Origin of the sequence: Paracoccus liaowanqingii, from assembly GCF_004683865.2 — a bacterium.
GTDB classification, from domain to species: Bacteria; Pseudomonadota; Alphaproteobacteria; order Rhodobacterales; family Rhodobacteraceae; genus Paracoccus; species Paracoccus liaowanqingii.
On the sequence record NZ_CP040765.1, the window covers coordinates 1 to 226,998 of the forward strand.

The following is a 226,998-nucleotide window of genomic DNA, read 5'->3' on the forward strand; positions in this document are numbered from 1 at the left end:
CTTCGAGCTGATGGTAGAACGTGATCTGTATGAAGCAGCCACAAGCATCAGGAAAGGAAGCGCAGCATGAAGCACTATGCCGGATTGGATGTATCGGTGAAAGACACTTCGATCTGCATCGAGGATGAGGATGGCCGGATTTGTCGGGAGTTCAAGGTTACCAGCCACCCGGAGGACATCTCTTGCGCATTGAATGGCCTGGGCGTCCGGCTTGAGCGGATTGGGCTGGAAGCTGGTCCACTCTCCCAGTGGCTGTTCGAGGGCCTGGCTAAGGCCAGGCTTCCGGCGATCTGCATCGAAACGCGCCATGCCAAGGCTTCCCTCAAGGCGCAAGTGAACAAGACAGACCGCAATGACGCGCGCGGGATCGCACAGATGATGCGTGTCAATCTGTATCGCCCAGTGCATGTGAAGACCTTAGCCAGCCAAAAGCACCGCGCCCTGCTGCGCAGCCGCAAGCTCCTGCAGGAAAAGGCTCTTGCAATCGAGAGCGACATCCGCGGCCTGTTGCGCAATTTCGGGCTTAAGGTGGGGATTGTTGGAGCGGGAAGGTTCGAAGCCCGGGTCAGCGATCTCATTGAGGCCTTGCCGGATCTAGGAGAGGTGTTCCGTGTGTTGCTCGCCGCAAGACAAAAGCTCAGGGAGGCCTTTTCCCAGCTGCACCGCAAGGTGCTGGGCATTGTCAGGGACGACGCCGTCTGCATGCGCCTGATGACGATCCCTGGTGTTGGGCCTGTGACCTCGCTTGCTTTCATCAGCACGATTGACATCCCGACACGCTTTCGAAGTTCCCGGGCGGTCGGCCCAGTCCTGGGACTGACACCGATGCTCAAGCAATCGGGCGAAAGCCATCGGATCGGACGGGTGTCCTTGTGTGGTGATGGCATGATGCGAGGGTTGCTCTATGAGGCGGCGCAGGCAATGCTGACCCGGGTGAAGAAATGGTCATGGCTGAAAGCTTGGGCCATGAACCTGGCGAAGCGAGGCGGCTTCAAAAAGGCGGTTGTGGCCTTGGCCCGGCGCCTTGCCGTGATCATGCACAGAATGTGGGTTGATGGCAGCGATTTCCGCTGGTCACGGGAGGAAGCCACGGCAGCATGACCGTGTAGGAAAGAAGCAGGAGTTCCACCGCCGGTGGGAAGGTGTCCTTCGCGGGACGACGGGCGAGGCGAGTTCGCAATGGGTCTAGTTCCAACAGCACATGCTGTCAGGCCGCGCTCCAGATTGAACCACCTCGCTCTTCTGATCCCATGATGGGAGAGCCACTGTGCTGATCCCGAAGAGAAGCGAGAGCCCGCGAACGACCAAGACCCCACAACGGTTCATTGCTCGATGGCGCTTGACCTGACAACGCCGAATAGAGAAGACCCATTGATTTTACGGTCTCTGCATGATTCAGGCTCCGCAAGGAGACCTGATCGATGAGCAACCTGTTTTGGCTGACCGAGGCGCAGATGGCCCGCCTTCGTCCTTTCTTTCCCAAGAGTCATGGCCGCCCGCGGGTCGATGATCTGCGCGTTCTCAGTGGCATTATCTTCATCAATCGCAATGGCTTGCGGTGGTGCGATGCTCCGAGGGAATACGGGCCGGCCAAGACCCTCTACAATCGCTGGAAGCGTTGGAGCGATAACGGGGTCTTCGCCCGGATCATGGTCGGCCTGGCCGCCGAAGGCGCCGATCCGAAGACGATCATGATCGATGCCACGTATCTGAAGGCGCATCGCACGGCTTGCAGCCTGCGCGCGAAAAAGGGGGGCGGGGTCGCCAGATCGGCCGAACAAAAGGCGGCATGAACACGAAGCTGCATGCTGTCACCGATGCGAAGGGCCGTCCCATCCGGTTCTTCATATCGGCAGGGCAGGTCAGCGATTACATCGGTGCGGCAGCACTGTTGGGCAGCCTGCCGAAGGCGGACTGGTTTCTGGCTGACAGGGGATATGACGCCGACTGGCTGCGAGAAGCGTTAGAAGCCAAAGGGATAAGCGCCTGCATCCCCGGCCGGAAGTCCCGCAAGAAGACCGTGAAATACGACAAGCGGCGCTACTAAAGGCGCAACCGCATCGAGATCATGTTCGGTCGTCTGAAGGACTGGAGACGTGTCGCCACGCGTTACGACAGGTGCCCGGAAACCTACCTCTCCGCAATCGCGTTGGCCGCAACCCTCCTGTTCTGGCTGTGAAACTCAATGAGTCTGGAACCTGAATATCTGGATTTGCTTGCTTATCCTCCCAAAACGGTAGCGGGGAATTGCAGGGCTTCGTATGCTGGTACTCGGAACCTTGCGAATTTCCGGAGCTGTGATGAAGCCTCGTCCGCGCGCTGAAGAGCAGGATGATCTCCTGCGTCCCCGCCTGACCGACATGATCGATCTGCGCCATGAACTGGCGAAACTGGCCGCGCTGATTGACTGGGAGTTCTTCGAGACCGAATGGGCAGGCTTCTTTCCTTCCACCACAGGGCGGCCGGCAACCTCGCCGCGGCTGGTGGCGGGCCTGCTGTATCTTCAGCACGCCTATCGGCTCTCTGACGAGGCCGTCGTCGCTCGTTGGGTTGAGAACCCCTACTACCAGCATTTTACCGGTGAGACGTTCTTCCAGCACAGCCCACCGATCGACCCATCCTCTCTGACTCGGTGGCGCAAGCGGATCGGCGAAGAAGGTGCGGAGTGGCTGCTGACCAAGACGATCGAGGCCGGGCGGAGATCAGGCGCGGTGGAGGATCGCAGCCTGTCGCGTGTCGCCGTGGATACGACGGTGATGGAAAAGAACATCGCCCACCCGACCGATGCCCGCCTGTATGAGACAGCACGCGGCAAGCTTGTCGCCCTCGCCGACGAAGGCGGGATCACGTTGCGGCAGAACTACAATCGTCTCGCGCCGCGCCTGGCGGTGCGGATCGGGCGCTACGCCCATGCCCGGCAGTTCAAACGCATGGGCAGGGCTCTGAAACAGCTGAGGGGATACACCGGTCGTGTCCTGCGGGATATTCGCCGGCAGTTGGACGGGATTGCGGAGGGGTCCTTCCGCGAACGGGTTCTGGACACTCTCGTGCTCGTCGGTCGTCTGCTCCATCAGACCCCCAAAAGCCGCGGCAAGATCTACGCCCTGCATGAGCCCGAGGTCGATTGCATCTCCAAGGGCAAGGCCCGCAAACGCTACGAGTTCGGCACCAAGGTCAGTCTGGCCACCACCATCGACGAGGGCTTCGTCGTGGGAATGCGTGCCTTGCCGGGAAATCCTTACGATGGCCACACTTTGCCCGAAGCCCTGGAGCAGGTGGCCATCCTGACTGGCAGGACCCCGGATCTGGCGGTCGTGGACCGCGGGTATCGCGGCCATGGGATGTTGGAAACGAAGGTCCTGATCAGCGGCACCCGCCGCGGCCTGTCGCCGAGGCTGAAAGCGCTGCTGAGGCGACGCAGCGCCATCGAGCCCGAGATCGGACACATGAAGACAGACGGACGTTTATCGCGCTGCCCACTGAAAGGCACGTCCGGGGACGCCATCTTCGCCGTGCTCTGCGGCTGCGGCCATAACATCCGCAAGATCCTGGCCCACCTCAGGGCTTTGTTGGCCCTCATTCTGACCGCCATCTTCCGAGTGATCAGGACAGCTAATGGCTATCTCGCCCACGGGCAGCGTTGTTCAGCCTGAACTAATTAATAGATGTTATTTACTTATTGTAAATTATCATATATTGTGTCTTGAATATTTTATCAGAAAAGTTTGGCAACAGTAAAAGTTGGTTTGCAACGTTGCATGGTTTGCACGTTTGGGATCCTAATTTATATTGCACAGATCCAGCGACGGTAAGAGAAACGACATGACATATTCATCAATCGTAGGCCCCGCCTTACCTGAAGAACACGAGCGCTATGCAAAATTGTACCTTGCTGAAGATCAGGCGCCGCGAGATAAATAAGTTGAGAAGGATATGGAAGATATAAGAAGGCAGTTGCATGCTTTTGCTCTGAAAAGGCCCGGAACCTACGCATTAAAGATAAGCTGGGACAGATCCTTGAAATTTAAAAAAATCCTAATCTGCGAAATTATATTAAATGCTATTATTTATTAGAAGATTTTAAGACGAAAATATTAAGAAGGGTTTGATGTCACTCAAAAGGGGGGAGCCGCTTTTATCGATGCAAGCGCTAGCGCAACAATTGCTGACTTTGGAAAGGCGGCATCAAAACGCGTTCGATGACCCGGCCGATGAAGCGGCACGGGTATTTGAGCGTTTACGGGACGCGCTGGCGCGGTTCGCCGGATTGAGCGGCTTCACCTCACTCATGCGACGAGCGCTTGCGCTTGCGCGCGCCGACGATCCTTCGCTGCGACAGCTTTCAGTCAGAGCGGATGGTTCGCTTGAAGGGCTGGAGCAGCTCTCAAGCGACGCGGTGCTTGCGATCATCGCGCAGTTTCTGGGGCTTCTGGTCACCTTCGTAGGGGAACCGCTTATGCTGCGTTTCGTTCGCGAGGCGTGGCCCGACGCATCATTAGACGACCAACATGGGACACGAGATTAATCGCATGAGCAGTGAGAGCAAAAACCACGAGCGGGGCCGGGTGCCTATCCGACGCCTGCCAACTGGTGTCCCCGGCCTCGACGAAATCCTAGCCGGCGGGCTACCGGAATATTCGTTCAACATCGTCGCCGGCAATCCCGGTGGCGGCAAGACCACGCTGGCGCATCAGATCATGTTCGCCAATGCCACGCCTGAACGCCCGGCCCTCTATTTTACCGTGCTTGGCGAGCCAGCCATCAAAATGCTGCGCTATCAGCAGCAATTCTCATTCTTCGACATGACCAAGCTAGATGGTGCCATTCGCTTCATCAATCTCAGCCATGTCGTCATGGAGAAAGACCTCGGCGCGGTGCTTGATGTTATTGTCAAAGAGGTCGAAAATTCCAACGCTGGTATGGTTTTTGTTGACTCGTTCCGTACGATGCTGCGAAGCGCCCAAAGCGATGGCAGTGGGATGGAGCTACCGGACTTCATTCAGCGATTGGCGCTGCACCTCACCAGCTGGCAGGTCACCTCGTTCCTCATCGGCGAATATTCAGAGGTGGAGTTTCGAGACAACCCCGTATTCACTGTCGCCGACGGATTGTTGTGGCTCAACCAAAGCGCCGAACGTAACTCGATCGTGCGAAAGATGCAGGTCATCAAGATGCGCGGTCAGAATACCGTGCCTGGGATGCACACATTCCGCATCACGGACGATGGCGTGCAGACCTTCCCGCGGACGCTCGGGCTTACCGCGTCGTCGAGTGTCATCAAGGGCGGGCGGCGGCTTGCGACGGGTGTCCCTGGCTTCGATGCGCTGTTGAACGGCGGTGTTCCCGAGGGCGACAGTATGCTGCTGGCGGGGCCGTCCGGGTCAGGCAAGTCGATGCTGGCGTCACAATTCGCCGCCGAAGGCCTTTGTCACGGGGAGCCGGCAGTCATCGTCATCTTCGAAGAACTTCCAAAGGACTATGTTCGGAGGGCCGGTAAGCTTGGTCTCGACTTTGTAACCCCGCAAGAAGCGGGCACGCTCAAGATCATCTACATCCGTCCGTTGGACCTTTCCGTTGATGAAACTGTCCATGAAGTGATCGCTGCAGTGAACGACCTTGGCGCAAAACGCGTCGTGCTAGATTCACTTGTCGGCTTCGAAATGGCGCTGGCCCCGGAATTTCGGCACGAGTTCCGCGAATCGCTTTATCGGATGATCGCGGCGCTCACGCGGACGGGCGTGACGGTCGTGAGCACTGTGGAGGTTCAGGAAAACTTCACCTCGATGGGTCTGAGCAACTACGCGATATCGTTCCTGACGGATGACATCGTGCGACTGCGCTACGTCTCGATCGACGGACAGATGCGCAAGATGCTGATCGTGGTGAAAATGCGTGGCGGCCCTCACAGCATCGATATGCACGAATACACGATCACAGACCGGGGCGTGGTGATCGGCAAGCCGCTCAGGGGCTATCGCGGCCTCACCAGCGGCATCCCCGAGACTTGGTCCTGGGAAGCCCGCGATCAGCGAGCCGAGCATTCGACTGCCCGAGCGCGTGACCAGTCTGACGAAGAGCCGCCCCAAGGGAAAGCGGAATGACCGATTCTGCGCAGGATAGCGAGCACGATCAGCTCCTGCGCGACATGAATGCTGCGCTGTTGGAATCTTCAATTCGTCAACACGAGATGGCCGAACAGGCTCAACGTGCCGAGGCGAGGATGGAGGTGATGGTTGCGGAGCTCCAGCACCGCACCCGCAATCTCATCGCCGTGGTGAGCGCGATCGCGAACCGGACGATGGAGCGGACGGGTCCGACTGAGGCCTTCCGCACAAAATTCAACGAGCGCTTGCAGGCACTCGGGCGCGTGCAAGGTCTGCTGTCCCGCACCCAGATCGAGCCGATCACCATCGGCGCGCTGATCCGCATGGAGCTAGACGCACTTGGGGCCGAAGCTTCTGACAATCGGGTCACGCTTGCTGGTCCCAGTGTCGTGCTTCGGGACACTATCGTGCAGACCATGGCGCTTGCGATACACGAGCTCGTCACCAACGCTCGCAAACACGGAGCGCTAGCAGCCGAAGGCCGAACCCTGAAGGTCACTTGGGCCGTAAAGCAGGTAGATGGCGCGACCCCCAGCCTTGTTTTGGAGTGGGTTGAGGAGGGTTTTGGTCAGGCGCTGGAAGCGGAGAGCAGCATGCGAGAGGGGTATGGCCGCGAGCTCATCGAGCGCGCGCTTCCCTACGCGCTTAATGCCACGACCAGTTTCGAACTGAACCGTGATGGCGTGCGGTGTACGATCAATCTGCCGCTCACCAATGTCTCTAGGTTGGGGGATTACTGATAATGGCCGACATCAAGACCATGCTTGCCGGCCGCAATGTGCTGTTGGTCGAAGACGACTATTTAATTGCAGAGGATATGACCTTCGAGCTGGAAGCTGGCGGGGCCAAGGTCATTGGACCAGCGGCGAGCGTGGCTGCCGCCATCGAGCTGATCGGGCAGACGGAGCTTATCGATGGAGCGATCGTAGATATCAATTTACAGGGCATAATGTCTTGGCCAGTTGCCGACGCGCTCCTCCGACGCGAAGTGAGCTTCGTGTTTACCACCGGATATGACAGCAATTTTATTCCAAATTGCTACGTTGAAATAGTTCGCTGCGAAAAACCAACCCTTTTAGATAAGGCCGCGAAGGCGTTGTTTGGCTATCGCGACAAAGCATAAGCCCTCCTTGATTTCTGATTGCCGGCAACATCAGAGATTGTCCCGCGATCGCCAAGCATGCCGTAGACGCAGCGTCGAGCGGAAGTACGCGATCTCGAGTGCGCCGAGCGCTTTGACATCGCCGTCAAGGGTGAGGCAGACGAGAAGCGTCTCGCTTCCTGCATAGCCATGCGCTGGTGGAGACGGTACTAGGGTCTAGACTCATTGAGTTTCAGAGCCAGAACAGGACGGTTGCGCATTCCGAGGTGATCCGGTCGGGGATTCCGATTTGATCCGGTCACCCATTCCAATCTGATCCGGTCACCGATTCCGGGGCATCCGGTCACCCTGACGAGGGGAGGTTCTGACGCTGCTTGGCAGTCCTGCGGCGGGCTACGCTTGCTCTTTTGAAGAGAGCGGGCGGCCCCATGAAGAGACTGACGATGAGGAAGATCAGAGAAGCACTGCGGCTGCATGCTGGCGGGTTGTCGACGCGGAAGATTGCCGAAAGCCTCGGCGTCGGGCAGAGCACGGCGTGCGATTATCTCAAGCGGGTCGAGCGCGCCGGTCTGAGCTGGCCGCTTGCGGCGCAGATGACGGACGCGGCGCTGGAAGCGCTGCTGTTTCACCCGACCGGCGGCCCCAACCGTCTCGTCGAGGCCCGGCCGGACTGGCCAGCGATCCATCGTGAACTGAGGCGGCCGGGCGTGACCCTGTCGCTGCTCTGGGAGGAATACCGCGCGGTTCATCCCGAAGGTTATGGCTATAGCCGCTTCTGCGATCTCTACAGGCGCTGGAGCGGCCGGCTGACGCCGGTGATGCGCCAGCACCATGTCGCCGGCGAGCGGTTGTTCGTTGACTACGCCGGCACCACACTGGAGGTCATGGACGGAGCGACCGGCGAAGTTCGCCGGGCGCAGCTGTTCGTCGCCGCACTCGGCGCCTCGAACCTGACCTATGCCGAAGCAACCTGGAGCCAGGGGCTGTCCGACTGGATCGGCGCCCATTGCCGGGCATTCAGCTATCTCGGTGGGGTGCCGGCGCAGGTGGTGTCGGACAACCTGAGGTCCGGCGTCACCAAGGCCTGCTTCTATGAGCCCGCGGTGAACCGGACCTATGCCGACATGGCCGCGCATTACGGCACCGCGGTGGTGCCGGCCCGGCCGCGCAAACCGCGCGACAAGGCCAAGGTCGAGGTGGCGGTCCAGATCGCCCAACGCTGGATCGCGGCGCGCCTGCGCAATCAGCGCTTCTTTTCGTTGCCAGAACTGAACGCCGCGATCCGCGTCCTCCTCGATCAGCTGAACGACCGAGTGACCCGGCATCTCGGCGCCAGCCGGCGGGATCTGTTCGAAGAGATCGAGCGCTCGGCGCTCCGCTCCTTGCCAGCCGAGCCTTATGTCTTCTCCGAATGGAAGCAATGTACGGTCGGGCTCGACTACCATGTCGAGGTCGACAAGCATTACTACTCGGCGCCACACAGCCTGTTGCGCGAGAAGGTCTGGGTCCGTTTCACTGCCCGGACGATCGAGATCTTCCACCTTGGCAAGCGTGTCGCGGCCCACGCGAGGACCTCGTCCAACCGCAAGCATACCACCGTCGCCGATCACATGCCGGCCAGTCATTGTGAGTGCTGGACGTAATCTCCCCAAAACGGCTGGATGAAAATTCCCCAGTTTAGCGCTGATGCCGATGGTCAGGGGGCATGCCCCCTGACCATCGGCGGCGCAGGATTACCTCTGCTGATGCCAAAGGAAGGGCGGGCAGGTGGTAGGATTGAGGGAGATTGTGATGATCCTGGATTTGAAACGGCAGGGCTTGGGCATCAGCGCGATTGCGCGCCTGACCGGGCTCGACCGCAAGACGGTTCGGAAATACCTGGAACGGGGCCTTGAGGCCCCGGTGTATGGTCCCAGAGAGCCGGGTGATCGGCTGGCAGATCGGTTCCAATCCTATCTGGCAGAGCGGCTTGAAGCCTTTCCCGGGCTGTCTGCCCGCAGGCTGCATCGCGAGATCAAGGCGATGGGGTATGTAGGTGCCTATTCCACGCTGACGGAGTATCTCCGGCTGGTTCGGCCCGTAGCGCCGCGGCAGTTCGAGCGTCGCTTCGAAACGCCAGCCGGCAAGCAGGCACAGGTGGATTTTGCCGAGTTCCAGGTAGAGTTCACGTCCGAACCCGGCGTGCTGCGCAAGGTCTGGCTGTTCAGCATGGTGCTGGGGCACAGTCGTTGGCTCTGGGGGCGGTTCTGTCCGAACCAGACGCTGGAGACGGTGATGCGCTGCCACATCGCAGCGTTTCAAACGATGGGCGGGGCCTGCACCGAAGTCTTGTATGACCGGATGAAGACTGCGGTCATCGGCGAGGATGCTTCCGGCGTCGTGACCTACAACGTCTCCCTGCTGGCGCTGCTGGCCCATTACGGGTCGGCACCACGAGCCTGTCAGCCGTATCGGGCCAAGACGAAAGGCAAGGTCGAGCGGCCGTTCCGTTATGTCCGGCAGGACTTCTTCCTCGGGCGCAGCTTCCGCGATCTGGACGACCTGAACGCCCAGTTCGAAGAGTGGCGCACGACCATTGCCAATCCGAGGGTGCATGCCACAACAAATCGGGTCGTGGATGAGCATTTTGCCGAGGAGAAGCCGCATCTTCTGGCCCTGCCTGGCCGCCCCTACGACGCTGTGCTGACGGTCGAACGGCGTATCAGCCAGGAAGGCATGGTCGCGGTGGGCGGCAACCAATACGAGCCGTTCCCGACACCACGCGGCGGCGGATCGTCGAGGTCCAGAACCATCCGGCCGAGGTCCGGATCTTCGAGGATGGCCAGCTGATCGCCAGACATCCGGTACTGGAGGGCAAGAACCAGCGCAGGGTCGATCCCGGCCATCGCAAGCCCGTTCCGACCACGCGGCGGGCAGAGCTTATCCCGTCATCTTCGGTCGACGCCCCTGTGGCCCGGCGTCCTCTGGCTTTCTATGAAGCTGTCGGGCGGCGGCTGGCGAATGCACAGGAGGGCCGCCCATGATCCCCGTCACCGAACGCATCCGCCAGAGCATGGTCAGCCTGCACATGGCTCGCGCCCTCGAGACACTGGATCAGACCCTCAGCCGATTGGAAAAGGGGGAGATCAGCGCGATCGAGGCAATCGACGAGCTACTGGCAGAGGAATTGAACCTGCGCGAAGGCCGGCGCATCGGCGTCGCATTGCGAACCGCGCGGCTGATGCCGATCAAGACGCTGGAAAGCTTCGACTTCTCCTTCCAGCCTTCACTGGACCGCCACCGCATCATGGCCCTGGCCGAGCTGGAGTTCATCAAGCGGGCCGAGGTGCTGCACTTCCTCGGCCCTCCAGGAACCGGAAAGAGCCATCTCGCCACGGCCATCGGTGTCGCGGCAGTAAGGGCCGGGCGCAGTGTGTATCGATGCTCCCTTGCCGATATGATCGAAGCCCTGACCAAGGCGGAGCGTGAAGGACGTCTGACCGAGAAGATCCGCTTCTATGCCCGTGCCTCCCTGCTGATTGTCGACGAGATCGGCTACCTGCCCATCACCAGCGGGGGCGCCAATCTGTTCTTCCAGCTCGTCAACGCGCGCTATGAGAAAGGCGCAATGATCCTGACCTCCAACCGGGGCTTCGCAGAATGGGGCGAGATCTTTGGTGATCCTGTCGTCGCGACGGCGCTTCTGGACCGCTTGCTTCATCATGCCGTCGTGGTCCAGATCGAGGGCGCCAGCTACCGGCTCAGACATCATACCGACCTGATCCCGGAACACACGCGCGCCCACGCCAGCATTACCCCGCCACCGCCGCCCAAACGCCGCGGTCGGCCGTTGAAAAACGGAGGCGCCCATCAACTGAACGGCTGATCGCCGAACTCGAAGGGTGGGGAAATTTGCGCCAGCACTTCTGGGGAAATTCGATCCAGCATTTACAGTCATCGGCGCTATTCCGACTGGTCGCCCGCGCGGCTGAAGTCCTGGGCGGCAAAAATCGGTCCGAACACCGCCACCCTGGTCGCGGTGATCCTGCGCGATCGCAGCCACCCCGAGCAGGGCTTCCGCTCCTGCCTCGGTATCATGCGCCTGGCCAAACCCTATGGCCCCGAGGCGCTGGAAGCGGCCTGCGAGCGGGCGCTCACGATCGGGGCGCGGTCCTACTCTTCGGTGAACTCGATCCTGAAGAACAACCTGCATCGCAGCAGCCGGCCCGAACCCGCCGCGGACGGGCCCGCGATCCAGCACGGCAATATCCGTGGCCCCGGTTACTTCCATTGAAAGGACAGAAGATGCTCACCCACCCGACCCTGGACCAGCTCCGCAACTTGCGGCTCGACGGCATGGCCGAGGCGTTTGTCGAATTGCAGACGCAGGACGCCACCGCAGAACTGAGCCATCCCGAATGGCTCGGCCTGCTGGTCGACCGCGAGATCGCCAGCCGCAATACCCGCCGTTTCCAAACGCGCATGCGTGCAGCGAAGCTACGTCACATCGGCGCCGCAATCGAAGATGTCGACTTCCGCACTCCGCGTAGACTGGACCGAATGCTGTTCCAGCAGCTTGCCACCGGGCGCTGGATCGCAGACGCCCGCAATCTGATGATCACCGGGCCATGTGGCGTTGGAAAGACTTGGCTCGCTTGCGCCCTCGGCCAACGCGCCTGCCGCGACAACCTCACCGTCATCTATCAGCGGATGCCGCGCCTCTTCGTCGATCTCGAACTTGCCCACGGTGACGGGCGCTTTCCGCGCCTGTTCCGGTCCCTGGTGAAGGCTGACCTGCTCATCCTCGACGATTGGGGCCCGGATCGCCTGACCGCCGGCCAGCGGCGCGATCTGATGGAAATCGTCGAGGACCGGCATGACCGCGGCTCGATCCTGATCACCAGCCAGTTGCCGGTCTCGGCCTGGCACGACGTGATCGGCGAACCGACATTTGCCGATGCCATCCTCGACCGCTTGGTCCACAACGCCCATCGCCTCAACCTCGACGGGCCGTCAATGCGCCGCTCGGGTAATCCCACCGAAAATCTTGACGAAGGTCACAGCGCCTGACATCAAAACTATGCCTATGCGGCAAAGATCCTCAGCTGACCGGATACCCCGGAATGACTGACCGGATGTTGTCGGAACAGCCGACCGGATGCGTCGGAATGCGCAGGACGGTTGCAGCCAAAGCGATAGCGGAGAGGTATGTCTCCGGGCACCTGTCGTAACGCGTGGCCACCCGCCTCCAGTCTTTCAGCCGACCGAACATGATCTCGATGCGATTGCGCCTTTTGTAGCGGCGTTTATCGTATTTCACGGTCTTTTTGCGGGACTTCCGGCCGGGGATGCAGGCTTTTATGCCCTTGTCTTCCAACATTTCTCTCAGCCAGTCCGCGTCGTAGCCCCTGTCTGCCAAGAGCCAGTCGGCCTTCGGTAGGCTGCCCAGCAGCGCCGCCGCCCCCGTGTAGTCGCTGACCTGCCCTGCCGTCATGAAGAACCGGATCGGTCGGCCTTTCGCATCAGTGACGGCGTGCAGCTTTGTGTTCATGCCGCCCTTCGTTCGACCGATCTGGCGACCGCGCCCCCCTTTTTGGCCCGCAGGCTGCAAGCCGTGCGATGCGCTTTCAGATAAGTCGCGTCAATCATGATCGTCTTCGGATCCGTGCCTTCAGCGGCCAGGCCCACCATGATCCGGGCGAAGACCCCGTTGTCGCTCCAACGCTTCCAGCGATTGTAGAGGGTCTTGGCCGGTCCGTATTCCCTCGGTGCATCGCACCATCTCAAGCCATTGCGATTGATGAAAATAATGCCGCTCAGGACGCGCAGATCATCGACACGTGGCGAGCTATGGCCGATTTTGGGTGATGGGGTCTGAGAAGGCGGCGTATCGTGGTGGGTGTCAAAGCCTGCCAGAACCTCCCGAAGGAGCGATACGCCTTGGAAGATGATATCACGATCACCCCGCTTCACCAGCCCGGATCTGTCGTTGATCCACTCACCGAGATTGCACGCGACGGCGCCCGGCAGATGCTGGCAGCGGCACTCAGGGCTGAGGCCGCGAGTTTTGTCGCGCAGTTTGCTGAGGAGCGCCTGCCCGATGGCAGGCAGCGCGTTGTCCACCACGGCACCGGCCCTGAGCGGAACATCCAGACCGGGATCGGCCCTATCCCGGTGCAGAGACAGAAGGTGCGCGACCGGGCAGCTGATGCGCCGCCGGAGGACAAGATCCGGTTCAATTCGCGCATTCTTCCGAAGTGGGCGCGCCGTTCGCCTAGCCTTGATGCTCTGCTTCCGGTCCTCTACTTGCGCGGCGTCTCGACTGGAGACTTCCAGGAGGCTCTGAGCGCGCTGGTCGGTCCGGATGCGCCCAACCTGTCGCCAGGAGCGATCTCGCGGCTCACGGGCGAGTGGCAAGCAGAACATGACCGCTGGCAACGCCGAAACCTCTCGGCCCGGCGCTACGTCTATGTCTGGGCCGACGGCGTGTATCTGCAGGCCCGGATGGAGCCGCAGGCCGAGTGCATGCTGGTGATCATCGGGGCGACGCCGGAAGGGAAGAAGGAGCTGCTGGGGTTCCAGGTTGGGGTCCGCGAGAGCGCGCAGAGCTGGCATGAACTGCTGGTCGACCTCAGGGCCCGCGGCCTCTCGGCGCCACCGGACCTCGCGGTCGGAGATGGTGCCCTTGGCTTCTGGAAGGCGCTGGATGAGATCTTCCCCGACACGCGCCACCAACGCTGTTGGACCCACAAGGTGTCCAACGTCCTGAACAAGCTTCCGAAGTCGATGCACCCGGCGGTGAAGACTGACCTGCGGGAGATCTGGCAAGCCGCGACCCGCGCGGCGGCAGAGACCGCCGTCAATACCTTCGTCGAGAAGTATGGCGTGAAATACGAGAAAGCCGTCGCCTGCCTGACCAAGGATCGAGAGGCACTGCTGGCCTTCTACGACTTCCCGGCCGCTCACTGGGACCACCTGCGCACGTCCAACCCGATCGAGAGCGTCTTCGCGACCGTCCGCCATCGCACCGTCCGAACCAAAGGCGCGTTGTCTCAGAAGACAGCGAAGCTGATGGTGTTCAAGCTGGTTCAGGCCGCAGCGAAGAAATGGCGACGACTGAAGGGCGCAAACCAGTTGCCTCTCGTCGTCGAAGGCGTCAAGTTCACTGACGGTGTCGCCGAGCAGGACGCCAACGAAAGCCGCGCCGCTTGATCAGGCCGCGTCACCCAAAATCCCGCATAGCTCACACGTGGCCGGCCATGGCTTTTGGGAAAGAAAGGGCGAAGCCGCGCCATCTGTGCTTCGGTCAGCCAGAACAAGTTGCTCATTCATCAGGTCTCCTTGCAGAGCCTGAATCATGTCAAACGTCTGAAATCAATGGGTCTAGAACCTAGGTGTACACCCGGAAATAATCGGTGCGCATATGGGTAAGCTTGTGCGTCTCCAGCAACGGATCGGGGAATGCGTAGTCCGATCGCAACGCCAGTGTGATAAGCGGCCAGAAGACGTCGTCTGCCGCCTCCATCTCGGCCGATCGGCTCAGTGTCCATACCAGCACCTCGTCAGTTGCGGGATCGCGGATGGGGCGACGGTTGAAATAGACCACGCATTGATCGCTGACCAGCAAGACGCCGTAGCGGTTATAGCTTGTGGTCATGTCGGGCTCGGTCGTCACGCCGCTGCTTTCATGTCGTTCGCCGGGTTCGCCCCATTCATGAAGATAGGCGCCGTAGACATGGGGCTCGAACCCCTTGTGTTCGACGACGTCGATCTCGATGCTGGTGGCAGGAGCAAGAATGCTGCGGGCGTTCAGAAACCAGAAGGCAGGCCATGTCAGCGGATGCTCGGGGAACAGCATGCGCGCTTCGAAGTAACCGTGCCGCCAGCCCCGCATGATCGTGCCATCCGAACGCGCCGACTGGATATTGCCGCTGATCCACTGAAACTCGGGTTCCTCGTTGCCGTAGTAATGCGGCACATTCATCCTTTCGCCGACGTATTTCGCCGAGATCTGAAGGGCCGTCCCGTGCGAGGCCTCGGCGTCGCTGACAATGGCATAGGGGTCAAAACCCTCTTCCCCGCCCCATCGGGCAAAGGCGGCCCGACCATAGAACCCCGGATCGGCCGTACCGGCCTTGGGTCCGGCGGCCCATATCTCGCGGTCAAGCGTCAGGAAGGGATCCTCGAAGATGATCGTGCGCCCAGCAGTCGGATCCTGTTCCGGATCGAAATCGAGATCCGCGGCCAAGGCGGGCCTCCACCCCGCCAGACCAAGCCCCGACGCAAGAGCGGCGCCCGGGCCCATTGCCAGCACGCCGCGGCGTGACAGGTCCTTAGGTCGGTTGTCCCGGTTCATTGTTCCTGCCCCGCAACTGCCGCAACGCGGGCCTTGCTTTCAAGGCCTTTGGCATAGACTGCCAGGGTCTCCTTGGCCACGCGGTCAATTCTCAGACGATCAATGCCAATCTGACTGTTTGCCCGCCAGTCGGCAAGGGTATCGGGATCCTCAAGAAGCTTGCAAAGTGCCGCGCAAATCGCGGCAGGGTCTGACTTTGGCACCAGGATACCTGCCTTTCCGTCTTCGAGAAGTTCGGGAATGCCGTCGACCCGCGTGGCGATCACCGCGCACCCCGCCTCACGCGCCTCCGGCAGCACAAGCGGAGCAGGATCGGCCAGCGACGGAAGCACGAAGATGTCGGCCCCCAGCATCCAGCGATAAGGATCAACCTGACTGCCGGCAAATGTCACCGCGTCGGCGCATGCAAGATCCGCGGCCATCTGCCTGTACAGCTTGCCGTGCGGACCCTCCCCGACCACGCAAAGCCGCGAATTGGGGAAGCGGGCATGGGCCATGGCAAAGCCGTGCATCAGGTCCGGCAAGCCCTTTCTGGGATGCAGGCCCCCGACGAACACGATCGTGGGCGAAGTCAGGGCGGCCTTGCGGTTGTCACGGTTGCGGAACCGGGCAGAGCCGATGGTGCCGTTCAGCACGACATCCAGCTTTCGGGCCGGCACGCCGCGCGCGCGCATCGACACGCCGACCGCGGCGCTGACCGCGATGACACGTGTGCCCAGCCCCATCAGGATCGCGCTTTTCTCGAACCCGTTATGGACCGTGGTGATCAGCGGAATTTCGGCATGGCGGCAAACCGGCCAGGCCAGGACAGCGCTGGTCATCATGTGGGCGTGAACGACATCGGGTCGCCATGTGCGGACCACACGTCGCAGCGCACGGACGGCGTCGAACAGGACCCGCGGCTTTCGGGTGTGATCGATCAGCGCGGTCTCGACGCCTGTCGTCGTGAGCAGATCGTCAAAATCGCCACCGGCACTTGCGATCATCACATCATGCCCGGTCCGGCGTTGCTCGCAGGCCAGATCGACCGCAGCATGGACATGACCGTTCGATCGCCGGGTGTGATTCAGCAGATGCAGGATCCGGAGCGTCATTCTGCGATGTCCTTCCGTGACGGGATCTGGGAACCTTGCGGCCCATTCAGCGCTCGCTCTTGCCGCGCCGCCCGGACATGCGCTGCCAGAACCGCCTCCATCCGGCTGTGAAACCTGTCGGGCGAGAACTGCATGGCATGGTCGACAATCGCCGCGCTGTCGAAGATGCCCGTCGCCAGGGCCGCTTCCATGCGGGCGACACCGTCGATAATGGCCTCGACCGACTGGTCGTCGAAGAACAGGCCCGTCACACCATCGACCACGGTTTCCAGGGCGCCGCCGCGACGATAGGCCAGCACCGGGCGCCCGCTGGCCATCGCTTCGATCGGGACGATGCCGAAGTCCTCGTCGCCCGGAAAGACCAGCGAGCGGCATCGCGCATAATGATGACGCAACACATTGAACGGCTGCGGTCCCAGAATGGTGACACTGGAGCCTGCCATTTTCCGGACCGTCTCCAGCATCTCGCCGCCACCGATCACCACCAGCTTCTGCCCCGTCCGGTTGAAGGCCTCGACCGTCAGGTCGGGGCGCTTGTAGGCGACCAGCTCGCCCACCATCAGATGATAGTCGCCCAGCTCATCGGGCGGGACCGGGCCAAAATCCGCGACGGCGACCGGAGGATAGACGACCGATGCGCCCCGGTTGTAATAGCGGCGGATGCGGTGGCGGACATTGTCGGAATTTGCGACGAACCCGTCGACCCTCTGCGCCGAGACCGCATCCCAGTTGCGGATGTAATGGGTCAGGGGCTTCATCAGAAACCGTTTCAGGCGGCCGCTGCGCGCGCTGTAATCGTGATACATGTTCCAGACATAGCGCATCGGCGAATGGCAATAGCAGACATGGACCGCGTTCCCCATGGGCACGATGCCCTTGGCAGGGCCTGATTCACTGCTGATGATCAGGTCGTATTTCCGCAGGTCCAGTTCCTCCAGCGCCAGAGGCATCAGAGGAAGATAGGACTTGTAGTAACGGGCCGCGCGGGGCAGGCGGCCCACGAACGTGGTCGTCACATTGTGCCTGCGGATCGTGGCCGAGACCGCGCCGGGGTCATAGACATGGGTGAAGATGTCGGCATCGGGAAACATCTCGCACAGAGCCTCGAGCACCTTCTCGCCGCCGCGCATCGTCACCAGCCAATAGTGAATGATCGCGACCCGCAGCCCCTGCAAGGCCGGGTCGCTGACGACCTTGGCCCCGACCTCCGCCTGCGGTGAGGGGGAGATCAGTTCCAGATGATCGAAGGTCCTCATGGCCTGCGCCTTTGTCTGCCGCGGATCGAGGCATCGCGATGGCCGCAGGTGTTCCGGAGGTGGCACGAACTAGGAGCGTTCATGCCCTAACCCTTTCCCTTGTCTTGGCGTCGACCTCCCGTCTTGGCGAGGGGCGCTGCGGCTCTTGCCAGATATGCGAGGAAAAGCCGGACCGTCCCGGATTGTTGATCACGACCCCAAAAAGCATCGCGCCGCTCTGCTCGATCTGCCGCGCGGCTTCGACGATCTCGTCGATGATGCAATTGGGGGTCGCGATCAGGATGACGGCATCCGCGTGACGAGCCAGCGCCCGGGCATCGGACGATTCCGACAGCGGGGACAGATCGAGCAGGACGTCGCCCAGGGACCGCATCCGCCGGAAGACGTCAGCGACGCCCGGATCGCGCGTATCGGCAAGTTTTTCCGAATAATCGGCCAGCTCCGAACTGGGAAGCAGCCGACTGCCGGCGACATTCAACAGCTTCAGCCCGTCCGGATCCTCGACCGGGGACGAGTGCCTGAAATGCCACGTCAGCCCGCGCTTGCCCCCCCGCATGTCGGCATCGACAACAACGGTCTCGCGACCTGCCTTGCGCATCACCTCGGCAAGGCTGGTCGCGATCGTGCTGCAGCCGGTTCCCACACTCCAGGAGACCAAGGCGATACTGCGGCTTCGGTCCTGGGATTCGGTCCCGAAGCTCAGGTTGATCGCGGTGCGCAAGTCGCGCACGGCCATCGCAAAGGCCTTGCCCCGATCTCCTCGGGCAGAGGTCTTTGCCTTGGGGATCACGGCCAGTATCCCCAGATCATAGTCGGTGCCCAGTTTCCGGCCGTCCCCGACCTTGCGGTTCAGCGCGGACCTCATCGCGATGACGAAGATCCCGGTGAGCAGACCCAGCATCCCGCCAAGGGCCGCGATCAACTTGACGCGGGGGGCCGAAGGCTCCAGCGGAACCAATGCCGCGCCGATGATCCGGGCATCGGCATTTGAGATCAGGATCTCGGGCAGCGTTCCCTGCCGGACGGCTGCTGCGGCGGCGGCGACCTCTCTTTCCAGAGCGTCGACACGGCTTTGAACGAACTCCGCCCCTCCCGATGCGGCCGCCGCCGTGAAGCTGACCGATTGCAGCAGATAGGCCGAGGCGCCGGCATTGGCGATCCGGGCCGCAAGCTCGGGGTAGGCGGATGAGTAGGAGATTTCGATCACGTAGGACTGCCCGATCCTGTGGGCACTGAAACGGTCGCGAAAGCGGGCAAAAGCCTCTGCACGTTCTCGCTGTTCCATGGCATTTTCGGGCTGCGCCGAGTCCTCTGGCAGTGCCGGAACGTCCAGCGCTGTGCCGATGTCGGGAAGGGCAGGGGCAGGGTTGATCGCGGTCGGCATTTCAGCCGGGGCTTCGACCCCGGGCTCGGGTTGAACCTCCGGGTGCGTGGCCAGCCCCAGGTTCTCGAACACGATGCGCTGCAGCCGTTCCGACCGGATCACCTGCAACTGGCTGTCGACGCGGTTCAGGTCAAGCGGTCTGTTGACGACCGTTTCGCCTGGCCCGCCGCGCGACGAACTCGGTGCCTCGAAGATCAGCGTCGCCGTCGCCGTATAGACCGGGGGCAGCGACTGCGCGTAGAGGAACGCGGCGGCGAGGCAGACGAGAACCCAGATGCCGAGCGGCAAGAACGTGCGGCGGATGACCGCGCTTATCGCTTTGACCAGGGCAGAGGGGCCGTCCTCTGTGAGGGCGGTTCGTCTGGCCGGCTGACGTTCGGGGGGCATGGCCTTGCCGATTCCGCCCTTGTCCTGGATCATGAAACTTTCCTTGCCGTGGTTATCTTGGCTGCCCGTTCAGGCTCTAGGTGGCCCCGGATCAGGTCGCCTAAAGCCATGAGATTGCCGCGCAACCTGCCCCTGCGGTCGATGAAGGGCTCGGGCACGGGTGCACGCAGGACGTTGCTGCACAAGTTGCGAAAGATCTGACCCGCGACCTGACCCGTCGACATGGTCCTTTTGCCCAGCATATAGACGGGGTTGACGATTTGCGAATAGCCAAGGCGCTCTCCGGCCACACGCCCCCGTTTCACGCCCATGTGCACGCCGCGCAGATCGGACGACCGGGCCATCCGCCCCCCGTCATGGGCAAGCTTTGCCGCGAAGTCGCGATCTTCCAGCCAGCCGTACAGGACCAGCCGTTCGTCGAACGCATGCCCCTGGATCGCGTCCGCGCGGAATGCCATGTTGCAGCCATAGGGGCTGAAAGGTTCAGTCCATGCGGGAATGCCGCCGGCGAGCGCGTTCGTCACGATCTGGACCGCGGTCGGGAAGGCGATTCCCTTGCCCTTGATCCCATCGGCCAGCACATGCCCCGTCAGCGCCGAGACCGAGGATTCATCGCGGAATATCTGGACGGCGGCGGCCAGCCAACCCGGGTCGGCGACGAAATCATCATCAAAGAACACCACCGTCCGGATCCCCTGCGGCAGGGCTGCCAACCCGGTGTTGCGCTGCGCGGGCAGGCCGGGTGGGCCGGTTACGACGGTGACGCCCGGCATCTGCACAAGGTCCCCCGCATCCCCCGCCTCTGCGCAGGAAACGATCATGGCAGCGGGAGAAATTGTCTGGGTCGCCAGCAGATGACGCACCGTCGCCGTGACGACATCGGGACGTCCCCGTGTGGCGACGATGACCGCCACATCTGTCGGTGGGGACATTGGCGTGGCGGATGTGGTCATTGCGGCCGGGATCGGGCGCCCTTCCGGCGCACTCAGCAGGTCCAGATAGCCTGCGGCCGTGCTTGCCCAGCTAAACAGTTGCACCTGTTCGCGCCCACGCCCGGCCAGCTCGGTCCGCAGCGCCGGAGTCCGGGCCAGGTGGGTGACATGCCCGACCCAAGCCGCTGGATCGGCGGGCGAAGCCATCAGGGCGGCAGTGCCGCAAACCTCGGGGAGGCTTGCGCGATCCGAGGAGATGACCGCACAGTTGCGTGCCATCGCCTCGACCACGGGCAGGCCGAAGCCCTCGGTCCAGGACGGGAAGCACAGGCACAGGGCACGGTCCATCAGCCAGGCAAGATCATGGTCCGACACACGCCCGATATGAATCAGGTTGGACGCCGGGACCGAAGCCGTGTTCTGATCTGGGACAAAGATCGCCCCATCGCCTCCGGCAATGACGATGTCGATGTCCTGTTCGGCAAGCGCGGGGGCAATCTGCGCCAGCAGTTGCAGGTTCTTGTGTCGCGCTCGTGATCCCAAGGCCAGGACAAAGGGCCGATCCCGGGTGACGACGCCGGGCGCATGGCGCGCCAGGGCCGGATCCCAGGCCAAGGCATGTTCATGCCCGTTCGGCAGCACGGCGATATCGCTGACGCGCACCGGCAAATGCCGCGCAAGCTGACGAGCCGACGCTTGCGACACCGTCGTCATTCGTGCCGCACGTCGCGCGATCATGGGTTGAAGGCGTTTATAGAGGTGACGAAAGGCAGAGCCATAGCTGTCCGGGGCAACAAAGACATTGGCATCGTGAATGCACACGATCTGGTCCGCCTTGCCGGCCGGCGCGGTGTTGCATAGGTTCAATAGGCGTCCCCGGCACAGCCAGGGAAGCTCGATCTGCTCCCAAAGATGTCCCGACAGGTTTCCGCAGGCGACCAGCGCCAGCCCGCCAAGGCCCGGATCGCTGACGCCGGTGGGCGCCAGGATGCGCGCGGACATCGTTTCCGCCGTCATCACCGCGTCGACAGCTCTGATCACATTGTGAGCGTATCGCTGGACCCCCGTCATTCCCTGACCGAGGAAACGACCATTGATCGTGAATTCTGTGGTCATGCCGCCACCCTTGCCAATGACAGGTCGCTTGTCAGGGATCGGGCCGAACCGGGTGACCGCTCGGGGCGGGCAGAAGCAATGGCCGCCAAGGTGAAGAAGAACAGCCCCTGGTCGACCGTCGATCCAACCAGCATGTCGGCGGCAATCAAGCCCATGCAGCCATTGCGCGCAGCCATGCGGACATCCCTTTCAAGGGACCCTTTCGGACCGGGGTTGCGCAGAAGGGCCAGCCCGAGAAAAATCAGATAGAGCAAGGTTCCCACAAGACCGACACCCCCCAGCAGAGCTGTGCTGTAACTTGATGTCCGGATCGTCCCAAGTCCCACGCCGAGGCCGCCACTGTCGCGAAAGTTCTGAAAGCCGACCGCGTTCCAGGACCCGCGCTCGACGCCCGAATCGGTCCCCGCCTTTGAAAGCACGACCAGATCCAGATAGTCGTATACCGCCGCCGAGAGCGCGACATTCGCAACGACGGCAAGCACAAGGACTGCCGCCAACAATGGTGCCGTCAGAACGACGGCCGAACTGATCCGGGCGCGCTTGGCGGTGCCGCACCTCGTCAGTGCGGTCATGTACAGCACGATGACCATGACCGGCAGCATGGCGATTGCCGTGGAAGAGGTGGACATCAGCCCCAGTACGAAAGTCCCGGCCGTCAGCGGGCCCGTGAGCCAGGGCCTGTGCCCACACAGCCACAAGGTCCCGATAAATCCAAATGCCCCCAATGAGGCCCTCGCAAAGGTAGACGCTTCGGCAAATGCGCCGGCAATGCGCTTCATGCCCTCGACAGCAGTTTCCGTGTGCATCGCGTAATTGGCGTTGCGCATGAAATCCATCAGACCCTGCGTCCCTGAAAGATAGGTCAGCACGTCCAGAATTCCGAAGGCGACGTTGGCGGTGACATAGCCGGTCGCCGCGATTGCCGCGGTCCGGAAACCCTCGGATGTCGCCGCCAGACTGGCGATGATCAGGAAGACCATGAGACTTGAGATCATATAGATGCTCTGGGTGAAATTGCTCGATACCGGGCCGAGGGGAACGGTAAAGCCGGAATCTTCGTATTGAGAGGTGCCCAAGGGAATGATCTGGGTCAGTCCCGACATCACCTTGGGATAAAAGAATGCCGTTATCAGCCCATAGGCCACAAAGCAGAAGATCCAGAAACCCGGTCGGGTCGGGTGCAATGCCGTGAGAATTGCGGCGCACTGATCGCGTCGAACCAGGGTCGCCAACGCGACCGCCGCGATAAACAGATGCGCCGGCGGAATATTGGCACCTCCAAGAAAAACCGCAGCAGCAGCGCCGAAAATCGAGGTCGTCACCAGCGCAATGATCATGACGCTGTAGTCGAGGCACAGGCATGCAACCATCAAGACCAGCGTGAAAAGACCAATCGGCTCGATGCTCATGACGATATGTTCTTAACGCCCGGAATACCGAAAGCCGAACGAGACGACCTGTCTGACGGCATCAGATTGTCAGTTCGCCATCGGCAAGGCTGTCGGGCCAAAGTCGGCGTGCGCGCATCAAGCGGCACGACCTGAAAACTTTCTGAATAGGCGGGGCAATTATCGGGCTTTACGAACAAGATTACAGCCTTTCACTCGAAAAATTCAGACGGAAAATGCCCTTTTTTCTGAAGTCATCAAGCTCCAGAATCCGTTAATCTGATTATACCAAGAAATCCAAGTGACTCAATCTTCGTCGTATTCGACGACCGCGATCAGCCTAAATAAATGGCATCTTCCGAGGCATGGGGCCGAAGTTCATTCCTGAGTTGCAAATTACAATGGCGGACGAATCAAGGTCACAAATCGACCATCCAGAGAGATAAACGTGTGCGTCAAAGTTTTAAATCATGTTTAGGTTGCAATATGTCATATGCATCTTTACCCGATACTTCATCCGGTCTGGCGCGACATCTCGCATGGGCCATCGAAGCAAGTTCGCGGTCCCTGGTCGGCGCCGGTATTTTCGGCTCAGAGACCAATCGACAATATGATCAGCAAGGCGGGCGGCTTGGGATCTCGAGCAGCTGTTTCCACGTCAACAAGGGTTCAGCACCCTGCAGATTTGCTCACCTAATACCATAAATATGAAGGAACTTTGTTTTAATGGCAGATACTTGCACCACATGATAAACCGCCAGAGCGATTAAAGCCCCGTCCGCTTGAGTACGGCACCTGCCGTCCTGAGAAGGATGCCCATATCCTTCATCAAGCGGACGTCCTGCACGTAACTCATGTCGAGACTGACGCGCTCGCTATACTCCAGGACGTTTCGGCCCGATACCTGCCACAAGCCCGTCATCCCCGGCCTGACCGCAAAGCACGGACCTGCGGCCTCGCCATAATGATCAAGCTCAGGTCTTATGACCGGGCGAGGCCCGACAAAACTCATGTCTCCGCGAACTACGTTCCAGAACTGAGGAAGCTCATCCAAGCTGGTTCTTCGAAGAAAGTTTCCGATGCGCGTTACGCGGGGATCGTGTTTCAACTTGAAGTTTCGTTGCCACTCTTCCTTCAGCTCGGGATGATCCTTGAGGTACTGGTCTAATTTTGCCTCAGCATCCACAACCATGGTGCGGACCTTCCAGCAATAGAAATCTTTGCCGTTCCTCCCCACCCGGCGATGACCGAAAAATGCAGGCCCCCCATCGAGCCGAACAAGGCCACAGATAATCAAGATCGCCGTCAAAACTATCGGAGCGGCAATTGCAACCATTGCAAGATCTAGGATTCTCTTGCCGTTGTTTCTGTATGAAAAGCGACCTCGATGCAGTGTTGCTTCTGCTACATTGTATGAATCTTCAGTGAAATTTGACAACCCAAACCTCCATACACGATGTGAATCGCTGACTGGTGAATATCTTGGATGTTCAGAAAGACGGCCCGCGGGCGGCTTGCTCTCGAAATATAACTGCATTCTTGATTCTGGTGAACTGAATCGCCCAGGAATCTATAAATTAACTTGGAACGGTTTAAAAAACGCGCAGTTATCACCGGATATTATTATGTCTGCTCTTTCGCTATCGCATGGATTGTTTCAGATGGTGGCTGTTAAACCATTTCCGACGTCACAACATAATGGATGCCCGGCTTGATCGTAAAAATATTGGATGATTGTCCTGCAAACGCTGTTATAGGTTTGCCAGGCTAGCCGCATTCAGGGCCTGTCCGATAAGGACATTCCTTGCAAAAACATTGAAGACGCGATCAGCCATTAGGAACTTGACCGGGTTATTCACTCCACGGTGCTAGTTTGCGGAATGTTTCCTTTCACGGCTTGCAGCCGACAGTCAGATAAGCGCCCTGCCGTGCGGTGATCGGTTGTCCGACGGCTTCACGCTTGTCGCGGCTTGGAAAGCGCGCGCAGGACATGAGCAGAATCAAGGGCAGGCAGAAGCACATGTCGGAACAGAGGAAACTCGCGCGTGATCGCGCCTTCCCTCCAAAGCTGCTGTTTGATCAACCTCAGCTTTTCCAAGACAGGAACATCCTGGCCGATCCCGTCCGAAACGGTGTCCGATCGTCCGAAATCGGTCGAGCGTGGGCCCAGACCGATGCACTTCAGATCCGCCTGATCGGGATATACGATGGCACGTTTCAACTGCCGCCAGGCATAGTCTGCGTCCTCTAGAACGCGTGCCCCGCCCCCTGATCCGGCAGGGCGTCGATATAGGCAAGCGCCCCGGCAAGGAGTGCATTATCCCGTTCGGGTTCGATCGCCCCGAATGACAGATTCCCGCTGTTTGCGGCGACGGTTCCCTGTTCGGTTTCGTGAAACAACCGCACCGAGGGTGCGGCGGGTTCGAACAGGCTTTCGATCAGGTGCCAATAGCGCAGGATGCAGGTCTGGGGCTTCAGCGGGTTGTACAGGTTCTGTTCGACCATCAGCCCGGACACCTTTGAAAAATGCTCCTCGCTGTGGCCCTTGTAGTTCGCCCTGGCAAACTGCACGGTCTCGAAGGAAACATCGGGAAAGCCTGCCGCCAGAAGCCGTTGCGTGCTGCCGTAGAGCCCGGTGTCGCATAGGATGATCCGCGTCGCTCCGCGCGACACCTGCATCAGATGGCGATGGAACAGGTGGTTCTGCCGGGCAATGGCTGCGATGACCGGGGCGCCCGAAGGGCTGTCGAGCATGTCAAACAGGTGCGCGGGATCAAAGGGACCTTGCCAGCCGGGGCCGGGTTCGGCTTCGCCGCCAATCGCCTTGGCCACATCGGCAAAGGTGGACCCCTTGAACTCGCGCCCGATTTCTTCCAGCGCTGCCGGGCTGCGCGTCATGATTGCCGCCCGTGCGGCTACAAGACGCGAGACGAGAATGGTGTCGCAGCGTGCGATGGGCGGCAGACGAAGGCGATCCGACAGGCGCTCGAAGACCTCGCGGATCCCGACACCCCCCCGGGCGCAGAACAGCAGGGCCGTGTCGCCCGAGGTCTGAGCCTCGGCCATGTACAGCCAGAGGCGGAGGGCGAAGGCTGCTGCCAAAGGCCCAAGCACCGACCTTCCGAAGGCCTCCGGTCCGGTGACGGGCGCGGCGCTCGGACCTGCGCCCCGTGCCAACCGCGCAAGGCGGACCTGGCGCCCCACTTCTGCAAAGCCGCCATGTGCCCGGGTCGACCGGCGATGCAATCCGCTGCGTGGCCCGTAATGGGTGCGAAGACCAAGCCCGCGCGGGACAAGATCGTCAGCCGTCCTGTCATCGCCAAGATGCAGCATGCGCGCGGTCGGCACGCCTTCGATTGTTGCGATGCGGGTGAACAGCGTACCCTCGCGCTTGGTTGCACCCTCGTCCGCGCTTGAATACACACTATCCAGCAGCCCCTTACCGCAGCAATGATCGATCAGCGCTGTAATCTGAACACCTGACAACGTGGTATCGCTGATGGCGACGACCCGGCGGCCCATGGTTTTCTGACGGCGCAGGAATGCCACCAAGGGCAGGTTGGGGCGAAGGTGCATCTTTTCCTGCGCGACCTCGAGGCTTGTCCGGAGCGCGACAAGGGCGCCGATCTGGCTGGCAGGCAGGCCGAGAATCGTCAATTGGCGGGCAACGATGTCGGCCAGCCGTACCTCACCGCGGCCATTGCCCGTTTCCAGCGCGCGGAACGCCTGACGTTTCGCCTGAAGTCGCGCCTCGGCAAGCGTATCGGGCCGCAGGCTGAACCCTCGCGCGGCCAGAATTTCGGCAAGCCGACGCTCGGCGGCGAAGATGCGCGCCCGCTCGGATACGCCATCCCGCAGAAGCAAAGTATCGAACACGTCGGTCGATACCAGAGCTGCGCCGTCGATCAGATGATGGTCCGGAGCCCTCCACCTCATTGGCCCACCGCCGATCTGAGCGCGGCGGCATGGGCATGCACGACCCGCCCGGCGCTGTAATCGTCCATCGCCTTGCGTCGAAGATCGGCATGGGCCTGCTCGGCCTGGATGTTGTCGCGGTAATAGCGCATGGCATCCGCCAGTGCGTCTTCATCGCCGGGGGGGACCAGCATGCCGAACCGCCGGTCGGTCAAGATATCACTGGGACCGAAGTCGCAATCGGTCGAGACGACGGGCAGGCCAAAGCGCAAGGCCTCGCAAATCGCCAGCGACCATCCCTCCCACCGCGAGGCCGAGACGAAGACGTCGCTTGATCGGAGCGGTATTTCGGGGCTGGTCGGGTAATGCTCGATGCGGACCGCGTGGCCGAGGCCCAGTTCGCGGATCAAGTCGCGCAGGTTCGCCTCGTCATTCCCAAATCCGACCAAGCGCAGCAGTACATCGGGCCGGTCCCTCAGCACCTGGGAAAAAGCCCGGATCAGGATGTCCTGCCCCTTTTGATGGGCAAAGCGCCCAACATTGACAAAGGTGACGGGCCGGGCGACCGGTTCCACCACATCGTCGATACCTGTGAATTGGCGCACGGGATTTGGCACCCAGAAGTCGGAAACATTGGTCGGGTACATCGCCTTGAATGCTCGCAATTGTCGGGGGGAGGTGCCGAAAACCCCTCCCAGTCTATCCAGGACCAGATGGCGCATCAGGAAAAAGACGATCTGCGACCTTAGATTCATCCGTTCCAGTGCGGGGTTCCCGTGCAGATGCATCGCAAACCTTTGCCTGCGCCCCAGACAGGCGAACCAGCATCTGACAGTCGGCTCGACCTGCGGCACGATGACAAGATCATAGCGCCGACGCCCGATCACCCTGCGGTAGATCCGCAGAAGGTCGGCGCGGCTTCTGGCTACGCGATGGATCGCGTTGTATTTTCGGGGTCCGGACGGAAAGCTGCTGTGTACCGAAGTGTACAACACATCCACATCGAACTCGGCCCCGTATTCCTCGGCCAACCCGGTGCAGACCGTGTCGACGACGCGCTCTATCCCGGCGAAAGTCGAGGTGCCGGGCTGAATATAGAGAAACCGCAATTTTCGTGACGGCAGGCCCGGGTCATTCGAGGCAGCGCCCGTCATTCCGTGTCTCCTGTTTCGCGCTGTCGCTCATGGCGCAGGTTTTCCAGCGCCCGGGCCTGGGCATGCGCCATTCCGAACTGCAGCCGATAGCCCGCCGCCCGCAGGCGGTCGCTTGGAAAGCGCATCCGCCACAGCGGATTGCGCAGGGGCAAGGTCCGAAAGCGAAGGAAATCATGCAGCCAGTCGCCGACCCAGGGCATCGGCACGACCCTGAATCGCGTGTCACCACTGGCGGCATAGGCCTTGCGCATGAAATCGGCATGGGTCGGTTCGGGAAAGTCATCCTCTGACAGATTATAGGTTTCCACCTGTCCGGCATCAGCGCCTCCGGACAGCATCCGTTCCATCGACCAGATGATGGCATCCGAGACGTCATGGACGAAGATATGGTGCGCATGGCGATGTGCGGCCAGCATGCGTTTGGTCCAATGCCATTTGCGGATCCCGATCAGGGCATCGACATCGACGACGACGGCAGGCCGCAGGATGATGCAGGGCACCAGCGCCGCGTTGCACCGCACGGCCAATTCCCCGGCCAGCTTGGTGCGGCCATAGGTCCGCACATAACGAAGCGCCCAATATTCCGACGGGATGTCGCGCTCGACGGTCAGGACGGGCGCTTCTTCCGCTATGACGCGGCGCCGCCCGCTGCCGTAGACCGACACGGTGCTGACATAGCAAAAGGCGCGTGGCCCGGCGCCACCGGCGCGCAAGCGTTCCGCCGCGCGGGACAAGCGGTCCGTCGCCTCGGCATTGACGCGCGCCATCCGATCGGCGTCGCCAATCTCGGCGGCCAGATGCAGAACCGCATCGCAGCCTGCCAGAAGCGTCTCGAAATCTTCATCCTTCAGAAAGTCGAACTGCCGCCATTCCACCCCATGACCTGCCACGGTCCCGGCCACCCCAAGCGGGCGAGAGGTCGTGGCCCGCACCCGGTAGCCGCGCGCCAGAAGGTCTGCCGTCAGAACCCTGCCGATGCGGCCGGTTGCTCCGGTGACGAGGACGGTCGTTCTGGTCGGGTCCTGTGGAACGGCAGTCGCACCGGACATGGCAGGACCGGATACGGATGCGGGCACCATCCTCTGCTGCTGCATCCTGAGCCGGTCGGCCAACCGGATCGCCAGCGCCACGATCATCTGCGTGGGGTTGCAATGCCCTGCGGTGGGGAAGGTCGAGCTGCCGGACACATAAAGCCCCTCGATCCCGTGAACCATCCCGGTGGGGTCGACGACGCCCGTGGAAGGGCTGTCGGACATGCGGGTCGTCCCGGTCGGGTGGGCGACATCGACGAAGCTGTCCGGCATCAGAGCGCCGTCGCGCACCCATTCCACCAAGGCGGGCGCGGCAAAGCCCATGCGCGGCAGTTCGGCAGCAACCAGCTGCGCCATGCGACACATCGTGCGGGATTCATCGGGATTGCTGCGCCAGTCGATGCGCGCCACCGGCATGCCGAACCTGTCGCGCCGATCCGACAGCGTCACACGGCTGTCGGGGTCCGGTCGCTGTTCGACCATTCCAAGAAGGTCCAGCCCGGACAGCCTGCGGCGAATGCCGTTGCCTTCCAGAAAATAATCTCGGGCGCTGCCCGCGAACAGCCCGGCATTGGCCATGAGCTGCCTGGCATCCAGCCCCCGAAGCCGCCCGCGCAGCAGGCCCCGCATCTGGTCCCAGGGGTCGTCGGCCGAGAGAATCTCCCCCAGCCAAGCGGCGCAATTCAGCAGACCCTCGTCCCGCTGGACCTGTGGCGCCAACCGAAACCCTGCACGGAAGAACCGGCCGTTCACATTGTAGCGGCCGAACCGCTTCTGCAGGGCGATCGTCCCGTCCGGATCGAAGGCACCCAAGGGCCCGCGCAGGTGATCCATCAGATAGCGCCCGACCAGATCGTGTCGGTTCCCAAGCCCTCCGGGCCCGGCTCCGTCAGAGACAAGAAGCATCCGTGCATTTTCTATCCCACCGGCGCACAGGACGACCATCGAGGCGGTCAGCGTCCGGACGGTCCCGTCGGGTCCGGCGAAATCGACCCCGGTCACGGCGGTCCCCGATTCAGTGGTGCGGATCTTCAGGACCGTCGCACCCGATACCAGCGCCGTGTTCTGCCCCATCCGGGCGCCGATGCCGCGGCCGAAGCGCATATATTCGTAGGGATAGCTTTCCTGCGGATCGCGGCTGTGTTGCCAGAAGAACGACCTCAGCCGCGCGGGGTCGGGATCCGCACCGGGGCGGCGGCCCGCCATCTGCCAAAACCCCTCGTCACTGAAGCCGCTGCCTGGCGACAGGCCCAGATGCGCGGCCGAGCGGTCCAGAAAGGGTGTAAGCTCTTCGGCGGGAAAGGGCCAGCCCGAGGCTGGAACCCACGGGCGCGCCTCAAAGTCGATCTCGTCGAACGGGGCGCAACGTCCGCCCCAGGTATGAGAGCTTCCTCCGACGATGCGGTTGCGCACGGACCATTGTTCGGCCCGGGCGCGCCCGACGCTTTCGATCGCATCCAGATCGTCGCAATCGTTTCGCCGCTCCGGCCCGCCGCTCTCGAGAACGATCACCCGCGCGGTACTGCCCGACAGTTCGGCGGCAAGGGTGGCGCCAGCCGGTCCCGACCCGACGATGCAGATGTCGCACCCCAGGTCGGGAAAGGAAGTCGCATCCGAAAAGAGGTCAATTACTGGCATATTCGTTCAGACCATTTAAAAAAAACGGATACTACGAACGCAGTCCGATACATGGTTCCGGGCTGCAACCTGTTGTACCGTATAGTCCAGAATCTCTTTGCAATATTCATCTAAATTGGCTGACGCGCGTGTTTGCGTCCCCGGAAACAGAAATAAGATGCGGCCAGCCGATGCAGTAGGCACTCAGGCACAGTTTTTAGACGGCGCTGTAATTCATCAACTTGAAGTATATCAAGAATCCCGCGCTTCACCGGAATGAGATGTGGAAACTGCTTCTCGCGGTTGTTCATATGGCGCGTCGCTCGCGGTTATCGTGTGCGAATGCGATTTAAGCGTCGGTATTATCTGCTTGATGGAGCCCCACTCCGGAAAATAGGGCAAACAACGTCATCGCGGGCTCTGGCCACACGCCGCCGCCCAAGAATGACCTCTTTTATAGCAAGCAATTGCCAATCCCGTCCGGGTGGATCGTCGATCGAATCCTTTGGTGCACCGATGAGGTGCTCATCGCCAAAGGTATTGCCCCGTCAAGGTAGTATAAGCTATCCTGAACGAGAGCTCTGGCCGTAATTGCGAAGGGCTCCCCTCATGTGGCTTTTCGATACAGAATGAAGATCGATTCCATTTCACGGGCCAATCGAGCGAGCATGACATTGCATGCACCGGCGCTTTCTTTCTCAAGCGACAGGACTTTCACAATGCACGATGTGATCGAGGAAGTTCGCCTACCTGCACCCGTCGCCCGTCCCAGATTGGCCGTCGTGATCAGTTGCTACAATTATGAACGGTTCATCGGCGCTGCCATCGACAGCGTCCTTGCGCAGCGCCGCGGCGATTGCGAAATCGTCGTCGTCGATGATGGATCGACCGATGGGTCTTGGCAGGTCATCGCGCAGACACGCGTCAATGCGTTGCGGATAAGCAATCGGGGTCAGGTCGGCGCCTGTCTTGCGGGATTCGAACGGACTACGGCGCCATTCGTTCTGTTTCTTGACGCTGACGACATCCTCAAACCCGGCTCACTGGCCCATATCATCGACCGTCTGGACGACAAGGTGGCCAAGCTGCAATTTCCGCTGACCCGGATCGACAGCATGGGTCGCGTGTTGGGCGCCGGTTTGCCGGCGCTTGAAGATTTTCGCGACAGTATCGGACTGATGGAGCAGGTCCTCCGATCAGGCGCCTATGTTTCGCCGCCGACCTCTGGAAACGTCTTTCGCCGTGACATCTGCGCACTTTTGCCCGAGATGAGCTACGATACCGGACTTGATGGGGTGACCCTGTTCGCAGCCCCGTTCTTTGGCGATGTCGTAAGTCTTTCGAAAGAGCTTGGCTGTTACCGCGTACATGCCAACAACATGTCCGGCCAAGGCAAAGGGCCCAACGCGGACGGGATCAGAAAGGACCTCAGGTATTTTTCCCTGCGGATGAAGCATCTGCGCCGTATCCTTGACCGCATCGGTCATGGCCGGCAGCTTGCGCGCACCGAAGACATGTATTTCTACATCGAGCGTCAGCTGTGTGCGGAAATCGCCTCGGGCCGACGCCCTGGCCTTCGCAACGTCATCCGCCTCGTCGGCAGGATGCGGCATCAACACATGCCCCTGAAATCACGAAGCGCGATGACGATGTTCTTTCTCCTGGCGACGATCCTTCCGCCGAAAAAGGCCCAAAGCCTTCTGGCCTACAGATTCAGGTTCGGGCCTCGTTCGATGTTCGGGTTCGTGACGGCCCTGATTCAAAGATCATAGATGTGAAAAATGCCGTCGATACGGTCTCTGGAGGAAGATGCATGAAATGGTGGTTGGCTGTCCTTGCAACCGTTGTCTCGGGTCTGCCCGTCGCGGGCCTGTCCGACACCGCGTCGGGCAATGCCCCCTATGTCCTTGGGCCGCAGGATGGCTTGGCGATCAGGGTCAATACGCTGCGTCGCGACACCGGCGAAATCTATACCTGGGGACCGCTCAGCGACGATTTCTCGGTCGGCGCGGACGGAATGATTTTCCTGCCGATCATCGGGCAACTGACGGCCGCAGGACGGACCCCCGAAGCACTGGCCGTTCTGATCAGCGAAGAGATGAGAATGGTCGCGAACCTTGTCGAACTGCCCTCGACCACCGTCGAGGTCATCAGCTATCGCCCCGTCTTCATCATGGGCGCGGTCCAGCAGCCCGGACGCTATGCGTTTCAACCCGGCATGACCGTGCTGCAGGCCCTTGGCACTGCGGAAGGCTTTGCAAGGTCGCCGGACATGGCCACGACCCAACGCGATGCGATCACGGCAAGCGGCAGGATCCGGGAACTGATGGCCGAACACATTGCCCTGCAGACCCGCCTCGCGAGGTTCACGTCCGAAAGCGAGGGCGGCGAGGCCGGGATCGAGTTTCCGGTCGAGCTGACATCGCGCATTAATGACGACCCCATGATCAAGGCCGCGATGATGCAGGCAACGGAACGATACCATGCCGGGCGCGAGGCGTTGCAGGCAGAGCTCTCGGCAATCGAGAATGCAAAGACGTTGCTGAACCAGGAACTGGAGACGCTTGACAGCAAGTCCGAGTCCCTGACGCAGCAGCAGAATATCTTCGATGAGGAACTGCAGCTCAGCACCGACCTGCTGCAACGCGGCCTGATCGTGTCGACCCGCCAGACCGACGCCGAGAATTCGCGGCTGGCCATTGGCAACAGTCTTCTGGATGTGCAGCTGGCAAAGCTTCGTGCCCAGCAGGCGCTTCAGGCGGCGGATCGAGGTGCGATTGATCTGCGCGCGCGCTATCGTACGGAGGCGTTGGATAATCTGGTCGCCACGCGGGAGCAGATCGAACAGAACCGGGATGAATTGCAGACGGCACAGGCCCTGCTGACCGTCGCGATGTCGCAGACGATGGAGACGTTCGATACGTTCAGACCGGGCAGCTTCACCCCCGAATACCGGATCGTGCGAAGCGGCCTTGCGGGCAACGACGAAATGGTCGTCACCGAAGATTTCCTCTTGCAGCCCGGCGATGTGCTTCAGGTGCAGATCGCGACGGCACCGGGACTGTGATCAGGCTTCGCGCAAGCCGAACCCATTGGTCATCGAGAACCTTATGCCCACAACCCGCAGCGTGACCACATAGATCGCTGCGCCCGCTGCGGCCAGAATTGCCAGCTGGGCGATGGGCCCAAGCGCAAGCAGGCTCAGTTCAGGGCGCAAAAGCAGGACCGCCGCCGCCATGGTCGCCGTCGCCAGCGCCACCCGCCACAGGTTCAGCAGCTGCGCTCTGATGCCGATCCCACCCAATCGCCGCACATAAAGCATGTAGATGACGAACATGGCGAGCCCGATCAGCAGCCTTGCGTAAAGGACGCCGTCGATCGCCAGCAGGAAGAGCCCGGCAGGAATGAACAGAAGGCGCAGGACGAATTCCACCAGGCTGATCTGGAACAGGTACGAGGGACGGTCCAGCGCCAGGCTCAACGAATAGAAGACCTGAAAATATGACGTCGGAAGGACGGCCAGCGCCAGGATCTGAAGCATCGGGGCCGCGCCCATCCATTGATCGCCAAGAACGATGAGAACCACCAGGTCGGCTGTCACCGAAAGGCCGACGCAGACCGGGGCGGACACAAGCAGGACAAAGCGCGCGACCTTCATGAACGCCTGCCGTATCCGGGCGCGATCGGTATTGATGCTCGAGAAGGCCGCCATCACTGCCTGCATTGCCGGACCGATGACGCTTTGTGACGAAAAGGCGGAGAGATCCGTGGCGATGACATACTTGCCGAAAGCCGGCATATCCACGAAGCGGCCAAGCAGGATGCGGTCCAGCTGCCAGTTCAGTGCCGCCAGAATTTGGTTGAGGCTGAACCAACCGGTAAAGCTGGCGAAGTGGGAAAAGCGCGTCAGTGACAGCGAGGGGCAATAGGGCGCGATGATGTAGGATGCGATGACGGACACCGTCACCGCCACGACCGAATTTGCGGCGATCGCCCAGTACCCCCCGCCCAGCTGCACGATCGTCACCGCAACGAAGAAGGCGGCCAGCTTTCCGCTGAACTCGACGATAAAGGTCTGCCGGAAGCTCAGATGTCGGGCAAAGCGGACCATGGCCGGACTGCTGAGACCGCGCATGAAGGGGCCCAGGGAAAGAACCAGCATCAAGGGAAACAACCGCATGTCGCCGTAGAAATGGGCAAACGGCCAGGCGGCGCACATGATGAAGACCACGAAGAGCAGGCTGCGCAGCAGGCCCAGGGTAAAGCCGGTATTCAGATCCTCGTCGTCGAAATGCTGACGACGCAGCAGGGCCTGAATAATCGGCACCTCCAGCACCATGTCGGCTGTCATGATCAATGTCATAGCAAGCGCGGTCAGCCCGAAATCCTCTGGGGTCAGAATGCGGGCCAGAATGATCAGGGTAAAAAGGTCGATGAAGCGTCCCATGAACCGCGACATGACCAACCATGCCGCACCCGTCAGCGCCTTGCCTGTCAGCATCATGGGTCCGTTCTGCGGATCACGGGTGTTCGTCCGACGCTCGCCAGCCTGTCGCGAAGCCAGCCCAAACCTGTCAGCAACCGCCTTTCGACGAGATGTGCCGCCAGGTAAGAGATCACAAGCAGCCCGACCAGCCAGACGGCAAGGGCGATCATGAAGACCGCGAAACTGGGATGGATCATCGCATACGCCTGCGCGAGCATGGTATTTATGAGCGGCACATGCAGCAGATACAAAGGGACCGACACCAGCCCCAAGAACTGCGGAACAGGCCCCATCAGGAAGCGCTGGATCCGATGCAGGGACATACTGCCATAGATGATCGCGGCCGCGGCAATCGGATAGATGGGGTCGTATCCCGCACCCCCGACCAGCAGGCCACCGAACGGCGATTGCTCGACCCCGGCCTGCGATCCCACCATCAGGCCGAAGGCCAGCACGACCCCGGGGAGGATCGGGCGCAGTCGTCCCGCCGCGCGGGCTTCTGCCAGCAGGATGCCCAGAATAAAGCATAGATACTCCGACCGGGACGCCATCATCGCCAAGACGCCGATCGCCAGGGCGGCGACCACCCGAACCTGTGCATTTCGCGGAAGGGCGATGATGAAGCAGATCGCCGAGCCCAGCAGTTCCGGCCGCATCGTCCAAAGCGCATTGTTGAAAAAAGAACCGCCGCGCAGAAAGACCGATACGAACCCGTCATACAGCGCGGCAGGCAGATCGGGCAGGTCTTGTTGATAGGTGTACCCTAACCAGCCACTACCCGTCAGGGCGCGCGCATCCGTGGCCGCGGTCGGAAAAAGCCTCAGCAGTCCCCAGGCAACAAGCACGCTGAGCGCTGCAGGAACCGCAAGGCGAATATAGCGCAACACCAGCCTTGACCAAACGGGCTGGGTCCGGCGATGCACCGCCTCGGTCAGGATCATGCCGCTCAGCGTGAAAAAGATCAGCACGGCCAAATGTCCATTCCACAGGACAGCCAAGGGCGTCCAGACGATCCATAAGGGATCGGCGGCATATTGAACCGTCAGGCCGGGCGTGAACGCACAGGCCAGATGATACGCGACGACCGACACGGCGGCCACGCCGCGCAGTCCATCAAGATAGATCATTCTGTCGGTAGAATTGACCGTACTGAACACGACGCCTGTCCTCTCGCACTATGCAAACCTGTTCATACATCCATTCGGCGATCGGGTCGCAATATCGCGAACGGTACACCTTAGTACCATGCAATAATCACCGGGCCGGGCAACAAAAATCCAGCCGAGTTCCAATTTTATATGTCCCGCCTGCGGTGCCATTTAAGCCAAGATTATATTTTGTGCACCGAAGACAGGACTGCAGAAGATCCCCGTTGATTTGACGACTGGACTCTTGCTGCGTCGTGAGATGATTCCCTCTCGCGAAACTTTTGATCTTGGTCGCGGCTTGGTGGACTAATTGACCTATCAAATCACCTCAGAATTGTGAGTCGAGGGCCTGTCAAAAAAATGTGCTCGCTTATGTAAAGCATGCGTCGAGAACTGGTGGGGCTGACATGTGCGAATTAAACGCAAAACAGCACGGCCTGATGAGATGACGAATTAAACACGGGAGGATGGCACGGTATAGGAAAAAAGCGGTACCAATCCCTCCGATCAGCTTGCCGAAGCGGGTCGCTTGTAACAATCCAAGATTATGGCTGCTCTTATACACGGGTCCACGATTAAAAAAAAAGCAGATATAAATAACCTATACTCAATGGTTCAATTTTTCTCGCCGGAATGAACGTATCATGACAGCATCGACACCAGACAAGATCCGAACCGGAAGGCGCGAATGGCGATTTCCTTCATATGCGATTAACAATGACACCAAAGGTCCGGTCAGCGATGATCACGATGAAGATTTAGCTGCCAGATTTCGTTCAAGTAAAACTTGGGGTTTTATCTAGATGAGGAAAGGACGCCCGCATGGATCATATGGGCAACTCTTTGTCGGAAAATCGTGCAGGCGCATTGGCGAGGGAAATTACCGCGAATGGCTATGCCGTCATCAGTGATTTCGTGGACCCGGTCGAACTTCACACGGCTCAGGCGTTCGTGGCCGATGCGATCGCTGCCAATGGTGGGGACTATGTCGGCTTCTCCGGGGCAGAGCAGCTGAAGGAAACTTTTCTTGCAAAGCTTGCGAACGATCCAAACTTTGCGGATCTTTGTCACGGCATCTACGAAAGTGAGGTCGGGAAAAGCGCACCCGATGTCAGCTTCTATCTGATCCTGCGTTGCCTCTCGGGACCGGGGGCCCAAAAGCACTCGATGCGGTTTCACTTCGATTCCTATGTCCTGACAGCCCTGATCCCGATCAAGATGCCGGACCATGGCAGCCCCGGTCGGCTGATTATCCATCCGAACATGCGCGGAATCCGCAAGACATATGCCCGCAACCTGATCGACAAGCTTCTGTTCGATAACCGCATCGCTCAGGCGTTATTTGCCAGGGCCTATCGCAGGGGCAGTCAGCGCCAGATCCGCCTGCCGCTCAAGCCTGGAAGTCTGTATCTGTTCTGGGGCTATCGCTCGTTGCATACGAACGAGCCGTGCGATGCTGATGCAATCCGCGCGACTGCCCTGCTGCATTATGCCGACCCGCATGCAGGCAGCCGGTTCAAGCGGTTGCTGCGTCAGCACTAGGGTATTTGCATGTCCATGTGTGGATCTCCCCGGGACGGGAAAACCGTTTTGCCCAGATCGGCACATCGACGTGACAAGGGCGGAAGGTGCGTCCTGAACCTGGCTGAACGATCTTGGGAAGTGCGCGTATGCTCAGGTCCGGAATCTTGCAGATCCGGAGCGGTGAAGAGGCCCCGCAGTCAGGATCGGGCTGTTTGGCTTCGCGCAGCACCTGCCAGGCCATGGCCCTGACTGGCTGGTCCAGGGCATGATGATCAGGCCGTTTTGGTCCCAAAGGAGACTGTAATGACCAAGATTACTCCGGTTCTGATGGCGGGCGGGTCGGGGACGCGGCTGTGGCCCGTGTCGCGCAAGAGCTTTCCCAAGCAGTTCGCCGCGCTGACGGGCGACGAGACGCTGTTCCAGGCCTCGGCCCGGCGCCTGTCGGGACCGGATTTTGCCGATCCGGTGGTGATGACGAATTCCGACTTCCGCTTCATCGTGGCCGAGCAGCTGGAACAGGCGGGCATCGCGGCCGGGCGCATCGTGATCGAGCCCGCCGGGCGCAACACCGCCCCCGCGATCCTGGCCGCCGCCCTGATGGTGGCCGAAACCGACCCCGAGGGGCTGGTGCTGGTCGCGCCCTCGGACCACGTGATCCCCGACGCCGGGGCCTTCGCCGCCGCCGTGGCCGAGGGGGCCGAGGCCGCGCGGCAGGGCCGGATCGTCACCTTCGGCATCACCCCCGACCGCCCCGAGACGGGCTACGGCTATCTGGAGCTGGCCTCGACCGGCGCGGGTCCGCAGCCCCTGGCGCGCTTCGTCGAGAAGCCCGACGCGGATCGTGCGGGCCAGATGCTGGAGGCGGGCACCTACCTGTGGAACGCGGGCATCTTCCTCTTTTCCGCCCGCGTGATGATCGCGGCGTTCCGCGCCCATGCGCCCGCCTATCTGGACCCGGTCGGGCAGGCGCTGGACGAGGCGAAGCTGGATCTGGGCTTTTTGCGACTGGCCAAGGCGCCGTGGCTGACGGTCGAGGACAACTCCATCGACTATGCGGTGATGGAAAAGGCCGACAACCTGACCGTCGTGCGGTTCTCGGGGCGCTGGTCGGATCTGGGGGGCTGGGACGCGGTCTGGCGCGAGGCGCTGGATCACGCGCCGTCCGAGCATGGCGTGGTGGCGGATGCCAATTCGACGGCCATCGACTGCCAGGACGTGCTGCTGCGCTCGGACAGCGACGATCTGAAGGTCGTGGGGATCGGGCTGCGCGACCTGATGGTCGTGGCGACCTCGGATGCGGTGCTGGTGGCCGACCGCAGCCGGGCGCAGGACGTGCGGCTGGCGGTCTCGGCGCTGAAGGCCAAGCGCGCCAAGCAGGCCGAAGCGTTCCCCCGCGACCACCGCCCCTGGGGCTGGTTCGAGACGCTGGCCTTGGCCGACCGCTTCCAGGTCAAGCGCATCGTGGTCAAGCCCGGCGCGGCGCTGTCGCTGCAGAGCCATGTGCACCGGTCCGAGCACTGGATCGTCGTGTCGGGCACCGCGCGGGTCACCGTCGACGACAGCGTGACGCTGGTGACCGAGAACCAGTCGATCTACGTCCCCCTGGGCGCCGTCCACCGGATGGAGAATCCCGGCAAAGTGCCGATGGTGCTGATCGAGGTGCAGACCGGCAGCTATCTGGGCGAGGACGACATCATCCGCTACGAGGATGTCTATTCCCGCTGTTCGGCTGACTGATCCTCGGGAACTTTACTGGAGTGGACCATTTCAAAAATGGCGTGTTAAATTCCATCCAGAAATGATGGCGTCCTAGGGTCTAGACTCATTGAGTTTCAGAGCCAGAACAGGACGGTAGAGGTGGTTCGGTTTGTCTGAACAGGTTCCGGGCGTTCTCTAAGTGGTTTTCTGCTTTGGTTACGCCGCCACCGCTTCGGGCATCGGCTGGTTGAAGTAGGCTTGGTCGGGCGTTTTCCCGTCAAGCGATGAGTGTGGGCGCCGGCTGTTGTAGAAGCCGAGATAACGACCGATCGACGCGCGTGCCTCCGAGACGCTGGCATAGGCCCGCAGGTAGACCTCTTCGTATTTGATGGTCCGCCAGAGGCATTCGATGAAGACGTTGTCGCGCCAGGCACCCTTGCCGTCCATGCTGATCTTGATCTCACGGGCAGCCAGAACCTTGATGAACTCGGCGGAGGTGAACTGGCTGCCTTGGTCGGTGTTGAAGATCTCGGGCGCATCATGACGCGCAAGCGCCTCCTCCAAAGCTTCGATGCAGAAATCCGCCTCCAGCGTGATCGACACGCGCCATGCGAGGACGCGGCGGGTGAACCAGTCCAGCACAGCGGCGAGATAGATGAAGCCGCGCGCCATCGGAATGTAGGTGATGTCCATCGCCCAGACCTGATCGGGCCGGGTGATGGGCAGTTTCCGCAGCAGATAGGGATAGATCTTGTGCCCCGGCGCCGGTTTCGAAGTGTTCGGCTTCCGATAGAGAGCTGCGATGCCCATGCGCTTCATGAGCGTGGCAACGTGCATCCGCCCGACCTTGAAACCTTCCTGCACCAGCAGGCCCTGCAACATCCGGCTGCCAGCGAAGGGGAACTCCATGTGCAGCTTGTCGATGCGATGCATCAGTTTCAAATCGGCTTCCGAGATCGATCGCGGGCGGTAATAGACGCTGCCCCGGCTGATCCCCAGAACGATGGCTTGGCGGCTGACGCTCAGCTTCGCGGTGGGATCGATCATCTTTTTGCGCTCGGCAACAGACCCGCCTTGCCGAGCGCGACGGACAAAAAATCGTTCTCCAGCGTCAGCTCTCCGATCTTCGCATGCAGGGTCTTCACGTCGATCACCGGTTCCGCCTCAGCCTTCGAGCCATCACCGAACACTCCGATCGCGCCCTCGAGCAGCTGGTCGCGCCACTGCTTGATCTGGTTCGGATGGACATCGAAATCCTGCGCCAGTTCGATCAGCGTCTTCTCGCCCTTGATCGCGGCTACCGCCACTTTCGCCTTGAATGCCGGGCTGTGGTTCCGGCGCGGTCGTCTTGTCATAGTCATCTCCTCGCCTGCAGCATCATGCTGCCGTTACGCGGAAAATCCACTTATCCCGGCTGTTCAGATTTTCGGAGCCACCTCTCTTTGCGACGGCGCATGTATTCAATCGCTGCGTCGTTGATGACGTAATCCTCGCCACCGGCCTGGAGCAAAGATAGAAAGTTCAATCGTGACTTCGAGCGGCCTGTCCGAAACACGGTAAAGCGGGCCCCGCCAATCTGCGTCGTGATCCCGTCGCGGCGGGCATGGCGGGCGCCAGTGTCATCCACGCTGATGAAAGGTGCTGTCGCCAAACCGGTCCTCAAAACCGCCCGATCTTCCGCCACGAAATCCTCGAGACGGCTGGTCAGGATCCGCACGACCTGCCGCTTGGAGATCTCCATGCCGATCCCGTTCAGGATCGAGGTCAACCGCTCCGTCGTGACTTGCCCTTGGGCATGAAGGACAAGACAGAACCGGCGCAGGTTAGCACCAAAGCCGCCGATCAATCCCGCCGGCAATGGCGCAATGATTGTGTTGCCCTCCGGCGTTAGCCACCGCTCCCGCCGATAGCGGACAAGTTCGGCAGACATGACCAGCTCGCGAACCAGAAGAGTTTCATAGCCCTTGAAGCGTGATCCTGCCGGAGCCTCGGCTCTCAGCACCTCTTCACGCGTGACACGGTCCGTGTCGCGCTTGGGTCCCCTTCGCCGAGCCGTCCCTGCTGCCTTGCCAAGGTCACGGTTCGTCGCCTTTTCCATGCCGGACGGCTTGAAAGGGGGGCGCGGTGGCAAGTTCTTCAGCCGCGCAATCTCGTCGCGCAAGACTTGGTTTTCAGCTTGGAGAGCAGCCCGGGCAAGTTCGGATTTCTCGAGCTCGCCTCTCAAGTCGGCGACTTGTGCCTCGAGCGCCCCAAACCGTTGCGACAGATCCACAGCGAGCCGACGCAGGGCGTCGGGGGACAGTGGCTCAGATCCATCATCCAAAAGCGGGTTCATACGATCTTGAATCAGACCGAGATCAAGAGCGCAACGATCATGCCCGGAAATCTGCCCCAGTTACTCCTTGGCCAATTCTCAGCCCTGGCTTGCCGCGCAGTCGGCTCAGGCCTCTGCACTGGCAGATGCGGCCCGCGATCTCGGGCGGTTGGAGGCCACGTTGCTGGCGCTGCCCGCGGCGGAGGCCGCAGGGGCCCGCGAACGCCTGGTCCATCTCGAGGTCGAGGCGATGCTGCGGGCGCAGGGGCTGATGCTGGGTCGAGACGAGATCGGCCGCGAGCTGATGGAGGCCCGTGCGGCGTCCGACCCGGAGGCGTTGCGTCTGGCACGGTGGGCGGTCCGGCGGCTGGAAGGGCAGGGGCCCCTGGCGGACCTGCCGGCCTTTCTTGGACTGCATCGCCGGGCCGCCTCCGACGGGCCATCGGCGACCAGCATGGACCTGCGCCTCCAGGGCAGGGAGTTCGATGGCGCGGCCGTTGAGTTCCTGGCGGCCGTTGATGCCTTCGCGGCGTTGCACCCGCTGGCGCGTGGGCCTGCAGCTTTGGCGCTGTGGCGCATGGCCGAGCTGTCGCCGCCGGGGCAGGTAACCGAGCCTGCCGTGTGGTCGGCGCGCCACATGGCGGCAGGGGCCGAGGGGCTGCGCTTCGTCCCCTTCGGCCGGCATGGGCGGCGGGTCTGGACCGGCTATGGTCCGCCTGTGGACCGGCTCGCCACACATCTTGCGGCGCTGCGCGCCGGTGCGCAGGAGGCGCGGGCGCTGATCCAGCGCATCGGGGCCTGGTCCGAGCAGGCCCGGGTCGCCACCACCGGCATCAAGGGCGACAACGCCGCCCGGGTCATCGCGGTGCTGGCGGCACGCCCCTTTGTCTCGGCCATGGAGATGGAGACGCGCGCCGGCATCAGCCGCCCCACGGCCGAGCGCATGCTGAAGCGCCTGAACGATCTCGGTCTGACCCGCGAGGTGACCGGCAATCGCAGGTTCCGGCTGTGGACTGTCGAAAACTGATCTTATCATGCCCTTGGGCTGCAGCACCTCGACGGCAGCTTGGGTGCAGATCCCACCACGGGATGGCGAAACACCGGAGGGCCAGATGACCCGCACGCCGGACGCGAGGACGCCCCCGGATCAGAAGCAACCTGTTCTGAAAAGCGACAGTCGTCAGACCAACTGGCGCCGAGCCAATCTGTCCAGGTAGCGCGCCCATCTCGCCGTGCAACGCGCGCTCATGTCGGGCCAGTTGCAAAAGCAGCTCTGCGAAGTCTGCGGGGCGAACTTTGTCGACGCCCATCACGACTGCTGCGACGATCCTCTCAACGTTCGCTGGCTGTGCCGGACCCATCACGTAAACCTGCACTTCTAGGGAGAGGGCATGCTCCCGATTGGCGGCATGTCTTCAAAGCAAGACTGACGGCAGGGAGGTTTCGTCATGGCTGCGGCAAAGGTCCCTTCGACCGTGTTGTTTGGGCAAGCAGGCAGCAGGTCTGGAACGCAGACCAAGGCAGCCGTGGCCGCTTCGGTCTTCGAATATCCTAAAAGCCCGTTTCCGTGCCTCGGCAGCAGGGGCACGCACAGGCTTTTCAAGCAGAGGTAGCCGCATTTTCCCGCCAAGATCAGATGGCCTTAGCGAAGTGGATGGACACGTAATCTCTTGCAGCAAAGTTTAGGTTCGCCAGATGTACCTTATCCCCCGCTTTGTAACGAATACTTCCGATAATCATGGCGACCCTTGATAGGGTCGGTGCCTTTCCCTCTCTGAGAAAGGTACTGAAAGCCTGATTTCACAAGTCCAGCCTCTAGGGGGCAGGGCAGCGATGGCGAGGTTCGGACGTCGAGACCCCTTCAACTGGCCACTGTCGCCCATTCTGCAAGCTGCCGCAAAAACAGGTCGCATGCATCGAGCTGCGATAGCTCGACATATTCGTCAGGCTTGTGGGCCTGTGCGATCGCGCCTGGTCCGCAGATCACTGTCGGCACTCCGAGGACTTGCGCAAAGCGGCCCCCTTCGGTCCCGAATGCTACCTTGGAATGGCCGTTGCTGCCCGTCAGGCGCTTGGTCAGGGTGACGACCTCGGCGTCGGGCGCAGTCTCCAGACCCGGGAACTGCGCATAGAGATCGATCTGGATCCCGGCCTCGGGGGCGATGCGCTGCATCATCGGTTCCAGCTCCAGCTGGGCATAGTCGCGGAGTTCCTGGACCAGGGCATCGGCATCCTCCTGCGGCAAGACGCGGAACTCGCAATCCAGGGTGCACAGGTTGGGTACGATGTTCAGCGCCGTGCCGCCCCGGATGATGCCGGTATGGGCCGTGCTGTGGGTGATGTCGTAATCGAGATCGCGCCCGCCTTCGGACGCGAGGCGCGCGGCAATATCCTGCATCCGCACCACCAGTCGGGCGGCGTAGTCGACCGCGTTCACCCCCTGCGGCGCCAGCGAGGAATGGCAGCCACGCCCCCGGACCGTCACCCGCATCGAGCGTTTGGCCTTGTGCCCGATCACCACCTGCATCGACGTCGGCTCGCCCACGATGCACAGGGCGGGACGGATGTTCTTGGCGTGCAGCATGTCCAGCAGGCCGATGACGCCGACGCAGCCGACCTCTTCGTCATAGGAAAACGCCAGATGCACCGGCCGTGCCAGATCGCGTGCCACCATGTCCGGCACCGCAGCCAGCGCGCAGGCCAGAAACCCCTTCATGTCGCATGATCCGCGCCCGTAAAGCCGCCCGTCGCGCGCCGTCAGCGTATAGGGATCACTGGCCCAGTCCTGACCTTCGACCGGCACGGTATCGGTGTGCCCCGACAGGATCACGCCGGGCTGGTCGGCAGGCCCGATCGTCGCCCACAGATTGGCCTTTTGCCCAGTGGCATCCATGACCAGCCGGCTGTCCACGCCACATGCGGCGAGGTGGTCGCGCACATAGTCGATCAGTGCCAGGTTCGATTTGTGACTGGTCGTGTCAAAAGCAACCAGATCGGCCAAGATCTGCTGGCTGGACAGGGTCTGCATCGGGTTTCCTTCATGTCAGGGCAGAGGAGGGGCGCGGATAGGCGGTACGGTCCAGACTGGCGGTCACGTCCTGGATGAACGCTCGAGTAAGCGCCGATGGCGCCCGGCTGGAGGGCAGCAGGAAATGGGTGCTGTAGCGGATTGCCGGCAGGAACGGGCGCATCACCACCTGATCGCCCATCTGATGGACCAGGGGGAACGGGTTCAGCAGCGAGATGCCAAGCCCCTCGCGGACGAACTGGATCACCGAAACATTGGTCGATGCCTCCAGCACGACCTTCAGCGTCACGCCGGCCCTGTCGAACATGCGGTCGATGGCGGCCCTGCTGGAATGGCGGCGCGACAGGGCAATGAAGGATTCGTCCTGCAGATCCTCGGGGCGGATCACGTCGAACGAGGCCAGGTGATGGCCCGCTGGCAAGACACAGATCGCCTGCGTTTCCAGCAGAAGCTCTGAAGTGATGCCTTCATGGGCAATGGTGCTGTCGGTCATCCCGATATCGAAACGCCCCTCGGCGATGCCGGTCAGCAGGCTGTCACTGGCCAGCACATCGAAGGTGATCTGGCAGCCGGGATTTGCGCGCTTGAAGGTCGCGATCCGGCTCGGCAGGAACCGGTGGGCAATGGTCGGGGGGGCCACGATGGACAGTGCGCCCACCTGCGCCGTGCCGGGCTGGTCGGCACGGTGGACAAGACGCGCCAGCGTCTCCAGCACCGGCGCCAGTTGCTCGCTCAGCGATAGAGCCTCGACTGTCGGGACCAGACGGCCATTGGCGCGCAGGAACAGTTTGAAGCCAAGGCGTTCTTCCAACTGAGCCAGCCTGCGACTGACAGCGGATTGCGAAATGTCCAGCTTTCGCGCCGCACTGATGGCCGTGCCGGAGGCCACCAGAGCCTGCAAAACTTCGAGTTCACGCAAGGAAATTCCGGCGCGTCGATCCCTATCGGTGGCGGCGTCATCCCGTTCCATCGGTACCCTATGAGAAAAACGCATTGATAATCGTGATTGACTTCTGATTATCGCATCATACCCTGAACGCAAGCGGGATTGCACCACCGGGGAACCAACCACGGGGCGACCGATCCGCGCGTGACCAACAGAGAGGATCTTCCAGTGAAAGCTTTCGGCTTGCCCCTTATCGCGGGCGTCATGGCGGCGGGCCTTGCCCCGGCCTCGGCGCAAAACCTGTCCATCGGCCTGAAATCCGAAGCCACCTCGATGGATCCGCAATTTCACCAGCTGTCGACCAACATCCAGGTGTCCAAGAACATCTTCGAGGCGCTGACCACGCAGGACGCATTGCAGATGGTCACCCCGGGCCTGGCCGAAAGCTGGGAGGCGGTTGACGACACGACGTGGCGGTTCAAGCTGCGTCAGGGCGTCAAATTCCACGACGGAAGCGATTTCACCGCCCGCGATGTGATCTATTCGTTCTGCCGGGTGCCGCTGGTGGAGAACTCGCCCTCGGCCTACACCATCTTCACCGGCGGCATCGCCGACATGGCGGCCGAGGATGATCACACCCTGACGATCACCACCACCGCCACCAACCCCCTGCTGCCCGTCGACCTGTGGAGCCTGGCGATCCTGTCGGCCAATGCGCTCGGCGCTGACGACCAGGTGACCTACGGCCCCGACGGGACCTGCGAGGGCATGGGCGACGTGCCGCAGGCCCCTGCCTTCAACGACCCGGCGGTCGCGGTGGGTACCGGCCCCTACATCCTCGACCGCTACAATCGCGGGTCCGAGGTGGTCGTGACCCGCTTTGACGGATATTGGGGCGGCACTCCGCAATGGGAGCAGGTCACGATGCGGCCGATCACCAGCGACGGCCCCCGCGTCGCGGCGCTGCTGGCAGGCGATGTGGACATGATCGAATCCCCGCCCATCCAGGACATCCCGCGGATCGAGCAGGACGGCTTCACCATCGTCGACGCGCTGTCCAACCGGGTGATCTATCTGCACATGCTGCAGCAAGAGGACGCGCCGGGCATCGGCGGCACCGATGGGGAAAATCCTCTGATGGACGCGCGGGTGCGGCAGGCGATTTCGATGTCGATCAACCGCGAGGCCATCACCGAACGGATCATGGGTGGCTATGCCCAGGCTGCGGGCGAGTTGCTGCCGCCGCCGATGTTCGGCACGTCCGAACGCCCGGTCGAGGCCTATGATCCCGAACGCGCCCGCGAGTTGCTGGCCGAGGCGGGCTATCCCGACGGCTTCTCGATCACGCTTGGCACGCCCAACGACCGCTACATCAATGACGAGCAGGTGGCACAGGCCGTGGCGCAGATGCTGGCCCAGATCGGCATCAGCGTCAGCGTGGATGCCAGCACCGCAAGCCAGTTCTTCTCGCGCCGCAACGCGCTGGAATTCCCGGTCTATCTGGCGGGCTGGGGCGCGTCGTCGGGTGACATGTCGTCGCCGCTGAAGTCGCTGGTGGCGACCTATGACGAAACCCTGGGCATGGGGCCGACCAATGCCGGCCGCTATTCCAACCCCGAGATGGACGAGCTGCTGATGACCGCCATGGCCACCATCGACGATGAGGCCCGCGACCAGATGCTGCAGGATGCCCAGACCATGGTGCTGGACGATTACGGCATCATCCCGCTGCATTACGAGCAGACCGTGTGGGCGATGAAGCCTGATCTGACCTATGAGCCGCGCGTGGATCAGTACACGCTGGCTGCCGAGGTCAAATCCGCGGCCGAATGATGCGCCCCTCCGGCACCCCCGATGCGGGGTGCCGGATCACAGCCCGATCACAGGGACCCCATCATGATCGTCTATCTTGTCCGCCGCGTGGGCCAAAGCCTGCTGGCCGTCATGGCCATGGCCGTGCTGGTCTTCATCGGCGTCTTCTTCATCGGCAACCCCGTCGATGTGCTGGTCAGCCCCGAGGCGTCGCAGGCCCAGATCGCCGCGACCGTCGAGCGGCTTGGCCTGGACCGGCCGCTCTACGAACAGTTCGGCATCTTCGTCTGGAATGCGCTGCAGGGCGATCTTGGGACCTCCTTCGTCTATGGCCGTCCCGCGCTGGAGATCATCCTGGACCGCCTGCCCGCCACGATGGAACTGGCGCTGGTCGCGCTGGCCCTGTCGGTGGGCATCGGCATCCCGCTTGGGGTCTGGGCCGGGCTGCGTCCCGACAGCATCGCCGGGCGCACGATCATGGGCGGCTCGATCCTGGGGTTCTCGCTGCCGAACTTCTGGCAGGGCATGCTGCTGATCCTGGTCTTCGCGGTCCTGCTGGGCTGGCTGCCGGCCGGCGGGCGTGGTGAGACGACAGAGTTTCTGGGCATGCAGGTCAGTTTCCTGACCTGGGACGGGCTGTCGCATCTGATCCTGCCCGCCATCAATCTGGCTCTGTTTAAGATGTCGCTGATCATCCGACTGGCTCGCGCCAATACACGCGAGGTCTGCATGCAGGACTATGTCAAGTTCGCCCGCGCCAAGGGTCTGTCGCCCCGCCGCGTGGTGCTGGTCCACGTGCTGAAGAACATCATGATCCCGGTGGTGACCATCATCGGGTTGGAGCTGGGTTCCATGGTGGCATTCGCCATCGTGACGGAAACGGTCTTTGCCTGGCCGGGCATGGGCAAGCTGCTGATCGACAGCATCAACCTGCTGGATCGCCCGGTGATCGTGGCCTATCTGATGCTGACGGTGCTGATCATCGTAGGCATCAACCTGCTGGTGGACGTGATCTACTCGCTGCTGGATCCCCGCATCCGCCTGTCGGAGATGAAGGGATGACCGAGATCGCAACCCCCGCCCCGGTCCGCATCGACAGCCCCGCCAAGCGCATCGCAAAGCAGTTCGTGGAGGATCGCATCGCCGTCATCGGCCTGATCCTGTTCGTGCTGATCGCGCTGATCGCCATCGCCGCGCCCTGGATCGCGCCGCAAAACCCCTATGACCTGATGCAGCTCAGCATCATGGATGGCGGCCTGCCGCCCGGAGAGACCAGCTTTGCCACTGGCCAGACCTTCTGGCTGGGCACCGACCAGCAGGGCCGCGATATGCTGTCGGGCATCATGTACGGGCTGCGCATCAGCCTGATGGTGGCGGTCGTCTCGCTGACGCTGGCGATCACCATCGGCACCATCGTCGGCGTTGCCGCCGCCTATTTCGGCGGGCGCTTCGACAGCATCGTGATGCGCATCGTCGATCTGCAGCTGTCCTTTCCGGCCATCCTGATCGCGCTGATTTTGCTGGCCCTGCTGGGACGCGGAGTGGACAAGGTGATCCTGGCGCTGGTGATCGTGCAATGGGCCTATTACGCGCGCACCGTGCGCAGTTCCGCCATGGTCGAGACGCGAAAGGATTACATCGACGCCGCCCGGTGCCTGGGCCTGTCCAACCGGCGGATCATGTTTCGCCATCTGCTGCCCAATTGCGTGCCGCCGCTGATCGTCGTGGCCACCGTGCAGATCGCGCAGGCCATCGCGTTGGAGGCGACGTTGTCCTTCCTGGGCGTCGGCGTGCCTATCACGGAGCCGTCCCTGGGGCTGCTGATCGCCAACGGGTACGACTACCTGCTGTCGGGCCGCTACTGGGTCAGCGTCTTTCCCGGCATCGCCCTGGTTGTCACCATCATCGCCATCAATGTCGTGGGCGACCGCCTGCGCGATGTCCTGAACCCGAGGTTGCAGACATGACCGCCCTACTGGACGTCCGCGACCTGCAGACGCATTTCTTCACCCGTGACGGGGTGGCCAAGGCCGTGGACGGGGTCAGCTTCGCGCTGGAAAAGGGCCAGATCCTGGGTCTGGTCGGCGAATCCGGATCGGGCAAGTCGGTCACCGGCTTTTCCATCTTGGGGCTGGTCGATCCGCCGGGCCGCGTCGCCGGCGGGCAGGTGATCTTTGACGGCACCGACCTGATCGCCGGCGGCGAGCCGGTCATGCGGTCCTTGCGCGGCAAGCGGATCGCCATGATCTTTCAGGACCCGATGATGACCCTAAACCCGGTCCTGCGCATCGATACGCAGATGGTCGAGACGGTGCGCGCGCACGAAAACGTCTCGAAAGCCGAGGCCTTGCACCGCTGTCGCGAAGCGCTGGTGCAGGTCGGCATCTCCTCGCCGGACGAGCGGTTGAAAAGCTATCCGCACCAGTTCTCGGGAGGCATGCGCCAGCGTGTGGCCATCGCCATCGCGCTGTTGCACAAGCCCGACCTGATCATCGCGGACGAACCCACCACCGCGCTGGACGTGACCATCCAGGCCCAGATCCTGTCCGAGGTGCAAAAGCTGTGCGCCCAATCGGGCACCGCGCTGATCTGGATCACCCATGATCTGGCCGTGGTGTCGGGCCTCGCCGACCGGCTGGCGGTCCTGTACGCGGGCCGCATCATCGAGGACGGCCCCACGGCTGCGATCATCGCCAATCCCCGCCATCCCTATACGCGTGGGCTGATCGACAGCGTGCCGCAGGGCAAGCGCCACGGGGCGATGCTGACCCAGATCAGGGGCATGACGCCGTCGCTTCTGAACCTGCCGCAGGGCTGCAAGTTCGCACCCCGCTGCCCGCGCGCCGATGCGGCCTGTCAGGTCGAACCCGCACTGACACCCGCCGGTCCCGACCGTCAGGTTCGCTGCCACCACCCCCATGCCGACCACGAGGCCACGCCGTGACCGAAGCCCCCATTCTGCAGATCGAGGGCCTGTCCAAGCGGTTCTCCAAGGATCTGGACATCGCCGAACGCACCGCCCGTCGCTTGGGCGCCAAGCTTGCCCCCGTGACCGTCCATGCGGTCGATGGCATCGACCTGGACATCCGCCGGGGCGAGGTTCTGGGGCTGGTCGGCGAGTCCGGCTGCGGCAAGTCCACGCTCGGGCGCATGGTGGCGGGGCTGACCAAGCCCAGCCAAGGGCGCATTCTCTATAACGGGCAGGACGTGGCGGAGCTGAAGGGCGCTGCCGCGCGGGATGCTGCCCTGAAGATCCAGATGATCTTTCAGGATCCCATGTCGTCGCTGAACCCGCGCCTTCAGGTGCGTGACATCGTGGGCGAGGCACCCCGCGTCCACGGCATCGTGCCCCGGCGCGAGATCCCCGCCTATGTCGAGCAGATGCTGGAACAGGTCGGCCTGGATCCCAGCATGGGCAAGCGGTACCCGCACCAGTTCTCGGGTGGGCAGCGGGCGCGGGTGGGCATCGCCCGCGCGCTGGCGGTGCGCCCCGATTTTCTGGTCTGCGACGAATCCGTGGCGGCACTGGACGTGTCGATCCAGGCGCAGGTGCTGAACCTGTTCGTGAAACTGCGGCAGGATTTCGATCTGACCTACCTGTTCGTCAGCCATGATCTGGGCGTGGTCGAACATATCTCGGACCGAATCGCGGTGATGTATCTGGGTCGACTGGTCGAACTGGGCGAGGCCGAGGATCTGATCGCCCGCCCCAATCACCCCTACACGCAGGCGCTGGTGAGCGAGATCCCCACCTTCGAGACCGGCAAGAAGACCTATCATGCCATCAAGGGCGAGATCCCCTCGCCCCTGAACCCGCCTTCGGGCTGCCATTTCCACCCCCGCTGCCCGCACGCCCATGACCGCTGCCGCGCCGAGGTGCCGCCGCTGAAGCAGGTGGCTCCCGGCCGCCTGTCGGCCTGTCACCTGAACGACCGCGCCTGAACGACCAAAGGAAGACCCCCATGCGAAACGACAATCCGATCTGGCCGCTGGTCGATGCCCGCGCCGCCGAGTTCACCGACCTTGCCGATCGCGTGTTCGACACACCCGAACTGGCCTATGGCGAGGTGAAATCCTGCGCCGCCCATACCCGGATGCTGCGCGACCAAGGATTTCGCGTGACCGAAAACCTGGCCGGCATCCCGACCGCCGTGATGGGCGAGGCAGGGCAGGGTGGCCCGGTCATCGCCATCCTGGGCGAATACGACGCCCTGCCGGGCCTCAGCCAAAAACCCGGCCTGGCCGAGCCCCGCCAGATCGCCGACCATGGCTTCGGCCATGGCTGCGGGCACAACCTGCTGGGTTCGGCGGCCCTGTCGGCGGCCACCGCTGTCAAGGACTGGCTGGAGGCGCAAGGCATCGCCGGTCGCGTGCGCTATTACGGCTGCCCTGCCGAGGAGGGCGGCGCGGCCAAGACCTACATGGTCCGCGACGGGCTGTTCGACGATGTGGATATCGCGATCACCTGGCACCCGGCCAGCTTCAACGCGGTCGATGACATGCGATCCCTGGCCAACACCCGGATCGACTTCACCTTCCATGGCAAGGCCGCCCATGCGGCGGGCGCGCCGGAACTGGGGCGCTCGGCGCTGGATGCGGTCGAGCTGATGAACATCGGCATCAACTACATGCGCGAGCACATGCCCGACGCGGCCCGGGTGCATTACGCCTATCTGGACGCGGGCGGCATCGCGCCCAACGTGGTGCAGGCCAAGGCGACCGTGCGCCAGCTGATCCGTAGCCCCGATCTGGCGGGCCTGTCCTCGCTGGTCGACCGGGTGCGCAGGATCGCCGATGGGGCCGCGCTGATGTCCGGGACGACCGTGACCTCGCGCGTGTTCTCTGCCGTGTCGAACCTGACCGAGAACCTGCCCCTGTCGCGCGCCATGCAGGCCCAGTTCGAGGCGTTGGGCCCGGTCCCCTTCGACGCCCAGGACGCGGCCTTCGCCACTGCCATCCGCGAAAGCCTGACGCGAGAGGACATCGCCGACACCTTCAAGCGCCTGGCGATGAAGCCCGATTACGACCTGCCCCTGTGCGATTTCATCGCGCCGCTGGACCGTCCGTTCATGGGCGGCATGGGATCGACCGATGTCGGAGATGTCAGCTGGGCGGTGCCGACCGTCCAGGCCCGTGTGGCCACCTGCGCCGTGGGCACAGCGCTTCACAGCTGGCAGCAGACCGCACAGGGCAAAGCCCCTGCGGCGCATAAAGGAATGCTGCACGCGGCCAAGGTCATGGCCGCGACGGCCCACGCGGCGCTGACCGATCCGGGCCTGATCAAGGCCGCCTTGGCCGCCCACGCCGATCATTTGGCCGATCAGCCCTACAGCTGCCCCATTCCAGCGGATACCCAGCCCCCGGTGGGAGGGCCGAACACCTGAGAAAATAGTACTGCTTTAAACCAGACTGGCACCCATCGCCGCGCCTTGGGCCGCATAAAAATCCGACCCGTCCGTTATTGCAGTTGTTAATCGACATCGGGCGGGGTCGTCGCCTGCCGGATCAGATCGGGCTTTTGGCCCTCGTGTCCACCAGACTTGCGCGGATGCGTCGGGCGTTGCGCACAGGTGCATGTGCGTCGTCTGCTCGGTTGAAGGGCTGTTCCGGCTGAGGAATGTCATGTGACCGGCCAATGCAACACGGACCGCACGAATACCCATTATTGGGCCTGGATTCGACGATGTCTTTTTCCTGGCAGTTTAAAGGATGTCAGTCGCTGGCCCAATTTCCGAATGGACGCACAAGGCGAATGGCATCTCGATGTCGGGCGAGGGCGATCATGCCGCAACCGCGACTGGATGCCCGTCGGGGCGGGTCAGGATATCCATGCGCAGGCCATAGATATCCTGCAACGTCTCAGGGCGCATCAGTTCCGCGGGGCTGCCCTGCATCGCCACGCGTCCGCTCTTCAGCGCGACGATGTGGTCGCAGAAACGGGCCGCCATGTTGACCTCGTGCAACACGATGACGGCGCTGCGACTCGCATTGATGCACATGCGTCGGACCAGGGACAGAACTTCGACTTGATGAGCGATGTCCAGCGCGCTGATCGGCTCGTCCAGCAGCAAGGTTCCAGCCGCCTGCGCGACCATCATCGCCAGCCAGACGCGCTGCCGCTCGCCGCCGGACAGGCTGTCGACCAGCCGCTCGGCAAAGGCCTCCACCCCGCATTCGGCCATGGCGCGGGCGATGGCCGTGCGGTCGGCGTCCGTGACGCGACCAAGCGCGCCGTGCCAGGGATAGCGACCAAGCGCCACCAGCTCGCGCACCAGCATCCCTTCGGCCGGGGGCAGGGTCTGGGGTAGAAAGGCCAGCCTGCGGGCATGGTCGCGCGGGCGCCAGTCGGACAAGGAGCGGCCCTCGAAGCTGACCTGCCCCGAGGCCGCACCCTGCCGGGCCAGCACCTTCAGCAGCGTCGACTTGCCCGAGCCGTTATGCCCGATCAGCGCGATCATCCGGCCCGCCGGCAGATCCAGCGAGATGTCGTCCAGCAGGCGGCGGCCCGGCACGTCCACGGTCAAGTTGCGCAGCGTGAACAGGGTCATCGGGGGGTCCTTGTCATCAGCCAGATCAGCCAAGGCGCCCCGATCAGCGTGGCGAAGAGGCCCAGGGGCAGCTCATAGGGGAAACCCGCCATGCGGGCGCCGAAGTCGGCGGCCAGCATCAGGCCCGCGCCGATCAGCGCGCTGCCGGTCAGATGGTCGCCGGGACGCGCCAGGCCGATCCGGCGGGCCAGATGCGGGGCCATCAGCCCCACGAAGCTCAGCGGCCCGGTCACCAGCGTGGCGGCGCCGGTGGCCAAGCCCGCCAGTCCGACCAGTGCCAGGCGCACCAGCGGCAGGTTCAGCCCGGCCCCCGCCGCGACTCCCGCGCCAAGTGGCAGCAGCGCCAGCCATCGCCGCGCCGCCAGCGCGGCCAGCCAGACGGCCCCCGCCAGTGCCGCCAGCGCCAGCGCGCCGGTCATTGTCACAGTGCCGGTTGATCCGCTGAGCCATGTCAGGATCGCCCAGGATTGCGCGTCCCCCACCGCCATCATCGCCGACAGCACCGCCGAGGCCAGCGCCGAGACCGCGATGCCCGCCAGCAGCACCCGCTCGGGCGGCATGTCGCGGCGGGTGGTGAAGGCGATGACGATGGCCAAGGCCAGTGCGCCGCCCGCCAAGCTGCCAAGCGTCAGGGCCACCGCGGCGGGGGCGGCCACCCCGAATGTCACGGCAGCAAAGCCCAAGGCCGCGCCACCCGAGACGCCCAGCACCTCAGGCGAGGCCAGCGGGTTGGCGGTCAGGCGCTGCAGGATCGCGCCCGCCAGGGCCAGTGCCGCCCCCGAGGCCGCTGCCGCGATCAGGCGCGGCAGGCGCATCGGCAGAAAGGCCGCCAGGCTGTCCGCGTCCAGCACCGCCCATCCGCCCGGCACCCGACCGATCCCCAGCAGGACCAGCGTCAAGGCCAGCAGCACCCCGGCCAACGCCGCCAGCAGGCGCCGGGGGCGGGGCAGGCGGGGGGCGGGCCCCTCTCCGCGCTCATGGCCCGGCGGAGTCGATCCGCGCAGGCGCGGCAGCAGCCAGATCAGCAGCGGCCCGCCGACCAGCCCGGTAAGGGCGCCGGTGGGGAAGGTCTCGCCCCCCAGACCGGCCACGGCCAGCACCAGCCCGTCGCAGAGCGACAGGATCAGTGCCCCCAGGACCGGCGACCAGACCAGCAGCGCCGGGATGCTTCGCGCGCCAAGGCTGCGGGCCAGCGCGGGCGCAGCCAGACCGACGAAAGCGATCAGGCCCAGTTCGGCCGCCACGCTGGCCGCGATCCAGACCGCCAGCACCACGGCGGCCAGCCGCATGGCGGCGACGTTCAGCCCCAGCCCCGCCGCGCCCTCGGCCCCCAGGGACAGCACCCGCAACGGGCGCGCCAGTGCCGCCGCCGCCAGCCCGGCCAAGGCCAGCACCAGCGCCAGATTGCGCACCCCGCTCCAGTCCTGCTGGACCAATGATCCGCCGTTCCAGATCACCAGCGATAGCAGATACTGCCCCTGCGCCAGCGTCACCGCCGTCGCCACCGCTGATGCAGTCAGCCCGACCAGCATCCCCGCGATCACCATCGTCACGGGCGCGAAGGCCCGCGCCGCGCCGATGGCCAGCACGAGGCCCGCCGCCGCCAGTCCGCCGGCCATGGCGATGGGCCAGCGCCCGCCCTCCAGCAGGGCAGGAGCGATGATCGTGGCCAGCACCAACGCCAGCTGCGCGCCCGACGAGATGCCGAGCGTGGTGGGATCGGCCACCGGATTGCGCAGCACCACCTGCAGGATCGCGCCCGACAGGCCAAGCGCGGCACCGGCCAGCCAGGCGATCACCCCGCGCGGCATCAGCCCGTATCCCATGCGGATCTGATCGAGGCTCATGACAGCTGGGTCCATCGGCCAGCCGGGCCATGGCAGGTTCCGCGCCGCCATCATCCACAAAGCTAGCGCGACAAGGGCCGCCAAGGGCAGCAGAGTGCGGGTGGGGCTCATCCCTGGGCCCCGTCCAGAGCCTCGGCCAGCAGTCCCGCGAAGCGCAGGGCCGAAGGCACCGCGCCGAAGGCATTGACCGGCAGCAGGTGATGGACCCGACCCGCTGCCACCTGCGGCAGCGCCTGCCACAGGACGCTGCGCCCCAGCCCGCGCCGGGCCTCGGGCGGAATGGAGCCGATGATGATCAGCCGCGCCTCGGGCATTTCGGCGAGGCGCTCGATCGGGACGGGGGCCATGAAGCTGAAGGCGGTTCGGCCCGACCAGGCATTCCTCAGCCCAAGCCGGTTCAGCGTGCTGCCGAACAGGCTGTCATGGCCGAAGGCACGCAGATGGCGGGCATCGCCGATGTCGATCAGCGCCAGCGGCCGGTCCGCACGAAGTGCCAAGCGCGCTGCAAGACAGTCCAGATCGGCCTCGGCTTGACGATGGGCCGCATCGCCCGCGCGGGGATCGCCGATGCGATCCGCCATCTCGGTCAGCGCTGCCATCGCTTTGGACAAGGGTGGCTCTCCGGGAATGTAGAAGGGCAGCGACAGGACCGGTGCGATCTGCGCCAGCCGCACCTCGTAGCGCGTGTAATAGGGGGAGCTGAGGATCAGCGTGGGTCGGACCAGCTGCAGCAGTTCGAAATTGGGGGCGCCGCGCAGGCCCAGATCGGTGACCTCGGGCGGGATGGCGGGCGTGACGGCATCGGCGCGAAAACGGATCAGCTCGGCTGCCGCGACAGGCATGTGCCCGATTGCCACGGCGGTTTCCAGCATCGCCCAGTCTATGGCCGCAAGTCTCGGGGCCGAGTGCGGGGACGCTGCAGGTGCCCCCCAAGCGGAAGGCGCCGCCAGCATCGCGCCGGCGGCGGTCAGAAAGCGGCGACGCGAGGGCCCGCAGGATGCGGCCCCGGCCCCTACCACCGGTATGCCACCTTGGCCGCCAGCGTGCGCCCCTCGCCGTAATAGCAGCCGAAGGACCCGCAATTGGCCAGATAGACCTCGTCGGTCAGATTGGCGAGATTGACGGATGCCTCGACATTGCCGCGCGCATAGCTGGCGCCCAGATCGACCAGCGTGACGCCGTCGAGTTCGAAGGTGTTTCCGAAATCGCCCTTGCGCGAGCCGATATGGCGCACGCCGCCCCCGGCGCGGATACCGTTGCCGAAATCGCGGTCGACCCACAGGCTGGCCAGATGGCGGGGGGCGTTGGGCATCTCCAGCCCGTCCTCGGGGCCGCCGACCTGCTCGGTGCGGTTATAGGCATAGCCTGCGCGGACGGCCCATCCCTCGGTCAGCTCGGCCGTGGCCTCCAGTTCCAGACCCCGGGATGTGATCTCGCCCACCTGCCGGTTCACCCCGGCCCCCAGATTGCGGACCAAATTCTCTTGCGTCAGATCATAGACCGCCGCGGTGAACAGGCCGTCGAAGGTGGTGGGCTGGTATTTCACGCCCAGCTCCCACTGCTTGCCGGTGGTGGGCTCAAGCGTCTCGCCGGTCGTGTCGTCCAGCCCGACCAAGGGGTCGAACGAGGTCGAATAGCTGGCATAGGGCATCACGCCGTTAGCCATCACATAGGACAGGCCAGCCCGCCCGGTCAGCGCGTCGTCGGACTGGTCCAGCCCGCTCTCTCCAACGAAATTGGTGAACTCAGCACCGGTCTGTTCGGTCCAGTCCTGCCGCAGAGCCAGAGAGCCGCGCCAATTGCCGACCGAGATCTCGTCCTGCAGATAGATCCCGACCTGCTTCAGTGTCACGTCGCTGATGCTGGTGTACCAGGCGGGCTGCAGGGGCAGGGCGCCATAGTCCGGCGCCCGCCAGTCCAACGGCTGACCAAAGAAGAACTCGGTCGTCGTGTCCGCGTCGTATTGGCGGATATCCAGCCCGACCAGCAGATCATGGGTCACGGCGCCGGTGGTGATCCGGTTCGACAGACGCGTGTCGAGGTTCAGCCCCGAGGTGCTTTCCTGCTGCCGGTTGGCACCGCGCGTGACCGCCAGCCCGTCATCGGTCAGCCCGCTGACGTAATGGCCGGTATAGTCCCAATCGAACCGCTCGGCGCGGAAGCCCTGCGACAGGGTCCAGCCATTGTCCAGCTCGTGGCTGATCTCGATGCCGACATTGGCCATCTCGCGGTCGCTGTCGTCGAAGGAGGGCTCGCCATAGTAATCGTCGCGCAGGTCCTTGCCGTCCGCGATCCCGGTCAGCGCGAAGGGCACGCCCGGCGGCGAGATCGGCGCGTCCTTGGTGTAGGACGCGATCAGGTCCACCGTGGTCAGCGCATTGGGCGCATAGCGCAGCGCCGCGCCCAGATAGCCGCGCTGGTTGGTCAACTGGCTGATCTGGCTCTGGCTGTCGCGGGCGATCCCGGTCAGGCGCCACGACAGCACGTCGGACGGCGCGCGGTTCACATCGAAGAACAATTGTCCGCTGTCATTGCTGTCATAACCTGTGCCAATCTCGGTGACATTGGTGGCCTGCGCGCGCTTCTGCACCTGATTGATGATCCCCGAGGGCGATCCCGCGCCGTAAAGCGACGAATTCGGGCCTTTCAGAACCTCGACCTGCTGGACGCCATAGGTCTCGAAGGCCGGGGCGCCCATGTAGCGCAGCTGGCGCAACCCGTTCACATATTGCGATCCGCGTGCCTCGAAGCCGCGCACCGTCGGACTGTCGAAGCGCGGATCGGCGCCAAAGGGCTCACCCAGCACACCGGCGGTATAGTTCAGCGCCTGTCCCAGGGTTTGGGCGTTCTGGTCTTCGATCTGCTGGCCGGTGACAACCGAGATCGACTGCTGCGTCTCCGCCAGCGGGGTGTCGGACTTGGTTGCCACCTGCCCATAGCCCGCGACATAGCCGTCCGCCTGCGCCGAGGTATCGGTTGTGGCCGTCAGGACGATCTCGTCCAGCAGAATGGGCTCCGGCGCGTCCTGCGACAGGGCGGCGGTTGCCGAAAGCGCAAGGATGCTGGCCCCTGCGAGGCATGTCGAACGGAATGAGGGGGACACGATGACCTGCTAATTGACGGCTTTCCGGTTAACTGACTAGTTTTGTCGGATTCGTCAATCTGAGAAAAGTTCAGGAAGCATCCGGCTGTGCAGGCAGCGGGAATACTGCGATTTTCGGACACCTCACTAGCAGCCACGACAGGCAGTGTTGGTGCTGAAATTATCCGGCCCACTCGATGTCGACGTCATTCAAGTCGTGACGGTTGAGCGGCTTCAGTTGCTGTGCGAGCTACTTTTTCGAACAATACGGGCGCTACAGAGTTTTTCAGCGCCTCGATCCCCCAAACGCAGGTTTGGTAAGGGTGCTAAATCTTTTAGGAACGTCTCAACTGCACAGCATCCTTGATGGACGTAGCATTGCTGCCAATCCGGCAGGCGGCGGCAGTGCAATCAGCGACTGGTCTTCGCCCGACGCCGCCGCTTCCAGGCCTTGAACCTCTTTCGCCATTCACGAACCTTGCTAGCCTTTGGGATGAGGTGGGCCCGCAGCTCTGGCCGGGCCGGAACCTGTAACGCCGCTTCGAACTCGGTGTCGAAATCCGCCAAAGACAAGATTGCCGCGTCCTTGACCAGACAGGCTTTTGCACGCCCCGCCTTAGACAGACACCGGGTCAGGGCTGCTGACAGATCCTCGTCGCTCACCAGATCTGGATCGAACACTTCGGTCCAGCCCAGCTTGCCTGCCTGACGTGTGACCTTGTCGCCACCGGAAACCGGATCGATCGCAATGGTCGGAATACCATTCTTCAGTGCCAGCACCATGCCATGAAGCCGGGTGGTCAGCATCGCATCCAGCCTGCCGAGGATCGCTTCAAACTGCGCCGCGTTGGACAGACCGAACCTATTCGTTTCGACCGGCACCGAGGTGTCCAGTTCAATGAAGGCCACACACCGGACCGCTCGATCAAGCGGCACAGTTTCGCGGCAGCCAGTTCGCCCCGGTGACGCCCCGCATATTCGCGTTGGGGTCCGGCCAGACAGATGCCCACGACCGGCACAGAGGGCGATGTCTCCCGAAAGCTCAGATCGGCACGCACCGTTCTGTCACTGTCCCGCTCGGGCGTCCAAGCCGGAAATCGAGGCATGGCTTTGGGAACAGAGTGACCAGCAAGCTAAATTTCCACCGGAACTATAGTTCGAGTACTCGCCATTAAGGCGCGTTCCTAATCAACAATTCCCTTTTGCTGACAACACCGGGGCGAACCCTTGCTTCGGGGTTTTCAGATGCATAGCGCCAGTGCGTGCCAGAACAACTATCGAAGGTCGAGCCGGGCCATTAGTCTTCTCGAAACGCTCATCGATGGTGGCGGGGACAGGGGACCACCTGCATTGCACACTAGCAGCAAATAATCAGCGATAAGGGCGCATATGAAATTTGTCATAAAATTCGCTGGCCTTGCGACGGTGGGAATGTGTTTCTGGCTGGTCGTGTCGATCGTTGCGGGCACGCCCGAGCCATGGGATGCGGAAAGCTATTGGACAGTCGCCTACCCGATCTCGGGTCTTCTGGCAGCGATCATCGGGTTCCGATCTGAGCATCGAGGCTGGCTGGTGGGAATCATCCTGACCCAGGCCCAGTTCCCTGTCATGCTAACTCTTGCAGGCCTTGGTCCGATGTCCGCTTTCGGGCTGGCGCTTCTGGCCGCACTGGCCATTCCGGTGACGATCGTGTCGGCGGCAGCCAGTTGGATCGGTCGCAGGCGACGCCAGGATCGATATCCTCCGTGAATGGTCCCAATGTGCCACACCTCAAGGCGGGACACCGAATCGGATAAAAAGCCTGGTGACCTTTGCAATATCCTGTGCTTAGAGGATTTCAGAAGCCAGCCGACGCGGTCCGACGCTCTTGCAAGCTCATTCGTTGACACGAAGGAGTGAGAGATGTCGAAATCCCCGCTTGCAGCTGTGCTGCTCGGTTCTTCCCTGTTGCCCGGCCATGCCTTGGCGCAGGCCATTCTGCTGGATCCCATCGTCCTGTCCGTGGTCGATGACCCCTCGGGCCAGATTGCCGTGAGCGAGGCCCAGATCCGGGATGCGCGCACCGGCACGCTGGAAGACCTGTTCCGCGCCGAGCCGAGCGTGACCGTGGGCGGCGGCATCGCCATTGCCGAACGGGTGTTCGTCAACGGCATCGATGAGCAGCAGCTGGCGGTCAGCGTCGACGGGGCAGCACAGAACAACCGCATGTTTCATCACACCGGCACGAACATCATTGACCCGAACCTGCTGAAGGCCGCCCGCGTCGATCCGGGTGTGGCGCCTGCCGATGCGGGCTTTGCGGCCTTGGCCGGAAGCCTGGCCTATGAGACGAAATCGGCGCCGGACCTGCTGGAGCCCGGACGCCGCTTCGGGGGGCAGGCCACCACCGGCCTTGCGGGCAATGGCGATACCGCCACGGGTGCGCTTGCGCTCTATGGGCAGCAGGGGCCCGTCGATGTCCTGGTCTATGGCAAGCGCGCGACGGGCGAGGCCTACACGGACGGCGATGGCGCGGTCGTGCCGCGCACAGGTGCCGACATGACCAGCTTTGCGCTGAAGCTGGGCACGCAGATGGGCGACTGGCGGGCCGAGCTGGGTGCGATCGGGTTCAAGGACGATGCCCTGCGGCCCTATCGCGCCAATTTGGGCGGCGTGTTCGGCGGGCGCCCCACGCCCGAGACGCGGCGCTATGCCCTGGACCAGAACAGCCAGACCCTGACCCTGCGCCGCACGGGCACCGATGGCCTGCTGAACCCCGAAATCCGCCTGTCCCGCAGCGAAAGCGCGCTCGATACGTTCGACCTGGCGACCGCCGAAACCCCCGCCCCAGATTTCAACACTGGTGTTGCCGACACGGTCAGCCTGGTCGTGCAGAACCGGTTCCAATTGGGCGGGGCCGAGGTCACCGCGGGTCTGGACACCGCTCGCAGCCGCGGCCGGTACGAGGGTCAATACGATGGCAGCGTCTTGGCCTTCCGCGAGGATCGTACCAATACCGGCCTCTTCGTGCAGGCGCGGGGCCGCCACGGCCCGATCGATTACAGCGCCGGCCTGCGCTATGACCAGAGCCGCTTCACCGGCGTGGGCGGGCAGGCGGTCGATACCGACGGGGCCAGCGTCAATGCCGCGATCACTTGGCACGTGACAGATACTCTGTCGCTGAATGCCGGCGCCTCCAGCGTGTTCGGGGGCACGCAGCTGGCCTCGGTCTACGAGCTGGACGATTTTTCGGCACCCGACGCCTATGACGCGCTCGGGGCGACGCGCGGGCAGAACCGGGTTCTGGGGGCCGAATGGACGCAGGGCGGCACCACCCTGGGGGCCGAGATCTTCCGCACCCGTCTTGGCGATGTCCGCAAGGGCCTGACCGCCCGGGACCTGGAAAGCGAAAGTTTCCGCCTGTCGGCCCGCCAAGACTGGCGGGGGGGCTTCGCGGCGCTGCGATACAGCGATACCGAGGTGACGCTGGACGGGCGCGGGGCCTCCAGTTTCGATGTCCGTGAACTGGGCACCATCCCGGGCGCCATGCTGACGCTGGAGGCGCGCCACGAGGTAGGGGCCGGGCTGACCCTGGGCGGCATCGTCCAGCATGCCATCGAGGAGGAGACCCGCGCGGCGGACACCGACAGCGACTGGCCGGGTTACACGGTCGTCGACATCTTCGCCGAATACGAGCCGGCCGTCCTCGACAATGTCACCTTCCGCGCCGAGGTCACCAACCTCTTTGACCGCAACTATGTGGACCGCGCCAGCTATGGCGGCGACTATGCCGAGGTGGTGGGCCAGCGCGAACCGGGCCGCAGCATCTCAGCCACCGCCGTGCTGCGGTTCTGATCAAAACCCGGGGCAGCAGCACAGAAGCTGATATCGATGGAGCTGCCCCATTTGCGTGCGAAACATTGTGCGAGGGTCAAGCATTCAGGTTGCAAGCGCGCCTGGATGCCGATTGTTGCCATCCCATCTTCAAACATAAAACGTTCAGTGACAGAGGAGAGCGTATTCTTGCTTCGCCAGCAGATTATCAAACACGCGCATTTGTGAAATGGGTGACGAAGAAAGAAGTTCCGACAGTGGGGTGGTCGGAGCTTTCGCCGCCTGCTTGCGCGATGCCTGACGCGAACGCACGAGGACCCTCGAGCTTACCAACCTGACATCATGGAACCGTACCTGAAACATGCGTCTCGCAGGCTTGCGGGCCAACTTCTTCGACGGTCTGTAGGTCAGGACTGCGCTCAGGAGATTGCTGAGATTGCATTCAACTGCGCGCGCAGGGCGTCAGTATCGGTGGTCAGCGTCTGCTCGATTGCGGCATGGGTGGCGATCCAGATCGGGATCGCCTGTTCCAGCAGCGCCAGACCGCTGGCCGTCAGGGTCAGGCGGCGAGATCGGCGGTCCTCGGCATCGGGCGTCACCGTCAGCAGGCCGCGCCGCTCCAGCGGCTTGAGATTGGCGGTCAGCGTCGTGCGGTCCATTGCCAGCAGACGGGCGACCGATCCGATCGTGGGCGGCTCGGGCCGGTTCAGCGAGATCAGCAGCGAAAACTGTCCGCATTTTAGACCGGCGGGGCGCAAGGCTTCGTCGAAGCGGCGGGACAGGGCGCGGGCGGCGCGTTGCGTGTGCAGGCACAGGCAGCTGTCGCGCACCAGCAAAGTCATGCCGAAACTGGCGTGATGTGAGGAATTCGTTGACACAGATGCTTTTACGTTGATATCAACGTAACTGTCAAGGGAATCGGAGGATCACCATGACCGAAACGCTGCTACCGGCTGCGGATCTGGCATTCCGCTCCACCACGCGATGGCGAAATGAAAGCGCCGACTATCGTGCAGCGCTCACTGCCCTTCTGGCCGAGGAGATCCGCCTGAGGCGCCATATCCAGCAGGTGGCCGCGCAGCGCCGCGCCTTGCCGCCCGGGGGCGAGATCGCGCAGGATTATGCGTTCGACGGCAAGGACGGACCGACTACCTTGGCCGGATTGTTCGGCCGCCATGACACGCTGATCGTCTATTCGATGATGTATGGCCCCGACCGGACGCGGGTCTGCCCGATGTGCGCGGCGCTTCTGGACACGTGGGACGGCATGGCGCGTCATGTCGCACAGCGTGCCGCGCTGGTCGTCGTCGCACGGTCCCCGATCGCCCGCATCCTGGACTGCGCGGTCGAGCGGGGCTGGACCAGCCTGACCTTCCTGTCCGATCCCTCGGGCGACTTCACCGCCGATTATGTGGGCGAACGCGATGCGGACATGCCCGCCTATACGATCTTCCGGCGCAGCGATGGCAAGGTGCGTCACTTCTACAGCGGCGAAGGCGGGATGGAGATCGCCGATCCCGGTCAGGACCCGCATTCCGCCCCGGACCTGAACCCGCTCTGGGTGATGCTGGACACCACGCCCGAGGGGCGCGGCACCGACTGGTATCCGCGTCTGGACGACTGATCCGTCCCCCAACGCCCCCTTCAAAGGAGAACCCCATGACCTATGTCAGCGGCTTCGTGGTCCCGGTCCCGAACGACCGGAAAGAGGATTACCGAAAGATGGCTGCGGATGCGGCGGCGATGTTTCGCGATTACGGCGCGCTGGAGATGATGGAGGCCTGGGGCGACGATGTGCGCGACGGCACCGTCACCGATTTCCGCCGCGCGGTGCAGGCGGGCGAGGGCGAGACCGTGGTGTTTTCTTGGATCGTCTGGCCCGACCGCGCCACCGCCGACGCCGCCGAGGCGCGCATGGAAACCGACAACCGGATGACGCCGCCCTCGGATGCGCCGTTCGACATGAAACGGATGATCTATGGCGGCTTCGCCCCGATCTTCGAGATGGGCCGGGGAGCGGAACAATGACGAACCCTGACGGAACCCCGATCTGGTACGAGCTGATGACCGACGCCCCCGACGCGGCGCAGGCCTTCTATGCCCCGGTGATGGGCTGGGTCTTCGACACCCCTCCTGGCGGGATGGAGCGCGATTACCGCATCTTCACGGCCGCCGATGGCGAGGGGGTGGGCGGCGTGATCTCCACGACCATGCCCGCGACATGGGCGGTCTATTTCGGCGTGGGCGATGTCGATGCCATGGCCGCGCGGGTCACCGATCTGGGCGGCCGGGTGCATCTGGGTCCGCAGGACATCCCCGGCGTGGGGCGCTTTGCCTTCGTGACCGACCCGCAGGGGGCCAGCTTCTATCTGATGCGGGGCGACAGTGCCGCCGACAGCACCGCATTCGCGCCCGCAAGACCCGGGCATTGCAGCTGGAACGAGTTGGTGACATCGGATCAGGACGGGTCCTTCGCCTTTTATGGGGCGCTGTTCGGCTGGACGAAGGCCGGGGCGATGCCGATGGAAGGCATGGGGGATTACAGCTTCATCGGCCATGACGGCGGCATGATCGGCGCGATGATGACCGCGCCCCAGCCCGGCACGGTGCCGTTCTGGAACTTTGCCTTTACCGTGCCCGATATTGACCGCGCCAAGGCGGCGGTTGAGGCGGCGGGCGGGACCGTCCGGCAGGGCCCGGTCGAACTGCCCGGCGACGAGGGCGACTGGATGATCCAGATCACCGACCCGCAGGGGGCCAAGGTGATGCTGACCGGCAAACGCCCGGGCGGAGCCGTCTGATGGACCAGATCAGCACCTTTCTGTGGTTCGACGGTCAGGCCCTTGAGGCCGCCGAATTCTATACCGCCCTGTTTCCCGACAGCCGGATCACTGATCGCACCCCCAGCCCGATCGATTATCCCGGCGGCGCGGCGGGACAGATCATCACCGTGGCCTTTACCCTTGACGGTCGCGGCTTCATCGCCATGAACGGCGGGCCAGGCCATCCCTTCACCGATGCCGTCTCGCTGTCCATCGATTGCGACGATCAGGCCGAGGTTGACCGGTACTGGGACGCACTGTCCGATGGCGGCATGCCGGTCGCCTGCGGATGGATCAAAGACCGCTTCGGTCTCAGCTGGCAGGTCACGCCGCGCATCCTGCCCCGGCTGCTGGCCGATCCCGACCGCGCCAAGGCCCGCCGCGTGATGGAGGCGATGACCCGGATGGTCAAACTCGACGTCGCGGCCATCGAGGCGGCGGCCAAGGGCGATGCGCCATGACCCTGCCCCTCACCGGCCAGTGCCGCTGCGGCAGGGTGCGCTTCCGCATCACCGCGCTGCCGGCCGTGACCAGCGCCTGTCACTGCACCGGCTGCCAGAGGATGACCGGCAGCGCCTTCTCGCTGTCAGCAGCCTTTGCCGGCGAAGCCTTCATGATCACGCAAGGCGATACCGTCATCGGCGGCCTGCACGGCCCCGAGGCCCACCACCATCATTGCGACCATTGCAAAAGCTGGGTGTTCACCCGGTGGGGCAACATGGTGAACCTGCGCGCGCCGATGCTAGACGATCCCGCATGGTGCGAACCCTTCATCGAGACCTGGACCCGCGAGAAGCTGCCTTGGGCCAACACCCCGGCGCAGCACAGTTTCGAGGAATTTCCGCCGATGGAGGCCTTTGCCGACCTCGTCGCCGCCTATGGCCAACATATCGGCGCGACCTGAACCCGCAAGAAGGGATGTTACCATGAAGGACAGCAAGCTGACCGTCACCGCCTTTGACTGGGTGCCCGCCTTCGCCCAAGGCCATGTCCGCGACCTGCGGGTCCGTTGGGCGCTGGAGGAGGCCGGGTTTCCCTATCAGGTCGAGGTGATGACCCAAGGCGCGCAAAAGCACCCCTCGCATCTGCGCCGGCAGCCCTTCGGTCAGATCCCGACTCTGGAGATCGACGGACGCACCCTGTTCGAAAGCGGGGCGATCCTTTGGCGCATCGCCGAAACCAGCGACACGCTGCTGCCACAGGACCCCGCCGCCTGCGACAGGGTGCTGGCTTGGGTCTTCGCCGCGCTGAACACGTTGGAGCCGCCGGTCGGCATGCTGGCCATGCTGGATCTGTTCATCAAGGACAAGGAGGCGGCCGCGCGCATCCGTCCCGAGATCGCCAGCGCCGCCCGGGACATGCTCGACAAGCTGGCCGCGGTATTGGGTCCTGAGCCGCATATCGCAGGCGGGTTCTCGGTCGCCGACATCGTGCTCACTACGGTCCTGCGCGATGTGCCCGACGACCTGATCGCCGGATACCCGACCCTGCGCGCCTATGTCGACCGGCACACGGCACGGCCCGCCTTCCGCGCGGCTCTAGAGGGGCAGATGAAACCCTTCCTCGAAAACGCCGCAAGGTACGAGGCGGCAGGCTAAGGCCTCGTCCGGCCACAGGACCGTAACTGGAACCAGCATGCGTCGCGACGCATCCATCGGCCCCCGCAGGCAATCAATTCGAGCCATGAAGGGCTCGGTGCCCTCCTGTGAGCGGCGACACTCATATCATCATACGAGGAGACCAAGATGACGGAAGCGGCGCACATGCTGGAAGGAAGGTGTTTATGCGGGTCGGTCCGCCTTGTCGTGCAGGGAACTGGCGACAGCATCGAAGTCTGCCATTGCTCCATGTGCCAAAGGTGGAGCGGTGGGCCGCTTTTCTGCCTGCATGGTCTGCCAGAGGACGCAATCACGATCACCGGCGAAGAGCATGTATCCCGCTACACGTCGTCGGAATGGGCCGAGCGCGCCTTCTGCAGTCGATGCGGCAGCAATCTGTGGTATCACTTTGTTCCTGGTGGCACCCGCGCCTTGATGGCGGGTCTGTTCACGCTACAAGACGACGTCAAGATCGGCATGCAGATCTTCGTGGACGAGCGGCAGCCCTGGGCGCGGCTGGCTGCCGAAACCCCTGAAAAGACCGGCGCGCATGTTGTTGCGGAGGCCAAGGCTGCAGGGTTTGGATTCGACTGATGCGTGTTTCTGGACCGACATCTGCCGTTTGATCCGATCGTCAGCCGCATTCGAAGAGTTTGGACAGGTTTGTTAGCGGCTAAAAGATATTGACGCTGTTACCGAGCGGCTGCAGCTTTGCAGAACGGCGTGCAAACGCATGGTCGCCGGGAAGCCTGCATCGGCCACCGGGAACGAAAGTCGGCTCCTCCGTGCAGTTTGCTTTAGGTGCCATGACGAGCCAATGCATTCGGGATGAACACTATGCCCACGATCACAGCGTTCAGGACATCGCCGGATAAAGGCGCAGGGCTGGCACGGGACATGCGCGTCCGTTGGGCGCTTGAAGAGGTCGGCAGTCCATATGACGTGCAATTGGTGACATTCGATGAGTTGAAAGAGCTTGCCCACCTCAAGCGCCAGCCGTTCGGCCAGATCCCGACCTATGAAGATGGAAACGTGGTGTTGTTCGAGCCCGGTGCCATCGTGCTTCACCTCGCGGAAAGTCATGTTGGCCTATTGCCCGAAGATCCGGCGGCTCGCGCCACAGTCCAAAGTTGGATCTTCGCTGCCTTGAACACGGTCGAGCCACCCATCATGGAGCGCGATTACGTGAAGTATTTCGAAGCCGACAAAAGCTGGCAGCCCGAACGGTTTGCCATGGTGGACGATAGGATCAAGACACGGCTGGATCAACTTGCAACAGCACTCGGGGATTCGACCTGGCTGGCCGGGACGTTCAGCGCCGCAGATATTTTGATGGTCCACGCATTCCGGAGGCTCGAAGGGTCGGGAATGCTGGAAGACTATCAAGTGCTCACAGATTACATCGCCCGCGCCGCCGAACGCCCCGCATACAAGCGGACTTTTTGCGTGTCCGGACCGGCGCTATTGCGGTGCGGCTTCGGGAAAGGACACCCCGGTCAGCTGTTCCGACCAATCCCACAGGCGGGACGCCGTCTCCGGATCCAGCGCCTGCGGGGGGACGCGGGCGGGCATGGGGTGTCCGCGTGTCTCTCCCATGCGATCGGGGCCATAATAGCCTCCGGACTCGGCATCGGGGGATGTGGCGGCGAAGAGCACTGGTAGAGCTCCCTGTGACGCCGGCTGGAAGAGAAACGGCAGGGTGACACGGACCAGCCGGCCGATGTCCCAACGGCCTGCGGAATTTGGCAGAAGGTCCGTGCGCGAAACACCGGGATGCGCCGCGATGCTGGCGATGCCCCAGTTGTTTGTGGTGCTCCTTCGCTGCAGTTCGATGGCGAACATGAGGCAGGCTAGCTTGGACTGGGCATAGACGGGCATCGGGCGATACGACCGCTCGGCCTGTAGATCATCGAAATCGATCTGCCCGCTGCGTGCGGCGACGCTTGACAGGGCAATGACACGGGCGTTCGTACCCTGTTGCAGAAGCGGCAGCAAATGCGCGGTGAGGGCGAAATGGCCGAGATAATTCGTGCCAAGCCGAAGCTCGAACCCGTCCGCGGTGCTGCGCCGCGTCGGGGGGGTCATTACGCCGGCATTGTTGACCAGCAAGTCCAACCGGTGATGATCAAAGCGAATCCTGTCGCCGAAGGCAGCGACTGAAGCGAGGCTGGCGAGATCAAGCACCTCGAAGCGCAGCGTCGCGCCAGGGACGGCGCTGCGGATGCTGTCGACCGACGCCCTGCCCTTGGCCGGATCGCGCCCGGCCAGGATGACCTCGGCGCCCGCTCGCGCAAGGGCGAGGGCTGTCTGATAGCCGATCCCACCGGTCCCGGTGACTGTCAATCGGCGCCCAATATTGACCCCCTTTCGGCGTGCAATTTTGACCCCTTAGCTGTGTGGTGATCAGGGTCTGTCCCGACGCAGCTGATCATGTTGCGGAGGCGGGACAGACCCTGATCAGGCGCGGTTCTTGAAGCGCCAGGACTCGTTGCCGGTTTCGAGGATCTCGCAGTGATGCGTGAGGCGGTCGAGCAGGGCCGTTGTCATCTTGGCATCGCCGAAGACGGCCGGCCATTCGCCGAAGGCAAGGTTCGTCGTGACGATGATGGACGTGCGCTCGTAGAGCTTGCTGATCAGGTGGAACAGCAACTGGCCGCCTGCCTGAGCGAATGGAAGATATCCCAGTTCGTCGAGTACGATGAAGTCGAGACGGGTCAGGTATTCGGCCGTGCGCCCCTGTTTACCGCTGCGGCTCTCGGTATCGAGCCTGTTCACCAGATCGACCACGTTGAAGAAGCGGCCTCGGGTGCCGTTCCGTATCAAGGCGCGAGCGATCGCGATGGCGAGATGTGACTTTCCCGTGCCAGTGCCACCGATCAGCACGACATTGCGCTGGTCGGCCACGAATGTGCCAGTCGCAAGATCGCGCACCAGGCCCTCGTTGACCGGTGTGTCGGCAAAGTCGAAGTCTTCGATATCCTTCGCGAGCGGCAGCTTTGCCACGGTGAGCTGATACTTGATCGATCGGGCCTGCTTCTCGGCGATCTCTGACTGCAACAGATCACCGACAATACGGGGCGGTTCGAACTGGCGCTTGATACTGGTGGCCATGATCTCGTCATAGGCGCTGCGCATCCCGTAGAGCTTGAGAGTGGCCATCAATTCCAGAACCTGGGTGCGTTCCATCGTAGTTTGTCCTCCTGAGGCTGTCGTAGCGTGCGCAATCAGCCACGGGCTCGTGGGTCAGCCGCAACGCGGTGGGGGTGAGAAGCAATGGAGGTGGTGCCGGGTCCCGGCTGCGCGCGAGGATGTTGATGATGACCGGCGCCGAAAAGACGCCCTGTGCGAGGGCCTCCTGGCACGCGGCTTCCACAGCAAGGAGGCCATCGGTCGCGACGCAGCCGAGGATTGCCACCATCTGTCGGTCGCCGTCATTCATGCTCTTGAGCTTGCGGCGCACCGTCGCTATCGCGGTCGGCAGCACCCAGTTCTGGAACGGGGCACCATTCCGTAAGGCGCCGGGTTTGCGTGCCAGAACAGGCACATAGTGCCAGGGATCGTAGACCGTCTCGTTCCTGCCAAAGCAGCGGGAATGTTCTGCCACGATGACCCCGTCCTGCCGGATGACGATCTTCTCGGCATAAGCGTGGACTTCGACGGGCCGTCCGACAGCCGTCGAGATCACGGAATACCTGTTGTTGTCGAACCGGACGAGGCAGGTCTTGGAGACGGAGGCCGGAACGGAATGGAAGCCGTCAAACGAGCCGACATAGGGGACGAGGGTCGCGCGCTCTGTCTCGAACATCTGCCAGATCATCTGATCGCTGCGCTCAGGGTGCTTGTGCGCCTTCGCATAGGCGATGCATTTGTCGAGCAGCCAGACGTTCAGCTCGTCCAGGCTCCTGACCCGAAGCCTTGGGGTGAAGAACCGTTCGCGCACAAGGCCAACCTGGTTCTCGACCTGGCCTTTCTCCCAGCCCGACGCAGGCGTGCAGGCAACCGGCTGAACCAGATAGTGGCTGCACATCTGCAAAAAGCGCCGATTGTAGAGCCGCTCCTTGCCGATAAAGACCGCCTCGACCGCCGTCTTCATGTTGTCGTAGATCCCGCGCGTGCAAGTGCCCTTGAAGAAGGCGAAGGCCCGGTCATGCGCGTCGAACATCGAAGCCACCGCGGCGCCATCGGTTTGAGCCCGATGGCTGAGGCTCCTGGCTCTCGCGCATATACGCCCGGGCGAACATCATGCGGCTGTGGCAGAGCCTGACATGCGCGACCTTGACCGTCGTCGTCACGCCGTTGATCAGCACGACCTCATGGCTCCAGTCGAATTGGTAGGCCTCGCCGGGCGCATAGTAGAGCGGCACGTAGGCTTCGGCAGCCGCTGATCCGCGCGCCTTCGACCAAGTCTTGGCGTAACGCCGGATTGCATCGTAACTGCCCTCGTAGCCGAGTGACCGGACCTCCTCGTAGATCCGGATCAGGGTCAGCCGTTCTCGCGACGCCTTGCCTTCATTGGCAACTAGGAACCGATCCACCTCCGACTGCCAGGGCCCAACCCGCGGCATCGGCTGATGGTCACGCTCGTAGGTGAAGTCCGTCTCGTCTGACCGCAGGATCTTGCGCACCGTGTTGCGCGACACATGCAGGTCCCGGACGATGCGCTTCATCGACCAGCCCTGCACATGAAACGCCCGACGCACCCGCGCTATCGTATCCACTCGCTTCAACTCCCCCTCCATCCGCTGCCTCGCAACGGATGGTCAGATGAAACCCGAGGGGGGTCAAAATTGGACGCCGATTACCCCGCCAAGGGGGTCAGTTTTGCACGCCGAAACACAGTTCAAGGCGCGTAGCCAGCTTTTGATATAAGCGCCGGACTGACCAAAATCCGGGGTCAGGCCAAGCTGGGCGCAGACCATGCAGTTGCCGATTTCCGCAATCAGTTCCTCGAACGCATAGGCCTTGCGGTCGGTGAAGCGCGCAAACCGGTCAAGCCGGGTGCCGTGCCCTGTCCAGTGGCAAGCCTCATGGGCAAGTGTCCCGTAATAACCCGCCGCATCGTGGAAGGTGGCAATCGGCGGCATGTGGATATGATCTGCAGCGGGGTCATAGTAGGCGCGCGGATCGTCGCTGGTGCGGATCTCGGCTCCGGTGGCGGCAAAGAAAGCGTCGAGCGCCGGGTCTGCCTCGGTCCCAAGGTCGCGGGCGGCCTCGGCAGGCGTGCCATAGTATTCCGGCGCCAACCCCTCGATCTGTTCGGCGTTAAACACGCTGTAGGATTTCAGATAGGGGATGCGGCGATCCTCGCCGGTGGCCTCGTCCTCACGCTCAAAGGTGCCGTATTTGACAACGGTGGCGCATGTCTCGCCCTTGCGCACCTGCCAGCCTGCTTCTTTGGCTTGCCGATAGGTGAACCAGAACGGGGCGCGATAGCCTTTTGCATCGGCGGCCAGCCACAGCATCAGGACATTGATGCCGGAATAGGGTTCGCCGTTGCTGCGCAGGGGGAAGGGTGCGCCGCCCTTGTCGCCGGTCCAGGGCTTGCGCCATGCCGGGGTGCCGGACTCGATGCTGGCGATGATGCTGTCGGTCACGTGCTGATATAGATCGAACGCTTTGGCCATGTGGCTTTCCTTCTCTTGCAGCGGTCCCGCCCGGTCTCTGTGCCGTGGTCGGGTGCCCAAAATGGGCGGGGTTTCTGGCGAGGAAGCGCGAAGCGCGCCCCTCTCCTGAAACCTTGCCTCCCGGCGAGGGCAGGGGGGGACCGCCGCAATGAGAAAATCAAACAGGCAAGGGGGTGGTGCGGCCCGCAGCCGAAGGCGAGGACACGGCCCCGCAGGATGTGCAGTATTTTCTTGTTGCGGTGGGGGGCTTGCGGCCCCCTAACGGACAGGCGCGAAGCGACTGGCCCAACAAAGGCAGGGGGCGTTTGGCTTGCCCAAATCCCCCTGCGTCACGATCACCGCGCCTGCGCGGGGATCTCGGTATTCTTTATAGAGAAGGGTAGTGGTCTGCTGCATCAGCTGCCCCAGGCCGCACCCGGTTGCCCACAGGCCCTTGATCCGTGCCGTCTCGCGCGGGCCTGCTCCGGTCCCGCGCCTTCACTCCCAAGGTCGTTCCGACGCACAACTGGACAACCGGGTGCCCGCCTCGCGTCAGCGGTCCCGCCCGTCAGGGACGAGATGGGCAGGGCAGGGGGCCCAGAACCGGTGTGCGAGGGGATGGCTTGGGACAAGACATTCAACCGTGCAGCGCAGCCGGGCGCTTCGCCCTGACCCGCTCGGGTGGAGGCCGGCACAGCCGGCCGGAACCGGGGGGCGCGGCCCGAAGGCGACGCCCTCTTGACAAGTGTATATTCTTTTCGTATATACATTGTACGGGCCGAAGTGCAACCTGTTTATACATTGTACGGGCCGAAGTGCAACCTGTTAGTGTAGTCCATTCCGAAGGAGCCTGAATGATCCACTTTATTTTAACTCGGAAGAGCTATGCATCGGTACGAATGGGACGAGAACAAGCGTCGTCTAACGCTTGAAAAGCACAAGATTGACTTCATTGATGCTGCTGAAGTGTTCGCGTCGGTATATCTGAAGATTGCTGGTCGCTCTGAAAGCGAACTACGCTTTATTGCGGTTGGGGAAATCAATGGGATCCATATCGCGGTAGTTTTCACTGAGCGTGAAGATGTTATCCGCATAATTACAGCCCGAAGGGCCAGATTAAATGAAAGAGAAGCTTACATCGAGCATGTCGCTGGAAGAAGTGAGGAAACTTCGCAGTGAGACCCGTTGGGATGAGGTCCGGGCAACCGGGGATCATCAGGGCGATTCAGAGATTGAGGTAGACTGGCGCCGTGTTGAGGTGGTTCTTCCTGAGAAGAAAGTGATGATCTCTGTGCGTCTTGACGCAGACGTTTTAGACTTTCTTCGATCGCAAGGGCCGGGCTACCAAAGCCGAATGAATGCAATTTTGCGATCTTATATGAAGTCTCACGAAAAAGCTTGAGCACCCTGATAAGCCCCGGCTGCGTGCAGCCGGGGCTTATCAGGGTACGTTTTAATCTCAGCTGAAATTTACTTCCACATGCGCTCTGCGGCATCTCTCAGGTACCTATACCCGCGCTTCGACGGCATTCCGTTACCGGACCTATGCGCAAAGTTTATTAAATGATAATAACAATTCCCCCGAAGTGGTCATGAAACAGTCCGTTGCAAAACCAAAGAACGGTTGCGCTAAACTGGCAGCCTCGTCGGTTGTCGGTGCCGGGGCATGAATAGCGGCATCGAGACAGGCGAAGACGGCAACAGGGTACCGCGCGGACAACAATTAACTGGATGACTGGGCGTTGTACGGGTTAAATGATCCCGAGGTCAGCCAGCTTGTAGACCGCTTAGCTCTGGGTCACGGGATGCGCGTATGCGGGAGGATACCTCAGAAAAGGACCTTGACCCGCGCAGCTCGGTCAAAAAGTCAAAACCTGTATTTTTGATACATAACATAACTTATTGGAATTTTTGAGATCGAAAGGTGGACCCCTATCTTCGCAACCATCGACGAGCGTTTTTTGCAACCCAAGATGACCCGGCGCAACATTCGATAACTGCTTCGCTCGTACTGACACTATGGACCTGACAACCCAGGAACGAGGTTTTGCTTCGGGGTCGTCAGCAAAAGGAAACTCATGTTTAGGAACGCGCCTTTAGGCGAGTGACCGATCTATAGTTCACGTGTAAATCTAGCTTGCTGGTCGCTTTGTTCCCGAAGCCATGCTTCGAACTTGGGCTTGGGCGCCCCGAAGAACATCAGATTGTCGAGTTCCTGAAGGCAGGCGGCCGCGTCCTTGACAGGCTTGAGCCGCTTTCCCGTATCGGCCCGCCAGAGCCACGCCACGCGGCTCTCCGCGTCCAGTTCAGCTAAGCTTGGGTAGCGAACCGCCAGTTATCCACAATTTCCGGGGATGCTTCTGGGGATAGGCAAGAATTTCCTAATCGAATGAATCCCTTCATGTCGAGAGGTTCAGTGTCGCAGAGCTACTGCAAAGGACAGCTCTCATCCGCGGCCCAGTCCCCAAAGCTAAGGTAATATACCCGGACATCCGCCTGCCCCGCAGTGATCGCCGCCAAGGCTGCCAAGGCAGCGCGTCCGCCCCCTTGGCAGTGGGTGATGACCGGACTACCACCGTCGAACCCTGCATCAGCCATCATCTGCGCCAGTTCGGATGCCGGTCGCAAACGCCGCCCGTCAAGCAAACTTCGATGATCGAGATGAGCCGCGCCCGGCAGATGCCCCCCGCGCGGGTTTCCCTTCTGATCTTCGCCGCCAAACTCGGCGGCCGTCCGGACGTCCAGGACTTGAACCGATGGCAAGGCCGACTTCAACTCATGCCTTCCCATCAAGCGGACCGCCCCTACACCGGGGCGAAGATTAGGGATATTCGTGCTTGGCGTCGCCTGTGCGGGAAGCGTGCCCATTTCCGGCAGGCCGCCATTCAGCACCGCGGCCGGAAGCCCGAAATACTGCAGGATGAACCAGACACGGGCGGCCTCGGTCATGCTGCCATCGTCGAGGACCACGGTCAGGACGTCCCGCGCCAGATCCAGTTGGGCGATCTGTTCCTGCCAATACGCTACATCATCGAAACCCGTCTCGCTCTGCCTGGCCGTGGCGATCCAGTCCCGGATTGGGACGACCACCATGCCGGCGGGATGTTCGTCGGCTGTTGGCACGTAAAGCAAGCGCAGCGGACCTAAGTTGGTCAGGTCGGCGGAGTTCACGATGGGAGAGGCGGTCATAGGTTAAGGTCCTTCTGTGGTTTGTCCGGCAGGGGTCTGATCGGGTTGTAAAAAACCCAAGCTGCATGAGATCGTCAGACCACCCCCGCGAGCCGCAGCGCCAACCCGGCAAAGGCGCAGATCGCCAGCACCGTGACCGCGCTCAGCTTCAACCGGAACACTGCAACGATGGCGACAGTGACCAGCGCCAACGCGGCCAGGTCCAGCGCTGTCCAGACCGGCAGGTCCAGATCCAACCCCATCGTGGTGACGGGACGCAACTGGCCGAACAGCACATGCAGCCCGAACCACAGCGCCAGGTTCAGGATCACCCCGACCACCGCCGCCGTCACCGCCGTCAGTGCAGCGCTCAGCGCGTGATTGTCACGCAGCCGCTCAATGAAGGGCGCGCCCAAGAAGATCCACAGGAAACACGGCACAAATGTGACCCAGGTGGTCAGCAGCCCGCCAAGCGTCGCCGCCAGCATCGGCGGCAGGCTGCCTGCCTCACGCAGCGCGCCCATGAAACCTACGAACTGCGTGACCATGATCAGCGGGCCGGGCGTGGTCTCGGCCATGCCAAGGCCGTCCAGCATCTCTCCCGGGGCCAGCCAGCCATAGGTCTCGACCGCCTGCTGGGCGACATAGGCCAACACCGCATAGGCGCCGCCGAAGGTCACCACCGCCATCACGCTGAAGAACCCGGCGATCTGCGAGAGCACGTTCTGCGGCCCGAGGAATAGAAACAGCGCCGCCACCGGCACCAGCCACAGGCCCAGGAACACAACCGAGATGCGCGCGGCCCACCCGGCGCTGACGCGGGTGTGGTCGGGCGTGCCCTCGCCCAGCAGGGTGTCGGCATCCTCGACCTGCATGCCCCCCATCTTGCCGTGCCCGCCGCTGCCCCGGAACGCCGTCAGACCGGCCCGCGCGCCAAGATATCCTGCGACAGCGGCGGTCAGGATGATGATCGGGAACGGCACGCCGAAGAAGAAGATTGCGATAAAGGACGCCACCGCAATGCCGATCATCGTGCCGTTTTTCAGCGCGCGCGACCCGATCCGGATCACGGCCTGAACGACGATGGCAAGGACGGCGGCCTTCAGACCGAAGAACAGCCCCTCCAGCACGCCGGTATTGCCCCAGATCGCGTAGATCCAGCTGAGACCCATGATTGCCACGACGCCGGGGAGCACGAACAGCAACCCGGCTATGATGCCGCCGAGCGTACGGTGCATCAGCCAGCCGATATAAACAGCCAGCTGCATCGCCTCGGGGCCGGGCAGCAGCATGCAGTAGTTCAGCGCGTGCAGGAAGCGCCGCTCGCCCAGCCATTTCTGTTCCTCGACCAGGATGCGGTGCATCAGGGCAATCTGGCCTGCAGGACCGCCGAAGCTGAGCAAGCCGATGCGTACCCAGATGCGCGTGGCCTCGCCCAGGGTCGGATAGGGACGGGTTGTCATGATGCAGTCCTTGGGGTGTTTGCGGGCCAATTGTGGGTCTCGGACGTCGCATCGCGCGCCCACCGATACAGCGCATCATAGACCAGCATCCCGGCTTCCAGCTGCTCCAGGTCATCGGCATACATCCGCGATAGCCCAAGCGAGATGGCCAGCAGGCCCGCCGCTTCGGGCGCCAGGTCCAGCCGCGCCGTATCGGCAGCCCGCACGATCACCGCCAGGCGATCCAGCGCCGGAACGGACAGGCCCAGTTCGGCCAGCATCACGTCGAAGCTGCACAGATCGCCCCGGTGGCTGAAGAACACGTCCTCGATGTCAAAGGGAGCAGCATTGTGGCGTTCCGCCACGCCCGCGACCTCGGACGGGGCCACGAACAGGATCACCGCGCGGGGATCGACGAACCGGCGGATCAGCCACGGGCAGGCGATCCTGTCGATCTTGGGCCGCGCGCGGGTGACCCAGACCGTGCGCCCCTGCCCGTCGCGAGGCGGCAGATATGTCGTCGTGACCAAGGGCAGTCCTGCGTCGTGCCAGCTTTCGAAGCCGCCTTCCAGGTATTCTGCCGGGCGACCCTCGGCGCGCAGCCAGGCCGCCGCGCCCTGGCTGCGGCGATGGCCCGCCTGGCACAGCATAAGGACAGGCCCGAGCGGCAGCGGCGGAAGATCTGCCAGCGCGCGGTCATCCGCACGGATGGCCCCGGGCAGCAGCCGTGGATCGGTAGCAAAGTCCTGATCCGACCGGACATCCAGAATGACCGGCGCGCGGGGCGTGCCGATGATCCGGGCAAGCTTGTCGACAGAGATCGCGTTGGGCGCAGGCATGGGCGTTCCTCCCGTGAAGGTTTTGACTGGAACGCGAACTTCGGCTGACGCCTCGTGGGGCGGTCGCAAGCCCCATATGTCGGGAATAGAGCGTGGGCGGGGCCAAGGTCAAGCAGGCGGCGCCGTCCAACATCCAGGCGGTCCCTTGCAGCCGGTGGGTACAAACGGCGCCGCAGGGTTCTTGCGATGCCCGACCGATGGGTCGCGCGCTCGCAGAGGAAGAAAAGCCGCCGTTTGCCGTGTAAAGGCGAATAGCGGCCAAACGATCAGTAGGTTTCGACGATGGCGCTGTAATCGCCGCGCACTTGGATCGTCATGTCGATCGGGGTGCTGTCGCGGTTGCGCCAGAACCAGCCATGATCACCGGCGAAGGGCGCCTCGATGCTACCCTCGCCGTCGGTCGCGCCGCTGCCGCGTTCGTAGTCGATGGCCTCGCCGCCGCTATGGGCGTGCAGGTCGAAGTTGACCCGGCCACCGGTCGCGGTCCAAGCGTATTCGACCACGCCGCCCTCCTCCATTGTCATCTTGATCTCGGCAGTGTCGCCGGGTTCCAGCGTGAAGGTGACAGTGTCCGTCCAAGCCTCGGGTGCCTCTTGGGCGTAGGCCGTACCGACGAACAGGCCGAAGATGCTGTCGAGGACGCTGGACGTCTGATCCTGCGCGGGCTGTTGCTGCCCCAGCTGTTCGTCCAGCAAGCGATCCGCCTCGGCCTCGGCGGCCAGCTGGACCTTGATCTCGCCCATCTCGGTCAGGCCGGTGACGCGACCGATCCCGGTTGGGTCGATGCCGTATTCGGCGGGCAGGTAGATGGCGACCATGATCACCGCCGCGCCAATGCCGGCCAGGATCGTGGAGCGGCGCAGCTGCGCCTTGGTCGGTAGCTCGTCGATGTTCGGTTTGGGTGCATTGTGCATGGGAGTATCCAATCTGTTTTCAGGTTGAAGCGATGTAGCCGGCGACCTGGTTGAAGGTCAGCCAGATGCCGAGGCCCATCATCACCACGTTGGCGATGGTGGCCTGGCGCAGGAAATTCGGGCTGCGGCGCCAATAGCCCATGACGATCAGGATCACCGCCAGAGCCAGCAGCTGGCCGACCTCAACACCGACGTTGAAAGCCAGCAGGTTGGCCAGTAGCCCGTCCTGCGGGATGTCATAGTCGAGGATCTTGGTGGCCAGACCCGTACCATGAAACAGGCCAAAGATCAGCGTGGCGGCCTTGGTGTTCGGCTGGACCCCGAACCATCTTTGATAGGCGCCAAGGTTGTCCAGCGCCTTGTAGACCACGGACAGACCGATGATCGCGTCGATGATGTAGGCGTTGATGCCCCAGCCATACCAGACGCCAAGAAGCATCGTGACCGAATGGCCGATAGCGAAGAGACTGACATAGATGCCGACGTCTTTCATCCGGTAGAGGAAGAACACCACGCCCAGCAGGAACAGGATGTGGTCATAGCCCGTCACCATGTGCTTGGCACCGAGGTAGATGAAGGGGATGATCTGCACCCCCCAGATTTCCTGGATGTAGCCCGCGTCGCCGGCGGTGACATTATGAGCAAGGGCTGGAGCTGCGGTCAGCATGAAGGCCGCCATGATAGCAAGGGTCAGCATGGCCGTCTGGCGTGGCGCCAGGGCAGGCAGGACCCGCAGAGTCGAGGTCATGAGAAAACTCCGGTGTGGATTTGTTTGATCGGGAAAGCCGCGCGAAGGCGGCGCCGATCAGGCCCGCGGAGGTCGTTCGATCAGATAGACCCGATGCGGCCCGTCGAGGGACGCACGTAGCCGGAAGCCGTCCCGATAGGCTGTGGGCGGGTACGAGCCGGCAGTGAGAACCAACATGGCCTGAGAGTGATCGTGATCGGCCACGTCATGGCTGTGACCGTGCAGCGCCCAGAACAGATCCTCCTCCAGCCCATGGGAATGGCCGTAATCCGCGATCATGTCCGTATGCTCGGCCACAACCTCGAAGATCGAAGGGACGTGGCTGGAGCTTGGCGCAAGGGACCAGACCACCAGCGACAGGCAGATGACTGCCACAAGTGCGCTTTGCGCAAATGTCCGCACGTGGTTCACTGGCCTGCCCGCTCACTCGCGGCACGCTGATCGTGCCGTCTTGTTCTATCCCCTCGGGGGGATAGCCTGACTGTATGACACACCCGCATGTTCACGCAAGCCACCCTGCCCTCGTCACCCGGCTGAAACGCGCCGACGGCCACTTGCGGGCAGTGATCGAGATGATCGAGGCTGGAAAACCCTGCCTTGATATCGCCCACCAGCTGCAAGCGGTCGAGAAGGCCGTCATCAATGCCAAGCGGGCCCTCATCCACGACCATATCGATCATTGTCTGGACGCCGAGCATTCAGCTGACGATCGCGCCAAAATGAAGGCCATTTCCCGATACCTTTGAGGTCACCTCATGCTGGACGTCCTCGCCGACCGCACCTACCGCCACCTCTTTGCAGCGCAGGTGGTGGCGCTTCTGGGCACTGGGCTTGCCACGGTGGCGCTTGGGCTTCTGGCCTTCGATCTGGCAGGCGACAATGCGGCCATGGTGCTGGGCACGGTCTTTACCATTAAGATGGTGGCCTATGTTGGCATTGCCCCCATCGCGGGCGCCTTCGCAAATCGCGTGCCGCGCCGGGGCTTCCTGGTGGCGCTGGACCTGGCGCGGGCCGCTGTCGCGCTGTGCCTGCCCTTCGTCACCGAGATCTGGCAGGTCTATGTGCTGATTTTCGTGCTGCAATCCGCCTCCGCGGCGTTCACGCCGACCTTCCAGGCGACTATCCCCGACGTGTTGCCCAACGAGGCGCGCTATGCCCGCGCGCTGTCGCTGTCGCGGCTGGCCTATGATCTTGAGAACATCGTCAGCCCGATGCTGGCCGGCCTGCTCCTGGCTGTGATCAGCTACAACTCCCTCTTCTTCGGAACGATGGTCGGGTTTGCGGCATCTGCGGCACTGGTCCTCTCGGTCATGCTACCCAGCCCGAAACCCACCGAGCCGCGCGGGATCTATGACCGCACGACCGGCGGCATCCGTATCTATCTGGCCACGCCCCGCCTGCGCGGATTGCTGGCGTTGAACATGGCCGCCGCAGCGGCAGGGGCGATGGTGCTGGTCAACTCGGTCGCGCTGGTGCGCGGCACGCTTGGGCTGGATGCCTCCGCACTGGCCTGGACGTTGCTGGCCTTCGGGGCAGGCTCGATGATTGCAGCCCTGCTGCTGCCGCAGGTGCTGGACAGGGTGCCGGATCGCCCGGTGATGGTGGGCGGGAGCATTCTGATGGTGCTGACCCTTCTGGGGCTGGCAGGTGGGGTCGCCGCGTTTGGCCTGGCCTGGCCGGCCCTGCTGGGTGCTTGGTTCTTCGTGGGGCTCGGATATTCCGCTGTTCTGACGCCGTCCGGGCGGCTTCTCCGGCGCTCAGCCCATGCCGAAGACCGTCCGGCGCTCTTTGCCGCGCAGTTTGCCCTGAGCCACGCCTGCTGGCTGCTCGCCTATCCCCTGTCGGGGTGGCTGATGACCCGGCTCGGCCCCGTCGCAGCGCTTGGCGGTCTGGCCGCATTGGCCATCATGGGCCTCCTGGCCGCCCTCCGGCTCTGGCCGCGCAATGACCCAGAGACCCTGGAGCATACCCACGATAACCTTCCACTTGATCATCCGCATGTGCAGGGGACACGCCGCCACGCCCACCCCTTCGTGGTGGATGAACACCATCCCCGGTGGGCGTCACAGCTGTAGAGGTAGCCATAGGACAGCGTGGCTAGCATGTGGCCGACACTGATTAAGCGCCAGCATCGACTACTTGACGTACAAATACCCGGCGGCAATGAAATTCAAACCAAGCTGGCAGGATATCCAGCTGCGGCTAATGCTGTTTGGACACTATCGGGATCAGCGCGGCTGCGTAAGTTGATGCTTCGTGACGCCATGTCGAAATCGATTTGTGCCTCAGCGTCCAAGGCATGAATGGTCTTTTCCACCTTCGCCCTGCAGTGGCCGCAGCTCGTACTAGGAATACTAAACGTCGCCATTTGCAGATCTTCTCTCATTTTTTCGGACCTTTCTATTTGCTCTTTAACGCTAAATTTTCGAACGAAAAAATTACCTATAGGAGCCAGTTCCTGTTATCGCTTATTTTTCCGAGATCAGTTGGCTTTGGTGCGGGGAGTGCCCGCAGGTGCGTCGCCATTCGCCTCGATATCGGCAATGTAACTTGTCATTTCAGCTATCTCGTTCCGCTGAGCTTCGATGATCGCGTCAGCAAGGTTCCGGACCCATGGATCTGAAAAATCAGCTCGCTCAGGTGAGACGTCGTGCTGACAACGTAGTTCGCTCTGCAGCCCCCCTATTTGAAAAGCCGCGCCATCAATGTCCCAGCATGGTGACCTTGATCAGCATCCAGATGGCCATGGCGATCATCATCAGGTTCTCGGTCAGCGACACGAAGCCCAGGGGCACGTTGCTGTCGCCACCCACGCAGGCGCATTTGATCTCGCGCTTGTCGATATAGACCGCCTTGTAGACCGATACGGCACCGATCGTGCCAATGAACAGGGCGACCGGGATCGACAGCCACATCAGCGCGCCCGCAACCATCAGGACACCTGCCAGACCTTCGGCAAAGGGATAGACGTATCCGTAGCGCACCCATCTCTGCGCCAGCAGGTCATAGTTCAGGAACATGGTGGCGAAGCTGTCCACGTCCTTCAGCTTTTGCAGGGCCAACAGACACATCGCGAAGGCCACAAACCATTCCGCCGCAGCGACGGTTATCAGTGCGCCGAACGCGGCCCAGCTGGTGGCCAGCGCCATCGCGGCAGCCATGGCGAACAGCGCTATCACCGGGCGGTAGGTTGTCGCGCTCTTGTCGCGAACGGTCTTTCCGAAATGCCGCCGCAGGTCATCATAGCCGCCGATCCGCTGGCCGCCGATGAAGGTCTGCGGAGTGGTCTGGACGTCGTGCTCCTCCTTGAAGGCATCGACCTCGGCGCGGGTGGTCAGGTGACGATCCTCGACGCTGAAGCCCTCGCGCTTGAGCAGATCCAGCGACTTGAGCCCGTAGGGGCACATGTGCTTTGTCATGACCATCCTGTGGAGGGTCGCGGTTTTAGACGCTGCGTTTGCCATTGGAAGTCCTCAATATCTAGCAAAGACGTTTGTGCCCGTGCCGGTCCAGAGAATGACCTCGAACGGCTCGCTCTGATCGCCCATCTCCATGCCGGGGGAGCCGATCGGCATGCCCGGAACCGCTAGACCGAGGGCATCGGGATTCTGATCCAGCAGGGTGCGGATGGCCTCGGCCGGAACGTGGCCCTCGATCACATAGCCCTCGACAAGAGCTGTGTGGCAGGACCTGAGAGGCTGGGGCACGGCATACTGATCCTTTAAGGCGTCGACATCATCCGAGAAGGTTTCCTCGACGGTGAACCCGCTTTCCCGCAGGTGATCGATCCACGCGCCACAGCAGCTGCAATCGGGGGAGCGGGCGACCGAGATGAGGGTTTTTTCCGGCGCGGGTGATGCGCTCAGCACCGCACCTGCCGGAGCAAGAACCGCTGCCATCGTTCCGATGAAAAGACGTCTGTTGATCATGATGTGATCCTTTCCTGGATAGCCGTGTTGCTTTTGTTGCGATGCTTTCGGCCGCCTTGCGTCGGGGCTTTCTGCGCCGCCAGATCCTTTAGGATGGGACAGTCCGGGCGCTCATTTCCGGCACAGGTTCGGGCCAGATCCTCCAGCGTGCCCGCCATGTCCTGGAGATGGGCGATTTTCTCGCGGAGATCCTGGGCCCGCGCCTGTGCCAGTGCTTTCACATCAGCGCTGCGCCGGTCCTTGTTTCGCCATAGGTCCAGCAACTCGCTGATCCCTGCGATCGAGAAGCCCAGATCCCGCGCCCGCGCAATGAACCGCAGCATGTGGACGTCTGGATCCGTGTAATCCCGATACCCTGTCCGCGTCCGCTCTGCCTTCGGGATCAGCCCTATCTGTTCGTAATAGCGGATCATCTTGGCTGTGACGCCTGACTGACTGGCGGCTTCTCCGATATTCATGATCGTCGCTCCGTCGCGTGTTCGGGACAGATATGGGGCTTCCCACCATGGTAAGGTCAAGGGCGTGGCGGGCATTTTTTACAGAGGCCGAGAGCGATCAGCGGCACACCCGACACCGAGAAGAAGACCGCGCGATCAAAGCCGCGCGGCCTGATACATCTCACTCGGCGTTTTCAGAGAGCCAAGTGGTCATTTGCTCCATCTCGCCGACTTGGGCTGCGATGATTTCACCCGCAAGCTTGATCATCTCCGCGTCTTCGCCATGTTCAAGCAAGACCTGCGCCATATCGATGGCGCCCTGATGGTGGGCAATCATTCCGCAGGCGAAAGCCACGTCAGCATTTTCGTTCATCATGCCGTCGTGCATGGCGGGCATCGTGACCATCATGCGGCGCATGTTCTCCTGAACGTGTTCGGGCATGGTTTCCATATCCATGCCGCCCATGCCCATCATGGCGCCCATGCCGCCTGTATGATTTCCATGACCGGCAGAGGTCTCGGGCATTCCCCCCATCGGCATGTCTCCGGCAGGCATTTCGCCACCGGCCGGCATGTCGCCTGCGGGTGCTGCCATGGCGCACTGCTCGGGCATCTGGAAGTCAGTGTCTTGGGCAAAAAGCGGCGTAGAAAGGCTGCTTGCCGTGACCGCCGCAATGATAAGAGCTTTGTAAGTAATCATTTTCGTTCTCCGATGTTCGTTTTTCCGGATCATTCCAGAATTTCAGTAATGGTCAGCTTTCCCTTCACCCGGTCAACGGCAAAACGAATGTTCTGTCCCTCGCTCAGGTCATCGAGCATTTCCGGCTCTGCGACCTGGAAGACCATTTTCATGGCCGGCATATCCAGGTTCTTCAGCTCCTCATGGTCGACGGTCACCTTGCTCCACTGGGTGTCGATCTTGGTGACGGTCCCATTGGTGATGTGCGTGTCAGCCAGAGCGGCCCCGGACGACACGATCAACGCCGCAGCGGTCAAATGGATCAGGTTCATGGTCAGGTCCTCGCGGTTCAGGATTTGGTGACGTTCAGGGGGCCGTGCATGCCGGACTCGTAATGGCCCAGCATCAGACAGGCGAATTCGTATTCGCCGGCGTTCTCGAAGGTCCACAGGATCTCACCAGTCTCGCCGGGCTGGAGACGGACCGCATTCGGATCGTCATGTTCCATCTCAGGGAACCGGGCCATCAGCTCCTTGTGCTCGGCATTGGCCTCCACCGTGTCCATGACGAACTCATGATCCAGTTCGCCCTCGTTGGTGATGACGAGGCGCACAGTCTCTCCGGACACAAACGACAGCTCTGCAGGCTCGAAAATCATCGTGCCCTCTTCGGTTTCCCGCATGGTGACTTCGACAGTCTTCATGTCGCCGGCAGAGGCTTCGGCAGGCGGGCCCATGGCGTAGTCGTCATGGCCGCCTTCATGGGTTCCCGCCGCAAAGGTGATGGCCGGGAAGAGGGTAATGGCAGTCACCAGCATCAACGATTTCATCACGTTTCCTTTTTGTTGCTCGATAGGGTCAGGTCAGCCCAAACGCTTGCCGCCACGCGGCGTCAGGATCGTCTTGGGGCTGTAGTTGCTGGCATGTTCGGGCAACTCGCCCGTCCATTCCCAGGCCTGCGTACCGGGGGGGTTCTCGTACCAACCCGGATCGGAGTAGTCGTCAGGGGCGATGCCTTCGCGCACTTTCACGACAGAGAACATACCGCCCATTTCCAGCGGACCATGCGGACCCCAACCGGTCATCATCGGGATGGTGTTCTCGGGGATCTCCATGGACATCTCGCCCATATCCGCCATGCCGGCGGTGCCCATCGGCATGTAGCCGGGCTGATGCCTGCGGACCATGTCAGTGACGCGGCTCTTGTCGGCGCCAATGATTGTGGGCAATTCATGCCCCATGGCATTCATGGTGTGGTGCGACTTGTGGCAGTGGATCGCCCAGTCACCCAGATGTTCGGCGTTGAACTCGTAGGCCCGCATCGCACCCACAGGGATGTCGATGCTGACCTCCGGCCAACGGGCCTCGGGCCGGACCCAACCGCCATCCGTGCAGGTCACTTCGAAATCATAGCCATGCATGTGGACGGGGTGGTTGGTCATGGTCAGGTTTCCGACCCGGACGCGGACCCGGTCGCCCCTGTTGACTACCAGAGGATCGATATCGGGGAAGATGCGGCTGTTGAACGTCCACAGGTTGAAGTTCGTCATCTCGGCGACGCGGGGGATATAGGTGCCGGGATCGATGTCATAGGCTGCCAGCAGGAAGGCGAAGTCCCGATCCACCGGCATGAAGGCCGGGTCGCGCGGATGCACGATGAACAGCCCCATCATGCCCATGGCCATCTGGACCATCTCGTCGGCGTGGGGGTGGTACATGAAGGTCCCGGACTTCACGAGGTCGAACTCGTAGACGAAGGTCTTGCCCGACGGGATGCCGGGATGGCTGAGCCCCGACACGCCGTCCATCCCGGATGGCAGGATCAGGCCGTGCCAGTGAACCGAGGTATGCTCAGGCAAACGGTTGGTCACATAGATCCGGACCCGCTCCCCCTCGATGGCCTCGATCGTGGGGCCGGTGGACTGGCCGTTATAGCCCCAGAGGCGCGCGATCATCCCGTCTGCCATGATGCGCTCGACCGGCTCGGCGACCAGGTGGAACTCCTTGACGTTGCCGTTCATACGGTAAGGCAGCGACCAGCCGTTCAGGGTCACAACCGGGTTGTATTCGATCCCGGTCGTGGGGCGCGGCGGCACCTGCGTATAGGGGCTGTCGGTACTGGCGGCTTCGGGCAGATCGCGAAACCGCGTTTCGGCCTGACCCATGTTGACGGTCAGGGCCGCAGCCCCTGCCCCGATGCCCGCACCCATCACTTGCCGACGATTCATCATTCGTCCTCTCCATTGTCACTTGCGCCACCCCAGATCGCGGCGGTGGCATCCGCCTCGGCCAGCCAATAGTCGCGCTTGGCCTCGGCAGCGCTCAGTTGGGATTCGAGACCCTCGCGGGCGTCGTTCAGCAGCTCGAAGGTTGAGGTCAGCATGCCGTTGTAGCTCAGCAGCGCCTGCTCATCGATTTCCCGGCGCAGGGGCAGGACCTGATCGCGCCAATGCAGAGCGATCTGATGCTTGCCCGTGACCGCCGTGTAGGCCGAGCGCGCCTCGGAGCGGGCATTAATTGCCGACTGCGCCAGGCTGTTGGCCGAACGCTGGTATTCCAGCTTTCCGCGCCGGGAGATCAGGCCACTGGTATCGTAAACCGGAATGCTGAACGCGACATCGACGATGGGGGAGCGCTCGTTTTCACCATCCTCGCGCTCGATCTCGACGCCGGCACCGACTTCTGCATCTGACAGCATCCTGGTCTGGCCGTTCAGCTTGTAGCGCGCCGCCACAGCCTCCATTTCCAGCCGTCCTGCCGCCAGATCCACGCGGTTTTCCAAGGCCAGACGCTCGATATTAGCCCTGTTCGGCACGCTGCCCGGAAGCGCGGGCAGACTGTCGGGAATATAGAAATCGGTATCGGTGCCCCATAGGCCCAGAAGACGGACCAGCTGTTCCTTTGCCAGTTGGGCCTCCAGCCTCGCCTCTGCCTGTTCGGCGGCCAACTCCGCGGTGAACACATGTTCCCGTGCCTGATCGGCACGGCTCAGTGCTCCCGTTTCGCCAAGCTGCGCGGCCAATTCGGATGCCGCGTCCGCGGCACCTTGGGCGCGCCCGACAAGTCCGGCGGCCTCGAACGCACCGACGGCCTCGATCCAGGTCCGGCGGGTTTCATGGGCAAGCGCCAGGGTTTCGCCCGCTGCAGCAAGTTGCGCTTGCCGGAATTCAAGATCGGCTGCCCGCGTACGGTATTTTTTTGTAACCATATCCAGAATTGAGGACGCCACCGTGCCTTCCACGGACCGGGTGACATCACCGCTGACCAGCCCCGACACAGAGATGCCGACGCTCGGTACCGGCCCGAGAGCTGTCTCCCACAGGTCTGCCGCAGACATGCCCAGATCGGCATAACTGGCCTGCAGGCCGGGGTTGTTCAGAAGCGCCACCTGCACCGCGTGTTCGGCGCTGATCGTCTTGCCCTGAACGACGGTACGAACGCGTTGCGCATGGGCCTGCCGCTCCGCCGGGGTCTGGAGCCACGCTGCCTCTGCCCCCGTCGCCTGACGCGAGATGCCAGCAACGGTCGCGAACCCTGCCCGCTCGTCGCGGGCTTTGCTCATCGTTGCCGTATCCGCGCAGGCTGTCAGCAACAGCAACGCGCCCATCGAGAGTCTCAATGCCGTCTTCATTCGACACCCGGACCTTGCGCGTTGTTCAGATCGGTCCAGTTACCCGACTCCTGAACGCTGCGGCTTCGATAGGTGACGGCGGGACCAGCCTGCAGGGTCGAGACCGGCGACGCGGTATCGGCGACGCTCACAAGCCCAGCAGACGTATCCAGAGGAGGCAGCGGCGCGCAGCCCACCGCAAGCAGCGGCATCGCAGCCGCAAACACGAATTTCATGAGAAGTTTCCGCTTTTAGATCAGAATGATGAAAGCCGCGGTCGGTCAGACCACGTCAGGCAACGTTCGGATTAGGCCCGCGGAGGGCGGCGAAGTCCTTCGGAGACGGTCAGTTCCACCAGCGGGGCCGTACGGACGGCATCCAGAACCTGGCTGATCAGAAAAGCCTGGGCGACATCGCTGGATGACAGGAACGCGGTCGCAGGGCAGGCATGGGCCTTGCAGTGCGAGCCATGTCCCTCGGAGGATGTATCTTCGTCATGCACATGGTCTTGAACCATCACCGCTGGTTCATGGACATGGTCGGAACCCCCTGCCCCGGAATGCTGGCCATGTCCGTCTGGTGCCTCGACTGATGCCGCTGTCAGCATCATCTCGCACTTCAGATCCATCGACGCGTTGCCAGCAGACACGGTGATGCCCATCGTGACCAAGGTCACGACGAAGAGCATAGCCAGCTGGCGCAGCACGTGGATCATGAGTGATGTCTATTGGGGTCAAAGTTCCACATCAATGGATTTCGAGAGGCTCACGCACGAATGTTACCCTCTCGGCAGGATGTTGCTGCTTCGCGAAATGCTGCTGCAAATACCATAGAGTGCCGGCTGCAGTTGCTGCAGATCGAACGTGATCATTCAGAGCCCTACGCATAAAGCATCACTGGTACACCCGGCTGCAGCATTGCGTAGACATCCTCGATTTCCTGATCGGTGAGGGCAAGGCACCCAGCTGTCCAATCGCGGTTGCGTGGTGCAAGGGCGTTCCCCTCCGGGCCTCGCCCGTGGAACATGATGTCGCTCCCGGCACTACGACCAAACTGTGCGGCGTAAGCCTTGTCCTGTTCGTTTGGGTAGGAGATACCGACAGACAGGTGATACCTGCTGCGCGGGTTGAAGCGGTCGATGAAATACAGCCCCTCGGGCGTCTTTCCGTCGCCTTCGAACTGCTTGTGACCGACCGGCTGGTTGCCCAGCCCAAAATCATAGGACCGCAATACAGTCTGGCCGTTCAGCAGATGCATCCGGCGTTGGCCCTTGTAGACAGCCACCTGTGTTACCGGCGGGCCGGAGTATCGCTTGAATTGCGGTGCAGGGGCCGAGCCGGGCCCTGACGATCCGCATGCAGCAAGGGATGCGAGCATAGCCAACGACGCATGTCGGCGATTAAAGGTCATCATAGAGAGAGCTCCTTGGAGATCATGCTTCAGGCCGGCGCAGCGGCGTATCGGTTGAAGATCGTATAGCTTCCATCCTTGAGCACGAGCAGGACATCATAAGCCTCACGGCGGCTTTCCGGGCCCATTCCGGGGCTGCCATAGGGCATGCCCGGAACGGCCAGGCCAAGGGCGTCAGGGCGCTCTTGAAGCAGTTTGCGGATATCGGTGGCTGGAACATGTCCTTCCACAAAATAGCCCTCGACCGACCCGGTGTGACAGGACGTCATGTCGATGGGAACGCCGAGATCGATCTTGTGCTGCATGAGAAGCGTGCCGAAACGCTCCTCACTCGTGACCTGAAAGCCGGCATTCTGAAGGTGCTTTGTCCATTGCCGACAGCATTCGCACCCCCTGCCCTCCACGACATGAATGGCGGGGGATACGACGGGCAGCTGCCCAAATGCAGGCAGTGCGGTCACGGCGGCGGCGGCACATAACACGAAGCGACGGGTGATGAGGTTCAACGCCGATCCTCCCAGCAAAGGTGGCCAGGGACCGCCGATTGGCTTGTGGATTTTGCTGCGATCATTCTTCGGGTCCCTCACGGTCGGAGACCTCGGCCTGATACTCGTATTGGCGCTTGGGCCATGTGCTTTTGATGTAGGCCAAGGTGGCGCGGATTTCTGCATCCGTCAGAACGCCATCGAAGGCCGGCATGTCGCTTTCGTAGCCAGGCACGACACCACTGACCCCCAGCTTGGTCAGCGTGAAAAGCTGACTGTCGGAGTGGTGCCATGTATGCCCTGTTTCGTCATGGGGCGGTGCCGGCATCCGCCCGCTCTCCAGCGTACGTTTCCAGTCTGGCTGTCCTTCCAGATCCGGGCCGTGGCATGACGCGCAATTTTGCGCGTATAGTTCTTTTCCTTGTGCGATCTCTTGCGCGGTTACGGGGACGCCCAGAAAAGCCACTTCAGCCCTTTCGGACCGATTGACCTGGGCGAAAGCTGCCGCGGTCGCTACACCGGCAAATGACAGGCCGGCGAGCATCATGGCACGCACTCTCATGCCGGTCCCCGCAGGTACTTGAGAAGGGCGGCTATGCCCAGGAACAGGATAGCCAGGACGAGAAGCGCAAAGAGTCCGCAGCCCAGCATCATCATGCCCGCCATGGGGCTATTCATCATTGTCATGCCATTGCCCTCCACAGAGGGTGGTCAAGCCATTCTTCGCAAGCGGCATTGACCGCAGAAATCTCAGGGGAAAACTGAGTGTGTAAAGCTGCATGCAAACTTTGCTGCATAGGACACCTGACTATCTGGATTTGAAACGGGACTGCCGATCTGAAGGGATTCAGCAGTCCTGGCGGCGAACGAGCTCAAGGGGACAAAACCTTGTGCGCAAGCGTCGCCTGCCGCGGCGGCAGTCAAATCAGATGAATGGGCGTGGGGGGCTTCGTAACGGCAGCCAATTCAGGTCACTGAACATGATATCGCTAACCTGCCGCTTCGAAAGGCGCCGAGCGTGTCTGAGATCAGAGGTCTGAAATTCAGGAACCGTGACGAAGCCCCCCGCCGCACAGATCAGATTGCAGCCCGCCGTTCCAATTTCACCCCTGTCGCTGCAATCTAGGCATTCTGACATGCCGAAATGTGCCATTGCCATCATGCCGTCATCGGGCACTGACGCGGCAGTCGCCGGCGCGGGCATCATCGATCCAACCGCAAATACGGTGAAGGCGACAAGAAACAGGGCCCGCAGATAGTTCTTCATGACTATCGAGTTAGCGGCATGCTGCAGAAAAATCCATGACAAGATGATCGCTTTGCCGTGACCGGAACAGGATGGATCTGACCGGGACACTGGCGCTGAGCCGACGCCCGCCCTCGTGTTTCGACCGATCGCTTATCAGGGCCACATCTGCGCGGCATGCAGCACGCGAAGGATCGTCACGACAGACGGCGTCTCAGCATAGATGACAATGTAGTTCGGGCGAACGACCAATTCACGTGTTCCTTGAACGCGTCCTGACCGGCAGCGCTTGGGATGCATTGGAAGTTGCGAAACCTTTCCCTGAATTTCCTCCATCAGAGAAAGAGCAGCATCAGGATTGTCATCCGAGATATAGTCGACAATTGCCATGAGGTCGGCGACCGCGAAGGCTTTCCATTCGAGTTCAGGCACCCCGTTTGCCGTCGATCAATGCCCGGGCGTCGCGAATGACCTGGTCATGTGGAACGCCAGCTCGAGTGTCTGTCAGCGCTTCCTGCACCTTCGCCCGGAACCAGCTATCATAGCTTTCAGGATTTGCAGTCAGACCGGCCGGCAGTCCCCCTTCAGCAGCCACACGGGTCAGCAGGATACGGACTGCGTCTGATAGGGTCAGGCCTACACCTGCCAGTGCGCTACTGGCCTGTGCCTTGAGATGATCGTCCACACGGACATGCAGCATCGAGGTATGCGTGGGCATTCAAGCCTCCTGTGTATCTCATATGAGATACACAATGACATAGGAGGATCAAGACTTGTTTGGCCTTAACTGGCTCAGCAGTGTGGAATGCAGCTTCAAGAATGAGACGGAAGGCATTGTAGCGTCAAAAATTATTGCTTTTATCCCCGATATTACCCCCGAAAAACGTGGATAAGTTCTCAGCGTCCGGTGGCTGCGTGATGATGGCCGAGGTTAACGTCAACCAAGGTGCGTCAGCAGAGCTGGTCAGGCCAAGAGACCGAATATTAAGTCGCTGTCAGAAAAACGAGGGTTTTTCTTGCAGCTTCCCATCGACACAAGCTGCCTGATCCCTGCCCCGTATGCTGGACACAGTGCACGAACTGCAAGGGGTGCTGATTTGGCTTCGGTTGCTGATGGACGCCATAGACCTCGAGACCTTATTAGAGATTAGAGGGCCCAGACTACGTCGTTCACGCAGCAACAAGGAGCTATGCGGGATTTTGGGTGACGCGGCCTGATCAAGCGGCGCGGCTTTCGTTGGCGTCCTGCTCGGCGACACCGTCAGTGAACTTGACGCCTTCGACGACGAGAGGCAACTGGTTTGCGCCCTTCAGTCGTCGCCATTTCTTCGCTGCGGCCTGAACCAGCTTGAACACCATCAGCTTCGCTGTCTTCTGAGACAACGCGCCTTTGGTTCGGACGGTGCGATGGCGGACGGTCGCGAAGACGCTCTCGATCGGGTTGGACGTGCGCAGGTGGTCCCAGTGAGCGGCCGGGAAGTCGTAGAAGGCCAGCAGTGCCTCTCGATCCTTGGTCAGGCAGGCGACGGCTTTCTCGTATTTCACGCCATACTTCTCGACGAAGGTATTGACGGCGGTCTCTGCCGCCGCGCGGGTCGCGGCTTGCCAGATCTCCCGCAGGTCAGTCTTCACCGCCGGGTGCATCGACTTCGGAAGCTTGTTCAGGACGTTGGACACCTTGTGGGTCCAACAGCGTTGGTGGCGCGTGTCGGGGAAGATCTCATCCAGCGCCTTCCAGAAGCCAAGGGCACCATCTCCGACCGCGAGGTCCGGTGGCGCCGAGAGGCCGCGGGCCCTGAGGTCGACCAGCAGTTCATGCCAGCTCTGCGCGCTCTCGCGGACCCCAACCTGGAACCCCAGCAGCTCCTTCTTCCCTTCCGGCGTCGCCCCGATGATCACCAGCATGCACTCGGCCTGCGGCTCCATCCGGGCCTGCAGATACACGCCGTCGGCCCAGACATAGACGTAGCGCCGGGCCGAGAGGTTTCGGCGTTGCCAGCGGTCATGTTCTGCTTGCCACTCGCCCGTGAGCCGCGAGATCGCTCCTGGCGACAGGTTGGGCGCATCCGGACCGACCAGCGCGCTCAGAGCCTCCTGGAAGTCTCCAGTCGAGACGCCGCGCAAGTAGAGGACCGGAAGCAGAGCATCAAGGCTAGGCGAACGGCGCGCCCACTTCGGAAGAATGCGCGAATTGAACCGGATCTTGTCCTCCGGCGGCGCATCAGCTGCCCGGTCGCGCACCTTCTGTCTCTGCACCGGGATAGGGCCGATCCCGGTCTGGATGTTCCGCTCAGGGCCGGTGCCGTGGTGGACAACGCGCTGCCTGCCATCGGGCAGGCGCTCCTCAGCAAACTGCGCGACAAAACTCGCGGCCTCAGCCCTGAGTGCCGCTGCCAGCATCTGCCGGGCGCCGTCGCGTGCAATCTCGGTGAGTGGATCAACGACAGATCCGGGCTGGTGAAGCGGGGTGATCGTGATATCATCTTCCAAGGCGTATCGCTCCTTCGGGAGGTTCTGGCAGGCTTTGACACCCACCACGATACGCCGCCTTCTCAGACCCCATCACCCAAAATCGGCCATAGCTCAGCAACAAGGTCAATAGGTTGGATTTATGTCATCGTCTTTTTCCATGAAACCCCAGACCTGATCGCTTCTGGCGGCATGATCATGATTGTTGGTGCAGGAGTGTTGTCCCTTCGCCGATGAGCGGCAGCTTGTCCCGCAAAGCTGCCGGTCAGCCGTTGCGTCCGTGTGAGCGCTATGCGGGACCTTCCGGCCATTCGCCGCAGGTACAGCCAGCCGATATAAACAGCCAGCTACATCGCCTCGGGGCCGGGCAGCAGCATGCAGTAGTTCAGCGCGTGCAGGAAGCGCCGCTAGCCCAGCCATTTCTGTTCTTCGACAAGGATGCGATGCATCAGGGCAATCTGGCCTGCCGGGCCGCCGAAGCTGAGCAAGCCGATACGCGTGGCCTCGCCCAGGGTCGGATAGGGACGGGTTGTCAGGATACAGTCCTCGGAGTGTTTGTTGGATCGTTAACGTCTAGGCCGATGAGCGGCCATCTTGCTAAGTCCACAAATAGGGGATACCCCTATGCCTATGGGACATACGATCAAGAACAAGGCGGCCCTGCTGGCGCGTGTGCGGCGCCTCAAGGGGCAGATAGACGCGATCGAGCGCATGCTTGATGAGGACGCGCCCTGCGCCGAGGTGGTGAACCTCGTGGCATCCGTCCGCGGTGCCATATCGGGGCTGACGGCGGAACTGATCGAGGATCACGTCCGCAACCATGTCGCCGATCCCGAGACGGATACCGATCCGAACCGAGCCAAAGCGGCAGGCGAATTGATCGCCGTCATCAGGACCTATCTCAAATGACCGATGCCAGCCGCTTTGCCGCCCCGCATGAGCATGTCTTTCTGGGGCAGGATCATCACCGCAACGAGCGGCGCACCTGGGCCGTAATTGCCATCACGACGGCGATGATGGTGATCGAAATCACCGCCGGCACGGTCTTTGGTTCGATGGCGTTGGTGGCGGACGGCTGGCACATGGCAACGCACGCCGCTGCCTTGCTGATCGCGGCGCTCGCCTATCGCTTCGCCCGGCGCAGGGCCGATGACAGGCGCTTTACGTTCGGGACGGGCAAGCTGGGCGATCTTGCCGGGTTCGGCAGCGCGGTCATTCTGGCAGTGATTGCGCTGCTGATCGGATGGGAGAGCTTTCAGCGTCTCGTCAACCCGGTGGCAATCAGCTTCGGCCAGGCCATTGCCGTGGCTGTCATCGGGCTGATCGTCAATCTGGGCTGCGCGTGGCTCTTGCGTGACGATCACGGCCATGATCACAGCCATAAGCACACTCATGAGCATGGGCACGGTCATCGGGACAATAATCTGCGCGCAGCTTACCTGCACGTCCTGGCCGATGCGCTGACGTCGGTTCTGGCAATCATTGCACTGGTGGTGGGCAGCCAGTCCGGCTGGCTGTGGATGGACCCTCTGATGGGCATTGTTGGCGGACTGGTCATCGCACGCTGGTCCTGGGGACTGATCCGCGACTCTGGTCGGGGACTCCTGGACTATGTTCCCGAGGACGAAGACCTTCCTGAGGAAATCCGCGAGGCCATCGAGATCAGCGGCGACCGGATCGTGGACCTGCATGTCTGGCAGTTGGGCCCGGGGCATCATGGTGCAACCCTGTCCATCGTCAGCGATGCGCCGCAAGACGTCAGCACCTATCGGGCCCGGTTGGCGCATATCCACGATCTGTCGCACCTGACGATCGAGGTGACCCGGCCCGGCTGATCCCTCAGCCGAGCGGTATCCAGAAGACCTGCCCGTCCCCATCGGCAGCAAACAACCAGCCACTTTCCGTAGCCACAGCCAGTGTCTCGATGGCCGGTCCCTGCCTCTGCTTGATGATCTTCGGCACGGCATCGTCCTGCGCCTGCGACACCATGATCCGGCCATCGGCAAACCCGGCAAGGACCCGTCACGAGTGTTCTTTCATGGTGACAGACCTGCAAGGGCGCCTTTCCCATCGGTCCGGTGGCCCCGTCGAATGACCATAGGATCGCACTATCCGCCCCGGTCGTAGCGAGCTAGGGTCGCGTGCCGCACCAGGCCTAGCCTTAGAACGAAGCTGACCGCTACGTCAGCGTACCAGAATCGCGGAAATCAATGGGACGGGAACGGCGCATACGAATGATCTCGACCGCCATCGAAACCTCCATCGTTTAATGGCAACGATTCAGATGATCAGGTCGAGGGAAGTCCCGTGCGAGTCGGAGCTCAGTGCCGTTGGTATAAGTACACGGCAAAATTCTATGCCATTTGGTCTAAAAGTATCCCATCTATTAAACATTCTCGCCATGAGGTTACGTTGCTAACGCAACTTCTAGATGAAAAGCCCCAACGTGAATTAATTATAGCGAAGAATTAGGTTAAAAAATGCGAAGAAACCGCGATCAGAGCGAAATTTGAGTTTTCCTAGACGCTGACGTGTTCATTCTCAAAAACAGGAGGCCAATCCCTGGTCTCTGTGAGGAGAAAAGCAAATGCGTGATCTCAAAACGGAAGAGCTCGAAAGCGTTTACGGTGCCGGGAGCCGCGGTCGTCGTCGTCGCAAGCACCGCAAAGCACGTCGTCGCGATGCCAGCAATAGCAATAGCAATAGCAATAGCCGTAGCCGGAGCAATAGCAATAGCTGACGCACGCCGACTCTGCGATTTGGCGCGTCGGCAATCCAACCTAGGTGCGTCCCGAGACACGACCATCGGGGCGCGCGCACATTATAGACAGGAGTTTGAACAATGCCCTTCGAGAGCGTAGCGGGTCTCGATGCAGAAATGAGCCGTGTTGCTTCGGCCAATGACTCCGATATCCAGCGGGAAATCTGGCTTCTGGGTCAGCCGCCTCTGACGGACTTTCTGGATTACGTGAAGAAGGGAGTGGACGGCGGCGACAAAATCGATCGCGGCGTGCTTGTTGATGCCTGGCGGGATGCGAATGATCACTACTATGACCTTGAACAGCACGAAGCCGGTATTGCTGACACGATACAATGTTTTGAATTGCCGAGCTCTTTAGATGCGCTGGCCCGGGATCTCTCGGATCACGAACACTTTCGCAATACTTTTGATCGTATGCCCACCACGTTCGGCATGGTCGAGCTCGACAAGATAGTGGTCTCACAAAGACGCGTAACATTGCCTTTTGTCGATGCTCTGGCGTCGCAGCTTGGCCCACACACCGATGCTGTCAGTCTGTTTCGCTTTTGCCAGCCTTTCGAGCGCCGCGATCCGCAGGTCGAAATTCGGCGCTTGGGCAACCAGCGGTACGTTTTCATGTCTGCCTCCAACGACTTGCGTTTTCATGATGTTGTCTTGCTAGGCCCGAGTCAGATCCTTGACCGCAAAAGTTGCGCGCCTGTTTCGGGGGCCATTGGTGCCTTCGTTGGCTATGGCTCTAATTTCTTGACCGTTATCCGGTCTGACGACCGAATGGTGCTCCACAACGGCTATCATCGCGCCGTCGCTATGCGGGCAGCGGGGATCACCCACGCGCCTTGCGTCATCCAAACTGTGACACGACGGGACGAACTGGAAGTTGCTGCCGCACAGCCTGTTGTTGATGACCCAGCCTTCTATTTCCGGTCGGCCCGTCCACCAGTTTTGAAAGATTTCTTTGACCCGAAGATCAGGACGATACTGCGCGCTCGCCGAACTCAAAAGCATGTCGAGGTTAACTTCGAAGTCAAGGAATACACCGTCTATGAGGGCGGACAATGAATGGCCGAAGAGCTTCCGAACGCCTCGAAAAGGACGCGCCACTTTTCCGCGCTGAGGCGGTGGCTGAACAGCAAGACCGATGGCTTGGAACAGTATTGCTGGTGCCGCGTATTTCGCATGTTTTGTGGACCGGCGTCGCGACTTTTCTGGTCGCCGGAGTGATTGGACTCGTTGGATTCGGGGAATACACCCGCAAGTCCCGCCTCCAAGGGTCACTTGTTCCTGAAGGTGGCTTGATCCAGGTAATGGCACCGCAACCCGGCGTGCTTACCAAGGTTTCGGTAACCGAAGGAAAAAAAGTAGTCCGCGGGGCTGCGTTGGCGGTTCTGTCGATCGAGCGTCGCAGCGAGACCATGGGCGAAACGCAGGGAGAGGTGGTGCGTGCACTGCGGGCACGCCGAGATGCCCTGGTTGCGGAGCGCGACCGCCATATCGCGCTATTTGACGGACAAGACGGGGCACGCCAACGTCGCATGCAGGGAATGAATGCAGCGCTTGAGCATCTTCAAGTTGAGTTTGACCTGCAGCATTCCCGAGTCGACCTTTCCCGGAACGCTCTGGATCGCCAGCGCGCTCTAAGGCAACGCAATCTGGTGACGGAGGAGACCCTTAGGTCGGCGGAGGAGGAGGCGCTGGATCAAGCGCTGGCGTTGCAGACGCTTGAACGCCAGCGCAGCACATTGGATCTTGAGAAACTCGATATCGAGGTTGCTCACGAAGAGGCACCGTTCCGACGCGACCTGCAGCTTTCCGAAATCGACCGTTCTGTGGCCGCGCTTGATCAGGAAATCGCTGAGGCCGAGGCCGCCCGCGAGATCGTCATTGCAGCCCCCCAGTCCGGTACGGTGACGGCATTGCAGGCGTCAGCTGGCAGCTCTGCGGGACCGGACATGCCGTTGATGACACTGGTCCCCGAGGATTCTTATTTAGAGGCCAGGCTCTACGGACCGAGCAGCGCGATCGGCTTCGTCCGGCCGGGACAGCGGGCGATGATCCGGTACGAAGCGTATCCCTACCAAAAATTTGGACTTTACGAGGGGGTGGTCGCGTCGGTATCGCGCTCTACGATTGGGCATCTCGAGCTGGCAGCGGCGGGTATTTCCACCGTGACGGACTCCGGAAGCGAGCCTGTCTATCGGGTAACAGTTCGGCTCGCTGCACAGTCGGCAACTGCATATGGCGAGGACGCACCCCTACAGCCGGGTATGACGCTGAGCGCTGATATCGTGATCGAGACCCGCCGCATCTATCAATGGATTCTCGACCCTCTCTATTCACTGACTGGGGAGGGCAAAGTGTGAGCTCCGCAGGGCTGCAGTTTGGTTGGGGCCGCCGGCTGCCGGTTAGTCTGCAGTCCGAGGCGGCAGAGTGTGGTCTCGTTTGCCTGTCAATGATCGCGAGCTACCACGGGCAACATTCAGATCCTGGAGCCTTGCGGCGACGCCACGGGTTCTCGCTCATGGGGGCAAGCCTCAAGGATGTGATCTCGGTTAGCGACCGGATCGGGCTCGCCGCACGCCCGGTACGCCTCGAGCTAGATGAGCTTCGGCTACTGCGCCTGCCCTGCATCCTGCACTGGGATTTAAACCATTTTGTAGTTCTGCAGGCGGTACGCCGAGGTGGTGTGACAATTCACGATCCGGCCGAAGGCGTGCGCCGGTTGTCTTTGGCAGAAGTCTCCCGGCATTTTTCTGGCGTAGCGCTCGAACTTACGCCGACGGGCGGCTTTGAGGCAGCCGAGGCGCCACCGCGGATCCGCATTCGTTCACTTCTAGGCCGCATCACGGGTATGCGCCGTTCGCTTGCTCACCTGCTGCTCCTTGCTTTCGCTCTCGAGATTTTCGCACTGCTCGCACCCCTGTTTCTTGGCTTGACGGTTGACCAAGCTATCGTTTCTGCCGATCGAAGCCTCCTGCTGTCGTTAGCTATCGCTTTTGCTCTTCTGCTCTTGTTGCAGACGGCGATCGGCGCGCTGCGCGGCTGGATGCTAATCACGCTTGGAGCAAGCCTAAAAGTGCAGGCCAGGACAAACTTGTTCTCGCACTTGATTGCCCTGCCCGCGAGCTATTTCGAGACACGACATGTTGCTGATGTGATGTCGCGCTTTGACAGCCAAGACACTATTTTGCAGACGCTGACGACCGACCTCGTGGTGGCAATCCTTGACGGATTGATGTGCATAATCACCCTCGTCGTCATGTTTGTTTTGGCCCCGACACTCGCGACTGTCGCACTTGTCGGCGCGGCACTTTACGCGTTGCTACGCTGGTCGTCTTACATGCCCCTGCGGCAGGCCTCGGCTGAAGCCATCATCTGGGCGGCGCGACGCGACAGTCACTTCCTCGAGACCCTGCGAGGAATTAAGACCATTAAGCTTTTCAACGGCCAGCAGGATCGGAGGGCGCACTGGTTGAGTCTCCTGGTTGAGACGACAAATCGACAGCTTATCACTCAGCGGCTAAACCTCCTCTTTCGCACCGCAAATAGCTTGCTTCTCGGTATCCTCAGCATCCTAGTAGTCTATCTTGCAGCACGGATGATCTTTGAGAATGTCTTCTCGGTGGGGCTGCTGATCGCCTTTATTGCATACAAAGATTTGTTTGTGCGCCGGGTCAGCGGGTTAATCGACACTTTTGTTGAACTCAGGATGTTGGGTTTGCATGCAGAGCGTCTGGCTGACATTGCACTAACTGCCCCGGAGCCCATTGCTGACCTGCGCCCGAAGGTGGCGCATCGAAATCCCGTCGGGATCGAAGTGCGCGATTTGTCGTTCCGCTACGGGCCCAACGATCCCCTTGTTTTACACGGGGTCAGCTTTCAGATTGCGCCGGGGTCGTCGGTAACCTTCGCCGGTCCCTCGGGATGTGGCAAGACTACCCTGCTGAAGCTGCTGGCCGGACTTCTTGTTCCGACATCAGGGACGATCATGATAGATGGTGAACCAATGGCGCGCCTCGGCCCAGAAAATTGGCGCGCGATGATCGGTGTCGTCATGCAGGATGACTTTCTATTCGCAGGCTCTATTGCAGATAATATTGCTTTCTTCACCGCAGGCGCCAATCCCGACCTGATCGAAGACTGCGCACGGCGCGCAGCTGTCCATGATGATATCATTGCTATGCCTATGGGTTACGGCACACTGATTGGCGACATGGGCACTGTTCTATCTGGCGGACAAAAGCAGCGTCTTCTTCTCGCCCGCGCGTTGTTTCGTTCACCGGGGCTGCTGCTGCTCGACGAGGCCACGAGCCATCTTGACGTAGCGCGTGAACGGGCGGTGAATAAGGCGCTGCAAAACTTGGCAGTGACCCGGATAGTCGTCGCACACCGCCCCGAGACGATATTCGCCTCCGAACGAGTCATTACGTTCGCGAAAGGCCAGATCGTGTCTGACACAGGCAGAGAGGACGAAACGGATGAGCATCCGCAACAAGATCATCGCCTTCCAGTTGATCGTTGCTCTATTGTTGCTTAGTACGGGAGGAGGAACGTACTTCGCAATCGAGCGCATCGACTATTATTTCGATCGAAGCCGCTTGGCCCGTGCGCAAATGGATACTGTCATCCGGCTGTCTGCGCACATGAACCGATACTCAGAGAATATCGCGGAGATGCTTCTCCTTGGAAGAACAGAGCTTGATGATTTCTATGTTGCGCGCGCCAGTCTTGAAGACAGCTTCGATCTTCTCACCGATATGGTCGAAGAAGAAATAAGCTTCGTACGTTCCTCCGATGAGCGCGACGAGGAGCAAGAAGAGCTCGTGCGTGTACGGGCGATGCGCGAGCTCTATGAATCAATCGATCTGACGGCCGAGCGTTTGATGGTCCTGCGCGATTCCGGCCGTCAGGCCGAGGCGGTCGAGCTATTTAGGGACGACATCGAGAATCGCATGGATGAGGAACTCGAAAGGTACATCTCAGCCGCAATTGCCGACGAAACCGAGGAGCTTGAAGTTATCCAAACGCGGACCAATCAGCTTGAGCAGCAGCTGACGATCCTCGTCATTGCGATCTGTTTTGCTGCGTTGGGAGTATCTCTGGTTGCGGGAACGATGCTTACCCGGGCCTTAACGCGACCGATCCGTGCTTTGATTTCAGGCGCACAGGCAATTGGCGACGGCAACCTTGGCTACCGGATAACTTACGACCGCAAGGACGAGTTTTCCGATTTGGCAGACCAGTTCAACACGACAGCTGCGCAACTTGAAGCGCAGCGTAACCAGCTTCTTGAGGTTCAGTCGGGACTCGAGACAGAGATTGGCCAGAGGATCAGCCAACTCGAAGAGGCAAATAGTCGTTTGAAAAAGCTCGATGAGATGCGAATGCTGTTTCTCGCCGATATTGGACACGAGTTGCGCACGCCGCTCACCGTACTGCGTGGCGAGGCCGAGATTGTGCTTCGTGGGAATAAGGTAGTCGAGGATTATCGAGAGACATTGAGCCGCATCGTTGGGTTAACTGGTCAGATGGGTCGTTTGATCGAGGACCTCCTGTTTCTTTCTCGTGCCGAAGTGGGCGCGATCCGCTTTGAAATGGAACCGCTTGTGCTTCGAGATGTCTTCGAAGTGGCGCTTGGCGAGGCGCGCGTTCTGGCAGCGGAAACAGGCGTGCTGTTGCAAGCCACCATCGACGAGCCCTTTTGCAAAGTGGAGGGCGACGCCGAGCGCCTGACCCAAGCCTTCTTAATCGTACTTGATAACGCTATTAAGTATTCCAAGCGCGGCGCCTCCGTCGACGTGACACTATGTTCCACCCGGCATGACGCCGTGGTCAGCGTGCGCAATGCAGGCGCCAGTATTCCCGCGAACGATCTGCCTTTTGTCTTCCACCGTTTCTACAGAGGACATCAGTCTGATAATCGCCCGACCGTCGGTAGCGGTCTCGGCCTTCCAATTGCCAAGTGGATTACCGACACCCATGGTGGGAACATTTTCCTGAAAAGCGCAGACTGTGAGACAGTTGTAACATTTCGCTTTCCCCTGATCGCGTGAGGTAATCCCCGTGACAAAAATTCTTCTTGTCGAAGACGATCCCCGGATTGCCAGTTTCATCTCACGGGGTCTGACAGCCGAGGGGCATGCCATAGATATTGCTTACTGCGCTCTGGAAGGCCTATCTTTGGCACGTACGACGGGATACTCGTTGATTATCCTCGATAGGATGTTGCCCGATATAGATGGTGTCGAGGTCTGTCGGCAATTGCGCAGCGATAACTACGGCGGCCGCATACTGATGTTAACTGCCAAGGATGCGATAGGGGATAAAATTAGCGGTTTGAACGCTGGCGCGGACGACTATATGACGAAACCTTTCTCGTTCGACGAATTCGTGGCGCGGGTCGAAGCTCTTTTACGTCGCAGCACGCCAGAGAGTATTGATCCGATGTTGCGAGTCCAAGACCTGACCTTGGACCTGCGCTCTCGACAGGTACGGCGCGGTGATCGGGAAATAGAGCTCACGCGCAAGGAATACGCCCTACTCCGCTACCTGATGGAGAACACGGGGACTGTCCTAACCCGTACACAGATTCTGAATAATAATTGGGGCTATGGTTTCGACCCTGGAACCAAGGTTGTCGACGTCTATGTGCGTTATCTTCGCAAGAAGGTGGACGACGGAGAAGCGAGACCACTTATTAAGACGAAGCGGGGAGCCGGCTATAGCATTGGATAGCCCGTGGCCGGTATTCACGTCACATATCGTGCTTAAAATTTCAGGAAGAACTATTAAAAAGTGAAGCTTTCTATTCAGTTGAGCCGATGAGTTAAATCAAATCTCCCGCGTGGCGATGATGGTTGCTTTCCTCTTTGTGAGGTAACGGCGCAGGCTTGAAACGGCATCTGATCCGGTCTCCGGGGCAACGAGCACCAGCTTTGGTCGCAAAAGGTGGAGCCTCACCAGACTGATGGCATCACACTCAGCATCTGTCAGGTTTCGGCCACCTTCCTGAACCCTCCCATTCAAGCCACCAAGCCTCGTCAATAAAGGCTGCAATCCCTGAGCGGTGGCCAGGCGCACAAGCCGCTGGTCATCAGGACGGGTATCGCACCCGAGCGTGAGTGCGCGTCGCAATGATCCCTGCAGGATTTGAGGTGATGGACCGACCAAGGCAACGTTGCGGCGCAAGGTGCCCCGGCTCAGGTCGCGCAGATCGATACCAGACAATAAAATCGTTCCCGTCCCCGAATCATCCAGTCCCAGAAGCAGGTTATGCAAGATGAGCGCATCGCAGGGTGCAAGCGGGATCACCTCAACGACGCCGGGTAGGATCTTCCGGGTCAGCAACCGACCTGACGAGAGCTGGACTTTGGAAAGTCCGACCGCGACCGGCCCCGATGGCAGGCTTCGCCCGGCGCGATACAGGTCACGCGGCCTTCGGTCCAGCGCCGCGGTCGCCTTGACGGCCGCAGCCCGGAACGCACTCCAATAGTCCCAAGCCGCACCGAGATCCCGCAGCGGCGTGACCAGTAGTCCGAGGACCGCCAGGGAAGCCGCAATGGTGCCCGCCTGCAATTCTAGCTGGTGACTCAAGATCATGACGGCGGCCGCTGCGACACCGGCTGCTGCGTCTGGCACGGCTTTCAGGCTTTCAACTGTCAACCGCTGGCGCAGCGCCGCAGACACCATCCGGTCCGTCAGACGATCCAGAAGCGCCAGTTCTGTCCCCCGACGGCCAAGCCGGTCAAGATGGGGGGCCATGGGCATGCGTTCGGCCATTTCCGCGGCGATACGGGCACGGCGCGCGCGCAGCCTGCGCTGCGTGGCTGGCAGCGACAGCCCGCCAGCCGTGATGGCGACCAGGGACAGGGTCACCAGTCCCCCGACGACAAGGGCCAGTGTCGGATGCAGCAGCCACAGGATGAACAGCGCTGCGGGGATCAGAACCGCTGCCGCAACGACACCGGGCAATCCAAGTGCAGGCCAGTTGCGGAACGCCGTCATGTCACCCACGAACCGCAGCGACATATATCCCGACCGACGTTGCGCCACAGCCTGTGCGGGCATCCGAGCTGCCTGGTCGAACAGGGCCGCGCGGATCTCGCGCGCGTAGTCCTGTCCAATGCGTTCCCCCGCATAGCGGGCGGCGATCCGCGTCGCGGCGAAGACAAGTCCCGCACCGACCAACACAGCCAGGCCGATAAACGGCAAGGACTGGCCCTGATGGATTGCCTCGAACAGGGACCGTGTTGCAAACGCCCCTGCCCCGGCGGCGACCCCTTGCATCACCGTCAGGGCGGCCACGCGCGCAAGCCCCCCCTTTCGGGCGGAGTTGAGAAGGGGCGGCAAATCCATCAGGCGACCTGCCGCGGCATCCCAAGGGCGCGCAAGGCAAACAGATTGGCTTCGGCCGGGTCGGCAAGGTCTGATTTGCGCAGGACCGTGACACCTGTCGCAGCCTGCGCTTCAGCCACCGCCATGGGCGAGCAGCTCAGGAGACCCGTAAGGACGTCGGGCCGCAATCCATGGCGAGCCAGTTCCGCCAAGCCTCCGGCGGCGGCAACAGCATCCCCACAGGCAAAGACCAGGCCGGACATCCGCGCCCGCAGCCACGGATCAGCCACCAATTGACCGGTTTCCCGCTGAAACAGGCCGTCGGCAATCTCCATCACGGCGATCTGGCACCCCGCCTCGGCCGCGTGGCCCAGCAGTTTGTCCAGGCCGTCCTTGATCCTCGTCAGCGGCTCCATATAGGTTGTCACCATTCCAGCATCCGTGAAATCTGCCACAAGATGCGCGCCGGTATCGGCGTATTCGTTCAGGTCTCCGAATGCTCCTGTGCCGGTCCCCTTCAACGCCGCCACCTTGTATCCCGCACGCCGCAATCCCAGGGCCAGTTGTGCGGTGGCAAGTGTCTTGCCAGAGTTCATGGCTGTCCCAAGAACGAAAATGACCGGTATTTCGTAGGCCCGGGGAGAGGATGGCAACGAGAAGCGATCTAGATTGACCGCATGTCCCTGCGCGTCACACAGGCGGCCCACAGGTAACAGCTGGGTCGCGGGTTTGATGCGTTCGTTGCGCGCGGTCATGCGTCCGATACAGCCTCCGCCGGCCAGGAGGTCGGCGCCCGCAGGATCGATCTCAGCCACACCCTCGAACTGATCAGGGGCGTAGCGCGCGCCACAAGCCAGCACGATCATGTCGCCGGGATAGATGGCCGAGGGCCGTCCCGATGTCAGTTGAACACGCTGGTGCTGACCCAGCTGCACCACCTGCGCCAGGATCAGATCGCCAGCGCGGACAGTGTCGAAAGACCCGTCGATCCCGGCGATCAGGCTGCGGTCTACCCGCCGGGTTGCAAAAGTCCACTTGGCCGGGACCAAAGACGACAGAAGGGAGATGCTCATTGGGAAGCTCCTGTGAATAACGAGACAGATCAGGATGCACGTGTCAGACGCACATTCTCTGCAGCGACGACGAGGCGGGCCAGACCAGTCTGGGTGATGGCGAGGGCAACGTCATGGGGGACACTCGGCAGCTCAGTCAGGGTGATGTCGGGTGTTCGGCCCAATGCTTCAGCGGCCCTGCGAAAGGATGTCAGGTAATGGGCCGCACGGTCTCGACGGGTGCGGCCCTGAATGCGATCCAGCGAAGCCGTCTTGCGCAAGCTATTGTCACGCCCCAGGTCCAATGCACCGACATAGAGGCGGACGGACAGACCAACATAGATCGATAGCATCTCAGTGTGCCGGCGCACCCAAGCCGTATCTGCAGATCGATGGCTTTCAGCCAGTCCGTAAGGATGGGGCATCGAGGCGTCAGGGAGGCAGTACCAGCCCGCAGCCGCCAGATGTAGCCTTCCGATCCGGTTTGGGTAAAGCATCGCAAATCTGTGGGCCAACTGGGCGCCTCCGGAGTGGCCAAACAGATCAATCGGCCCCCGCATCCCTGAATCCCCGGCCTCAATCTGTGTCAGAAGGGCCAGCAGCGCCAGATCGGGACGCGCCACACGACTTGGTCGCTGAAAGTCGGGCCAGGCTTCGGCTTCAAAATGTGGAACGATGACGACCCGGCCGCTGCATTCGGCCTCCGGGCGGAACAGGTCTACCAGCTGATCCGCGTTTCGCGAAATGCCATGCAAGACAACCAGCGGGGCAAGCCCCGAAGGGGCGGATGGGTGGATGACGCATGCGCGCAAGACGCCTGCCGTCGAAGCGCTGGTGATGCGCGTGACCATTAGTTTGGGACTTCGCCGCTGCATGACTGCCTCCTGCGGGTTTGCTGCAAGAGATACGCGCAGTCGGGACTTTTATTCCGTCACCAAGACCTTTTTATGTGCAGGTCCAGGCCGGGCATCAGGATGGCGCGACAAATTTCGCAGTCGGGCGTGTAGCCCGCCGCACCAGGCAGCGACTACCAAGGTTAAGTTATCGGCTGCAGTCTAGCGCCGAAGGGCTTCAGCCTCTGCCTCGAGCGACAGTGGCTGGCTTGCCTCGACCTCGGACATCCACGCCTCCAGAGCATCAATATCACCTGATGCCGGCTGGTAGCCGCCCGCCGTTGTCCTATCCAAGGCAAAGCGCTCGTCAAATTGTTCATTCGATGTCGTCCGGCACATGACCGACAGGCGGGTGCGCTCCTCGCGAACGGTCTCGACTTCGCGGCAAAACGCGCCCGCGGCGGTGTGAAAGCTGCCGATAACAGTCAGATCGGTGCCATCTGGCAGGACGAGACCTTCTCCCGCAGGAAGCTGGGTCAACGCCTGTTGCAGCGGTGTCAGGGTGTCACTGCCGGGGGTCAACTGCCAGCCGACGGTGATTGTTACCGCCACCACTCCAGCCGCAACAGCCGCCCGGAGCGCGCGGTTGGCGTTGGCAGCTGAGCTCACCGCACGCATGCGACCGTGCTCCGGCACAGTGATGCTTGCCGCCCTGATCCGGGCAATCAGATCAGCATCAGCAGGGCCCTGCGTTGGCAGCGCGGTTTGCAATGCCTCCAGCCGCAATCTGGTTGTCCGGAACCGCGCAAGGCGCAATCGAGCCTCGGGGTCTGCCGCGAGACGTGCTTCCAGGGCAAGGGCTTCGACAGCATTCAGTTCGTCGTCAGCCAAAGCCATCAAGGTAACATCGTCAATCTTCACGGTTGTGGTCCTTACCGAATGATCTTGTCATGATGTCGACGTCTCATCCCTCAGTTTATTCCCAAGGCTTCAGCAAGCGCGAGTCGGGCCCGGCACAGGCGGCTCATGACCGTTCCCCTTGGAACACCCAGGACTTCTGCGGCCTCGGCATAACTTAACCCCTCGATGCAAACGAGACTGAGGATGTCGGCTTGCTCAACTGGCAGTCTGGCGATCGCTGCTTGGGTTGCCGTCAGCATAAGCCTGGCCTCAATCCCGGCGGCAGAGTCCACAGACAGAATGTCGGGATTGTCCACGACGTCAATCGTGATGCCTTGGCTTCGCTGACGACGCGTCATGTCGATGAACGCATTCCGAAGGATCCGAAACAGCCATGGTTCAAGTCGCTGCGTTGGATCATGGCTTGAGTGGTGGGTGATCGCCCGCTCAATCGTAATCTGAACCAGGTCATCAGCCTGATCGCTGCGCCGGGAAAGTGATAGAGCGTATCGACGCAACTTTGGCAGCAGTCGGACCAAGGCATCGCCAAATGCCGCATCCATGTCGATCTACCTTGCTCCCATGCTCTACTTTGGCGGAATACTTGTGTGCAAGCTGAGTTGTCCAGACTGCATTCCCACCGGAGAGCCCAATGACGCGACCTGTCATCTTTCTGTTATTGTTTTTTACAGCAACGATTCTCCAGTTTCGGGCCGATGCCACAGGCATCCACCTTTTGTCATCAGCGATGGCGCAGTCAGACGATGGCGATGATGACGGGGATGACGACGGCGACGACGACGGAGGTGATGACGACGGGGGTGATGACGGCGATGGTCGCGACGACAACGATGGTGGCCGCGATCGAGATGACGACGATGATGACGATGACGACCGCAGCGGAGGCCAGGGCCGTGACAGGGGAACATCGTTCTCTGAGCGCCCAGAAGACCGCGAGGGAGACGCACCTCGTCCAGCCCAGGTCCAGGCCGCTCCTACGTCACCACGTGTCACGCCTCCGCCTGCTCCCTCGCAGGTTCGCCGAGCAACGCCAGCGCCTGCGCCATTGCCGCAACGCGCACCCGATGAAATCATCGCGCGTGGTATCTCGGCGATAGATCTTGCGGAACTGGAGACCGAGGGCTTTCTGGTGCTCGAGCAGCGAGACCTGAGCCAGGGCAGCAACCTGGTTCGTCTTCGCAAGCCCAACCAACTGGACCTCGATTCGGCCCGCCTGGTGGTTCGAGCGCGGGCAACAGCGGCCTCTGCGGATTTCAACCATTTTTACCGCAGTGAGCAAGGCCCACCACAGGACGCTGACCGTTGCCCTGGGGGGCTTTGTCTTGCCCGAGAAATTATTGCTTGGGAGACGCCCACTGCGTGTGGAACGCTGCCGCGCGTGGGAATGGTGGATACCGGCGTGAACGCCGATCATGCGGCATTTGCTTCTGCGGACCTCACAGTCCACAGCCTCGACCCGGCTCGTGAACGCGAGCGGGCAACGTCATCGGACGCCCTGCACGGGACGGCCGTTGCCGCCTTGCTGGTCGGAGGTCCCGAGACGCGCAGTCCTGGTTTGATCCCGGATGCCCCATTGTTTGCGGTCGATGCCTTTGTTCGCGACGGCGCTGATCAGCGCAGTGACGCTTTCAGTCTGATTGCCGCCCTTGACTGGCTCGCGGCGCAGGATCTTCGGCTGATCAACATGTCACTCGCAGGCCCTCCAAATGATGAACTGGCAGGTCAAATCGGATTGATGGTGGAGCAGGACATCTTGATCGTAGCAGCGGCGGGTAACGTCGGTCCCCGTGCAGATCCTGTCTACCCCGCCGCTTATGATGGCGTCATAGCGGTCACGGCAGTGGACCGAAGCAAACAAATCTATCGCCGCGCCGGACGTGGGCCCCATATCGATCTGGCTGCACCTGGAGTGGAGGTCTGGACCGCAGCCTCTATCAGCGGAGCCCGAACAAAGACCGGTACGTCGTATGCGGCACCCTTCGTGACCGCCGCTGCTGCCCTGTGGCTGCAGACTGAACCGGAACTGTCGGCCGAAGACCTCGCTCAACGCTTGATTGCTCAGGCCAACGACCTCGGAGACCCCGGCAGAGATCCGGTATTCGGTTCAGGATTGCTGACCGCGCCCAAGCCATGCAGTTCTTCAGTCGCCCCATAGTACAGACAAAGTCGATTTGTTGCCTCCTCCTTGGCGCGAAGAGCCCTTGACGTCGACGCTGTTTTGCAGCCGTGAGGCTGTTTTCGAAAGTGGCGCGGTGATCGCGGTAACTGCAATCGCCGATCCCAATGGCAGCCCGTGACTGTCAAGCAAAAACGTCATTTTGACCTTTTGTCGGACCAAAAGGTCATACTGCTTTCCTAAGGTAGGCAAACCCAGTGACATGCAGCAGTTCCAAAGCTGCAACGCGGATCAACGAATGCCCGGCTCCCCTGCCCCTATTTCAAAGTGTTCAAAAACGATCCAGACCGTGTGAAAACTTGGGGAAGTCTGATGGTGTGCAGGGGTTTCGGCTGGATCGGAGATTTTCCTTTAGAGGATCCGGATCAAACGCTTAATCGTGGGTTTTGGGATCCTGTGGGGATCTCTGAAGGCAAATATGGGCTGACACTTAAGGAAATGGGGAGCCTTCACAGCCTGACAGCCGCAATCAACGCCGGAATGCCGACAAGGCTGATCGCTCGACGCAAATTGTAGGCGATGGCCGTCAGGCTGAACTCAGCGCGCACGTTCTCCAGCCTGCGCATCAGGAATGCACCCTGGCCCATCCATTGCTTCACGGAGCCGAACGGGTGCTCGACGCTCTCGCGCCGCTCATCGAGCACCCCGGGCCGCGCGGCAAGCCGTTTCGCCATCCGGTCCAGCACGGCCTCGTTCTCATAGCGCGCAACCTTGCGGTAGGCCGCGGTGGTGCAACGTGTCTTGAGTGCGCAGGACTTGCAGGCAGCGGCATTGGCATAATCGAACACGCGGATCTCGCCACGAACCGGGCGGCTGTGCACATGGCGCAAAGCCGCGCCGCCCGGGCATGTGTAGATGTCTGCCTCGGCATCATAACGGAACTGGTCCTTGGGAAAAAATCCCTTGGCAACGGCAGATCCGCGCTGCGGTTTGGGAACGTAAGGGACGATGCCTGCCGTTTCGCAGGCCTCGATATCTTCGATCTTGAAGTAGCCCCGGTCGGCCACGGCATCGATCTGCGCAACATCGAGGGTCTCACGCGCAGCCTTGGCCGTCTCGGTCAGCAGGCCCAGGTCGCTGACCTTGTTGTGGACCTGCTGCTCCGCAATCAGTTTGTGCTTGGTATCGACCGCAATCTGGACGTTATAACCGACCCCGACGCGACTGCTGGAGTGCATCGCGCGTGCGTCCGGGTCGGTCAGCGAGATCTGGTCCGCGCCGCTGTCTGCAAGGGCTTTGCCATGATCATCAAGCCGTTCACGCCGCTTGCGGAGCGCTGCGATCTTTTCCTGCAGCCTCTCGACGGTGCCCCTCTCTGGCGCGTCCTCACCGTCCTTGTCGGCCTCATCGAGCTGCTTGAGATACCGCGCCAAGCGCTCATCGCTTTCCGCTATCGCTTTGGCCAGCTTGGCCTTGGTGAAATTCCGCTCCCGGCTGTTCACGGCCTTGATCCGGGTGCCGTCGACTGCGATCAACTCTCGTCCGAACAAGTCGAGTTCACGACACAGCAGCACGAACTCCCGGAACACCTGGCGGAACGCCGTTCTGTTGTCGCGTCGGAAGTCTGCGATTGTCTTGAAGTCGGGGGTCAGGCGGCGGAGCAGCCAGATGACTTCAAGATTGCGATGCGTCTCTACCTCCAACCGGCGGCTGGACCGCACCCGGTTCAGGTATCCGTAAATGTAGAGCTTCAAGAGATCGGCCGGATCATATCCCGGTCGACCGGTACTTTTCGCCTGGACCCGCCCAAAGCCAGCTGCCCTCAGATCGAGCCCGTCAACGAAAGCATCGATAAACCGGACAACATTGTCCGGCCCCACATAGTCGTCCACAGAGTCCGGCAAAAGCAGGAGTTGGGACCGATCACCGCCTGAAATATGTGCCATGCCCAAAAATACCACGGCCGCTCAATGCTGGGAATCCGGTTCGTGTTTTCACACGGTCTGGATCGTTGGCGCAACAGTGTGCTTCCGCATCTTGCTCGCAAAGCTTCCAAACCCCCGGAACTCGACCCTCATGCCTTGTGCAAGACTGTCGGTGATCTAACTCAGGATGGACTCCACGGCAGCTTCGACCACCAGCGGCGACAGATGCGGGTGGGCCTTTGCAAGCTTCCGGACCAGCTCGGAACGGATCATGGGCATTCATTTTTCAATATTAAGCCCGCTATAACGCCTTCGGCTGGATTTCCGATGCGAAGCCAATTACCAAAATCCTCGGTGCCCAGTCCGCTCAATACGCGGCCTGTGCTTTTCGCAAAGATGGGTGTTCCCTCGGGAGCGACGACACGCGCTCACTTTTGTTCAGAAATTAGAACAGATAATGAACAATCTGGCATATGCACAACCTAAACGTGCAGAACATCGTTGAGGCGTTATGTGCTAGGGGTGTCTTAGGTGGGTCCTTGATCTGGCTGGATGTAGGCCGCTGAATTGGTCCCGTCTGCGAGCTTCAGATCTGGAAATGCCCTGCACCATTCGATGTCAAGGCCCCCTGCCCAAACGCGGGCGGCACTTGCAGATGCGGTAACTGCGTTTTTAGGTAACCACCGCATGCAGGTTTCGATTCCGGAAAAGCAGCCTTCGCAGCACAAGGAAGGTCCGGCAATCACGATCACCGTAGGACACGCAACTTTTGATTGAGTGCACAGTTAAAGCGACGCGAGCAAAAAATGGCGGATCTAACCGTGCAGAAAAGAATGATTGTAACCACCACAACGCGGGACGATCTGACGCTGATCGTCACGGCATTGTCGGCTTACCAGCACAACGCCCGGTATCGGGCGCTTTATGAACGGCTGATGGCTCACCTGCAATAGGGCGGCGGCAAGGTCACGAGCGTTGCTGCTTTCCTCTTGAGAAACACTGCCTGCAACGATGCTCACGTAGGAAAGATAGGCATGGTTGCCCTGTAAGTGTGGCCTAGATGGCTTCCTGACAGGTAACCTTCTACGCAACTGGCGTTTGCGAGAGCGTCGATCACCTTGCTGAAGCCTTCCCGGACATGGTGCGCAGGTTACCCATTCAGTGTGAGTGGGTAATCTGTAATTTCTCAAGATCAGAGACGTTTAGTTGTCGTGGTAGGGACGTCATCGCGCTGACGTCCCTTCAAGCCGGCGAGCCCGAGCAGTCCCAAGAGGCCGAGCAAGCCCCAATCGAAACCGTCATCCCGCTCAACTCCGACCGGCGGCGCGTTCGCAGGCTCTGTCGTCGTCACCTGGGCTAAAACGGGGCTGCTGGCAGCGAGTGCGAGAGCGACCGTGCAGATGCGAAGTCCTTTAGACATGATGAATTTCTCCTGTTCTGCCATCCTACCAGCCTGGCGCGGTCCTAACAGCACGCGAGGTGAGATGTTCCTGGTGATCGAGAAGCGCCCTCTCCATTCGCCTTCCGACAAGTCCTGTCCTTCCTACCTCCTGATCAGGCTGGAGGCCGAGATGTTCCTGGCTCTCCCGTCTGTGCTAGAATGGGTTATGGAAGAACATGAGTTCCAGGGCATGTTTCTGGAGGCGGGCATGCCAGAGGATCACATTGATGCGGCGCTGACACGCTTTCACGCCTACGGGGACTCGCCCAAAATCCTGTCCCAGAACGACTACGTGACTGCAAAGGCAATCTACGCCGTGATGGATGCCCGCGTAGACCCTGATGACGCCCACAGCCCTGTCGGGCGCTACCTTATCTCTCTCGGCGCGCGCATAGCCGATTGGGAGGACAAGATTGCCCAGCTCACCCGTTGATAGGTGCTCTTTCCCGTGATGGCTGTTAAGGGGTGAATTTCATCGGCAAGGCTTTGGTACCGGTTAGAGCGACCACTGACACGCTACTTACCGCACTGGGCGCAGCTAGTTTGAACATAGCATTCACCCCTATCCACCACGGAACAATCATGGAAAAAATTAAAATGGATGCAGCCCAGGAAAAGCAGCTGTCGCAGTCTTTGTCCGATGCGCTGGATCGGAACAACCTCCGTCAGCACCTAGAAGGGTCTGGGTGTTTGATAAGCAAATTCTCGTAGTAGACTTTTCCTATAGGAACGTTCATTTTGGTTTCGACATGACCCCATTATTGGACAAAAAGCTTTCTGTTGATCTCCTAAAGAGAGACAGATCACAAACCTCATTCATAATAACTTCCGCCGCACGAGGGAAGGATAGATTAACGTCGAGCACCGTGCCGGATGAGGCAGTTAACGTGGTTGTAGATAAAGCAATCGACTTGGTTAATCGGATTGATCTCCACTACAGCGCAATTGAAGACGGATTTGCATTCCCTGTTTCCGGCGACACGCACATTCCTGGAACAGAAAGTAAAGGTCCACGCCCCGATACCAAACCTCACAAAGTTGGTATTTTTACACTGCCTCTTGGGAGGAATTATGGTGGCATCCTTCAAGCCTATGCTCTAATGAAAACAGTACGAGATCTTGGATGCGACCCCATCTTGATTAATAGGCGGTTTGCTGACAAAGAAGTTTCACTTACCCCGGAAAGAGATGAAAACGATATTATTCCAGCGATTACCAACAAGATTGATATGGAAGTAGATCTAGAAACTCGCTCATTTATCGAAAATAACATTCTTCCGATAAGTCGACCCTTTCGCACTTCAGCAGAGCTAAAGAAAAATATGGCCGATTACGACCTGCACGCAGTGATCTCTGGCAGTGACCAGGTATGGCGCGCGAAATATGCCCGCGGCCTGCTGAAAGACTTCTTTCACGGATATCTTGATCCAAAAGATCGCCGCATTAAGCGTATTAGCTATGCCGCTTCCTTTGGGGCTGATCAGTGGGAATTCACTGAAGAGCAAACAAAAATGGCGGCACGTTATGCCAAGCTCTTCGACGCTATTTCTGTCCGGGAAAAGAGTGCGACTGAACTATGCCGGGAATATTTGGGAGCCGATGCGCGGCACGTTTTGGATCCAACGCTCCTGCAGACACCAGAATGTTATCGACGCTTATTTGCAGACCGGGTGAAGGTCGCGCCGGGGCGGCGTATCACCAGCTATATTCTGGATGCTAGGGTCAGGATTCATAACCAATAGATGACGGTTGCTGCGAGGGCGATGGCCGAGAGGAATATCTTCGGACATCTGTCGTATCGCGTCGCCACGCGCCTCCAATCCTTGAGCCTGCCGAACATGATCTCGATGCGACTTCGCCGCTTGTAGCGCCGCTTGTCATACTTGATCGGCGTCTTGCGTTGCTTCCGACCGGGGATGCAGGCGCGTATCCCCTTGTCCTGCAACGCGTCTCTCAACCAGTCAGCATCATAACCGCGATCGCCAAGCAGCCATTTGACGTTCGGCAAGCCGCTGAGCAGCGCCCGTGCGCCGATATAATCGCTCACCTGCCGGCAGTGATGAACAGGTCGAGCGGTCGTCCCTGGCTGTCGCAAATGGCGTGCAGCTTAGTGTTCATGCCGCCTTTGGTGCGGCCGATCAGGCGGCCACGCCCCCCTTTTTGACGGCCATACTGGTCGCTGTGCGATGTGCCTTCAGGTATGTCGCGTCAATCATCACGGTCTTCTCTTCACCATGTTCGGCCGCGAGGCCGGCCATCATCCGAGCGAAAAATGCCCTTCCCGCTCCAACGCCTCCAACGGCTGTAAAGCGTCTTGTGAGGCCCGTAGGCGCTAGGTGCATCACGCCAGCGCAAGCCATTGCGGATAATGAAGATAATCCCACTGAGAACACGCCTGTCATCAACGCGTGGCTTGCCATGCGACTTTGGAAAAAAGGGGGCCATGCGTGCCATCTGCGCGTCAGTCAGCCAGAAAAGGTCGTTCATGTCACCGCTCCGTTTCCGGGCCGTGAATCACGCAGCGCAACGAAAATCAATGCATCCTGACCCTAGCCCAGAAAAAGCTCAATTCATGAATAAAGTTTCTGATCAGCTTGGAATGAAGATCGTTGCAGCGAATAGGCGTTTTGATAGCGCTGGCACCCTTACTCGTGACAGGACCGTCGAAGGATGGCTGGTAGATTTTTATCAAGCTGATTTTATTTTAACAGATTCTTTCCATGGCGTGGTATTTTCCATACTATTCAACAGGCCATTTATTGTGTTCTCGAATCCCATCCGGGGATTGGCGAGATTTTCGTCAATACTTGGACTCTTTGAACTGGAAGCCCGCATGGTTAAAGATGTTGGCTCTGCCGATCATGAGGCGTTATTAACTCCTATTGACTGGATAAAGGTCAATATGCGCCTGGACGAATTACGCCATCAATCAATAGAGTTCCTGCGTAACGCGCTCGAAATTCCGCCCAAAACGTAAAGCAGCATGCCTCCCTATCCCGCGAGCCGCCCACGAACTACTCGGTCCTTCCCAGTCTGCTGCCTTTGCTGCATCAGCGTCGATGATCAAGCTGCCTCACTCGATGCCTACCGTGCCCTGTTTCCTGTAACAGGGAATATCCTGCGGGCCGCGGCATGGCACAGCGTGTAGGGGTCCGCCTCCGAACCGCCCTGCCACTCGTGGGCAGGGCAGCGCTGGCCGGCCTAGAGTTCCCGTTAGAACACAGTCCATCGAAAAAATTGGAAAGTTAACATTCTGTATTTCCCAACATCTTCTTCGAGGTTGAAGTGTAAAGGCGACCAGAAACGCAGACGTCAGTTGTTTACTCTCGGAGAGAGCCAATGGACCTGAAAGACAAATTTGAGCTTGAGCTTCTACGAGTGATAACCACCCGCATCATCGCAGCTGTCGATGCGCAAGGCTACGACTGGCGTGATGATTTGAGAGCGGGCGCAGCTAGCGATCCAATCCGCTTTAAAACGCATGCTCAGCCAGGACAAAATATCGAGGAGGCCTTGGAAGCCGCGTTCAAAGACGTTGCTATTCGACTTGGCTTTGAGCCGCAGGATCATCTGACGCGTCACTAGGGAACGCACTCTGCCAATACGTCGCCAACTCCGTATCAGTGAGTCGAACAGCCCTGCTGACCGCTGACAGCGGCGTGCCGATCATCATTGGCGCATCGATGTCCGTTGTAAGCGTTCTCTGCCCCCCACCTTCCGCGCGGCATTCTGATCGGTTCATTGGACCGTGATGATTGTTGTGACGGAGTTTCTCCATGGAGTCTGCATTGGAGCTTCTCCCGGGTGGCGGCCGCGGCCGTCGGAACCGGAAGTGGCTGGATGAGGTAAAGGCGCGGATTGTGGCGGAGACGCTGATGCCGGGCGTGACCGTGAATACCGTTGCGCGGCGGCACGGGGTGCCGGCGAACCATGTCTCTTCTTGGCGGACGCTGGCGCGGAAAGGGCGACTGGTGCTGCCTGCTCCTGAAGATCCGGTGGAGTTTGCGGCGCTGTTGCTCGGCCCCGCTGAAGATGCGCCGCGGGCCGATGTCGGTGCCGTGGCCCGGCCGGAGATCGTCTCGGGCGCGGTGGTGATCCGTCTGGAAGCCGGGGCCTCGGCGGAGCGGATTGCCATGGTCGTGCGCGCCCTGGCGGCTACCCCATGATCTTCCCCTCCAACCGCGTGAGGATCATGGTTGCGACCAAACCCGTCGATTTCCGCAAGGGGCATGATGGCCTGGCTGCACTGGTGTCGTCGGTGCTGCGCAAGGATCCGTTCACCGGCACGGTGTTCGTGTTCCGCTCGCGCCGGGCGGACAGGCTGAAGCTTTTGTATTGGGACGGCACCGGTCTGGTAATGGCTTACAAGCGGCTGGAGGATACAACCTTTACTTGGCCGGCCATCAGGGACGGGATCATGGCGCTGAACCATGCCCAGTTTGAGGCGCTGTTTGCCGGGCTCGACTGGCGCAAGGTCAAAGCTCTGGAAACCCGCCCCCCTGCTGCGGCAGAGTGAATCAGTTGCCTGATTTTCCATGTTTTTGCCGGAGCTCCTTGATAAAATCAGAGCATGTTCGCAGCCTCTGTTCTCGATCTTTCCGCCATTCCCAACGCGCAGCGTGCGGCGGTTCAGGCGTTGCTGGAAGAGGTGGCGGCTCTCAAGGACATCACCAGACGCCAGGAGCATCTGATCGCCGAGCTGAACCATGCCCTGCATGGCAAGCGGTCGGAAAAGCTGACCGAGGATGAGCGGCAGCTGGCTTTCGAGGACCTGTCCATTGCGTTGGCCGAGGTCGAGGCGGAGAAGGAAACGCAGGCCACCAGGACGGACAAGGGGGCGACCAGGCCCGCGCCGAAGCGCAATATCGGCAACCTACCGGCTGCACTGCCGCGTATCGAAGAGGTCATCGAGCCCGCCAGCCTGATCTGCCCCTGCGGCTGCGGCATCATGCACAAGATCGGTGAAGACCGCAGCGAGCGGCTGGACATCGTGCCTGCCCAGCTGCGCGTCATCGTCACCGTCCGCCCGAAATATGCCTGCCGGTCCTGCACCGACGGCGTCACTCAGGCACCAGCACCTTCCCGCCTGATCACGGGCGGGCTGCCAACCGAGGCGACGCTCGCCCATGTGCTGGTCAGCAAGTATGCGGACCATCTGCCGTTGTATAGACAGAGCCAGATCCTGGCGCGGGCGGGCCTTGATCTGCACCGCGCCGTTCTGGCCGATTGGGTGGGCAAGGCCGCGTTCCATCTGACGCCGGTGGTGGACCGGCTGGCCGAGCATCTCAAACGGTCGGGCAAGCTGTTCATGGACGAAACAACGGCCCCGGTGCTGGACCCGGGGCGTGGGACCACAAAGACCGGATATCTCTGGGCACTGGCGCGCGATGACCGGCCGTGGGGCGGCGAGGACCCGCCCGGCGTGGTCTACTTTTATGCCCCCGGCCGCGCAGGCGAGAATGCCGAGACCTTCCTGACCGGCTTCGATGGCATTCTGCAAATCGATGGTTATACCAACGGCCCTAAGCACTGACCCCTTTTGCGTATTCACGCGTGGCAATCGATCGGACGCGCTCGGGGTCGTTTGCGAAGGCGTTCCATGCGCTGCAGCATCGGTCGACAATGTCTGCGTAGGTGTCAAAGACGGTGATGGCGAGGCAGTTTGCGCGCAGATAGGCCCAGATGTTCTCAACCGGATTCAGCTCTGGCGCATAGGGCGGAAGCGTCACGATGGTGATGTTGTCGGGGATGCGCAGAGCGCTGGAGTTATGCCAGCCGGCGCCGTCCATCACGAGCACGGCATGGGCGCCCGACGCGACGGTTTTCGCGATTTCAGCGAGATGAGCGTTCATGGCCGAGGTATCGGCACGTGGCATGACAAGTGCCGCGGTCGTGGCGCGCGATGGACAGACGGCGCCGAAGATATAGGCCCATTTGTAGCGGGTGTCGCGCGGCGCACGAGGCCGGGTTCCGCACTCGGCCCAGGTCCGGGTGAGCGTCCCCTGTTGACCTACGCGTGCTTCATCCTGAAACCACACCTCCAATGGCTTCCCGTGCGCCGTCTCCGGCAGGGCGGCCTTTACCGTAGCGGCAAAGTTTTTTTAAATGCCTCCTGTGCCAACGGGTCGGATCTGGGGTGCTGTGGGCGCACTGAAAGGCGGCGGAAGCCAAGGGCTGCCAGCTGCTTGCCGACCGTCCGCTCGTGCATGACCACGCCGAAGCGATCTTCGATCTTGCGCTTGAGATCGACGCAGCGCCAGCGGACCACCCCATCGGCCTCAAGGTCAGGCCCTTCACGGACCATCCGGGCAAGTTCCGCTTTCTGCTCAGAGTTCAGGAGCGGCGTCGGGCCTGCCCAATACCGGTTCGACAGACCGGTGATCCCCTCGGCGTTGTAGCGATGAACCCAATCGCGCAGGGTCTGCCGGTCCATGCCGCAGGCCTCCGCCGCCGTCTTGCGATCCGCGCCCTCCAGAACAAGAGCGATCGCCAAAATCCGCCGCACCGCTTTTGCATCCTTTGTGCGCGCCGCCGCCGCCCGAAGCTCACTTGTCGACATATCCGTTCGAGTGATCTCAATCGCCATCAGAACCTCCATCTCTTGATGGCAATGATTCAGATTTTCAGGTCGAAGGGAATCCCGTGAGTCAGAGCTTAGGGCTGTTGGTATTACACAGGCTATAACCGGCTGACCAAACCGATCCGCAAGGGCGGTGCCCCCATTCGGATCGCGCATTGCTGGGCGCATGCAAGGCGCAAACTGAAGGAAGTCTTCGACCGCGATGGCTCCGAGATCGCTGCTGAGGGGCTGCGCCGCATCGCCGAGCTCTACGCCGTCGAGGCCGACATCCGCGGTGTCTCGCCCGGCCAGCGCCTCTCGGCCCGCCAAGCCCGCACCGCACCGCTGGTGGCCGCCTTCGGCGGCTGGCTGCAGGCGCAACGCCGAAAGATCTCCACCAAATCCCGGTTGGGCGAAAAACTCACCTATATCCATAACCACTGGGAAGGGCTGCAAGCTTTCCTGAGCTATGGCCGATTTTGGGTGATGGGGTCTGAGAAGGCGGCGTATCGTGGTGGGTGTCAAAGCCTGCCAGAACCTCCCGAAGGAGCGATACGCCTTGGAAGATGATATCACGATCACCCCGCTTCACCAGCCCGGATCTGTCGTTGATCCACTCACCGAGATTGCACGCGACGGCGCCCGGCAGATGCTGGCAGCGGCACTCAGGGCTGAGGCCGCGAGTTTTGTCGCGCAGTTTGCTGAGGAGCGCCTGCCCGATGGCAGGCAGCGCGTTGTCCACCACGGCACCGGCCCTGAGCGGAACATCCAGACCGGGATCGGCCCTATCCCGGTGCAGAGACAGAAGGTGCGCGACCGGGCAGCTGATGCGCCGCCGGAGGACAAGATCCGGTTCAATTCGCGCATTCTTCCGAAGTGGGCGCGCCGTTCGCCTAGCCTTGATGCTCTGCTTCCGGTCCTCTACTTGCGCGGCGTCTCGACTGGAGACTTCCAGGAGGCTCTGAGCGCGCTGGTCGGTCCGGATGCGCCCAACCTGTCGCCAGGAGCGATCTCGCGGCTCACGGGCGAGTGGCAAGCAGAACATGACCGCTGGCAACGCCGAAACCTCTCGGCCCGGCGCTACGTCTATGTCTGGGCCGACGGCGTGTATCTGCAGGCCCGGATGGAGCCGCAGGCCGAGTGCATGCTGGTGATCATCGGGGCGACGCCGGAAGGGAAGAAGGAGCTGCTGGGGTTCCAGGTTGGGGTCCGCGAGAGCGCGCAGAGCTGGCATGAACTGCTGGTCGACCTCAGGGCCCGCGGCCTCTCGGCGCCACCGGACCTCGCGGTCGGAGATGGTGCCCTTGGCTTCTGGAAGGCGCTGGATGAGATCTTCCCCGACACGCGCCACCAACGCTGTTGGACCCACAAGGTGTCCAACGTCCTGAACAAGCTTCCGAAGTCGATGCACCCGGCGGTGAAGACTGACCTGCGGGAGATCTGGCAAGCCGCGACCCGCGCGGCGGCAGAGACCGCCGTCAATACCTTCGTCGAGAAGTATGGCGTGAAATACGAGAAAGCCGTCGCCTGCCTGACCAAGGATCGAGAGGCACTGCTGGCCTTCTACGACTTCCCGGCCGCTCACTGGGACCACCTGCGCACGTCCAACCCGATCGAGAGCGTCTTCGCGACCGTCCGCCATCGCACCGTCCGAACCAAAGGCGCGTTGTCTCAGAAGACAGCGAAGCTGATGGTGTTCAAGCTGGTTCAGGCCGCAGCGAAGAAATGGCGACGACTGAAGGGCGCAAACCAGTTGCCTCTCGTCGTCGAAGGCGTCAAGTTCACTGACGGTGTCGCCGAGCAGGACGCCAACGAAAGCCGCGCCGCTTGATCAGGCCGCGTCACCCAAAATCCCGCATAGCTCAGCTTTCCTGACCGACGGGCGCATCGAGATCGACTCCAACAGGGTCGAAAATCTGATCCGCCCCATCACCCTCAATCGCAAGAATGCGCTCTTCGCAGGTCACGACGAAGGCGGCGTTGCCTGGGGCCGCATCGCCTCGTTGATCGAGACCTGCAAGATCAACGGCATTGAGCCCTTTGCCTATCTGAAGGCCACCCTCACGGCGATCGCCACCGGCCATCCACAAAGCCGCCTCGATGACCTGCTACCGTGGAACTTCAAGCCGTCAAGCTAAGTCGACAGTGGGGGCCAGCGACCGCTTACTGTCCGTTTCAGCTCGTGCCAGATCTTCGAACCATCGCGGCCGGGCGACGACTCCTCCCAAAGTGCCGTCCGGCCTATTGTGATAATAGTCCCACCCGATGCTCTAGCGGCATATCTTTTTTGGTAAGCAGCTTGCCCTCGCCATTGTGTAGCTAGCCTTTGAACCTCTCACAGATCGCTCGAAAACTCGTCAAGAGTCCTTTTGAGTTCCGCCTCGCTAAATGGTTTGCTGATCCAGCCTATCGGCTTTGCATCAGTCGCACGCTCGCGCGTCTCTGGATTTCCGTAGGCCGATACGAAGATCGACCGAACGCCGAGCATTTGGTAGAGTTCTATCGCGGCACTTACGCCATCCCGGTCACCGTGGATATTGATGTCCATCGTCGCGCAGTCAGGCCGGTGCTGCCGGGCCAGGCGTACGGCCTCGGAGGCGCTGGTAGCCTTGCAGACAACCTCTGCGCCAAGGTCCTCGAGGGTCATCTCCAGGTCCATGGCGATGAGAGCTTCGTCCTCGACGATCATGACGCGAAGTGGGCGTCCGATACCTTGGAGAGGTCCTCCAGTTCCTGCGTAAGGGCTGGTGCTCATCATAATCGGAATGTGTGTGTGCATGGAGGATGGTTGCATACGTCTGATGTGGCGACTGTCCTGCCAGCGTCTATCGGTATGTCGCAAATTTGGGAAATGGGAATAAAGGAGTCTCATCGCTTCGTATGGTCCAAACGTGAACGAAAATGGATCGAAGCCTTCGCTCCGTCGTCATCCACCAGTCTTAGCGCGGCCCCGATCTGACGGCAAAGGGCGCGCACGAGTGTCAAGCCTGAGGACCGCGTTTCCACTTGTTCGCCAAAGCCACGCCCATCATCCTTCACCTCGAATAGGTACCCTTCTGGGGAGGACGTGAACGACACCGCAATAGTTCCGCCCGTGCCGGAGAGCCCGTATTCAAAGGCGTTCGTAATAAGCTCATTGGCAATAAGCGAGAGACAGTGAGCCTCTTCCGCGGTCATTTTTTCTTCCGCAATCGAAAGGTTAATTCGGTCGGAGCCCCCGAACCCAGAGGCGGTCCCCTGAACCACCTGTTCGAGAAAATCTCGGCTAGACAAAACCCCGGCGCTTGCCCTCTGGTAGAGTGCCTCCTGGGCCGCGCTCATTGCACGAAGACGGCGGGAGGCCGTCGCCACGACCTCCGTGACCTCGGCAGAGGAGTGTTTCGCGGCGGACATCCGGATGAGAGGCAGCATCTGCTGGATATTGTTCTTAACGCGATGCTGCAGCTCGCGGACCAGCATATGGTTCTCGGACAGCGCTTCTTTTAGAAGAATGTTCTCCCGGACACGCTCCAGCAGGACACGATCCATTTCTGCCAAGCGTCGGTTCAAAACGCTGAAGTGATCACCATTCGCCTCGATCAGCCTTAAGACGACCATGGTTTCAGGAATGTCCGCGTGTCGAACACGTGCTGCGAGAGCCCGGTAACGCTTTTCTCCCGCCTTTAGTCGAACCTCCATCGCGCCAAGATGGGAGGACGTCGACCGGCTGGCCCGAGAAAGGAAGGCAGAGACAGCCTCCGGCGCCGCTACTTTGTCAAAAAAACTCCTTTGAAGAAGATCTTTGCCCAACAGGTTAAGCGCAGCCGAGTTCGCACGGTGCACAGATCCGTCCAAGGACATCACCAAGGCAGCTTCCTGAAGAAACTCCAAATCAAGCCCGGCGACACCTGTATCTTTCGACGTCATCAGTCTTCGACCCTGAAATATTCCCTTGTGTTCGGCTCGATGTTCTCGAGCGGCTTCAGATGGACGATCACCTTGCAGCCAGGATGTCCGGTCGCGATTGCCTCCTCGATCTCGACACGGGCATAGCCGAGGTTTTGTGCAGTGATCGAGCCAAAGACATTCGATGTCATCATACAGAGCGAGGGACGCCCTTGCACGAAAGCACCAAACGGGCAGGCCCGATTTCCGAGGACGATGCGATCCTCGCGTTCTTCGATAATGAAGAAATCACCTTGAATCCGACGCTTCAGGTCGACAAGGACGTCTTGGACCTGCGCCCTGTCAAGCCGGTCGACCTTTAGCGCGGCCCGGTATGACGCATCGATCTGCTCGCCTATGGCACCACCAACAACACTGATATAGCCCGACGCCTCTGCCACTCCCACAACGCTTTCCAACGTGCCGGCCAATTCTCTCAGCAGGCTTCGTAGAAAGATATCGCGCCCGAGGTCAACAGGGGCATTCTGAACAGAGGGCTCAAGCTGGTCGTTCGCTGCCTTCATCACGCACCTTTCGGTTCAATATGGAGCGCTAACCCTCTCATTGACACACAAGGGCGCGAATTAGTGTAAACGGAAATTACGTATATATATCGTCCACGCAAGCATCTTCAGACGCTTGCCTGAGTTTGAGACTGGTCGCATTAACGACCTGAAGGCAATTCAGTCCGATTGGGTACGTGGTTTAACCGGATGTAGCTGGAACCCGGAGCCATTAAGGTGTGACCTGCCCTCCGTTGGTCCCTCGGTCATAACGAGAGTCCGCCGGTTTGTGCGCTGCTCCCCGACCTTGGACCGCCGGATGCTGGAGTTTTCCGGCTCGGTCATGGCGACGGGCTGGCTGCGCCGCCGGGATAATGCAGGGCGATCGGGACGTTATATCCGATCGCACTATGAGGTCGGTCCTCGTTGTAGTGCCTACGCCAAGTCTCCAGTTTTTCCTGCGCGTCCACAAGGCTCATGAAGTTGCCATTGTCGCGCCATTGGTCCGAGCGGCAATGGCGACGCGCGTTCAGGCATTCGGACCGGAGCTTGCTGTTGAACGCCTCGATGAAGCCATTGTCGGTGGGCTTGCCAGGGCGTGAGAAGTCCAGGGTGATATCGTTGGCGTAGTCCCACAGATCGAGGTCGCGCGAGATGAACTCGCTGCCCGTCGACCCGGATCGTCCTGGGATAGCCGACCTCGGCACAGATCCGTTCCAGTGTCCGGACCACATCCTCGCCGCGGTAGGTGAAGCGCGGGTCAGCTGCTGGACAAAAACGGGAATGCGTGTCGACGATCGTCAGGATCCGCAGCTTGTTGCCTAGGGCGAGTTGGTCATGAACAAAATCCATGGCCCAGACATCGTTCAGCCCGACAGCCTCCTGGCGATCTTCGCGCAGTTTGGTCTTCACCGGGGGAGTGTCATGAACTTTGTGTATCTGGGCAGGCCCATGGGCCGAGCAGAACGACGTCGCCTGGCACTACATTGACCCCGGCAAGCCGCAGCGGAACGCTTTTATCGAGTCGTTCAACGGCAGTTTGCGCGACGAGCTGCTGAACGAGGAGATCTTCGACACCCTGGATGACGCCCGTTGCAAGATCGCCCTCTGGCACTATAACTACAATGCCCTCAGGCGACACTCCTCGCTCGGTCCAGCCCTGAGCGCGAGACATTCGGGGCAAAAAAACTCCCGGACCACAGACAGAAGATCGTCAAGCAGAAGCAGCAACGACTTGCGCAGTGACACAGCCTCATGCCTAGGCGTGAGCATCGACTAAAACCTGTGCGGCGTGTGGCTTCGGTCATCGACGCTGTACCGGCTCCGCCACTCCTAGACGGTCTGCTTTGAGATGCCGTAGCGCTCCGCCACCCTCTAGGCCGGCTCCGTGTTTGCCTGAACGCGACCCTTATCTTCGGTGTCGCCGTTGCCTGCTTGTAAAGAGAGATTAGCATCCCCACCTCCCAACTCAAAACTTGCCCAGCATAGATCTTGCCACGAAGAGCGCGGTCCAGCGATGGTCTATGTGATCATCCGGGATGGAAAAACAAACCTGCCCAATTTGTAAATAGCGTTTGGGTCAAGTCGGGAAATTTTTCATCTTACAGCCCGTCTCAAAAAAAATTCTGAAAGCCTATTCAGATCGAAGCCTGAGAATAAGCAGGGCTCGGGAAACCTTTGCGTCGATCATGCGCTGAAGCCGGATTTTGCGTAGCCACCCGTCGCGCGCCTGCTGCTACCGATCAAGAGCGTCTTCAGTTTTATACCTCTATTTTTTTGCGGATTTTAACTTGATAGAGCTTCAAACTTCCATCAAGCCTTGGTGCATTCTACAGCTGACCGACCCAGATTTATAAATTTAGATGATAATTTCAGAGAAAATTAAAGAATAAGTACTTTCGCTAATAAAGGTCGTTTACTTGCAGGGAGGTGCGGTAACGTACCAACATATGTCATGCAATATTTCTCTGATTAGGTTAGTTGTAGCTAAGCGGCTCTCACCTCGACTGCGGGGCGTATAGAGAAGCATCGCACAAAATTTTTCCAGAAGAGGGCAGCATGCCAAAACAATTGCCCCGCTTCGAAGGGCGCAACACTCTTCTGTCCACACTTTCCCTTGAAGATCAGGCTTTGATTTCGCCTTATACCTCTAAGGTCTCGCTTCATCGGGGAATGATACTTGAAACTCCACAAAGGGCAGTTGAATGTCTTCTTTTCCCAACTTCCGGAGTCGTATCAGTTGCTGTCTCCTCAGAACACCTAATGTGCACAATTGAGACCGGACTTTTTGGATTTGAAGGTATGTCAGGTGCTTCTGTTCTACTGAATGCGAAGGTGCCATCAACTTATCTATATGTTCGAATTTCAGGAAGTGCTGCAAAAATCGATACCACGGCGTACAAAGGCTTGGTAAGAGAAAGCTGGACAATACAACGACACTTCCTAAAATTTACTCAATCTTTAATCACGCAAACGGCCTACAATGCATATGTAAGCAGATTTGATAATATCGAAAGACGGCTCGCCCGATTGCTCCTGATGTGTCACGATAGAGTGCTCTCCGACCGAATAGATATAACCCATCAACTCTTATCTAAAATACTGGCAGTTCGGCGATCCGGCGTAACGGTGGCGACCCTAGCACTGGCGGGCAAGGGCTTAATCCATGCAGAGCGAGGTGAAATTCATATCGTAGATCGCAGTGGATTAGAGAAGTTGGTGGGGAACAGTTACGGCCCGCCTGAGGGCGAGTATAATAAATTGTTTAAGCTTTGAATGGTCATCGATTTTGTACACATACTCTATATCGAAAACGATATTATAATGATTTAATAAAATTGGAATGACAGGCTGTCCCTTACTGGGTCTGCCAGCACGTTTCGGTGATTAAAGCCAAGCCTTCCAGCAGTTCAGTGATTGGCGCAACGCCGAGGTACTCAAGCCCATTTTCGGTGCTCAAACGGGCGAACCAGACCTAAGTAGTTCAGGCTGAACAACGCTGCCCGTGGGCGAGATAACCATTTCCTGTCCTGATCACTTGCAAGATAGCGGTCAGAATGAGGGCCAACAAAGCCCTGAGGTGGGCCAGGATCTTGCGGATGTTATGGCCGCAGCCGCAGAGCACGGCGAAGATGGCGTCCCCGGACGTGCCTTTCAGTGGGCAGCGCGATAAACGTCCGTCTGTCTTCATGTGTCCGATCTCGGGCTCGATGGCGCTGCGTCGCCTCAGCAGCGCTTTCAGCCTCGGCGACAGGCCGCGGCGGGTGCCGCTGATCAGGACCTTCGTTTCCAACATCCCATGGCCGCGATACCCGCGGTCCACGACCGCCAGATCCGGGATCTGACCGGTCAGGATCGCAACCTGCTCCAGCGCTTCGGGCAGGGTGTGGCCATCGTAAGGATTGCCCGGCAGGGCACGCATGCCCACGACAAAGCCCTCGTCGATGGTGGTGGCCAGACTGACTTTGGTGCCGAACTCATAGCGCTTGCGTGCCTTGCCCTTGGAGATGCAATCGACCTCGGGCTCATGCAGGGCGTAGATCTTGCCGTGGCTTTTTGGGGACTGATGCAGCAGACGACCGACGAGCACGAGAGTGTCCAGAACCCGTTCGCGGAAGGACCCCTCCGCAATCCCGTCCAACTGCCGGCGAATATCCCGCAGGACACGACCGGTGTATCCCTTCAGCTGTTTCAGAGCCTTGCCCATGCGTTTTAACTGCCTGGCATGGGCGTAGCGCCCAATCCGCACCGCCAGGCGCGGGGCCAGGCGGTTGTAGTTCTGCCGCAGCGTGATCCCGCCTTCATCGGCAAGGGCGACAAGCTGATGACGGGCCCTCTCATAAAGACGTGCATCGGTTGGGTGGGCAATGTTCTTTTCCATAACCGTGGTATCGACGGATATGCGCGACAGGCTGCGGTCATCGACTGTCCTTGACGCCCGCCCGGCCTCGATCGTCTTTGTCAGCAGCCACTCGGCCCCTTCCTCACCGATCCGCTTGCGCCAGCGGGTCAGAGAGGACGGATCGATCGGTGGGCGGTGCTGGAAGAACACCTCGCCGGTGAAGTGCTGTCGAGTAGGCCGGGGGAATTCCACCCCCAGCCCCTCACAGAACCGTACGTGAAACTCTCGCTTCATACGGCTCTTGTCACCCAACCGTTGCGTGTCCGAGACGGGTCCAGTGAACGAAGAGACCAGGCATGCGTTTCGCGATACTGTTCAGGCGACGCAGGCTACGCCCACAGTGACCTTTGTACTGCTTGTGCTTCTTGCGGAGCCATGCCCCGAGACGCTCGTCGAAGTACGTGAACAGCTTCCACATCTTTGTAGGATAGAACCGCCCATAATATCTCCACCAGCCGTCAAGGACGGGGTTGATCATTCGGGCGATGTCCACCAGTGGCAGTGGCGCGTGTTGTGGCAGCCGCCACGACCTGATCCGATCCCGCATCCGCTTCAGCGCCTGCGGGCTCACGGCGGGCAAGAAACAGGTGAATATCCTGCCCCACCGGTTCTTCGCCATCCGGGGCCGGAAGGCAAAGCCAAGGAAGGTGAACTGGATCAGCGGATGGGAGCCACGCCGATTGCTGTCCTTGCAGTAGACCACGCAGGTCTTCTCCGGGTGCAGCGTGAGATGGCAATCAGCCAACCGCTGTTCCAGCGCCGCCTTGAGCCCTTCCGCTTCCTGCCGCGAGCGACAGTGACAGATGACATCATCAGCGTAACGTTCAAAAGGAATGGCCGGGTTGTCCCGGCGCATCCACGTATCAAACGCATAATGCAAAAACAGATTGGCCAGTAACGGACTGACAACACCGCCTTGCGGGGTGCCGCGCGTCCGTTCCTCGAGCTGTCCATCGGGCAATTGCACCGGAGCCTTCAGCCATCGGTCAATATAGAGCAGAACCCAGTCCTCCTGACAGTGCTTCCGGAGGGCTCGCATCAACAGGTCATGATCGATCGTGTCGAAAAAGCCTTTGATGTCGAGATCCAGAACCCAGTCATGTGACCAGCATCGCTTGCGCGTCTGCTCCACCGCCTGATGAGCCGATTTCCCGGGGCGATACCCATATGAGTCCGGGTCAAATATTCCATCCAACCCGGGTTCGAGGTACTGTTTGATCACCATTTGAGCGACTCGGTCCGCAACTGTCGGAATACCCAAAGGTCGAACCCCTCCGCCTGATTTGGGAATTTCCACCCTGCGCACCGGAGGCGGGAAATAGCTTCCCGATGCCAGCCGGTTCTACAGCTTGTAGAGATTGTTCGCCAAATCTCCGGCGAAGGCTTCGAGGCTTTGACCATCGACGCCCGCCGCTTTCCCATTCCCTTCCACCAGCTTATAGGCCTCCCAGACCATCCGCTTGGTAATCGGCAACGGTTTGTCCGCCATCCTCATGCTCCTCCCGGGGTCACCGGTTGGCATGTGCTGACGGACTGGGCGACGTGATCCCTTCGCTCCGCCGCCATTACAGCAGCTTCAACACTACTACGGATGAGAAACGCGCGAAAGTTGGTGATGCCCTGAGGGGCGGCATATCATGGCGGTGTTCACGCGCCGTCAATTCTCTGTCGAGAAAGGGATATGCCACATGTCAGATACTACCATCACCCATCTGCCCGATCCATCGGGATTTAGCGCCGACGCGTTCACGGATGTCATCCGCGATGGCGCACGTAAGCTGATCGAACAGGCAATCCGTGCCGAGCTGGCCACGCTCATGGACGCCTTTTCCAAGGAAAGGCTTGATGACGGGCGGGCGCGTCTGGTTCGCCATGGACACCTGCCGGAGCGCGATGTGATTACCGGCATCGGCCCGGTGCCCGTGAAAGTGCCGCGCGTGCGGGATCGGGGCGTTGGCGAAGACAAGATCACCTTCACGCCCAGCATCCTGCCGCGGTATCTGCGCAAGGCGAAATCGGTCGAGGAGCTGCTGCCGTGGCTTTACCTCAAGGGCGTGTCCACGGGCGATTTCACCGAGGCGCTGGAAGCGCTGCTGGGGCCGAACGCTAAGGGCCTGTCTGCCAAGACCGTCACGCGGCTGAAGGCTGACTGGTGGCAGGACTACGAGGCCTGGCAGAAACGCGACCTCGGCTCGCGGCGGTTTCTCTACATCTGGGCGGATGGCGTGTATTTCAAGCCGCGCATGGCTGAGGAAAAGCAATGTGTTCTGGTGATCGTGGGTGCCGATGAATACGGCCGCAAGGAGCTTCTGGCGATGACCGACGGCTTTCGTGAAAGCACGCAAAGCTGGCGCGAGGTGCTGCTCGATCTCAAACGGCGTGGCCTGAAACAGGACCCCAAACTGGCCATCGGCGACGGCGCCCTGGGGTTCTGGAGCGCGTTGCGCGAGGTGTTCGCCTCGACACGGGAACAGCGCTGTTGGGTCCATAAGACCATGAATGTGCTCAACGCGCTGCCGAAGTCCATGCAGGCAAAAGCCAAGGGCCATCTGCACGACATCTGGCAGGCCGAAACAGAAGCCGAGGCCAACGTCGCCTTCTACTTCTTCATCGAAACCTATGGTGTGAAATGGGACAAGGCGGTCGCCAAGCTGGTCAAGGACCGGGACGCGCTGCTTACTTTCTACGATTTCCCGGCCGAGCACTGGAAACACATCCGGACGTCAAACCCGATCGAGAGCACCTTCGCCACCGTTCGGCATCGCACAAAACGCACCAAGGGCTGCCTGAGCCGCAAGACCGGTCTGGCCATGGCGTTCAAGCTGATGATGTCGGCACAGAAAAAATGGCGCAAACTCGACGGCCAGAACCGCCTCCCCGAGGTCATCGCAGGGGTTGAGTTCAGGGACGGCATCCGCCAACTTCAAAATGCCGCTTGATCAGGCGTCACCAACTTTTGCGTATATCTCACTACGGATCACTCCGCCCCTGTCGCGGGCATCGGTATTCTCCCTCGTGGTGTGTGCCACTTGCGGATTTCCCTTGGCATCCCACGCCAGGTTCCCTCGTTCCATGTCGACGCCTGTGATGAGATCATGCCGCCTATACACCGGCTGCCGCGTGGCCAGTAAGCAGGTCGCGTCCACGCTTGAGAACGGCGGTGCAAAAATCGGCCACGGTAGCGGCGGGATGATCCTGCTGCGGGCGGCGTAAAAGTCGTCCACCTTTACCCTTTCTGGCGACAGGGAGGGCGGGAGGATTTTCACCGTGGACTTGTATCGTAGAGTGCGATTGGCCTGTGCCGAGGGGATGAGCCAGCGCGAGGCAGCGCGTCATTTCAACATCGCGCGCGACAGCGTAGCCAAGATGATGACGTTCTCGGTTCCGCCCGGATATCGGCGGACGGCCCCTGTGAAGCGGCCGAAGCTGGATGCCTACACCGGGATCATCGACGGCTGGCTGGAGGGCGATCGGGAGGTCCATCGCAAGCAGAGGCATACGGCGAAGCGGGTGTTCGAGCGGCTTCGCGATGAGCACGGGTTCGCCGGCGGCTACACGATCGTGAAGGACTACATGCGGGAGCGCGAACGGCGCGGCCGCGAGATGTTCGTGCCGCTGGCACACCCGCCCGGACATGCCCAGGCCGACTTCGGCGAGGCGGTGGCCATCATCGACAGTGTCGAGCAGAAGGCGCATTTCTTCGTCATGGACCTTCCGCACAGCGATGCCTGTTATGTCAGGGCCTATCCAGCGGCGACCGCGGAAGCCTGGGTTGACGGTCACGTCCAGGCCTTCGCATTCTTCGGCAAGGTGCCTGCATCGGTCCTCTACGACAACGACCGCTGCCTGGTTGCGAAGATCCTGCCGGACGGGGCGCGCCAGCGAGCCACGCTCTTCAACGGGTTCCTGTCGCATTACCTGTTCCGCGACCGCTACGGCCGCCCGGGCAAGGGGAACGACAAAGGTAACGCTGAGGGCTTGGTTGGCTACTCTCGCCGCAACTTCATGGTGCCGATCCCGCAGTTTGCGACCTGGGACGCGTTCAACGCCCATCTGGAGGCGCAATGCCGCAGGCGTCAGGGGGATGTCCTGCGCGGCCAGTCCGAGACGATCGGCCAGCGCCTTGGGCGGGATCTGGCTGCGATGTCCGACCAGCCGGCCGCACCGTTTGAAGCCTGCGATCAGGCCACTGGCCGGGTCAGCTCGCAGGCGCTGGTGCGCTACAAGACCAACGATTATTCGGTGCCGGTTGCTTACGGCCACCGTGATGTCTGGATCAGGGGCTATGTCGCCGAGGTCGTGATCGGCTGCGGTGGCGAGGTCATCGCACGTCATCCCCGCTGCTACGACCGCGAGGACATGGTCTTCGATCCGGTGCACTATCTTCCGCTCATCGAGCGCAAGATCAACGCCCTGGACCAGGCGGCGCCCCTGGCCGAGTGGGATCTACCACCAGAGTTCGCGATCCTACGCCGACTGATGGAGGCGCGGATGAACAAAGTCGGACGCCGCGAGTATGTTCAGGTTTTACGCCTGCTCGAGACCTTCTGCCTCGACGACCTGCACGCCGCCGTGAAGAAGGCGCTGCAACTGGGTGCCGTCAGCTTCGATGCCGTTAAGCACCTTGTGCTCTGTCAGGTCGAAAGGCGTCCGCCGAAGCTGGACCTTGATGTCTACCCCTACCTGCCGCGCGCCAACGTCGCGACCACATCCGTGGCGAGCTACATGTCCCTGCTGTCGGGAGATGTAGCATGACTGAAGCCCCGAGGATCCTGCTCACCCACCATCTGAAAACGCTGAAGCTGCCGACGTTCCTGCGGGAGTATGAGAAGGTTGCGCGCCAATGCGCCGCTGAAGGGCTGGACCATGTCCAGTTCCTGTCGCGCCTGGTCGAACTGGAACTGATCGACCGCGAGCGGCGGATGGTCGAGCGACGCATCAAGGCCGCGAAGTTCCCGACGACCAAGAGCCTCGACAGCTTCGACTTCAAGGCGATCCCCAAGCTCAACAAGATGCAGGTGCTGGAATTGGCCCGCTGTGAATGGATCCTACGGCGCGAGAACGTCATCGCCCTCGGGCCGAGCGGCACGGGCAAGACCCATGTTGCCCTCGGACTGGGGCTGGCCGCCTGTCAGAAGGGCATGGCGGTCCGCTTCACCACCGCCGCGACGTTGGTCAACGAGCTGATGGAGGCCCGCGACGAACGCCGCCTGCTCCGCCTGCAAAAGCAGCTGGCTGGCGTCAAGTTGCTCATCATCGATGAACTAGGCTTTGTGCCGCTGTCCAAGACCGGCGCCGAGCTCTTGTTCGAGCTCATCTCTCAGCGCTATGAGCGCGGTTCCACGATGATCACCAGCAACCTGCCATTCGACGAATGGACTGAAACCTTCGGCACCGAACGCCTGACCGGCGCATTGCTCGATCGACTGACCCACCACGTCAATATCCTCGAGATGAACGGCGACAGTTATCGGCTCGGACAAAGCCGCGCCCGAAAGGCCGAAGCAACCACATAATCGCACCTTGCGAGATTGGCCCTGCGGGCCAAAGCGCCATGGCACGCGCCAGCTATTTGGGGAGCGCGCGCGCCATGGCGCTTGGCGCCTCGCCACTGGCCTGGTTTTGCGCCGCCGCGTGGCCGGTTTTTACGCCGCCGTTGACAACATCTGATACTGAGGGTGGACCCCTATCGCCGTCACCATTAATGAGCCTTTTGGCATGACAAGATGGCCCGGCTCAACCTTCGATAATTGTTCTGGCTCGCACTAGCGCTATGCATCTGACAACCCCGAAGCGAGGGTTCGCTCCGGGGTTGTCAGCAAAAGGTAACTCTTGATTAGGAACGCGCCCCAAAGGTGAGTGATCGAACTAAAGTTCCCGTGGAAATGTAGCATGCTTGTGACTCTGTTCCCGGAGCCATGCCTCGATCTCGGGCTTGGGCGCCCCGAAGAGTATCAAGCTGTCGAGTTCCTGAAGACAAGCTACCACGTTCTTAACAGGCTTGGGCCGCTTTCCCGGATCGGCCCGCCAGAGCCACGCTACGCGGCTCTCCTCGTCCAGTTCAGCTATCAGCATCGCGCGCTTGTCCATGTAGTTCACTACACCTGAATAAAGTTTCAATTGTGCAGGCATGCGCCCCTCAACGATCAAGCGCCACATGACCAAAAAGCTAAGGAAAAAAGACACCAGAATTTTGGCGCGTTTGAATACGCTCAGCTCTCCCCATTCAAGCGCGCCAAGAGTAGCTTTGAGGCTCTGAACGTCGGGACCTGCTTCGCCTCCACCTTCACAGGGTCGCCATTTCGGGGGTCCCGGCTCATCCTTTGCTTCCGGACCTTGCTCGCAAAGCTTCCGAACTCCCGAAACTCAACCCTTTTGCCCTGTGCGAGACTATCGGTGATCTGGTTCAGGATCGACTCCACGGCGGCCTCCACCACCAGCGGCGACAGATGCGGGTGGACCTTGGCGAGTTTCCTGACCAGTTCGGAACGGATCATTGGGCTTTCCTTTTTCGACGGTAAGCCGGCTGTGACGCCTTCCGCCAGATTTCCGATGCCAGGCCGATGGCCAAAGTCCTCGCTGCCTTCCCCTGCTCAGTCCCCGGCCTGTGCTATTTGTTGCCGCGCTGGCGGTATAACCGGGGTGGCTATCGAGGCCATCAGTTCATGGTGGAGTTGTGAATTTCAATTACGGACCGCGGAGACAGATAAAATTGCTGGCCGTATCAGCAATTGCAGCAATTTCCGGGCACTGGATACCCGTGAACGAGCCTTAGCTAGAGACGCGCTGACAGAGCCGCGCACAACTCCTCAATCGCAACCTGCGTCATTTGAGTGGGGTCAAAAACGCCGTTGATGAAGTAGCGCGAGACAATGTCCTGTTCTACCTGCGACACAGGGATGCAGTGCATGCTCCACTTGCTAAATGAGCGAGCTGGGGTTTCACCAGCAACCCAGACCCGAATGCATTGATGTCGATCATCCTTCATGATGCGCATGAAGCATTCCTCGATGACGGACCGCTCTCCCTCGAGGAACTGCATGAAGTCTTCGTCACTCGCAATCAGCACGCCGCTGATGCCGTCGTGTTCGTTGTTGGCTCGGGATCGCTGAAGGATGTCATCAAGAGCCCCGTCGTCTAGGCCTCCATGGTTGGAGGTATAGATAAGCTTGGCAAGTGACATGATTTCTCCTGTATGGGCGCGGGGTCGCCGAACCTAAGAAATATATCCTTTTGTGCAGGATACTAGCAACATTGTGTCATTATATTCAATCTCAATGAAATTATGTTGCTCTATCGATCCAGAGAGTGCTTTAGAGGACTGCCACAAGACGTGGCACGAGCAGGAGCCGGTATTTTCGCTCTTGGTACCACCTTGTCTCATGATGATGGCCTGCCATGTCACCTGCACTCGAGGAGCGCCCGCCAACCATTACGCGGCCAAAATGCTGCACCTGCTCGGAAGCATCCACCAGCAACGCCGACCAAAGGGACACAATACCTAGCTGACCTTCGAGGTGGCCACCACCTTTTCGACCGCCATACCGGTGAGCTCTGCATAATCGCCTTCAGCGGGGCAACAGGCGGCATTGCCCATGATGCCCATGCGCGCGCTTATCACGCTGCCCGAGGCGGCCATCGTTTCGCTTGCCCGCAAGCCTGTCGTCATCATGCCAATGGCCGGCGCATGCCAGCTGTGTCCATGCATTTAAGCCAGTCATCATCTGGTTGTCCTTGTTCGGTCGGACGACGCAAGGGCACAGTGATAGGCACCGCCACCCCTGCCCCGATGCCGTGGAGGTGCGGCGTTGCTGATGCAGTGATACTCGCTTCCACGGAAAATGGGTTGCCGAACTAGGCCAAACTAAACCGTCTGCGAACGTCGTCTGAACATTCTTTGACCTTGTAGGTCGGTGTGGTGCGTCCGTTGGTAAGTTGAACTTCAGTGGCCTTCACTCCATCCCGGATTTGCACCACCCGCCACGGCGGGCATACAAAATTATGCGGCTTTCCGTAGATGTCGATCAGGAAAACTTTTCTGGTCATGAGTTCTTCCCTGGCGTGTGGCGATCCGCATCATGAAGACTACCCAAGGCTTTACAAATCAACCTTGAAGAACAAATAGCTATATAAAAACAATCTAAGGTTACACATTCAACACATGTTGTGTCTTCGACCGTCGAAGCCGTATCGGTCGTCGTCGGCCCGGGCGGTCGGAAGGCAACATAGGCTCGCTTTCCGAATTGATTCCGACGGATGACCTTACGAGTTTGAAGATCAGATTGCGCTTGGAGATTTATGGGCGCTTCCGGACCAATTTCTTGGTTAAGAGTGTTGGCTGTTCATAACGCTGTGCTCAAACGACTGCATTGATCAAGATCAAACAGCCGACCTTCGAAGTTCGGATTGTGCCAGCCGTTGCTCGTCATTCTGCGTGTAACAATTACCCTCGGCGTGAACTTGTAAGCCCCAGACCGGACATCGCCGAAGGAAAATCCATCATTGAGCGCACATTGCCAATGCCCCATATTTTCAGCATTGGGTAGGAGGATCAGGAATAGAAGCAGATCAGTCGCACCGCGGGCGTCTGATTGACCACATCCACTTGGTCGTCAATGATCTACCAGTCTGCCTTGCTTTTTTACCGCGCGATCTTCGGCGTCATGCACAACCCTATAGGTGGCACTTCGGACGATTGTTTCTGGGCCGACGATTTGTTCATCTCGTCTAAGGACAGTGGCGCTGCACTGGGTGAGTTGACAGGTCGGCATCCCCTGGCAGTTCAGGCTGACAGCCCTGATATTGTCGTGGCCTTTTCAAAGCCGGTCTTTCGGCCGGCGGAATGGACAATGGCGCGCCGGGGGAACGACCCTACCACCCAGGATATTTTGCGTCCTTCCTGATCGACCCGGCCAGAAACAATATCAAGGCAGTCTAACATGGCCCGGCAAGCCGAAGCGCTGCGTCCGTCGAGGTGACATTCTGAGAGCGTTGTGGTCTTCTCGATCTATGATCCCCACCCCCCATCGTCCGCTGTCTTGTCGCGCTATCTCTGGGGTTTTTGCAGCAACCTCATTCCCCGCCGCATGCCGGGGCAGCTGAGCATCCGCCGGGAGCTATGCGGGATTTTGGGTGACGCGGCCTGATCAAGCGGCGCGGCTTTCGTTGGCGTCCTGCTCGGCGACACCGTCAGTGAACTTGACGCCTTCGACGACGAGAGGCAACTGGTTTGCGCCCTTCAGTCGTCGCCATTTCTTCGCTGCGGCCTGAACCAGCTTGAACACCATCAGCTTCGCTGTCTTCTGAGACAACGCGCCTTTGGTTCGGACGGTGCGATGGCGGACGGTCGCGAAGACGCTCTCGATCGGGTTGGACGTGCGCAGGTGGTCCCAGTGAGCGGCCGGGAAGTCGTAGAAGGCCAGCAGTGCCTCTCGATCCTTGGTCAGGCAGGCGACGGCTTTCTCGTATTTCACGCCATACTTCTCGACGAAGGTATTGACGGCGGTCTCTGCCGCCGCGCGGGTCGCGGCTTGCCAGATCTCCCGCAGGTCAGTCTTCACCGCCGGGTGCATCGACTTCGGAAGCTTGTTCAGGACGTTGGACACCTTGTGGGTCCAACAGCGTTGGTGGCGCGTGTCGGGGAAGATCTCATCCAGCGCCTTCCAGAAGCCAAGGGCACCATCTCCGACCGCGAGGTCCGGTGGCGCCGAGAGGCCGCGGGCCCTGAGGTCGACCAGCAGTTCATGCCAGCTCTGCGCGCTCTCGCGGACCCCAACCTGGAACCCCAGCAGCTCCTTCTTCCCTTCCGGCGTCGCCCCGATGATCACCAGCATGCACTCGGCCTGCGGCTCCATCCGGGCCTGCAGATACACGCCGTCGGCCCAGACATAGACGTAGCGCCGGGCCGAGAGGTTTCGGCGTTGCCAGCGGTCATGTTCTGCTTGCCACTCGCCCGTGAGCCGCGAGATCGCTCCTGGCGACAGGTTGGGCGCATCCGGACCGACCAGCGCGCTCAGAGCCTCCTGGAAGTCTCCAGTCGAGACGCCGCGCAAGTAGAGGACCGGAAGCAGAGCATCAAGGCTAGGCGAACGGCGCGCCCACTTCGGAAGAATGCGCGAATTGAACCGGATCTTGTCCTCCGGCGGCGCATCAGCTGCCCGGTCGCGCACCTTCTGTCTCTGCACCGGGATAGGGCCGATCCCGGTCTGGATGTTCCGCTCAGGGCCGGTGCCGTGGTGGACAACGCGCTGCCTGCCATCGGGCAGGCGCTCCTCAGCAAACTGCGCGACAAAACTCGCGGCCTCAGCCCTGAGTGCCGCTGCCAGCATCTGCCGGGCGCCGTCGCGTGCAATCTCGGTGAGTGGATCAACGACAGATCCGGGCTGGTGAAGCGGGGTGATCGTGATATCATCTTCCAAGGCGTATCGCTCCTTCGGGAGGTTCTGGCAGGCTTTGACACCCACCACGATACGCCGCCTTCTCAGACCCCATCACCCAAAATCGGCCATAGCTCATCCGCCCGGCCTTGGCGACGGACACGACGATGCGCTCGCGCTTGCGGCTTTCGGGCCAGCGCTTGAGCAGCTTGTCGACGCGCATGTCGTAAAGCGTCAGCAGGATCTTCTTGCTGCCCTGTCCGCACAGCACGACGACCTTTCGATGCGCGAACACGCGGCCCTTCAGGCCGCCCTCCTCATAGGCCTCGCGGCGTGCCGAGGCCGGGCCGGACATGCCGGGGATGCGGTGCCCCTTCGGATGGATCCATTCCTTCCGGCTCTGGCGGGTGACCAGGACGATCTGGTCCTTGCCCTTCCCGGGCAGGCGGCAGAGGACGCCGTAGCGCTTTTCGGTCATGCAAACAGCTCGCGGATCAGGGTCGCGCCGGACAGCGCCAGGGACTTGTTGCGAAAGCGGCCGTTCGCGCTGACATCGCGGCCGAACCAGGCGGGGGGCGCGAAGGCCGTGGCCTCCGTCTCGGACCCGAACTCGACCTCGACGGTCACCAACGGGGCCAGGTCGCCGTCGAAGACGTCCAGCTCGAAAGTGTGCCCGTCGTCCAGACGGCCGGTCCAGCGCGTCTTCTCGATCCGGCGCCCCTCGGTCTGGGGCCAGAGGAGGTCGAACTGCGCGGCCTCGATCGTGATCTCGCGCTCGGTCCGTACGATGCCTTCGCCGGATTTCAGGCACAGCACATGCGTGTCGTCCGACTGGCGCAGCCTTACCTCGACCGAATCCTGCGGTTGGGTCACATAGCCCTGCCGCAGGGCCGAGGGCCGGGCCGCCGACAGATCCGGCAGCGCGGGAACCAGGAACTTGCGCTCGATCTCCTGGGGCGTGGCCATCCGCGTCAGCTCTTCCACAGCCGGTCGCGGATCTCGTCGAAGATCTGCCCATAGGCCTGGGACGAGGGGCGGTCGGGGGCGAAGGCCATCACCGGCGCCCGGTTCACGCCCATCCGCTCGACGTCGGTGGAAAAGGGCAGCACGGCCTGCAGCATCTGCTTGGGATAGGCGTCCCGCATCCGCTCCATCGTCTCGCCATGCAGCAGCTTCTGGCGCTGCACCATCGAGAAGAAGGCCACGATCCGCTTCTTGCCGGAGGTGTCCTTCGACCCGTCCTGCCCCCCACGAAGTCCAGCAGCTGCTCGAAGGTCCGTTCGGACAGCGTCGTCGGAATGACCGGCACCACGATCAGGTCCGAGGCCTGCAGCACGTTCTCGGACAGCATCGAGATGTTGGGCGGGCAGTCCAGCACGATGACGTCGTAATCCCCGCCGACGGCCTTCAGCGACTTCTTGAGCCGCGACCGGCTGTTCTTCATCCGCGACAGGAAGACGTCGAAATCGCGAAAGGTCATATTGGCGGGCAGAATTTCCAGATTGTCGTAGTCGCTGCCGCGGATCGCCTTGGTGAACTGCTTGACGTCCTCGAAGAACGCCTCGTTCTCCAGCTTTTCCGAGGGCTTGACGCGGAAATAGAACCCCGAGGCCCCCTGCGGGTCCAGATCGCAGAGCAGCACGCGCTTGCCGGCCTTGGCGAAGGCGTAGGCCAGGTTGACCGAGGCGGCGGTCTTTCCGACACCGCCCTTGTTGCTGTAGCAGGCGACGATCTTCATCTCAGGCTTCCTTGCCATGGAACAGGGTGCGGAATTCGGCGCGGACCTCTGCGCTGTCGAACAGCGTGAAGCTGGACATGATCCGGGCCCGCTCTTCCTTCTGGCGCTCGTGCAGCACCGCGATCAGGGCGCCGATGCTTTGCGCCAGGACCAGGTCCTGCTTCTGCCCGATCGGCTCGTGGGCCTCCATGAAGTCGCGCAGCGCGACCTGCTGGACCGAGTAGTCGTTGAACAGGCCCAGATTGTCCTGCAGCGCCTTGAGGGGCTTCAAGAGGGGCTTGACCGCGTCGGCGGGAAACAGCGGGGCGAAGAACTCCATCAGATAGCGCAACTTCTTGCACAGGATCCGCAGCTCGTGGACCTGCGTGTCGGGGGTCTGGGCGGTGATCTCGCGGGCGATCCTGCAGACCTTGCGATAGCGTTTCCAGATCAGCCGGCGGGCATAGTCCTGGACCTGATGGTCGGCCTCGGGGCCCTTGACCGGGCGGTCGGGCGCGTCGAACAGCGCCTGCAGGTCGGAAATGGCGCGGTCATGCGCCGCGCTGCGCAAATTGGCCGCGACCGCCTTGTGCGCGCGGCGCCGTTCCTTGGCGAACATCGCGAACATCAGCTCCAGCCCCTGGTGCAGGGACGCGGGCAGCATGGCGAAATAGTCGTCGCGGGCCAGCAGGTAGACGTCCAGATCCCGCAGCCGCCCGGTGGGGGCCATCAGGTCCGAGGCCGCCTGCTTCAGCGCCGCCGTCTGGTCGTCCGAATACACGCCCTTGAACAGGCTGATGACCGACCGGACCTTGCGCAGCGCGACGCGGTAATCGTGCAGGAATTCCGTGTCGTGATCGGCGATGATCCCCGCCTCGTTGCTGCGGGCCACGCGCAGATAGGCGGTGATGATGTCATTGGCGGCGCGCCACGCGGTATCGTCGCCGGCGACCGGGACATCGGGCTTGGCGACATAGGGGACATGGGCGGGAAACAGCAGGGGCGCCACGGCGGCGACGCTATCCGCCCCGGGGGCGGCGGCGGCCTCCAGATGCCCGCGCAGGGCGTCCAGCGCGCGGTCGTAGCCGCGCAGCCCCTGCAGGGCGGCGAAGGTCACCGGCGCGCCGTCGCCCTTGGGCTGCAGCGTCGTCAGCCGGGCGCGCACCTGCGTCTTGCCCTCGTCATCGGTCAGGGACAGCTGGCGGCTGCTGATCGTCCCCGAGCCGACGCTCAGCAGGCTGCGCAGCGGAGAGACGCACTGCAGCGCCGCCCTGACCGGCCCCTCGGCCAGATCGGCCACGAAATTGCCGGGGCGCCCGGCCTTCTGGGCCATGACGCCATCCGTCTGGTGCAGGATCAGGCAGCGCCCGGTCTCGATCAGCAGCTGGCCGGCGCTGCGGACCGATCCGTTGAAATCGTCCAGCAGCTCGAACGGGGCCTCGGCCGCCAGATCGGTCACGCCAAGGTCCAGCGCGCCGACCTGCGGCCCCAAGGCGTCGTCCGCCAGCGCCCCCGCCAGGACCAGGATCGTGTCTTCGGATCGGCTCATGATGTCTTGGCTCCCGCCTTTTTGAGATAGCCTTCGACAAGCTTCTCCATGATCTTCTGGACGCTCGTATCGTCTTCGATCGCCCGCGTTTTCAGTGCCTTGAGCGTCTTTCGCTCGAGTCGCAGCGACGTGTTGACCTTCTTGGTATCGTCGGACTTAGAAGCAGCGCTTTTGCTTTTGGGCATGGTCGTCACCTGCATTAGTTGACGTCATGATGTCGTTACGAGAGTCGTAAAAGCAAGACGGCTTTTGCCATGTTGGCGAGGTTCCGCCCGCAAGATGGTGCGCCTTTCAGGGCGGGCGGGCTTGCTGCGCCACGCGGATGTCTTGAAGCAGGCTCACCGGATCAAGCGTTGCATGCTGGGCATCGAGTGCATCCTTCAGCGCCTGCAGTGTGCGTGGATTCCCGTTACGCCTGGTGCGAGATTGTGACCTCGCGAAAATTATCGACAGGTCAGCATTGGCCGCAGGATCGGGCCAAGGTCCAACGTTCAGTTTCTGAGAGCGCACGTCTGCTCTTCCGATAATCGGCAATCAAAAGGCGGCAAATTCCACTCTGATGTGCCCGAAATTCTGAAAGCGCCTTAACTGTTCTGCCTTATCATTGTCTTCCTCAGCTTCCTTCGACAAACGGTCGGTCACCATCCGATTGAAGGCACCCGCACGTGCAACGAGCTCGGCAATCTCGGCATGAAGGGCCTCTGCCTCTTCCCGTTCCTGTGAGGTATACGGCCGGGCATCCGCGTCGAGGAGCCTGCGCTCTTGATAGGCGGCCTGCTCCAACGCACTCTTGACCCGCATCCGTATGGAGCGCCCGGCAGAGGTTTCATCAATCAAACAACGTCCCCTCCCATGACCTTCGGTATTACTTCGTCGCAATTGGCGGTGCTATAGTAGCTTCGTTGTCCCGCCGAGGTTTGACACCAATGGAGGTTCATTGGAAGATGAAGTGTAAAGCCCCACTACATCAATTGGCCATCCGGCAGGCGAAAGCTGTAACGATCCACAAAGGGAGCGGTCATGTCATCGATGCCCTTTGACTAGGTCATGTTGTCAAGTCCGGACGTGGCCGTAAATGATGGATCTCTGCCGTCGGTGCGTCGTCTTGGTAAGACGCCGTAAATAGCGCCACAGCTTCCATATGCAGATCACCCGAGGACTGCATGTCAGTCCAATCCAAGCAAAAGCGTTCGCAAAATTGGAACTGTCATTAATGATAGTAAACTCGATGCGCGCCCCGGCACTCGGTTCTCGAACTGCGGGCTTAAAGATGGACATCAAGCTGGTGTGCCGAATTAAAATTACGTGAAAGTACGGAACAGTTGGTAGAGCTGTCACAAATAACTTGAAAATAATTCGCGGAACAGGGGCGGTGGTTTGCGGTTCGTGGCCTGCATCAAGTCGATGCATCACACGTACAGGAGACTTGAAATGCAGAAATTACTCGCCACCGTCGCCGCCTTGGGATTTGCCGCACCGGCATTTGCTCAGGAAGAAAGCCAAATGAGCATGGAGGAAGTTCCCCAAACCGTGATGGAAGCAGCGCAGTCCGAGGCGGAGACCAGAAACGTGACCTTGGAAAGCGTCCAAATGGATAGTGATCAAGGCACAGAAACTTATGAGCTCTCCGGCACCATGGAAAATGGGATGATGTTCGAGATCGACGTTCTGGAAGACGGCACAGTTGAAGAAATCGAGGAAGAGGTCGAAATGTCAGCGGTTCCCGAGGAGGTATCCGCGGCTCTCGAAGAGAACCTCCCCGGTTTCCAGCCGGACTTCATTGAGAAAAGCACGCGTCCCGCCGATGATGGCCGTGTCGTCTATGAATTCGAGGGATCGCATGACGGAAACGACGTCGATGTCGAGATCAATGAAGACGGCACGAACTACATGATGAACGAGGACACTGCTGGCTGAACTATACGCAAGTACGGCTTTAGACTTTAAGGCCGGTACGGCAGGCATTGATGTCCACAAGGCGGAATACCTGCCGTACAGCGGTTTTCAAGAAATCAGTTTGTGTAGCAGTAGCGCGCAGCACGCGCGTCAGTCTTCACTGCCCCCTTGCTGCGGCTCGAGCATTGACTGAAACTTATCGGATCGTGCCTGCAACCCGATCCAATATACAGACTCAGAGGTGGCCCGGCTCTCGATGGTGCGTATTCCAAAAGTATTCATCGACTCCACGGGATCGTAGGCTGCTATTCCACTCCTCGGGAAGTCTGCCTGATTGCGGCAGGGGGTCATTCCCGACCCGTCAGGGCATGCAACTTCGTTAAAACCAAGCGCTGCCGCTTGCTCTTCCCGGCCGGAGGCGTTCAATGTGCGTCATCAGCGAAGCGATCTAGATTAGCATCAGCCTGGATCGGGCCACCGATGGTGTCTTATGAATGCTCGGCCAAGGGTTGCTGGTGATAATTGCGAAACTACCGCTGGACGGTCTTCATGGACATCTCACAAGTCTCGCCTTTCCAGAGCTGGCAGCACTGCTAGGCTTTAATTGTGGGGGATCGGCAACTGGATCCGCTCGGTATCTTTCGACCTCTTGTTTTGCCGCTGCCGTGCGAGTCAAGTTAATGTGGGGGGTAACTATGACGGTTTGATACCCTCGGGTGGGACCGGCTCCAGGAAGCTGAGCGTTCGCTGCGGAAAGGGGATCTCGATACCGGCGTCGTCCAAGGCGCGCTTCACCGAACGAGCCACCTCGTCGCGAGAACGAAGTTCCTCTACCGGCGTTGACCCGGCCCACCAGCGCAACACGAAATCAATCGAGGAGTCTCCAAAACCTTGGCAGAACACCTCGATTTTTTCCGCCGCATCGACCGTATCAAGGCCTGAAAGCGCCTCGTAGAAAACCGCCCGAGCGTGCTCCAGTTCGGTACCGTATGCGACACCCACCTCCAGCGTTATCCGGCGCAGAGGCCGGTCGGTCAGCACCGTGGTCGGGTTGCTGTAGATGAACGAGTTCGGCACAAGCACAAGCTCACCTGAGCGCCGCCGCAGGTAGGTGTCGCGGATGGTGATCTGTTCCACCTGGCCCTCGATCCCCTGGCAGAGAATGTCGTCGCCGATGCGCATCGGTTTGCGCAACAAGATCAGAACCCCGGCAAGGTAGTTCTCGAAGATGTCCCGAAAGGCCAGCCCAACGACTAGCGAGCCGACCCCAAGGCCTGCGACTACGTTCGTGGCAGACATTCCGGGAAAGATCAGCGTTGCCGAGACGATCAAACCACTGAACCAGATCAAGCTTCGCGTCAGTGTCCTCGCCGCAGCAATCAGCGCCGGGCGTCGATGCCAGCGCCTGAGCAGGCGAGCTTCCCCCCGCCAGGCATAACGTGCTAGCGCCCAGGTCAGGACCAAAACGATGAGCGCGGCGATGAGATTGGGCAAGAGCGCGACAAAACTCGCTGCCAGACGGGCTAGCTCGAAACTCAGGATGCGCAAGGGTTCTATATCAGCAATCATCGGCTTCCGGCATCCTGGCCACGTTTGGGAACGACGTCGCCCGCGACGCAGTTCCGCGTGCACCACTTTGCTTAAGTTTGCAGCTGTCACTACATTGGCAAGGCGCTAAAGCAACGTCCACATTTTCCCGCCCATTCTAGGGTAGGGTAAGGCCTTCCTGAAATGGCAAGGGTGGTGCGCAATGTCATCATATGGCACACTTCAAGTGACGATTGGGGCAGACATTGTCGGCTTGCCTCGATCATGAAGCGTCCGAACCTTACTGATGGCCGCAATCCCGATACGGCGGATGCCGTGGCGCTGCCGGGCTTTTGGGGGGCCAGCATCAAATAAGATGCAGGATTATCCTGTGAAGCAGCTGCAGATGATAAGGGCCCCTCTAGGGGCCCTCTCCGGTTGTGATAACTGAGAAAAGTTATGCGTTTTCAGAACTTTCTTCGTCGTACTCCGCGGCGGCTTCGTTGATCGAGCCTTCAGCGATTTCAGACAATTTGCGGTCTGCAGCGCCTTCCTGGGCCAGAATCGTATCGAGATGGGCCTTCGCCTCATTTAAACCAAGAGCCTCTGCAAAGGCGCTCATCGAACCATAGCGCGTGATCTCATAATGTTCGACGGCCTGGCAGCTGAAGATAATGGCGGCATCTGCTGCAGCGCTGTCGCCGAAATCCTCTAGGAGGCTCTCGCTCTCCTCAAGGATGCCGTCTATCGCATCGCATTTTTCAGCCTTGGCACGCTTGTCGAGCAGCACGAAAATTGCTTCGAGACCTTCGATCTGAACGGCGGTTTCCTCGCGGTGCTGGGTTAGCGCCGCGACCAAGTCCGGGTGATTGGCCGCCTTGATCATCTTGGGGAGGGCTTTGTAGATTTTCTTTTCTGCATAATACATGTCGGCCAGCGCATGTTCGAAGAGGTCGGCAAGTCCCTTCTTGGAGGTGTTCTGCTTGGATGCCTTGGCTGATCGCGCTTTTGCGGCGATTGTTTGCGAGCGCTTCGCAAGTGCCTCGGGGCTGGCTTTTTCAGTCTTCCCACCGGTTACTTTGCTCGACTTCGCAGCTTTCGCCTTCGTGGATGTTTCATCAGCAGATTTTTTAGCTTTTGCCATGATCAAGTTCTTTCTTGGGGGTCGGTCAGATGTAGTTGAGATTGCTTACTGAAACGCCGTTATCGAAGCGGCTGTTCCCGAGATTGGTTTGCAACATTTATCAGGCGGGCAGCAGGACGTGATCTAATACCGCTTTCTCACGGCTTCAGTTCGGGCGATCTGGTCACCTATTCGCCGGTCACGGAAACCCGGGACGCGATGACGGTCGCAGAGATGTGCGAAGCACCATCACGCAAAGCGACAACACCGCCACCAACCTGCTGCTGGACCGCGTCGGGGGGCCACAGAATTTAATGAATACCTGCGCGCAATCGGGGACGACACGACGCGGCTGACCGGAAACGAGGCCGACATGCCCACTCCCAACCATGCCGTTGCCCGCATCGGCGCCGCTATTGTGAGCGAAATCACTGCCGCCAAGTGAAACAGGTTACGCACATCGCTTAACGCCGAACACTTCCGCCAGATGACGGCGGCATCGGTGCTCAGCCGAGACATATCTTCGGTGCTGGACCACCCCGTTGTTTGCGGTGCATGCATCATCCAGACGTGCGCCCGCAAGGATCATTCCTTCGCGTGCGCGTGTCGTTCAGGGCTTTCAGACAGCCCCGCCAATACGTTTCCATCGGTCGGCCTTCACCCGCGCGTCCAACAACCGTTCGTACAAGATCCGGTAGCTCGGAATGTGCTGATAGGCAGAAAGAGCTTCGATTATCAGGTCGAGATCTCCGTGTGAGAAGGTTGTCACGATCACCTCTTCCTGCATGGTTGCCTCCAGCGTATTTTGATTGAGCGCTCAAATGCCATTAACCCATGCAGGTTGCAGCTTGAAATGAGCTTTGGCGCCATCGGCAGATAGCGGCTCATGAGCCACGTTCATGCCGCGAACTTGTAGAGTCCTTGCCCGGAAATTCGGCTGAAACGCCGTTATTAATGAAATTAAGTGTACGATGTTGAAGATCACCGTCGATGACGCGGGACACCCTTCCTTTCCAGGAGTGTCGCACTACGATATTTGTAGTAGCCAGTCTATGGGGGAACCGATGACCATTCAGGGGCAAAAGGGATTGCGTGTGATCATACTGCATGGTGCGCACGGAGGTCCCGATACGAACTGGTTTCCTTGGCTTCATGACGAGCTTGAGCATGCAGGGATCGAGGTAGTGCGACCCCGGTTTCCCACACCTCAGGGTCAGTCGTTGGAAGCGTGGTTAGACGCTTATGACCACGAAGTCGCACTATTGGCTTCGGCTCCCACCATTCTCATTGGTCACAGTCTCGGGGCCACAATGGCGTTGCGGCTGGTAGAGAGGACCGCCGAGCCGTTTAGCGGGATGTTCCTAGCCGCAGGATTTATCGGTGCGCTTGGTCTGCCCGACTACGACGACATCAATGCCTCCTTTTTCGCCAAACCATTCGACTGGAAAGGCATTGGTGATCGAAAAGGAAGTGTGTGCTGCTGCTGGGCCGGGGCCGACGATCCATATGTTCCCCTTCTGCGCTCGCAGGAACTCGCAGATTATCTTGGTGCACCCCTTGAGGTGGTTCCGGACGGTGGGCATCTGAACGGCGAAACGGGTTTCACCACCTTTCCGCAGATGCGTGACGCTATCCTGGCGGCACGTGCGAACGTGGTAGGTTAGCAGCGCCCGTCACGAAGCCCCTACACCGCGTCGCCGCCAGCCTTGCGGGACCTAGCTGCCGCTCGCCTCAGTCGTAACTTTGCGATCCTTCTCCCAAGTTGAGCGAGTATGCCGCCTGACCACCCGTCTTAATCAATCGCTTTACAAAACTAGTTGTGTAGTTTTTATTTCGCTTATGACAACGATCAGCTCAAACGCCCGCGCACTTGCCGCCCTGGGGCACGATGCCCGCCTTTCCATTTTTCGCCTGCTCGTCAAGGTGGGCGATGAGGGCCTGAGGGTCAGCGAAATTGGCGAGAACCTCGGCTTTGCGCCGTCCACACTTGCCCACCATTTGTCCGCTCTGGTCGATGCGGGGTTGGTGCTGCAAGAACGACAGGGCAGAGAGGTCTTCAATCGTGTCGATTACCCTGCCATGCACCGGGTTCTGAAGTTCCTGACGTCCGAGTGCTGTTCGGGTGTGACTGGAACGACGACTATAAAATTGGGCTAACTATCACTCGTTTGTCGGATAATAAAACTACAAATCTGGTTTTACAGTCGCGACGCTTCCAGCGTCCCGTCTCGTCCTCCATCCAGCCCGCGGCGTCTCCTGCTGATGTCATCCGGCTGGTCCGCCTCGACACTCAGCATTTTATGCCGCCAATCCCAGATAGGCTTTCCGAACATGCCCCTGATCCGTCCTCGCCAAGTTCCCCTGGTCGCCGCCCTCGGGGCGACGCAGATCATCGGTTATGGATCCATCTACTATGCGTTTCCAATTCTGGCCCCTGCTGTCGCGCAGGAGTTTCAGGTCAGCGAGCCGTTCCTGTTTGGTCTGCTCTCAGCAGGTCTGCTGCTAGGTGGGTTTGCCGCACCCACTTTGGGGAGATTACTGGACCGCATCGGTGCGGGACGGGTCATGACTATGGGCAGCTTTGCGATGGCGGTCCTCCTCATCCTTCTGGCGTGGGCACCAAACATTCATGCGTTTGGTGCCCTTACGATCCTGATCGAGATCCTCAGCTTTGCTGTCCTTTATGATGCCGCGTTCGCCATGCTTGCGCAGAAGCGTCCGGGCGAAACCCGGAAAGCGATCACGCGCCTGACCCTGATCGCAGGGTTTGCGTCGACGATCTTCTGGCCCCTCAGCGGGATGCTGGTGATGGAAATTGGCTGGCGGGAAACGCAGCTGGTCTTTGCAGCGTCCCACCTGCTCTGCGCGGCACTGCATTTCAAGATGACGACCACTCCGGTCATGGACACGCTTGCTCTCCCGACTGACAACGCGGCTCCGGGCCCGGCATGGGTGCCGGCCGTTATGACCGAGGCGGTCGCGCTGCGCGCTTTTCTTCTACTGGCCTTGGGATTTGCGCTGACTGGCATGGCCATATCCGCCGTCACCGTTCATCTGGTAGAGATCCTGCGCTCGCTGCACCTGGGGGAGGCAGCCTATCTCGCTGCGATGGTCCTGGGCCCGGCACAGGTTGCCGTGCGCCTGATGGACGCAACCGTATGGCGGGACCGGCACCCTCTTTTTATCGCTATTTTGTCGGCAGCGGCGATCGTCACGGCCATCATCCTGCTGCTTTTGCCGGGTCCCGCCTCGCTGATAGCCTTCGCCTTTGCCGCAATCATGGGAGCCGGGGCCGGCCTGTCCAGCATCGTGCGCGGCGCCGTCCCGGTCGCTCTATTCGGAGCGTCTGGACTGGGGCAGCGGTTGGGGCGCCTGGCGGCGATCCGCAGCATTATGGGCGCGTCATCGCCCTTCCTCTTTGCCTGGGCCGCAGCTGCCTACTCCATGTCTTGGGCGGTGGGGGCTGCCCTCGCTTTGGCGGTAGCTGGTTTGGCAGCGATGGTGGTGCTTCAACAGAACCTCCAACGCAACGGTATTGTGCCGCCGCTTAGGTCAAAGCCTAGGGTCCGAATAACGGCTTAGGGCTCTTTACGTCGATGCCCGTGCGCTGCGTCGCTGGAAGCTATGCGGGACCAACCGGACAGTCAGCCTTCTACGGAAAATCGGTGGATCATGGCTACCCGACGAGCAGGGTTGTGCCCTCTATCTAGTTCGTCATGAATTACGGCAGAGAGAGCTGTGGGAGCTTCAGTGACAGAAATTTCAAAAAAGCCAAGCTTCTCATAGAATGGCATATTGAAGGGCGCGTACCTATCCGTAGAAAGCATTGCTCCCCAGAGGCCGCGTTCTCGGCCGATGTGCAGCGCGTGTCGTATCAACGCGCTGCCGATGCCCTTACCTTGCCATTCGCGCCATACGTCAATTTCCCCGATGTAGAGACCGCCATCGCGCTCAAGCCCTGCAAGAAAGCCCAATGGCTGGTCTAGCTCGTCAACAGCAATAAAGACCAATTTCTCAGAAATGGCCTGCTCCATTAGGTGCCGCGGGGTTGCCGATGGTGAGGTTGAAACTGACGCACCCGCTGTGATTAGAGACCAGTTCGCGTCGATCTCCACCTGTGCAAGTACCTTAAGATCACTGCTGCCACCTAGCCTAATAGTGAAAATGGGCCTCTCTGCATTTGAATCATTGACTGGCATTCCGGCTCCATCAGGTGAACGACTCCACCCGCTATTACTAAGACGCTACGACCACATGTCACCTTCAGCATTGGCCGATTAGGGCTCTTCACGTCGATGACCCTTCGCCGCGTCGCCGGAAGCTATGCGGGACAAAGCATCGGCCTCATTATTAATACAATAGTGAGGCGGCTGGACTGCAGCCGCAATCCAGCCGTGCAGCGGAGCCGCTTTACCGAGCCATGACAGTTCGTCAGATTGTGACAACCTCTCCGTCTGCCGGTATCAGCAGTTTCTGTTCGAATCCTTCCTGCACCGAGAAATCGCGCAGAACCTGACGGCTGAGGATACAGTGATTGATGGCTTCCATATGGCTCGCGATTAAGATGGCTTCGGGGGCGGCACGGTGAACGGACAGCACATCCTCGGTCCCCATGATGATCGGGTCAAACCCCATCATGACAGCGTTTCCGGCGTTTAACACGATGGCGGCGGGTTTGTGGGTGTCGATGGCAGCCTGCACATGCGTGTTCCAAATTGTATCGCCAGCAACATAGACTGTCGAAAACTCGGGGTGGCTGAACACCACACCACAGACATCGCCCATGGTCGGAAATGCCTCCAACGTCGCGTCGGTGCCGTGCTGACCGCCGGTTTTGATAAGGCTGACGCCGTTGAACTCCGTCGTCTCGGTCAGGACCCGCACGTCGGTGAAGCCATCGGCGCGGATCAGCCCCACATCATGTTCGCTCTGCGCAAAAATCGGCTTGTCGCTTGCGATCGCCGCCTTTGCAGCGTCATCCCAATGGTCGAGATGCAGATGCGTGACGATGACCGCATCCGCAGCAGCAAGGTCTTCTTGCGGAAGGGGCAAGGGAACCAGCGGATTGCTGAGATGACTGCTGGCTGAGGCCGGGAAGCCAGGCAGGGTGCCCTGCTCGGCGAACAACGGATCGATCAGGAACGTTACACCGCCGATTTCGACGAGGATGGTCGCGTTGCGGACCTGAGTAACCTTAACGGCTTTTGATGCGCTGGCAGCATTGGCAATGCCTCCTGTCGCGCTCATCAAAGAGGCCGCGGCAATCGCGCCGCCCGTCATCATAAGCGCCTGGCGCCGTGTCAGTCCGTGTTCTGTCTTGAAGTCCATGGTCCAGTTCTTTCGCTGCCTTGTCCGCTGGTGCAGGGCAAGGTCGATGAGAGGTGAGAGATAGGAGAGGCGATGACAGCAAGCCGACGAACAGGGGCATTTCCCCGCGGCGTCCAGATAACCGTCAATAATTTTGGATCGATAAAGGCAGTTGGTGTGCGGCCACCGCTTAGACCCATTGAGGGGCGGCCGACCGCACGTGCCGGACGACAGTATCAGCTGCGAACGAAATCCTCTGTGCTGATGACGTCGCCATAGAGGAACGCGAGGGCCCCCATGATTGCTGTGTGAACATGCGCGGCGGGGGCGGTCTGCCCGCCAAACTCAATATCGCGGGTCGCACAGGCATCGTGGATCGTGGTCGTGTTGAAGCCATGGTCGTTGGCGGCGCGCGTGGTCGCGTCGATGCACATATGGCTCATCGCACCGATCACGATCACATCCTTGATCCCCTTTTCGTCGAGGAGGGCTTTCAGGCCGGTGTCGCGGAACGAATTGGGAAAATTCTTGGTGATGACGGCCTCGTCGCCCTTGGGTGCCACGACCTCATTGATCTCCGCACCCTCGCTGCCGGGGACGAAGATAGGACCGCCCGGCACTTCATGGCGGATGTTCACCACCAGATCACCTTGGGAACGGGCATGCGCGATCACGCGGGCCGCGTTTTCGGCCGCGGCCTCAATGCCTTGCAAAGGCATGTTGCCGGTCGGCCAGTATTCATTCTGAAGATCGACAACGAGAATGGCACGATTGGACATGAGAGCCTCCATAGGTTCGGTTGAGTGTTGCACTGAATATCGTTCTGCGCGATAGCGCTGACCACTGGCGCAATCGACATAAACAAAGGCAATAACGACAATGAGGCAGGCGACAATCGGCATCGTTCTGTATCCGGGCGTCCAGATGTCGGCCGTCCTAGGGCTGACGGACCTTTTCGCGCTTTCCGAGCGATCTGCGGAAAACGGTAGCGGAGCCCTGCCACGCCTGCGCGTCCGCCATCTGCATTTCAGTGCAGCTGCAGAGCCCGATATCGTCTTCGACAGCGACACGGCATCCAGTGATGAGGGGTCGACCCGCTGCGAGGTCCTACTTCTGCCGCCCTCTCTGGAGCCACCAATTGTCACCGAGGCCGCCGCGCCCATCGCGCGCTGGCTATGCCAGCATCATGCGGAAGGGTCAGTGCTGGCTTCCGTCTGCGGCGGCGCCTTCTTCCTTGCTGAAACGGGACTGCTTGCCGGGCGGACCGTTACGACGCACTGGACGTATGCGCAGGCGCTCCAAGATCGTTGCCCGGATGCGCAGGTCGATGCGGACCGGCTGATCATCGATCAGGGCGACATCATCTCCGCCGGGGGCCTGATGTCCTGGATCGACCTCGGTCTGATCCTTGTGAACAGGTTCCTCGGCCCCGTCATCATGGCCCGAACCGCACGGATGATGCTCGTCGACTTGCCCGGGCGCGAGCAGAGGTTCTACAGCAGCTTTGTGCCACGGCTGTCCCATGGCGATGCTGCCATCCTCAAGGCTCAGCATTACTTGCAGGCGCAGGAGGGCAAAGAGACCCGGCTGGCTGTTCTGGCAGAGCAGGCAGGGTTGGAAAAGCGGACCTTTCTGCGGCGCTTCCAGAAGGCCACCGGATTGATGGCGACTGATTACGCTCAGCGCCTTCGGGTGGCCAAGGCGCAGGAGCTGCTGCAGTTCGGGAAACAACCTGTGGAGCGTGTGGCCTGGCAGGTTGGCTATTCCGACCCAGGGGCCTTCCGGAAGGTGTTCCACCGGATCGTCGGTCTGACGCCTGGCGAGTATCGGCAACGGTTCTATGCCTGAACTAACCTTGCCCAATGGGGCGTCAGAGGTGGTTTCTGAGGCGGTTCGGGGAACCCTGAGGGTGCCTCTGCAAATCGTTGATCTGACTTAATTGATAGCCGCGGGGGCAATGGAAGAAGCGGGCCCGTCACGCATTCCCGTTTCCTACAGGCAATGGTGATACCAAAAAGTGGTGCCTCAGGTTTTTTGTTCTACGCTATGGGTGAGCCAAAGCATGATCGCCTCGCGAGGCGCGCCGAATGTTCCGAAACTGCCGAACGCTGAAAGGCAAGCGGCAGCGTCTTTCACAGGCTTTGGGCGATGGCCGTGGTTGGCCTGCCATACACAAACGATCTCGCCCTGTTCGTTCGTTTCAGCGATCAGCATTCCGTTCGTATTCATTGTTATTCCAATGTTTTGATCCAATTTCGCCACGGGTGATAAGCTTGCTCATGACGATGGACCATATACCAAAGTGTCAGGGTTGTGTCTTTCAAAGATGGGCGTGCTGACGGCTTCACGCTGCGTGGGCCGAATGCCCTGTCGGACAAGCAAGCGATGCAGAGTTATCCACATTTTTCGGGGATCGTTTCGGGGGTAAATCCCTTATTCGCTTTCGAAATAAGGGGTTGATTCAGTGGCTTGGCTTGGTCTCCAGAGGAGCACGACAGGACCTTGAAGTACGAAGATAGGTGACAGCTCTTGTGCCTATGACCAAAGGTTGTCTCGGCTTTGAGTATGATCGGGACAAGGCATTCGAATGACCTGAGAGGCACGCATTGTTACAAGATCATGCTTTGGTTGTCTTAAGAGTACGTAAAGGCTCTTCTGCGAGACTATTAGTTCAAGGACGGGGCGGGACCATGACCTGGCTATCGGGTCTGAACCAGACGAGACGGAGGGTGCCATGGATGGTGCTATGCTGACTTTCGATGGATTTACCCGGTTAGCCGGCCGCGTAGAGGCGACCGACGATTACTTCGAGTTTCAGACGGATGCAGCCTTGAGCAACACGCAGCTGAACGAGCTTCATCGCGCCACGATTGAGATCGATGGGACAACGGAAGGTGTGCTCGTGGAGAGTACGGATCGATTGGCCCCTACCCCCGATCGAAACGGCATGCAGACTGGCCTCCGGCTAACATTACGTCGCAATATTGGGCTTTCCGTATCGACGGAAAAAGCGACGCAATAAGTCGGATTTATGGAACGCGTAGGCATAAGCGTGAAATTTCAGACGCTGCTCTGCAAGTTATCAATGCATGATAATCGCCGTTTATCGGCGCCGTCCGGTCTGTGTTGGGCGGCGCCGTTAATTTCAGGCAAGTGCATCCAGCACCGCCGTTGTCAAAAGATCGAGCGTTAGTTGCTGCGCATCAAACAAGCGCGTGGTTCTGCTGTGTTTGCAATAATCCAAACATGCAATCAGCTATTTTGCTAAGCTCTGTCGGCGCCAGCCATCCACTGCCCTGTCAAGTTCACTGGTTCCGTTCTCGTCTGACCACCGGTCCCAGAAGTCGATCGTTCCACTCAGCGGCTCATATGTTGGGGCCGCGATGCGGATACGGGTAGGTAAAAGAATGGCATCGCCAACAACAAGAGCCTCACCGGTGTCAAGGACCGGGAGGAGATCTCCGAAGCTTCCTAAGCTATCTGGTAGAAGGCGACGAACAACCGCCTGATCCTCACCGTTGGTCAGGCGCATGGCAATCAAGTTGCTGCACTGGCTGACGACAGTCCTGTTTACTTCCGACGGACGCTGGCTGATGACCACAAGCCCAACTCCGTACTTGCGGCCCTCCTTAGCGATCCGTTCGAAGATGGCGATGGCGTTCTCGGCCATTCCCGAGCCTGCTGTTTCAGGTATGTAAAGGTGTGCCTCGTCGCAGAAAATTGCAACGGGATGCCTACTGCCGGCAGCTATCCATTGTTGAACTGAGAAAACTAGACGCGCTACCATACCGATAATCAGCGGCAGTATATCGGAGGGAACTTCGGAGAAGTCGATGATTTTCACTCCTCCGGACGTTTTACCGTCATTCCCTGAAAGTAGCGCATCTACTAATATGTCTAACCAGTCGAAAGCCAAGGTTTCTTCTGAACTAGGAAAGAGAAAGCCGAGACGGCGGTCCTCTCGTTTGGCGTCGAGGCGCTGAATGAGCCGGCTCAGTTTACCGTGAAAATCGCCCTGCTTATCGGACCCTGCCCTCGCGCCGGGTACCATCTCAGTGTTTAGGCGAATTAATTCATCTATCACATTAGTAATTTTGAATGGCACCGGGCTGTCAATGGTGAAATTTGCCAGTACACTCTCATGCTCTCCGGCCTTTAGATAGTCAGTCTTAGCGCCGACAATTGCCCGAGACATTACCATGGCTTGATTGGGCGCATTTTGATCGCTGCGATCTACAAACATTGAGAGAAGAGCCTCGTAGCTCAGCAGCCAATATGGAAGGTGCAGCACGTCTTCATTTAGCCCCTTTCCTTCTTCGATGTCTTGAGGCCCCGCAACCCGAAGATGGCGACATCCCTTGACTTTTAGCGAGCCATATTCCCCATGAATGTCAAACACGATAGCATTGGCACTAGGCAGAGCCGCAACCTGTTCGAGCAGACGCGCAGTCGTCCATGACTTTCCAGACCCGGTGCTGCCAACCACAACTGCATGCCGTTGAAAGAGCTTGTTACCGTTTACGAATGCTTCCGCTGCCGTATCAAGGGTATAATTACCCAAGGATAGGCGGTGGCCATCTTCTGAAACAGCTGAGATAACTTGCATGAAGCGGGTCAAGCGATCGCCCTCAAGTGCAAAACATTTGGCGTCAATCTCCGGCACGGTTTCCAACGTACGACGGAATACGTTGGGACGAGATCCGACTAGATCGATCAGCGTGCCGATCAGCGATACCCGGACGAGGTTCACCTCAGGATGTGCTGTATCAGCTTCAATTTCGGCTGCGCCGGTTCTCTGCTCAACGGCCGTTCGAGTGATCTTCTGTATAATACCAATGAGGTGTTGGCCGGCCAGACTACTTTGTAGCGCCACTAGGCGATTGACCTGAAGTGCCCGTAGCGCGTCTACATCGTCCACTCGAACGATCACCATGGCTGTGTCAACGGAAAGGACATGACCCAAGGCCTCGCCATCTGCGTATGCGAAAATACTCATGTCGTGTCTCCAAGCATGCAATTTAGAAAGTTAGGCAGGCTCCAAATCGCCGTGCCGGGGATTTCAATCCCATTAGGATTATCGGTATTGTAGGCGCGGGTTCCGCCGGCGTATTCTTCTAGGGCGAGATATTTACCGCAGCGGCCCCTTGCCAAGAAAGATTTGGTTGTAGGCGTCAGTTCTTTTGTCAGCACCAGAAGGGGCGCAGCTGTTGTCTCGCAGCGCTCGATTAATTTGGGCTGTACGTGCTCATCATTGAAACCGTAGCCAATGCAAAGGTATGCCCTGGCGCACTGCAAAGCAGCGTCTGAGCAACCAAAAATCGTCCGAAAAGGTTCACCGTGCGTTAGCCGGTACTTGTCGATACCAGGCGTCACCATAACGGGAGCATAAGTCGGCGGCGTCTCCAAGCAAGCCCGTGCTCCAATAATTTGTCCAAAGCTATCTTGAAACCAGTCCAACGAACCGTGAACCTTCCAAACGCATACGGTTCTTGCGACATCGCGTCCGTAATGAACACGTGTTCTCGGATCTCGTGCACGTATTTGCAGATGTCCGTAGTCAAAGCCCGTAAAGTGGCTAAAGCCCCCGGCATCTGCCGCGTACTCAGCAAGACGGTCGTAGTTGGTAGTGACTACATCAACCGTACGATGCGTGCTGTTGAATAGGTGCTGATACAGTCTAGAAAGCGGAAAGGTCTTTCGGTCAGCTAGCATCTCATTAAAGGCTTGTAGATCGGCTGGCATTAGAAATGTCCGTGTAGCCTCCACAACCTTTGCTGTCTGGCGGTCACTGAGGCGAGCTCTTCCAAGCGCAGCTTCCAAGTCGACACCAACATCGATCTGGTCACTAAAGGCCGCCCACTGGGTAGTTTCTTCGCTGTCCCAAGTTGGATCGATGTCCAGATCGCGCAGATGCCGACCTAGTGGCCACATCCCCGGAACGCCATGGGCAGCAGAAAAACCGCTGCCTAGCACTATTGCTGGCGCAAGCGATAGCACGCCCTGTGAGTATTCCTGAATCTGCTCGATCATGCTTTTAGGCGCCATGGTCCCCCCGGCAATCAGCTTAGGCTTAGGCATGATGCAACACTACCTATGCGTTAGCAAAAATATTCGCCACGCCTAGAAGGCACTTCGATTGCGAGTCGTCTGGTGTCAACGATGAGACCGGACATCATACCTGGGCCGCTTTCGGGAGCTGATGCACCGTCAGAAAACCAGCGGTTTTCTTGCTGTCACGAAGTCGAGCACCGTCACATCGCGGAACAACCGGAAAACTCGTTACAAAAACCAGCGTCAGGTTGTTGGGTATCAGCAGTCGTTCTTGGCGAAGTTTGGCGGCTCAGGTGGCCAAGTCCAGGCGGAAGCAGGTCAGACGGGCAAGGGGTGGATCATCGCACGGGGGCGGCCGGCCTCTTCCCAAAGGAAGGCCAGCGTGATCGGCAGGCGGAAACGGCGGGGGCCGGCGGCGCCAGGGTTCAGCCAGAGGGTGCTGCCGGTTTCGTCAATGCTAGGCTTGTGGGAGTGGCCCGAGATCACGACATCCCACCCCTCGGCTCCCGGATCGGCCTGCAAAGCCTTGCGGTCATGGATCATGTGGATCCGTAGGCCACCGATCATGAGGCTCGCTGTTCCGGGCAGGGACTTGGCCCAGTGGCCACGGTCGATGTTACCGCGGATGGCTGTCACCGGGGCGATGCGCGCCAGGACGTCAAGATGGTTGGGGTCGCCAATGTCGCCCGCGTGCAGGATACGGTCTACACCTTCGAGAGCTTCCAGCGCCTCGGGGCGCAGCAGACCGTGGGTGTCAGCGATGACACCGATGCGTTCCCCGAGAGATGGCGGGCGAAGTGGTTGCATGAGGCAGCTCCTGTTGGCCATCGCATCCTGGTGTTTCGTCAGGCCGGTAAGATGAATTCGTTTATCCCGCCGATCAACCGGGGTAACTTAACTCTCGTCGACTGTTCTCATGGCTTGTGCCGCGTAATTTTATTCCGCCGGGCGCCTTCGACTTCGATTCACGGATAATGGGAGCAATGGACAGCACGATCATAAAGACGAAGCCGCCGATCAAGATAAGACCGGCTAGGGTGATGTTGCGTCTGCATTGAATTCGAAGCGACCAGCTTTGAAGCTCAGGTGCGCCCTGTTTGGGAATAGCCTCAGCTACGGCTGGTATTCCCAAGGATTGATGACATCGACACCCATTGCCTGAAAGGGTGCGGTGTCGCGGGTGGCAATACTGGCAACCTGCTGGGCTGCGACAATCGCCCCGATCTGTCCATCGGCGTGGCCTATAGTTTCGCCCCGCTCTCGCGCCCTTGAGACACGCATGGCATAGAAGAGCGATGCAGTTCCATCGTAGGGCAGAATACGACCGGCAAAGTCATCCTGCAGCATCGCCTCAATCGTTCCAACAAGACGAGTCTTCCGATCTCCGGCAGGCAAGATGAACGCACCGAACAACAGTTCCTCTGCCGTAATGGCGGTCACGTAAAGATTTCCCGGTTCCTGGGCGTCAAGCCAGGCCATAACGTTTGGGTCCGGCGCAGGCCGCTGGACCTCCGATAGAACATTCGTGTCCAGGATGATCATGAGAACTCGGCGGCTTCACCGACAGTCTTGTCACGCGGTTGGCTCAACTCCTCACCGATCACTCCCATGTCCTGAAACCGAGACCGCAGCTGCTGCCCAAATCCGCCCGAGTGTTTGGCAACGTAGGAACTGACCAGGATCGCACGAGCCTCTGCTTCGATGCTGCGCCGGTTGCTCGACGCTTGCTCCCGAAGGTGATTGTGAACCTCGTCAGGGAGGTTCCGGATCATCATGTTTCCCATGGTAGCCTTTCTCTTTAGATAGCGCTTAAAAAGGGATGATATCATCGTAGAGTATGATGTCAAAGTATGGGTTTTGATATCAGCCAGCTCGTATTATCCTTGTCCATCAAACGGACGTTTTCCGGACGCATCTGAAAGTTGTGCATGAACAGGTTTTGAAGTGAGTATTCGGACAACTTGATTATTGGATGAGTTTGTGGACATTTGCGGGAGTCAGGCGCTCAAAACTGCACTGTCCAAGGAAATACGATGTCACTCATAGGGTACGCGCGGGTCTCGACCTCCGAACAGGATCTCGCCCTTCAACTCGACGCGCTAAAGGCTGCAGGCGCGACGCGCATCTTTGAGGACCGTGGGGTGTCTGGAGCCAAGGCGGAACGCCCTGGATTGAATGCGGCACTCTCCTTCCTTCGGGAGGGTGACACGCTCGTCGTCTGGAAGCTCGATCGGCTTGGCCGGTCGATGACCCATCTGCTGCAGACCGTGGCAGAACTTGAAGGCAGGGGGGTGGGCTTTCGGTCCCTGACCGAGACCATCGATACCACCACCCCGACCGGGCGGCTTGTGTTCCACCTGTTCGGAGCCCTTGGTCAGTTCGAGCGTGATTTGATCCGCGAGCGAACTGGCGCAGGCTTGAAAGCTGCCGCGGCACGAGGGCGGAATGGGGGTCGTCCCATTGCCCTTACCGCTGAGAAGGTCGCACGTGCCCGTCAGCTGATCGCGTCCGGCCTCAACGTTCGCGAGGCCGCCACCCGAGTGAAGGTCAGCAAGTCTGCCCTCTATTTGGCTCTGAAAGACAGTTCGGCGCTGGTTGGATGACCGACGTTCCTCCTTGGCGCGCGGCAACCAGTCGCAAGGCGGGGACAATTGAATTGGGTGCGGCGACCTCGATCGCATAGAAAGCAGACTATCACAGGACATGAACAGATCGACGCGAGGAGCCCTAACCGGACCATTCAAAACACTGGAGACTTAAGGCGGAATATGGCTTGAACCTCTATTCGTTAACCAGGTCGTGAGGTAGTGCGTGATGGAACTTCTGCCGTTCATTTTTATTCGTCATGGCGAAACAGACTGGAACCGCGCAGGTTTCTTTCAAGGACGAAGCGATATTCCTTTGAACGAAACGGGCAGAGAGCAGGCGCGCGCAGCTGAGCGCAGATTGGCTAACTTATCTGTTTCGAAGGTCATGGTCAGTCCGCTAAAACGTGCAATGGAAACCGCGACGCTGGCGTTTCCCAACAGTTTGGCTCTCATCCAGGTTGAACAAGACCTTATTGAGTGCGACTTTGGGAGCTTGGAAGGTAAACCTATCAAAGATGCAATGAACGAATACGGCATCACTCGTAAAGAACAGCTCGCGGAAATCCTGCCGACGGATGGAGAATCTTGGTCAGCCGTGCTCAAGCGCTGCAAAGCGCTTTTAGCTAAGATCGCAGCGCTTCAACGTTTCGGGTCGACGGTTGTATTGGTCGGGCATGATGCTGTGCTTCAGGGAATATCAGAAACTTTGACAGGCCACTGGTTTCAAAGCGAACATGGCCAGCCGCACTATTTCGAAAAAGGCCCCGCCGGTTGGGAGGTTGTAAACAGCATATGCCCAAGTAACGCAGGATGACCACTCCGTCCCGCATCGCAAACGGATGAAGGCGGCGGCTGAGGGGCAGCTATGCGGGTCGATCAGGGGTACACCTGCTCGAGAGCGTCAGACGAAAGGATCATCCCCGGCGTTACGATGGCTAAATTTCTCATCCAGCCCCAGCACATCTTCTCGTCAGTGGCTTCAACACAAGGGAAATGACCTATTCGATCCTTCAATAATGCCTGCCCAAGCGGAGCGTCAGGCCCTGTGATATCTCGAAGCGGCTGAGGCATGACAAGTAGGACGCCAGCGTTTAGCGCTGCTGCAAATGGCAGTTCCGCATTATAGAACTTCCCATTTTCAAACATAATTTCAGTGTCGTATGGCATATTCATTGCCAAGATCCCGGCAAACAACGCCATTGGCCCAAGATCGTAGCTCTCAGCCCTCACACTTGCCAAGCTTGTGACGCGGAAAACGGTATAGGCTTGCTCAGCAATGAAGAGGTCTAGCGGTGTCTCTGTAACGCCCTGCTGTTCGTCGACATAGATCGCGACCGGCCCACCGCCAGATGGACGGATCACCCCGACAGATGCCCATTCACCATTTTCGTTATCTCTGACAATTTCATCAAAATCGTTAAGGCCGTTCCGGAAAACTAGATCTCCGGGAAGCCAGTCCCATGCAGCTTCTGCCGTCATCAAAGAAGAGCCCGACTGACCTAGTTCCGGCCCAGCCAAGGTGTCGTCCTCTTGCGCCCCTATCGGTGTGGCAAATGCAAAGATTGCCAAGGTGGTAGAAATCAGGTGTTTCATAAGCTTCCTTGCTGTAGATATTTGCCAGCGACAAACAAGCCCGGCTACGACTGACCGCTAATGGAATATTAACGCCGACGCACGTCCGGGCCTTGGTGGCGGCGATGCGGGACGGAGCTGCCGGTCAGGGGTAGACCTTAGCAAGTGCTCCGGATGAGATTAGGCTATCGGTCGTGACTATGGATAGGTTCTCAACCTGCCCCTCCCAACAACTGTCGAATGAAACCTCATATTCGCAGTAGCGGTGTGCTTCCAGAAGCTGCCGAAACTGTGGGTCAAGGTTCTGCGGGCTGTTCAGAAGCGTGACCAAGCGGACCGGAGACCCGAGCACAATACCAGCATTGAGTGCGCTTTCATAAGCCAGTTCTGCGCTGTAAAATGCACCGTTCCCGAACAAAAACTGTGTGTCCTGAGGCGCACCGTAAACAATGGACAAGGCAAATTTCGCCATAGGTCCAGCAGTCATCACATCCGTGTTGGGGTTATAGTTCGGGTTCAGGTGGATTGGGCGGTAAACAGCATATTCGTCCCGGGACAGCCCCTCGATATATGCATCCAGCATGTCCTCCGTTACACCGCTGTCCATATCGACAAAAACCACACGGGGGCCACCACTGCTTGGACGCAAAATTCCGACGGAGGCCCACTGCAGGCTCAACGTGCGTTTGACCATTTCATCTGAGTCGTTCACTGTCAATCGGCGCCCAATATTGACCCCCTTTCGGCGTGCAATTTTGACCCCTTAGCTGTGTGGTGATCAGGGTCTGTCCCGACGCAGCTGATCATGTTGCGGAGGCGGGACAGACCCTGATCAGGCGCGGTTCTTGAAGCGCCAGGACTCGTTGCCGGTTTCGAGGATCTCGCAGTGATGCGTGAGGCGGTCGAGCAGGGCCGTTGTCATCTTGGCATCGCCGAAGACGGCCGGCCATTCGCCGAAGGCAAGGTTCGTCGTGACGATGATGGACGTGCGCTCGTAGAGCTTGCTGATCAGGTGGAACAGCAACTGGCCGCCTGCCTGAGCGAATGGAAGATATCCCAGTTCGTCGAGTACGATGAAGTCGAGACGGGTCAGGTATTCGGCCGTGCGCCCCTGTTTACCGCTGCGGCTCTCGGTATCGAGCCTGTTCACCAGATCGACCACGTTGAAGAAGCGGCCTCGGGTGCCGTTCCGTATCAAGGCGCGAGCGATCGCGATGGCGAGATGTGACTTTCCCGTGCCAGTGCCACCGATCAGCACGACATTGCGCTGGTCGGCCACGAATGTGCCAGTCGCAAGATCGCGCACCAGGCCCTCGTTGACCGGTGTGTCGGCAAAGTCGAAGTCTTCGATATCCTTCGCGAGCGGCAGCTTTGCCACGGTGAGCTGATACTTGATCGATCGGGCCTGCTTCTCGGCGATCTCTGACTGCAACAGATCACCGACAATACGGGGCGGTTCGAACTGGCGCTTGATACTGGTGGCCATGATCTCGTCATAGGCGCTGCGCATCCCGTAGAGCTTGAGAGTGGCCATCAATTCCAGAACCTGGGTGCGTTCCATCGTAGTTTGTCCTCCTGAGGCTGTCGTAGCGTGCGCAATCAGCCACGGGCTCGTGGGTCAGCCGCAACGCGGTGGGGGTGAGAAGCAATGGAGGTGGTGCCGGGTCCCGGCTGCGCGCGAGGATGTTGATGATGACCGGCGCCGAAAAGACGCCCTGTGCGAGGGCCTCCTGGCACGCGGCTTCCACAGCAAGGAGGCCATCGGTCGCGACGCAGCCGAGGATTGCCACCATCTGTCGGTCGCCGTCATTCATGCTCTTGAGCTTGCGGCGCACCGTCGCTATCGCGGTCGGCAGCACCCAGTTCTGGAACGGGGCACCATTCCGTAAGGCGCCGGGTTTGCGTGCCAGAACAGGCACATAGTGCCAGGGATCGTAGACCGTCTCGTTCCTGCCAAAGCAGCGGGAATGTTCTGCCACGATGACCCCGTCCTGCCGGATGACGATCTTCTCGGCATAAGCGTGGACTTCGACGGGCCGTCCGACAGCCGTCGAGATCACGGAATACCTGTTGTTGTCGAACCGGACGAGGCAGGTCTTGGAGACGGAGGCCGGAACGGAATGGAAGCCGTCAAACGAGCCGACATAGGGGACGAGGGTCGCGCGCTCTGTCTCGAACATCTGCCAGATCATCTGATCGCTGCGCTCAGGGTGCTTGTGCGCCTTCGCATAGGCGATGCATTTGTCGAGCAGCCAGACGTTCAGCTCGTCCAGGCTCCTGACCCGAAGCCTTGGGGTGAAGAACCGTTCGCGCACAAGGCCAACCTGGTTCTCGACCTGGCCTTTCTCCCAGCCCGACGCAGGCGTGCAGGCAACCGGCTGAACCAGATAGTGGCTGCACATCTGCAAAAAGCGCCGATTGTAGAGCCGCTCCTTGCCGATAAAGACCGCCTCGACCGCCGTCTTCATGTTGTCGTAGATCCCGCGCGTGCAAGTGCCCTTGAAGAAGGCGAAGGCCCGGTCATGCGCGTCGAACATCGAAGCCACCGCGGCGCCATCGGTTTGAGCCCGATGGCTGAGGCTCCTGGCTCTCGCGCATATACGCCCGGGCGAACATCATGCGGCTGTGGCAGAGCCTGACATGCGCGACCTTGACCGTCGTCGTCACGCCGTTGATCAGCACGACCTCATGGCTCCAGTCGAATTGGTAGGCCTCGCCGGGCGCATAGTAGAGCGGCACGTAGGCTTCGGCAGCCGCTGATCCGCGCGCCTTCGACCAAGTCTTGGCGTAACGCCGGATTGCATCGTAACTGCCCTCGTAGCCGAGTGACCGGACCTCCTCGTAGATCCGGATCAGGGTCAGCCGTTCTCGCGACGCCTTGCCTTCATTGGCAACTAGGAACCGATCCACCTCCGACTGCCAGGGCCCAACCCGCGGCATCGGCTGATGGTCACGCTCGTAGGTGAAGTCCGTCTCGTCTGACCGCAGGATCTTGCGCACCGTGTTGCGCGACACATGCAGGTCCCGGACGATGCGCTTCATCGACCAGCCCTGCACATGAAACGCCCGACGCACCCGCGCTATCGTATCCACTCGCTTCAACTCCCCCTCCATCCGCTGCCTCGCAACGGATGGTCAGATGAAACCCGAGGGGGGTCAAAATTGGACGCCGATTACCCCGCCAAGGGGGTCAGTTTTGCACGCCGAAACACATCGTTCACGTCATTGCGGAAAATCAGATCTCCGGGTTGCCAGTCCCAAGTGGCTTCGGCCATGACTGTCGAATTGTCAGGCTGACTAAGGTCCGGTTCAGCCTCCTGTGCAGATGCCGCCGAACAACACGCGGCGATCGCAAAGCCAGCCCAAATCATGCGGTTCATAGGGCTTTCCTGCTGCTGATGCCTCTTACTACGGACCTTAGCCCTGTACCCGAATGACCGCAAAGGGCTCGCCGCGTTGATGCCTGTCTAATGCACGGGCGGTAGCGTTGCAGGACCAAGCAGACAGTGGTCAGCGCGGTTGAAATGCAAGTCGGACACCCAGAGCGCAATACAGGGTGCCCACCACTTTTCCTTGCCAACGCTGTATGGCGGGGTTGCTGCGTAAGGTTGCTCCGATAGCGCCTGCGCCGACCGCCACCAAAAGCGTGGCAGCAGTCCCCACCACGACGAACAGCAGGCCAAGCACCAGCAGTTGCAGGGCGACGTTTCCCTGATCTGGAGCAACGAATTGCGGCAGGAACGCCAGGAAGAACATGGCCGATTTCGGGTTCAGCACCTCAGCGAGACATGCCTGACGGGATGCTTTGCGCGGAGTGATCAGCGGCAAATCAGGCTGGCCCTGAAGAGAAGTCCGCTCGAAGATGCTACGAAGACCGATGTAGATCAAATATCCAGCGCCCAGCAACTTCACTGCCAGAAAAGCATTGGCAGACGCCATGACGATGGCCGACACCCCTACGACGGCCAGCAGGGTGTGAATTACATCTCCCAAGCCAATACCGAGGCTCGTAGCTATTCCCGCCCGAGTTCCCGAGGTTGAGGCACGTGCCAAAGTCAGCAGGATCGACGGCCCCGGAAAGAAGACGAAGCCGACCAGCACTGCGAGGTAAGTCAGAAGCACAGTCATTTCGGGCATCGCCATCTCCTTTTTCACACTTTGCAGATGCTAAGGACTAGGGCGACCGTCCGTAAAGGGCTCCTCGCGTCAATGCTTGCGCGACCTTTCCGCCTGATCTGGGTGGGCTGCAATGGTGGATGTTTCCGCCCATCCGTATTAGGCGACGTCAGTGCACGTGGCGCAATTCATCTTGAATCTGCAAAGGGGTGGGACAGCTCTCGGATGGTTGCAAGCTCCGTTTTTCTGGGCTTTGCTGCCGCAAACTTGGCAATTCAGTAGGAATGAAAAATGGATAGCACGACGAAATTTGCAGGTCGCTGCCTTTGCGGTGAAGTCACCGTGAGTGTCGATGGAGAGCACGACCCAAAGCCGGGCGCATGCCATTGCCGCATGTGCCAACGATGGACCGGTGGGGTCTTCCTTGCATTCACGGCCGCCGCCGAGGCGGTTACCGTGGAGGGTCCGGTCAGGCACTTTCAATCCACTTCCTTTGCTGAGCGCGCCTTTTGCGGCTCGTGCGGAACGCATCTTTGGATGCGAAACACGGATGACCAAGCAGCGGAGTACGATTTGATGGCCGGTTTATTTGAGGCCGCTTATGATTGGCCGCTGCACTCTGAGATCTACACCGACAAGGCCATGGCTTCGATCCGGCTGGAAGGCGATCACCTTCGGAAGACCGAAGCCGAGTACGAGGCATCCAATCCGCACATCAATTGAAACGCCTGTAACGCGCCCACCTCGGCATAGACCGCTCACCGCTAGGCACTCCCGGCAACGACCAGGGGCATTGGGCTCTTCGCGTCGATGCTGTATTACGGCCGTGAGGCTGCTTTCCAAAAAGGTGTGGTGATCGCGGTAACTGCAATCGCCGATCCCAATGGCAGCCCGTGACTGTCAAGCAAAAACGTCATTTTGACCTTTTGTCGGACCAAAAGGTCATACTGCTTTCGCAGGCGGGCAGACGCATCCACATACGGCAGTTCCAAAGCTGCAACGCGGATCAACGAATGCCCGCCTCCCCTGCCCCTTTCTCGAAGTGTCCAAAACCGATCGTTGGCGCAACAGCGTCAAACGTGCTGCAAAAGCCGTCTCAAAGGCGACTTTTGCAGCATGTCCATTGCGGACTGGCTTTTGCAACATTGGGAAAGCATGTGATGGCGATAGGAGGCTATCCGATGGCATCGACCAGCGGTCAGGAGCATCGGCTGCAACACGATGCTCTGAACGCCGCAGGATGCGACTATGTTGTCTCGGAGGCCGAAAGCGGCGCGGACGAAAACGCGCGGCCTCGGTTGCGACGCCTGCTATCTAACCTGTCGGGCGATGACACCCTTGTCGTCTGGCGGCTGGATAGGCTGGCGCAAAGCGTCAAAGAGCTGATCACAGTTGCCAACAGGCTTTCCGAACTGAAAGTTTGCCTGCGGTCTTTGAACGAACAGATCGACACCACGACGCCGCAAGGCCGGATGATGTTTCATGTCTTCGCCCTGATCGCACAGTGCGAGCGTGACCTGATCGCGGAACGCACACGGGCCGGACTGGAAGCTGCCCGCGCCAGTGGCCGCATCATAGGACGCCGGCGCCTCTCGGCGCCTGCCCAAATTACCCAAGCTCAAGCATGGTTAACGTCCACGCAAATGACGCAAGCTCAGGCGGCGAAGGCCCTTGGGGTCAGTCGAGCCACCCTCATACGGGCGCTTTCTCCGGCCATGGAGCATACCGAATGATCGGCACTGTCGCGGTTTTGGCTTTGTCGCAGATGATAGGACCTGGCGCTCTACCCGCCACGCCTCAAGCCTTACATCTGTGTCTGTTTCCGGAAGATCCTATCGTCAATGAACAAGTCCTAGCGGAATACGGGATTTTGCTGAAAGATGAATATGATAGATATTTCAGTGACCTGAACGCCTACCTCATGTGTCTTCAACGGTCACATGCTGACACGATCGAACGGGGCACCGTTTGGCACAATCGCTACAAAGAAGCGTTCCCAACGAACATAATTGAATGATGCAAGATATCATTTGCCAGGCATGGTGATGTTCTCATGTGCTGTCGCACCCCAAAGGAGGTTCACGATGAGATTGAAAATTCTGGGAGCTGCAGCCTGCGCCGCAGCCCTGGCGTCGGCACCAAAAGCTGACGCCTATGCAATTGATTGCGCAATCCTGCTGTGTCTGGCAGGCGGCTTTCCTGCATCAACCGAATGCACGGCAGCCAAAGTCGAAATGATCCGTCGCGTTACGCCGTTTCCCATCGAGCCGCCTTTGCAGCTTTGGAACTGCCCTATGGGCGCAAGTGGCATGCCACCGCTTCCCAACACTGGCAGCGATGGTTTGTCGGACGAAATCCGGGGCTACCGTGACGGCATCGAGATTTATCACGTCGACTACGAAGGCCAGCGCAACAGCGGTGGCGTCAATGTCAGAGATTCGACGCAAGAAGGCTTTTACCACGAGAACGGGGACTTCCGTTGGGTTGGAACTAGCCTCGGGAATACCCCGTCATGGGTTCAGGAGACCGTCGGCTATCGCGGTATCGACACGAGCAGGTCGATCCGAGGGATCGCCATGCGAACCAGAGACTACGAAGGTCAGGTTTCTGAAGTCATATGGCAGATCTACTGATGCAGATAGTTGAACGCTTATCGCCACTCAATCAGATACCGCATCTGCCCCTCTCGCGTGGCCTGTGCGGCCAAATGCTCGCAAAGGGAGGGACGAGTATAATCAAATAAATCCACCACCCCAAAAGGAAACCCCCCGCGCGGGGGTCCGCACGAGGAGCTTGGGTTTAGTAACACAGGATTGGCGTCCTGTATTAGCAGCCATATTCCACCTGCTACAGTTACCCTCCCGCTCCTGAAAATCAAGAGCAAAAGCGCATTTGTGCGAACGGATACGGCTTGCCTGCGGACACCGCGCTTCTTGATCGAGGAGCAACAGATGAATACCAAGACAGCCGCGGCAAGCGGCGAATTCTTCCAGCGCATAGACAGCGCTATTGATGGCGCGCACGCCGGTGGCCGTGAACCGAACCGCAAACCCATCCACCGAAATTCGTGTCGTGCGGGATCTTGCGAGGCTTCTTTCTGGCGTGGAACGTCACGCCAGGACGTACAGAAGGTCTTGATGGCCGCGCGCCAGTATGAGCGGACCAAACGCGCGCCCGGCAAACGCAACGGGCCCCTCGGAGGCATCGCCCTGGAGGTGCTGGCCCTGTTCGCCAATCTGGTGAACTTTAAATCGGGCCGACTAGACCCTTCCTTGGATTACATAACCGACAAGCTGCGCCGATCCCGGGATGCCGTTGTGCGAGCGTTAAAAGCGCTGCGCGATCACGGCTTTCTAGACTGGCTGCGCCGCTTCGAGCCTGTGCCCAATGACGGCCGAGGGCCGCAGGTTCGCCAGGTCAGCAATGCCTATCGTCTGTCGGCGCCAAAGCGCGCTCTGGCGCTTCTCGGGCGATGGGCTGGGCGACCAGTGGCACCGGATGATGACCAAGCTGCCCGCGCTGATCGTGCTGCCATGAAAGCCGAGCATGTTGCCGCGCTTGATCTGGCCGAGTTCGCCATGTTCAAGATCGAGGATTCAGGACTTGCGAAGGCTCTGGCCCAGATGGGGAAAGCCGTCAGTTTACGCGAGTCTGCCAAGCGGACTGAATCCAAATCTACCTCTTATTCTTATGCCAGATCATGATGCGGACACAGTGCAACGGGCCGCTAACATGCCCCTGCGGCGGTTCCGGCAAGTGAAAGACGGGCCGGGAAACGGCACCCAATGTACATCAGCATCAACGCGTAGTTCTGGCGGCACTGTTGCATGGCTGAGCACCAGCGTCTGAAAGCTGTAGAGCGATGCAAGCTTCGTTTGAAGAAAGGAAGCGCCGAATGAACGGGTTTTCTCAGGGCACTAATCGTCTACACCGCCAGGATGCGCAATCCGACGCATCCGGTCGGCTGTCCGACAACATCCGGTCAGTCACTCCGGGGTATCTGGTCAGTGAAGGCCGAGGTCAGGTTGATCTCGATCACCCGGCGCCAGTCGGCACTGTCCAGCTCAAGCATGGGCCGGCGGAACTGGATGCCGGCGTTGTTCATCAGGATATCGACCTCAATCTCCTCAGCGTTCAGACGGTCAAAGGCCGCGATGATGGCCGTCTCGTCCGCGATGTCGAAGGCAAGTGTCAGCACGTCACGGCTTGCGGCGCGCATCTCGGTCGCGGCGTCGTCCAGCCGGTCCTTGTCCTGCCCGTTCAGGATCACCCGCGCGCCCGCGCCTGCCAGCCCTTCGCAAGGGCGCGGCCAAGTCCCCGCGAGGATCCGGTGATCGGTGCCGTGCGTCCGGTGAGTTTGAAAAGGGAAAGCGACATCATTCAGCCTCCGTCAATCTTGTGAGAGGCATTTGAATTTCAACGGTAGCTTTGGCTCTTCGCGTTGGTGTGTGCGCGCCGCCCTGGCGGCACCGATTCAAGAAGAAGCGGCTCGATAGCAAATAATTCAGATTCACCTCTGGCGTCCGAGCGGTCACGGCCTTACCGGGGGATTGTGATCAGGTTTCGATCAGCGTCTCGCCTGTCTCGTCGATGCGATACTTGCCTAGATCTATTCGAGTTACAGCTTGCCCGGTATCGCTGACCCGATAGCGTACTTCCTGATCGCCAACGGTTTCGGCATCGTCGGCGGCTGAACTCTTTGCCACCTCATCATTCGACAGGCAGTCAATAATTACCACCGCCCCCGACTCGTTCTGTGTCGATATGGTCAATGCTGCGGGCATCTGGCATTCCTTTCACTGTTGGTCTCTCACTTAACGACGCCGCCCTGAGTCGGCTGGTTTTAGTAGGTTCCGGGTGGATCGCTGGCGGGAAAGGATTCATCCGACAACTCGTCAGCCTCTGACCACTGGCGGGGGGGATCGCGCATTTCAGCCGGACCCGCCACACGGACCGTGTCCGACGTGTCCGGTCCGATAAGTTCAGCCTCGGCTTGCTGCCAATGGGTGGCGGCCTGCCCCTCGGGGCGACCGCTCGCTTCCCATATCTGTTGCGCGCGCTGGCGGATCTGGTCCGTCTTGTCCATATCCATCGTCCTTTGATGATGTCTGCTTCCGGACCTTGCCCAAGGCGAAGGTCCGGATGGTCTGCGCCGTCACATACCGACGCCACAGATCCTGAACTGTCTAACCCGGCTCATGTTCCCGCGACGGCCTGTCACTTTGCCTGGGGTGACCTCACCTGGACCCGGGACGATTTTCGCCTGCCTGGGGGCCATCTGCCCCGGGAATTGATCACGCCTTGAAATCGTCGGTAGGGTGCGCACTCGACCAACCGGGTGGTTGCAGATCGGACGCGCGTACGAGGCTGGCGTATTCACGTGTCACGTCTGCATCACCCCCAACACCAGTGAAACCGAGACGACCGCAAGCCAAACTGCCGCAACGCGTTGCAGCCTCTGTGCCCAGATCGCTCCCGCGCCAGGCCTGCGCGTCAAGGCTCCCACGCTCCCCCAAACCAATGCAGCAAAAGCTACCAGGACGCAGAAAAGAATGAGGTGAAGCGCGAAGGCCAAATCGCCGACCGCGGGCAATAGCACCAGCGCGAAGATCAAGGCTTTGGGATTGAGCGCTGTTGTCAGAAAGATCCGCTTCGCGCTGACTGCATCACCTTGGCCACCCCCAGCTTGAGCATCCCAGAGCCTGACTGCGAGCACCATGATCCAGACTACCGCCACGAGCTTCAAGGCGACCCCATAGCCGGGGACGCGCGCGAGCAGCTCATTGCCGACAACGGCAAGAGGTAGGATGGTCGTCAGATATCCGGCGATTTCCGCGGGCATCAGTCGCACCACATGGCGTAGGCCGCCATTGGCACCTGCAACCCCCATCAGGGTGTTGGTTGGGCCCGGAACAAGCAGCAGGGCTAATGCCGCGAAAAAGAACGCCGTGATGTCCATCTGATCTACCCCAGAGACTTATGAAGTCTGTATGCCATTCGGGAGAAGAAGAATTTAATTTCAGTCAACAACGGCCTGACAGTTCAACCCGAAACACACCGCCATGACCTCACCAGAGCCTCAAGAGCCAGTATTGAAGGCAGGCGAGATCCCCCGCAAAGCTGTCGGATCAGGGCGTTGGACACCCATCCCTATGGTGGAGATGCCGGGCAACGCGGCGGCGATGCAACAGCCGTCTTGCTGATCAGAGTGCTTCACCCTATCTCGGCAGGATGCGGCGTACGCATCCCCCGCTCTCCTTATCGAATTGGCTCATGAAACCGCATCGACATCGACGCAATGGCGCATCGCGTTCGCCACAACAACAGCGTGATCCCGGCAATCATGTCCTTGAGAGCACGAGCGCAAACGGCAAGATCCGAGGCACAGCGCGGCAACTCGTTGAGCGCTATCTTCAGTTTGCAGAAGAGGCTCGGCTTGCGAATGATCGCGTGGCGTCCGAGGCCTTCCTGCAATCAGCCGAGCATTATACCCGCTTGGGCAATCCCGCCCCTCTTACCTACACCCGGCCTGTAAAGTATCAGCCTCACGCGCCCGCGCCGGCTGCGACAGAGACGCGCTCTTCGGCCGGTGATGCGGACATGACCGTTCCATTGGCTGCGGTGTGCATTGAAAAAGCGCCTGAGCCTGAGGCCGTCATCGTAAAGATCGCGCCAAAGCTCCACGAGCCCAGGAGCCGAGAGCAAACTAGGAGCGCGAAACGGGCAGCGGCAGCGGCTGACCTTGAGCGGGTTGCCGGACAGCATGGTTACACATTGGCACAGCTAGGCTTGGTACTTCGGGCATGATTTGCACCGCCTATAGCTATGCTGGTGAGCGACATGCCACACCAGATGGAGCTCGGGTACTCTCAGCCACCGGGGTGGCGATTGACCGCTAAGCCCCGCTTAGCCAACGGATGGCGGCGGCGGGCGACCGACAACTAAGCGGGACGGAACTGCATAAAAAATCTGACCTCAATCAGTGGCGGCCCTATAAAAAGAATGGGTGGGTTTTGCAGCACATGGCAACGCGCCGTCGTGCAACAGTTGGTGCGACTGAAAGGGGCGGAAGATGAAGGTCTCAGATCTTGCTGAACGACAGATTTTGAAAGCGCAAGCTGAAGGCCAGCTTGACAACCTTAAGGGCGCCGGAAAACCAATTAATATCGAAGGTGATGGAAGCGCCGACGCTATCGGCTTTCGCATTATGGCAGACGCAGGCGTGGTGCCGCGTGAAATTCAACTGCGGAAAGCCGTCGAGGCGCAATCCCGAATATTGCGGGAAACAACGGGCGAAGAGGCTCGCAAGCGAGAGATGATCAAGCTGAATGATCTTCAGTTGCGCCTCAGCATTGAACAGGAAGCGCGGCGACGCTTCTACGGCAACTAAGCCACCAAGCCGTCATTGCCGCCGCTAGATCCCCCGCCTGACCCGGCCGGGCTGCGTTGGCGGATGTCTCCGCCTGCCCGGGTCAGGCTACATCGAAACCTTTGTCGCATTTCGAGTTGAATCCGCAGGGGGCGGTTCCGTATGTCGCCATCATCGATGACCGTTTCCGGCAACTTTGCGTTTCGGGTGGGGATCCCCAGAAATCTGAAATGGGCGGCGGGCTCATGATGATCGTCCCGGGGTAGTCACCCATTGCCATCTAGACACCAGGGCTGAAAGACAGCGGCAATTCTCTGGCCGGGACGGTGGCGGCTCAAAACCGGTTCCATTTCACCGGCCGGTCCATCTTCGGGTAAGACAGGCGCGGGCGCTCATGTACGCTCAAGGAGCGCCTGTGCTCTTACCTTGCCGGGCCTCCGCCATCTTCCAGGAGGAAAGCGCGGGCGATCTCGGACGCGATCCGGCGCGGTCGCCGGCTGGTGCCATCGACGCAGCACCACGAGCTGCGCACCTCCGCCACCAGATCATCTCCGCGCTTAAACAGGGTGGTGAAGGAGGCCCGGGATCCGCGCGTTCCCGTGGCCGTGACCCACGCCTCCACCTTGTCTTCAAGAAAGAGCGGCAGGCGGTAGGTGATCTCGTGCTTGAGAGCCACCCAGAGAAGCTCGGCCTGCGCTTCGGAAGGAGACCTGTGCTGCCAATACCGGACGACCGCCTCCTGCACCCATTGAAGATAGACGGTGTTGTTGACATGCCCCATGCCGTCGATCTCCCGCGGGGAGATCGTGATGGGGTGGCGGAAGGCGGGAGGAGACGCTTTCGTGCTGCTGTTCATGTTCACCCTGCCTCCCGACGCCGCATGAGGGTGCGGGCGACCCTCACGGCCGCACGTACCGGTGGCGCTTCTCAGCGCCGCCCCGTTAGCAGACCAATAAGGACGCCAATGCCGGCGGCGATACCCAACGCCCGGATCGGATAGCCGCGAACCAGATCCCGGGTTTCTTCATAGCCCAGCTCGGCATAGAAGGCCGCTTCCTGCGCTTTCTGGTGCCCGGCATTGACCAACCGCCCGGCATAATCCTGGCCTGCCTCCTGGAGGGGAGCAACATACGCGCGGGTGGCTTCTGCAGCGTCGCTTGCCAAGGCTGCACCGCGCTTTGCAAGCCCCGCAGCGCCGATCTTGGGATTGCTGGAGGGGTCATCGGTAGGAGCGATGGTGGCGTGTTCCAGCTCAGCAGTCGGCTTCTGTGCCATTTAAGGGCTCTTTCGTGTTGTGCGCTACTGACGAACGAAACTGATGGTCACCCGGGCGGTTCCACGGGCGGCGCAGGAGGCATGGGCAGGATTTGACTGGCCAGTTGATCAAGCAGAGTATGCGCTTCCCTTATGCCCAACCGATGCGCCACTGGGCGCTCCCGAACCATGCGCAAATTATCATGGCCTTGGACAAAGTATGGATGCAGGATGCAGCAAGACGGATGGCCCGTCAGACATCAGGAACGCTTACCGGGCCGATGGCCTCCAGCACGCCCCTGTCAGCCGGGCTGTTCGAGGCGATGACCGGGGGTGATGAGATAAGGCCAGGATGCGCCTTGCGGGGCTTGAGACTTTCACTCGTGAAGCATCTGGGATCAGACGGTGAGTGCCCGGCCGGCATAGCCAAAAACCCCGTCACGGCGCGGCCCTTTCCATCTGAAGGGCGCGGCGCAGATTGCTACGGTTCAAAGGCCGGGGGCAATCACCGCACGAGCAAGTGCGCAGCCCGCGCCAGGGCAAAAGGGCCTCGGTATCGCGATGATGCCGGGGCCTTGGTATATCCGAGGCCTGGGCTTCTCTCGGTGACCGATGGCGCGCGTCGGCTATGCGAACACCGACGATTGGCTGCGGAATGTCGACGGTAGCGGTGGGCGGGACGTGTATCCTAGGCAGAAAGCCCGTTTGTCATGACCTTTGATCTGCGCGTACGGGGATCTCGGTGAGCGACGCCCAGGCAAACGCCATCATCGAGAATGCGCCACAAACGGCGTAAGCCGTGAGGCATTCCCAGTATGCGAACCCGCTGAATAAAAACAGCACTTTGACGGCGACGGCAATCGCGAAGGCAAAAGCCAGATTAGCTGCGATCATCCGCGCGCTCCCGTAGAGAAGACCGGCATCTGCGGGAGACACCAGACTAGGTTCTTCGTTCAGGTCCAAATGACAAAAGGGCCCCGATCCGCCGGGGCCCTTCCATCTTATGGGACACGCACAAGTTAGCACAGGCGCTGATGTTCTGCATAGACAGACGCCGCGTCTCGTCGCCACAAGCGGCGATATTATGCCGTCAGACTAAGGGCGTAACATGAATGATCCGGATCGCATCCCGGTAGCAACGCTTTCATCCGATGGCATGACTACTGTAGTTCCGACCGGCAGCATCGAAGAAAGGCTGTTAGCTTACTAAATTTAAATAAGGAAACGTTTTTATCCACCAATACACTCACAAAAATTGTGGATAACCGCGTCGATCAAACGGCATGCGCTCCGCAGAACCCGGGCGTTCCTTCGAACCTTAAGCATCCATCAAGCGTTGGTCCGCGTCACGGGAGGGCATCATGGCGCCACGTCCATACTGGAAGGGTTATCTCAAGCTTTCCTTGGTCACCTGCCCCGTATCCCTGTCGCCCGCGACGAGTGATCGGGAGAAGATCAGGTTCCACACCGTCAACGCGAAGACCGGCCACCGGGTCAGGAGCCGCTTTGTCGACGAAGTGACCGGCGAGACGGTCAATGATGACGAGGAGGTCCGGGGCTTCGAGGTCGAGGGTGGACGCCACATCATCATCGAGGATGATGAGCTACAGGCCATGGGCCTGGAAAGCACCAGGACGATCAATGTCGAGCAATTCGTTCCTTCAGACAGTATCGAATGGATCTGGTATGATACCCCTTATTACCTGACGCCCGACAACGAGGTGGCGCAGGAGGCCTTCGTGGTTATCCGCAAGGCGATGGAAGCGACCGGCACGCTCGGGATCTCCCGCCTGGTCCTCGCGCGGCGCGAGCGGGCCGTCATGCTGGAACCCTACGGAAAGGGCATCGTCCTCTGGACGCTTCGCTTCGGTGATGAGGTTCGCCAGCCCAAGGATGTCTTCGGGGACATCGGAGACCGCAAGGCGGATCCAAAGCTGGTAACGATGGTAAAGAAAATCATCACCCAGAAATCCAAGCCCTGGGATGCTTCGATGGTTACCGATCCGGTTCAGGAGAACCTGAAGACCCTCATCGCAAGCAAGAAAAAGAAGAAGAAGTCCGGCGGCGCGCGCAAGGCAAAGCCTGACGACGCACTGGCGCCGCCCGACAACGTGGTCAATATCCTGGACGCGCTGCGCAAGTCGATTGCGACAGAGAAGAAGAAGAAGGGCAGCTAACCACCGCACGGCGCCGGACGTCCGGAAAACGCGGCCCTGCGGCAGGAAACACTGTCCGGAAGCCACCCACGCCGCTCGACTCGCGCGCTTTTAGGGCGCCTTGCGGCCGGGCTTGGTCAGCGGCACCGCAGCCTTCCAGAAATCCGCCCACGGATCGGGCGTGCTGCTGATGCGGGCCACCGCATTGTTGACGGTGAAGTGGTCGGGGCCGATCGCAGGGCCGAGTTCGCTCCAGTCGAGGGGCATCGAGACCGCGGCCCCAAGGCGCGCGCGCGTGGAATACGGAGCCACCGCCGTGGCCCCGCGGCCGTTCCGAAGATAGTCGATCAGCGTTTTCCCGCCCCGCTTCGCCTTCGAAACGGTGGCGACGTATCTCTCCGGGCTGTCTGCGGCCATGGCTTGCGCAATGCCTTTCGTAAAGGCCTTCACCTCATCCCACTGCGCCTTCGGCGTCAGGGGCGCCACGACATGCAGGCCTTTCCCACCCGACGTCTTCACGAAGCTCTCGAGGCCCGCTGCCTTCAGGCGATCCCGGACTTCGACAGCCGCCTCGATGATCTGGGTCCATGAGACACCGGATCCCGGATCGAGATCCATGGTGATGATGTCAGGACGCTCCAGATCGCCGAGCTGGGAACCCCAGGGATGGACCTCGAGTGTGCCCCCCTGCACCAAACCGATCAGACCCGCGAGGCTGTCGATCGCGATGATCGGCTCCCCGGCGTCATCCTTCGGGTCCCGCGCCTTCATGATTTCAGCTGATTGACCTCTCCAGGCGTGCTTCTGGAAAAAACAGTGCGTCCCAACCCCCTCTGGACATCGGAGCAGAGAAAGGGGCCGATGCGCGATGAAGGGCCCCATCCGGGTCCAGACGTCGGAGTAGTATTCCGCAAGGCCCTGCTTGGTGACGCCCGCATCCTTCCAGTAGAGCCGCTCCGGGCTGGTGAGCCGGATTGCAGGACGGGCCGGCTTGCGGGGCTCAGCCTCACCCGACTCCCGCACGATGTCCTTGGCGTCCTTGTCCTCCCGCATGCCCCTAAACGACGCGTGGCGGACGACCCCGCTGCCCGTCCAGGCACGGAATTCGACCTCGGCGACGAGTGCGGGGCGAACGAAAACCACATCGCGCTTCTCTTCGGATGAGAGGGGCGCGGCGATCGGGCTGGTCTTTCGCTCAAGCTCGCCGAGCTGCATGAAGAGCTCGCCTGCAACCCTCTGCGTGAACCCGGTCCCAACGCGACCTGCATAGACCAGCGCATCATCCTCATAATAGCCGAGGATCAGCGATCCGATGGCGCTGCGCAAGGTTGAGGACCTCGTATAGCCAGCCACCACGAATTCTTGACGCTCCGAGCATTTCGACTTGATCCAGGCCTTGCCCCGGCCCGACCGGTATGGCGCCCGTGCATCCTTCGAGATCACGCCTTCCAGGCTGAGACGACAGGCATGGCGCAGGACCAGCTCGCCATTCTCCTTGAAATGCGCGCTGTATCTCAGGGGTTCGCCCGATCCCTGGAGGAGTGCCTCCAGAGCCTCCTTCCGGTCGATCTGCGCGAGGGGCCTCAGGTCGCTGCCGTCGAGGTGGAGAATGTCGAAGGCGCAATAGACCAGACTATCGGTCTGGCCGTCGGTAAGTGCGGCCTGCAGCGCGGAGAAATCAGAGGCGCCGCTCGCGCCCTCTGACACGACCTCGCCATCGAGGATCGCGGTGCGGGCCTTGAGCTTCCCGAGAGCCGCGGGAATTGCGGCCCCAAAGCGGTCCGTCCAATCATGACCGCTTCGTGTGAAGAGCGTGACCTCGCCGTCACGGAGATGGGCCTGGAGGCGGTATCCGTCGAACTTGATCTCGTGGAGCCAGGTCTTGCCAGCGGGCGCGGAGGATCTCAGCGTCGCCAGCGCCGGGGGAATGAACCCAGGATACTCCGCCGGGATTGCGTTGGGGGGCGGTAACTGCGTCTCTTCGGCATCCGCCTTCCGCGATTTGCAGGACTGTCCGGGCGACGTCCCGGAAAGGTCTTCGACCAACCTGCCAGAGGTAATCGACTCGGGGCGTTCATCAAGGATATCCGGATCCCCCTTTCTCCTGGCGAACGCATCCTCGGCCTTGATCAGGAGCCAGTTGTCCCTCGTATCGCGCGGTTTTCTCGCCATGCGGGCGAGATGCCATCGGCCACCGAGCTTACCTCCCTCAATCTCGAATTCGAGGTGCCCCTTCGCCAGGCCCTTTCGAGGGTCGGCCAAGGCCTTCCAGCGACCGCTGTCCCAGAGGATGACATTGCCCGCGCCATATTGTCCCTGCGGAATGGTGCCCTCGAAATCGCCATAGGCGAGCGGGTGATCCTCGGTCTGGACCGCAAGCCGTTTCTCGCCCACGATGAGGCTCGGGCCCTCCGTGACTGCCCAGCTGAGCAGGACCCCATCGAGTTCGAGGCGCAGGTCGTAATGAAGGCGTCGCGCCGCGTGTTTCTGGATCAGGTAGCGATCCCCCTCCCCCGGGTCGCCCGCATCGCCGCGCGGCTCGGGCGTTGTCCCGAAGTTGCGCTTGCTGTTGTAGGTCTCGAGCGTCATCTACCCGGCCTTTTTCCGGGGCCTCGACGGTTCGGCTGCCTTCTTTCCAGACCCGCTCGACGCCGACTTTCCGGAAGAGCCTTTTCGCGAGCCGGTGCCTTTCTTCGTCGTGACCTGAGCGTCTGAGCCTGACGCCTCTGCGCTCTTGCGCAGCGCGTCGAGGAGGCTGACGACCTTGGTCTCCTTCGGGGGTTTCGGCGCCTTGATCTTCCGACCCGCGATCTTGGCCTTGACCAGTTCCGCCACCGCTTGATCGTATCGATCATCGAAATTCCTGGGATCGAACGTCCCCAATTTGGTCCCGATGATATGCTTGGCGAGATCGAGCAACTCCCCCTCCACCTTCACGTCGGGGAGATCCTCGAAAGCCTCGTCGGCGGATCTGACCTCGTAGTCAAAATTCAGGGTATGGGCAACGAGACCGAGTCCCTGGACACGCAGCATCACCGTGCGCACGCGCCGGAAGAGCACGGCTCGCGCTAGCGCCGCCACCTTCTGCTTGCGCATCCCCTCGCGGAGGACGGCGAAGGCATCTGCGAAAGCCTCATCCGCCGGCGCGATGAAATAGGGCTTGTCGAAATAGACCGTCTCGATCGATGAGCATGGGATGAAGGCCTCGATGGTCAGCATCTTGTCGCTGTCTGGCACCGCCGCCGCAATCTCGTCGGGTTCGAGAATGACATACCGATCCTTGGAGATCTCGTATCCCTTGATTTGGTCATCCTTGTCGACGGGTTCCTCGGTTTCCTCGTCGATGTATTCACGATGCACACGGTTGCCCGTGTCGCGGTTGATGATGTGGAAGGAAATCCGCTCCGACGTGGTTGCCGCAGCATAGAGGGCGACGGGAACGGTCAGCTCCCCGAGCCTCACCGCGCCCTTCCAGGTGACCCTCGGTGCCATCTTTGTTCCTCCAGCCAACGGTTCAGACGTTCGGTCTCACGCGCGTCGGGCCCGCAGCCCATCGCGCCGCGAGACCGAGTGGCACCGGCTCCGGCAGCTTGCGGACAGAGCTAGCTCTTGTCCAGCTTGCGTTCGATCTTGTCGCGGCTGTTGCCTTCGGAGGCGATCGCATCGCGCACCTCGTCCTTCGGCACGTCCATCTTTTTCGCCTCGTAGCGAACTTCGTGTTCCTGCTTTCCGGCGACGAGACGACGGTCCTGCCCACGCCCACGGCTGGTCTTGTTCTCATTCATGGCTGTCTCCTTCCGGAGCGTGAAACTGGGGGAGGCATTATTTGTTCCTAGCGCACGGGTTATCGCACGCCGCCGAGAAGCGAGGAAAATCACCGACGGGTGGCGTGGCTTCCAGAACCGCTCCTACTTGGATACGCTCGTGCAGGAAGCTGGATGCTTCATCGTCCGCCTCGCGTTTCACGGTGACGCGATAGCCGTCGCCAGCCGACTTTCTGGATACCAAATAGGCGGGTTTCACACGTTTCAGTCCGGCATTGTGACATCGGATTGCCGTGTCCGCTCACAGCAATTGAGACGCTGTCAGAAAAGCGAGGGCTTTTCTTGCAGCTTCTCATCGAAACTAGCTTCCTGATCCCTGCCCTCGTATGTTGGACACCGCGCACGAACTGCAAGGGATGCTGGTTTGGCTCTGGTTGCTGATAGATGCCATCGAGCTCGAGATCTTGCTAGAAAATCCGGTTTACGTCGTTCATGCGGCAACGAAGTCAATAAGTTGGACCTCTGTAAGATAAGTCATTTGAATGGATTTTTCTCAACCTTTCCAGCTCAAAAAAATTATTGAAATCCAGTCCATCCGATCCTCGCAGCAGCGCAAGGTCGCGCCGATGCGGTCGCCCTTCCCGAACTAGAACAGGGCCGCAAGGAAAGCCACTGGATGTGTTTCATCTTCCCGCAAATGCTCGGATTAGGCCATTCGATGATGTGCCATCTGTATGGCATCGAAGATCGCGACGAGGTGCGACGGTATCTTGCGCATCCAGTGCTGGGGTCGCGGCTGGTCGCCTACGTGCACGCCGTCCTTGCACATGGCGACCAATCGGCCGAGGCGATCTTCGGCACGTTTGATGCCAGCAATTTGCAGTCTTCGGCCACCCTGTTCGCCGCCGATGGTTCTGCTGCCTTTGACGAGATTCTCGATACTTTTTCGACGGCCAGCCCTATCCCCAGGCGGAACAGCGTCTGCGTCTCGCCGAATTGAACCAGGCCGGGACACGGTCGATCATCAGGCGTCGATCAGACCTGTCGGCCGCAACAGTTGCAGGATGGAGATAGTCATGCCCTGAATAGGGCTGAAACCAAGTAGTCAAATCCAGTGACAAAACTCCATCGACGTCGTGTTAAGCGCGTCACGGAGCCGGCGCGTCCGGATACTTGGCGCGCTCATCCTGTGCGGCAGCTTAGAACCGTTCTGCAATGATCCGGGTTAGCTTCTGATGGTCGGCGTCGAAGTTTCGGATCCCTTCAGCTAGTTTTTCGGTCGCCATGGCATCGGCGTTCATGTCCCACCGAAACCGCGCTTCGGTGATCGGTTTGTGCGGTTCGGCATGGGCCTGTCCGGGCCACAGGGCGCGCGGCAGGCCTGCAACCTCAGAGGACAGTTCGTCCAGCAGGTTGGGCGCGATCGTGAGGTTGTCGCAACCCGCCAATGCCTTGATCTGGCCCGTATTACGGAACGATGCGCCCATGACAACCGTCGCGATGTTATTCGCCTTGTAGTAGTCATAGATCTTGCGAACCGAGTTGACGCCCGGATCCTGAAGCGAGTCATAGCCAGGGACCCCTTCCGCCTTCTTGTACCAATCTGTGATTCGTCCCACAAAGGGCGAAATCAGATAGGCCCCTGCATCCGCGCAGGCTACCGCCTGCGCCATGGAAAACAGCAGCGTTAGATTACAGTCGGTGCCTTCGGCCTGCAAAATTTCGGCCGCGCGGATACCTTCCCAGGTTGAGGCCAGCTTGATCAGGATCCGCTCGCGATCCACACCGCGTTTAGCGTAATCGGCCAGGATGGCGCGGGCACGGGCGACCGAGGCATCGGTGTCAAAGGACAGGCTCGCATCAACCTCGGTCGAGACGCGGCCGGGCACCAGCTCGCTTAGCCGCGTTCCCACCGCCACGGTCAGTGTGTCGGGCAGGGTGTGGGCGGATAGGCCCGCCTTACGGCCCGCTTCGATCTCGGCGACGATCATTTCCTCCGATGCTGGATCCGACAGAGCGGCCAGCACCAGCGAAGGGTTTGTCGTGCAGTCGATCGGTTGATAGCGTTTGACTGCCGTCACGTCGCCGGTATCAGCAACCACGACGGTCATGTCGCGCAATTGGTCAAGAACCGTCCTCATGGCATCTTCTCCTGTCTGTTCGTCAGCCTGCCACGAGGGATTGCGCGCGGGCCGCGATGGCATCGCGGGTGATGCCGAATTGCTCATACAACGTCTCCGCCGGGCCGCCGGTCCCACCCCAACCAAAACGCAGCAAAAATAAGCCGCGGTCGTGAAGCGGTTCACCGCCCTCGACATACCCGTTACGATTTCTGCAGGATAAGTGGGACTGGGTAAAGGAGCACTGCGACCGGTTTCAGGTTTGCGCAACAGCGCCCCCATAATGCCTTGTTCCATTCTTGAGAAAGGAAGACACCAACAAATCTCAGTACTGCGACGCCAGCCTATCGCCAAAACGCGGACAAGACCCACCCGCTGCTTTTGGCCTCAATCGAGCTGATACCGTGCGCGGGCTTCGGTGAAGGAGATCAGCTTCTCTTGATGAGCGTCCCACAGGTGGAGCTTCACCCCGGCAAGACTCTCGCGGATGGTCAGGCGCTGCGCTTCGGCCAGTTCGCGGTGGTCACGGATCACATCGGGCAGGCGGTAGAAGGGGATGCGCGAGTAAAGATGATGAACATGGTGGATGCCGATGTTACCTGACAGCCAACGCAGGGGCTGCGGCAGGACGTAGTGTGAACTGCCGTCGAGAGCCGCATCATGGATTTGCCAGTTCTCGCCTGTGTACCAGTGCGTTTCCTCGAACTGGTGCTGCACGTAAAACAGCCAGACCCCAATCGTCGCTGCAACAATCGTCGTGGGCAGAAAAATCAGCAGCACAGGCAGAAAGCTTCCGAGCCACAGGATCAACCCCAACATGACGCCGATGCTAGCGTTGGTGCCCATTGTCGACATCCAGGAGCGCCGCTCCGATTTCATGGCTCCAATGGGAATGCGGTTTTGCAAGAAGAAGAGATAGCTTGGCCCCAGCACGAACAACACCACAGGATGACGATACAAACGATACCTGAAGCGCCCGCTCGGTGAACGTGCCCGATATTCATCTAGCGTCAGAGTCAGTACGTCCCCGATCCCGCGCTGATCAAGGTTGCCGTGATGAGCATGGTGGATCGCATGGGTGCGTCGCCAGAGTGCATAAGGCGTGAGGGTCAGAACACCCAGCAGACGACCCAGCCAATCCTGCGCACTCCTGTTCGTGAAGAAGGCCCCGTGCCCGCAGTCGTGCTGAATGATGAAGAGCCGCACGAGAAAGAGGCCATTGACCATGGCTAAAGCCAATGTCAGCGCCCAGCTAACCGAGAGCGCCATCCAAGCCAAAGCCCACAGGATGACGAAGGGCACGAGGGTCACTGCCAGTTCAAAAAGGCTCCGGCGGTTGGAAGGATCGCGATAGCGCGCCAGTATCCTGAGCCATTCGCGCGATGTTCGGGGAGAATGATAGTTGTCGAGCATCAAAGCCTATAGCTTAAGGGCCAGTCTCACTCTGGCGGTTAACTGCCTTGCCAGAAGGCAGCGACATGAGCGTCCTGCAAGCAACGCAGGGAAAGGACGTTTTTGAATGCTCTGCTGACCTATTAGTTCCGAAGTCAAAGCCCATTGCGCCGGTGTTGATTGTCGGAAGACAGCGCATCATGATACATCGCGAGCAGGTTTCTGGAGTGGGCGGCGGAAGCCAATGGCTGCCAGCTATTTGGCAACTGTCCGCTCGTGCATGACCACGCCGAGGCGATCTTCGATTTGCGCTATATCAGATTTACGTGCGCGGCTAAACTAAAAGTAATGATAAGCCGCTGACTGTGAGGGCGGGGTTGACTTAAAACGGCAAGGCGCCCGATATCCTACAAACCAGCTTATCTTAAAATTCGTCGTCGTCAGCGCCACATTCTTAAGTGCCCGGTGGGCATCTTAAACAGGGACGTTATTGAATGGATCTTCTTCATCTGAATCTAAAAGATTGTCTTCACCTGAAAAATTATCCTCCCGCAGGGTTGGTAACTTAATTGCAGTAACAGCATTTCGCAACTGCTCTGCTGCGAGATATCTGTCCCTTGGGCTGGACGCATAAATTCTATTGAGCAGCGCGGCGATCTCATCTTCAAAGTTCATCTTGGACATGACAACCTCGATTAATATTGGAGCTGATGTAGACGTCCCTTTAGCAAGTGGATGCTTCAACCCAAAAGGACGACGCTGGATCTACGTCGCGTTCTTTCAAGATTAGAATTCTTGATGCGGCCGATCACCAGCTGATATGCTGATCTTCAGCAGTCGTAAAAAAATCAACTCGTTTTGGGATATGTCTTCTTGCAGAATTTTGCGTTCTGATACATATCCCCCTGACTTAGAAAATCATGTCCTGTTCTGGATGTTTTCCGGGGAAAACGCATACTGATCTATCAGCTTGAGATGGAGGGCCCGATACTGGGCATTATGCTGATAGGCCGCTACGGCAGCGATAACCAGATCCCACTCTTCCCGCGTCAGATATTTTGGCGGCAATCTGGAAGACGAGCTTGTTTTCCAAGATTCTGGCATCTCTCGAAAGAGCCCTTCTCTGGCCGCCTTACATTGCATCAAAAGTACACGGACTGAGATTCTATACAACAAAAGTATTGGGTGAATAAGATAAAATTATTCTCTTTATAGTTGTTACCCAAGCTTTGGAATTGAGCCATGGGCTTTCCTATGCAACTTTCCTGCCTCATTTGATGGCGAGGCCCCTCCGCTGCACCTATTTTCACGTAACAACATTGGGCTTGACCTGGACGTTGAATAAATTTCAGTTCGGTTGTTTCGAAATGAAAAAACCTCCGGGCGATTTCTCGCGCAGGGGCAAAGCTCGCGCGAGCCAACCCGCGTCTTTCGCCTCTGGTGGTAGAGGCTGCCATGACATCGATCTTTAACCCGATCACCAACAATCTGGCACATGGCAAGAGGGTCGAGTCCAGGGGGTTCGGTAGCTTTACCAGCAAGATTCGAAATCCGAGAATTGGCCGGGACCCGAGAAATGGCGGCGCAGTGCAGGTCGAGACCAAGCAGGTCCCGACCTTCAGGGCCTGGAAACAGCTTCTGACGCGGCTGAACCCCGAAAGCTGACCGCCCCTACTCTATCATATCCTTTCCATGCTTGTTCTCCCCCAATCTGTTCGGGCTGGAGTGACAGGCCGTTGCTTTGTGCGCATGCGCATGCTTCCTACGCCCCCGAGGCTGACCGGAGGTCTGATCTCAAATCGGCGTCGGCAAATATCGGGTAGCCCCGACCGCCGCGGGTCAGATGCGTCTCGCCAGTCTTCAGGCGGGCAGGGTGTAGGGAGAAATAGACGTAATGAATTTCGGTGATGTGCTACTGCTGTCCAGCTCTGGTCTCGTGGCGGGGGCGATCAACGCACTGGCCGGTGGCGGAACGATTTTCACTTTCTCAGCGCTGGTTGCCGTCGGTCTTCCCGCGGTGACCGCCAACGCAACGAGTGCAGTCTCGGTTCTGCCAGGCCAGATTGCATCGACCTTTGCGTATCGCCGCGAGATTGCGCGCGCGTTCCGTCGGCTTCTGCCATTTTCCATTGTTTCCGCGATCGGCGGTATTCTGGGTGGCTTGCTGCTGCTCAACACCGAGGAGGGGGCGTTCCGCGCACTCGTCCCTTTTCTGATCCTGTTTGCCACCGTCCTGTTCATGATCGCACCCCATATCGCGACCTTGGGAGAGCGCCTGGCGTCTCGCCGAAAAAAGGATACGCCGGGACCGCTCGCGACGGGTCTGCAGGGGTTGGTGGCGATCTATGGGGGCTATTTCGGTGCGGGGATGGGGATCATGATGCTTGCCTCTCTTTCCCTTACCGAAGGACGTGACTTCCACGCCCTTAACGCTGCCAAGAATTGGCTCGCCTGTATTATGCAAGGCTTGGCCGTGGTTGTGTTCATTGTTTCCGGGGCCATCGACTACGGAGCGGTTGCGATCGTCGCTGTGGCAAGCATCCTTGGAGGATGGGGTAGTGTGACGGTCGGCCGGCTTGTGCCGCAACACATCATCCGACGGTTCGTCATCGTGACCGGACTGGCACTCAGCACATGGTATTTTTTTGTTTAGGCCAGAAGTAGAGCCTCATGCAGAAGGGCGCTTGACCGGCGCCTATGTTCTTTGCGTCGATGTGGTCTTACAGCGTTAAGGCTGCTTCTCTCAAAGTTGCCGTGATCCTAGAATCCGCAACGGCCGAACACAAAGACAGCCGACAAATGTTAAAATAAAGCATCATCACAGATCGTTCGCCTGACCAATAATCTACAGGCCCTGGTGCGGGAGCCGATCTCTGAAGGGTCGTGTGCTATGCTACCTCAATGAAAATCCGGGCCTGGACGGGGTTTCGGCAAGGCGTTCCAGGAGATCTTCCATATCCGCTCTACCTTGGGCGCTTCGCTCTTCCAGTGAGGAGCGGGAAAAATCGAGTGCCTTCAGAGTTCGCTGATGCTCCGGCGCCTGATACGCAAGGAGTGCCAGCGTCGATGCCGGGTCTTTTTGGCCCTCTTGTGCCCGCGAGCTTTGCTCGATCCGCGCGATCGTCCGGCGCGACTGCGTAGAGAAAATCAGATCCTGCGCGCGCGCAGCCGACTCGTCCAGGGTCTGGGGCCGTCCCTTCCCCAAAGCAAACAAGTCGACGGCGATACACAGGTGCTCGCCTTGGGGCGGCTCCCGGAACACCCGGTCCACCGGGAGATTGTTGGCCAGCCCCGCATCACAGAGCAGGCGGCCGCTGATCTCGATGGGAGAGAACATGGGGAGGATAGCGGTCGCTGCGAGGAGGTGCTCGGGTTTAATCTGGTCATCGCGATTGTCGAACCAGACCTCCTCGCCGCTCTCCACATCGAGGGCAAGGAAGGAAAACCGCTGCTCAGCCGTGTTGAGGCGCTCGAAATCAATGAGGCGCGATAGCGTTGCTGCCATCGCGTCATGCGAGGCGATCGCCCGGTCCGGTGGCATCATTGGCAGCGTGGACAAAATACCGGGAAGCCGAAGCGAGAAGAGACCAGGTCGGCCAAACAAGAGTGCGGCGGCGGCTGCCCGGTTGTTGATGTCTGCCCGGATGGTGTCAGGTAGCGCGAACGGCGCCGACCAAGGCAGAGGCTGGGCCGCCTGTTGCCAAAATTGACCAAGCTTCTCCAGACGTGTCTCTGGCGGATTGCCCAGGAGGATCGCGCCGGTCACGGCGCCGATCGATGCCCCGACGATCCAGTCCGGCATCAAGCCTTCCGCATCAAGAGCGCGGTATGCACCTAAGTGATAGGCGCCGAGCGCATTTCCTCCCCCTAGTACCAAAGAAAAGTACCTTCGGGACGTTGCGCCGCTGCCCGCCAGGGCTAGCGAAACCGGGACTTGACGGGCCTGACTTTCGTTCGAGGTCGACATGACGAATACAGCCCTTTTCCCATTCGTGAGGGGGAACAAATGACAGCACGCCCGGTTCCTCGGGCTTGACGCTGAAGAGTGCCGACCCCTGTGATTGCCTTAGTTCCAGCCAAGCAGAGCGAAGCAAGGTTTCTAGATCAAGCTATCCGGCCCTTATGGTTGCGGTGTGCGCTGAGCCAGCCGGCGGCATGGGTGTCGATTTAAGGCCAAAGGTTAGGGGATCTGAGAATGCCTGACGAAGAGGAGAAGGCTCGTCGCCAAGGGACCGGCCCGGCATTGACACAAGCCATGTGGTCCGCCTGGATAGAGCAAACGTCCGCCGCGGGAGAGGCCTTGAAAGAAGCATGGCAAGTGCCGCCGGCCTTTTCTTCGGGGATGGCGGCTGACAGAACCCGACCGAATGACGACATTCTGTCCAGAGACCCCATTCTGGGCGCCATTGCTCAGATGTGGAACGCCAACCCCCTACACAAGGTCGTGCCTCTGGACTGGGCAGAGATCACATGGGCTCTCCGGACAGTGGGGCAGCGTGCTCTCGCGAGGCCCGGGACGACGAAGTCTGTCATGGAGTTCAATCAGGACCTCTGGCGTATGACATTTGAGACCTGGCAAGAGACAGGGAGGCGCTGGATGGGGGTGGTCGAGCCGCCGTCAGAGGGTCCGGCGCCGGCCTTTGGTGACAAACGATTTGTGGCCCCCGAGTGGCAATCCAACCCGGCCTACCGCCTGCTGAAGGAGGTGTATCTGCTCGCCTCAAGCTGGCTTCTGGAACAGGGCGACACGGCGGACATGGACGAGGCCGAGCGGCAACGCGTGAACTTTCATCTACGCCAGTTCGTCGATGCGATGAGTCCCACACTGATGTTGATGTCCAACCCGGCAGCACTCAAGAGGGCGATGGAAACCGGCGGTGCCAGCGTCGCCGCCGGTGCTCGCAACCTGATGGCGGACCTCAACGCCGGGCGGCTCAGCATGGTGGACGCGGATGCGTACGCGCCAGGGCGAAACCTGGCACTGACGCCGGGGAAGGTCGTCCATCGCAATCGCCTGATTGAGTTGATCCAGTACGAACCGACCACAGACAAGGTCCACGCCGTGCCGCTGCTGATCGTGCCGCCTTGGATCAACAAGTACTACATCCTCGACATGCAGCCCAAGAACAGCATGGTCGCCTATCTGGTGGCCCAGGGTTTCACGGTCTTCGTCATCTCCTGGAAGAACCCCGACGCGTCGATGGATTCGGTCGGCATTGAGGACTACATGGACCTCGGCCCCTTGGAGGCGAGCGACGTCGCCCGAAAAATCACCAACAGCGAGACCGTCAACGTGATGGGGTACTGCATCGGTGGAACCCTCATGACGATGACGCTAGCGGTCCTCGCGGCGCAGGGCGACAAGCGGTTCCGCTCAGCTAGCTTCATGGTGTCGCTGCAGGACTTTGAGCGGGTTGGGGATACGGCAGTGTTTATGGACGAACATGGCCTGGACGTCATCGAGCGGCAGATGATGGAGCGCGGCTATCTCGACAGTGCCGAGATGTCTAACATGTTTAACCTCCTGCGGTCGAACGACCTGATATGGGCCAATGTTGTCAATAACTACCTGCTGGGGAACAAGCCGCCGGCATTCGACCTGCTTTACTGGAACAGCGATGGCACTCGCATGGCCCGCGCTGCCCACAGCTGGTATCTGCGCAACACCTATCGAGAGAACAACCTCGTCAAGCCGGGCAAGGTCAAGCTCAAGGACAAGCCTATCGACCTTGGGCGCATCACCCTGGACTGCTATTCCGTAGGCGCCGAAAAGGACCACATCGTGCCTTGGGATGCGGCCTGGCGCATCACCCAGCTCTTCGGCGGTGACGTGCGGTTCGTTCTCGCCTCCAGCGGCCATGTTGCCGGCATTATCAACCCTCCGGGTGGCAAGGGCGCGCACTGGGCATCGGAGGACGGCACAGCAGCAAACACCCCGAAGCAGTGGTTGCAGGAGGCGAGCCGCCGCGAAGGTAGCTGGTGGCCCGATTGGGCAGCCTGGATGGCGACCCGCTCAGGCAGAAAGGGCAAGCCTCCCTCGTTGGGCAGTGACGACCACCCGCCACTGCAGGACGCACCCGGCAGCTATGTGATGGAAAAATAGGACTCAGAGCCGCAATAGTTGGTCAGATTGAGCTATGGCCAGAGGATGCGCTCAAGGCGCCGTTTCTCCCGGAGGGTCATCATCAACGCCCTTGGAGCCCCAGAGGCGCGGACGGGGATCGTGTCCGGATTGAGATGTTTTGCCTGTGCAGAGCGATCCGCTCCTTGGGCTTGGAGCCCGTCTGATCTCCGGCTACCTGTTCGACACGGAAAATGACCTCGCCGGCTCCGCAAACTCTGCATCGACCCTGCTTGTAGCAGGATCTACTTTTCAGGCGCGGACTGGGTGGACTTTGACCCTACCAATCGAAGCCCCGGGCCAAGTAACCTTATCCTTATCGCTGTTGAGCGCGATATTCGCCCTGCCGACCCGGTAGTAGGAAGCTCTCTCGGACGATCGCCAGCAATGCTTGCATCCTCGGGCCTCCCTCCTTCAACGATGATTTCGCATGCCCGCTTAGGGCTTTCTTCTTGGTCAAGCCTCGGGCGGGAACAAACGATAGTATGCGAGGTTGCCGGAATATGCCCGAGAGGTGGGCAAATCTGGGAGGATCACATGAAACTGCGTGCTACTTTGATGGCCAGCTGTGCGATGGCACTGATTGGAACAACTGCCATTGCAGACTGCGCTGCGGACTTGGCCCAACTTCACTCAGAAGATCTGCAGATCGGTCAAGGCCAAGGTATCGCCAAGGACGGATCGTTGCCACCACTGGCAACCGCGGATGCCGCGCCTGAAAGCGATAGCGCCGCAACACCCGTTCCCGGTGCCGCGGCCCACGGCAGGGAAGACAACGCTGCAGGTAATATTGAAACTGCCGGCAGTACGGTTGCAGACAGTGACATGGCGGCTGCCGATACCGCAGCCTCTGCCGAGACGGTACCCCCCGGCGAGGTCGAAGGGGAAGGCTCCGCAAACGATGGAGCGCAGGAAGCTCATGACGCGGCAGAAGGAAGCAACAGCCCAATGACGCCCGAGAATGATGACGCGGCTGCCACCGGCGAAGACAGTGCAGCAAGCGATACGGATGCTGCTGGCGGCACAGCCGCGACAAGCGATATGGCAGCCGCTAATTCGGCCACCTCGGCCGAAGGCACGCCCTCAGGTGACGGCATTGCGAAAGACGGATCACTTGCTCCGCAGGAGGGAACGGAAGCAGAAGCCGGCACTCCCCGCGCCATGTCGGGACAGGACGTCCAGGCTCAGCAGGAAGGCAACCCAACTGCTGCTGAAAGCGCTGAAAGCAGCGCTATGGCTGAGACCACCTCAGGCACGACCACCAACAGCAGCGCAGATACGCCAGCCGGTGGGACTGACAGGTCAAGCTCTGAGACGAGTCCCGCCATAGACAGCGATACGGCTGAGGGCGAAGCAACCATGGCGTCCCCTGACCGCAGTGAATTGGTCGCCGAAGCACAGGCAGCTCTCAATGCCGGCGATGAAGAAGCATGCCGTGAAGCTATCGAGAAGATCGAAGCTCTCTGATCACTATCGAGATGCCGTCTCCCAGACCTTTGCGCGGGAGACGGTAAGACCGTCACCCTCACTATATAGCTTGCTGATTTGAGAAGCGCTAAAGCATCAAATGATCCACAGTTTTGGGGGGTAAATTCGCGGACAAGATCGGAATAGAAGCACAGAACAGTGGCATAGTTGGCCTATCTGGAGTGACTAGACCACAGGCGGTTTAGTTTTCGGCGAGCAAACACAGTATCGCCGTCGGCTATCGGGTTGCCCAATTTTACTGTCTGACCATCTCAGCTTGGGTCCGGAAACCGAACCCGTAGGGTCTCCTTTTTGAGAGAACTCAACGCCCAATAACCATCATTCGCACATTAGCACAGAACAGCATCCACATTAACGGCGCCTACGCCTGGTCTGAACGGGAACAAGTTTTCCGCTTGTCAGTTTTATCGAGGTAAATCGCCAAGGAGATCACAATGGCTGATCAAACACTTGATACGTTGTTCCACGAGACGCTCAAGGACATCTATTATGCCGAACGCAAGATCGCGACGGCTCTACGGAAAATGTCCCGTGCTGCTCAGAACCCTGATCTGAAAGCTGCTTTCGAGACGCATGAGCAGGAAACACAAGCCCAATACGAGCGCCTATCCGATGTCTTCGAAACGATTGGCAAAAAGCCCCGTGGTAAAACTTGCGATGCCATCGAGGGTATCATTGCCGAGGGTCAGGAGATCATGGATGAGTTCAAGGGAAGCCCCGCTCTCGATGCTGGACTTTTAGCCGCCGCACAGGCCGTCGAGCATTATGAAATTGCCCGCTATGGTACGTTGAAAGCATGGGCGCGGCAACTTGGACTGGAAGAGGCCGAACGCTTGCTGGACGAAACTCTGCAGGAAGAGATGGCGACCGATCAAATACTGACCGGCCTTGCAGAAACTGTCATTAATGCTGCTGCCGAGAGCACGAAAGCCTAAATTAACCGGTCTTTTAATATAACCTTCAGGAACCAATGAACAAAGTCCGACCCGCGGTTATCGTCACTTAACTCATGGGTCGGGCTGACTTTAATCTCTGACGAAAGGCTTCATCCGGCGAGCATAATTCCCGGGAGTTATATTTACAGCACACGAACCTAAACAAAGTAAAATCCACAGGAACTTAAATGTCGCAAACTCCAAAGCCTAAGCGTGGCCTGCCTCGCGCTCTACTCTATGGCCTTATCCCGGGTGGATTCATAGTCATGGTTCTCTTTTTTCTGTTATCCGGGTGGGCTGCCGAGGAAGAACCTGCGGAAATGACTGAGGCACGCGAGCGAGCGGAAGAAATTTCCGAGGCAGAAGCAGAGTAGAAAAATTGCAGGCCACCGATGGTGATCTGCATGATGATAACCCTACCGTCTCGGGCGCACTCAATAACTGGCCTTCTGTCATGCATAGCATCCATGGGTTGAGCAATGGACGCTATTGGCCCCGCTTATATGGCACCAAAATCGTCGAGTTTAATAACGATATACATCGCGTTCAAATATTCAATGACGCTATTCGAACGTTGTTCAACTCCGATGTGGCGTACATTCGTCTTGGGTGATGGCTTTCTCGACATGCGGCTGAGCTTGCATTTTTCTAATGCCAGATTTGGCAGTGCCATCGCTTTCGATAACTTGGATGCGCCGCCTTAACTTAAAATCAGGGTCGCGTCTTCCGATGGATCATGGACCTACATTGAAGGTACTTCCACTATGCTCGGTTGCAGTATCCCACCGCCCAGCAGCAAACCACACATGGATGCGGTAAGCTCTCGCCAAGCCGAGGGCTATCATCATCAGAAAACTGCTCGTAAAATATATTTCGAATATTTATCACGCGCCCTAGGCGGGCAGGCAAATATGCCACCGGAAATATTATATGAATTTTTATTTACCGCAGTGGTGAACTGATGCTCTGCGAGCGAACAGACTTGGCCGGAAAATTTAAAGAATCTTTAGCTTCTAGCCGATAAAAATAAAAGCTTTTTTTTCGGGCCTGTATTTTTGCACTCACTATTGGCGAGCGTGGGAGATAGGACATACGGGCCGCGCCGGCTGCGGAAAAGAACTTTGTCAGCAATGCGGCGACGGAGCGAGGGGTTATTTTGCAATTCCCGGTCCTGCAGGAATATCAATCCATGAAGCTCCGGCCTGAAATCTAGCGCCAGCTCAGCCCCCCAGGACGCTACCAAAGAAGGAGACAGACCTCGGTCGTCGCCGATTTGCGTGGCCATGATGCCGGGAATCCATTCGGTTACCACGATTGATGGCAAGTGGCACTCAAGTTCAGTTGCAAGCGCCATGGAGAACGATCTGAAGCCAGCTTTCGAAACGGAGTAGCCCAGCTTTCCTACGGCGGGGCCCTCACCCGCAAAACTTCCGACATTGATGATGCGGCCCCGCCTGCGCTGTAGCATTCCTGGTATGAAAACCTTGGATGCAATGATTGGGCCGCAGCAATTTATGCGGATGTGGTCATTAATTTCGTCGGAAGTAGAATTCAGAAAATCTTGCTGCAAGCAAATGGCGGCATTATTGACCAAGATCGAAACAGGACCCATATTATTTTCTATGTCAGAAGCAACTCTTACCATTTCCTGGTCACACGATACATCTGCAGCTATTGCTGTAAAAAATCCGGCGCGGCAATTACGTGCCGTCTCCTCAAGTCGACCGATATTTCGCGCTATTCCTATGACATGGAGGCCTTTTTCCGTGAGCGATTGTGAAAGTGCACGTCCCAATCCTGAACTGGCGCCTGTAACAACTGCTATCAAAGATTGCGGCAAACCGGACATTAACACCTCACGATAACAGCGTATATTTTTCTTGTCTTTTAACCCGCAAGTCGTTTCGATGTTCCTCAGCGAGAGTGCACGCATAGACCACTAACGTTGATTTACCGGACCCAGCCAGAGCATAATTCGCCATTCCTATGATCGAGATCGATCTCCCCGCCGAAAACGGGATTGAATACGAAATGTGGCAAATCCTTGTGCGCAGAGGCGAAAGACTTTCAGATGGGTCGCCGTCGGCGAGGATCACGCCGACACCATGCGGCGGTTCCGCGAACTTCCGAACTGCGCAGTTGCGATTGCCGACGCCGGGAACATCCCGAGCACTCGCCGGTTCAGGTCGTCCATTACTTCTGGAGGGCCATATGGCTAAAACGATGAGTGCACAGGACATCTTCCTGGACGGACTTCGCAACGCGCACGCGATGGAGAAGCAGGCCTTGTCCATCATGCAGCCTCAGCTGAACCGGCTGCAGCACTATCCGGAAATGTCGGCCCTTCTGGACCAGCATATCCGCGAGACCGAGACCCAGATCGGCCGCCTGGAGCAGATCCTGACCAGCCTTGACGCCTCGTCATCGGGGCTGAAGGATCTAGGCCTTTCGATGACCGGCAGCATGGCGGCTCTCAGCCATACGCTGGCAGGTGACGAGATCCTCAAGAACACCTTCGCCAACCACGCCTTTGAGAACTTCGAGATCGCGGCCTATGTTTCACTGATCACTACCGCCGACTTGTGCGGCGCGGGCGAGGCGACGGTACTTCTTCAGCAAAGTCTGGACGAAGAGCGGCACATGGCCAGCGCCCTCCACGACAGCATCGACGCCGTAACCCGCCGCTATGTCACGCTTGCGGCATCAGATGACCGCGCCGATATCTGAGCTCGCACCGGTCGACCTGCCCGTCGCGGTGGTGGACCTGTCCGAGGTGGTCGTCATCGGGGCGGGCTTCGGCGGGTTGGAGGTCGCCAAGGCCCTGGGCCGAAGCGGCGTCAACGTCACGGTGATCGACCGGCGCAACCATCATTTGTTCCAACCGTTGCTTTACCAAGTGGCGACGGCGGCGTTGTCGTCGACCGATGTGGCAGAGCCGATCCGCAAAATCCTGTGCCGCTACCCGTCGGTGCGGGTGATCTTCGGCGAGGTTGTGGAGGTCAACGCCACGGCACGACGGGTGCGGTTGAGCTGCGGGCAGGTCTTCGGCTATCGGCACCTTGTGCTGGCCAGCGGCGCCAGCCATGGCTATTTCGGCCATGATGACTGGGCGCAATGGGCACCCGGGCTCAAAACGATCGAGGATGCCCGACACATCCGCTCGCAGTTGCTTCTAACCTTCGAGCGGGCCGAACGTGCGACCGATCCGATCGAGCGCCAAAGGCTGTTGGAGATCGCCATCATTGGCGGCGGCCCGACCGGGGTCGAGCTGGCAGGGGCCATCGCCGAGCTGAGCCGTCACACCCTTTTACGGGACTTTCGCAGCATTGATCCGGGCAGTACGCGCATCACCCTTATCGAGGCGGGGCCGCGACTGTTGTCCAGTTTCACAGAAGAAATGTCAGCCTATGCCCGGACCCGGCTGGAGCGGCACGGAGTCATCGTCCGGACTGGCGAGGCGGTGGAGGAGATCGGCCCCGCCACGATCACCATTGGCGGGACTAGCCAGCCCGTCGGCGTGGTCATCTGGGCCGCAGGTGTCGCTGCGTCACCGCTGGCACGGCAGCTGGGAGGGACCGACCGCGCGGGCCGTATCCCGGTCGACGAGACACTGGCCGTTAGAAGCCAGTCGCAGGTTTATGCGCTCGGCGACGTTGCCCTGCTCAGTGATCCCGAGGGCCGGCCGCTTCCCGGTTTGGCGCAGGTCGCCAAGCAGCAAGGTATCCATTTGGGCCAGGCCCTGGCCCGGCATCTGAAGACCGGCGCTCCGCTGACCCCCTTCCGCTATCGCAGTCGGGGCAACACGGCGATTGTCGGCCGCCATGCGGCCGTGTTCGAACAAGGACGCTTCAAGGTTAAGGGCTGGCTGGCCTGGATGTCTTGGGCGGTGATTCATGTTTATCTGCTGGTCGGCTTCCAGAACCGTTTTCTTGTCTCGATGCAGTGGCTTTGGCGTTATCTCACCTACGAACACGGTGCCCGGGTGATCGCAGGCGATTTCGTCGAGACAGATGATCCCAAGGCAGTGCCCCTCCCGCGCGACAGGGGGGCCGCACTGCCGGAGGGCGCAAAGACCTCCGTGGGGCTCTAAGACTACCTGGCGCTAGTGTTTCACGCCGGTCAATTTTATACGGCGGGACCGCAGGTTGGAATTCTAGCCATCTCGGCAGCTGAAGTCGGGTCCTTTCCGCAGCCTCTTTCTGCCTAACATCACACCCGCTCCCCGGGAGCGCACTCCCCCAAGGCGTCCCGTGCCGTCCGGCCATGCTGTTCGATATCCTTAAGATCCTCCGAGTTCGGGATCGTGCGCCGCGCGTCTTCCAAGACGGCGTCCACCTGCTCGCGCAGGGCGGTGCGCTGCTCGGATGTGCGGACGCAGAACGAGATCGCGTGCATCGACTTCAGCAGCTGGATGATGACCAACGGCACGCCCGTGCTGTTCTGGCGGATCTGGCTGAAGGAGGCGTTCAGCAGCAGGGCATAGGTCGGGCGCGGGCAGATGACGCGCGGCTGGCCGTCCTCGTCCCGAAAGACCCCGGGCGGCACGGCCTTTCCCAGCAGCTGCGACCATGATGCGGACAGGCGGTGAATGACCGCAACGGCCGTATAGGGATCGTTGATCCCCGGAGAGAGGGCCCGGACCGCGATCTCCACCAGATGGCGGATCGAGAACTCCAGGTCCTGCGCGGGTGTCCGATGCACGCCCAGCCTGATCGTGCCGGCAATCCGGCGCGCCAGATCCTCGGTGGCCCTGTCTTCGGGATAGATCCCGAAGCAGCGTCCGTCCTGGACCGCGAAATTGCCCGCGCGCAGATGCAGTCCCACGATCACGTCATGCGACTTGGCCAGATCGGTCAGGCGCTCGAAATCGATGGCCTGCACGTATCCGGACCTTTTGGTGCCGTGGAAGGCCGCGCGATCCGCGAAATCCTCGGGCAGCGCCGCTTCGGGATCGTCCGCCTGGCCGAGCGGCGGCAGCTGCGCGATCCCCTGGTCCAGTTCCTGGCCCACGGCCTCGATGAGGCTTTCCGAGATGATCGAGTTCGCCAGCACGTGGATATACAGCACCAGCAGCGCGACGCTGATGACGGTCAGCACCGTTGCGATCGTCACCGACAGATAGGCGGATGACGCGGCCTCGTCCTGCGACGCAAGGGACGCCAGCAGCAGCAGGCAGTAGATGATCGTCAGCACGAAGGCACCCAAGACGAACTGCGTCTGAAGGCGCCCCATGAAGCTGCGGATCAGCCGCGGTCCGAACTGGCTGGCCGCCAGCGTCAGCACCACCATCGTGATCGAGAAGACTAGGCTGGCCATGGTGATCATCGAGGTGAGGATCGTGGCGAGGAAGTCGCGCGCCTCGTCCGGCTGGCTGACATAGACCAGGCGGGGAAAGCTGTCGCCCCCGCCCTGACCAAGCGAGGTATCCGCCGCGATCGCCGCGATCACCAGGATCGGCGCCACCCCTCCCATCAGCGAGGGCAGGAACCACAGGCTGGTGCGGACAGAGTCCCAGACCGCGCGGACGGCGTCTCCACCTGGGAAAGACAGGGTCGTGCGAGTCATACAATAATTATTCGCTTGATCATTTGCTGGGACGGTACGGATGCGGCCGGAGTTCGATAACGCGATAAGCCGTTCAACATTTACTTTGTGTTCAGCTTTACATGATTGCTCCGCGTTCCTGAAAATCCCGCATTAAAGGTATCCGCGAACTTGGGATTGAAATGGAAATTGTCGATCTCACAGATCCCACCCGTTCTCGGGAGACCGGTGCTTCAGATTGGCGCCTCCGGTATTCGACGCTTCCCAGGCTGCAGGATGCAAAGTTTCCTCCCGGCTTTCGGGGGCGGATGCAGCCTCGCTGAATGTCCCACCTCCCTGTACTTCTCGCTTGGCTTGCGCCCAATGCTCGCCGTCCTTGCCTTCGGGACATCCTTCGGCCTCCCAGTTCTGATGCGCACGTGCGCGGATCTCGTCATTCTCTTCCATATCGACCTCCTGCGATGGTGCGGCTCGAACAGCTCATAACTGGAAATGTTCCCGGTTGGCCGCGGGAGGAAAGTCTTCAGATGTCTGCAAGAAGTTTAGTTGGAACTCCGGTGTGCATACGGTCCTGGTCCGGAGCAAAATCCAAACTCGTTAGGGGACCTGCTCTGTTGATTGGAACTTGTTGAAGGCCGGCAATACATGCTCTCCGAAGGTTTCTATAAACTCGCGCTGCTCCGTTCCGACGTGGTGAAGGTAGATCCCGTCAAAACCCAGCTCCGCAAAATCAGACAGCCAGTCGATGAACCGTGACGGCTCGGACGAGATGAGGACCGTATCATGCATATCCTGCGGGCAGACGTCACGCGCCGCTTCGTCGAAATGCTCCGGTAATTCCAGATCCCAGCAAAGTGGCGGGTCGAATACGTTCGAGCGCCATTGATCATAGGCAATCCGCAAGGCCGTGTCGTCGTCACCCGCGTAAGACAGGTGAACCTGCAGATAGACAGGCTTGCTGGCGCCCCCTCCATCACGAAATGCATCTACCATTCGGCGCAGTCGGTCTCGGGGTTGATTGACCGTGATCAGCCCGTCGGCCCAACCGCCGACCCACCTCGCTGTCGTTTCACTGATGGCCGGGCCTACCAAGCGAGGGGAAGACTGTGGGCGTGTCCACAGCTTGGCGCGATCGACATGTACCAAGCCATGGTGGGTGACAGTTTCCCCCACAAAAAGCGCCCGCATGATATCGACGCATTCCTTCAAGCGAGCGTTGCGAACAGACTTTTCAGGCCATTCATCGCCTGTGATATGCTCGTTTGCGGCTTCGCCGCTGCCGAGCGCCATCCAGAACCGGTCAGGATACATCTGGCACAAGGTTGCAGCGGCTTGAGCGACAATGGCAGGATGATAGCGTTGTCCGGGTGCGTTCACGACGCCGAACGGCAAGGACGTCGATTGGAGAGCCGCACCCAGCCAAGCCCAGGCAAAGCCCGATTGCCCCTGCCGAACACTCCAAGGCGAGAAATGATCCGAGCACATGGCAGCGGCAAAGCCTGCCGTCTCTGCCAGTTGCACAGCATCCAGTAAAGATCTGGGATCGATCTGCTCATGCGATGCGTGAAAACCCAAATAGGCCATAGGTGTTTTTCCCCTCGCTACAAAAATCAACGCTTGGACTTTGCGAAGGGTTCAGGCGCGATCAGGGTCCAGAACGAAATGTCAGGGGACCAATCTGGAGGTCTTTTTTTGTGCTCTTGTCGGCAGGGACATGCGGAACAAAGCCTTTGCATGTCGGTTCTGAACGCCCATAAACACGCTCCTGTCACGCCTAGTCACCCGGCGGGAACAATCACCTGTATCGGTGTCTTCGTCCTTATGACGCTTGATCCCATCTGCGCTGCCCGGCCAACGGGGCGGCGGTCCCTTCCTGCTGACGGAGACAGAGCATGACCAGACATTTGCCGCCGACCGCCGTACCTGACCTGCATTCCCCGCCCAGGCCGCGATGGGGGACGAGGCGCGTGGCTGCGATCGCCGGCGTCCTGACCGTGTCTGCCCTGGTCAATCATTGCCTGGCCCGACGGGCAGAGGCGCAGAACCCACCGACCGGGCGCTTTCTGGACGTGGACGGTGTGCGTCTGCACTATGTCGAGGTCGGCGACGGTCCAACCCTTGTGCTGCTGCATGGCAACGGCAGCATGATCGCGGACTTCGTCTCCAGCGGGCTTGTGGGTCTGGCGGCCCGGACGCACCGCGTCATCGTCTTCGACCGCCCCGGCTATGGGCACAGCACCCGGCCGCGGGGGCGGGTCTGGAGCGCGGATGCACAGGCGGATCTTGTCAGCGCGGCTCTGGGACAGATCGGGGTCACCGGGGCCGTCGTGCTGGGCCATTCCTGGGGGGCGTCCGTGGCGATCGCGCTGGCGCTGAGGCATCCCAGCATCGTGCGCGGCCTCGTGCTGGCATCGGGCTATTACTACCCGACGCCGCGGCTGGACATGCTGCTGATGGCGGGTCCGGCCGTGCCCGTCCTGGGCGACATCCTGCGCCATGCCGTGGCCCCGCTGACCAGCCGACTGGCCTGGCCCCTTCTGATGCGCAAGATCTTCGGCCCGGCGCCAGTGCCCGCGAAGTTCGGCGGCTTTCCCATGGAGATGGCCGTGCGTCCGTCGCAGCTGCAGGCATCGGCGGCAGAATCCGCCCTGCTGATCCCCATGGCCGCCGCCGCGGCGGCCCGCTATCCAACCCTGACCATGCCGGTCGTCATCGTCGCGGGGTCCGAGGATCGCCTGATCGATCCGGACGCGCAGTCCGGGCGGCTGCACGATGCCATTCCCGACAGCAGCTATCACCCGGTCCCGGGCAGCGGTCACATGGTCCACCAGACCAATGCGCCCGCCGTCATGCGGGCCATCACCGAGGCCTTTGCGCGCGCGGAGGCCTGACCGGGTCGCTTGGCCCCCAAGCATTCGGCGCGGCGGCGGTCAGGATCTGGATGCGGACAGGTCGTTGTGGATCGCGGTCGCGGCCACGGCGCCCTGTCCCATCGCGACGGCGATCTGGTCGATCCCGTTCGTGACGTCGCCGATCGCGTAGACACCGTCCAGGTTGGTCTTCTGCTTGGCATCGATGGCGATATGACCGTCGTCATCCAGCTCGACGCCAAGACGACCCGCCGGATCGGTGCGCGGGGTCGTGCCCAGGGCGACATACATCGTGTCGAAAGGCCGGGTTTCCCCGTCCTGCAGGGTCATCAGGATCTCCGTCTCGGACAGGGCGATGCCCGTCAGCGCGGCCTGGAGCACGAGGATGCCGTTCCGCGCGGTGCTGGGGGCGCCGTCGGGCGAGACCAGAGTGACCGAGGGAGAGTAATGGCGCAGAAAGCTTGCCTCCTTCAGGCCATGCGTGCCGCTGCCCAGAACCGCGATGCGCTTGTCGCGGATTTCATAGGCATCGCAGACCGGGCAATAGCGCAGCAAGCCCCGGGCCAGCCCCAGAGCGTGATCCCTGGCGGACAAGGGCGGCCGGTGATTGAAGACCCCTGTGGCGAAGATCACGTTGTGCGCCAGCACGGCCTGCTGGTCGGTCCTGACTTGGAATGCATTGCCCTGTCGCTCTGCCGCCTCGACCGTTCCGGTCTGGATCACCGCGCCATAGCGCCGGGCATGGGATTGCATCCGGTCCAGCAGCTCCTGCCCCGGGATGCCGTCCGGGAACGGGGTCAGGTTATGCGTCCGGGGGATCATGCGCGCCCGTCCGTCCTGTCCGTCAAAGACGGTCACGCTGCGCAGGAACCGCGCCAGATACAGCGCGGCGGTCAGGCCCGCGGGGCCGCCGCCGATGATGACGCAATCCTTGATGTCCGATGTGTCCAATGGGCAGGTTCCTTGTCCAAGGCGTGGGGGGCGATGTTGGGAACGCGCGGCGAGGCGGTCCGGTGCCGGATCCGCAGGGCGGCGGTACCATTACCATTGAGTGACAGGGGCGCTAATAATCTCCATCTCAAGGCAAGCCGCGCCGGGAGTTCCGAGGAAAGCCGAGCGCCAATAGAAAAGGCCCCGCAGGTGCGGGGCCTTTCAGGATTGCGGGGGCTGTCGGTTCAGACCTTCGGTGTGCCGGTCGCGGTCGGCGTTCCCGTCGTGCCCGAGGCGCCGGTCGACCCGGTCGCGGCGGAGGTTCCCGAGGGTGCCGTACCGGAGGTCGGCTTGTCTGCCTTGTCATCGGTCAGCTCGTCCTTGGCGGCGGCGACCACGTTGGAGGCGGCAGATTTCGCCTCATCCAGACCGGCCGAGACGGCATTGCCGACGCGGCTCTTCTCTTCCTGATAGACGGCCTCGGCCTCGTCGAAGAGCTGGTCGCGATAATCGCCCATCAACTCGTCCTCGCGCCGGGTGCCGGGCAGCATGGCGCCCAGGGCCGCGCCGCCGATCAGGGCCAGCGCACCGAACAGTAGAGGCTCGCTGTCATAGCTGCGCGCGACCTTGCGGTTGGCCTGCGCCATCTGGCGGTGGGCGGCGTCGCTGGCGTCCAGCGCCTTGCGGCGCGCGGTCTCGATCCGCTGGCGGGCCTCGTCGCCCAGGCCCTCGGTGCCTTCGCTCAGGCGGTCGCGCAGGTGGCGCGCCTTGTCTTTTGCCCTGTCTGTCATGCCATGCTCCTTGCTGGATCCGGTGGTCAGGCCGGAAAAAATGCCCGAGGTGCGGCCCGTCGTCCGGTCCGTCGCCTGCCCCCGGTCCGAGGCCCAACCCGGGGGCTGCGCCATCGGCCGGGGCGCGCGGGCGGGGGTCGGTGCCGGTGTGGGGGCCGGCGCGGGAACCGGGGTCGCAGGGCGGTCGTGGCGCACGGGCCGGTCGTCCGAGGACGTGCCGAAGCCGTGGACCGGGTCATGGCCGCGCCCGAAGATCATCCAGACCAGCCCGATGCCGGTCAGGCCCAGGGCTACGGGATTGGCGCGGGCCGCGGCGCCGGCCGATTCGGCCCATTCCGCGCCGTTCCTGCGGACCGAGCCGGTCAGGCGGCGCGACAGGCCGTCCAGCGACAGCTCGCTCTGCAGGTCGTCGAGGGTGCGGCGCAGGGCCTCGCGGTCCTTCTCGATCTCGCGTTCGATATGGTCGGGATTGTCGGCGTCATGCGTCATGATAGGCTTCCTTCACCGCGCTTGCGTCGCGCTGGACATTCTCGGCCGTGCGCGTCGGCATGAGGTTTTCAGGCTTCAGATCGGCCATGCCCTTGCGCAGCAGCACATAGGCCAGGATCGCCAGGATCACGCCGACGATCACAGCGCTCCAGATCGGGCCGAGGTCGGTCTCGGCCAAGGCGGCGACCAGGGCGGCGGTCAGCACGTTCAGCGTGACGATGCCCAGGACGGCGGCGGCCGCAACCATGCCCAAGCCCGCGCCGGCGCGGGTCAGGTTCTGGCGCATCTCGGCCTTGGCGAGGGTGATCTCCTTGCGGACCAGATCGCCCGAGAGGCGCAGGGCGTCGGAGGCCAGCGAGGCGGGGTTCTGCGAGCGGACGGGATCAGGCATGCGAGCCTCCGTCGTTGCGGCCACCGGCGCCGGGGACGGGGCCAGCCGGGGCGGTGCCGGTCGGAACGGTGCCGGTCGGGACCGCGCGGGAGGCGCTGGCGGCCGAGGGGGTGACGGTGGCGGTGCCGGCCGGGCCGACCGTCGCAGGGGCGTCAGAGGACGGGCGGCGGGTCATGCCGGCGTCACCGAAGCCGCTGGTGTTCATGGGCGTCGAGGACGGGACGGAGCCTGCGCGCAGGAAACGGATCGCGGCGAAGCCCGCCAGGGCCGAGAGGCCCAGGAAGGCGCCCGGCTGGCGGCGCGCGAAGCTGCGCACATCCTCGACCATCTGGGCCGGATCGGTCGCGTTCAGGCTGCCCGCCAGACCGCTGACGCTGTCGGCGGCGCGGTCGAACATGGTGGCGATGGACGAGTCCGGGTCGATCTCGGACCCGGCCTTGCGCAGGCCCGCGGCCACGCTTTCGGCGCGCTCGGCGATGCCCGAGCGCAGGTCCTTCTCGCGGCGCGTGACCTCGTCCTTGACGCTGCCTGCGAGGCGCGAGGCCTGATCGGTGGCCTCGGACATGATGCTGTCCTTGGCGGAGGTGCCGGTCGCCTTGGTGTGCGGATCGTCAACGGTCATCTGGGATCTCCTTCGGTTTGGATCGTTCGGGGCCGGGCGCGATGAATGGCGCATCGACACAAACTGTTGGGCTCCCAACCAATAAAACGACGCCCTGTTCCGAAAAAGCCTTCCAAATCCAGTTCGGGAGATGCGTGCGACAAACTCCAACACACAGATTTCATCACCTTTCGGCTCTCGCCATAAATGCGTTCAAGGAGGAGAAAGATGAGCGGGCAGCGAAACTTCGTTGAATAGCGTCATGTATTTAGCGTGCATGATGACGACAAAGGACAGTACTTTTGTGATTTTGATAATGTAGCTGCCCACGCCACGGCGCTGCGTGCTTTTTTATGTCCCACATCGTTTCGCAACGAAGCAAAGATGCCCCGAGGGAGATTCATGCTCAGCGAAATCGTGCGGAGATTGCATCTCCTCCGCACCAGAGTAAGTAACCTACATATTTTTTCGGCGCATACCAAAAGAACGAAACTTAGTCATGGCAGCTCTTGTTAATATAGGACCGGTTTGGCGAAACCGATCACAGAGGCTTCTTTAGTTTTACTTGGTGGGAAATACGCAACGCCGCAAACGGGAGAAACGCCAATGAATGGTTTGAAATTCGCTATCGTAGGCGTCGCCCTGTCAGGGTTAGTCTCCTGTGGCACTCCGGCAGAACGTTGCGATACCCGCATTTTGGAAGAGCGGAGAAATGTCTTACAGCTTCTTGATGAAGTCGAGGCTAATATCGCGCGCGGTTATGCTTGGGAAAACACGACGCGAAACAATTCCGGCTTCAGTTTTTGCGCAGGAGGCACCCGGCGCGGTCACGGTCAATTGGGTTTAGGTTATTCTACTTGCTATGGGGGGCCTACAACAGTGCGCGAGAGGGTACCCATCGATCCTGTAGCCGAAGAGCGAAAGCGCGATGCATTACAAACGCGTCTTTCGGGGCTTGCTTTGAGCAGAACGCCCCAGTGTGTGGCAAGCTTCAATACATTAATCGACGCGACCAGTCATTGATAACTAATTGACCGGCTTTGAAGAGCAGAAGGCCCGCACTCGTGCGGGCCTTCTGCTCTTGCCTGAGAGTGCGAGTGGTTATGGGGATCATCCCAGATCGGCGTTAGTCGCGGGTGCGGTCCAGATCGTCACGACGAGGAGCAGAACGCTCGTCCTCTACCTCCACCTCTGTGTGACGGACCGTGTCGGAGACTGTCTCCTGATGACTGTCGCTGGTCTTGCGCAGGGCGATCTCTTCCACAATGCGCGCCTCCTTGGTCACCACAGCCTCCTCATGGTGCTCTTCCGCTTCCAGCGTCCGCTCCCTGTAGTCGCCATCCATGTTGGCGGGGCGGTCAACCGGGGTCTGCACCAGTTCGACCCGCTCGTCGCGCAACTCGACTGTCTCGCTGACGGGAGTCTCCACCGTGTAAGCGCGGACACGCACGCGTCCGTGGCTGGTCTGGCGCTTACCGACGCGCAATCTTTCGTCGATGACCGGGATCGACTCTCCCGAGGGCGCGACGGCTTGCTCGCTTACAACTGGGCGCTCGGACACATAGGAGCTCGCCTCATAGCCGCCCCAGCCCTTACCTCGCCAGCTCGCCTCGCGCTCGTCAAGGTCAACAGTTTGTTCGGCGTCGAGAATGTCGAGAGCGGTATCATACTCGACCGTGTTCAGGTCGCTGGCAGTCACAAGATAGCCGCCACGTGACAGGCCCTCGGCATAGGTATAACGATCTTCGTCCGGCATGAAGAAATCGCTCAAACTGTCCCAGAAGCTCTTCCCCTGGCCAGTGTCAGCGCTAGGAGCGGTGCCTGCACCGGCCCCTGCCGTGAGGTGGATGCGTGCAATGGGGAGGCCAGCCTGCACAAGCCGATCAACGGCGGCTTGTGCATCGGTTTGGCTGTCGAAGAGAGCGGAGACGGACGTCTGGCCCGTTGCGCCGGCATTGTTGTCGTAGGTCATCGTGAAGATCCTTGCTATCCAGGACCTTCAAACCGTTCATGGATCGGTATGTTCCCCGTCAGCCGCGACAGAAGCTGTTTCGACGCTCTGAACGCCGGCACTTGTTTAGCCTCGACTTGCACTGGGTCGCCGTTTCTGGGATTCCGGCCCAACCGCGGGTCCCGGACCTTGCTGGAAAAGGCTCCAAAGCCCCGAAACTCAACTCTCTTGCCCTGAGCCAGACTGTCGGTGATCTCGTTCAGGATCGCCTCAACGGCGGCCTCTACCACCTGCTGCGATAGATGTGGGTGGGCATGCGCAAGTTTCCGGACCAACTCCGAACGGACCATGTGCATCTCCTTTGTTTCGTGCCGAGATGATTATGCATTAAATCGCGCTTGCCAGCCGGGCCGACGTTTTCTCAGACCTTTTGGTGGCCGGATCGGCGGATGTGCACCTGCCCGTCAGGTCACCAGCTGGTCTGGCTTCAATGAGGACATAATAAACATGTGTTCGCAAACGCCGACACGAAAAGTCGCATGAGGGTTTGCCAAGTCAGGCCAAACTGAACCGTCTGCGAATGTCGTCCGAACTTTCTTTGAACTTGTAGGTCGGCGCGGTGCGTTCGTTCGTGAGCTGCACTTCAATGGCCTTCAACCAATTCCGGATCTTCACCACCCGCCACGGGGGGCACGCAAAATTATGTGGTTTTCCATAAATGTCGATCAGGAGAAGTTTTCTGGCCATGAGCTGAAACTGTGCATCCTGCTCTTGCCCCGTTTCACTCTCAATGAGAGAAACGCCTTGCCATTCAGGGCAAATTATAACCCCCACCCCTTATTTTTCTCGGCTACCCTTCCCGGCTTCAATGTAAGTATAGATACGCGCGATGCAGACGTTCTTCTTTCAAGATACTATTAAGATGTTCTCTAACGTCTCCCGTGAATATGTCTTCCTCCGCCTTAGTTATTGCCCGATTCAACGCTGCATCGACAAGCCGATCGGCAGAGGCCTGATCTGGCATCATCGCACGTGCGGCCATAACAAGTTCTTTTAAAATTTCCTCAATACTTGTCTCCGGCGATATTTCTGGTCTGAAATATTGATACTGCAAGTCGCATAGGATGGGGGCGATTTTGCTTGGCTTCAGGTAGATGAGTTTGCGATCGAAGCGCTCAGGGATATGCTTTTTGCCGTACCCTGTCAGAAATACAAAAGGGATTGACTTGCAAGACAGTTTGTCTGCAATAACAAATGACGTGTCGGCTTGCACTCTTACGTCAAGAATTGCCGCTTGGACGGTATCAAGGTAGTAAAGTGCTTCGTTGGTATTAAAAAATGGTCCTACGACATGATTGCCACTTGTCCTGATTTCATGGGCTAAGTGATCCGCTTGAAGATAATCGTCCTCAACAACAAGGATGTTGAGAGGGGGCATCGAAATATAGTCCTCTATGTTTTTCATTTTTTGCTCATCTACACACAAGAAAACCAAGTGCGGATTATAAATTTCATGAAACTGCGAAGATATTATACCTCCAAGTTTCTCCTGTTCGATGCACGAGGACCTCTTGACGTCAGTTCCCCTGCCTATCCAGACTAGCTAAAGGGCTACGAGCATAGAACAGTACCATAAGCTGGGAAATTCACCCAATATAATCTACGAAATGTACGTTTGAGTACCTTGAACATGCGAAGTTTCATTTCGGGCATTCAATGCGATGCAAATATCTGCTGAGCGTCGGCAAACAGGGGGCAGCACGGAATGTGTTGCTGCGGCCATCATTCTGCAGTTCGGAAGGTGAAAGTGGCAGTCCCCAACGCGATCGTCCATCTCATGATAAGCTCTATCGGAGCCTTCGCAAAAGTAGCAATCTCAGCGAGACTTGCCATTCGCGCAGTTTGCGCCAGCGGCACCGGCTTCATTTTAACTTACCAAGTTCATCACCTCTCTCCGCGTCTCCTGGGTACTACTCGCGGCAATGAAGGATACGGCGATGGCACCTAAGATGGTTTCGTTCGAACCAAGGCTGAGCCGATCACGCTCAAAAGGCCTTACTTCGTCAAAAACACTGTCATAATGTGACGCTTGAAATCTACTGAACGCAGGAATTGAAATGCACGGCAACCACAACGAGGTTCTTGTTTTTTTGGCACTTCTGATCGCCACGGCGACGTCCTATACGGCGTTAGACCTTGCCGGCCGGTTCAATGCCGCCATTAGCAAGAAGGTACGTGCGTGCTGGCTTTCGGGAGCCGCATTTTCGCTCGGCGGCGGCATCTGGTCGATGCATTTCGTGGCTATGTTAGCGCACTCCCTGCCGGACATGCGTCCGTCTTACGAGCCCGCGCTGACGGTCCTGTCATTCTTGATCGCGGTCTGTGCCACGGGATTGGGCTTTGCGATCGTCGGCAATTTTCGCCAGCGGGTGCCGGCACTACTCTTGAGTGGTCCCCTCATGGGATGCGGGATCGCGGCAATGCATTTCACCGGTATGGCGGCCCAACAGATTTCGATGGTGGTAAGCTACGATACAGCCTGGGTAGCGGTTTCACTTCTTGTGGCGATAGGTGCCGCCACTGCCGCGCTTTGGCTCTCGTTTATGAACACAGGTCAGGTAGAGAAGCTTATTGCTGCCGGCGTCATGGGAGCAGCAATCTCAGGGATGCATTTTTCTGGCATGCGGGCCGCCACATATTCTTTATTGCCGAATGGCGGGCATTTTGACACCCACAGCGTGAACTCTGATGTGCTCGCTATTGGAGTTTCGACCGTCACGTTTTTGATTCTGTCGTTCGGACTACTGGCGGCTACGGTCGACCGCCGCCTTGCACAGCAAAGCCAAAGGGAAGCCGAATGGCTGAGAGCGAGCGAGGAGCGGTTTCGGACGTTATACCGTCGCACTCCGCTGCCACTGCATGCGGTGGATCGGGACGACCGTATAGTTGATGTCAGCGACGCATGGCTCGCCCTACTTGGATTCGAGCGAAGTGAGATTATTGGCCGTGGTCTTGGCACGTTTATGACGCCTGAGTCCGCGCAAGGCCGAACCAGTGCTCCATGGCCGTCGCCATTAGAAGCGAGCGCTGTTCGGAAAATCGACGCGAACCTTGTTACCAAATCGGGAAACATTATAGATGTCGAAATCACCGGCCGGATAGAATTGGATGCTGAGGGAAATTTCCTTTCTCGCATCGAAGGTCTGGTCGACGTCACCGCGCGCAAGGACGCCGAAAATGCCCTCAGGCAGGCGCAGAAAATGGAAATGCTGGGAAATTTAACCGGCGGCGTGGCCCACGACTTCAACAACCTCCTCGCCATTATTCTGAGTAATCTAGAGTTGTTGCGGAAACGAATTCCGGAGAGCGAAGGCACCCACCAACTGATCGATACCGCTATTCAAGGGGTCCAAAGAGGCTCGACCCTTACGCAACGTATGCTGCATTCGCGCGCCACCAGAGCCTCACTCCGAAGCCTGTCGACGTTGCTGCCCTTGTTCGCGGCATGGCCGACCTCCTGCAGCGGTCACTGGGACCGCAGTTTGAGTTGCTGCTTCCGAAGGCCAATCTGGTCGCCGTGGCGAATGTGGACGAGAACCAGCTCGAGATGGCGCTCCTGAACCTGGTCGTCAATGCGCGGGACGCGATGCAAGAGGGAGGTTTGATCGAAGTCGTCGTAGACACTGTGAACGCCTCTCCGTCCGGGCAGCAAATCGCAATAAAGGTGGTTGACCGAGGAGCTGGCATGGACTTGGCCACGCTTAGTCGTGCAACTGAGCCCTTTTTTACGACTAAAGGTCCCACGAAAGGAACCGGTCTTGGCCTTTCCATGGTCCATGGTTTTGCCGCGCAGTCAGGGGGGAGGCTCGAACTGATCAGCAAGCGAGGGGAGGGAACCCAAGCGACGATACTGCTTCCTGCCACCGAAGCACCGAACATTGTCGATACGGGCATGACGCCATCCGAGGCGGCACCGCCATCGGGTTTGCTCGCCACCATTCTGGTTGTGGATGATGACTTTCTAGTCTTGTTAAATATGCAAGCCATGCTGGAGGATATGGGGCACCGTGTGTTTCCCGCCCATAACGGTGAGGATGCCTTGAAAATTCTGGATCGGGTCGATGAGGTGGATCTGGTGATTACCGATCAGGCGATGCCGCGGATGACGGGTTTGCAGCTTGCAGAAGCCATCCATCATCGACATCCAGATCTGCCCATCATTCTTGCGACAGGGTATTCAGAACTTCCGACAAATCATCCCAATGTCACCTCCAAACTTAACAAACCTTACTTTCAGGCTGAGTTGGACAAAGCCGTGAGCGAGGCTTTAAGTTCACGGCCGCGTCCGAACGTCATCCCATTCAAGCTTCCTGCAATCTGAAGTGTCTTTTCTGGAAATCTTCTTGACAATGGTTAATATATTTAGAGCTAATATTTCACTTGCAGGTTAAGCTGAACGTCAGTCGGCAAGAGTGCCGGTTGATCGGTCGACCCTTGGCAGGATCGCGGCATGTAGGGCGGCTAGGATGAATGTCCTTAGTTTTAAAATGGGCGAGTTCACGAGGATCTTGCAAGTGTTGTGGCCGGACCTCCAGAATACTGCAAAGATGATGCCTCCGGTTAAACGATGACCTTTGGGGCATCGAAGGCCATATAGTCGACACCTTGGCCACGGCCAAGTACTAAGGGTTTTGTAGCTTCAGGCTATTAATCCAAATGGTCAGGGTGTGGGATAGCTTACAGCGATGCCGATGAATTGATGTCCAACTTCCTTCAATAGGCGCCCCGCGCAAAAACACGTCGCTAAAGACGTCCTCATGCACGCCCTAAAAAAGATCTGGATGAAACCAGACAGGCCGTGGCATTGGCAGTTGCCCTCCTTCCAGTTATTTATTGGCGTCTTCAGGTGATTGAATTGGGCGCTTGACGGGAACAATGGCAGCCGAAGCTGGTTACAACGCCCGTAGCATCAAGAGGAGCGGCCCATATGAGCAATGATCCTAATCCTGACAAGGTACCGCCAGACACACAGGGAGCAGGAGAGAACCTTTGCCGGGGGTGTGAGGGATCAGGGCAAATGGACGGCAAGGAATGTCCCGAATGCGACGGGAGTGGGAAGGTCACAACGGGAATTGGCGGCGCTTAGCAGGCCGCTGAAAAAGTGCTGACCCGCCTCGACCTGGTGCTGAAAACCAGAAAACTTGTCCAGAAATCGCCTAAAAAGCACGGATTTTTGGTCCGTTTGCGTCAGTTTCGGAATGATTTCCGCCGCAGCGCGGTCCCAAAGCACTTTATCAGCGGCCTGTTATACCAACGGCCCTAAGCACTGACCCCTTTTGCGTATTCACGCGTGGCAATCGATCGGACGCGCTCGGGGTCGTTTGCGAAGGCGTTCCATGCGCTGCAGCATCGGTCGACAATGTCTGCGTAGGTGTCAAAGACGGTGATGGCGAGGCAGTTTGCGCGCAGATAGGCCCAGATGTTCTCAACCGGATTCAGCTCTGGCGCATAGGGCGGAAGCGTCACGATGGTGATGTTGTCGGGGATGCGTAGAGCACTGGAGTTATGCCAGCCGGCGCCGTCCATGACGAGCACGGCATGGGCGCCCGACGCGACGGTTTTTGCGATTTCAGCGAGATGAGCGTTCATGGCCGAGGTATCGGCACGTGGCATGACAAGTGCCGCGGTCGTGGCGCGCGATGGACAGACGGCGCCGAAGATATAGGCCCATTTGTAGCGGGTGTCGCGCGGCGCACGAGGTCGGGTTCCGCACTCGGCCCAGGTCCGGGTGAGCGTCCCCTGCTGGCCCACTCTGGCTTCATCCTGAAACCACACCTCCAATGGCTTCCCGTGCGCCGTCTCCGGTAGGGCGGCCTTTACCGTCGCGGCAAAGTTTTTTTAAATGCCTCCTGTGCCAACGGGTCGGATTTGGGGTGCTGTGGGCGCACCGACAGGCGGCGAAAGCCAAGGGCTGCCAGCTGCTTGCCGACCGTCCGCTCGTGCATGACCACGCCGAAGCGATCTTCGATCTTGCGCTTGAGATCGACGCAGCGCCAGCGGACCACCCCATCGGCCTCAAGGTCAGGCCCTTCACGGACCATCCGGGCAAGTTCCGCTTTCTGCTCAGAGTTCAGGAGCGGCGTCGGGCCTGCCCAATACCGGTTCGACAGACCGGTGATCCCCTCGGCGTTGTAGCGATGAACCCAATCGCGCAGGGTCTGCCGGTCCATGCCGCAGGCCTCCGCCGCCGTCTTGCGATCCGCGCCCTCCAGAACAAGAGCGATCGCCAAAATCCGCCGCACCGCTTTTGCATCCTTTGTGCGCGCCGCCGCCGCCCGAAGCTCACTTGTCGACATATCCGTTCGAGTGATCTCAATCGCCATCAGAACCTCCATCTCTTGATGGCAATGATTCAGATTTTCAGGTCGAAGGGAATCCCGTGAGTCAGAGCTTAGGGCTGTTGGTATTAGTCTGGGTCCATTCAAATATGCAGCCCTACCACTTCCATATCAGCGCCAGGTCTCGCGAACAACTTGTAAAACTTTCTGCGGTTACTGCAGTTTTATTAATGTCATCATAATTTGGAATATATGCAAAACTTCAGAAGATTCTCACCAATTCACACAGACTTCTTAATGCAATGTTTCGATATAGCCTCTGAATATCTGTATTAGCAAAAAGGAAACTCCAAACCTGTAACTCATAAGCTGTGCAGATCTCGATCGCTATCATCAATTTTTTTATCTCCGAGACTGGCTCCATATTGTGTTCGTTTTTTTACTAACTTCTCCATAAGAGTTTTCTAGCTGTTCTCTTTATGGGCAGAACTCGTCAAATGAATACGCCTTACTATTGTACGTTTCCTCACTGATGCGACAGAAGTGGTGGAATGCCGTGCTGACGATAAGTTATTTGCCACGAACCATGGAGATGACATGCCCATCTTGAAATCCGCCAGTGAGAAAGCTGCCCGCGCTTTTGAGATGGAAAGGCTTCGCGTAGCCATCACGCAGCAGAGGCTGATGCTCGATCAGAAGAATAATGAGCAAATTCAAAGGATGATCGAAGCTAAGGTCGCCGAAGCCGATCGGCGCCTTCGGCGGCAGCGTACTCCGGTCACGCAATCATAGAAGAGAGCCTGTTCTTCGTCGCGAGAACTGGCCAAGTTGCCTGATTCACCGTTCCGGGGGCTTCGGCGACAGATGTCGTGCGGCGGCCCGGAACGACGCGCTGGCGGGCCTAAGCCTGGCGGAGAAGCTGCGGACGGGGCAGCTTGTCGCCCGAGAGCGTGGCGGCCCTGCCGATGTTAGCAGAATTTATCGTGACGGGTCCTGCAGCGGCGATGCCGGTAGAGACGGAGGTCGCCACCGGCGTGGCGATCGTTGTCGGCGATTTCGTAATTCGCGTCGTCGCCGACGCCGATGAGGTCCTGCTGACGCGGTCGATCCGGGCGGTGCGGGCGGCAGCATCGTGATGTTCGGCGCAGTCAAGGAGGGGCAGTGACGGTCTATGTGGCGATGTGCCCGGTGGACTTTCGCGTGGGGAGTGAAAGAAGTCAGAAAACGGTCCGGGGGACTGTTTTCCCGACGAACGGTCTGGCGCTGGCTGTGCAGGAGATGTTCGGACTCGACCCGTGTCTCGCGGGGGCGGTCTTCGCGTTCCGTGCGAAGCGGGCGGCCCATATCAAGCTTTTGGTATAGGATCAGACCGGAATGGTGCTCATTTACAAGCGCCTTGAGGAGGCGATTTCGTCTGGCCCGACGTGCGGGACGGGATGACGCCCTCTACTCCTGCACGCTACAACAGCTCCATCTGGCCAGTCCCAAACCCGGTGTAGTTTAGGCTACCCGTTCCGCATGAGCGGGTAGCCTGTCAGTGTAGGTGCTTCAGATCAAGAGCGCCTGCTTGTCGTAGTATGGACGTCGTCCCGCTGACGCCCTTTCAGGCCGGCAAGCCCGAGCAGTCCCAAAAGGCCGAGCAGGCCCCAGTCGAAACCGTCATCTTGCTCAACTCCGACCGGCGGCGCGTTTGCAGGCTCGGTGGTCGCCACCTGGGCCAAAACGGGGCTGCTAGTAATGAGAACGAGAGCCACGGTGCAGATGCGAAGTCCTTTGGACATGATAAATTACTCCTGTTCTGCCATCCTACTGGTCTGGCGAAGTCGTAACAGGACGCAAGGGGAGATGTTCCGGAGATCGGAGAGCGCCTTCACCTTTCAACCGCCGGGCTGTAAGGGCGGCCTTCTGGCGTCATCACACGGACAACCCCAATGCAGGTGACCGCCCCAGGGAAGAACCAAGTCTTATATGTCGTATGAACAGCGGGTGGGGATCTAGACCTGTCAGTCCAGTCCACGCTAGACGTGGCTGCGCTGGTGCCGTTTGCCGTCGCCCTTCGTGGCGTTCTTCCGTCCAAAACTTGGCGCAGTCATATGCTGGGCGTCTGCGCTTTGGCCGGGCTGGCGTTGCGGCAAACGGTATGGTCTGAACCACCCCTCCACTTTTGGGAGAAAGGAGGGGGCCCGATTATTGACGCCCACACCAGGAGGGGCATGCTCGAAAACACTGCTGACGACGCAGAAATTCGAAATCTATAACCTTGGCGGCATGAGCAACGCAGTAATTTTATGCCGTCCCTTACATGAGCTTTTGAGACAGTCGATGAACAAGACCAACCTGGCTGGACGGCGCATTCTTGTGGTAGAAGATGAGCTTATCTTGAGCCTTGATCTCTGCGCACAGATAGAGGAATTCGGCGGAGTGGTGGTCGGACCGGCGCCCACCTTGGAGAAGGGCCGCTTCCTCTTTTCTTCAAGCCCTCTGCCAGACGGCGGCATCCTCAATATGCGGATTGTCAAAAATATGATCTACCCTCTGGCCGATGATCTGCTGGCAGCGGGCGTGCCCTTTATTTTTGCAACCTGCGCGAATAAAAGGTCTATTCCGCAAAGGTATGCAGGCATCCCGCTTGTCGGCAAACCGATCGATATCCTGCATGTCGCTGAGGAACTGTTTCCTGTATGTTCAGAATTAGGGCGGGCATGACCAATTGATACGCGACACTTCTGGCTGATCAGATAGCGCATGCAGCTGGTCTTCCCGCCGCTATACCAGACACTCAAGCTGTTGCGTTTGACCTCTTTCGACAAGGCAATGCGCCTCCGGCCCTATCAGCAGGCAATAGACATGAAAGCCGGCTGGCATGAGGTTGGATCAGATATCACTTTGTCCTTGAACCCAGCTGCTGCAGGAAAAGAGGCAACGCGTACTGGCCCGCAAGAGCGGTATCCGTCTCACCTCTTTGCTGGCTATACGCCGCGCTCAGCACCCTGTCATTCCCGAATTCCCGACGCGCTTCCAATCGGGAACATGTCCTCGCCGTAATAGTGCAGCTTGACGTGATGGGTCCTCAAACAACTTGATGGCTATGAATTACCTGAGGCGGTTCGTTGAGCAACGGTCCTGCCAGGGCGCACCATTCTTGGAAGGCGGGGGCCTTACGGAAGACATTCATATGTGCATCGACAGAGTTCCCGTCCACGCGCAGCAGGTAGTGTCCCGGCACCTCAATGACCCATTCGAGGCGCATATCGAAGCAGCCATCGGCCGCCAGAAACAGTGGTTTCGCCGGCTGCACCGCAGCCTCAAAGGTATCAGCCGATGCCGGGTCTACCGTCAGCGCAGCAACTTCATGAATTACGCGCGTTTTGCCTTCTCATGCTCGTCATCGATAGACTGCTCGATCCCGGTCGCGACCATGGTGCGCGTCGCGTCTACTGTCGCGTACGTCCAGAAAATCCTCATCAGCTCTTGGCTCTCGTTCAGGAAGCGGTGCGGGACATTGGCAGGGATCCAAGTCGTGTCGCCGGCCCTCAGTTGGTGGCGCTGGCCGTCGATCTCGGCCACGGCGTCGCCTTCCAGGATCAACACACTTTCTTCGCAGTTGTGGAAATGTATGCCGATCTTGGCGCCAGGATCGAAAGCCGTGATGCCATTGATAAGGCTCGTGGAGCCGCAGCTGCGGGTCACCAGGGGGATGGTGCGGGCGCCGTTGGCGCGGTCGTTTACCGGCAGCTGGTCAGGGCGCAGGATAGCGGGATCTGTCATGATGTTGTCTCCTTACTCGGGCGCTTTGGTGGACTGATACCAACCGCCCTAAGCATTAGACTAACCGCTTTTGCGTATTCACGAGTGGCAATCGATCGGCCGCGCTCGGAGTCGCTGGCGAAGGCGTTCCATGCCTTGCAGCATTGGTCGACGATGTCTGCATAGGTATCAAAGACGGTGATGGCGAGGCAGTTTGCGCGCAGATAGGCCCGGGTGTTCTCAATCGGGTTAAGCTCTGGCGTATAGGTCGGAAGCGTCACGATGGTGATGTTGTCGAGGATGCGCAGAGCGCTGGAGTTATGCTAGCCGGCGCCGTCCATCACGAGCACGGCATGGGCGCCCGGCGCGACGGTTTTCGCGATTTCAGTCAGATGGGCGTTCATGGCCGAGGTGTCGGCACGAGGACAAGGTGGTTGACGCGCTACACTGCTCCGAGTTCAGGAATGGTGTCAGACCTGCCGAATACCGGTTCGACAGACCGGCGATCCCCTCGGCGTTGCAGCGATGAACCCCAAGGCGCAGGGTCTGCCGATCCATGCCTCAGGCCTCCGCCGCCGTCTTTCGATCCACGCCCTCCAGAACACGAGCGATCTCCAGAAACCGCCGCACCGCTTCGCATCCTTTGTGCGCGCCGCCGCCGCCCGAAGTTCGCTTGCCAACATATCCGTTCGAGGGATCTCAACCGCCATCAAAACCTCCATCTCCTGATGGCAACAATTCAGATCTTCAGGTCGAGGGGAATCCCGCGCGAGTCAGAGATCAGGGCTTTTGATATCAGGCGAGAGTTGCGCAACCGCGCCCTATAACATCTTGCCTTATTGTATCCAACGGTATACATTAGGCCGATGTGAACTTATGCGCCGCCAAAAAGGAATCTCCATGGACAAGATATGGGACGTGATCGTCGTAGGCTCGGGTAACGCGGCATTGTGTGCTGCGCTTGCCGCACGTGCCGAGGGCAGCAGTGTGCTGGTTGTAGAAAAGGCCCCGCGCGCCATGGCCGGCGGAAATACGCAATATACCGCAGGAGCAATGCGATTTGCGTATAACGGTATCGATGACCTTATGCCGCTTTTGGCCGATCTGACGGATCCTCGTCTCGAAGTGACCGACTTTGGCAGCTACACTACTCAAAGGTTTAGCGATGATCTGCTAGGTTTCAACGATGGCCGCCCTCTGTCTCCTGAGCAGCAAATCTTGATCGATCAGAGCTTGGAAACCATGCAGTGGCTGGGTCACCAAGGCGTAAAATTCGAGCCGATTTACAGCCGTCAATCATTCTTGAAAGATGGTCGTCATGTTTTTTGGGGCGGCTTGACACTCGCCGCTGCGGAGGAAGGCGTTGGCCTATTCGAGGCGGAACTTGCCGCTCTCGAGGAAAAGGGCGGTGAAATCCGTTTCGAACAGGCCGTTACTGGCCTGCTGGTCAAAGATGGATGCGTGACTGGTGTCACCGTCCGAAACTCCACTGGTGAGCAGGTTCTTCATGCTCGGGCGGTAATATTGGCTTGCGGCGGCTTCGAGGCGTCTGAGGAGCTGCGTGCGAAGTATATTGGACCCGATTGGGCAAAGGCCAAGGTTCGTGGAACACCTCACAATACCGGAGATGGGCTGCGCATGGCGTTCGAGCTAGGGGCAGAAATGTATGGATTCTACGAAGGTTGTCACGCGACGCCGATGGACTTGCACATGAAGGATTATGGCAATCTCGACATCCCTCACGGCGAACGCAAAAATTACCGGAAAATATCCTACTTCCTTGGGATAATGATCAATGCGGATGCCGTACGTTTCGTAGACGAGGGCCGCGATTTTCGCAATTACACCTATGCGCAGTTCGGCCGCGCCGTACTGGAACAACCCGGTCATTTCGCTTGGCAGATATTTGACGCCAAAGTGGATGACCTGCTTTATGCGGAATACCGCTTCCATGACGCACACTACGTGCAGGCAGATACACTAGAGGACCTAATACCGAAGCTTGAGGGGGTGAACCCAGCTGGGGCTCGCAGTACGATCGAGGCCTATAACCAAGCCGTCATGGACGATGTGGCGTTTGACCCGACGATCAAGGACGGCAAGGGCACACGTGGCCTGGAACTGCCAAAGTCGAACTGGGCGCAGAAGCTCGATACAGGGCCGTTCAAGGCCTATCCGGTCACGGGCGGCATCACGTTCACCTATGGAGGCGTCAAGCTGGGACAGGAAGGGCAGATCCTGCGCCCCGATGGCAGCGCGATCGATGGACTATTCGCATGTGGTGAAATGGTCGGCGGGGTGTTCTACAATGGCTACCCGGGTGGTTCGGGATTGACCTCCGGTGCGGTCTTCGGCCGGATTGCAGGACGCGGCGCCGCTGCTCAGGCCAAGGGGGCCTGAGCAATCACAGCGCCTTCGGTCTTGTTGAGCTCTAGTAACTGCTTGATCAGCCCGGTGCTGCGCGCCGTCGCTAGAAAGGCGTTCACTGCCGCCGTCAGCCGAGGATCACGACCTGCTGGCAGGCCCAAAGCCTGCTGGATGACCATGAACCGTTCTGGCAGTAGCCGAAGGCCAGGCAGGCGGCGCTGGTCGGCTTCCAGTTGCTGCCGGATCCCGGCGGCAACCTCGTACCCTTCGCGCAAGAAGAAATCGACGACCTCCTGCGAAGTCTTCACCCGCTCAAGCGACGCCGACGCAATCGTGCGGCTGAGGAAGAGGTCATAGGCGCTGCCACGACCGACGGCAATGCGGACGCCCGGACAATCTACCTGCGTCAGTGTCCGGATCGCAGAGGCGTCGCGGACCAGATACCACCCCTCGATCAGAATCCAGGGGTCGGTGAACGATACGGAAGTGGCACGGGCGGGATCCACCGCAAAGAAACCCAGATCCGCCTGGCCTTCCGAAATCAACGCAACCGAGGCCGCGGCATTCGGAACAGTTAGAAGCTCCAATGGCAGACTACGGTCGGCGGCAAATTCACGGGCCATATCGACCGAGATCCCGGCGGGTCGCCCATCCTCGGCCGATCGTGTGAGGATCGCATTTCCCGTGTTGATCACAACACGCAGGGTTCCTGTCGGAGCGAAGAGTGCGTTCAGCCCGTCACCGGTCATGGCCCTACTCCAGCATGGGCGCTCTGGATCGAATCCACAATGCGAGCGGCAAAGGCCGCGGTTCCGAGGGGCCCTCCCATATCGCCTGTACGCCATTCCGGTACGGCGATGACGCGCGCCACGGAGGTCTCGATCAGGGTAGCGGCTGCGTCTAGTTGAGGATCGGCCTGACGCTGGCCCAGCCAGCGCAGCAACATGGCAGTCGAATTAATCAGCGAAGCCGGGTTCGCCCGATCCTGCCCTGCAATCGAAGGTGCCGATCCATGTTGCGCCTGTGCCATGGCATGTCCTGCCCCCGCGTTCAAAGAGGCTGCAAGGCCGATACTGCCTGCGATCTCGGTCGCTTGGTCAGAGAGAATGTCGCCGAACATATTGGTGGTCACAATGGTGTCGAACGCCGAGGCATCGCGCACCAGCAGCGCGGCCATGGCATCGACCAGCACCTCCTCGACCGTGATATCGGGATAAGCCTTGGCGACTGCCCGGGTACACGACAGAAACAGCCCGTCGCTGACGCGCAGGACATTGGCCTTGTGGACGACGGTCAGCCTGCCGCTGCGCTCCCGGGCGATCTGAAAGCCCGCCTCGGCGATGCGCGTCGACCCCTGGCGGGTGACCTTGCGCATGGCAATGGCCACGTCCTCGGTGGGCATGAACTCTCCCGTGCCGGCGAACATCGTGCGGTCGGCGTAAAAGCCTTCGGTGTTTTCGCGCACGATGACCAGATCGACCGGAACGCCGCAGCGGGCCGGAAAGTCGGGATGCGACTTGGCGGGACGGATGTTGGCGAACAGGTCCAGGTGCTTGCGTAGATGCCCCGATGGGTTGATGCCGCCCTCGGTCGAAGGGGGATAGTCATTGTGCGAAACCGGGCCCAAGATCACACCGTCCGCGGCACGCGCACGGTCTAGCAGGTCGTCCGGAAAGGTCGTGCCCTGGGCTGCGAGGGGCCGCAACCCGACCTGCGCTTGGTCCAGCCGAAACTGCAGGCCCGTGCGGCCCTGAACCGCGTGCAGCACGTCCAGCGTGGCGGCGGTGATTTCGGAACTAATGCCGTCGCCATCTAGGACCAGCAGGGTGACAGGAGCGGATGGGCTCATGGGGAATCTCCATTCGTGGAAAGGGCAATGCGGCGGCTGTCATCAAGTGACGCCCCGAACCAGCACAGGATGCCGGCCCGGCGCGTGCCCAGATAGGTCCCACCATCGCCGTCGTTCAGCAGCGGCAGGTCATGGCCGCAGACAATGATCGCGCCGGACCGCGCCCGCCACAGATCGGCAATGTTGGCAATGGTCGCGCTGCTGGCCGCCCCGTCCTGAGTCGAGTCGCCTGCGGCCGCCAGCAGTTCGGCCCGGTTCTTGACCGCATCCGCGGCCAGGATGACACGCCCTGCCCCGTCGTCCAGAACAAACGACAGGTGGTGTGGGGTGTGGCCGGGCGCGGCGATGGCGGCAATTCCGGGCAGCGCCTCGGCTCCCGGCGTCAGGCGCCGCAACTGCGGCGATTCCGCCAGCGCGCGGACATACAGTTCCGCGCAAAGCGACGTCTCGATAGGTTCAGCCAAGGCGTGGTCCAACTCGGCCCCGCAGATAGCGACCGAGGCCGCGGGGAACAGGGTCCAGTTCATCATGTGGTCGTAATGGGCATGGGTCAGCAGGATGTCGGTCACGTCATGGCGCGCGATGCCGCGTTCGGCTAGGCGCGCCAGTAGAGTCTTGCGTACGGAAAACGATCCAGTATCGACCAGGATCACCCTGCCCCGCCCGCGCAGCAGGACGACCGCGCTCCACCCCAGGCCGCCATTCTCCAGCGACTTGCCAGGAAAGCCTTGGACCAGTAGGTCGACCTGATAGCCGCAGATATCGGCAAGAACGGTCATGGGAGGACCTGCCCGCTGCGATCAGCGATCGTCGTGATAGCTTGGGCGATGGCGGCCGGGCGTTCGATGGGCGTGAAATGCCGCGCGCCCTCCAGGACCTGCAGTGTGGCACCAGGAATCGCGGCAACCAGATCACGGGCCATGTCGGGGGTCGTAGCACGGTCGTCGGACCCGACCAGCACCGCCGCGGGAACGCAAAGCCCGGCAAGGACGCAACGCAGATCCGCGCGGCCTAGCATGGTACAGCTGCGCACATAGGCCGAAAGATCGTTACGCAGGAACACGGCTTCGGTTTCCGCCACGCGGTCCGGCTGTCCCGCGCGGAACGCGTCTGAGAACCAGCGTTCGCGCTGAAAGGGCAGCAGGCTTTCCAGACCCGACGCCCCCGCCTTGTCGGCTCGCGCGGCCCAGTTTGCGCTGGCATCCGGGCCGTACGATGCAGTCGTGTCTATCAGCACAAGCCCTGCGGTGCGGTAGGGGTGATGGGCCGCGACGGCCTGGGCCACGCAGCCGCCCATCGAACAACCCGCGATCACCGCCCGCTCCCAACCGGCTGCGTCAAGGACCGCCACGATGTCATCGGCGAACTGCGTCAACGTAAAGTCGTCCGTCCCAGTATCGGATATGCCATGGCCGCGACAGTCGACGGTGATGGCGGAGACCTCCTCAGGCAGGGCATCGATCACCCCGGCCCATGTGCTCCCGTCCATCGCCAGGGCGTGGATCAGGACGACGCGTGCGCGCGGTCGTTCCGCAGGATAGTGGCGCCAGTGCAGGCCAATGCCATCGGCCGCATGGGCAAATCCGGTCTGGACGGTTCGGGACATGGAAGGACCTTTGTTCAGAATAGGGAGCGGGCACCTTGGCGCCCGCCCGTTGGGCATCAGAACTCGATCTGGTAGCGGTCGCGCAGATAGGTCTGCGCCCATTCCCGGGCTTCGGGAGAGATAGTCGTGGCAACGCGGAACATGCCCGCTAAGTTGTCGCCGATGCCTTGTTCATATTCGCCAAGGATCTCGGCCGAGCGGGCGATCAACTCGGGGTCCTGCAGAGCCTGTGCAAAGGCCTCGCGATAGGCCTCGACGATCGGTTCGGGGGTGTCGATATGCAGCATCGCAGGCTTGCTGGCGCTCATCCCGGCGCCGAACAGCGCCAGAAATGCTTCAAATGCCAAGCCTTCGGGGGGTGCGCCGTGGACAGCCTCATAGGCCTCTGCAAAACTGGGAAGGTCCGGGAAGGTCGGATCGCGGACGATCTGTCCGTCTGCATTCAGTACGCCCCAGGAAAAGATCGGCACTGCGGTCCCCTCCTCGACCATCGGTACAACATTGGCCAGATAGGCTGAAGTTGTCTGATAATCGATCGTCGCCTCCCCGCGCAGGAAGGCCAGCCGCCCGTCGCCGCGCCCGGTCATTCCGAAGACATGGCGCACGTCCAAGCCCAGCAACTCGAACCCCAGCATTGGGATGATGTCCAGACCAGTGGGCCCCTGGCTGCCATAGACCAGTTCGGTGTCACTCAGCCCTGCCAGTTCGTCGATCGAGGTCACCCCCAAGTTAGGCGGCAGATATGCGACCCCGCCCGAGGGGGAGACCAGCAGTGGCGTGAAATCGCGGTTAAAATCGTATTCGACCCGCGTATCCCCTAGTAGCATCGGAAGGGCTGTCGATCCGGTGGTGCCGATCAGCGCGGTCCCGTCAGTGCGCGGGCGCGCCGCGAACAAGTTCGTGCCGGTGATCGAGCCGCCGCCGGGCACGTTGCGGATAAAGACCGCCGGTTGCCCCGGAAGATAGCGCGACAGATAGGGCGCCAGGAACCGCGCCCAGACATCGGTCCCCCCACCTTCGCTGAGCGGTATGACCCATTCGATCTGCTTACCGGTGAAGTCGACCTCCTGCGCACGGGCGGTGGCGGGGATGGTCAGCGCGGCCAATAGGGCAGCCGATAGGATCTGTCGTCTGGTTGGTTTCATGTCGTGGTTCCTCCCTTGGAAAAACGCCCGCCGCCTCCTCGCGGCGAGTCGGTCACTGCGGCAGCGGAACACCCGCGCGAGCAGCCTCCTGCGCCAGCAAGCGCAGATCCTCGCCATCAAGGCGGATGCCGTCGCGCCTGCGGGCCAGGGTGGCGCGGGCCTCGATCTCTCCTGGCATCATGATTTCCTCCACGCCGGCGGCGCGGGGCTGGTCCTTGGCGCGGCGGATCAGCTCCTTTATTCGGGTCTCGTAATGGCCGGGTTCCAGGAACAGGTCCGGACGGAAGGCCAGGAAGACATGACCCGCATCCTGGGGGGCATCGAAATCGCTGTACTGGTTGCCCACCGCGCCGCCAAAGGCGGAGCCGGACATCACCCCTGCCATGATCTCCATCATCAGGGACAGCCCGGAGCCTTTGGGCCCGGCCAGCGGTAGGACGACCCCCTCGTATCCCTTCTGGGCGTCGGTGGTGGGGTTTCCGTCGGCGTCCAGCGCCCAGCCAAGCGGGATCGGCTCCCCGCGCGCAGCGGCGCGGCGCACCTTGCCCCGGGCCACGACCGACAGGGCCATGTCCAGGACTACAGGGCGCTCGCCCGCGGGCGCTGCAAAGGCAAATGGGCTAGTTCCCAGAAACGGTGCCCGCCCGCCCCAGATCGGCATTGCGCGGGACGCGTTGGTAAAGACAAACGCCGCCATCCCCGCATCGGTCGCCTGCAGCAGATAGTTCGCGGCCATCCCAAAATGCGTCGACCGGCGCACTGCGCACATGCCCATGCCGTGAACGCGGGCCATGTCCACGGCCTCGGCCATAGCGCGGGTGGCGGCGACGAAGCCAAGCGCATTATCCGCATCCAGCCGGGCCGCGACCGACATCGGGCGGTCCAGCACCATGTTGGGCGCTGCCTTGACCAAGCCACGGCGCAGGCGATCGAGATAGATCGGCACGCGCGACACTCCGTGTGACGACACCCCGCGCAAATCGGCCAGAACAAGGCATTTGGCCACGCGCCGGGCATCTGCCTGAGGCACGCCGTGGGTTGCAAATATCCCGGTGACGGCGTCAGTCAGCACGGCCTCGGTGAACACTTGGTTTTGCTGCGGCATCTGGACCTCCCTCGCTGTCAGCGCATATATCCATTTATCAGTTTACAAATGCAATAGTGAATAGGGTGTTGCGGCGTGATAGACGGGGCCGACCCTAGCGAAAGCAAAGCGATTGCCCCCCTCGCCTACCTCACGCAGCCGCATTGGCCCGCATCTTGCCGCCGATATCGCCGCCCATATCGCCGCCGATTCCCTGCCCGAGGGGGCGCATCTGCGCACCGCCGATCTGGCCCGGCGATTCGCAGTGTCACGCTGGCCGGTGGAACAGGCGCTGAAAGAACTGGCCGAAACTGGGCATGTCCGCCATGAGCCGAACCGCGGCTTCTTCGTCCGCCAGAACGGACCCGCAGCGCCCGCGATGCCGCCCGACCCGGTGCACTCGGCCTATTTGCGGTTGGCCGTCCTGCTGACCGAACAGGCCATCGGCCCGCAGGTCACCGAGCAGGAGATCCGCGACCGGTTCGCCCTGACCAAGCGGCAGACATCAGACCTGATGGGCCGCCTGATCCGCGAGGGGATCGCCGAAAAGCGCGCCGGTTACGGCTGGAACATCAACATCGAACTGACTGCACCCGACGCGCTGGCCCATACGACGCAGATGCGGCTGATCCTGGAACCCGCCGCCTTGCGCCTGCCCTGCTATCACCTTCCCGCCGAGGATATCGCCCGTCTGCGCCGCGTAGAACACGAGCTGCTGGACGGCACCATCGACCGCGCGCCCCCCGACGCGCTGTACTTGCGCGGCGCGCAGTTTCATGAGGCAGTCATGGCGGGCGCGGGCAATCCCTTCATGCTACAGGCGCTAATGCGGGTGAACCGGGTGCGGCGGCTGCTGACCTATCGCGCGATGGAAGACCGTGAACGCTACTACCGCCAGTCGCGCGAACATCTGGCCATCCTGGATTTGATTGCCGCGGGCGATCACATAGGCGCCGCTTTTCAGATGGAGGCGCATCTGCGCAAGGTTCGCCACAGCCTGTCGGCGCTCGGATTTATCGCAGCGCAGGACGTGGCCGCGTCGCATCCCGACTAGGGGCGGCGCTTTCGAGCAGCGGGGCGCGGCACGCCCATGTAGCGCGCCATCAGCGGCGCACCCATGATGACGACCACGATCCGTGTCAGGTGGTGCAGCACGACAAAGCCCAGATCGGCCCCCACGACGATGGCCAGTACCGTCAATTCGGCCTGCCCGCCGGGGGCAAAGGCCAGGAACCCCTCCAATGGGCGGGCGAGGCCGGTCAGCACAACGAATTCAGTGAAGGCTGCCGCCAGCACCGCCAGCACCATCACGAAGGCCAGACCTGACAGGACGAACACTCGTAGTTCGCGCAAGGTGACCCCGACATACTGCACGCCGATGCCAATACCGATGAACAGTTGGGCCAGCATGATAGCCTCGGCCGGTGGGCGCTGTGTGATGATGCCGGCCATCGACAGAGCCGCGGTCGTGATCATCGGCCCCAGGATTGATGCCCCGAACAGGCCGAGATATTCGCCGCCCTTCCAGCCGACGATCGCCGAAAGCGCCATCCAGGCTAGCTGGCCCGTGCCGAAATCGCGCAACGGCGCACCCATCGCCCCCGTTAGTGGCGCGTCGTACAACCAGACCAGTATCACCGGCGCGATGGTGACGAGCACCGCAACGCGCGTGGCGTGAATCAGCGACAGCGCTCGGACGTCGGCCCCGGCCTCCTGCCCAAAAATAACCATGTCCTGCAGCCCGCCTGGCATGGCCGCGTAGTAGGATGTCGCCGCGTCGAAACCCAACCTGCGAAAAAACGGCACCCCAATGAGGCCAATCAACAGCACGTAGAGTGGCACCAGTGCGACGCTCAGCGCCATCTGCGGGATATGGCTAACGACTTCGGGCGTGATCGACGCCCCGACGGCGACCCCCAAGATCGTGCGTGCCCCCACCGAAACCTGCCCCAATCCTTGTAGCCGTGCACCGATAAGTGCTGCGACAAGACAAAACGACATCGGCCCGAAAAGAAAAGGCAGTGGAAGGCCGAGCATGTGAAAGGTCACAGCTCCCACAAGCGCCAGCGCAAGTGTTCCGGCACGATAGAGCAGGGACGACCACAACAGCTTGTAACGGACGGGCTGCTTCATGGCACTCTCCTTATTGACCCTTAATGTATCCGGTCGTATTCATTGGGATGCAACGGGGAACTGCATGCTTATGAT

218 protein-coding genes and 19 pseudogenes (1 of these 237 only partly in view) are annotated in these 226,998 nt (G+C 60.3%); 101 read left to right on the plus strand and 136 right to left on the minus strand.

Going from position 1 to position 226,998, the window contains the following annotated elements:
* Positions 1–66: 66 nt before the first annotated feature.
* The 12 genes and pseudogenes from E4191_RS22030 to istB (E4191_RS22085) all read left to right on the plus strand — a co-directional run bounded on the left by E4191_RS22030 (position 67) and on the right by istB (E4191_RS22085) (position 12,255).
* Positions 67–1,101 (plus strand): IS110 family RNA-guided transposase, encoded by a 1,035-nt coding sequence (locus E4191_RS22030; RefSeq protein WP_139616468.1) that lies wholly within the window; start codon positions 67–69, stop codon positions 1,099–1,101.
* Between the two features lie 320 nt (positions 1,102–1,421).
* Positions 1,422–2,179, plus strand: a pseudogene (locus tag E4191_RS22035) (IS5 family transposase).
* 121 nt (positions 2,180–2,300) lie between these two features.
* On the plus strand, positions 2,301–3,653 hold the full coding sequence (locus E4191_RS22040) for an IS5 family transposase (RefSeq protein ID WP_139616680.1): 1,353 nt from the start codon (positions 2,301–2,303) through the stop codon (positions 3,651–3,653).
* A 455-nt stretch (positions 3,654–4,108) separates the two neighbouring features.
* Positions 4,109–4,525, plus strand: a complete 417-nt coding sequence (locus E4191_RS22045) for a hypothetical protein (RefSeq protein WP_139616469.1) — start codon at positions 4,109–4,111, stop codon at positions 4,523–4,525.
* Positions 4,526–4,529: 4 nt separating this feature from the next.
* Positions 4,530–6,101, plus strand: a complete 1,572-nt coding sequence (locus E4191_RS22050; RefSeq protein WP_139616470.1) for an ATPase domain-containing protein — start codon at positions 4,530–4,532, stop codon at positions 6,099–6,101.
* Complete coding sequence (locus tag E4191_RS22055) at positions 6,098–6,844, plus strand: sensor histidine kinase (protein ID WP_139616471.1); 747 nt, start codon at positions 6,098–6,100, stop codon at positions 6,842–6,844. The genes E4191_RS22050 and E4191_RS22055 overlap by 4 nt, the downstream gene beginning before the upstream one ends.
* Positions 6,845–6,846: 2 nt before the next feature.
* Complete coding sequence (locus tag E4191_RS22060) at positions 6,847–7,227, plus strand: response regulator (protein WP_139616472.1); 381 nt, start codon at positions 6,847–6,849, stop codon at positions 7,225–7,227.
* Between the two features lie 422 nt (positions 7,228–7,649).
* Positions 7,650–8,849 carry an IS21 family transposase gene (istA, locus tag E4191_RS22065; protein WP_228461926.1) on the plus strand — a complete coding sequence of 400 codons (1,200 nt, stop codon included), beginning with the start codon at positions 7,650–7,652 and terminating at the stop codon, positions 8,847–8,849.
* A gap of 124 nt (positions 8,850–8,973) precedes the next feature.
* A pseudogene (istA, locus tag E4191_RS22070) lies at positions 8,974–10,229 on the plus strand (IS21 family transposase).
* Positions 10,226–11,071, plus strand: coding sequence for an IS21-like element helper ATPase IstB (gene istB / locus E4191_RS22075; RefSeq protein WP_139616473.1), 846 nt, complete (start codon positions 10,226–10,228; stop codon positions 11,069–11,071). Before istA (E4191_RS22070) ends, istB (E4191_RS22075) begins: the two are co-directional and overlap by 4 nt.
* Before the next feature lie 153 nt (positions 11,072–11,224).
* Entirely contained in the window at positions 11,225–11,479 is a 255-nt protein-coding gene (locus tag E4191_RS22080) for a transposase (RefSeq protein WP_139616474.1), read from the plus strand.
* Between the two features lie 11 nt (positions 11,480–11,490).
* Complete coding sequence (gene istB / locus E4191_RS22085) at positions 11,491–12,255, plus strand: IS21-like element helper ATPase IstB (RefSeq protein ID WP_135818143.1); 765 nt, start codon at positions 11,491–11,493, stop codon at positions 12,253–12,255.
* 31 nt (positions 12,256–12,286) lie between these two features.
* On the opposite strand, the pseudogene E4191_RS22090 reads toward istB (E4191_RS22085), so the two are convergent.
* A pseudogene (locus E4191_RS22090) lies at positions 12,287–13,091 on the minus strand (IS5 family transposase).
* Between the two features lie 34 nt (positions 13,092–13,125).
* On the opposite strand from E4191_RS22090, the gene E4191_RS22095 reads away from it, so the two are divergent.
* Positions 13,126–14,397 carry an IS256 family transposase gene (locus E4191_RS22095; RefSeq protein ID WP_135312179.1) on the plus strand — a complete coding sequence of 424 codons (1,272 nt, stop codon included), beginning with the start codon at positions 13,126–13,128 and terminating at the stop codon, positions 14,395–14,397.
* A 32-nt stretch (positions 14,398–14,429) separates the two neighbouring features.
* Here E4191_RS22095 and E4191_RS22100 read toward each other — a convergent pair.
* The 8 genes and pseudogenes from E4191_RS22100 to E4191_RS22135 form a co-directional block, all read right to left on the minus strand.
* A pseudogene (locus E4191_RS22100) lies at positions 14,430–14,513 on the minus strand (IS5/IS1182 family transposase); the annotation flags it as partial.
* A gap of 62 nt (positions 14,514–14,575) precedes the next feature.
* The gene (locus E4191_RS22105; protein ID WP_228461927.1) at positions 14,576–15,541 is read right to left on the minus strand and encodes a family 16 glycosylhydrolase; all 966 of its coding nucleotides are present in this window, start codon (positions 15,539–15,541) and stop codon (positions 14,576–14,578) included.
* A complete protein-coding gene (locus E4191_RS22110; RefSeq protein WP_139616475.1) occupies positions 15,538–16,635 on the minus strand; it encodes a glycosyltransferase family 4 protein in 1,098 nt (365 codons plus the stop codon). The genes E4191_RS22105 and E4191_RS22110 overlap by 4 nt, the downstream gene beginning before the upstream one ends.
* A complete protein-coding gene (locus E4191_RS22115; RefSeq protein WP_139616682.1) occupies positions 16,632–17,801 on the minus strand; it encodes a glycosyltransferase in 1,170 nt (389 codons plus the stop codon). The genes E4191_RS22110 and E4191_RS22115 overlap by 4 nt, the downstream gene beginning before the upstream one ends.
* Before the next feature lie 169 nt (positions 17,802–17,970).
* Positions 17,971–19,695 (minus strand): hypothetical protein, encoded by a 1,725-nt coding sequence (locus E4191_RS22120; protein ID WP_139616476.1) that lies wholly within the window; start codon positions 19,693–19,695, stop codon positions 17,971–17,973.
* On the minus strand, positions 19,692–21,710 hold the full coding sequence (locus tag E4191_RS22125) for a glycosyltransferase (protein WP_139616477.1): 2,019 nt from the start codon (positions 21,708–21,710) through the stop codon (positions 19,692–19,694). Before E4191_RS22125 ends, E4191_RS22120 begins: the two co-directional genes overlap by 4 nt.
* Positions 21,707–23,119 carry a hypothetical protein gene (locus tag E4191_RS22130; protein ID WP_139616478.1) on the minus strand — a complete coding sequence of 471 codons (1,413 nt, stop codon included), beginning with the start codon at positions 23,117–23,119 and terminating at the stop codon, positions 21,707–21,709. The genes E4191_RS22125 and E4191_RS22130 overlap by 4 nt, the downstream gene beginning before the upstream one ends.
* Positions 23,120–23,864: 745 nt before the next feature.
* Positions 23,865–24,635 carry a sugar transferase gene (locus tag E4191_RS22135; RefSeq protein WP_139616479.1) on the minus strand — a complete coding sequence of 257 codons (771 nt, stop codon included), beginning with the start codon at positions 24,633–24,635 and terminating at the stop codon, positions 23,865–23,867.
* A gap of 453 nt (positions 24,636–25,088) precedes the next feature.
* Here E4191_RS22135 and E4191_RS24420 point away from each other — a divergent pair, with 453 nt between their 5' ends.
* Entirely contained in the window at positions 25,089–25,349 is a 261-nt protein-coding gene (locus E4191_RS24420) for a hypothetical protein (RefSeq protein WP_228461928.1), read from the plus strand.
* On the opposite strand, the gene E4191_RS22140 is transcribed toward E4191_RS24420, so the two are convergent.
* Genes E4191_RS22140 through E4191_RS22150 form a run of 3 tightly spaced genes read right to left on the minus strand, consistent with a single transcriptional unit; the run spans position 25,346 to position 30,836 of the window.
* On the minus strand, positions 25,346–27,034 hold the full coding sequence (locus tag E4191_RS22140; protein ID WP_228461929.1) for a hypothetical protein: 1,689 nt from the start codon (positions 27,032–27,034) through the stop codon (positions 25,346–25,348). The genes E4191_RS24420 and E4191_RS22140 overlap by 4 nt on opposite strands.
* Positions 27,031–28,167, minus strand: a complete 1,137-nt coding sequence (locus E4191_RS22145) for a glycosyltransferase (RefSeq protein ID WP_139616480.1) — start codon at positions 28,165–28,167, stop codon at positions 27,031–27,033. The genes E4191_RS22140 and E4191_RS22145 overlap by 4 nt, the downstream gene beginning before the upstream one ends.
* Complete coding sequence (locus tag E4191_RS22150; protein WP_139616481.1) at positions 28,164–30,836, minus strand: GMC oxidoreductase; 2,673 nt, start codon at positions 30,834–30,836, stop codon at positions 28,164–28,166. The genes E4191_RS22145 and E4191_RS22150 overlap by 4 nt, the downstream gene beginning before the upstream one ends.
* Positions 30,837–31,534: 698 nt before the next feature.
* On the opposite strand from E4191_RS22150, the gene E4191_RS22155 reads away from it, so the two are divergent.
* Both E4191_RS22155 and E4191_RS22160 read left to right on the plus strand, forming a co-directional pair.
* A complete protein-coding gene (locus tag E4191_RS22155; RefSeq protein WP_139616482.1) occupies positions 31,535–32,587 on the plus strand; it encodes a glycosyltransferase family 2 protein in 1,053 nt (350 codons plus the stop codon).
* 41 nt (positions 32,588–32,628) lie between these two features.
* Positions 32,629–33,882, plus strand: coding sequence for a polysaccharide biosynthesis/export family protein (locus tag E4191_RS22160; protein ID WP_139616483.1), 1,254 nt, complete (start codon positions 32,629–32,631; stop codon positions 33,880–33,882).
* Here the strand turns inward: E4191_RS22160 and E4191_RS22165 are convergent, their stop codons facing one another.
* Both E4191_RS22165 and E4191_RS22170 read right to left on the minus strand, forming a co-directional pair.
* The gene (locus E4191_RS22165) at positions 33,883–35,319 is read right to left on the minus strand and encodes a lipopolysaccharide biosynthesis protein (protein ID WP_331459691.1); all 1,437 of its coding nucleotides are present in this window, start codon (positions 35,317–35,319) and stop codon (positions 33,883–33,885) included.
* On the minus strand, positions 35,316–36,458 hold the full coding sequence (locus E4191_RS22170; protein WP_139616484.1) for an acyltransferase family protein: 1,143 nt from the start codon (positions 36,456–36,458) through the stop codon (positions 35,316–35,318). Before E4191_RS22170 ends, E4191_RS22165 begins: the two co-directional genes overlap by 4 nt.
* A gap of 813 nt (positions 36,459–37,271) precedes the next feature.
* Between E4191_RS22170 and E4191_RS22175 the strand changes: the two genes are divergently transcribed.
* A complete protein-coding gene (locus E4191_RS22175) occupies positions 37,272–37,991 on the plus strand; it encodes a hypothetical protein (RefSeq protein WP_139616485.1) in 720 nt (239 codons plus the stop codon).
* A 285-nt stretch (positions 37,992–38,276) separates the two neighbouring features.
* Positions 38,277–39,710 carry a mannose-1-phosphate guanylyltransferase/mannose-6-phosphate isomerase gene (locus tag E4191_RS22180; protein WP_139616486.1) on the plus strand — a complete coding sequence of 478 codons (1,434 nt, stop codon included), beginning with the start codon at positions 38,277–38,279 and terminating at the stop codon, positions 39,708–39,710.
* 177 nt (positions 39,711–39,887) lie between these two features.
* On the opposite strand, the gene E4191_RS22185 is transcribed toward E4191_RS22180, so the two are convergent.
* Positions 39,888–41,026 (minus strand): IS3 family transposase gene (locus E4191_RS22185; protein ID WP_139616487.1). Its coding sequence is split into 2 segments (ribosomal slippage): positions 39,888–40,760 and positions 40,763–41,026, totalling 1,137 coding nucleotides; the frame shifts between segments, so codons are not numbered across the junction.
* Positions 41,027–41,076: 50 nt separating this feature from the next.
* Complete coding sequence (locus E4191_RS22190) at positions 41,077–42,006, minus strand: transposase (protein WP_139616488.1); 930 nt, start codon at positions 42,004–42,006, stop codon at positions 41,077–41,079.
* Positions 42,007–42,073: 67 nt separating this feature from the next.
* Here E4191_RS22190 and E4191_RS22195 point away from each other — a divergent pair, with 67 nt between their 5' ends.
* On the plus strand, positions 42,074–43,012 hold the full coding sequence (locus tag E4191_RS22195; RefSeq protein ID WP_228461930.1) for a Fic family protein: 939 nt from the start codon (positions 42,074–42,076) through the stop codon (positions 43,010–43,012).
* 85 nt (positions 43,013–43,097) lie between these two features.
* Positions 43,098–43,367: pseudogene (locus tag E4191_RS24425) on the plus strand (hypothetical protein).
* 479 nt (positions 43,368–43,846) lie between these two features.
* Here E4191_RS24425 and argE read toward each other — a convergent pair.
* Both argE and E4191_RS22210 read right to left on the minus strand, forming a co-directional pair.
* Positions 43,847–45,013: an acetylornithine deacetylase gene (argE, locus tag E4191_RS22205; protein ID WP_139616490.1), complete on the minus strand. Its 1,167-nt coding sequence runs from the start codon at positions 45,011–45,013 to the stop codon at positions 43,847–43,849.
* 10 nt (positions 45,014–45,023) lie between these two features.
* Entirely contained in the window at positions 45,024–46,007 is a 984-nt protein-coding gene (locus E4191_RS22210) for a LysR substrate-binding domain-containing protein (RefSeq protein WP_331459698.1), read from the minus strand.
* 135 nt (positions 46,008–46,142) lie between these two features.
* On the opposite strand from E4191_RS22210, the gene E4191_RS22215 reads away from it, so the two are divergent.
* The 6 genes from E4191_RS22215 to E4191_RS22240 all read left to right on the plus strand — a co-directional run bounded on the left by E4191_RS22215 (position 46,143) and on the right by E4191_RS22240 (position 53,095).
* Positions 46,143–47,732 carry an ABC transporter substrate-binding protein gene (locus E4191_RS22215; RefSeq protein WP_228461932.1) on the plus strand — a complete coding sequence of 530 codons (1,590 nt, stop codon included), beginning with the start codon at positions 46,143–46,145 and terminating at the stop codon, positions 47,730–47,732.
* Positions 47,733–47,795: 63 nt separating this feature from the next.
* Positions 47,796–48,773, plus strand: coding sequence for an ABC transporter permease (locus E4191_RS22220; protein ID WP_139616492.1), 978 nt, complete (start codon positions 47,796–47,798; stop codon positions 48,771–48,773).
* A complete protein-coding gene (locus E4191_RS22225; RefSeq protein WP_139616493.1) occupies positions 48,770–49,678 on the plus strand; it encodes an ABC transporter permease in 909 nt (302 codons plus the stop codon). The genes E4191_RS22220 and E4191_RS22225 overlap by 4 nt, the downstream gene beginning before the upstream one ends.
* Positions 49,675–50,655, plus strand: a complete 981-nt coding sequence (locus tag E4191_RS22230; protein ID WP_139616494.1) for an ABC transporter ATP-binding protein — start codon at positions 49,675–49,677, stop codon at positions 50,653–50,655. Before E4191_RS22225 ends, E4191_RS22230 begins: the two co-directional genes overlap by 4 nt.
* Positions 50,652–51,653 carry an ABC transporter ATP-binding protein gene (locus E4191_RS22235; RefSeq protein ID WP_139616495.1) on the plus strand — a complete coding sequence of 334 codons (1,002 nt, stop codon included), beginning with the start codon at positions 50,652–50,654 and terminating at the stop codon, positions 51,651–51,653. Before E4191_RS22230 ends, E4191_RS22235 begins: the two co-directional genes overlap by 4 nt.
* A gap of 20 nt (positions 51,654–51,673) precedes the next feature.
* Positions 51,674–53,095 (plus strand): M20 family metallopeptidase, encoded by a 1,422-nt coding sequence (locus E4191_RS22240; RefSeq protein WP_139616496.1) that lies wholly within the window; start codon positions 51,674–51,676, stop codon positions 53,093–53,095.
* Positions 53,096–53,491: 396 nt separating this feature from the next.
* Here the strand turns inward: E4191_RS22240 and E4191_RS22245 are convergent, their stop codons facing one another.
* The 5 genes from E4191_RS22245 to E4191_RS22265 form a co-directional block, all read right to left on the minus strand.
* Positions 53,492–54,259 carry an ABC transporter ATP-binding protein gene (locus E4191_RS22245; protein WP_139616497.1) on the minus strand — a complete coding sequence of 256 codons (768 nt, stop codon included), beginning with the start codon at positions 54,257–54,259 and terminating at the stop codon, positions 53,492–53,494.
* A complete protein-coding gene (gene fhuB / locus E4191_RS22250; RefSeq protein ID WP_139616498.1) occupies positions 54,256–56,217 on the minus strand; it encodes a Fe(3+)-hydroxamate ABC transporter permease FhuB in 1,962 nt (653 codons plus the stop codon). The genes E4191_RS22245 and fhuB overlap by 4 nt, the downstream gene beginning before the upstream one ends.
* Positions 56,214–57,125 carry an ABC transporter substrate-binding protein gene (locus tag E4191_RS22255; RefSeq protein WP_407947102.1) on the minus strand — a complete coding sequence of 304 codons (912 nt, stop codon included), beginning with the start codon at positions 57,123–57,125 and terminating at the stop codon, positions 56,214–56,216. The genes fhuB and E4191_RS22255 overlap by 4 nt, the downstream gene beginning before the upstream one ends.
* Positions 57,119–59,209, minus strand: a complete 2,091-nt coding sequence (locus tag E4191_RS22260; RefSeq protein WP_139616499.1) for a TonB-dependent siderophore receptor — start codon at positions 59,207–59,209, stop codon at positions 57,119–57,121. Before E4191_RS22260 ends, E4191_RS22255 begins: the two co-directional genes overlap by 7 nt.
* A 390-nt stretch (positions 59,210–59,599) precedes the next feature.
* Positions 59,600–60,097 carry a polysaccharide pyruvyl transferase family protein gene (locus E4191_RS22265; RefSeq protein WP_228461933.1) on the minus strand — a complete coding sequence of 166 codons (498 nt, stop codon included), beginning with the start codon at positions 60,095–60,097 and terminating at the stop codon, positions 59,600–59,602.
* Between the two features lie 522 nt (positions 60,098–60,619).
* Between E4191_RS22265 and E4191_RS22270 the strand changes: the two genes are divergently transcribed.
* On the plus strand, positions 60,620–60,937 hold the full coding sequence (locus E4191_RS22270) for a hypothetical protein (RefSeq protein ID WP_139616501.1): 318 nt from the start codon (positions 60,620–60,622) through the stop codon (positions 60,935–60,937).
* Positions 60,938–61,090: 153 nt separating this feature from the next.
* On the plus strand, positions 61,091–63,022 hold the full coding sequence (locus tag E4191_RS22275; RefSeq protein ID WP_139616502.1) for a TonB-dependent receptor plug domain-containing protein: 1,932 nt from the start codon (positions 61,091–61,093) through the stop codon (positions 63,020–63,022).
* 398 nt (positions 63,023–63,420) lie between these two features.
* On the opposite strand, the gene E4191_RS22280 is transcribed toward E4191_RS22275, so the two are convergent.
* On the minus strand, positions 63,421–63,843 hold the full coding sequence (locus E4191_RS22280) for a MarR family winged helix-turn-helix transcriptional regulator (RefSeq protein WP_139616503.1): 423 nt from the start codon (positions 63,841–63,843) through the stop codon (positions 63,421–63,423).
* Positions 63,844–63,926: 83 nt separating this feature from the next.
* Here E4191_RS22280 and E4191_RS22285 point away from each other — a divergent pair, with 83 nt between their 5' ends.
* From E4191_RS22285 to E4191_RS22320, 8 genes and pseudogenes are all read left to right on the plus strand, one after another.
* A complete protein-coding gene (locus E4191_RS22285) occupies positions 63,927–64,625 on the plus strand; it encodes a DUF899 family protein (protein WP_176562880.1) in 699 nt (232 codons plus the stop codon).
* A gap of 35 nt (positions 64,626–64,660) precedes the next feature.
* The gene (locus tag E4191_RS22290) at positions 64,661–65,029 is read left to right on the plus strand and encodes a DUF1428 domain-containing protein (RefSeq protein WP_139616505.1); all 369 of its coding nucleotides are present in this window, start codon (positions 64,661–64,663) and stop codon (positions 65,027–65,029) included.
* Complete coding sequence (locus tag E4191_RS22295) at positions 65,026–65,802, plus strand: VOC family protein (RefSeq protein WP_139616506.1); 777 nt, start codon at positions 65,026–65,028, stop codon at positions 65,800–65,802. The genes E4191_RS22290 and E4191_RS22295 overlap by 4 nt, the downstream gene beginning before the upstream one ends.
* Positions 65,802–66,284 (plus strand): VOC family protein, encoded by a 483-nt coding sequence (locus tag E4191_RS22300; protein ID WP_139616507.1) that lies wholly within the window; start codon positions 65,802–65,804, stop codon positions 66,282–66,284. Before E4191_RS22295 ends, E4191_RS22300 begins: the two co-directional genes overlap by 1 nt.
* Entirely contained in the window at positions 66,281–66,727 is a 447-nt protein-coding gene (locus E4191_RS22305) for a GFA family protein (protein ID WP_139616508.1), read from the plus strand. Before E4191_RS22300 ends, E4191_RS22305 begins: the two co-directional genes overlap by 4 nt.
* Before the next feature lie 22 nt (positions 66,728–66,749).
* Entirely contained in the window at positions 66,750–67,421 is a 672-nt protein-coding gene (locus E4191_RS22310; protein WP_139616509.1) for a glutathione S-transferase family protein, read from the plus strand.
* Positions 67,422–67,568: 147 nt separating this feature from the next.
* Positions 67,569–68,015 (plus strand): GFA family protein, encoded by a 447-nt coding sequence (locus E4191_RS22315; protein ID WP_139616510.1) that lies wholly within the window; start codon positions 67,569–67,571, stop codon positions 68,013–68,015.
* Between the two features lie 243 nt (positions 68,016–68,258).
* Positions 68,259–68,864: pseudogene (locus E4191_RS22320) on the plus strand (glutathione S-transferase family protein); the annotation flags it as partial.
* Positions 68,865–68,882: 18 nt separating this feature from the next.
* On the opposite strand, the gene E4191_RS22325 reads toward E4191_RS22320, so the two are convergent.
* From E4191_RS22325 to E4191_RS22340, 4 genes and pseudogenes are all read right to left on the minus strand, one after another.
* Complete coding sequence (locus E4191_RS22325) at positions 68,883–69,764, minus strand: SDR family oxidoreductase (protein WP_231714350.1); 882 nt, start codon at positions 69,762–69,764, stop codon at positions 68,883–68,885.
* A 114-nt stretch (positions 69,765–69,878) separates the two neighbouring features.
* Positions 69,879–70,607, minus strand: coding sequence for an IS21-like element helper ATPase IstB (istB, locus tag E4191_RS22330; protein WP_135312210.1), 729 nt, complete (start codon positions 70,605–70,607; stop codon positions 69,879–69,881).
* Positions 70,540–72,148 (minus strand): annotated as a pseudogene (gene istA / locus E4191_RS22335) (IS21 family transposase). Before istA (E4191_RS22335) ends, istB (E4191_RS22330) begins: the two are co-directional and overlap by 68 nt.
* A gap of 54 nt (positions 72,149–72,202) precedes the next feature.
* Positions 72,203–73,045, minus strand: coding sequence for an ArdC family protein (locus tag E4191_RS22340; RefSeq protein ID WP_139616511.1), 843 nt, complete (start codon positions 73,043–73,045; stop codon positions 72,203–72,205).
* An 864-nt stretch (positions 73,046–73,909) separates the two neighbouring features.
* Between E4191_RS22340 and E4191_RS22345 the strand changes: the two genes are divergently transcribed.
* A complete protein-coding gene (locus E4191_RS22345; RefSeq protein ID WP_139616512.1) occupies positions 73,910–74,203 on the plus strand; it encodes a BrnT family toxin in 294 nt (97 codons plus the stop codon).
* The gene (locus tag E4191_RS22350) at positions 74,145–74,426 is read left to right on the plus strand and encodes a BrnA antitoxin family protein (protein ID WP_228461934.1); all 282 of its coding nucleotides are present in this window, start codon (positions 74,145–74,147) and stop codon (positions 74,424–74,426) included. The genes E4191_RS22345 and E4191_RS22350 overlap by 59 nt, the downstream gene beginning before the upstream one ends.
* A 1,025-nt stretch (positions 74,427–75,451) precedes the next feature.
* Here the strand turns inward: E4191_RS22350 and E4191_RS22355 are convergent.
* The 6 genes from E4191_RS22355 to E4191_RS22380 all read right to left on the minus strand — a co-directional run bounded on the left by E4191_RS22355 (position 75,452) and on the right by E4191_RS22380 (position 80,510).
* A complete protein-coding gene (locus E4191_RS22355) occupies positions 75,452–76,213 on the minus strand; it encodes a sulfurtransferase (RefSeq protein ID WP_139616513.1) in 762 nt (253 codons plus the stop codon).
* A 74-nt stretch (positions 76,214–76,287) separates the two neighbouring features.
* Positions 76,288–77,655, minus strand: a complete 1,368-nt coding sequence (chrA, locus tag E4191_RS22360) for a chromate efflux transporter (protein WP_139616514.1) — start codon at positions 77,653–77,655, stop codon at positions 76,288–76,290.
* A complete protein-coding gene (locus tag E4191_RS22365; RefSeq protein WP_139616515.1) occupies positions 77,652–78,473 on the minus strand; it encodes a chromate resistance protein ChrB domain-containing protein in 822 nt (273 codons plus the stop codon). Before E4191_RS22365 ends, chrA begins: the two co-directional genes overlap by 4 nt.
* A 266-nt stretch (positions 78,474–78,739) precedes the next feature.
* Entirely contained in the window at positions 78,740–79,387 is a 648-nt protein-coding gene (locus tag E4191_RS22370; protein WP_139616516.1) for a transmembrane anchor protein, read from the minus strand.
* 19 nt (positions 79,388–79,406) lie between these two features.
* The gene (locus tag E4191_RS22375; protein WP_369126997.1) at positions 79,407–80,084 is read right to left on the minus strand and encodes a HupE/UreJ family protein; all 678 of its coding nucleotides are present in this window, start codon (positions 80,082–80,084) and stop codon (positions 79,407–79,409) included.
* Positions 80,085–80,192: 108 nt separating this feature from the next.
* The gene (locus E4191_RS22380; protein WP_228461935.1) at positions 80,193–80,510 is read right to left on the minus strand and encodes a hypothetical protein; all 318 of its coding nucleotides are present in this window, start codon (positions 80,508–80,510) and stop codon (positions 80,193–80,195) included.
* A gap of 110 nt (positions 80,511–80,620) precedes the next feature.
* Here E4191_RS22380 and E4191_RS22385 point away from each other — a divergent pair, with 110 nt between their 5' ends.
* Both E4191_RS22385 and E4191_RS22390 read left to right on the plus strand, forming a co-directional pair.
* On the plus strand, positions 80,621–80,881 hold the full coding sequence (locus E4191_RS22385; protein ID WP_139616518.1) for a metal-sensing transcriptional repressor: 261 nt from the start codon (positions 80,621–80,623) through the stop codon (positions 80,879–80,881).
* 9 nt (positions 80,882–80,890) lie between these two features.
* Positions 80,891–82,210 (plus strand): MFS transporter, encoded by a 1,320-nt coding sequence (locus E4191_RS22390; protein ID WP_139616519.1) that lies wholly within the window; start codon positions 80,891–80,893, stop codon positions 82,208–82,210.
* A gap of 95 nt (positions 82,211–82,305) precedes the next feature.
* Here E4191_RS22390 and E4191_RS22395 read toward each other — a convergent pair whose 3' ends face one another.
* The 20 genes and pseudogenes from E4191_RS22395 to E4191_RS22490 all read right to left on the minus strand — a co-directional run.
* Positions 82,306–82,521 (minus strand): heavy-metal-associated domain-containing protein, encoded by a 216-nt coding sequence (locus E4191_RS22395; protein ID WP_331459693.1) that lies wholly within the window; start codon positions 82,519–82,521, stop codon positions 82,306–82,308.
* Between the two features lie 316 nt (positions 82,522–82,837).
* Entirely contained in the window at positions 82,838–83,599 is a 762-nt protein-coding gene (locus tag E4191_RS22405; protein WP_139616520.1) for a MauE/DoxX family redox-associated membrane protein, read from the minus strand.
* A 9-nt stretch (positions 83,600–83,608) separates the two neighbouring features.
* Positions 83,609–84,064: a DUF411 domain-containing protein gene (locus E4191_RS22410; RefSeq protein ID WP_176562857.1), complete on the minus strand. Its 456-nt coding sequence runs from the start codon at positions 84,062–84,064 to the stop codon at positions 83,609–83,611.
* A complete protein-coding gene (gene cueR / locus E4191_RS22415) occupies positions 84,061–84,522 on the minus strand; it encodes a Cu(I)-responsive transcriptional regulator (RefSeq protein WP_139616521.1) in 462 nt (153 codons plus the stop codon). The genes E4191_RS22410 and cueR overlap by 4 nt, the downstream gene beginning before the upstream one ends.
* Before the next feature lie 160 nt (positions 84,523–84,682).
* Positions 84,683–85,234, minus strand: a complete 552-nt coding sequence (locus tag E4191_RS22420; RefSeq protein ID WP_228461936.1) for a DUF305 domain-containing protein — start codon at positions 85,232–85,234, stop codon at positions 84,683–84,685.
* A complete protein-coding gene (locus tag E4191_RS23975) occupies positions 85,231–85,512 on the minus strand; it encodes a copper-binding protein (protein WP_211242310.1) in 282 nt (93 codons plus the stop codon). Before E4191_RS23975 ends, E4191_RS22420 begins: the two co-directional genes overlap by 4 nt.
* A 17-nt stretch (positions 85,513–85,529) precedes the next feature.
* The gene (locus E4191_RS23980) at positions 85,530–86,009 is read right to left on the minus strand and encodes a cupredoxin domain-containing protein (protein ID WP_176562858.1); all 480 of its coding nucleotides are present in this window, start codon (positions 86,007–86,009) and stop codon (positions 85,530–85,532) included.
* Positions 86,010–86,042: 33 nt separating this feature from the next.
* Positions 86,043–87,410 carry a multicopper oxidase family protein gene (locus E4191_RS22430; protein WP_139616522.1) on the minus strand — a complete coding sequence of 456 codons (1,368 nt, stop codon included), beginning with the start codon at positions 87,408–87,410 and terminating at the stop codon, positions 86,043–86,045.
* Entirely contained in the window at positions 87,407–88,810 is a 1,404-nt protein-coding gene (locus E4191_RS22435) for a TolC family protein (RefSeq protein ID WP_228461937.1), read from the minus strand. The genes E4191_RS22430 and E4191_RS22435 overlap by 4 nt, the downstream gene beginning before the upstream one ends.
* Positions 88,807–89,025 carry a hypothetical protein gene (locus E4191_RS22440; protein WP_139616523.1) on the minus strand — a complete coding sequence of 73 codons (219 nt, stop codon included), beginning with the start codon at positions 89,023–89,025 and terminating at the stop codon, positions 88,807–88,809. Before E4191_RS22440 ends, E4191_RS22435 begins: the two co-directional genes overlap by 4 nt.
* A gap of 71 nt (positions 89,026–89,096) precedes the next feature.
* A complete protein-coding gene (locus tag E4191_RS22445) occupies positions 89,097–89,504 on the minus strand; it encodes a hypothetical protein (protein ID WP_139616524.1) in 408 nt (135 codons plus the stop codon).
* Positions 89,505–89,668: 164 nt separating this feature from the next.
* Positions 89,669–90,202 (minus strand): L,D-transpeptidase family protein, encoded by a 534-nt coding sequence (locus E4191_RS22450; RefSeq protein WP_407947103.1) that lies wholly within the window; start codon positions 90,200–90,202, stop codon positions 89,669–89,671.
* Positions 90,203–90,228: 26 nt separating this feature from the next.
* On the minus strand, positions 90,229–90,705 hold the full coding sequence (locus tag E4191_RS22455) for a DUF411 domain-containing protein (RefSeq protein ID WP_228461938.1): 477 nt from the start codon (positions 90,703–90,705) through the stop codon (positions 90,229–90,231).
* A 61-nt stretch (positions 90,706–90,766) separates the two neighbouring features.
* Positions 90,767–91,231, minus strand: coding sequence for a c-type cytochrome (locus E4191_RS22460; protein ID WP_228461939.1), 465 nt, complete (start codon positions 91,229–91,231; stop codon positions 90,767–90,769).
* Between the two features lie 11 nt (positions 91,232–91,242).
* On the minus strand, positions 91,243–91,371 hold the full coding sequence (locus E4191_RS24660) for a hypothetical protein (protein ID WP_269436688.1): 129 nt from the start codon (positions 91,369–91,371) through the stop codon (positions 91,243–91,245).
* Between the two features lie 238 nt (positions 91,372–91,609).
* Entirely contained in the window at positions 91,610–91,951 is a 342-nt protein-coding gene (locus tag E4191_RS22465) for a hypothetical protein (protein ID WP_139616527.1), read from the minus strand.
* Positions 91,952–92,086: 135 nt separating this feature from the next.
* Positions 92,087–92,362 (minus strand): type II toxin-antitoxin system RelE/ParE family toxin, encoded by a 276-nt coding sequence (locus tag E4191_RS22470; RefSeq protein WP_139616528.1) that lies wholly within the window; start codon positions 92,360–92,362, stop codon positions 92,087–92,089.
* Entirely contained in the window at positions 92,355–92,648 is a 294-nt protein-coding gene (gene relB, locus E4191_RS22475; protein ID WP_139616529.1) for a type II toxin-antitoxin system RelB family antitoxin, read from the minus strand. Before relB ends, E4191_RS22470 begins: the two co-directional genes overlap by 8 nt.
* 500 nt (positions 92,649–93,148) lie before the next feature.
* Complete coding sequence (locus E4191_RS22480) at positions 93,149–94,420, minus strand: IS256 family transposase (RefSeq protein WP_135312179.1); 1,272 nt, start codon at positions 94,418–94,420, stop codon at positions 93,149–93,151.
* 329 nt (positions 94,421–94,749) lie between these two features.
* Positions 94,750–94,938 (minus strand): annotated as a pseudogene (locus E4191_RS22490) (chromate transporter); the annotation flags it as partial.
* A gap of 91 nt (positions 94,939–95,029) precedes the next feature.
* Between E4191_RS22490 and E4191_RS22495 the strand changes: the two are divergent.
* Both E4191_RS22495 and dmeF read left to right on the plus strand, forming a co-directional pair.
* A complete protein-coding gene (locus E4191_RS22495; RefSeq protein ID WP_139616530.1) occupies positions 95,030–95,308 on the plus strand; it encodes a metal/formaldehyde-sensitive transcriptional repressor in 279 nt (92 codons plus the stop codon).
* Positions 95,305–96,234, plus strand: a complete 930-nt coding sequence (dmeF, locus tag E4191_RS22500; RefSeq protein WP_139616531.1) for a CDF family Co(II)/Ni(II) efflux transporter DmeF — start codon at positions 95,305–95,307, stop codon at positions 96,232–96,234. Before E4191_RS22495 ends, dmeF begins: the two co-directional genes overlap by 4 nt.
* A 4-nt stretch (positions 96,235–96,238) precedes the next feature.
* On the opposite strand, the gene E4191_RS23985 is transcribed toward dmeF, so the two are convergent.
* Complete coding sequence (locus E4191_RS23985) at positions 96,239–96,388, minus strand: hypothetical protein (RefSeq protein WP_176562859.1); 150 nt, start codon at positions 96,386–96,388, stop codon at positions 96,239–96,241.
* 853 nt (positions 96,389–97,241) lie between these two features.
* Between E4191_RS23985 and E4191_RS22505 the strand changes: the two genes are divergently transcribed.
* From E4191_RS22505 to E4191_RS22525, 5 genes are read left to right on the plus strand one after another with little or no spacing between them, the layout of a single operon-like run.
* A complete protein-coding gene (locus E4191_RS22505) occupies positions 97,242–98,219 on the plus strand; it encodes a hypothetical protein (RefSeq protein ID WP_139616532.1) in 978 nt (325 codons plus the stop codon).
* Positions 98,216–99,520: an HlyD family secretion protein gene (locus E4191_RS22510; protein WP_139616533.1), complete on the plus strand. Its 1,305-nt coding sequence runs from the start codon at positions 98,216–98,218 to the stop codon at positions 99,518–99,520. The genes E4191_RS22505 and E4191_RS22510 overlap by 4 nt, the downstream gene beginning before the upstream one ends.
* Positions 99,517–101,694 carry a peptidase domain-containing ABC transporter gene (locus E4191_RS22515; protein WP_228461940.1) on the plus strand — a complete coding sequence of 726 codons (2,178 nt, stop codon included), beginning with the start codon at positions 99,517–99,519 and terminating at the stop codon, positions 101,692–101,694. Before E4191_RS22510 ends, E4191_RS22515 begins: the two co-directional genes overlap by 4 nt.
* Positions 101,636–103,210 (plus strand): sensor histidine kinase, encoded by a 1,575-nt coding sequence (locus tag E4191_RS22520; RefSeq protein WP_139616535.1) that lies wholly within the window; start codon positions 101,636–101,638, stop codon positions 103,208–103,210. Before E4191_RS22515 ends, E4191_RS22520 begins: the two co-directional genes overlap by 59 nt.
* Before the next feature lie 10 nt (positions 103,211–103,220).
* Positions 103,221–103,892: a response regulator transcription factor gene (locus E4191_RS22525; protein ID WP_139616536.1), complete on the plus strand. Its 672-nt coding sequence runs from the start codon at positions 103,221–103,223 to the stop codon at positions 103,890–103,892.
* A gap of 96 nt (positions 103,893–103,988) precedes the next feature.
* On the opposite strand, the gene E4191_RS22530 is transcribed toward E4191_RS22525, so the two are convergent.
* The 5 genes from E4191_RS22530 to E4191_RS22550 form a co-directional block, all read right to left on the minus strand.
* Positions 103,989–105,512 (minus strand): ABC transporter transmembrane domain-containing protein, encoded by a 1,524-nt coding sequence (locus E4191_RS22530; protein WP_139616537.1) that lies wholly within the window; start codon positions 105,510–105,512, stop codon positions 103,989–103,991.
* Positions 105,512–106,564 (minus strand): dethiobiotin synthase, encoded by a 1,053-nt coding sequence (locus tag E4191_RS22535; protein WP_135817455.1) that lies wholly within the window; start codon positions 106,562–106,564, stop codon positions 105,512–105,514. The genes E4191_RS22530 and E4191_RS22535 overlap by 1 nt, the downstream gene beginning before the upstream one ends.
* Before the next feature lie 29 nt (positions 106,565–106,593).
* Entirely contained in the window at positions 106,594–107,394 is an 801-nt protein-coding gene (locus tag E4191_RS22540) for an alpha/beta fold hydrolase (RefSeq protein ID WP_139616538.1), read from the minus strand.
* Positions 107,395–107,598: 204 nt separating this feature from the next.
* Positions 107,599–108,297 carry a hypothetical protein gene (locus tag E4191_RS22545; RefSeq protein ID WP_139616539.1) on the minus strand — a complete coding sequence of 233 codons (699 nt, stop codon included), beginning with the start codon at positions 108,295–108,297 and terminating at the stop codon, positions 107,599–107,601.
* A 50-nt stretch (positions 108,298–108,347) separates the two neighbouring features.
* Positions 108,348–108,839: an RNA polymerase sigma factor gene (locus E4191_RS22550; protein WP_135817458.1), complete on the minus strand. Its 492-nt coding sequence runs from the start codon at positions 108,837–108,839 to the stop codon at positions 108,348–108,350.
* 89 nt (positions 108,840–108,928) lie between these two features.
* Here E4191_RS22550 and E4191_RS22560 point away from each other — a divergent pair, with 89 nt between their 5' ends.
* Entirely contained in the window at positions 108,929–110,452 is a 1,524-nt protein-coding gene (locus E4191_RS22560) for a S8 family serine peptidase (protein ID WP_176562861.1), read from the plus strand.
* Positions 110,453–110,922: 470 nt separating this feature from the next.
* Here E4191_RS22560 and E4191_RS22565 read toward each other — a convergent pair whose 3' ends face one another.
* Together E4191_RS22565 and E4191_RS22570 are read right to left on the minus strand one after the other, a co-directional pair.
* Positions 110,923–112,359 carry an IS1182 family transposase gene (locus E4191_RS22565; protein ID WP_135312181.1) on the minus strand — a complete coding sequence of 479 codons (1,437 nt, stop codon included), beginning with the start codon at positions 112,357–112,359 and terminating at the stop codon, positions 110,923–110,925.
* Positions 112,360–113,530: 1,171 nt separating this feature from the next.
* The gene (locus tag E4191_RS22570) at positions 113,531–113,782 is read right to left on the minus strand and encodes a WGxxGxxG family protein (protein WP_228461855.1); all 252 of its coding nucleotides are present in this window, start codon (positions 113,780–113,782) and stop codon (positions 113,531–113,533) included.
* Between the two features lie 40 nt (positions 113,783–113,822).
* On the opposite strand from E4191_RS22570, the gene E4191_RS22575 reads away from it, so the two are divergent.
* Both E4191_RS22575 and E4191_RS22580 read left to right on the plus strand, forming a co-directional pair.
* Positions 113,823–114,212 carry a hypothetical protein gene (locus tag E4191_RS22575; protein ID WP_139616542.1) on the plus strand — a complete coding sequence of 130 codons (390 nt, stop codon included), beginning with the start codon at positions 113,823–113,825 and terminating at the stop codon, positions 114,210–114,212.
* Positions 114,213–114,465: 253 nt separating this feature from the next.
* A complete protein-coding gene (locus E4191_RS22580) occupies positions 114,466–115,521 on the plus strand; it encodes a polysaccharide pyruvyl transferase family protein (RefSeq protein WP_139616543.1) in 1,056 nt (351 codons plus the stop codon).
* Here the strand turns inward: E4191_RS22580 and E4191_RS22585 are convergent.
* Positions 115,509–116,266: pseudogene (locus E4191_RS22585) on the minus strand (IS5 family transposase). The gene E4191_RS22580 and the pseudogene E4191_RS22585 sit on opposite strands and share 13 nt — an antisense overlap.
* On the opposite strand from E4191_RS22585, the gene E4191_RS22590 reads away from it, so the two are divergent.
* The 5 genes and pseudogenes from E4191_RS22590 to tnpC form a co-directional block, all read left to right on the plus strand.
* Complete coding sequence (locus E4191_RS22590; protein WP_228461941.1) at positions 116,223–116,756, plus strand: polysaccharide pyruvyl transferase family protein; 534 nt, start codon at positions 116,223–116,225, stop codon at positions 116,754–116,756. The pseudogene E4191_RS22585 and the gene E4191_RS22590 overlap by 44 nt on opposite strands.
* 362 nt (positions 116,757–117,118) lie before the next feature.
* Positions 117,119–117,364, plus strand: coding sequence for a hypothetical protein (locus E4191_RS22595; RefSeq protein ID WP_139616545.1), 246 nt, complete (start codon positions 117,119–117,121; stop codon positions 117,362–117,364).
* Between the two features lie 191 nt (positions 117,365–117,555).
* Positions 117,556–117,945 carry an IS66-like element accessory protein TnpA gene (tnpA, locus tag E4191_RS22600; protein ID WP_139616546.1) on the plus strand — a complete coding sequence of 130 codons (390 nt, stop codon included), beginning with the start codon at positions 117,556–117,558 and terminating at the stop codon, positions 117,943–117,945.
* The gene (gene tnpB, locus E4191_RS22605) at positions 117,942–118,295 is read left to right on the plus strand and encodes an IS66 family insertion sequence element accessory protein TnpB (RefSeq protein ID WP_139616547.1); all 354 of its coding nucleotides are present in this window, start codon (positions 117,942–117,944) and stop codon (positions 118,293–118,295) included. The genes tnpA and tnpB overlap by 4 nt, the downstream gene beginning before the upstream one ends.
* A 54-nt stretch (positions 118,296–118,349) precedes the next feature.
* Positions 118,350–119,291, plus strand: a pseudogene (gene tnpC / locus E4191_RS22610) (IS66 family transposase); the annotation flags it as partial.
* Positions 119,292–119,301: 10 nt separating this feature from the next.
* Here tnpC and E4191_RS22615 read toward each other — a convergent pair.
* A protein-coding gene (locus tag E4191_RS22615) for an IS630 family transposase (protein WP_135314267.1) occupies positions 119,302–120,368 on the minus strand; the annotation gives its coding sequence in 2 pieces (ribosomal slippage) (positions 119,302–119,882 and positions 119,882–120,368; 1,068 coding nt in all).
* A gap of 81 nt (positions 120,369–120,449) precedes the next feature.
* Here E4191_RS22615 and E4191_RS22620 point away from each other — a divergent pair.
* The 3 genes and pseudogenes from E4191_RS22620 to E4191_RS22630 form a co-directional block, all read left to right on the plus strand.
* Positions 120,450–120,815: pseudogene (locus E4191_RS22620) on the plus strand (IS66 family transposase); the annotation flags it as partial.
* 82 nt (positions 120,816–120,897) lie between these two features.
* The gene (locus tag E4191_RS22625) at positions 120,898–122,169 is read left to right on the plus strand and encodes an IS256 family transposase (protein ID WP_135312179.1); all 1,272 of its coding nucleotides are present in this window, start codon (positions 120,898–120,900) and stop codon (positions 122,167–122,169) included.
* 37 nt (positions 122,170–122,206) lie between these two features.
* Positions 122,207–122,476, plus strand: a pseudogene (locus tag E4191_RS22630) (transposase domain-containing protein); the annotation flags it as partial.
* Positions 122,477–122,673: 197 nt separating this feature from the next.
* Here the strand turns inward: E4191_RS22630 and E4191_RS22635 are convergent.
* From E4191_RS22635 to E4191_RS22650, 4 genes and pseudogenes are all read right to left on the minus strand, one after another.
* Positions 122,674–123,027, minus strand: coding sequence for a response regulator (locus E4191_RS22635; RefSeq protein ID WP_231714351.1), 354 nt, complete (start codon positions 123,025–123,027; stop codon positions 122,674–122,676).
* Between the two features lie 179 nt (positions 123,028–123,206).
* Complete coding sequence (locus E4191_RS22640; RefSeq protein WP_139616548.1) at positions 123,207–124,244, minus strand: sensor histidine kinase; 1,038 nt, start codon at positions 124,242–124,244, stop codon at positions 123,207–123,209.
* On the minus strand, positions 124,244–124,786 hold the full coding sequence (locus tag E4191_RS22645) for a methanogen output domain 1-containing protein (RefSeq protein ID WP_139616549.1): 543 nt from the start codon (positions 124,784–124,786) through the stop codon (positions 124,244–124,246). Before E4191_RS22645 ends, E4191_RS22640 begins: the two co-directional genes overlap by 1 nt.
* A gap of 320 nt (positions 124,787–125,106) precedes the next feature.
* A pseudogene (locus E4191_RS22650) lies at positions 125,107–125,677 on the minus strand (integrase core domain-containing protein); the annotation flags it as partial.
* Between the two features lie 40 nt (positions 125,678–125,717).
* On the opposite strand from E4191_RS22650, the pseudogene E4191_RS24950 reads away from it, so the two are divergent.
* A pseudogene (locus tag E4191_RS24950) lies at positions 125,718–126,044 on the plus strand (integrase core domain-containing protein); the annotation flags it as partial.
* Between the two features lie 779 nt (positions 126,045–126,823).
* Positions 126,824–127,540 (plus strand): Crp/Fnr family transcriptional regulator, encoded by a 717-nt coding sequence (locus tag E4191_RS22665; protein ID WP_139616550.1) that lies wholly within the window; start codon positions 126,824–126,826, stop codon positions 127,538–127,540.
* Positions 127,541–127,748: 208 nt separating this feature from the next.
* Here E4191_RS22665 and E4191_RS22670 read toward each other — a convergent pair.
* Positions 127,749–128,843: pseudogene (locus E4191_RS22670) on the minus strand (IS5 family transposase); the annotation flags it as partial.
* Positions 128,844–128,897: 54 nt separating this feature from the next.
* A pseudogene (gene ltrA, locus E4191_RS22675) lies at positions 128,898–130,161 on the minus strand (group II intron reverse transcriptase/maturase); the annotation flags it as partial.
* Positions 130,162–130,354: 193 nt separating this feature from the next.
* Between ltrA and E4191_RS22680 the strand changes: the two are divergent.
* The 3 genes from E4191_RS22680 to istB (E4191_RS22690) all read left to right on the plus strand — a co-directional run bounded on the left by E4191_RS22680 (position 130,355) and on the right by istB (E4191_RS22690) (position 134,182).
* Complete coding sequence (locus E4191_RS22680) at positions 130,355–131,605, plus strand: IS256 family transposase (RefSeq protein ID WP_139616104.1); 1,251 nt, start codon at positions 130,355–130,357, stop codon at positions 131,603–131,605.
* A gap of 328 nt (positions 131,606–131,933) precedes the next feature.
* The gene (gene istA / locus E4191_RS22685) at positions 131,934–133,421 is read left to right on the plus strand and encodes an IS21 family transposase (RefSeq protein WP_139616551.1); all 1,488 of its coding nucleotides are present in this window, start codon (positions 131,934–131,936) and stop codon (positions 133,419–133,421) included.
* Positions 133,418–134,182, plus strand: a complete 765-nt coding sequence (gene istB, locus E4191_RS22690; protein ID WP_139616552.1) for an IS21-like element helper ATPase IstB — start codon at positions 133,418–133,420, stop codon at positions 134,180–134,182. Before istA (E4191_RS22685) ends, istB (E4191_RS22690) begins: the two co-directional genes overlap by 4 nt.
* Positions 134,183–134,878: 696 nt before the next feature.
* On the opposite strand, the gene E4191_RS22695 is transcribed toward istB (E4191_RS22690), so the two are convergent.
* From E4191_RS22695 to E4191_RS23990, 3 genes are all read right to left on the minus strand, one after another.
* Entirely contained in the window at positions 134,879–135,163 is a 285-nt protein-coding gene (locus E4191_RS22695) for an HU family DNA-binding protein (protein ID WP_139616553.1), read from the minus strand.
* 278 nt (positions 135,164–135,441) lie between these two features.
* A complete protein-coding gene (locus tag E4191_RS22700) occupies positions 135,442–135,849 on the minus strand; it encodes a BLUF domain-containing protein (protein WP_135819359.1) in 408 nt (135 codons plus the stop codon).
* 318 nt (positions 135,850–136,167) lie between these two features.
* On the minus strand, positions 136,168–136,338 hold the full coding sequence (locus E4191_RS23990) for a hypothetical protein (protein ID WP_168217626.1): 171 nt from the start codon (positions 136,336–136,338) through the stop codon (positions 136,168–136,170).
* A gap of 885 nt (positions 136,339–137,223) precedes the next feature.
* Here E4191_RS23990 and E4191_RS22705 point away from each other — a divergent pair.
* A pseudogene (locus E4191_RS22705) lies at positions 137,224–137,604 on the plus strand (VOC family protein).
* Between the two features lie 208 nt (positions 137,605–137,812).
* Here the strand turns inward: E4191_RS22705 and E4191_RS22710 are convergent.
* The 8 genes from E4191_RS22710 to E4191_RS22740 form a co-directional block, all read right to left on the minus strand.
* Positions 137,813–139,084, minus strand: coding sequence for an IS256 family transposase (locus tag E4191_RS22710; RefSeq protein WP_135312179.1), 1,272 nt, complete (start codon positions 139,082–139,084; stop codon positions 137,813–137,815).
* A complete protein-coding gene (locus E4191_RS22715) occupies positions 139,074–139,520 on the minus strand; it encodes an NUDIX hydrolase (RefSeq protein WP_139616554.1) in 447 nt (148 codons plus the stop codon). Before E4191_RS22715 ends, E4191_RS22710 begins: the two co-directional genes overlap by 11 nt.
* Complete coding sequence (locus tag E4191_RS22720) at positions 139,517–140,008, minus strand: CYTH domain-containing protein (protein ID WP_139616555.1); 492 nt, start codon at positions 140,006–140,008, stop codon at positions 139,517–139,519. Before E4191_RS22720 ends, E4191_RS22715 begins: the two co-directional genes overlap by 4 nt.
* Before the next feature lie 5 nt (positions 140,009–140,013).
* Complete coding sequence (locus E4191_RS24785) at positions 140,014–140,151, minus strand: hypothetical protein (protein WP_176562862.1); 138 nt, start codon at positions 140,149–140,151, stop codon at positions 140,014–140,016.
* Entirely contained in the window at positions 140,112–140,780 is a 669-nt protein-coding gene (locus E4191_RS22725; RefSeq protein WP_176562863.1) for a ParA family protein, read from the minus strand. Before E4191_RS22725 ends, E4191_RS24785 begins: the two co-directional genes overlap by 40 nt.
* A 1-nt stretch (position 140,781) precedes the next feature.
* Positions 140,782–142,308 (minus strand): CHAD domain-containing protein, encoded by a 1,527-nt coding sequence (locus tag E4191_RS22730; RefSeq protein WP_139616556.1) that lies wholly within the window; start codon positions 142,306–142,308, stop codon positions 140,782–140,784.
* The gene (locus E4191_RS22735; protein WP_228461942.1) at positions 142,305–142,508 is read right to left on the minus strand and encodes a hypothetical protein; all 204 of its coding nucleotides are present in this window, start codon (positions 142,506–142,508) and stop codon (positions 142,305–142,307) included. The genes E4191_RS22730 and E4191_RS22735 overlap by 4 nt, the downstream gene beginning before the upstream one ends.
* Positions 142,509–142,842: 334 nt before the next feature.
* Positions 142,843–143,145, minus strand: coding sequence for a hypothetical protein (locus E4191_RS22740; RefSeq protein WP_139616557.1), 303 nt, complete (start codon positions 143,143–143,145; stop codon positions 142,843–142,845).
* Positions 143,146–143,739: 594 nt separating this feature from the next.
* Between E4191_RS22740 and E4191_RS22745 the strand changes: the two genes are divergently transcribed.
* Complete coding sequence (locus E4191_RS22745; RefSeq protein ID WP_168217466.1) at positions 143,740–144,225, plus strand: PepSY domain-containing protein; 486 nt, start codon at positions 143,740–143,742, stop codon at positions 144,223–144,225.
* Positions 144,226–144,897: 672 nt separating this feature from the next.
* Here E4191_RS22745 and E4191_RS22750 read toward each other — a convergent pair.
* Positions 144,898–145,773, minus strand: a complete 876-nt coding sequence (locus E4191_RS22750; RefSeq protein ID WP_135817890.1) for a mechanosensitive ion channel family protein — start codon at positions 145,771–145,773, stop codon at positions 144,898–144,900.
* 415 nt (positions 145,774–146,188) lie between these two features.
* The gene (locus E4191_RS22755; protein WP_139616559.1) at positions 146,189–146,875 is read right to left on the minus strand and encodes a YciE/YciF ferroxidase family protein; all 687 of its coding nucleotides are present in this window, start codon (positions 146,873–146,875) and stop codon (positions 146,189–146,191) included.
* Between the two features lie 215 nt (positions 146,876–147,090).
* On the opposite strand from E4191_RS22755, the gene E4191_RS24435 reads away from it, so the two are divergent.
* Positions 147,091–147,210: a serine hydrolase gene (locus tag E4191_RS24435; RefSeq protein WP_135817888.1), complete on the plus strand. Its 120-nt coding sequence runs from the start codon at positions 147,091–147,093 to the stop codon at positions 147,208–147,210.
* A gap of 263 nt (positions 147,211–147,473) precedes the next feature.
* Here the strand turns inward: E4191_RS24435 and E4191_RS24000 are convergent, their stop codons facing one another.
* Entirely contained in the window at positions 147,474–147,641 is a 168-nt protein-coding gene (locus tag E4191_RS24000; protein ID WP_176562864.1) for a hypothetical protein, read from the minus strand.
* Between the two features lie 277 nt (positions 147,642–147,918).
* Here E4191_RS24000 and E4191_RS22765 point away from each other — a divergent pair, with 277 nt between their 5' ends.
* The 3 genes from E4191_RS22765 (at position 147,919) to E4191_RS22775 (ending at position 150,436) form a co-directional block, all read left to right on the plus strand.
* Positions 147,919–148,518: an RBBP9/YdeN family alpha/beta hydrolase gene (locus tag E4191_RS22765; protein ID WP_176562865.1), complete on the plus strand. Its 600-nt coding sequence runs from the start codon at positions 147,919–147,921 to the stop codon at positions 148,516–148,518.
* A 175-nt stretch (positions 148,519–148,693) separates the two neighbouring features.
* Positions 148,694–149,011: an ArsR/SmtB family transcription factor gene (locus tag E4191_RS22770; protein WP_135817886.1), complete on the plus strand. Its 318-nt coding sequence runs from the start codon at positions 148,694–148,696 to the stop codon at positions 149,009–149,011.
* Positions 149,012–149,185: 174 nt separating this feature from the next.
* On the plus strand, positions 149,186–150,436 hold the full coding sequence (locus tag E4191_RS22775; RefSeq protein WP_176562866.1) for an MFS transporter: 1,251 nt from the start codon (positions 149,186–149,188) through the stop codon (positions 150,434–150,436).
* Positions 150,437–150,498: 62 nt separating this feature from the next.
* Here the strand turns inward: E4191_RS22775 and E4191_RS22780 are convergent, their stop codons facing one another.
* The 3 genes from E4191_RS22780 to E4191_RS22790 form a co-directional block, all read right to left on the minus strand.
* Positions 150,499–150,969 carry a GNAT family N-acetyltransferase gene (locus E4191_RS22780; RefSeq protein ID WP_176562867.1) on the minus strand — a complete coding sequence of 157 codons (471 nt, stop codon included), beginning with the start codon at positions 150,967–150,969 and terminating at the stop codon, positions 150,499–150,501.
* Between the two features lie 316 nt (positions 150,970–151,285).
* Entirely contained in the window at positions 151,286–152,182 is an 897-nt protein-coding gene (locus tag E4191_RS22785; RefSeq protein WP_228461943.1) for an MBL fold metallo-hydrolase, read from the minus strand.
* Between the two features lie 215 nt (positions 152,183–152,397).
* The gene (locus tag E4191_RS22790) at positions 152,398–152,940 is read right to left on the minus strand and encodes a cysteine hydrolase family protein (protein ID WP_139616563.1); all 543 of its coding nucleotides are present in this window, start codon (positions 152,938–152,940) and stop codon (positions 152,398–152,400) included.
* Positions 152,941–153,040: 100 nt separating this feature from the next.
* Here E4191_RS22790 and E4191_RS22795 point away from each other — a divergent pair, with 100 nt between their 5' ends.
* Positions 153,041–154,009 carry a GlxA family transcriptional regulator gene (locus tag E4191_RS22795; RefSeq protein ID WP_139616564.1) on the plus strand — a complete coding sequence of 323 codons (969 nt, stop codon included), beginning with the start codon at positions 153,041–153,043 and terminating at the stop codon, positions 154,007–154,009.
* Positions 154,010–154,186: 177 nt separating this feature from the next.
* On the opposite strand, the gene E4191_RS22800 is transcribed toward E4191_RS22795, so the two are convergent.
* Positions 154,187–154,423, minus strand: coding sequence for a hypothetical protein (locus E4191_RS22800; protein WP_139616565.1), 237 nt, complete (start codon positions 154,421–154,423; stop codon positions 154,187–154,189).
* A 484-nt stretch (positions 154,424–154,907) separates the two neighbouring features.
* On the opposite strand from E4191_RS22800, the gene E4191_RS22805 reads away from it, so the two are divergent.
* The gene (locus E4191_RS22805; RefSeq protein WP_139616566.1) at positions 154,908–155,183 is read left to right on the plus strand and encodes a hypothetical protein; all 276 of its coding nucleotides are present in this window, start codon (positions 154,908–154,910) and stop codon (positions 155,181–155,183) included.
* A 234-nt stretch (positions 155,184–155,417) separates the two neighbouring features.
* Here the strand turns inward: E4191_RS22805 and E4191_RS22810 are convergent, their stop codons facing one another.
* The 5 genes from E4191_RS22810 to E4191_RS22830 form a co-directional block, all read right to left on the minus strand.
* Positions 155,418–157,157, minus strand: a complete 1,740-nt coding sequence (locus tag E4191_RS22810) for an ATP-binding protein (RefSeq protein ID WP_139616567.1) — start codon at positions 157,155–157,157, stop codon at positions 155,418–155,420.
* Positions 157,154–158,191, minus strand: a complete 1,038-nt coding sequence (locus E4191_RS22815) for an SIR2 family protein (protein WP_176562868.1) — start codon at positions 158,189–158,191, stop codon at positions 157,154–157,156. Before E4191_RS22815 ends, E4191_RS22810 begins: the two co-directional genes overlap by 4 nt.
* A gap of 339 nt (positions 158,192–158,530) precedes the next feature.
* Positions 158,531–159,019 carry a metallophosphoesterase family protein gene (locus tag E4191_RS22820; protein ID WP_139616569.1) on the minus strand — a complete coding sequence of 163 codons (489 nt, stop codon included), beginning with the start codon at positions 159,017–159,019 and terminating at the stop codon, positions 158,531–158,533.
* 306 nt (positions 159,020–159,325) lie between these two features.
* Positions 159,326–159,754 carry a type II toxin-antitoxin system VapC family toxin gene (locus E4191_RS22825; protein WP_139616570.1) on the minus strand — a complete coding sequence of 143 codons (429 nt, stop codon included), beginning with the start codon at positions 159,752–159,754 and terminating at the stop codon, positions 159,326–159,328.
* A complete protein-coding gene (locus E4191_RS22830) occupies positions 159,751–159,996 on the minus strand; it encodes a FitA-like ribbon-helix-helix domain-containing protein (protein ID WP_139616571.1) in 246 nt (81 codons plus the stop codon). Before E4191_RS22830 ends, E4191_RS22825 begins: the two co-directional genes overlap by 4 nt.
* Before the next feature lie 249 nt (positions 159,997–160,245).
* Here E4191_RS22830 and E4191_RS22835 point away from each other — a divergent pair, with 249 nt between their 5' ends.
* Both E4191_RS22835 and E4191_RS22840 read left to right on the plus strand, forming a co-directional pair.
* A complete protein-coding gene (locus E4191_RS22835) occupies positions 160,246–160,815 on the plus strand; it encodes a recombinase family protein (RefSeq protein ID WP_139616572.1) in 570 nt (189 codons plus the stop codon).
* Between the two features lie 211 nt (positions 160,816–161,026).
* Entirely contained in the window at positions 161,027–161,614 is a 588-nt protein-coding gene (locus E4191_RS22840) for a histidine phosphatase family protein (protein WP_139616573.1), read from the plus strand.
* Between the two features lie 62 nt (positions 161,615–161,676).
* Here E4191_RS22840 and E4191_RS22845 read toward each other — a convergent pair whose 3' ends face one another.
* From E4191_RS22845 to E4191_RS22870, 6 genes and pseudogenes are all read right to left on the minus strand, one after another.
* Positions 161,677–162,393 (minus strand): C40 family peptidase, encoded by a 717-nt coding sequence (locus E4191_RS22845; protein WP_139616574.1) that lies wholly within the window; start codon positions 162,391–162,393, stop codon positions 161,677–161,679.
* A gap of 124 nt (positions 162,394–162,517) precedes the next feature.
* Positions 162,518–163,090, minus strand: a complete 573-nt coding sequence (locus E4191_RS22850) for a peptidoglycan peptidase (RefSeq protein WP_139616575.1) — start codon at positions 163,088–163,090, stop codon at positions 162,518–162,520.
* A 114-nt stretch (positions 163,091–163,204) separates the two neighbouring features.
* Positions 163,205–163,933 (minus strand): IS21-like element helper ATPase IstB, encoded by a 729-nt coding sequence (istB, locus tag E4191_RS22855; protein WP_135312210.1) that lies wholly within the window; start codon positions 163,931–163,933, stop codon positions 163,205–163,207.
* Positions 163,866–165,474 (minus strand): annotated as a pseudogene (gene istA, locus E4191_RS22860) (IS21 family transposase). The gene istB (E4191_RS22855) and the pseudogene istA (E4191_RS22860) overlap by 68 nt, the downstream one beginning before the upstream one ends.
* A 71-nt stretch (positions 165,475–165,545) precedes the next feature.
* Positions 165,546–165,752, minus strand: coding sequence for a hypothetical protein (locus tag E4191_RS22865; protein ID WP_139616576.1), 207 nt, complete (start codon positions 165,750–165,752; stop codon positions 165,546–165,548).
* Positions 165,753–165,882: 130 nt separating this feature from the next.
* Entirely contained in the window at positions 165,883–166,509 is a 627-nt protein-coding gene (locus E4191_RS22870; RefSeq protein ID WP_176562881.1) for a LysE family translocator, read from the minus strand.
* A 270-nt stretch (positions 166,510–166,779) separates the two neighbouring features.
* Here E4191_RS22870 and E4191_RS22875 point away from each other — a divergent pair, with 270 nt between their 5' ends.
* The 5 genes from E4191_RS22875 to E4191_RS22895 all read left to right on the plus strand — a co-directional run bounded on the left by E4191_RS22875 (position 166,780) and on the right by E4191_RS22895 (position 170,192).
* Complete coding sequence (locus E4191_RS22875) at positions 166,780–167,211, plus strand: GFA family protein (protein ID WP_139616578.1); 432 nt, start codon at positions 166,780–166,782, stop codon at positions 167,209–167,211.
* A 170-nt stretch (positions 167,212–167,381) separates the two neighbouring features.
* On the plus strand, positions 167,382–168,221 hold the full coding sequence (locus E4191_RS22880) for a recombinase family protein (protein WP_228461916.1): 840 nt from the start codon (positions 167,382–167,384) through the stop codon (positions 168,219–168,221).
* Positions 168,218–168,505, plus strand: coding sequence for a hypothetical protein (locus E4191_RS22885; protein ID WP_139616579.1), 288 nt, complete (start codon positions 168,218–168,220; stop codon positions 168,503–168,505). Before E4191_RS22880 ends, E4191_RS22885 begins: the two co-directional genes overlap by 4 nt.
* Positions 168,506–168,572: 67 nt before the next feature.
* Complete coding sequence (locus E4191_RS22890) at positions 168,573–169,121, plus strand: hypothetical protein (RefSeq protein WP_228461917.1); 549 nt, start codon at positions 168,573–168,575, stop codon at positions 169,119–169,121.
* Positions 169,122–169,439: 318 nt separating this feature from the next.
* Entirely contained in the window at positions 169,440–170,192 is a 753-nt protein-coding gene (locus E4191_RS22895) for a helix-turn-helix domain-containing protein (protein WP_139616580.1), read from the plus strand.
* Positions 170,193–170,497: 305 nt separating this feature from the next.
* Here E4191_RS22895 and E4191_RS22900 read toward each other — a convergent pair.
* The 4 genes and pseudogenes from E4191_RS22900 to E4191_RS22915 all read right to left on the minus strand — a co-directional run.
* A pseudogene (locus tag E4191_RS22900) lies at positions 170,498–170,865 on the minus strand (SDR family NAD(P)-dependent oxidoreductase); the annotation flags it as partial.
* Between the two features lie 179 nt (positions 170,866–171,044).
* Positions 171,045–171,272: a hypothetical protein gene (locus tag E4191_RS22905; protein ID WP_139616581.1), complete on the minus strand. Its 228-nt coding sequence runs from the start codon at positions 171,270–171,272 to the stop codon at positions 171,045–171,047.
* A 59-nt stretch (positions 171,273–171,331) separates the two neighbouring features.
* A complete protein-coding gene (locus tag E4191_RS22910) occupies positions 171,332–171,574 on the minus strand; it encodes a DUF2934 domain-containing protein (protein WP_176562869.1) in 243 nt (80 codons plus the stop codon).
* Between the two features lie 297 nt (positions 171,575–171,871).
* Positions 171,872–172,447, minus strand: a complete 576-nt coding sequence (locus tag E4191_RS22915) for a hypothetical protein (RefSeq protein ID WP_139616582.1) — start codon at positions 172,445–172,447, stop codon at positions 171,872–171,874.
* Between the two features lie 314 nt (positions 172,448–172,761).
* Here E4191_RS22915 and E4191_RS24955 point away from each other — a divergent pair, with 314 nt between their 5' ends.
* Together E4191_RS24955 and E4191_RS22925 are read left to right on the plus strand one after the other, a co-directional pair.
* Positions 172,762–173,295: a DUF4167 domain-containing protein gene (locus tag E4191_RS24955; RefSeq protein ID WP_176562870.1), complete on the plus strand. Its 534-nt coding sequence runs from the start codon at positions 172,762–172,764 to the stop codon at positions 173,293–173,295.
* A gap of 265 nt (positions 173,296–173,560) precedes the next feature.
* Positions 173,561–173,878, plus strand: a complete 318-nt coding sequence (locus tag E4191_RS22925; RefSeq protein ID WP_139616584.1) for a DnaJ family domain-containing protein — start codon at positions 173,561–173,563, stop codon at positions 173,876–173,878.
* A 400-nt stretch (positions 173,879–174,278) separates the two neighbouring features.
* On the opposite strand, the gene E4191_RS22930 is transcribed toward E4191_RS22925, so the two are convergent.
* From E4191_RS22930 to E4191_RS22940, 3 genes are all read right to left on the minus strand, one after another.
* A complete protein-coding gene (locus tag E4191_RS22930) occupies positions 174,279–174,713 on the minus strand; it encodes an acyl-CoA thioesterase (RefSeq protein WP_139616585.1) in 435 nt (144 codons plus the stop codon).
* Positions 174,714–174,784: 71 nt separating this feature from the next.
* Positions 174,785–175,132, minus strand: coding sequence for a glycine zipper domain-containing protein (locus E4191_RS22935; RefSeq protein ID WP_139616586.1), 348 nt, complete (start codon positions 175,130–175,132; stop codon positions 174,785–174,787).
* A 687-nt stretch (positions 175,133–175,819) separates the two neighbouring features.
* Positions 175,820–176,005 carry a hypothetical protein gene (locus tag E4191_RS22940; RefSeq protein WP_139616587.1) on the minus strand — a complete coding sequence of 62 codons (186 nt, stop codon included), beginning with the start codon at positions 176,003–176,005 and terminating at the stop codon, positions 175,820–175,822.
* Between the two features lie 467 nt (positions 176,006–176,472).
* On the opposite strand from E4191_RS22940, the gene ku (E4191_RS22945) reads away from it, so the two are divergent.
* Entirely contained in the window at positions 176,473–177,288 is an 816-nt protein-coding gene (ku, locus tag E4191_RS22945; protein ID WP_139616588.1) for a non-homologous end joining protein Ku, read from the plus strand.
* Positions 177,289–177,378: 90 nt separating this feature from the next.
* Here ku (E4191_RS22945) and ligD read toward each other — a convergent pair whose 3' ends face one another.
* The 3 genes from ligD to E4191_RS22960 all read right to left on the minus strand — a co-directional run bounded on the left by ligD (position 177,379) and on the right by E4191_RS22960 (position 181,052).
* Positions 177,379–179,856 carry a DNA ligase D gene (ligD, locus tag E4191_RS22950; protein ID WP_139616589.1) on the minus strand — a complete coding sequence of 826 codons (2,478 nt, stop codon included), beginning with the start codon at positions 179,854–179,856 and terminating at the stop codon, positions 177,379–177,381.
* Positions 179,857–180,759: a non-homologous end joining protein Ku gene (gene ku, locus E4191_RS22955; protein WP_139616590.1), complete on the minus strand. Its 903-nt coding sequence runs from the start codon at positions 180,757–180,759 to the stop codon at positions 179,857–179,859.
* Between the two features lie 110 nt (positions 180,760–180,869).
* The gene (locus E4191_RS22960; protein ID WP_139616591.1) at positions 180,870–181,052 is read right to left on the minus strand and encodes a DUF3606 domain-containing protein; all 183 of its coding nucleotides are present in this window, start codon (positions 181,050–181,052) and stop codon (positions 180,870–180,872) included.
* Between the two features lie 577 nt (positions 181,053–181,629).
* On the opposite strand from E4191_RS22960, the gene E4191_RS22965 reads away from it, so the two are divergent.
* Entirely contained in the window at positions 181,630–182,031 is a 402-nt protein-coding gene (locus E4191_RS22965; protein ID WP_139616592.1) for a DUF1810 family protein, read from the plus strand.
* Positions 182,032–182,230: 199 nt separating this feature from the next.
* Here the strand turns inward: E4191_RS22965 and tal are convergent, their stop codons facing one another.
* Together tal and E4191_RS22975 are read right to left on the minus strand one after the other, a co-directional pair.
* Positions 182,231–183,172, minus strand: coding sequence for a transaldolase (tal, locus tag E4191_RS22970; RefSeq protein WP_139616699.1), 942 nt, complete (start codon positions 183,170–183,172; stop codon positions 182,231–182,233).
* Between the two features lie 366 nt (positions 183,173–183,538).
* The gene (locus E4191_RS22975) at positions 183,539–184,564 is read right to left on the minus strand and encodes a fatty acid desaturase (protein WP_139616593.1); all 1,026 of its coding nucleotides are present in this window, start codon (positions 184,562–184,564) and stop codon (positions 183,539–183,541) included.
* 65 nt (positions 184,565–184,629) lie between these two features.
* On the opposite strand from E4191_RS22975, the gene E4191_RS22980 reads away from it, so the two are divergent.
* A complete protein-coding gene (locus E4191_RS22980) occupies positions 184,630–184,827 on the plus strand; it encodes a hypothetical protein (protein ID WP_139616594.1) in 198 nt (65 codons plus the stop codon).
* A 190-nt stretch (positions 184,828–185,017) separates the two neighbouring features.
* Here E4191_RS22980 and E4191_RS22985 read toward each other — a convergent pair whose 3' ends face one another.
* A complete protein-coding gene (locus E4191_RS22985) occupies positions 185,018–185,227 on the minus strand; it encodes a hypothetical protein (protein WP_139616595.1) in 210 nt (69 codons plus the stop codon).
* Between the two features lie 702 nt (positions 185,228–185,929).
* Between E4191_RS22985 and E4191_RS22990 the strand changes: the two genes are divergently transcribed.
* Together E4191_RS22990 and E4191_RS22995 are read left to right on the plus strand one after the other, a co-directional pair.
* Positions 185,930–186,208 carry an HU family DNA-binding protein gene (locus E4191_RS22990; RefSeq protein WP_228461945.1) on the plus strand — a complete coding sequence of 93 codons (279 nt, stop codon included), beginning with the start codon at positions 185,930–185,932 and terminating at the stop codon, positions 186,206–186,208.
* A 229-nt stretch (positions 186,209–186,437) separates the two neighbouring features.
* Positions 186,438–187,196 carry a sulfite exporter TauE/SafE family protein gene (locus tag E4191_RS22995; RefSeq protein ID WP_139616597.1) on the plus strand — a complete coding sequence of 253 codons (759 nt, stop codon included), beginning with the start codon at positions 186,438–186,440 and terminating at the stop codon, positions 187,194–187,196.
* 240 nt (positions 187,197–187,436) lie between these two features.
* On the opposite strand, the gene E4191_RS23000 is transcribed toward E4191_RS22995, so the two are convergent.
* Entirely contained in the window at positions 187,437–188,510 is a 1,074-nt protein-coding gene (locus E4191_RS23000) for a patatin-like phospholipase family protein (protein WP_139616598.1), read from the minus strand.
* 228 nt (positions 188,511–188,738) lie between these two features.
* Between E4191_RS23000 and E4191_RS23005 the strand changes: the two genes are divergently transcribed.
* From E4191_RS23005 to E4191_RS23015, 3 genes are all read left to right on the plus strand, one after another.
* The gene (locus E4191_RS23005; protein ID WP_139616599.1) at positions 188,739–190,646 is read left to right on the plus strand and encodes a PHA/PHB synthase family protein; all 1,908 of its coding nucleotides are present in this window, start codon (positions 188,739–188,741) and stop codon (positions 190,644–190,646) included.
* 555 nt (positions 190,647–191,201) lie between these two features.
* Positions 191,202–192,131 carry a prolipoprotein diacylglyceryl transferase gene (locus E4191_RS23010; protein WP_139616600.1) on the plus strand — a complete coding sequence of 310 codons (930 nt, stop codon included), beginning with the start codon at positions 191,202–191,204 and terminating at the stop codon, positions 192,129–192,131.
* Between the two features lie 455 nt (positions 192,132–192,586).
* Positions 192,587–193,087 carry a YciE/YciF ferroxidase family protein gene (locus E4191_RS23015; protein ID WP_139616601.1) on the plus strand — a complete coding sequence of 167 codons (501 nt, stop codon included), beginning with the start codon at positions 192,587–192,589 and terminating at the stop codon, positions 193,085–193,087.
* Positions 193,088–194,093: 1,006 nt separating this feature from the next.
* Here E4191_RS23015 and E4191_RS23020 read toward each other — a convergent pair.
* Complete coding sequence (locus tag E4191_RS23020; protein WP_176562871.1) at positions 194,094–194,936, minus strand: SDR family NAD(P)-dependent oxidoreductase; 843 nt, start codon at positions 194,934–194,936, stop codon at positions 194,094–194,096.
* 137 nt (positions 194,937–195,073) lie between these two features.
* Here E4191_RS23020 and E4191_RS23025 point away from each other — a divergent pair, with 137 nt between their 5' ends.
* Entirely contained in the window at positions 195,074–195,814 is a 741-nt protein-coding gene (locus E4191_RS23025; protein ID WP_331459688.1) for a ferritin-like domain-containing protein, read from the plus strand.
* Complete coding sequence (locus tag E4191_RS23030; RefSeq protein WP_139616603.1) at positions 195,795–197,177, plus strand: NAD(P)/FAD-dependent oxidoreductase; 1,383 nt, start codon at positions 195,795–195,797, stop codon at positions 197,175–197,177. Before E4191_RS23025 ends, E4191_RS23030 begins: the two co-directional genes overlap by 20 nt.
* A gap of 119 nt (positions 197,178–197,296) precedes the next feature.
* On the opposite strand, the gene E4191_RS23035 is transcribed toward E4191_RS23030, so the two are convergent.
* The 3 genes from E4191_RS23035 to E4191_RS23045 form a co-directional block, all read right to left on the minus strand.
* Positions 197,297–198,652: a DUF2254 domain-containing protein gene (locus tag E4191_RS23035; RefSeq protein WP_139616604.1), complete on the minus strand. Its 1,356-nt coding sequence runs from the start codon at positions 198,650–198,652 to the stop codon at positions 197,297–197,299.
* A gap of 177 nt (positions 198,653–198,829) precedes the next feature.
* On the minus strand, positions 198,830–199,078 hold the full coding sequence (locus tag E4191_RS23040; RefSeq protein WP_139616605.1) for a DUF2934 domain-containing protein: 249 nt from the start codon (positions 199,076–199,078) through the stop codon (positions 198,830–198,832).
* Positions 199,079–199,228: 150 nt separating this feature from the next.
* A complete protein-coding gene (locus tag E4191_RS23045; protein ID WP_139616606.1) occupies positions 199,229–200,215 on the minus strand; it encodes a TIGR03885 family FMN-dependent LLM class oxidoreductase in 987 nt (328 codons plus the stop codon).
* A gap of 383 nt (positions 200,216–200,598) precedes the next feature.
* On the opposite strand from E4191_RS23045, the gene E4191_RS23050 reads away from it, so the two are divergent.
* Complete coding sequence (locus E4191_RS23050) at positions 200,599–201,522, plus strand: alpha/beta fold hydrolase (RefSeq protein ID WP_228461918.1); 924 nt, start codon at positions 200,599–200,601, stop codon at positions 201,520–201,522.
* A gap of 39 nt (positions 201,523–201,561) precedes the next feature.
* On the opposite strand, the gene E4191_RS23055 is transcribed toward E4191_RS23050, so the two are convergent.
* The 4 genes from E4191_RS23055 to E4191_RS23070 all read right to left on the minus strand — a co-directional run bounded on the left by E4191_RS23055 (position 201,562) and on the right by E4191_RS23070 (position 204,724).
* Positions 201,562–202,452, minus strand: coding sequence for an NAD(P)/FAD-dependent oxidoreductase (locus E4191_RS23055; RefSeq protein ID WP_228461919.1), 891 nt, complete (start codon positions 202,450–202,452; stop codon positions 201,562–201,564).
* 224 nt (positions 202,453–202,676) lie between these two features.
* The gene (locus E4191_RS23060; RefSeq protein ID WP_139616608.1) at positions 202,677–203,711 is read right to left on the minus strand and encodes a DUF3618 domain-containing protein; all 1,035 of its coding nucleotides are present in this window, start codon (positions 203,709–203,711) and stop codon (positions 202,677–202,679) included.
* A complete protein-coding gene (locus E4191_RS23065; RefSeq protein ID WP_135819204.1) occupies positions 203,701–204,102 on the minus strand; it encodes a phage holin family protein in 402 nt (133 codons plus the stop codon). Before E4191_RS23065 ends, E4191_RS23060 begins: the two co-directional genes overlap by 11 nt.
* Positions 204,095–204,724: a hypothetical protein gene (locus E4191_RS23070; protein ID WP_139616609.1), complete on the minus strand. Its 630-nt coding sequence runs from the start codon at positions 204,722–204,724 to the stop codon at positions 204,095–204,097. The genes E4191_RS23065 and E4191_RS23070 overlap by 8 nt, the downstream gene beginning before the upstream one ends.
* A gap of 507 nt (positions 204,725–205,231) precedes the next feature.
* Between E4191_RS23070 and E4191_RS23075 the strand changes: the two genes are divergently transcribed.
* Positions 205,232–205,726, plus strand: a complete 495-nt coding sequence (locus E4191_RS23075) for a hypothetical protein (RefSeq protein ID WP_228461920.1) — start codon at positions 205,232–205,234, stop codon at positions 205,724–205,726.
* Between the two features lie 103 nt (positions 205,727–205,829).
* Here the strand turns inward: E4191_RS23075 and E4191_RS23080 are convergent, their stop codons facing one another.
* From E4191_RS23080 to E4191_RS23090, 3 genes are all read right to left on the minus strand, one after another.
* A complete protein-coding gene (locus tag E4191_RS23080) occupies positions 205,830–206,675 on the minus strand; it encodes a YsnF/AvaK domain-containing protein (protein ID WP_139616610.1) in 846 nt (281 codons plus the stop codon).
* 14 nt (positions 206,676–206,689) lie between these two features.
* Positions 206,690–207,004, minus strand: coding sequence for an HU family DNA-binding protein (locus E4191_RS23085; RefSeq protein ID WP_139616611.1), 315 nt, complete (start codon positions 207,002–207,004; stop codon positions 206,690–206,692).
* 515 nt (positions 207,005–207,519) lie between these two features.
* Positions 207,520–208,119, minus strand: coding sequence for a response regulator (locus E4191_RS23090; RefSeq protein WP_139616612.1), 600 nt, complete (start codon positions 208,117–208,119; stop codon positions 207,520–207,522).
* A 652-nt stretch (positions 208,120–208,771) separates the two neighbouring features.
* Between E4191_RS23090 and E4191_RS24440 the strand changes: the two genes are divergently transcribed.
* Positions 208,772–210,274 (plus strand): MHYT domain-containing protein, encoded by a 1,503-nt coding sequence (locus E4191_RS24440; RefSeq protein ID WP_228461921.1) that lies wholly within the window; start codon positions 208,772–208,774, stop codon positions 210,272–210,274.
* On the plus strand, positions 210,232–211,035 hold the full coding sequence (locus E4191_RS24445) for an ATP-binding protein (protein ID WP_228461922.1): 804 nt from the start codon (positions 210,232–210,234) through the stop codon (positions 211,033–211,035). Before E4191_RS24440 ends, E4191_RS24445 begins: the two co-directional genes overlap by 43 nt.
* A 938-nt stretch (positions 211,036–211,973) precedes the next feature.
* On the opposite strand, the gene E4191_RS23100 is transcribed toward E4191_RS24445, so the two are convergent.
* Positions 211,974–213,040 (minus strand): IS630 family transposase gene (locus tag E4191_RS23100; RefSeq protein ID WP_135314351.1). Its coding sequence is split into 2 segments (ribosomal slippage): positions 211,974–212,554 and positions 212,554–213,040, totalling 1,068 coding nucleotides; the frame shifts between segments, so codons are not numbered across the junction.
* Between the two features lie 549 nt (positions 213,041–213,589).
* Here E4191_RS23100 and E4191_RS23105 point away from each other — a divergent pair.
* The 3 genes from E4191_RS23105 (at position 213,590) to E4191_RS23110 (ending at position 214,354) form a co-directional block, all read left to right on the plus strand.
* Positions 213,590–213,784 carry a hypothetical protein gene (locus tag E4191_RS23105; RefSeq protein WP_139616613.1) on the plus strand — a complete coding sequence of 65 codons (195 nt, stop codon included), beginning with the start codon at positions 213,590–213,592 and terminating at the stop codon, positions 213,782–213,784.
* Positions 213,785–213,957: 173 nt separating this feature from the next.
* A complete protein-coding gene (locus E4191_RS24005; protein WP_176562872.1) occupies positions 213,958–214,128 on the plus strand; it encodes a hypothetical protein in 171 nt (56 codons plus the stop codon).
* A gap of 25 nt (positions 214,129–214,153) precedes the next feature.
* Positions 214,154–214,354: a transposase gene (locus E4191_RS23110; RefSeq protein ID WP_139616614.1), complete on the plus strand. Its 201-nt coding sequence runs from the start codon at positions 214,154–214,156 to the stop codon at positions 214,352–214,354.
* Between the two features lie 191 nt (positions 214,355–214,545).
* On the opposite strand, the gene E4191_RS23115 is transcribed toward E4191_RS23110, so the two are convergent.
* Entirely contained in the window at positions 214,546–214,773 is a 228-nt protein-coding gene (locus E4191_RS23115) for a WGxxGxxG family protein (protein WP_139616615.1), read from the minus strand.
* Between the two features lie 409 nt (positions 214,774–215,182).
* On the opposite strand from E4191_RS23115, the gene E4191_RS23120 reads away from it, so the two are divergent.
* A complete protein-coding gene (locus E4191_RS23120; protein ID WP_139616616.1) occupies positions 215,183–215,698 on the plus strand; it encodes a response regulator in 516 nt (171 codons plus the stop codon).
* Positions 215,699–216,062: 364 nt separating this feature from the next.
* Here the strand turns inward: E4191_RS23120 and E4191_RS24450 are convergent, their stop codons facing one another.
* Genes E4191_RS24450 through E4191_RS24960 form a run of 3 tightly spaced genes read right to left on the minus strand, consistent with a single transcriptional unit; the run spans position 216,063 to position 217,020 of the window.
* Positions 216,063–216,290 carry a hypothetical protein gene (locus tag E4191_RS24450; RefSeq protein ID WP_228461923.1) on the minus strand — a complete coding sequence of 76 codons (228 nt, stop codon included), beginning with the start codon at positions 216,288–216,290 and terminating at the stop codon, positions 216,063–216,065.
* Positions 216,291–216,349: 59 nt separating this feature from the next.
* The gene (locus tag E4191_RS23130) at positions 216,350–216,760 is read right to left on the minus strand and encodes a cupin domain-containing protein (protein WP_139616617.1); all 411 of its coding nucleotides are present in this window, start codon (positions 216,758–216,760) and stop codon (positions 216,350–216,352) included.
* A complete protein-coding gene (locus tag E4191_RS24960; RefSeq protein WP_139616618.1) occupies positions 216,757–217,020 on the minus strand; it encodes a hypothetical protein in 264 nt (87 codons plus the stop codon). Before E4191_RS24960 ends, E4191_RS23130 begins: the two co-directional genes overlap by 4 nt.
* A 619-nt stretch (positions 217,021–217,639) precedes the next feature.
* On the opposite strand from E4191_RS24960, the gene tcuA reads away from it, so the two are divergent.
* Positions 217,640–219,139, plus strand: a complete 1,500-nt coding sequence (gene tcuA, locus E4191_RS23140; RefSeq protein ID WP_139616619.1) for an FAD-dependent tricarballylate dehydrogenase TcuA — start codon at positions 217,640–217,642, stop codon at positions 219,137–219,139.
* Here tcuA and E4191_RS23145 read toward each other — a convergent pair.
* The 6 genes from E4191_RS23145 to E4191_RS23170 are packed head-to-tail and all read right to left on the minus strand — an operon-like array spanning position 219,121 to position 224,811.
* A complete protein-coding gene (locus E4191_RS23145) occupies positions 219,121–219,855 on the minus strand; it encodes a transporter substrate-binding domain-containing protein (RefSeq protein ID WP_139616620.1) in 735 nt (244 codons plus the stop codon). The two genes, tcuA and E4191_RS23145, sit on opposite strands and share 19 nt — an antisense overlap.
* Positions 219,852–220,955: an isocitrate/isopropylmalate dehydrogenase family protein gene (locus E4191_RS23150; protein ID WP_139616621.1), complete on the minus strand. Its 1,104-nt coding sequence runs from the start codon at positions 220,953–220,955 to the stop codon at positions 219,852–219,854. Before E4191_RS23150 ends, E4191_RS23145 begins: the two co-directional genes overlap by 4 nt.
* On the minus strand, positions 220,952–221,734 hold the full coding sequence (locus E4191_RS23155; RefSeq protein WP_139616622.1) for an MBL fold metallo-hydrolase: 783 nt from the start codon (positions 221,732–221,734) through the stop codon (positions 220,952–220,954). Before E4191_RS23155 ends, E4191_RS23150 begins: the two co-directional genes overlap by 4 nt.
* The gene (locus tag E4191_RS23160; protein ID WP_139616623.1) at positions 221,731–222,561 is read right to left on the minus strand and encodes an alpha/beta fold hydrolase; all 831 of its coding nucleotides are present in this window, start codon (positions 222,559–222,561) and stop codon (positions 221,731–221,733) included. The genes E4191_RS23155 and E4191_RS23160 overlap by 4 nt, the downstream gene beginning before the upstream one ends.
* A 56-nt stretch (positions 222,562–222,617) precedes the next feature.
* A complete protein-coding gene (locus tag E4191_RS23165; protein ID WP_139616624.1) occupies positions 222,618–223,706 on the minus strand; it encodes a Bug family tripartite tricarboxylate transporter substrate binding protein in 1,089 nt (362 codons plus the stop codon).
* A 52-nt stretch (positions 223,707–223,758) separates the two neighbouring features.
* Positions 223,759–224,811 (minus strand): Ldh family oxidoreductase, encoded by a 1,053-nt coding sequence (locus E4191_RS23170; protein ID WP_139616625.1) that lies wholly within the window; start codon positions 224,809–224,811, stop codon positions 223,759–223,761.
* 112 nt (positions 224,812–224,923) lie between these two features.
* Here E4191_RS23170 and E4191_RS23175 point away from each other — a divergent pair, with 112 nt between their 5' ends.
* Positions 224,924–225,844, plus strand: a complete 921-nt coding sequence (locus E4191_RS23175; protein WP_139616626.1) for a GntR family transcriptional regulator — start codon at positions 224,924–224,926, stop codon at positions 225,842–225,844.
* Here E4191_RS23175 and E4191_RS23180 read toward each other — a convergent pair.
* Positions 225,841–226,923, minus strand: coding sequence for an AbrB family transcriptional regulator (locus E4191_RS23180; protein ID WP_139616627.1), 1,083 nt, complete (start codon positions 226,921–226,923; stop codon positions 225,841–225,843). The genes E4191_RS23175 and E4191_RS23180 overlap by 4 nt on opposite strands.
* Positions 226,924–226,993: 70 nt before the next feature.
* Here E4191_RS23180 and E4191_RS23185 point away from each other — a divergent pair, with 70 nt between their 5' ends.
* Positions 226,994–226,998 carry the 5' end (the start) of a GntR family transcriptional regulator gene (locus tag E4191_RS23185; RefSeq protein WP_139616704.1) on the plus strand. The gene runs 661 nt beyond the window's last position, so only the first 5 of its 666 coding nucleotides appear in the window; the start codon lies at positions 226,994–226,996; its stop codon lies off the right edge, out of view.

What these genes read in the sequence shown, in the direction of transcription:
- E4191_RS22030 (WP_139616468.1), top strand. Translation starts at nt 67, where the DNA reads ATGAAGCACTATGCCGGATTGGATGTATCGGTGAAAGACACTTCGATC.
- E4191_RS22040 (WP_139616680.1), top strand. Translation starts at nt 2,301, where the DNA reads ATGAAGCCTCGTCCGCGCGCTGAAGAGCAGGATGATCTCCTGCGTCCC.
- E4191_RS22045 (WP_139616469.1), top strand. Translation starts at nt 4,109, where the DNA reads ATGTCACTCAAAAGGGGGGAGCCGCTTTTATCGATGCAAGCGCTAGCG.
- E4191_RS22050 (WP_139616470.1), top strand. Translation starts at nt 4,530, where the DNA reads ATGAGCAGTGAGAGCAAAAACCACGAGCGGGGCCGGGTGCCTATCCGA.
- E4191_RS22055 (WP_139616471.1), top strand. Translation starts at nt 6,098, where the DNA reads ATGACCGATTCTGCGCAGGATAGCGAGCACGATCAGCTCCTGCGCGAC.
- E4191_RS22060 (WP_139616472.1), top strand. Translation starts at nt 6,847, where the DNA reads ATGGCCGACATCAAGACCATGCTTGCCGGCCGCAATGTGCTGTTGGTC.
- istA (WP_228461926.1), top strand. Translation starts at nt 7,650, where the DNA reads ATGAGGAAGATCAGAGAAGCACTGCGGCTGCATGCTGGCGGGTTGTCG.
- istB (WP_139616473.1), top strand. Translation starts at nt 10,226, where the DNA reads ATGATCCCCGTCACCGAACGCATCCGCCAGAGCATGGTCAGCCTGCAC.
- istB (WP_135818143.1), top strand. Translation starts at nt 11,491, where the DNA reads ATGCTCACCCACCCGACCCTGGACCAGCTCCGCAACTTGCGGCTCGAC.
- E4191_RS22105 (WP_228461927.1), bottom strand. Translation starts at nt 15,541, where the DNA reads ATGAACCGGGACAACCGACCTAAGGACCTGTCACGCCGCGGCGTGCTG.
- E4191_RS22110 (WP_139616475.1), bottom strand. Translation starts at nt 16,635, where the DNA reads ATGACGCTCCGGATCCTGCATCTGCTGAATCACACCCGGCGATCGAAC.
- E4191_RS22120 (WP_139616476.1), bottom strand. Translation starts at nt 19,695, where the DNA reads ATGATCCAGGACAAGGGCGGAATCGGCAAGGCCATGCCCCCCGAACGT.
- E4191_RS22125 (WP_139616477.1), bottom strand. Translation starts at nt 21,710, where the DNA reads ATGACCACAGAATTCACGATCAATGGTCGTTTCCTCGGTCAGGGAATG.
- E4191_RS22130 (WP_139616478.1), bottom strand. Translation starts at nt 23,119, where the DNA reads ATGAGCATCGAGCCGATTGGTCTTTTCACGCTGGTCTTGATGGTTGCA.
- E4191_RS22135 (WP_139616479.1), bottom strand. Translation starts at nt 24,635, where the DNA reads ATGCAGTTATATTTCGAGAGCAAGCCGCCCGCGGGCCGTCTTTCTGAA.
- E4191_RS24420 (WP_228461928.1), top strand. Translation starts at nt 25,089, where the DNA reads ATGAGCAGAATCAAGGGCAGGCAGAAGCACATGTCGGAACAGAGGAAA.
- E4191_RS22140 (WP_228461929.1), bottom strand. Translation starts at nt 27,034, where the DNA reads ATGAGGTGGAGGGCTCCGGACCATCATCTGATCGACGGCGCAGCTCTG.
- E4191_RS22145 (WP_139616480.1), bottom strand. Translation starts at nt 28,167, where the DNA reads ATGACGGGCGCTGCCTCGAATGACCCGGGCCTGCCGTCACGAAAATTG.
- E4191_RS22150 (WP_139616481.1), bottom strand. Translation starts at nt 30,836, where the DNA reads ATGCCAGTAATTGACCTCTTTTCGGATGCGACTTCCTTTCCCGACCTG.
- E4191_RS22155 (WP_139616482.1), top strand. Translation starts at nt 31,535, where the DNA reads ATGCACGATGTGATCGAGGAAGTTCGCCTACCTGCACCCGTCGCCCGT.
- E4191_RS22160 (WP_139616483.1), top strand. Translation starts at nt 32,629, where the DNA reads ATGAAATGGTGGTTGGCTGTCCTTGCAACCGTTGTCTCGGGTCTGCCC.
- E4191_RS22165 (WP_331459691.1), bottom strand. Translation starts at nt 35,319, where the DNA reads ATGATGCTGACAGGCAAGGCGCTGACGGGTGCGGCATGGTTGGTCATG.
- E4191_RS22175 (WP_139616485.1), top strand. Translation starts at nt 37,272, where the DNA reads ATGGATCATATGGGCAACTCTTTGTCGGAAAATCGTGCAGGCGCATTG.
- E4191_RS22180 (WP_139616486.1), top strand. Translation starts at nt 38,277, where the DNA reads ATGACCAAGATTACTCCGGTTCTGATGGCGGGCGGGTCGGGGACGCGG.
- E4191_RS22190 (WP_139616488.1), bottom strand. Translation starts at nt 42,006, where the DNA reads ATGAACCCGCTTTTGGATGATGGATCTGAGCCACTGTCCCCCGACGCC.
- argE (WP_139616490.1), bottom strand. Translation starts at nt 45,013, where the DNA reads ATGCAGACCCTGTCCAGCCAGCAGATCTTGGCCGATCTGGTTGCTTTT.
- E4191_RS22210 (WP_331459698.1), bottom strand. Translation starts at nt 46,007, where the DNA reads ATGCGTTTTTCTCATAGGGTACCGATGGAACGGGATGACGCCGCCACC.
- E4191_RS22220 (WP_139616492.1), top strand. Translation starts at nt 47,796, where the DNA reads ATGATCGTCTATCTTGTCCGCCGCGTGGGCCAAAGCCTGCTGGCCGTC.
- E4191_RS22225 (WP_139616493.1), top strand. Translation starts at nt 48,770, where the DNA reads ATGACCGAGATCGCAACCCCCGCCCCGGTCCGCATCGACAGCCCCGCC.
- E4191_RS22230 (WP_139616494.1), top strand. Translation starts at nt 49,675, where the DNA reads ATGACCGCCCTACTGGACGTCCGCGACCTGCAGACGCATTTCTTCACC.
- E4191_RS22240 (WP_139616496.1), top strand. Translation starts at nt 51,674, where the DNA reads ATGCGAAACGACAATCCGATCTGGCCGCTGGTCGATGCCCGCGCCGCC.
- E4191_RS22245 (WP_139616497.1), bottom strand. Translation starts at nt 54,259, where the DNA reads ATGACCCTGTTCACGCTGCGCAACTTGACCGTGGACGTGCCGGGCCGC.
- fhuB (WP_139616498.1), bottom strand. Translation starts at nt 56,217, where the DNA reads ATGAGCCCCACCCGCACTCTGCTGCCCTTGGCGGCCCTTGTCGCGCTA.
- E4191_RS22270 (WP_139616501.1), top strand. Translation starts at nt 60,620, where the DNA reads ATGTGTTTCTGGCTGGTCGTGTCGATCGTTGCGGGCACGCCCGAGCCA.
- E4191_RS22275 (WP_139616502.1), top strand. Translation starts at nt 61,091, where the DNA reads ATGTCGAAATCCCCGCTTGCAGCTGTGCTGCTCGGTTCTTCCCTGTTG.
- E4191_RS22280 (WP_139616503.1), bottom strand. Translation starts at nt 63,843, where the DNA reads ATGACTTTGCTGGTGCGCGACAGCTGCCTGTGCCTGCACACGCAACGC.
- E4191_RS22290 (WP_139616505.1), top strand. Translation starts at nt 64,661, where the DNA reads ATGACCTATGTCAGCGGCTTCGTGGTCCCGGTCCCGAACGACCGGAAA.
- E4191_RS22295 (WP_139616506.1), top strand. Translation starts at nt 65,026, where the DNA reads ATGACGAACCCTGACGGAACCCCGATCTGGTACGAGCTGATGACCGAC.
- E4191_RS22300 (WP_139616507.1), top strand. Translation starts at nt 65,802, where the DNA reads ATGGACCAGATCAGCACCTTTCTGTGGTTCGACGGTCAGGCCCTTGAG.
- E4191_RS22305 (WP_139616508.1), top strand. Translation starts at nt 66,281, where the DNA reads ATGACCCTGCCCCTCACCGGCCAGTGCCGCTGCGGCAGGGTGCGCTTC.
- E4191_RS22310 (WP_139616509.1), top strand. Translation starts at nt 66,750, where the DNA reads ATGAAGGACAGCAAGCTGACCGTCACCGCCTTTGACTGGGTGCCCGCC.
- E4191_RS22315 (WP_139616510.1), top strand. Translation starts at nt 67,569, where the DNA reads ATGACGGAAGCGGCGCACATGCTGGAAGGAAGGTGTTTATGCGGGTCG.
- istB (WP_135312210.1), bottom strand. Translation starts at nt 70,607, where the DNA reads ATGGAACGCACCCAGGTTCTGGAATTGATGGCCACTCTCAAGCTCTAC.
- E4191_RS22340 (WP_139616511.1), bottom strand. Translation starts at nt 73,045, where the DNA reads ATGGCCAAAGCGTTCGATCTATATCAGCACGTGACCGACAGCATCATC.
- E4191_RS22345 (WP_139616512.1), top strand. Translation starts at nt 73,910, where the DNA reads ATGCATCGGTACGAATGGGACGAGAACAAGCGTCGTCTAACGCTTGAA.
- E4191_RS22350 (WP_228461934.1), top strand. Translation starts at nt 74,145, where the DNA reads ATGAAAGAGAAGCTTACATCGAGCATGTCGCTGGAAGAAGTGAGGAAA.
- E4191_RS22355 (WP_139616513.1), bottom strand. Translation starts at nt 76,213, where the DNA reads ATGACCGCCTCTCCCATCGTGAACTCCGCCGACCTGACCAACTTAGGT.
- chrA (WP_139616514.1), bottom strand. Translation starts at nt 77,655, where the DNA reads ATGACAACCCGTCCCTATCCGACCCTGGGCGAGGCCACGCGCATCTGG.
- E4191_RS22365 (WP_139616515.1), bottom strand. Translation starts at nt 78,473, where the DNA reads ATGCCTGCGCCCAACGCGATCTCTGTCGACAAGCTTGCCCGGATCATC.
- E4191_RS22370 (WP_139616516.1), bottom strand. Translation starts at nt 79,387, where the DNA reads ATGCACAATGCACCCAAACCGAACATCGACGAGCTACCGACCAAGGCG.
- E4191_RS22375 (WP_369126997.1), bottom strand. Translation starts at nt 80,084, where the DNA reads ATGCTGACCCTTGCTATCATGGCGGCCTTCATGCTGACCGCAGCTCCA.
- E4191_RS22385 (WP_139616518.1), top strand. Translation starts at nt 80,621, where the DNA reads ATGACACACCCGCATGTTCACGCAAGCCACCCTGCCCTCGTCACCCGG.
- E4191_RS22390 (WP_139616519.1), top strand. Translation starts at nt 80,891, where the DNA reads ATGCTGGACGTCCTCGCCGACCGCACCTACCGCCACCTCTTTGCAGCG.
- E4191_RS22395 (WP_331459693.1), bottom strand. Translation starts at nt 82,521, where the DNA reads ATGAGAGAAGATCTGCAAATGGCGACGTTTAGTATTCCTAGTACGAGC.
- E4191_RS22405 (WP_139616520.1), bottom strand. Translation starts at nt 83,599, where the DNA reads ATGGCAAACGCAGCGTCTAAAACCGCGACCCTCCACAGGATGGTCATG.
- E4191_RS22410 (WP_176562857.1), bottom strand. Translation starts at nt 84,064, where the DNA reads ATGATCAACAGACGTCTTTTCATCGGAACGATGGCAGCGGTTCTTGCT.
- cueR (WP_139616521.1), bottom strand. Translation starts at nt 84,522, where the DNA reads ATGAATATCGGAGAAGCCGCCAGTCAGTCAGGCGTCACAGCCAAGATG.
- E4191_RS22420 (WP_228461936.1), bottom strand. Translation starts at nt 85,234, where the DNA reads ATGATCCGGAAAAACGAACATCGGAGAACGAAAATGATTACTTACAAA.
- E4191_RS23975 (WP_211242310.1), bottom strand. Translation starts at nt 85,512, where the DNA reads ATGAACCTGATCCATTTGACCGCTGCGGCGTTGATCGTGTCGTCCGGG.
- E4191_RS23980 (WP_176562858.1), bottom strand. Translation starts at nt 86,009, where the DNA reads ATGAAATCGTTGATGCTGGTGACTGCCATTACCCTCTTCCCGGCCATC.
- E4191_RS22430 (WP_139616522.1), bottom strand. Translation starts at nt 87,410, where the DNA reads ATGATGAATCGTCGGCAAGTGATGGGTGCGGGCATCGGGGCAGGGGCT.
- E4191_RS22435 (WP_228461937.1), bottom strand. Translation starts at nt 88,810, where the DNA reads ATGAAGACGGCATTGAGACTCTCGATGGGCGCGTTGCTGTTGCTGACA.
- E4191_RS22440 (WP_139616523.1), bottom strand. Translation starts at nt 89,025, where the DNA reads ATGAAATTCGTGTTTGCGGCTGCGATGCCGCTGCTTGCGGTGGGCTGC.
- E4191_RS22445 (WP_139616524.1), bottom strand. Translation starts at nt 89,504, where the DNA reads ATGATCCACGTGCTGCGCCAGCTGGCTATGCTCTTCGTCGTGACCTTG.
- E4191_RS22450 (WP_407947103.1), bottom strand. Translation starts at nt 90,202, where the DNA reads ATGATGACCTTTAATCGCCGACATGCGTCGTTGGCTATGCTCGCATCC.
- E4191_RS22460 (WP_228461939.1), bottom strand. Translation starts at nt 91,231, where the DNA reads ATGATGCTCGCCGGCCTGTCATTTGCCGGTGTAGCGACCGCGGCAGCT.
- E4191_RS24660 (WP_269436688.1), bottom strand. Translation starts at nt 91,371, where the DNA reads ATGACAATGATGAATAGCCCCATGGCGGGCATGATGATGCTGGGCTGC.
- E4191_RS22465 (WP_139616527.1), bottom strand. Translation starts at nt 91,951, where the DNA reads ATGAAGAACTATCTGCGGGCCCTGTTTCTTGTCGCCTTCACCGTATTT.
- relB (WP_139616529.1), bottom strand. Translation starts at nt 92,648, where the DNA reads ATGCCCACGCATACCTCGATGCTGCATGTCCGTGTGGACGATCATCTC.
- E4191_RS22495 (WP_139616530.1), top strand. Translation starts at nt 95,030, where the DNA reads ATGGGACATACGATCAAGAACAAGGCGGCCCTGCTGGCGCGTGTGCGG.
- dmeF (WP_139616531.1), top strand. Translation starts at nt 95,305, where the DNA reads ATGACCGATGCCAGCCGCTTTGCCGCCCCGCATGAGCATGTCTTTCTG.
- E4191_RS23985 (WP_176562859.1), bottom strand. Translation starts at nt 96,388, where the DNA reads ATGGTGTCGCAGGCGCAGGACGATGCCGTGCCGAAGATCATCAAGCAG.
- E4191_RS22505 (WP_139616532.1), top strand. Translation starts at nt 97,242, where the DNA reads ATGCCCTTCGAGAGCGTAGCGGGTCTCGATGCAGAAATGAGCCGTGTT.
- E4191_RS22510 (WP_139616533.1), top strand. Translation starts at nt 98,216, where the DNA reads ATGAATGGCCGAAGAGCTTCCGAACGCCTCGAAAAGGACGCGCCACTT.
- E4191_RS22520 (WP_139616535.1), top strand. Translation starts at nt 101,636, where the DNA reads ATGAGCATCCGCAACAAGATCATCGCCTTCCAGTTGATCGTTGCTCTA.
- E4191_RS22530 (WP_139616537.1), bottom strand. Translation starts at nt 105,512, where the DNA reads ATGGATTTGCCGCCCCTTCTCAACTCCGCCCGAAAGGGGGGGCTTGCG.
- E4191_RS22535 (WP_135817455.1), bottom strand. Translation starts at nt 106,564, where the DNA reads ATGAGCATCTCCCTTCTGTCGTCTTTGGTCCCGGCCAAGTGGACTTTT.
- E4191_RS22540 (WP_139616538.1), bottom strand. Translation starts at nt 107,394, where the DNA reads ATGGTCACGCGCATCACCAGCGCTTCGACGGCAGGCGTCTTGCGCGCA.
- E4191_RS22550 (WP_135817458.1), bottom strand. Translation starts at nt 108,839, where the DNA reads ATGGATGCGGCATTTGGCGATGCCTTGGTCCGACTGCTGCCAAAGTTG.
- E4191_RS22560 (WP_176562861.1), top strand. Translation starts at nt 108,929, where the DNA reads ATGACGCGACCTGTCATCTTTCTGTTATTGTTTTTTACAGCAACGATT.
- E4191_RS22565 (WP_135312181.1), bottom strand. Translation starts at nt 112,359, where the DNA reads ATGGCACATATTTCAGGCGGTGATCGGTCCCAACTCCTGCTTTTGCCG.
- E4191_RS22570 (WP_228461855.1), bottom strand. Translation starts at nt 113,782, where the DNA reads ATGGCAGAACAGGAGAAATTCATCATGTCTAAAGGACTTCGCATCTGC.
- E4191_RS22575 (WP_139616542.1), top strand. Translation starts at nt 113,823, where the DNA reads ATGTTCCTGGTGATCGAGAAGCGCCCTCTCCATTCGCCTTCCGACAAG.
- E4191_RS22590 (WP_228461941.1), top strand. Translation starts at nt 116,223, where the DNA reads ATGCGTGCCATCTGCGCGTCAGTCAGCCAGAAAAGGTCGTTCATGTCA.
- E4191_RS22595 (WP_139616545.1), top strand. Translation starts at nt 117,119, where the DNA reads ATGGACCTGAAAGACAAATTTGAGCTTGAGCTTCTACGAGTGATAACC.
- tnpA (WP_139616546.1), top strand. Translation starts at nt 117,556, where the DNA reads ATGGAGTCTGCATTGGAGCTTCTCCCGGGTGGCGGCCGCGGCCGTCGG.
- tnpB (WP_139616547.1), top strand. Translation starts at nt 117,942, where the DNA reads ATGATCTTCCCCTCCAACCGCGTGAGGATCATGGTTGCGACCAAACCC.
- E4191_RS22635 (WP_231714351.1), bottom strand. Translation starts at nt 123,027, where the DNA reads ATGATCGTCGAGGACGAAGCTCTCATCGCCATGGACCTGGAGATGACC.
- E4191_RS22640 (WP_139616548.1), bottom strand. Translation starts at nt 124,244, where the DNA reads ATGACGTCGAAAGATACAGGTGTCGCCGGGCTTGATTTGGAGTTTCTT.
- E4191_RS22645 (WP_139616549.1), bottom strand. Translation starts at nt 124,786, where the DNA reads ATGAAGGCAGCGAACGACCAGCTTGAGCCCTCTGTTCAGAATGCCCCT.
- E4191_RS22665 (WP_139616550.1), top strand. Translation starts at nt 126,824, where the DNA reads ATGCCAAAACAATTGCCCCGCTTCGAAGGGCGCAACACTCTTCTGTCC.
- E4191_RS22680 (WP_139616104.1), top strand. Translation starts at nt 130,355, where the DNA reads ATGTCAGATACTACCATCACCCATCTGCCCGATCCATCGGGATTTAGC.
- istB (WP_139616552.1), top strand. Translation starts at nt 133,418, where the DNA reads ATGACTGAAGCCCCGAGGATCCTGCTCACCCACCATCTGAAAACGCTG.
- E4191_RS22695 (WP_139616553.1), bottom strand. Translation starts at nt 135,163, where the DNA reads ATGATCCGTTCCGAACTGGTCAGGAAACTCGCCAAGGTCCACCCGCAT.
- E4191_RS22700 (WP_135819359.1), bottom strand. Translation starts at nt 135,849, where the DNA reads ATGTCACTTGCCAAGCTTATCTATACCTCCAACCATGGAGGCCTAGAC.
- E4191_RS23990 (WP_168217626.1), bottom strand. Translation starts at nt 136,338, where the DNA reads ATGATGACGACAGGCTTGCGGGCAAGCGAAACGATGGCCGCCTCGGGC.
- E4191_RS22715 (WP_139616554.1), bottom strand. Translation starts at nt 139,520, where the DNA reads ATGACCGAAAAGCGCTACGGCGTCCTCTGCCGCCTGCCCGGGAAGGGC.
- E4191_RS22720 (WP_139616555.1), bottom strand. Translation starts at nt 140,008, where the DNA reads ATGGCCACGCCCCAGGAGATCGAGCGCAAGTTCCTGGTTCCCGCGCTG.
- E4191_RS22725 (WP_176562863.1), bottom strand. Translation starts at nt 140,780, where the DNA reads ATGAAGATCGTCGCCTGCTACAGCAACAAGGGCGGTGTCGGAAAGACC.
- E4191_RS22730 (WP_139616556.1), bottom strand. Translation starts at nt 142,308, where the DNA reads ATGAGCCGATCCGAAGACACGATCCTGGTCCTGGCGGGGGCGCTGGCG.
- E4191_RS22735 (WP_228461942.1), bottom strand. Translation starts at nt 142,508, where the DNA reads ATGCAGGTGACGACCATGCCCAAAAGCAAAAGCGCTGCTTCTAAGTCC.
- E4191_RS22745 (WP_168217466.1), top strand. Translation starts at nt 143,740, where the DNA reads ATGCAGAAATTACTCGCCACCGTCGCCGCCTTGGGATTTGCCGCACCG.
- E4191_RS22750 (WP_135817890.1), bottom strand. Translation starts at nt 145,773, where the DNA reads ATGATTGCTGATATAGAACCCTTGCGCATCCTGAGTTTCGAGCTAGCC.
- E4191_RS22755 (WP_139616559.1), bottom strand. Translation starts at nt 146,875, where the DNA reads ATGGCAAAAGCTAAAAAATCTGCTGATGAAACATCCACGAAGGCGAAA.
- E4191_RS24000 (WP_176562864.1), bottom strand. Translation starts at nt 147,641, where the DNA reads ATGCAGGAAGAGGTGATCGTGACAACCTTCTCACACGGAGATCTCGAC.
- E4191_RS22765 (WP_176562865.1), top strand. Translation starts at nt 147,919, where the DNA reads ATGACCATTCAGGGGCAAAAGGGATTGCGTGTGATCATACTGCATGGT.
- E4191_RS22770 (WP_135817886.1), top strand. Translation starts at nt 148,694, where the DNA reads ATGACAACGATCAGCTCAAACGCCCGCGCACTTGCCGCCCTGGGGCAC.
- E4191_RS22775 (WP_176562866.1), top strand. Translation starts at nt 149,186, where the DNA reads ATGCCCCTGATCCGTCCTCGCCAAGTTCCCCTGGTCGCCGCCCTCGGG.
- E4191_RS22785 (WP_228461943.1), bottom strand. Translation starts at nt 152,182, where the DNA reads ATGGACTTCAAGACAGAACACGGACTGACACGGCGCCAGGCGCTTATG.
- E4191_RS22790 (WP_139616563.1), bottom strand. Translation starts at nt 152,940, where the DNA reads ATGTCCAATCGTGCCATTCTCGTTGTCGATCTTCAGAATGAATACTGG.
- E4191_RS22795 (WP_139616564.1), top strand. Translation starts at nt 153,041, where the DNA reads ATGAGGCAGGCGACAATCGGCATCGTTCTGTATCCGGGCGTCCAGATG.
- E4191_RS22805 (WP_139616566.1), top strand. Translation starts at nt 154,908, where the DNA reads ATGCTGACTTTCGATGGATTTACCCGGTTAGCCGGCCGCGTAGAGGCG.
- E4191_RS22810 (WP_139616567.1), bottom strand. Translation starts at nt 157,157, where the DNA reads ATGAGTATTTTCGCATACGCAGATGGCGAGGCCTTGGGTCATGTCCTT.
- E4191_RS22815 (WP_176562868.1), bottom strand. Translation starts at nt 158,191, where the DNA reads ATGATCGAGCAGATTCAGGAATACTCACAGGGCGTGCTATCGCTTGCG.
- E4191_RS22820 (WP_139616569.1), bottom strand. Translation starts at nt 159,019, where the DNA reads ATGCAACCACTTCGCCCGCCATCTCTCGGGGAACGCATCGGTGTCATC.
- E4191_RS22825 (WP_139616570.1), bottom strand. Translation starts at nt 159,754, where the DNA reads ATGATCATCCTGGACACGAATGTTCTATCGGAGGTCCAGCGGCCTGCG.
- E4191_RS22830 (WP_139616571.1), bottom strand. Translation starts at nt 159,996, where the DNA reads ATGGGAAACATGATGATCCGGAACCTCCCTGACGAGGTTCACAATCAC.
- E4191_RS22835 (WP_139616572.1), top strand. Translation starts at nt 160,246, where the DNA reads ATGTCACTCATAGGGTACGCGCGGGTCTCGACCTCCGAACAGGATCTC.
- E4191_RS22840 (WP_139616573.1), top strand. Translation starts at nt 161,027, where the DNA reads ATGGAACTTCTGCCGTTCATTTTTATTCGTCATGGCGAAACAGACTGG.
- E4191_RS22845 (WP_139616574.1), bottom strand. Translation starts at nt 162,393, where the DNA reads ATGAAACACCTGATTTCTACCACCTTGGCAATCTTTGCATTTGCCACA.
- istB (WP_135312210.1), bottom strand. Translation starts at nt 163,933, where the DNA reads ATGGAACGCACCCAGGTTCTGGAATTGATGGCCACTCTCAAGCTCTAC.
- E4191_RS22865 (WP_139616576.1), bottom strand. Translation starts at nt 165,752, where the DNA reads ATGAACCGCATGATTTGGGCTGGCTTTGCGATCGCCGCGTGTTGTTCG.
- E4191_RS22870 (WP_176562881.1), bottom strand. Translation starts at nt 166,509, where the DNA reads ATGCCCGAAATGACTGTGCTTCTGACTTACCTCGCAGTGCTGGTCGGC.
- E4191_RS22875 (WP_139616578.1), top strand. Translation starts at nt 166,780, where the DNA reads ATGGATAGCACGACGAAATTTGCAGGTCGCTGCCTTTGCGGTGAAGTC.
- E4191_RS22885 (WP_139616579.1), top strand. Translation starts at nt 168,218, where the DNA reads ATGATCGGCACTGTCGCGGTTTTGGCTTTGTCGCAGATGATAGGACCT.
- E4191_RS22890 (WP_228461917.1), top strand. Translation starts at nt 168,573, where the DNA reads ATGAGATTGAAAATTCTGGGAGCTGCAGCCTGCGCCGCAGCCCTGGCG.
- E4191_RS22895 (WP_139616580.1), top strand. Translation starts at nt 169,440, where the DNA reads ATGAATACCAAGACAGCCGCGGCAAGCGGCGAATTCTTCCAGCGCATA.
- E4191_RS22905 (WP_139616581.1), bottom strand. Translation starts at nt 171,272, where the DNA reads ATGCCCGCAGCATTGACCATATCGACACAGAACGAGTCGGGGGCGGTG.
- E4191_RS22910 (WP_176562869.1), bottom strand. Translation starts at nt 171,574, where the DNA reads ATGGACAAGACGGACCAGATCCGCCAGCGCGCGCAACAGATATGGGAA.
- E4191_RS22915 (WP_139616582.1), bottom strand. Translation starts at nt 172,447, where the DNA reads ATGGACATCACGGCGTTCTTTTTCGCGGCATTAGCCCTGCTGCTTGTT.
- E4191_RS24955 (WP_176562870.1), top strand. Translation starts at nt 172,762, where the DNA reads ATGAAACCGCATCGACATCGACGCAATGGCGCATCGCGTTCGCCACAA.
- E4191_RS22925 (WP_139616584.1), top strand. Translation starts at nt 173,561, where the DNA reads ATGAAGGTCTCAGATCTTGCTGAACGACAGATTTTGAAAGCGCAAGCT.
- E4191_RS22930 (WP_139616585.1), bottom strand. Translation starts at nt 174,713, where the DNA reads ATGAACAGCAGCACGAAAGCGTCTCCTCCCGCCTTCCGCCACCCCATC.
- E4191_RS22935 (WP_139616586.1), bottom strand. Translation starts at nt 175,132, where the DNA reads ATGGCACAGAAGCCGACTGCTGAGCTGGAACACGCCACCATCGCTCCT.
- E4191_RS22940 (WP_139616587.1), bottom strand. Translation starts at nt 176,005, where the DNA reads ATGATCGCAGCTAATCTGGCTTTTGCCTTCGCGATTGCCGTCGCCGTC.
- ku (WP_139616588.1), top strand. Translation starts at nt 176,473, where the DNA reads ATGGCGCCACGTCCATACTGGAAGGGTTATCTCAAGCTTTCCTTGGTC.
- ligD (WP_139616589.1), bottom strand. Translation starts at nt 179,856, where the DNA reads ATGACGCTCGAGACCTACAACAGCAAGCGCAACTTCGGGACAACGCCC.
- ku (WP_139616590.1), bottom strand. Translation starts at nt 180,759, where the DNA reads ATGGCACCGAGGGTCACCTGGAAGGGCGCGGTGAGGCTCGGGGAGCTG.
- E4191_RS22960 (WP_139616591.1), bottom strand. Translation starts at nt 181,052, where the DNA reads ATGAATGAGAACAAGACCAGCCGTGGGCGTGGGCAGGACCGTCGTCTC.
- tal (WP_139616699.1), bottom strand. Translation starts at nt 183,172, where the DNA reads ATGAGGACGGTTCTTGACCAATTGCGCGACATGACCGTCGTGGTTGCT.
- E4191_RS22975 (WP_139616593.1), bottom strand. Translation starts at nt 184,564, where the DNA reads ATGCTCGACAACTATCATTCTCCCCGAACATCGCGCGAATGGCTCAGG.
- E4191_RS22980 (WP_139616594.1), top strand. Translation starts at nt 184,630, where the DNA reads ATGAGCGTCCTGCAAGCAACGCAGGGAAAGGACGTTTTTGAATGCTCT.
- E4191_RS22985 (WP_139616595.1), bottom strand. Translation starts at nt 185,227, where the DNA reads ATGTCCAAGATGAACTTTGAAGATGAGATCGCCGCGCTGCTCAATAGA.
- E4191_RS22995 (WP_139616597.1), top strand. Translation starts at nt 186,438, where the DNA reads ATGAATTTCGGTGATGTGCTACTGCTGTCCAGCTCTGGTCTCGTGGCG.
- E4191_RS23000 (WP_139616598.1), bottom strand. Translation starts at nt 188,510, where the DNA reads ATGTCGACCTCGAACGAAAGTCAGGCCCGTCAAGTCCCGGTTTCGCTA.
- E4191_RS23005 (WP_139616599.1), top strand. Translation starts at nt 188,739, where the DNA reads ATGCCTGACGAAGAGGAGAAGGCTCGTCGCCAAGGGACCGGCCCGGCA.
- E4191_RS23010 (WP_139616600.1), top strand. Translation starts at nt 191,202, where the DNA reads ATGAAACTGCGTGCTACTTTGATGGCCAGCTGTGCGATGGCACTGATT.
- E4191_RS23015 (WP_139616601.1), top strand. Translation starts at nt 192,587, where the DNA reads ATGGCTGATCAAACACTTGATACGTTGTTCCACGAGACGCTCAAGGAC.
- E4191_RS23020 (WP_176562871.1), bottom strand. Translation starts at nt 194,936, where the DNA reads ATGTCCGGTTTGCCGCAATCTTTGATAGCAGTTGTTACAGGCGCCAGT.
- E4191_RS23025 (WP_331459688.1), top strand. Translation starts at nt 195,074, where the DNA reads ATGATCGAGATCGATCTCCCCGCCGAAAACGGGATTGAATACGAAATG.
- E4191_RS23030 (WP_139616603.1), top strand. Translation starts at nt 195,795, where the DNA reads ATGACCGCGCCGATATCTGAGCTCGCACCGGTCGACCTGCCCGTCGCG.
- E4191_RS23035 (WP_139616604.1), bottom strand. Translation starts at nt 198,652, where the DNA reads ATGACTCGCACGACCCTGTCTTTCCCAGGTGGAGACGCCGTCCGCGCG.
- E4191_RS23040 (WP_139616605.1), bottom strand. Translation starts at nt 199,078, where the DNA reads ATGGAAGAGAATGACGAGATCCGCGCACGTGCGCATCAGAACTGGGAG.
- E4191_RS23045 (WP_139616606.1), bottom strand. Translation starts at nt 200,215, where the DNA reads ATGGCCTATTTGGGTTTTCACGCATCGCATGAGCAGATCGATCCCAGA.
- E4191_RS23060 (WP_139616608.1), bottom strand. Translation starts at nt 203,711, where the DNA reads ATGACGCATGACGCCGACAATCCCGACCATATCGAACGCGAGATCGAG.
- E4191_RS23065 (WP_135819204.1), bottom strand. Translation starts at nt 204,102, where the DNA reads ATGCCTGATCCCGTCCGCTCGCAGAACCCCGCCTCGCTGGCCTCCGAC.
- E4191_RS23070 (WP_139616609.1), bottom strand. Translation starts at nt 204,724, where the DNA reads ATGACCGTTGACGATCCGCACACCAAGGCGACCGGCACCTCCGCCAAG.
- E4191_RS23080 (WP_139616610.1), bottom strand. Translation starts at nt 206,675, where the DNA reads ATGACCTACGACAACAATGCCGGCGCAACGGGCCAGACGTCCGTCTCC.
- E4191_RS23085 (WP_139616611.1), bottom strand. Translation starts at nt 207,004, where the DNA reads ATGGTCCGTTCGGAGTTGGTCCGGAAACTTGCGCATGCCCACCCACAT.
- E4191_RS23090 (WP_139616612.1), bottom strand. Translation starts at nt 208,119, where the DNA reads ATGAAAAACATAGAGGACTATATTTCGATGCCCCCTCTCAACATCCTT.
- E4191_RS24440 (WP_228461921.1), top strand. Translation starts at nt 208,772, where the DNA reads ATGCACGGCAACCACAACGAGGTTCTTGTTTTTTTGGCACTTCTGATC.
- E4191_RS23105 (WP_139616613.1), top strand. Translation starts at nt 213,590, where the DNA reads ATGCCCATCTTGAAATCCGCCAGTGAGAAAGCTGCCCGCGCTTTTGAG.
- E4191_RS24005 (WP_176562872.1), top strand. Translation starts at nt 213,958, where the DNA reads ATGTTAGCAGAATTTATCGTGACGGGTCCTGCAGCGGCGATGCCGGTA.
- E4191_RS23115 (WP_139616615.1), bottom strand. Translation starts at nt 214,773, where the DNA reads ATGTCCAAAGGACTTCGCATCTGCACCGTGGCTCTCGTTCTCATTACT.
- E4191_RS23130 (WP_139616617.1), bottom strand. Translation starts at nt 216,760, where the DNA reads ATGACAGATCCCGCTATCCTGCGCCCTGACCAGCTGCCGGTAAACGAC.
- tcuA (WP_139616619.1), top strand. Translation starts at nt 217,640, where the DNA reads ATGGACAAGATATGGGACGTGATCGTCGTAGGCTCGGGTAACGCGGCA.
- E4191_RS23145 (WP_139616620.1), bottom strand. Translation starts at nt 219,855, where the DNA reads ATGACCGGTGACGGGCTGAACGCACTCTTCGCTCCGACAGGAACCCTG.
- E4191_RS23150 (WP_139616621.1), bottom strand. Translation starts at nt 220,955, where the DNA reads ATGAGCCCATCCGCTCCTGTCACCCTGCTGGTCCTAGATGGCGACGGC.
- E4191_RS23155 (WP_139616622.1), bottom strand. Translation starts at nt 221,734, where the DNA reads ATGACCGTTCTTGCCGATATCTGCGGCTATCAGGTCGACCTACTGGTC.
- E4191_RS23160 (WP_139616623.1), bottom strand. Translation starts at nt 222,561, where the DNA reads ATGTCCCGAACCGTCCAGACCGGATTTGCCCATGCGGCCGATGGCATT.
- E4191_RS23165 (WP_139616624.1), bottom strand. Translation starts at nt 223,706, where the DNA reads ATGAAACCAACCAGACGACAGATCCTATCGGCTGCCCTATTGGCCGCG.
- E4191_RS23170 (WP_139616625.1), bottom strand. Translation starts at nt 224,811, where the DNA reads ATGCCGCAGCAAAACCAAGTGTTCACCGAGGCCGTGCTGACTGACGCC.
- E4191_RS23180 (WP_139616627.1), bottom strand. Translation starts at nt 226,923, where the DNA reads ATGAAGCAGCCCGTCCGTTACAAGCTGTTGTGGTCGTCCCTGCTCTAT.